The organism is Chitinophaga sp. 10T418 (genome assembly GCF_056394125.1).
In genome coordinates, this window is sequence record NZ_JBFTHG010000007.1 from 173,015 (window position 1) to 403,700 (window position 230,686).

Here is a 230,686-nt window from a genome sequence, read left to right on the forward strand (position 1 = left end):
CTGCTTTACTCCAGGTATAAAATTTCCCTTCCACGCCTTCTGAATCAGCGTCCAGTGCAGCATAGAAGCCTCCTTCCGGAGAAGTCATTTCACGAGTAATATAAGTCAGTGTATCCTTTATCGTTTGGGCATATACGTCATTGCGGGTTAACTGATAAGCATCGCAGAGTACGTCTATCAGCAGGGCATTGTCGTACAGCATCTTCTCAAAATGAGGTGCCAGCCATTTTTCATCTGTGGAATACCTGGCAAAACCACCTCCTAACTGATCATAAAGTCCACCCTGCAGCATCTTATCAAGTGATAACCGCGCCTGTTGCAAAGCTTCCGGATGATGCCAGGCATGGTGATGACGCAGCAAATAAGCGATGGTAAAGGTTTGCGGGAACTTCGGCGCACGTCCGAAACCGCCCCAGGTAGTATCCGCCTGTTTGAGGATATTTTCACAAATCGTGTCGCACTGCGCTTTGGTAAACAATTCTTCCCGGGGAATATTCAACTCCAGGCCCAGTTGTTGGCCAATCTGTGCCGACTGACTGATATGTTGTACCAGGTTATCTGCCTGTGTTTCTATTTCTTCCCGTTTCTTATGAAAGGCATCGGAAAGGGAGAGGAGTACATCTGTCCATGAAGGTCGGCTGTAAGCCTGCACCGGCGGGAAATAGGTGCCTCCGTAAAAAGGTTTTTTATCCGGCGTAAGAAAAACATTCAGCGGCCAGCCACCAGCGCCGGTCATCGCCTGCACTGCATCCATATAAATATGATCCAGGTCTGGCCTTTCTTCCCGGTCTATTTTAATATTAATAAAGTGTTCATTCATGATGGCAGCAGTGGCCTCATTCTCAAAACTCTCACGTTCCATTACATGGCACCAATGACAGGCAGCATATCCTATGCTTACCAATATCGGTTTATCTTCCTGCAAAGCCCGTTGTAAAGCCTCTTCTCCCCAAGGATACCAATGGACAGGATTATGCGCATGCTGCAACAAATACGGGCTGGTTTCACTGATAAGCTTGTTCATGAATTCCGTTACACGATAGACTGATTGATAAAATATTCTCTTACAAAGAAATTTATTTTTTCAGGATTACAAAGAAATATTTTTTGAACTGGTAGTCGTTAGCAATCGGCTGTTAGAAAGATGTAGCTGGAAACACCTGTCCAGTGCCTGTTTCCCGGAGGCCTGCGCCACTATTGCAGTAACAAAAACAGGGATGGCATGATGCCATCCCTGCTAAATTTTATGGACAGAAAGACTGCTTACTTTTTTATTAATGTTGTAAGATACTGTTCCAGCGCGGCTGCCATTGAAGGCGCCTGTGGAAGCGGTGCTTTTACATCCAGTCGTAATCCTGCTTCTTCAACAGCTGCAGAGGTAGTTGGTCCGAATGCACCGATATGGGTACCATTCTGCTCAAACCCCGGCATGTTTTCAAACAGCGATTTCACACCTGAAGGACTGAAAAACACGATCATGTCGTAAGTAGTAGCAGCCAACACTTCCTTTACATCGGTAGAAACGGTTTTGTACAGGGTAGCGGTAGCATATTCACACTTGTTCGCTTTTAACCACTCTTCAATATCTTTCTTCTGGCTATCTGAGCTTGGGAACAGGAATTTTTCATTATCCCGGTGCTTGTTCATTACCTCCAGTACTCCTTTGGTTGAACCATCCGCGCCATAGAATACCTTCCGCTTACGATAGAGAATGAATTTCTGCAGGTACAACGCTACAGCTTCTGTAATACAAAAGTATTTGCAGTCCTGCGACACTTTCACCTTCATTTCCTCACAGATCCGGAAAAAGTGGTCTACCGAATTACGACTGGTGAAAATCACTGCCGTAAAGCTAAGAATGTCGATTTTCTGTTTTCTGAACTCCTTCGCTGGCAAACCTTCCACCCTAATGAACGGAAAAAAATCCAATTTGATATTGAACTTTTTGGCCAGATCAAAGTAAGGCGACTTTTCTGTTTCAGGCTTAGGTTGAGAAATTAGGATTGACTGAATTTGTTTACCTTGCAAATCTTTTTTTGGCCCGCCTTTTATCATACGTTTTTTGCTCTTGTGTTAACAATAGGCGATAATCAGGGATTACCAGTTAACCAGATATTCTGCAGCACCTTGGTTAATATTAAAACAGGCGCTACTTCGAATGCGCAAAGGTAAAGAAAAAAATGCAATTTACTGAAAGATAGGTATTGCTTAACCAGTGAATAAGATCTAATATACCTGTATATAATGAGTAATACAATAAAAAATAACGATATATACAAGAAAGTACGGGCAATTTCAGGGGTACAGAAGGCTATTATCACCAGAAAAGGTACCAGTAACACCCCTAAAATCTTATTGATCAGGTATAAGATGAAGATGTAAGCATCCGCCAGCTCCGTATTGCCAAATAACCAACCGCAAAAACGCAGCATCGTGTATTTAAATCCGTATACCACCGCTACCAGCACAATCAGGCCAGGAATCAGCAACCAGGGCTCTGCCTGAGGAAATACCTGCTGACGGTATAATACCAGGTAGAAATACAATCCCAGCACAATAGCGAAGAAAATATTCAGCAACATATTGGGGAAAGGCGACTGCGACAACTGATCCTTTAATTGCCGCTGGCTGAGGGTAGGATTCAGGAAAGCCCTGAAAAGATCAGAGAAATACTTCTGGTAAAACAGGCGGATCAGGCTCAACACCAGCAATACGCCTGCCATCAAATAAATGAGCCAGTCCATATTACGGTAGGGACGCACCGGGTTGGTGTCCACAAACCTGGGCCTGCCCGGTTTTAAAAAAATGTTTTCTTCCGCCATTTTCTGCATGTACAGATCATAGGGCGATGGAACCTTCACCTTGGGGACTGCCGCCACGGCCAGACTATCTGTTTTATGCTGACTAGTATCTATCCCTGAGCGTGTGGTGTCTTTTTTAGCGCGTGCGATTAACGGAGAAATGGCCCGGGTACTGTCTTTTTTAACATGGTTAACCCGTGAAGAATCTCTTTTCATCGGTGCTGTACGCATCTTCGGACGCGACGAATCGCCAGCCGAATGGGTGATCACCGGCTTTTTCTTTACTACCGGCGCCTTCACAGCAGCGGAATCTGTTGTTTGCGCCAGTATCGGCAAATAACTGAAAATGAATAACAGCAATAACCAGTTTCGCACCAGGAAAATATTTTGCAATGACTTTAAAATCGGTTTTTCAATAATAACGTCCCTTTCACGCACAAAGGAAACAGCAGCAATTAACGTTGTCCTGTTCACATAACAAAACTGAAACGTAATTTTGACGTTGCAAAGATATTAAAATAGTCCATAGTTGACCCGTAAAACGGCAATGGCAGACCACTATAAAACGCGCATGTCCGGAATTTATTTACATATTCCTTTTTGTAAACAGGCCTGTTACTACTGCAACTTCCACTTTTCCACTTCCGTTTCAAAGCAGGGAGCGATGGTAAAAAGTTTGTTGCAGGAAATCACCCTGCAAAAAGATTACCTGGCCGGAGCGCCGGTACACACCATCTATTTTGGTGGTGGTACGCCAAGTCTGCTACAGGCAGAAGAGCTGCAGGCATTACTCGCACATGTACGTGCTACTTTTCCGGTAGCAGAGGATGCTGAAATAACACTGGAAGCCAATCCCGATGATCTCAGCATTGAAAAACTGACCATGCTCAAAGCAGCAGGCATCAACCGGTTGAGCATTGGAATACAGTCATTTCATGAAGCAGACCTCACCTGGATGAACCGGGCACATAACAGCCAACAGGCGCTGGATTGTGTGCGGCAGGCGCAGGACCTTGGCTTTCATAACATCACGATTGATCTTATATACGGAGGTCCCACGCTCACAGATGAAGGCTGGGAACAAAACGTACAACAAGCCATTGCCCTGGGCGTTCCCCACTTATCCTGTTATGCGCTCACCGTAGAGCCGGGCACCGCACTGGATCATTTTATTAAGAAAAAGAAGATGGCGGCCACCGACCCAGATAAGGCCGCTCTGCACTTTGAAATGCTGATGGAATTACTGGGAGCAGCCGGTTATGAACATTATGAAATCTCCAACTTCGCTTTGCCGGGATGGCATTCGAGGCATAACAGCAGCTACTGGCAGGGCAAATCCTACCTGGGCCTGGGCCCATCCGCCCACTCCTTTAATGGTGTATCCAGGCAATGGAACATTGCTAACAATACACAATACATTGACCGTATCACCGAAGGTAAAGTTCCTTTTGAGATAGAATCACTGACTACGGCCATGCAATTCAATGAATACATCATGACGGCCCTGCGTACGGCTGCCGGCTGTAACCTGGAATGGGTCGCCGAAAAATTCGGTACCGCCCTGACCACTCACCTGATTGCACATAGCCAGCCTTTTATAGTGATGAAACATATGGAAAGGGCGGGAGAAACATTGCGGCTTACTAAAGCAGGAAGATTATTTGCAGATGGAATAGCAGCAGAATTATTTATTTAGCTTTTAGCCATTAGCTTTTAGCTTTTAGAAAAAATGCAGCGAAGATAGTCTCCGCTGCATTTTTTCTAAAAGCTAAAAGCTAATGGCTAAAAGCTGTATTTACCATCCCAGGATATACGCAAACATCAGTGGTGCTACGATAGTAGCATCTGATTCTACGATAAACTTAGGTGTATGGATATCGAGTTTACCCCAGGTAATTTTTTCGTTAGGAACGGCACCGGAATAGGAACCGTAAGAGGTAGTGGAATCTGATATCTGGCAGAAGTAACCCCAGAAAGGTACATCTGTCCATTCCAGATCCTGGTACATCATCGGTACTACACAAATCGGGAAGTCACCGGCGATACCACCACCAATCTGGAAGAAGCCAACGCCTTTACCAGAAGAGTTTGCACGATACCATTCAGACAGGTAGATCATATATTCGATACCGCTTTTCATGGTAGACGTTTTCAGTTCACCTTTGATACAGTACGAAGCGAAGATATTACCCATAGTGCTGTCTTCCCATCCTGGAACGATGATAGGAATATTCATTTCTGCGGCAGCAATCATCCAGCTGTTCTTTGGATCAATTTCGTAATGTTCTTTCATTACGCCGCTCAGCAGCAGTTTGTACATGTATTCGTGCGGGAAGTAGCGCTCACCGCTTTCTTCTGCTTCCTTCCATATTTTGTGGATATGTTTCTGGATACGACGAAAAGCTTCTTCTTCCGGGATACAGGTATCCGTTACACGGTTGAAACCCTGTTCCAGCAGATCCCATTCTTCCTGCGGGCTCAGATCACGGTAGTTAGGTACTCTCTTATAATGTGTATGTGCTACCAGGTTCATGATATCTTCTTCCAGGTTTGCACCGGTGCAGGAAATGATATCCACTTTACCCTGACGGATCATTTCTGCGAAAGAAATGCCCAGTTCAGCCGTACTCATCGCACCGGCCAATGTCACCATCATTTTACCGCCTTCCAGCAAATGTGTTTCATATCCTTTGGCAGCATCCACCAATGCAGCTGCATTAAAGTGGCGGTAATGGTGCTGGATAAATTGAGAAACGGGTCCCTTATTCATGTCATTTAATCATTTATACATTAACAGTCTGGCTAATAAAGCCTTAACAGGTGGCAAAGTTAAGATAATTTTTGGAGGGGGAACGGGGCTGTGGAATAAAACAAAAGAGCCCATGGTAATTACCATGAGCCCTGTATTTTTAACACTACTAAAACTAAGCTTTCTTCAGGCGGCTGTGTACTTTCATATTAGCATCCGCATCGGTTTTGATAACTGTCCAGGTGTCTGCACTTTCTAATGTTACAAAATATACTATGTTTTCGCCGGAAGTATATTCTACTACGCAGTAGATGCTGGTACCGGAATATTTCTTATTCAGTTTACCGGTTACTTTCAGAGGCAATTGTTCTGCCTGGAGATAACGGGAGGTGGCCAGCAAAGTGCCATCTTCTTTGAAAAAGGCGGTTACCTTGGTATTACTCAGGGTAAATTTGGCGGTAAACGTTTTGTTATCATCGGTATACCACTTAACATCGGTAGCTCCGGTAAAAGACTCATTGAACGTACTGTTTATTTTAGTATTAGCAGTAGTTTCATAAGGGCTTGCAAGAAGCACATTGACACTAAATAAAAGTGCGGCGCTTACTAAGAAAATAATTTTTTTCATGGCGGAAAAATTTTATGGTGTTTGTAATTTTTTTCGTTTTTGTTGTTTCGATAGATCAAAGCTACGTTGGGAAGTGGGCAGTGGTCAAGGCATACTTTACTGATGGGAGTACTTGATAATTTGAAGTATCCGTTAATGAACGTCCGCCTGACCGGTGGCGGACATACGGGGATACAGAGTAGCCATAGCCTGTTTGTTGGTGCCAACTTGCCAATGTTGCATCGACGAGAGTTAAGAAATTGTTAAAATGGATAAGGTTTTAAAGGAAATGTGATATTTTGATAGAACGTGTGAAAATGCCCTCCATAAACGGTAAACCCTTCATACCTAAGCCCTGAACATGAAAAAAGTCTTTTCAGAATACAGCAATCCTATTAGTACCTGGATCTTTTTGCTCTTTCCGCCTCTCTTTTCCATCTATTACAGGCTCCATTATGGTGATATCTGGCAAACAGATAACTTCCTGTTCTCTGTGTTCTGGATAGTCACCATCTCTGAAACCCTGCTACTGGGCTACATTTGGGCGGTACTTTGCCTAAAGGTGCGTATAGATGAAAGTGGGATTTCCTTCCGATACCTTTCCTGGAGGTTTCGATCTGTACATTACGACTGGTCACAGATCAAATCCGCCACTATCATAGCATTTAATCTCAAAAATGATTTCAGCGGCTGGCCTGTCCGCAGCAGCCGGGAATATGGTAAAGGTTATATCACCAGAGGTAAAAAAGGATTGTTCCTGGAACTGATGAACGGTGAAAAAATGATGATGAGTGTATTAGACACCGAAAAAACGTTGATAGCATTACAATCCTATGCCGCCAGACCACAGATAGCGTAGCAATACAGATAAAGCCATTTAGCATAAATACGTAACTTGAGGCCATGAACCACCTGGCCCATGCTTATTTATCTTTCCGGCAACCTGAGCTGATCACCGGCAACCTGATTGCTGATTTTGTGAAGGGCAGGAAAAACATGGCCGCCTTTGATGCGGGGATCCAGCAAGGCATTCGTATTCATCGGGCTATCGACACTTTTACCGACCAGCATCCGGTAACGGGCAGGGCTAAACTTTTTTTCAGGCCCTCCTGCGGTCTATATAGCGGTGTGTTTACAGACCTTGTGTACGATCATTTCTTAGCTGCTGACCCTGAGCGCTTTACAAATGATTCACTTTATTCGTTTGCCCGTTACGTTTATAGTGAAGTGAAACAGCGGGCAGCACAGCTACCACCGGACTTCCTGAAGATGTTTGAATACATGCAGGCCTATAACTGGTTATATAACTATCATACTACAGAAGGTATTTCCAGTGCAATCAGGGGGGTAGCCCGCCGGGCGAGATATCTCGAAACAGATGGTAATGTGGTGTTTGCAGTTTTCATGGAGCATTATTCCGCACTGAAAATCTGTTACCAGGAATTTTTCCCCGACCTTCAAACATATGTGGAGAATCTGCTTCAGATGGAAAACCGCTAACAGCTTGTTAAAAGCAGCGTATCTTCTTTTCTGATTCCTTAAAAATGGGTAGGTTTGCCGCCAATTACATTTAAAAGAAATAAAGCTTTCCAGGATGATGAAAAAAGTTCTCCTTTTTGCCTTTATAGCAGGCATGCTCAGTTTGACTGCTGGCGCACAGGACAAAAAAATGCCGCCACTTGATGCCAGCCCTATGGATATGGCCTATTACCCTGTAATGTACCCTTACGTAGTGAAAGTAAAAGGTGAACCTGGTTCACTGGTAGCCCGGGTAATATATAGTCGCCCGCAAACCAAAGGCAGGGATATTTTTGGTAACCTGGAAGAATATGGCAAAATATGGCGTTTAGGAGCCAACGAAGCCACTGAAATAGAATTTTTCCGCCCGGTAACCATTGCTGGTAAAAATATTCCGAAGGGACGTTATACACTGTATGCTATCCCAACAGAAAAAACCTGGACCATCATCCTGAATAAAGACACTGATATATGGGGCGCGTTTAAGTACGATCAGAAAAAAGATGTGGTAAGAACTGCGCTGCCGGTGGTAACGCTGGACACTTCAGTGGAAGCGTTTACGATGGTATTTGAAAAAGGTGATCCTGGTGCTAACCTGATCATCGCCTGGGACAAGGTAAGTGTGAGTTTGCCTATCAAATGGTCCGATGCGGTAGCTTTCACCAAAAAGAAATAGTAGCTACCTGAAATAATAAAGCCGAAGAGGCGAAGTAATACGCGGATGACCGCTTATGACTTCGCCTCTTCGGCTTTATGTAGATGCTGTAAACAGCACTTCTTTAAAAAGGAAAAAGCGGTAAGAATACCGCCTTAAGAATTTTAACCATATCCTATGAAAAACCTAAAACGAATTTAGTCCGATTATACTTAACCGTTAGTGGTGAATTGGTGAACGATATAAAAATGTTCGTAACCGTAGTATTTTATGCGATCATATCTTAATATTAACTAAAATGGACAAGTATTCCTCTCATCATTTGGGGGCTGTTCAATCGCAAAAACTGGAGTATATTTGAAAACCACCAGAAATTACTCATTTTTAAATATTTAAGACATGAAGCTGGGTACTAAACTCATACACGCAGGTGTAGCTCCCGATCCATCTACCGGCGCTATTATGACGCCAATTTTTCAAACTTCTACTTATGTACAAAGTGCGCCAGGGGTGCATAAAGGCTACGAGTATGCCCGGACGCAAAACCCTACCCGTGATGCACTGCAGAACGCATTGGCGGCTATTGAAAACGGCACACATGGTATTTCATTTGGAAGTGGCTTGGCTGCTACAGACGGTGTGATGAAGCTCCTGAATCCTGGTGATGAAGTCATTGCTACCAACGACCTCTATGGAGGCACCTATCGCATTTTTACCAAGGTATTTGAGCGTTATGGCATCAAGTTCACCTTTATAGATATGGCTGATGCCAGGAACATAGAAGCCCATGTAACGCCCCAGACAAAGATGATTTGGCTGGAAACGCCTACCAATCCCCTTTTAAGGATCATTGATATTGCTGCCTGCGCTCAAATAGCCAGGAAAAGTGAAATCATGCTTTGTGTGGATAACACCTTTGCATCGCCTTACCTGCAAAATCCGCTGGACCTGGGTGCCGATATTGTACTGCATTCCGCTACCAAATACCTGGGAGGCCATAGTGACGTGGTACATGGTGTGGTGATTGTAAAAAATGAAGACCTGGCCCAACGGCTGTATTTTATACAAAACAGCTGCGGCGCCGTTCCTGGCCCGCAAGACTGCTTCCTGGTACTCCGCGGTATTAAAACCCTGCATGTACGTATGCAGCGGCATTGTGAAAATGGAGTAGTGGTGGCCAATTTCCTCCGCAATCATCCTAAAGTAGACAAAGTATACTGGCCTGGCTTTACAGACCATCCTAACCATGATATTGCCAAACAGCAGATGCGTGGCTTTGGAGGCATGATGTCCTTTACCCTCAAAGATGACAGCCTGGAAGCCGCTAACCGGATTCTCAGCAATACTCACCTGTTTGCACTGGCCGAGTCATTAGGTGGGGTAGAATCACTGATAGGACACCCTGCCAGCATGACCCACGCCTCTATTCCCCGCGCAGAAAGAGTCCAAAACGGGTTAGTCGATTCCCTCATCCGGTTAAGCGTTGGTATTGAGGATGTAAGCGACCTGACAGCCGATCTGAATAAAGCTATCGGCTAAGTAATAGATTTTAATTCTTATCTGGTAAAAATTATCTTTACCAAAGTGTAAATATTTACCCTAACCATATCCAGAGCCTTTTTATATCAAAAGTGACCGCTGATATAAAAAGGCTTGTGGTGATACACGTGATTTAACTTATGAAAATCGAGAAACTAAGGGAGTTTTTGGATGCAAAGGCGGCGTATTACAATCACCCGGACTTTATTGCAAACGATCCTATTTGCATTCCGCACCGTTTCAGTGTATTGCAGGATATTGAAATATCCGGTCTCTTCGCGGCCATACTGGCCTGGGGAAACCGTACCAGCATTATCAATAAATGCACAGAGCTGATGAAAATGATGGATGATTCACCTTATGACTTTATCCGTCATCATCAGGCAAAAGACCGGATGAAATTATTTTCATTTTGTCACCGCACATTTAACGGTTTGGATCTGCTGTATTTTGTTGAATTTCTCCAGCATTATTACACCAATGTAACATCGCTGGAATTCGCCTTCAGCGCCCATATTACCCCTCAGGATGATAATGTGGAAAAAGCACTCATCGGATTTCGTAAGGTATTTTTTGCGCTGGAACATCCGGAAAGAACAGGCAAGCATATTGCCACCCCGGCTAAGAACTCAGCTTGCAAACGATTAAACATGTATTTACGCTGGATGGTAAGACAAGATGAAAATGGCGTGGATTTTGGGCTTTGGCAGCACATATCACCTTCGCAACTGGTATGTCCGATGGATGTACATGTAAGCAGGGTAGCCGCCAGACTGGGATTAATACCAGAGGCAAAAGCTGACTGGAAAACAGCCGCCGCCCTCACTCACCAGCTGAAAAAACTCGACCCTGATGATCCTGCCAGGTACGATTTTGCACTGTTTGGTCTGGGCGTGATTGAAAAATATGTTTGATCAAATAAAAAATGGTAATGAAAAGAATTTTGGGACTGATTGCAATGGTAGTAACACTGGCTTTATCCGCTAAAGCACAGGAATATGTAGCCCTCACCTATACCTTTCATAAAGGAGAGCTGTTTGAACTGGAGCAGAAAAGCAGAAGTGAAACCTATATGACGGTCAACGAAATTGTACAACGTACTACCCGTGACTACAACAATATCATTACCATGGAAGTAACGGATGTACAGCCTGGCAAAACCACGCTCACCTTCCGGTACAAAGACCTGAAATTCAATTTCAACGCCAAAAACCAGAACATCTTTGTGGATGCCAGGGTGACAAAAACGGAAGAGCCTTTCCAGGCAGGACTTAATAAAGTACTGGATCAGCCCTTTACTGTTGAAATACAAACAACTGGTATCATTAATAAAGTAGAAGGCCTCGACAATATCCTCGATAACGCCGGCAATGCTTTCAGTACACTGAAGAAAGACGAACAGGAAGCCTATAAAAAACTGATGAAAGACCAGTTTGGCACCACCGCCTTCCAAAGCTGGCTGGAACAGCTCCTGATCATGTACCCGGCACACGGCATTAAAACCGGTACCCAATGGGAAGAAAATGTGCCTTTACGTGGCGGCCTGGTAGGCAGCATAGACCTTTACTGGAACCTGCAAACCTGGGATGCACAAACAGCGAAAATTGGTGGTACCTCCAAAATAAAAACAGATAAAGTACAAATGCTGACCCTGGAAGATGGTATTAAAGCCACCGCAGAAATCCAGGGAACTACTTCTTCCAACTACCTGGTGAACCGCAGCAGTGGATTTCCCAGCATCTGTGTACAAAACACAGATATGTCCGGTGACTACACCTACAAGGCTAATAAGGCCAAACGCATTAAGCATGACCTGAAAGTGCCCGTAAAAGTAGTCACCAACGCTTCTTACAAAATAAAACAAATGAAATAATGACTGCATTGCCGGCACTATACCTACAGGAAGCAGCAACATGGGCGCAGGAACACTTTGACATAAGTGTACCCGTTAATGTTAGTTACGAGCTACTGGAAGAAATACTGGCTAAGAAGCTGGAAATACTGATCAGTGAAAACTTTCAGCAGTTTATATTTCTCCTGTACCGGACAGATGTATCAGAAGATCGTGTAAAACAGATATTGGAAAACGCAGTGGCTACCGGGGCAGATCCCTATAAACCTATTGCTGCGCTGATCATTGAAAGACAACTGCAAAAAATCACTTCCCGGGCCACCTATAAACAGGATAACCTGCCCGATGATGAAGAGAGATGGTGAAACAGCTGTTAGCTTTTAGCCGTTAGCTTTTAGTAAATGCAGCGTAGATCATCATAATATTATCTACGCTGCATTTACTAAAAGCTAACGGCTAAAAGCTAATAGCTAAAACGTCAGCTCTTTTACTTTTTCCTTGTCCTCCTTCTCTTTATCCAGGTCGAAGAAAGTTCCGAATACATGATCCCAGATAGAGGAACTTACGCCAAACCCTCTGTCCTCACTTTTGTAGTGATGCAGGTGATGGTTGCGCCATAATGGTTTCATAAACCGGAAAGGCGGATTCCATGCATGGATAGCGTAGTGCATACTACCGTAAATCAGGTATCCCAGGATAAAGCCGGGGAAAAACATAAATGTGATCTGTCGCAGGAAGATATATTGCACGCCAAAAATGGCTGAAGCGAGTATCAGACTGGGTACCGGAGGCATAAATAAACGCTGTTTGTCTCTCGGATACTCATGGTGGTTCCCATGCATTACATAAATAAAGCGTTGCACTTTGGGCTTGTCGCTCACAAAGTGAAACATAAACCGGTGCATAATATACTCAAAAAATGACCAGAAAGCCATGGCCCCAATGAATATACTGAATACTGTACCGGGTGTAAAGCCTAGTGTATCATGACTATAGTAAAGCATATAGCCAATAATGGGCAAATAAAGCCCCCAGATCACCAATGGATGCGTTTTGGTAAGCATCTCCAGATACTGGCTCTCAAATAATCTTGCCTGTCCTTTGTTCTTAATCTTTTCAAACTTCATAACTCCGAATTTTAGAGTGCAGTTACGGGATATGAATAAAACCTTCCTTATAAACCCTGGGCAGCCAGCTCAAAAATGATGCGCATTTTAAATCTGACTGTCCTATAAAAAGCAAAAATACAACGTTCATATATTATTTCGTGCATTATACTATTCTATGAGGCTATAAATAATATTTATCCCTTGCTATTTATTCTTTGTAATTAATACTGAAATTCTGCAGGTTAGGTTTGTATTTTCGCCTGCGTTGTAATTCATATTTATAAATAATTTCCCCTACTTCTCTAAAGAAGGGATAGCCATCTCCTTCATATTCATATTTATTATCATTCAAAATACCGTCACGGTTAACGTAAAGATTGCCGGTCAGCATAAACTCAACGCTGTTCTTAAAATCAACAACATATGCGGCATCGGTCAGGAAGCCGTAGGACCAGCCAGCTTTATTAAATACACGTATGTATGGCGGAATGTTTTGTTTACCATCTTTGAAAAAAAAGAATTTTGTAAAGCTGTTGTAATACGCTGTAGTATCATATTTAGGCCAGGAAGTTTCTGATGGATATTGAGACATATAACGGTACAAAAAACGATAATCATCTTTCGTAAGATTAAACCGTTCCTTTGCCGGCACAGAAGCAGGAAACAACACAGACTGTAACAGATGCTGCAATCCGGCCAGCGGCAGGTTATTATGCCGGGTAAAATCCATAGGCAAAAATACCAGTTTTTCGTTCCGGTCGAGGTAACCAATACCAATAGTTACCTGCCTGCTATAGTCAAAAGACAAGGTATCATAGGCCGCTGGTTGTTCGTATATCAGTTGCCCGTTCGCCACAAAACGAATGGGGTTAGTATGCCTGTTTTCCTCTTCTGTGAGTGGCATAAAACGGCGTACAATACGTACATCTTTATACCCCATTGCCCATAGCCTTTCATGAATACGCTGCTGTCCCACAAACTCATACAACCGGCTGTAGGCATCATTATCACTGATGAGGAATACTTGTTTGATATAATGATAGATAGACGGTAGCCCATTCTGCGCCGTACTGTCGGTATACACTTTTACCTGTCCGCTCCAGGCGCTGTCCGTAAKCATTGGCGTATTCCCGGTAAGCCGGGGTATATTCAGTTCATGCAGTTTTTCCAGTGCCAGCAAAGCAATAGGTAGCTTCACGGTACTGGCAGGATTAAAATATTTATCCGCATCTACCTCCAGGTAATAGTTTTTAAAATGAGGAGTATTGTCCGCATCCCGGTCAATTTGTGTGTAAATCAGCTGGTAACGAAATGAATCAGGATACTGCAGGATGTGCTTTAGCGCAGGAGAGCCTTCCCTTTGCAGCAGGTTTTGCAGCATGGTATCTGTACGGGATTGCGCCTGTACAATAAAGAGATGGCTATAAAACAGCAAGAACAACAAACAGGAACGCATATAGGTGGTGGTTCTGCCTATAAATATAAAGCAATTACCCGGCTGCGGACAGCATTTTTCTGATCTTTTGATTGAAGTTTTGCGGATTTATTTGTGGGAGCCCATTCACTGCTTCGAGGTAGGCGGCAGCTGTATTGTCCTGCTGTATCAGTTTTAACATGGTATTAAAGCCGCGCTGGCGGATCATCGGCCGGTCAATTCATAACCGGCGAAACAGTGAGTTTTAAGGTTTCTGCTTTCAAAACGGCTGGTGTGGCCAATAAGAGAAAAATAAGGCGCAACAAAGGTTTCATAGCAGAGAATTTATCTTTATAATTTATGAAAAAATAGCCAAACCATTTAAAGGCCATTCTTATATTTGGCACTTCATACAACCAGAACAATTACCAACACCATGAAACTAGTAAGCTATTTAAGAGAGGAAACAGACCAGTTAGCCATCCTGGTAGACGGGCTGTTATATAATACCCAGGAGCTGTATCCGGATCTTCCAAATAACATGGGCATGTTCCTGATGATGTGGGAAGATGTGATTGACATTGCCAAACAGGCGGATGCCTTATTAAAAGCAGGTAAAAACCCCAGCAGTGCGATGGGTATTCCGGTAGGGAGCGTACAGCTACTTTCACCGGTACCGTTTCCTACTTCCTGCAGGGATGGATATGCTTTCCGGCAACATGTGGCTGCAGCACGCCGCAACCGTAAGGTGGCCATGATCCCGGAGTTTGATCAATACCCGATTTTCTACTTCACCAACCACAATGCCATTCAGGGTCCCGGCGATATTCACTGTATGCCTGATCATTTCGGGAAACTGGATTTCGAGCTGGAAGTTGCCATCGTGATCTGCAAAGCAGGACGTAATATTACGGCGGCTGAAGCAGATGATTATATTGGTGGCTACATGATCATGAACGATATGAGTGCACGCACCCTGCAGATGGAAGAAATGTTGCTGAACCTCGGACCTGCCAAAGGCAAGGACTTCAGTACCGTTGTTGGCCCCATGCTGGTGACTCCCGATGAACTGGAATCACTGAAAATACCCGCCAAGCCAGATCATACCGGCAATAATTACAATCTGAAAATGATCTGTAAAGTCAACGGTATCACCGTGAGTGAAGGCAACATGGGCGACATGGACTGGACCTTTGCCGAAATCGTAGAACGTTGCGCCTACGGCGTAAATATTCTGCCTGGCGATATTATTGGCAGTGGTACTGTAGGCACCGGCTGCTTCCTGGAGCTAAACGGCACCGGCAAGCTGAACGACCCGGACTATACCGAACAATGGCTGCAACCCGGCGATGTAGTGGAAATGGAAATAACCGGCTTAGGAACGCTTTCCAACACTATTGTGAAAGAAGACAGTGACTTTTCCATACTGGCACTCAAGAAAAAAGCATAACCATGCAGATAGATCCCTCCCAGGTAAAAACCAGTGAGCTGCATGCTTATCTGCTGGGCGCTATAGCGCCCCGCCCTATTTGTTTTGCCAGCACCATAGATATAGATGGCAGGCCTAATTTGTCGCCATTCAGCTTTTTTAATGTATTTGGCGCCAATCCTCCTACATTGATATTTTCGCCGGCCCGGCGGGTACGCGATAATACGGTGAAGCATACACTCGAAAATGTATACGCCACCAAAGAAGTAGTGATCAATGTAGTAAGCTATGCCATGGTACAACAGGCTTCCCTCAGCAGCTGTGAATATCCCGCCGGTACCAGTGAATTTGAAAAAGCCGGATTTACACCGCTGGCATCTGAAAAAGTACAACCATTCCGGGTAAAAGAGAGCCCGGTGCAAATGGAGTGTATCGTAAAACAGATCATTGAAACAGGACAAGGGGGAGGAGCCGGCAACCTGGTTATATGCGAGCCGGTAATGCTACATATCAACGATAACATATTGGATGCCCAGGGAAAAATAGATCCCCATAAAATAGACCTGGTGGCCCGTATGGGAGGAGATTACTATTGCCGTGCTTCCGGGAGTGCTGTATTTGAAGTGGCCAAACCCAATACTCAACTGGGCATCGGCGTAGATGCATTACCGTTGGCCATCCGTAACAGTCATATTCTTACAGGTAATAACCTGGGGCAACTGGGGAATGTACATGAAGTACCTGTTATTGATGCTGCTTTTTATGATGACCATCTCAAAAATATTATCCAGTATTACAGCATAACGCCGGAAGAAATGGATAAAGAACTCCATCACTACGCAAAAAAGTTACTGGATGAGGGAGAGGTAGCCGCAGCATGGCAAGTACTGCTTACAGCAGTTAGCMGTTAGCTTTTAGCTTTTAGCAAATGCAGCGGAAATCATATAATATAATCTCCGCTGCATTTGCTAAAAGCTAAAAGCTAACGGCTAACTGCTGGCTCGCTATTTCGCTCCAAACACTTTCTTCAGCAGGTCCGTTGTTCTGGCTGCCGGATTAGCACGAATAGCTAATTCTTCTTTAGCGATCTGGTCAAACAGCGCATTTACGGCCATGGTGGTCACGTAATCCTGCAGATCCGGATTTACTTTATTGAAGGTAGTAGGTAGCTTGTTATAGGATGTTACGATATCTGAATAATAACGGGTAGCGCTGGTGCTGTCCAGCGTCTTTTTAATAACAGGCATGAAAGCCGTTTTCAGGGAATCGGTCGTTTTGCTTTTAAAGAAATCGGTAGCGGAAGTATTACCACCTTTCACCAGGTTCAACGCGTCTGTCAGGGTCATTTGCTTGATGGCGCTCACAAAGATAGGTGCTGCATAACCTACCGCTTTTTCTGCAGAACGGTTTATTTGCAGGATCGCTTTATCTACCTGGCTGCCCAGTCCTATGGAGCGTAAGGTGTTACCTATTTTCACGGCATCCGGTGGCAATAATAATTTATATACATCACTACCAAAAAAGCCATCCGTTTTATTCAGCTTGGCAATACCCGCAGCCACACCTTTAGCCAGCGCTTCCTTGATGCCGCCACCAGCATCCGATTCTGTTAAGCCGGCGAGTGAAGCACCGGAATTACCTGTGTTGCTGTTTTTATTGCTGGCGGATTCCAGCTGTTTGCCGAGTTTTTTCAGGAATTGAGCCTGACTTGCCTGCAGACAAAAAAAGCCCAGCAGTACTAATAATGAACGTTTAAGCATAGTGTTATTATAAATATTAATATCTGTCAAAAATATAAATTATTCGTGTAATGTCAACAGTGGTATATGTGTTTGGTAAGCCAGTTTTGACGTGCGGCTACGCTTAAAAATGCTTTCAAATAATCCGTGCTTTTTAGGAATGGTAAGTATGATGTCCGCTTTAATTTCCTCACCAAATTCTACAATTCCTTCAATCACATCCGGGTTATCGATAAAATGATATTCCGGGTGAAAATCTTCCAGCAGCGTATCCAGCATCAAAGTTTCAAAAGGCGTATCTGTGCTGAAATGCCGGCTTTCATGGTCAATATTAATAACGTGCAATTCCGCATTAAAAATATGTAATAGCTTTTTCAGTGGTTCCACCGGTGTGGTTTCTGCCACCTTGCGGAGGTCTGCTGCAAAAACTATTTTTTCAATGGGCTTATATTTCGCATTGCCGGGAACTATCAGCACCGGATAGCTGGTATTTTTCACCACATCAATGGTGTTGGAACCGACCAATACTTCTTCCAGTTTACTGCCGCCGGTAATGCCCATTACAATAAGGTCTGCCTCCTCATTCTTACATACTTCTTCGATGGTAGCAGCCAGCAGGGTATTGTCTGCCCGGGTTACCAATGTGGTGTCAGCAGATACCAATGCATGCAATTCCTTTTTCATCTTCTCAAGACCTTCCAGGCTGGCTTCTCTCAGATCATCCGGATTTACCATGGGTATCATGGTAGGCACATCTGGAATGGGGACAATCAGCTCATATGCATGATATAATACAATGCGGGTAGTACCCAGGCTCTTGGCCAGAGAAATGGCGTAAGTAGCAGCATTATACGCGGTATCAGAAAAATCAGTAGGTACTAAGATTGTCTTCATATGGGCTAATTTTAAGATACTAATAAGCACTTCTTAAAGTTAACGATGTGCGTTGGTATATGAACGCTTTATGAAAATTTAATGCCACTTTTTGTGGAGCTTAAAGCTGAAGGCATAAAGCAAAAAGCTATTGTAGCGAATAATCAGAGCGAAAGGTTATCCGCTTCAATTAATTGCTACAATAGCTTTTTGCTTTATGCCTTCAGCCGTCGGCTCTATTTCTGCTGCTGTTCTGGTTTCATTTGCGGGAAGAACAATACATCCTGAATGGATGGCTGGTTCGTCATCAGCATAGTTAAGCGGTCAATACCGATACCAATACCGGAGGTTGGCGGCATACCATATTCCAGTGCGCGTAAGAAGTCGTAATCAATGTACATGGCTTCATCATCACCACGTTCCATCAGTTGTACCTGTTCTTCAAAACGTTCGCGCTGGTCAATTGGGTCGTTCAGCTCACTGTAGGCGTTGGCAATTTCTTTACCATTTATCATCAGTTCAAAACGTTCTACCAGACCAGCTTTGCTGCGATGTTTTTTCGTCAGCGGGCTCATTTCTACCGGGTAGTCTGTGATGAAAGTTGGCTGGATGTAGTTGCCTTCACATTTTTCGCCGAAAATTTCATCGATCAGTTTAGCCTTACCAAATTTAGGGTCTACATGCAAACCTAATTGTTTGCATACCTCGCGGAGCTGTGCTTCGTCCATCGCAGAAATATCGATACCGGTATGTTCCAGTATAGCTTCATACATGGATACACGGCGGAACGGTGCTTTGAAGTCGATGGTTTTATCTCCCACCTGCACAGCGGTAGTGCCGTGCAAGGTAATGGCAATCTTTTCCAGCAGGGATTCTGTGGTACGCATCATCCACTCGTAATCTTTATAGGCAGCGTACATTTCCATTACGGTAAATTCCGGGTTATGGGTACGGTCCATTCCTTCATTACGGAAATCTTTTGCGAACTCGTATACACCTTCAAAACCACCTACGATCAGGCGTTTCAGGTATAACTCGTTGGCTATACGGAGATAGAGCGGCATGTCCAGTGCATTGTGATGCGTAGTAAACGGACGTGCGGTGGCTCCACCTGGAATTGGCTGCAGTATAGGCGTTTCTACTTCCAGGTAACCCAGGTTATTGTAGAAATCGCGGATGGTTTGCATAATTTTGGTGCGTTTGATAAACACCTCTTTCACTTCCGGGTTAATCACCAGGTCTACATAACGTTGACGGTATTTAAATTCCGGATCGGTTACCTCATCAAATACTTCTCCTTCCTTCTCTTTTACGATAGGCAGTGGGCGCAGTGATTTGGCAAGAATGGTAACTTCTGTAGCATGAACGGATGTTTCGCCGGTTTTGGTAATAAAGGCATATCCCTTCACCCCAATAAAGTCACCGATATCCAACAGCTTCTTAAATATAACATCATACCCTGTTTTGTCTTCTCCGGGGCAGATATCATCTCTGCGGATATATATCTGGATACGACCTACGCTGTCCTGTATTTTGACAAATGCAGCCTTACCCATATCACGCACGGTCATAATACGGCCTGCCAGGCATACGGCCTGGAATTGTTCTTTTGTTTCTTCCGAATACTTGGATATTATATTTACGGAAGTATCATTAACCGGGTACTCCGCTGCTGGGTAGGGGTCTATGCCTAAATTATGCAGCTCCTGTAATTTTTCCCGGCGTATAATCTCTTGCTCAGATAATTGTGTCATGTAGTAAGTTGTAATTGCCTGTTGGAGTGCAAAAATAGTAAAAAGGGCTGTAAGACTACAGCCCTCTTATTTTTTGACCATATCCTATGAAAACCATTTTAAAGATAACCGCTTCCACTGCTATTTTCAGCCCCAATTACCAGGCGCGGGGAAATCTTTCATAACTGGTGGAATTTGGGCAATGAGCGGTTTGGGCGAGGGGCCCGTTTGTGTAATTTGTTGGGGGGTATTTTTTAGTTATGCTTATTTTCGCCCGCTAAAGACAAGAAAAAAACCACCTGATACTTTACAAATTATGAGAAGCGAACAATGGTTTAAACCAACCACTATCAGTAGTGTAGGCTTATTGCTGCTGACAACTCCCTGTTTGCAGGCGCAACAAAAGCAGGACCTCACTTTTGAACAGGCTTTTAAAGGCAAAGCGACCCTTATCAGTAAGCCCTTGCCTGCCATCCGGGAATGGGCAGATGGTGAACATTACCTGGAAATGCGCCCCGATGCTGTCAGTGGCCGTATGCAGGCCTGGAAAATAGATGCCCGCACCGGCAATGCCACTATTTACACCGCTCCGGTAGATGGTCCCAGTGTAGAAGTACGCGAAAAGGATGTGTTTTATAAGGCGGCAGATGGTAGCAGTGTACGGTTGACCAATGATGCGGCAGAAGAAAAAAATCCAACGCTTTCCCCTGATGGAAAATATGTGGCTTTTACCCGTAACAACGACTTATACAGCGTTGAAGTAGCCTCCAAAAAGGAAACCCGCTATACCAATGACGGATCAGACGTGATTTATAATGGTTGGGCATCCTGGGTATATTATGAAGAAATCCTGGGCCGGGCTACTCATTACCGCGCCTTCTGGTGGAGCCCCGACAGCCGCAAAATTGCTTACATGCACTTTAACGATACTAAAGTACCTGTATTCCCTATCTATAGCGAGAAAGGCCAGCATGGCTACCTCGAAAATACACGCTATCCCAAAGCAGGCGATCCTAACCCTGCTGTGAAAGTTGGTGTGGTACCCGTTTCTGGTGGCACTACTGTTTGGGCTGATTTCAACGAAAATGATGATCAGTATTTTGGTACGCCCTTCTGGACAGACGACAGTCAGCAGTTGTGGATGCAATGGATGAACCGCGGTCAGGACAACCTGAAAATATACAGCATCAACCCGCAAAGCGGCGCCAAAAAAGAAGTCTACGATGAAAAGCAGAAAACCTGGATCGACTGGTTTGATGCCGTTCCTTTTGTACAAAATAACCAGGGTTTCCTGCTGTTAAGCGATAAAACAGGCTGGGCGCACCTATACCTGTATAATATGGACGGAACGCTGAAAAAGCAATTGACTTCCGGCAACTGGACCGTAAAAGACGTACTGCAGATAGATGATAAAAACCAACTGGTTTACTTCCTTGCCCGTAAAGAAGTCTCCACCCGCATTGACCTTTACAAGGTGAGCATGAAAACCGGTGTGATTACCCGTCTTACCAAAGGCGACTACAGCAATGTGATCAAAATAGCACCTGGCGGAAAATATTTCATTACTACCTATTCTAACCTGCAAACACCCGCGAAAATGGCGCTGGTGGATAATAACGGAAAGATAGTGCGCGAGCTGGGTGACAGCAAAGGTGAAAAATTTGATAGCTACAACCTCGCCAAAACGGAGTTGAAAACTTATACAACCCGCGATGGTCTTACTTTACCGCTTACGATCACGATGCCTCTGCATATGGAACCGGGTAAAAAGTATCCGATCCTCATCAGTATTTATGGTGGTCCTAATGCAGGAACCGTATACGATAGCTGGAAATTCACCAACACCCAACAATGGTGGGCACAGGAAGGTGTAATACAGGTGGCCATAGATAACCGCAGCAGCGGACAACTGGGCAAAATGGGGATGAACTACATTCACCGGCAGATGGGTAAGCATGAAATTGAGGATTATATGGATGCCGCTATGTGGCTTCGTACACAACCTTGGGCAGACAGCAGCAAAATATGTATGACTGGTGGCAGCTTTGGCGGATACATGACCTGCATGGCACTTACTTATGGTGCAGATGTATTTACGCATGGTATGGCTAACTACGCCGTAACTGACTGGCAATTATACGATAGTCACTATACAGAGCGCTACATGGATACACCAGCCGAAAACCCGGATGGCTATAAAGCTACTTCTGTATTGACTTATGCCGATAAATACAAAGGGTTGATTCGTATTGTACACGGTACCATGGATGATAACGTACACATGCAAAACTGTATTCAGCTGATCGACAAACTGGAAAATCTCAATAAGCATTTTGAATTTATGCTGTATCCAGGTGAACGTCACGGCTGGGGTGGCTTGAAAAGTGTACATTCTTCCGGTGAGTCTTACCGGTTTATTTATAATCATTTGTTGGATAAAACTTACCCGGCACAATTCCAGTTGTAATGGACAACGGTGTCTAAAGAATGGCCTGGTATACGATGTATACCAGGCCATTCTTTTTTGGTATTGCAGGACGAGACACAGAGAGCGGTGAAAGAGTAGTAGGAGTGTAGTAAGAGTGTAGTAAAAGAGTAGTGTAACAGTAGTAAGAGTGTAGTAGAACAGTAATAGAAATATAGTAGGAATGTAATAGATAGACGAGTCCTAAGCCATTGAGAAGCTATCGAAAGGTAGGAGAGAAGTAGCAACGGTATTCCGGCTGCTGTTAGCAAACCAGTATTTGATCATTGCTGGTATCTCTCACTGACCAGGTACTCCCTGTTGCAGGACAAAGGGACCTTATGGCACATAACCTTATGGTAAAGCCCGGTAAATGAAATTGAAAATTAAAGGAAGCAAAAGATATGAAGTGGGAGGTGTAGAAAAAGAAACAGGGCTGCAAGACTACAGCCCCGAAAAATTTTAACCATATCTTTATTGAAAAACCTATACCAAAGGTGGCCGATTTTTATGATACTGCAGTGTCCATTCTAGTGAACGATATATTTTATCCAGTAAACGTATGAAAAGAGAAGGTGAACGTATGGGGCCTAAAAACGCTTCATGATAACTTAACATATGACGCTTCAAGGCTAACATATTGGTTATCAGGGCAAATAGTTGTTTAAACATCTATTCAGGCATTTAGGACAAGCATTTGAAGAAAAAAGTAAAAAAAAAAGGGTGGTAAGAATACCGCCCTTGTAATAATTTTAACCATATCCTATGAAAAACCTAGAACAAAGATATACTGTCGAATTTAGTCTTAGGTTTCATTTCCGTGAACGATGTATTATTGTTCGTAAACTGATGATAATGGTTAATGTGTTATTATATTATTTTAATAATAATATTATTAAAAAATAAGATTAGATTAAATAAAAATTCATTGTGCACTGATAGTCAATAGTAAAAAAGAAAACTCTATTTATTACCTACGCTACACGCTGTCCATTGCTCACCTGCTTGTTCGGTTGCAGTAGCACAACATCCTTATTATCACCTACTACACCCAGTACCAGGCATTCAGACATAAAGTTGGCAATTTGCTTTGGCGGAAAATTAACCACCGCCACAATTTGTTTTCCGATGAGTTCTTCTTTACTATATAACGTGGTGATTTGTGCCGAAGACTTTTTAATACCCAGTTCCGGTCCGAAATCTATAACAAGCTGGTAAGAAGGATTTCGGGCTTTAGGAAAGTCATTCGCCTCCAGTATGGTACCTGCTCTTATTTCTATTTTTTCAAAATCCGGCCAATTGATAGTTTCCATTTCTACTGATTTTTTTAGCGAAATATAGCAAATAATGAGAAAACAGGCGAATAGTTACCATGTACCTATTTTGCGCTATACATTATAACAAACTGGCATAATTATTGGCATTGCTAACCCAAATTTTAGGTTAAAAAATAGGTTAAAGCGAAAGAACCCCACCTGCAGAGGTGGGGTTCTTTCGTGTATATATATCCGTTAGTTAGATCAGTTTAATGTAGCGGTGCTGTCCTGTACTGTAATAGGTCCGCTCACCTTCAGGATTTTCTTGACACTGAAATCCTCGTTGGCCTCCAGTCCCCATCCATGAAGGGAATCCGTGGGTGTTTTTATAAAAACTTCCTGTGTAGAGTAGAAGATCTTGCGTTTAGGATCCCAGTTCAATTCCTTGGTATCCAGTCTTTCTCCTTTCTTATTAATTACCACTACACTATCTGATAAATATACGTAGCCTTCTTCTTCGAGGTACTTCCCTTTCTTCGCAGAAAGGGTACTTTCCAGCCCCAGGGTATCGTTATACATAAATACCCGCAGTCCACTATTGAAAGCTACATAAGAGGGACGATCCAGGCTACGTTCCATAGCAGGTGCCAGCAATTTTGCATTCACCTTGCCACCCTGACTAAAAATAGTAATGATATCAACCCCATTTTCGGTAGCCGCTTTTTTGGAGTCAAATTCCATCACCGTCTGTATATCATTTTCACAGCTACTAACGGCAATGGCTATAATAAAAAATAAGATAGTTCTTTTAATCATCTGCAGAAATAATGAGCCAAAGATAGCTATTAGCTGTTAGCTTTTAGCTATTAGTAAAATGCAGCGGAGATATAAGCGTAGTTAATATTAAAACTGCTTATACCTCCGCTGCATTTTATTTATAGCTATGTGCTTTTATTCGTATTTACGTTTTATAAACCACTTATCGCTCAGGGTGAAGCCCAGTGATATGCGGTAAATATTTTCCTTTAATACTGTTTGATTATTACCGCGACGTGCTAATTCAAACGCCACATTGATCATGCTGTATTGGTTGGAGTAAGGTAAACGGCGTACCGGTAAACCCGCACCCACGGTAAAACCTGTTGTAGGCATAGTTACGCCATTCAGTTTCAGGTAATCATTTCCATAGTAAGCACCTAAACGGTAAGCCACTCTGTTCCAATATCCGCTGAGTGCCATGGCGTTAGGTACAAACTGTCCACCGATGGAAAGTTTCCAGGCATTTTGCAGTGAATCTTTCGCGCCAAAGTTGGAGTAGTTCTGCCACTGGGTAGTGTTGAAGTCCATACCGATCATCCATTTATCGAATTTGCGGAGCATGATACCTACTGCAAATTCTTCCGGATAAACAACGGTTCCTCTTTCTCCTTTTACATACTTAGCAGTATCCTTGGAAGAATAATTGCCCGAATTGCCGTCAAACTGCAGTGTTTCGCTCAAAGTTTCCTGGCGGGCGTTCATATTCTGTTTCAGGCTACCGGAAGCACCAAAGGTGAGGTCCATTTCTTTAGCCACTTTAGCTCTGTACTGTACACCTAACTTATAGAAAAAGCTGCTGTAGCTGGTACGGAACATTTTATGGGAAGGATAAATGCTGGCGTCCGGAAAAATCAAACGGGTATTGTTCTCGATGTTACCAAAAAGGTAGCCCAGGTTTACCCCTACGCTGAAATTACCGAAGCGAACACCTGTACCGGCATACATTTGATAAAGACCGCCGCTGCCTTCATACTTGTTGGTCAGCGGGTACCTCAGGGTGTCGAAAAAGGTGCCGTTAAATCCTTGCTGGATATTATAAGAAACCCTGGTTACCGGGCGTAAGCCCAGGTTCAGGCCCCATTTATTCTTAATAATGGGTATTCCCAGCTGTAAATAGGAGAGGGTACCGAAACCGGAACTGAATTTATTCCCCTGATCGGTAATCGATCTGCCTCCACCTTCAATACCAACATCGAAAGTTGTCAGCAATAAGCTGGAATAACTGGCCGGATTGATAAAGTTTACTGACTGCGGATCACTATAAGCCTGAGAAACACCTCCCATACCACGATTTACCGTGTTCTGGTTGTTATTCAGATCTCCTAATCCGTAGCGGGAATATGGTGAGTTGTCCTGTGCGATAGCCTTATTTGCCAACAGGAAGAAGCTTCCCAACAGGCAAAGAATACTGACTTTTGTCCAATGCATTTAGTTACAGAATTGAGTTTAAGCCCTTATTCCAGTGAAAATATGGGTCTGCAAATATCTACTTTTTAAGGCGGGAAGCAAAAAAAACAAAAAGCCGACCTGTTAAATACACGTTAAAGTTCCCGGAAAAGGGGCATAGAACATAAGCCTGACAAGCATCTCCATAAAAATTATAAATTATCGGCAGATAAGTTCCGGAAATGGCCATTCAGCATAACACGCTCCTTCAGGCGCTCCATTTCTGCCATCATGGGAATTACTTTGTGTAAATGGCGTTTCAGGTATTCCAGCCGCTGTGCTTCATAGAAAAGGTGCAGCAGCTCATATTCCTCCTCCAGCGATAACCCGGCATGATGCGCCAGATCGTACGACAGCAACTGATCGTCTTCTTTTTTAAATGTTTTATGGATCTGGAGGATGGAATGCAGTTCACGAACGCCGTGCAGCACTTCCTGTAATAACCTTGCATGGTTGCCCTCGTTATTTTCCGGGTAGTTGACAATGGCGCCGGCGTATAATTTATCCGGAATCTCCGCGACATGCTCCAGGATCCGAAAAACGCTGTCACCAGTGGTCACAAGATCCATTTCCCCGGTCTCATATATTTTTTCTACCTTTTTTATTTGTACCAATGTTCCATATTCCATTATTTTTTTATTTATTACAACTGGAATTCCAAAAGGCTTATGTTCAGCGATACAGGCAGCCACTAATTGTTTGTACCGGGGCTCAAAAACATGTAAGTTTAATTGCTCTCCCGGGTACACTACAATTCCAAGCGGAAATATGGAAATAAAATTGGTCATTAGTAGTAATTATACACAATTGGACTGACAACCAATATACGTCAGGAAGATAATTTATCCGGCAAAGGATAAAAGATAATTATCTTTTTTTCGTAAAAAGTTGTAATATCTTCGCTTAAGCATTTAGTTATATATAAATATATACCTGACAATTATTCAAACCGATTAGTATATGCCAAGATTTGTGATAGACTGTGAGAGATTGAAATATCCGAATAACGGTCTATATACTTATTGCAGCGAACTTGGCCAATCTTTGATCAAGCTGGTAGCTCCTCCCGAGGAGCTTTACTTCTATTTGCCCTCTTATAAGCAAACAATTTTTTCAGAAGAACCTCATTATAATCAAAAGGCGTGGCATAAGCTATGGATGCCCTATTCAAAAGACATCCAGGTATGGCATACCACTTATCAGTTATCAGATTATTCACCGGAATCTCCCGGTATCAAACGCGTGTTAACGATTCACGATCTTAATTTTTTATATAAACCAAATTATAAACATAGGATATCGGGACAACTAGCCAAGGTACAACGGATGATTAATAAGGCAGATCATCTTATTGCCATTTCAAATTATGTAAAACAAGATGTACTTCAGCATCTTGACATAGGTAATACTCCGTTAAGCGTGATATACAACGGGTGTGATGTGAAGTCATTCCCCTCTTTCGACAATCCCCTGTATCGCCCCAGCCGGCCATTTCTGTTTACGATAGGCACCATACTGCCGAAGAAGAACTTTCATGTAATCCCCTGCTTACTCAAGGATAACAATTATGAGCTGATCATAGCCGGGAACGCAAACACGACCTATCAGAAACAAATATTACAGGAAGCGGCCGCTTATGGTGTACAGGACCGTGTTAAAATTCTTGGTCCCATAGACGAAGAAAGCAAATACTGGTATTTCAGTAACTGCGCAGCATTTGTATTTCCTTCGATTGCTGAAGGCTTTGGTATCCCGGTAATAGAAGCCATGCATCATGGTAAACCAGTTTTCCTGTCTAATAAAACGAGCTTACCTGAAATAGGCGGCGACCTGGCTTATTACTTCGAAAATTTTGATCCTGCCTATATGCAGGACATTTTCGCCAAAGGCATGGCGCATTACGCAGCCACACAACCCATGGACGCTATAAAAAAACATGCGGACAGTTTTAGCTGGGAAGAAATCGGAGAACAATACCTGAATATTTACCGTTCCTTGCTCGCGTAACAGGTATACCACTTATTTTTGTTGTTTAACGTTTGTAAACAGTAAAATGTATCAGCAGTATTTACCCGGACTTTTAAGCGGAGATATAAAATCACTTGCCCGTTGCATTTCCTTGGTTGAAAATGAAGCAGCAGGCTATGAACAGCTGCTGGAGCAACTTCCAGTCAGCAACCATACTATAGTGGTGGGCATTACCGGACCTCCGGGCGCAGGAAAAAGTACACTGGTCAACGCATTGATTACTGAATTACTGGAGCAACAGAAAAGTGTAGCCATTATTGCTGTAGATCCCTCTTCTCCTTTTAACTTCGGCGCCCTCCTTGGCGACCGGATCAGAATGAGCCAACATTTTAATCATCCACACGTATTTATCCGTTCCATGGCCAGCAGAGGCGCCTTAGGCGGATTAAGTCCAAAAATCATAGAGGTCAGTGACCTGATTAAAGCCGCCCGGTTTGACTACCTGTTTATTGAAACAGTAGGAGTAGGGCAAAGTGAAGTGGAAGTAGCGGGTGTGGCAGACACCACGATAGTAGTAGTGGTACCGGAAGCCGGTGATGAAATCCAAACCATGAAAGCAGGCTTAATGGAGATTGCCGATATTTTTATTGTGAATAAAGCCGACCGGTCCAATGCAGATATTTTTGTAAAAAATCTGCGGTTGCTGGCCCACAGCAAACATCATGGCGACTGGGAAATTCCCGTTATCAAATCTGTAGCTACCAAACAGGAAGGCATACACGAAATTATAAGCGCTATTACACTACATCATAAAGCGATCTCTCATCAACAACAAAAACACATTCTGTTGCTGGCAGAAAAAGCGTATCAGCTGATCCAGCACCGGCGAATGAAAGATGTGGTTAAACAAGAACTGCAACAGGAAATAAAAGCGCTCCTGGCAGAAAAAACGTTTAACCTTTACCGTTATATCAGCACTAAAAGCCACGCATAATACATGCATTATCTCACCTTGCTTATCAATGCTTATACTCCAGCAGCCAATCCGGCGAATGCATTGGCCATGAAACGATACATGCGCGATCAGTTTGAATATCTTGGTATTAAAACTCCCGACCGCCGCCTTATCAACAAAGCGCTGAAAGCAGCATCTGGCTTGCCCAAAGCAACAGAAATGCCGGCACTGATAAAAGCATTATGGGAAAAGCCGGAAAGAGAATATCAATATGCCGCCATTGATCTCATGCAGCAATTACACAAAGAGTGGACTTTAGATGATATACATCTCATTGAATACATGATCACTCACAAATCATGGTGGGATAGTGTAGATGGCGTGGTATCCTGTTTAGCCGGTCCGTGGCTTAAAAAATTTGCGACCGCTCAACCGGCAGTTACCAACAAGTGGAGCAATAGCGATCATATGTGGTTGCAACGGGCAGCTATTATCTTTCAGAATGCTTATAAACAGCATACTAACGAACAACTTTTATATAAGTACATCCTGCAGCACGCACACTCCAAAGAATTCTTTATTCAGAAAGCCATTGGCTGGGCATTACGGGAGTATTCCAAAACGTATCCGGATAATGTGCGTACGTTTGTTAACAGTCATACCCTGGCGCCACTAAGCAGGAGAGAGGCACTCAAAAGAATCGGTTAGATTATTTTCGCCTGGCCTTATCACATCTGTTTTACTTCATCCGGCATATTAATGCGCTTTTTTTTGCTATATGAAGTGAGTAACGATATGCAAAATGCAATACTGCAAGCGCCCAAAACAGGTAACGCGGTATTCGCATCATGTGTTAACTCAAAAGAAAAAATAACAGCCGTAAATACAGCCCTTGAACTGGCTGCCAGCATAGCTCCCATACCTGCCAGTACCAACGTACCGGAATGTATTACAACCGCCGGAAAGATCAATTGTATGACTACGCCTATCAGTAAACCTACCGCTCCACCAGTTATCAATACTGGTGTAATGCCGCTTCCCGTTTTATAAGCGCTTGAGAAAAAAAGCCATGCTACTAACTTCAATATTGCCAGTGCAAAGAGGATATACAAAGTAACATGTGCCTGCAACAGATCATTTACATAATGATTGCCAGTTCCCAGTACCCTGGGAGAGATATAACCCGCAATACCTACTATTAAAGCAGCGAAAAGCAAATACCATCTATTGATCTTAGTTAGCTTTCCAAACATTTTTTCTATTAGCATCGATAGCTTTGCACTCATGCTGCCCCATAAGCCAATGATGAGTCCCACTGCCATGTACGCTAATAAAGCCTGTTTGTTTACAACCGGTGCGGTGGGTATACTAAACACAGGCGTTGTGCCACGCTGCAGATAACTACCTACACCTGCCGTTATAGCCGCCAGTATTACCGGGATCATGGTGTTAAACGCAATAGCCGAAAAAAACACTTCCATTGCCAGGAATATGGCTGCTATTGGTGCTCCGAAGAGGCTGCCTAATGTACTGCATGTACCTGCTACAAAAAGTATATAGCATTCTTCCGGTGTGCATGCGAATAATTTACCCACCCAGTTACCCAGCGCACCATTAAAAATCATGGCGGGAGTTTCTACTCCGAGAGGAGCCCCGGCACCAATCGCCACCGTAAGCCCGATTGTTTTTAAAAAGGAAGAGCTATACCTGCTCAGCCATGTCAGTAATACAGCGCCTGCTATTGGAATGAATATGATCCAAAATCCCAGCTCATCATTTTCTGCACCGCTGATATCCTTTTTTATATCTCCGAAATACACCAATGCTGTGAGCCACTGTATTATTATACTGATCAGTTTACCTGCAATGGTACCAACAGCGGCCACCAGTATTGCAGCAAAAGAAAGGTACATGGATCTGGGAAAAGTCTTTACCCTTGAGGATTCGAGGTCATCAGTGAGTTTTGGTATTATCCGGAAACCGTTTTTAGTGATATCGTATAACATGATGTAGCGTGGTTATAATCAATACCATCAAAGCTATAGTGTTCATCTTACAATCACAAATAAAATTATATTAATATATCAACGTACTAACGTATAGCTGTATACGTGATTATATAATTTTTTTAGTTAGGTAACCTTATTATATTTGTAATAACCAATCCGTGACGGAAATCTAAATGAAAATGTATGAATGACGCTCTGCAGCATGGCACAGCTGGCTCAGGTAACCCCAAATCCCCACTGGATGCACAAATGATGGTCAGGCTAAAAAGAATGCTGCTATTTACAAATGACGATGAGCAATATCTGATAATGGCAGGAAATATACTGGTAGCGCATACAGAAGACATTCTGAATAACTGGTATGACTATATTTTAAAGAATAACTATCTCGCTTATTATTTTACACGGGACGGTGCGCCCGATTTGGATTATCTGCAAACGCTACGTCCACATTTCCGCAAATGGATTATTGATTTATGTACCCGGCAGGAAGGCAATTCCTGGTGGCAGTTTGAAGAACGTATTGCGGCACAGTTACAGTTAAAACCTGCATCTACCGGTGATATGGAACCACTGCCAATAGAATATTTACGTTACTTGTCCACTTTTGTTTATCCTGTTTCTGAAGCAGGCAGACCTTATCTGAGCCGGTATGGTCATCCGGCAACAGAAGTAGAACGCATGCAACAGGCATGGTTTAAAGCTGTTAGTTTCAGTGTGCTGTTATGGGTATACCCTGATATCCAACAACTCCCGTTTTAGTATAACCGTCTACGTTAGCAACAAAAGAATAGGCTATGGAAGTCGCAGTTTACGACACTTACGTTAAGAAGAAGGATGGGGGACATCTGCATTTCGACATAATAGTAACCAAGGAAACCCTTTTTGAGGAGGTATTGATATTTGGTAATGCCTACCTTCAAACCAAAAGAGGGGAGGGGCTGTTTGTTTCCCATAAAGACTGTCGTTTTTCCCACATTACTGAGATAATACCGCGGTGGGAAGTGCAAATCCTGCGGAAAGGATATTATATTCATGAACTGGAAGGCTGCCAGGGAAAAAAAAGGGATTTGGACAAGGAATGTCACTAATATGCTATTTCCCGCCATATATTTATATTGTACCTTGCCCCACTAACTAACTATTAAGGACAGACAGCAAGAAAAAAATATGGGGAAAGTTTCCACATTCAGCCCCGCACAGCAGGCAGAAAACACATCTAGTAAAGTAGTAGCCTCCCTGGAGCGATTATCAGAAGCCTTCCGCGTACTATTATGGCAGGAGGCCACTCAGTATGGACTTAGTCCCATACAAATTCAGGTACTTACCTTTTTACTGCATTATCCGGAGGAAAAGCGTACTGTAACCACTTTGGCATCGTATTTCAACATGACCAAAGCCACCATCAGTGATGCAGTGAAATCGCTGGAGCAGAAGCAATACCTGACCCGTAAAGCGAGTCCTACAGACACGCGCAGCCACACTTTACACCTGGTAAAGGAAGGACGGGCCGTTGCTAAAAAAGTAGAACAGTTCGCCAATCCTTTAGAGGAAACGGTAGACCAGTTATCTGTTAAAGAACAGAATGGGCTACTTGAGCAGTTGATGCAACTTATCTACCAGCTTAACCAGCGGGAAGTCATTTCCACACAACCTATGTGTTTTAATTGTCAGTCGTACACTGAGAAGAAAGGACACTACTGTAACAAGTTGAAAATTTCTTTAAACAACGGTGGTTTAAGGGTAGATTGTCAGGTATTTGAACTTCGGGAAGAAGAGTAGGGACTTATTGTATACGTGGTAACTGGCAGGTCATCTCATTATCTCCGGCCACAAAGCCCAATTGCTCGTATAACAAACGTCCATCCATACTCGTATGTAAGCTTACCTTACCGGTATTACGTTCCTTTGCTTCTTCCATTAATTTCTGCAGCAAAATTTTTGCTATGCCTTTACGCCGGAAAGCAGGAAGCGTATACACATTCAGGATATAGGCAACTTTGCCTTCAAGGTTGTGGTATAGTGGTGGCTGGTTGTAAAAAACTATGCCGGCACTGGCCACAACCTTGCCTTCTGCATCAGCAAACCAGTTTACAAAGTTATTTTTGGAAAGATGTTCTGTTAGGTAAACCCTGAGATGATCCTGTAACACGGCATCCTGGGAATTATCAGCCTTAGGGTAAATTTCTTTCAGAAACTGCAGCCGCAAATGCACTAACTGCGGGATATCCGTTATATCCGCCTTTCTGTAGGTAATCATAGTTTTTTTGGGTTATTCGTATTTGTTTATCACGCCTCCTTATTGCTCCTCCACCATCTAAAGGCCAGGAAGCCAATAATTGCCAATGGTGTTAAAGCCAACATCAGGATACCATTATTCAAGCCTTTTGCAGGACCTTCGCCCAGCTGTTGTGCTGTTTTAGTACACAGGGAACACTGCGCCATTACTGACCCACTCATCATCATTAAAACACCTGTCAGCAAAAACAAAGCTGCCTTCTTCATAGTATTATTCTTTTGATCACACAAAATTAGGCTATCTCTCCCAAAAAGTACTGCCAAATATATCAGTGGTAGTAAGGGGAAATCATGATGTAAACAATCACACCAGTCACTGCCACATAAAACCAGATAGGCCAGGTAACACGGGCAATTTTACGGTGGCGTGGAATATCATTCTGAAATCCACGTAACAGGGTAAAAAGCACCAGCGGAACGATGATACCGGCCAATACAATATGTGTCAGTAAAAGGAAGTAATAGATATAACGTACGCCACCCAATATGGCCTTTTCCGAAGCATCTACAATACCATTGTGATCGAGGTCGCCAAAACGCGTTTCTGTTGCCAGGGCATGATAGGTAACATACGATAACAGGAAGAGTGCAGATAAACCGACTGCAATTAAATTCGCCGTTTTATGGGCTTTTACATGACCATTTTTGATAAAATATAAACTGGCCAGCAAAAGCACGGCAGTAKCGGTATTAAGGATAGCATGGAACAACGGCAGTATCCTGATATCAAAACCAGGATGCATGTCCGGTTTGGGTAAAACAAACAATAACGCCACCAGCGCTGGGATTGCGATAGATACAATAGTAATGGGCGTATTGAGATTTTTATTTTTAAGTTCCATATCTGCTAAATATAAAGGTGAATAAGGTAAGGTGAACACCCTTTCCTTATTCACCCTTTCAAATAAAATTATTTATTACTTTTCTCCGGAGAACAGTTTTTTAAGGAAGGCCCCAAAACCCGGACGATGTCTTTCTTTTGCCAGATGCAATATAGCGATATCGCCAGCGCATCGTTTTACAGCATTGGAGTCCAGACCATCGTAGTATCCCCTGATATTTCCGTTTTTATCAATCAGCACGAGCTTCTCAGTATGTATAAAATCATCCGGACCACCGTCTCCTTTTGTAACAGAAACAAAAAAATCGTTTCTGGCGAGGTCGTAGATTTCTTTTTTACTCCCTGTAAGCAACCACCAGTTATCGGGATTGATCTGGTAGTCATAGGCGTATTTACGCAGCTTGTCTACCGTATCCCTTTCCGGATCCACTGAAAAAGAGAGTATCTGGAGTAAAGAATCATTCTTTACGTAAGCGTTCTGGACCTTTCTCAGATTTTTCGTGAGTGTAGGACAGATACTTGGGCAGGAGGTGAAAAAGAAATCAACCAGTAATACTTTTCCTTCCATGTCTTTCAAACTTACCTCCTGACCTAGTTGGTTAGTAAGCTTGAAGTCCCTGATCTTATGAAAAACAGTATCGTAGGAAACTTTACCATTTTCAGAGATGGTATCTACTCTCTCAGGGACAAAGTAACCCGGCACCGGTACCACATTTTTTCCATAGTGATCTACAATGAGATAACCCAAAAGCGGCACCAATATAGCCAATGATACTCCTAATAAAGCCCTGCGAGTGATGATCCTGACAATTTATAAATGAAATTAATGATGCTTTTCCGCTGGCGCAACCTTCACTGCTTCTACAGGAGTACCTGGTTTCAGGTCTTTCCTCATATTTTTCCAGGAATCACCTTCATAAAGAAAAGCGATGATGAACCATACGAATAACAGTAAAGGAATTAATACTGTCATGATCAGGTTCTTGATTTCAGAACCTAAGTGCATGAATTCAGCTACGATATAGAAAGCTTTCACCAGGGTAAGACCAATAAATATTGCGTTCAGTAATACTCTTGGAAGGAAACCGTATTCCAGGTGTAAGAACGCCAGACCTACTTCCACCAATGTGATACACAACAGGATCCAGAATGTTCTCCAGATTGATTTAGTAGATGAATCACTATGTGCACTTTCATGCCCTGCCGCAGTATGTGTATGCTCCATTATTCTTTAAATTAAATAATTCGTAAAATTCAGATTCCAAATAATTATGACAAACCTTGTATAACACTACTGTTTATGATCACAGCAGGTAGAAGCAGGTGAATACGAATACCCAAACCAGGTCTACAAAGTGCCAGTACAGCCCTACTTTTTCCACCATTTCGTAGTGACCTCTCTGTTCGTAGGTACCTTTCAGTACATTAGCGAGGATCACGATATTCAGTATAACACCGGAGGTTACGTGTAAACCGTGGAAACCAGTGATGGTAAAGAAGAAGTTGGTAAAGTTGGTAGATGCCAGTGTACCATCTACGTTATGGAAAGGATTGCTACCCCACCATGCGCCTTCTGCGTAAAGATGCGTCCACTCCCATGCCTGACAGCTCAGGAAGGCAATACCACCAATGATCGTCCAGATCATCCATTTAGCAACTGCTTTTCTATCTCTCATGTGACCAGCATGTACAGCCAGTACCATGGTTACAGAGCTCATGATGAGAATGAAGGTCATTAAGCTCACAAACATTAACGGCAGATCGGCATGACCCATGCCCGGGAATGATTTGAATACTTCATTCGGATCAGGCCAGGATGTGCTGGAAAACCGGATGGTACCATATGCTATCAACAATGCGCCGAATGTGAACGCATCTGACATCAGGAAGTACCACATCATCAACTTGCCATAGCTCACATTAAAGGGAGAATATCCTCCGGCCCACCATTTTTTCTTCGCTGTAACTGCTGTATCCATTGTTAGTTTTATAAAATTTTACAAAGTTTATCTGGCGATACTTAAAAAAATTAACAGGTAAATCCACAGTATGTCCACGAAATGCCAGTAAGTTGCGGCCACTTCAATGGGTACCGGGCTATAGGTTCGTACACGGGTTCTGTAGGCCCTGCCAAACATAATGAGTAATGCAACTACACCACCCAGAACGTGCAACATGTGCACTCCTACGATTACATAAATAAAAGAAGCGGAAACTGGCCCGTTGAGGGGAAGTCCCATATTTTTCAGCTGAGAAAAACCAATCCATTGGCAGGCTGCAAACACAACACCCAGTATAGCAGTGAGTGTAATCAACTGTTTGTAACGCTGCATATTCCTTTCTTTAAACTGCTTTAAAGCCAGGTGAATAGTTAAGCTACTTGTTAAAATTACGGCAGTGGATATCCAGAAAATATGCGGCAATTCAAATGCCAGCCAATTTGCCTGTGATCTTTTAACAATGTAAGCACTCGTGAATCCGATAAACATCATAGTGATGCTACCCATAGCAATCCATAGGGAATATTTATGCGGATGTATTTTCTTACGTTGTTCTAATGTCATAGTATCCATCACTCCTCTTTTCATTTTATGCTTTGTCCAGTAGCTGAGCCAGCTGAACAATAGTCAGATAAATATAAGATCCGAACATGAGCTTGCGTGCGGCAGGAACATCATTCTTTCTGTACAGGTTAATAGCTCTGTAGAGGAAGAAAATACCTGCAAGAATAGCCACTATTGCAGAGATACTGCCGGTGATTTTCAAGAGGTAAGGTGCAACGCCGGCAGGAATCAGCAACAAGGTATACATAGCAGCCTGTATGGCCGTGTACTTGTTGGGTTCTCCACTACCAGGCAACATTCTGAAGCCTGCTTTCGCATAGTCTTTATACGCAATCCAGGCAATTGCCCAGAAATGCGGAAACTGCCACAGAAACTGGATAGCAAATAAAGACCAGCCACCTTCTGCCAGGTTATTGGCGCCGGCTGCCCAACCGATCAACGGAGGCATTGCGCCTGGAATAGCACCTACCAGTACGGCCAGTGAATTCCATTTTTTCCAGGGTGTGTATACGAAACCGTACATCACCAAAGAAACCAGGCTCAGTAAAGCTGATAACCAGTTAAAACAATATCCCATGATAAGGATACCTGCCACCCCGGTTACTACTGCCAGCACAATCGCCTCGCTATCATTCATCCGCCCTGAAGGCAATGGACGAACAGCGGTACGGGCCATCAGTTTGTCTGTATTCTTCTCCCATATCTGGTTAATGGTATTTGCAGATCCGGAAACCAGCAAACCACCGGCAAATAATAAAAGAACTTTTATTAAGTTAAACTCCACTCCAGGTACCAGCAGATAACCCACTACAGACGAAAATACCACCATAAAGGTGAGATTAAACTTCATCAGTTGAGAGTAGTCCTTCGCCTTACTGGCTACTGCATACGATGACGACAATTTTATGGAGTTTTCTTGCAACATTTTATTTCTAGCCACATTCCGGGTTTAAGTCCGGAACAAATTTACAAACATCACAGTGAACAAAATCCCGGGAGGAAGATTTTCCTTTAAAGGACCTCTTCCTGCCGGAATTCCGAACTATATTTTAGTGCGCTGATTCATTAGGTCCAATTGGCTCTGTCTGCGGAATGAAATCTCTTCCATCCTTGCTATAGTCATAAGCCCAACGGTATACTTCAGGAATTTCACCAGGCCAGTTACCATGACCGGCATGGATTGGTGTAGTCCATTCCAGGGTAGTTGCGTTCCACGGATTCTGTGTGGTCATCTTTCTACCTTTGAAAATGCTGTAGAAGAAGTTGAACACAAACAGGAGCTGTACTGCAAATACGAGGATTACCACGATAGTGATGAATTCGTTCAGACCACCAAACTGTTTGAAGGAAGCCCAGCCGGATACATCATAGTATCTTCTTGGCATACCCGCCATACCTTCGTAGTGCATAGGCCAGAAGATCAGGTAAGCACCAATCATAGTTACCCAGAAGTGGATGAAACCGATCGTCTGGTTCATGAAACGTCCGTACATTTTAGGGAACCAGTGGTAGATACCAGCAAACATACCGAAGAACGCAGATACACCCATTACAATGTGGAAGTGGGCAATTACGAACATGGTATCATGCAGGTGAATATCGATAGAAGAGTTACCTAACCAGATACCTGTTAAACCACCGGAGATGAAAGTGCTCACAAAACCGATAGAGAACAGGGAAGCAGGTGTAAAGTTGATATTACCCTTCCAGATAGTAGTGATCCAGTTAAATACCTTGATGGCGGATGGTACAGCAATCAATAAGGTTAAGAGTACGAAGAATGCACCCAGGAACGGATTCAGACCTGTAACGAACATATGGTGTGCCCAAACCAGGAAGGCCAGGATACAGATAGCGAACAGGGAGCCGATCATTGCCAGGTAACCGAAGATAGGTTTGCGTGCGCTTACCGCTAATACTTCAGATACCATACCCATTGCTGGGAGGATAATGATATATACCTCAGGGTGACCTAAGAACCAGAATAAATGTTGATAGAGAATAGCACTACCACCTTCATTTGCCAGGGCTTTACCAGCGATAAAGATATCGGACAGGTAGAAGCTGGTACCAGCGTGACGATCCATCAGCAGCAGGATGAAACCTGACAGCAATACAGGGAAAGACAGTACACCTAATACTGCAGTAAAGAAGAATGACCAGATAGTCAAAGGCATTTTGGTCATCGCCATACCTTTGGTACGCATATTCAGCAGTGTAGAGATGTAGTTCAAACCACCAAGCAGCTGAGAAACAACAAACAGTGCCATACTGGTTAACCATAAATCCACCCCTACTTTAGAACCGATAGAAGCATCACCTAAAGCACTCAGTGGCGGATACATTGTCCAACCTCCGGAAGCAGGACCTGTTTGAACAAACAGGGATGCCATCATTACCATACTAGCCAGGAAGAAGAACCAATAGCTCAGACAGTTCATGAAAGGAGAGGCCATGTCACGCGCACCTACCTGCAAAGGAATCAGCAGGTTAGAGAAGGTACCGCTCAAACCGGCAGTCAATACAAAGAATACAAGGATGGTACCGTGCATTGTTACCAATGCATAATATGCTTCCGCTGAAATGCGGCCACCTTTAGCCCAATGACCCAGGATGCTTTCCAGCCAGGGGAAAGTAGCATCGGGAAAACCAAGTTGCAAACGGAACAGAACAGAGAAGAAGGCACCAATGATAGCCCAAACGATACCAGTAATCAGGAATTGTTTGGCGATCATTTTATGATCCATGCTGAACACATATTTCGAAATGAAACTGTCTTCATGATGGTGCTCATGATCATGATGATCATGCGCTCCGTGCATTACCTCCTGTTGACTGTGCAATGTTGCTTCGTTACTCATAATCGGTTCGGTTTATTATAAACTAACGCCCGGGAAGTATCGTCGTTTGTCAGTTTGTCTTTATTGTTTTTAATTGTACTCCGTCAAAAATTCTTCTACACAAAATTACAGCTTACTTATTAGCTGCTATTACTTTTTGTGTGCTGTCTGCTGCTGCAGGAGCGGCAGGCTGGTGTGTCAAATCGTACGTAGATTTTTGTTTAGCAACCCAGGCGTCAAATTCTGCCTGTGTTTCTACAACTATCACGCCTCTCATGGAGTAGTGACCGCTACCACACATCTGATCGCAGGAAATTTCGTAGGTGAAATCCGGGTTACCGGTTTTTTCCTGCATTTGTTTGGTGGTAAACTTAGGTGTAAACCAGAGTGTAGTAGGGATACCTGGAACCGCATCCATTTTCATGCGGAAGTGAGGTAAACCTACGTCATGGATTACATCACGGGAACCGATCACAAATTTAACCGGTTTACCTACTACCAGGTGCAGTTCGGTAGGCATGAAATCATCCTTATTCAGCGGATCATTCCAGTCCAGACCTAATTCGTTACCTGCAGAAGGATCAATATTTTTGAAGTCGCGGCGACCCAGCTGACCATCTTTACCAGGGTAGCGGAAGATCCAGTTAAACTGTTTGCCGGTTACTTCTACTACCTGTGCATCTTTTGGTGCATCAGAAGTCAGTTGGAACCAATGTTTCAGACCGAAAGCTACCAGTACGGTTAATGCGATCGCTGGAATAACGGTCCAGATAACTTCCAGTTTATTATTATGCGGAAAATAAAATGCTTTACGGCCTTCTTTTTCCTGGTATTTAAATGCAAACCAGAACAGCGCGATCTGGGTAAGAACGAACACCACACCTGTGATGGCGAGTGTTACGTAGATGAGGGTATCAACGCCTTCTCCCTGTTCTGAAGCAGATTCGCCCAGGATTTTGCCTTTCAGCAAATCGTTACAGTAGTACACTCCTATAAGCCCCAGCACCAGGAATGCAATCAGCAGGAAACCATTTATACGGTTACTTTGCTCGCGCGCTTTCTTTTCTCCCTTCAATATGGACACATATTCGCTCGCCTTCGCAATCTGGAAGATGACTATGAATATGAGAACAACAACTAAGACTGCTAAAAATCCTGACATTGCTATATGAAATAATTAAGTTATCTAATGCTTTTCTATTGCCTAATCTCCTTGATCACCTATTAGGTGTGATGAATGATACTTTCTTTCAGGTAAGGATGATTCTTTGGAACCAGTGAAGCTTTGGTAAGCTGATTGGATACCAGGAAAATGATCAGTCCCACGAAACCAAGTCCAAGTCCGAATTCATACCAGGGGAATACCAGGTGTTTAACAGTACCTGGATAAACCATCTGCCAGAAATCCAGCCAGTGACCGAAGATGATCACGATAGCGATGAATACAACGGCAGTATAATTACGTTTGGTGTCCCTTTTCATCAGGAACAGTAACGGCGTTACAAAGTTGATCAGGAGGTTCAGGAAGAAAATTGGTCTCCACTGGCCCCAAACACGTGGCTGGAAGTATTCAGTTTCTTCCGGCATGTTGGCGTACCAGATCAGCATATACTGAGAGAACCAGAGGTAAGTCCAGAAGATACTGAATGCAAACATGAATTTACCTAAGTCATGCAGGTGTTCTTCTGTTACATATGTGAGATAACCATGTTTCTTGAGATATACAACGAACAGTGCTATCAGGGACAGACCGGATACCCAGGTGCTGGCGAAAGTGTACCAGCTATACATGGTAGAGAACCAATGTGCATCGATGCTCATTAACCATACCCATGGAGTGGTAGAACCAACGCTGAGGGTGAAAACTACCAGGAAGCCACCGCATACAACGGTATTTCTCCAGAGTAATTTACGGCCAGTTTCAGGACGCAGATCCCATCCATCTTCTTCGATAGACATTTTACGGAGCTTCAGGGTAAAGAATATCCAGAGGCCCAGTGTAAGAATGGTAGCTACGGTGAAAAATCCTTTGTTCAGGAAAGCAGATTTCCAGGTAAGGATTTTATCTTCTGCCACGTGGTGAGCATTCACCCAGTGGTAGATATCTTCTTTTCCTCCGAATACGAGGATCATTACGATCACAAATAAGATGGCAGCTAATACTGGTACTGCCATTGAAATAGCTTCAGGTACACGGCGAAAAGCGATCTGCCAGCCACCATGTGCCAGGGTAGTAGCAGCTATAAAGAAGGTGCTCGCCAATGTAATCAGCAAAAAGAAGCTGCTGTTTTGCAACAGACCGGCCCAAAACCGTGTGGCGTTCTCACCTTGAAACGCAATTAATCCGATCAATAACGTCAGCAAGCCCACGCCCATTAACACGAAGCTGGTCTTTTTTAATCTTGCCGGTACTACAAATTGGTCTTTCATTACTGTATATTAAAATACTTGATTGAAATTCAGTTTTAACTCATTTATTTAGCTGCAATTGCGCTACTATCTTTAGCAGGAGCTTCAGACGGGGCGGCAGCACCTGGCTGTTTGCTCTTGATATAGGCAGCAATCTTCCAGCGCTGTTCTCTGTCCAGCTGGCTGGCGTAGCTACCCATCATGTTATAACCATACGTCATCACGTGAAACAGGCGGCCTTCCGTGTAACCGGATTTTGCACCGGCAACCAGGTTAGCAGGAGCGGCAGGATAAGGTCCATCACCACCTTTGTACAAAGGACCATTACCATCTAAAGCTGTACCATGGCAGATACCGCAGTAGATATTAAATAAACGTTCGCCTTCTTTAAGATCAGTTGGCGTAATAGTTAATGGATTTTTCACCAGATTAGCCAGTGCCGTATCTGATTCTTTCAGATGGTATGGCAAAAGTTCACCTCTTTTTACTGTTCCTTCCACTGGCTTCAGGCCTGACAAACGAGCACTATAAAACTCATACGCACGGGATTCATACATGTCTGGCATATAAATCCTGCCGGGCTTTCTGTTATGCTCCCCTCTGTTACAGGCTGCCAGGAAAGCTCCAGTTGCCAATGCGGCTACAATCAATATGTTGGAAGTCCTTTTCATCAGAAATTATTTATCTAGCTTTCATTAGTTCTTGCTTGCTCAAATCCTAATGTCGCAACGGTATGTTTTAGCTGTTAGTATAATTAAGCGTTTGCGGTCTGAATCTTACGGAGATAAGGCTCATCGTCCTTATCATACCTTCCGAACCACCATCCTGCTTCAGCCTTTTGCTCATTGATATCCTTTGCACCTGCAGCGGCGAGGAAGCTTTTCACTTCTTCTGCATTCGTTTTTTCTGTCAGTTCTATCACCATTACAAACTTATCATCTGTTTGTCTCGGATGGAAGATGTGTTTTTTCACACCTGGCATCAGTTGACAGAGGTAACAGAAAGTCATCACCATACCCACTGCCGCAAATAATACGGTCAGCTCAAAAGTGATGGGAATAAAAGCAGGCAACGGGAAATGTGGCTTACCACCAATGTTCAGCGGCCAGTCTACGTTGAATACCCAACTCATGAAGGATAATGCGGTAGTAGTACCAGTGATACCATATATGAAACCGGCTGTGTGCAGACTGGTTTCTCTTAAACCCATTGCATGATCKAGGCCGTGAATAGGAAAAGGAGTATATACATCGTGCAATTTGTAACCTGCAGTGCGTACTTTCTTTACTGCCGGAAACAACACTGCCTCATCGTCAAACAAGCCTACAACAAATTTTTTAACAGCCATATATTTAAAAATTCAAATTCCAGGTAATTAGTTCTCTTAATTCGTCTATTAGTGAGCGTGAGCTACATCGTGTGCAAATTTCTCAGCGCTCTCTTCTTCGTAAACTTCCATTTTCTCTTTGTAGTTCTCACCGGAAGTCTTCAGGATAGCCTTGATCTCAGCTACTGCAATTACCGGGAAGTATTTAGCAAACAGGAAGAAGCAGGTAAAGAACAGACCGAAAGTACCCATGTAGAAACCTACTTCAGGCCAGGACGGACGATAGTAAGCCCAGCTGGATGGCAGGTAATCGCGGTACAGTGAAGTACAGATGATGACGAAACGCTCAAACCACATACCGATGTTCACAATGATTGACATAACAAAAGTCACGGCAACATTTCTTCTCATTTTACGGAACCAGAACACCTGCGGAGTGATTACGTTACAGGTCATCATGATCCAGTAAGACCAGCCTAATGGACCAGCTGCACGATATTTAAAGAAGGTATCGAATTCGTAAGGGTTAGCACCATACCATGCCATGAATAACTCAGTCAGATAAGCGCAACCTACTACGGAACCGGTTAATACAATTACCTTGTTCATGGCTTCCATGTGTCCAAGGGTGATGTATTCTTCCAGGTGTAATATTTTACGTGTAATGATCAGCAGTGTTTGTACCATCGCAAATCCGGAGAAGATCGCACCCGCTACGAAGTAGGGAGGGAAGATGGTAGTATGCCAACCAGGAATTACAGAAGTCGCAAAGTCAAAAGATACAATGGTGTGTACAGACAGTACCAGTGGAGTAGATAAACCTGCTAATACCAGCGACAGTGCTTCATGACGTTGCCAGTGTTTCGTAGAACCGGTCCAGCCGAATGCTGCTACACCATATAATAACTTGCGCAATTTAGTTTTAGCTCTGTCACGAACCGTAGCGAAATCCGGTAATAAACCTGAGTACCAGAATAACAGTGATACGGTAAAGTAAGTAGAGATCGCAAATACGTCCCAGAGGAGCGGAGAGTTAAAGTTAACCCATACCGGACCGCGGGTGTTAGGGTAAGGCAGGATGAAGAATGCCATCCATACACGACCCATGTGAATGATCGGGAACTGACCGGCGCACATTACCGCGAAGATAGTCATCGCTTCTGCTGCACGGTTTACCCCTGTACGCCAGCCCTGGCGGAACAGGAGGAGGATGGCGGAAATCAGGGTACCGGCGTGACCAATACCTACCCACCATACGAAGTTGGTAATATCCCAACCCCAACCGATGGTTTTATTCAGATTCCATACTCCGACACCGAAATAGATCTGCCAGAACACTGAAAATGCGCCGAAGCCCAACAGTGTCAGGGATATAAAAAAGCCTACATACCACAGTGTTCCAGGCTTCCCTTCAATGGGACTAATGATATCTTCCGTTACCTGGTGATAATCCTTAACCCCGTCTACTAAAGGTTCTCTCAGTGTGGATTCGTATTTTAAATGCATATTCTATAAGCTTTTAGCTGCTAGCTTCTAGCTACTAGCCCTTGTCTTTTGTTATGATCTCAGATTCTGTAACTTCTTTCTGTCTTTATCTCCTAACGATTTACTGTTAAGATCTATTACGCGTGATGCGCTTCTTCCTTATGAGCAGGCTCTTTTTCTGCTTTAGGAGCGGCATCCTTGTTTCTGATCTTAGCCAGGTAGCTGATAGAAGGCAGTACGTGTGTTTCTTCCAACACATAGTATAACCTGTCTGTCTGCATTTCGTTGCGGATCTTATAGATTTCGCTGTTTTTGTCGTTGATGTTACCAAATACGATGGCATCAGCACCACAAGCTTGCTGGCAGGCGGTTTTAGCAGCTCCATCTTTCAATGGGTGACCAGCTTTCTTCGCATCCAGTTTAGCTTCCTGCAGACGCTGTACGCAGAAGGAACATTTTTCCATCACACCACGGCTACGAACCACTACATCAGGGTTCAGTACCATACGGGTGAGGTTATCGTTCATATCAGCTACATCGTACAGGTTATTTTCAAAGCTGTCAGCACCATTCCAGTCTCTCCAGTTCAGGCGACGTACTTTATAAGGACAGTTATTAGCGCAGTAACGGGTACCGATACAACGGTTATAAGCCATCTGGTTAATACCTTCAGAACTGTGGTTGGTAGCACCTACAGGACAAACGTTTTCGCAAGGAGCGTTATCGCAATGCTGACACAGCATTGGTTGGAACACTACTTCCGGATTGTTTTCATCACCGCTGAAGTAACGATCGATACGGATCCAGTGCATTTCATGCGCTTTCACCACTTCATCTTTACCTACAACAGAAACGTTGTTTTCTGCCTGGCAGGCGATCGTACATGCACCACAACCGAAACAGGTGTTCAGATCGATAGACATGCCCCATTTGATACCAGGGTAGCTGTAGTTAGGATACAGGGTAGCATCCTTACGGAAGTCAGGACCAAATTTCTTCAGTTCCAGTCTGTCTTCGTTTACCTCTTTAGGGTTGTGGATAAACTCTTCCAGCGTAGTTTCCTTAACGATAGGACGACCTTCGTAGCTATTATGTGTTTGTGTTAAGCCAATTGCATATTTAGCACCGGTCGCTTCAACAGTTGCATCTGTAGTGAAGTAGTCGAAAGTTTGACCGTTGTAGCTCACCAGCGGATAAGCATTTTTACCGATACCAGCTGCTGCTCTTCCTACGTTTGCACCACGACCGTAACCTACTGCGATAGCGATTACGTCAGGGTGAATACCAGGAACGATCAGGAGTGGTAATTCGAGTTCTTTACCGTTGGTTTTAATTTTCAGTACTTTCTTTTCAGCGTTGATTTCGTAATCATCACCTAATTGAGTAGAGAAAGTTTTTGCCAGTGTGTTGGATACACAAGCGTAGTTGTCCCAGGTAGCGCGGGTGATAGGATCCGGCATTTCCTGTAACCATGGGTTATTAGCCAGTTTACCGTTACCGATCGCTACTTTTTCGTAGAGCACCAGTTCCAGTTTACCACCTTTCTTAGCACTATTGATTTTGCCTGCAGCACCGGCAATGTCGCCGGCGAAGGAAGCACCACCTAAAGCAGGAGCAGTAGCTGGTTCAACAACACCATCCTGTAATGCTTTATCCCATCCTTCCTGTCCACCCAGTTTGGTGATCCACTCATTTTTCAGGTAGTCCGCCCAGGTAGCTGTGTTACCAGACCAGGTGAGGAAAGTATCCTGAATAGCGCGTGTTTTGAACAGTGGGAGGATAGTAGGCTGTGCGAAGCTGTAGTAGCCTGTTCTGCCTTCTGCATCATTCCAGCTTTCGAGGAAGTGATGATCAGGAGCAACATATTTACACAGTTCAGTGGTTTCATCGTTTCTTTCGTTGAAGGAAACGGCTACTTTCACTTTCTTCAGACCATCTACAAATTTGGAAGCTTCGAAGTAGTCATATGCCGGGTTAGCACCATAAACCAGTACCGCACCAATGCTACCTGCGTTCATGTCGCTTACCAGTTTCGCCATATCGCTATCGCTACCCTGACGGTAGTTGGAAGGAGAAGCAAAATCGATGGTAGTACCGTTAGCGCCAACAATGTTATTGATAGCGTTTACGATCGTTTGTACATTCACATCATTGGAACCACTTACTACCAGTGCTTTACCGGTATTAGCTTTCAGTGCTTCCGCTGCTTTTTTGATACCATCTGCTACACGTTTGTCAGCAATAGCAGGAGCAGTTACGCTACCACCTACTGCTGCCAGCAGTGCCAGTGCGATTGCACCAGTTTCAGAAGGCTTGTGTGTATATCTTTCATCCGCATTTGCACCAGTCAGACTCATGTTGCTTTCGAAATGGAAGTGTTTGGACATTTCCGGTTTCTTGGCATCGATCTTACGTGTTTGTGCAAACTGGCGGGAGTATTCAACCGGGTTTAACCAGGTTCCGAGGAAATCGGCAGCCAGACTTACGATCACTTTGGCATTTTCAAAGTGGTAAGAAGGGATCACTCTTTTTCCGTAGGAAGCTTCGTTTGCCTGCAGCATACCAGCGTAAGAAACCGCATCGTATACTACATGACGTGAGTTAGGATATTTTCCCAGGAACTCCCCGATTACTTTTTTGGTAGAAGGGCTGAGTAAAGTGGAACTTAATAAAACAACAGGAGCACCGCCTAATCCGGCCAGTGCTGCACCTACTTGTTTATCCAGTTCCGCCCAGGTTGTTTCCGTACCTGCAATAGATGGGAAACGGAGACGGGCAGTATCATACAGGCTAAGTACAGCGCCCTGTACTTTGGCAGAGGTAGCCCCCTGTGTGATAGATGATAAAGTATTCCCTTCCATTTTGATAGGGCGACCTTCGCGGGTTTTCACCACAACCGGTACATATTCACCATCAATAGAATAGGAAGAAGCATAATAATTGGCTACGCCCGGGGTAATTTCTTCCGGCTTGTTTACATACGGAATAGCTTTCTTAACTGGTGTTTCACAGCTGGCAGCGATAGCGGCAGCAGCGGTGGTAAAACCGAGATATTTAAGAAAATCCCTGCGGGGGGTAGTAGCATTCAACAGGCCTTCACTCTCGAACGGCAGTTCTTCACTGAATTCGTTCTTCACAATTTCCTGATGCGCATCGGTATTGTGCAACTCCTCCAAGCCTTTCCAATACTTTTTTTGCTCCATGTTATATTAACGAGTTACGTTTATAAATTTGATATCTTCTGATCTGAGAGAAATCTCTCTAAATCCATCCTAGTAGTGACATTTTTGACATTCAGTACCACCTACCATTTCAACTGTTACACTATCGATCTTCTTATCTTTAATATCCTGATGAAGCTTTTCGAAGATGCTGTAATAGTTGTTGTCAGCGAACTGCACTTTCGTAGTACGGTGACAGTTGATGCACCATCCCATAGAGAGATCAGCAAACTGGTGTACTTCGTCCATTTCTGTAATGGCACCGTGGCAGGTTTGACATTGTTGCTGACCAGCAACCACGTGTTGAGAGTGGTTAAAGTAAACGTGGTCAGGCAGGTTATGGATTTTAGTCCATTCGATAGGTCTGCCTGGCTTGGTATATTTACCAGCTTCAGGATCCCAGCCTACATAATCGTATAATTTTGCGATTTCGGCAGTACCATTGATCTTCTTACCTTCTGCATTTGTCAGCTCAGGACCGGAGTATTCCTTAATGGCCTTGTGACAGTTCATACAGATATTTTCAGAAGGAATCATAGCATGCTTACTTTTCTCAGCACCGGCGTGGCAGTACAAACAGTTGATCTGGTTGATACCCGCATGCACTTTATGGCTGTAGAAGATCGGTTGTTCCGGCATGTAGTCTTTTTGACGACCCAGGCCTACCGCTCCCTGAATAGTTAAGTAGCCACCTACCATGAAGAGCACGAGGATAATGAGTGCCAGGTAAGCTTTGTTTTTGTAGAAAGGAACAGGATCCGGTGTTGGTACGCCTTCTTTATCACCAGCCAGCTTATTCAGATTGCTGTTGATCTGCATCAGGATCAGCGCTACTACTGCGAGAATCAGGGTAATGATACCAAACAGTAAACTGTTGTCATTGCCTTTATCTGCTCCAGCAGGCGCAGGTTCATCACCTGTAGTCTTCGCACCACCTGGTGTTTTAACTTCCTCAACTTTGATATAAGCCAGGATGTCGTCGATGTCCTCATTTGATAACTGAGGAAAAGAAGTCATCGCTGTCTTATTGAACTCGTTGAAGAGATCATTAGCATATTTGTCCCCTGTAGCAAGTACTGAAGCAGAGTTATGGATCCACTGGTGCAATAATTTCTTATCAGCCCAGCGACCATCTACTCCCGCTAATGCAGGACCTGTCAGCTTCTTATGGACATTATGGCATGAAGCGCAGTTTGTTTGGAATAATGCTTTACCCTTCGCTGAATCCGCAGCCTTAACTGAAGAAAACGGAATTACTATACTAGCGCATAGAATAAGCACACTCACAAAATGCTTGCGCAAAAGAATGGAAACACGACGATACACAGCCTATATAGTTTAGATTTGACCTAAAGTTTCTTAAAAGTGCCAGCAAAAATAAGACAGAATGTTGACAATTTACCAACAATTAAAAAAAATTATTGTCTTATAGAATGCCTTTTGAAGCCTKTTTTTTGAACAATGATTRAGCTGTAAGTCTTGCTGCTGGCCTATTTAAACAAAATACCGAATATATCCTTTCAGAACTTATTATTTTGATTGAAAGTTCGATTCCTCTGTGGAGGCTCGTCTACATCATAACATGGGGCAAGGTTTGCGGGGATATAATTATAATAGATGCAGATGAAAATCAGATAGTGGTCCCCTATATCCTTCCTTACACAATATAATATATTATCTGTCAGCGCAATTAATTTCTACGAGAGTTGCTATTTTTACCATAATAACCTGCCAGCGAACCAGAATGTTCAATCTGCTACCAAAAAATCGTTCCCATGAAAAAAAGCGTAATACTCCCTGTTCTGCTGGCTGCCATTGCGGCCTGCAATAATAATCCCACCACCCATCAGACGGACAGTACCTTACAAAATACCGCATCCGGCACCCCGAAAGCGACACATATAACCGGCACCTACCAGGGTACCCTGCCCTGCGCCGACTGCCCCGGCATGGACTACCAGGTAAGCCTGTACGATGACCATACCTTCAGTGAGCTGGTGGCATACCAGGGGAGGGGACAAGGAGTAGCCTCCGTGCAAACCGGCACATGGAAACAAACTTCTGATTCCACAGTGATGCTCCAAAAGAAAACAGACAGCAGCTCCTTCCTGGCCACCGAAGGCAAACTACTACTCCTGGATACCAAAGGAAAACGTATTGAAGGAGTGCTGGCCAGTAATTATATATTGAAACCTGTAGAAGGAGGCGACCGCAGAACACTCCTCGCTGAAAAGTTGAAGTCCGGCATCCGGTTTACCGCCAATGGCAATGAACCTGGCTGGAACCTGGACCTTGATAACAAGAAGATTAGTTTCCACACCATGAACGGCGACAGCGTACAGGCATCACTGCCACCCGCCCGTCCCGATACAGATACCCTCAAAGTATATACTACCCCTGGTATCACTGTAAGCATCCGGAACAGTATGTGCTCAGATGATATGAGTGGCCTGATGCGCCCCAACTCAGTGCAGGTACAGATAAAAGACAAAACCTATCAGGGCTGCGGAGAATACCTGAAGTAAAAATTATGAATTACGAATTAAGAATTACGGATTTGTGGGGAGATTTACACGTTTACTATCTCCCCACAAATCCGTAATTCTTAATTCGTAATTCGTAATTTTACATCTTTAAAACAGACTTAGTTGAAAAATATCGCCATATTCGCTTCGGGTGCAGGTAGCAACGCGCAGAAAATTATAGATCATCTCAGACACTCAGACAAGGGCAGGGTTTCCCTCATTGTTTGCAATAAAGCGGGGGCAGGTGTTTTACAAATTGCCGAACGTGAAGGTATTCCGAGTATTTTAATAGAAAAGGAATCATTTTTCCATTCAGATAAATACGTACAGTTATTAAAGGAACAACAAACAGATCTTGTGGTGTTAGCAGGTTTTTTATGGAAAATACCCGCTAACCTGGTACAGGCGTTTCCTAACCGTATCATTAATATACATCCGGCATTATTACCTAAATATGGTGGCAAAGGTATGTATGGTCACTTCGTGCATGAAGCAGTAGTGGCAGCAGGTGAAAAAGAAAGCGGTATTACGATCCACTATGTGAATGAAAAATATGATGACGGAGAAACGATCCTGCAGGAACGTTGTATCGTTACACCGGAAGACACCCCTGTAACTGTAGCACAAAAGGTGCAAGCCTTGGAGCACCAATGGTTTCCGGTAATTGTGGAACGATTATTGTCTGATTTTTAAAACTGAGACACGCCAGGAATAAGGTCCTAAAAGCCAGTCTAACCCTTACAACTGTATGAAAAAGACACTGCTATTACTATGGTTATCCTGTTTGCTCACCCTAGCATCTTTTGCACAGGAAGCAAAAAAAAAGCAGGGGAGCAGAAATACCTACCTCAAGGTCAATCCTGCCACATTGATAAATGAACTCGACATCTCCCTTGAACAGGAGGTATCCGATAATTTCAGTCTCGAAATTGGTATCAGTGGTATTTATACAGATTATCCGGATTACGTATTGGCCAAAAAAATTGATATCGGGCAAAAAAAGCCGGACATCAGTACGGAACAATTTGTAGACGGCCGTGGACTCGGCTTCCGCATAGGCGCACGCCTCTATCTTATTTCAAGGGATATGGCGCCGGCCAGAGCAGCAGGCACCTATTTTGAGCCGGTGATCTTCTTCAAAAAGGTTTTCTACCCTAACATCGATAATACTTTCCAGAACGCCACCTATACAGACTCCGGCGATAAAAGTGTAATAGGACTGCAACTTTTAATAGGCCGGCAATTCAAGAAAGACCGTTTCATCCTGGATCCGTTTATCGGCGTGGGTATCCGCAGTAAAATATATCACTACAATACTTACCACTTCGACAACAATACCTTATCCCTGAATAATGGCAGAATGGTGAGTGTATTGCCCAGTTTGCAGATAGGTATAAAAATGGGCCTCAAGCTGTGGTAACCGTACCTAAAAAGGTACGATTACTTTAGCGCTGAAATTTCTTCCCATATTATAAATCCCCAGGTGACCATTAGGAGAGGAGTTGTAATACTCAAAATATTTCAACCTGTTCATATTGGCCTGGTAAGCAACGTTCCATATATTATCCAGTTGCAGGAATATTTCACAGACTGTTCTACCCTTTTTATTAACGATGCCAGTACCGGCCCCCGCGTTAAAAAGAGTATATCCTGGTGTAAATGTTTCCGTATCATCTACGCCATAGAAATGCGGCTGATCAGCTATCATATCGGCTTCCACGCGGACATATGTTTTTGAAAACATACCATGATTACGCTGCGTGGTGGCTTTTAATTCACTACGTATATGCGTTGGAGGTATAAAAGGAAGATACCGTGCCTCGTCTCCATGTGTACGAATCAACTCCTTGTTGCCATTGCGCCCCTGCGTGTAGGCAACACTGTTATTCATGGTCAACCATTTTATGTCGCGGGGATGAAGATTCACACTTACTTCAGCACCATATAATCTGGCTGCCGATTGCTGATAGCTATAGGTAGCATTGCCTGGCACTATCACTACAGGATTGCCCGTATTATCGTATAGTTTTGCCTGATAGATATAATTTTCAATATTATTATTAAACAGTTCTACACTGATATCAGCATCCGGTAACCATGCCTGTATGCCGATGTCTTCCTGTAAACTAAACTCCGGCTTGAAACCGCGGTTCCCCAGGTATACAATATGTGCGCCCGGATCAAGGCCATTGGAACCAATTTCCGTAATATTAGGCGCCCTGTAACCTCGGGCAACATTGGCTTTCACCAGTATGCGTTCGCTGATATTCCAGGTAGCTCCCACGCTGCCGGATATGCCCGTGTAGCGATGATTGAACTGCGGAAACTGCAGGTGTGCACCGGCAGTATCCGGTAATGATACATGCTGCTCAAATCCATTCTTATTATTAGGTCCTACATAAAAATCATTCCAGCGGATACTACGACTATCATAACGAATCCCTCCGGATACATCTACTTTACCGAAAGATTTTTTTGCAAAAAAGAATGCACCTATGTCAAACAGATTATAATCGGGAATAGGAAAATCAGTACCGTTTTTACTTTTGTTGGACTGATACATACCATTTACACCTACGGTTGTTTCAATGCCATCCATGACCGGTAAATTATAACGTACATCGTAGTTGAGAGTATTGAGCACTACGTACAATCCTGGCTGCGCAGGCATTTCCGGGTGATTGTATTCTCGCCGGATACTTTGCTGTGCTCCCAACATGGCATTGATATCTCCATTACCCACATTCCACTTCGTATGGTTATACACCCGATAATGTTGTATACGCTGATGCAGCGGATTGATAGTATAAGAACGCAGGTCTCCTTCCGGCACCAGTGGCCTGTTTTTTATATCATCATCGTCTTTTACCTGCTTCGTAAATTTACGTGTAAGTGAATCCCTGCTGCCATCCGGAATTTCCTGGGTATTATCATACAATGTAGCGCCAAATTGTGAGTGGCCCCAGGCTTTATCTACCCTTGCCAGGCCGGTAAGATTGTACTCCCGGAAGGCCGTACCATACACGTATCCGTCTATTTTATTCTGATAATTATGGGCTGCTTTGGCAGTAGCCCTAACTACATATTTCCAGTCGTTACTTCCGTAGGCCAGGCCTAAGGAAGAACCAATCATACCATTGTTACTATGATAATCTGTGAGAAAGCTTCCCTGTAATTTTCCGGGGGTGAGTTCGGGGATATCAGGAATCATATTGATTACTCCTGCCAGGGCATCGGAACCGTAAGTAAGACTGGCAGGCCCTTTCACCACCTCCGCACGGGAGATGCCATATTGATCTATTTCAATACCATGCTCATCGCCCCATTGCTGCCCTTCCTGTCGTACACCGTCAAACAAAGTGAGTACGCGATTATATCCTAAGCCACGAATAAACGGTTTGGAAATGTTAGGCCCGGTAGTTACTGCGCTCACTCCGGGCACTCCTTTAATAATAGCATCAATGATGTTATTATTCACATTCATGTTCATTTCTCTTTTGCCTATAACAGCAATAGGTATAGGGTTTTTACGAACTGCGGTAGCGCGGGAAACACCGGTCACCACTACTTCATTGAGTTTTGATAAATCTTCTTCCAGAGAGATGTTCATCATGGTGGTTTGTCCTGCTACAATTGTTTTCCTGAGCATAACAGGTTGATAACCTACCATTGAAATTTTGATGTCATAGGACCCGGGCGTAATATTTTTAATATTGAAAAGGCCCTGCTGATCGGCTGTTGCGCCTGTATGCAAGTCCTTTATAGCAATATTGGCAAATTGTACTGGCTTACGATCCTTATTGGTAACCGTTCCTTTAAGTGTGCCTTGTTGTGCATATGTTAGTGTTGTAAGAAATAGTAAAAAAAGTAATACAGATAAATGTTTCATGGGTGTAAAAAATGTAGGTTTTTAGTACAGACAGGGATTTCAGGATAGTAACAATTATTACACTTCCGAGCTGTAATTTTCAACAAAACTATATTCTATTTTTATACTTGTCTTAATTATTTTTTAGACTAACCTAAATATCAGGAAAAGGATCTTTAAAAACGTAACCTTCCTTAAAGTTTTTAATCTCTGCTTCTGTGCACAAGCAGCTATCCAGATCCATGATCATGTCGTGCACGGATAGCTCCTGGCCTATGATTACCAGTTCATTATAGCGATCGGCAAAGCGTTCGTCCCAGCGATTGGTGATGAGTTCATAGGTTTCGCGATCCAGTTGCCATTGCTTACGGGGAATAGCACACCACCAGTAGCCTGCTTTTTCAGCGCGCAGGGAACCGCCCGCCTGACTCCAGTTTACCGCAATATCCGGGCGGGATGCCAGCCAGAATAATCCTTTACTCCGAATCACATTACCGGGCCAGTTTTCATTGATATATTGCCAGAAGCGCTGTGGATGAAAGGGTTTCCTGCTGCGGTAAACAAATGAAGAGATGCCATATTCTTCTGTTTCGGGAGTATGTTCATTGTCCAGTTCCGCCTGCCAGCCGGCACTCTGCGAGGTGGTGTCGAAATCAAACAAACCCGTATGCAATATTTCTTTCAAGGGTATCTGTCCTTTTACGGCTTCAATGATCTTTGCATTAGCATTGAGTTTACGCAGTACTGCCTTCAGATTCCCCAGTTTCTCTTTACTTGCCAGGTCGCACTTATTTAACACAATTACATTGGCAAATTCTACCTGGTCTGTTAACAGGTTAACGATAGTGCGTTGATCTGTAGCATCCTCTGTCAGGCCTTTTGCATGTAACTGTTCAATGCTCCCATAATCGCTGATAAAATTGAAAGCATCTACCACGGTCACCATCGTATCCAGCTGGCTCACTGTGCTTAGATCAATGCCATTGGCCTCATCCTGGTAGCAGAAGGTTTGTGCAACCGGTATTGGTTCCGATATGCCGGTAGATTCAATCAGCAAATAATCGAAGCGTTTTTCCGCTGCCAGGGTAGCTACTTCCTTCAGCAAATCTTCCCGTAATGTGCAACAGATGCAGCCGTTACTCATCTCCACCAATCGTTCTTCGGTTTTGTGAAGTGTGTTTTCATTTCTCACCAACTGCGCATCAATATTCACTTCGCTCATGTCATTAACAATAACGGCTACACGTAAATTTTCGCGGTTATGCAGCACATGATTAAGCAAAGTAGTCTTCCCCGCGCCGAGAAAGCCACTCAGCACCGTAACAGGTAATTTTTCCATATGTGATTTATTATATTGCGATAAGCGATATTATGGCCGCTGATACTACTGGTGTTTATGAACAACACATTGCTTACAGCGTCGCAGATTTAATATATGCGCTCCCGTTACACCCGCTGCTCCGATGAAAATCACCACAGGTTCCCAATACCCACCGGCAATACCGAAGTGCCCTCCCAAAAGCAGCGCAAAACCCGCAGCAAATATCAATAGTGGAGCAATGCGCCGGTGATGCCGGAAATATCCCCGCCCAAGCGACAGGCAACCTACTACGAAAGAAAAAGACAACAGGCCATACTCCAGCTTTTCATTCTCCAGGATATGCGATCCCAGGAGAGGTAACACAGTGATTAGTAATGGTAGTAAGGCACAATGCACCGCGCAGGCCAGAGAAGCCCCAATTCCGATTGTATCCAGGCTCATCCGCTTCAAAATATTATCTTCCATGTCCCCGTTTTTCTATTCCGACAAAACTACATAAATTTGCAACAATGTTGCAAATTAAATTTAGGCACTTAATCAGATAATTTAAATCGTCAACTATAAAATGTTGCAATCGTGTTAAAAAAAGAAGAGAAAGGATACACTGCTGGGCATCTGTTAAACATATGCTACCTTTGTATATTGAATAAAACAGGGGATTATACCTATGTCGAAGAAAGCTATTATACTCATTACGTTTTTTGTGGTGCTGAGCGCGGGTTTTCTCGCCTACTCGGCCTATGTTATTAAGGATCAGACAGGCTCTTTTATAGGAAAAGAAAAATTGCCGATACTGGGAGCACCCGGACATACAGTGCCTGGATTTTCCTTTATAGATCAAAATGGAAACACAAAAGCAAAGGCAGATGTGGCAGGCAAAATTTATGTATCAGAGTTCTTTTTTACCACCTGCACAGGTATTTGTCCGAAGATGAATGCCAATATGGAAAAGGTGTATGCAAAATATAAAGACAAATCAAATTTTCTGATCCTGTCACACACCGTAGATCCGGATCATGACAGTGTGCCTGTATTGAAGGCATATGCTGCTAAACATGGTGCGGACGCAAAAAACTGGTGGTTCCTTACCGGTGATAAAAAACAAATCTATCGTATGGCCAGACAAGCCTACCTGGTAGATGATGGCGTTTATACCGGAGAAGAGGACTTTGTACATACACAGTGGTTTGCGCTGGTAGATAAAACCGGACAGATACGCGGTTTATATGAAGGCACCAAACAGCAAGATGTGGATAAGCTGATTACAGACATAGACCGTTTAATGGAAGAATAAATTTTTTTTCATCATGGGCACCAAGCAACAAATAACAGAACGAATCGGCAGTCTCTTACGTGATAGTAAGCTAAGTGTAACAGAAACCAGGACCAAGATCCTGGAGCTGTTTATGAAAAGCAACGGAGCACTGGAACATAGCGATTTCGAAAAACTGGCGGGCAAATCATTTGACCGCGTTACGGTTTACCGTACTTTACAAACATTCCTGGATAAAGGCATCATTCATAAAATACCGACTACAGATACTTCCGTACGCTACGCAGTATGCAAGTCGGAATGTTCTGAGCATGATCACCATGATCACCATATTCATTTCAAATGTGAGGAGTGTGGCAATACGATTTGTTTAGATGACACAGACGTACCGCAGATACATCTTCCCAAAGGTTATGCTATGCATAATGTCGAAGTAGTGGTGAGTGGGGTATGTAAAGGATGCAAATGAGCTTAAGCCTGAAAGCAAAAAGCCACTGAAGCAAATGCTCTGAGCGGGAATATGCCCGCGGATCATTTACTGCAGTGGCTTTTTAATTTTAGCCTGATACTATAACTTTTCTATTTCCGCCTTCACGAAATCGGCTAACTCTTTCACATATGCCGGAGAGAAATCAAATTTAATTCCTGCTGCCTTATACAATTCGGGTAATGTTTTGGTATTACCTAAACTCAACGCCTGTACGTAATTATCCAATGCCTGCGTTTTGTTTTCCTTGAATTGTTTCCACATAGCAATGGCGCCCAGTTGCGCAATACCGTATTCGATATAATAGAATGGTACTTCAAACAGGTGGAGTTGTTTTTGCCAGGTAATGGCGCGGTAGTCTTCATGCCCTGTCCAGTCCACAATTGCAGGGGAGAACTCGTTCAGAATTTCCAACCATTTATCAGTGCGTTCTGCTACCGTATGTTGCGGATGCTCATAGATCCAATGCTGGAATTTATCGATGGTAGCAATCCATGGGAATATGGTAATCGCACGTTCCAGTTGTTGCAGGCGCGCACGACGGAGTTGGGCGGCATCATCAAAGAAAATATTCCAGTAGTCCATTGTAAACAGCTCCATGCTCATGCTGGCTACTTCCGCTATTTCCATCGGGTACTCCTTGAAAGAACTGAGTGACAGATGATGGCTCAGGAAAGAATGTACCGCATGGCCACCTTCATGCACCATAGTCGTAAGATCTTTCATCTGGCCGGCAGCATTCATAAAAATAAAAGGCACACCGGTTTCTGCCAACGGACAATTATAACCTCCGGGTGCTTTGCCTTTGCGGCTTTCCAGATCCAGGCGCCCCATTTGTTTCATTACACGAAGACAATTACCAAAGAAGGGACCCAGTTCGTCAAAGGTTTCGATGGCTTTATTCACCAGTTCATCTCCGGTACGGAATGGCTCCAGTGGTTTTACGCCTACAGGTTCTGCATCCGTATCCCATGGCTTTAATGTATCCAGTTGCAATTTTTCCTTTTGCGCTTCGAGGATTTGCTGCACCAACGGAACAATGTGTGCTTTGATAGCAGCATGAAACTGAAAGGCGTCTTCCTTGGTATAATCAAAGCGACCCAGTTCTTCAAACTTATAGTCACGATAATTGGCGAAGCCTGCGTTCCTGGCTACCTGGTCACGTTTTAGTATGAGACCGGTATATAATTCATCCAGTGCCTGTTTATCTGCCAAACGGCGTGTAGCCGTTTTAGTGAATACTTCTTCCCTCAAGGCGCGGTCACTGTTTTCCAGGAATTTTGCGGCTTGCTGCAGAGTATATTCCTGGTCTTTCACCGTAATGCTCATTTTACCGGCAATAACGCCGTATTGCTGCGCCATTACGCTTAGCTCTGCCTGAATGGGAATATTTTCCGCCCTGAATAATTTTACCTGTTTCTCTACATTACGGAGATAGGTTTTATAGAGGTCCTGGTCGAGTTCTTTACGGAAAGGGCTTTCCAGAAGTTTTTTGTTGAGTGCATCTGCGTATGGTTGCAGTTTAGGCTGAATTTCCATGCAGAAGTAGGTAAATGCTTCTTCCAGCTCTTTGCTGTTGGTGTCGCAGGTCATGCGGATCTGGCGCCAGCAGGCATCTTCGCTGATAACAGCTTCCAGTTCGCTCATATCTTTCAGCCACTTTTCCAGGTCAGCCACACTATTAATGGGTCTTTGCTGCAGGGTTTCGAAGTAGGGCTGCAGGCCATCCCAGGTCGTTACCTGAAAATCTTCCGGGAGAAATTGACGGGGTAGTTTTTTTATATCTGCACTTAAATTATCCATGCTATCAAATATTTTTGAATTTTCGAATGTAGAAATTTAGGGATTTTTGTGCGAATGCCGATAGGATCTGATTAAAAGAATCGTTAAAAAAGAGCGAAAGGCAAAAAGCATAAAGCTATTATAGCGAATGAGTAAAGCGGATAAACAATCGCTCTGGTCATTCGCTATAATAGCTTTATGCTTTTTGCCTTCTGCTTTATGCTTTCTTACTATTCTTCTGTTTTCTTCTTGCGTGGCTTTGCAACTTTTTTAGGTTCTTCACCTTCTGCTGCCGGCGCGTCATCTTTCTTAGCTTTGGCTTTTTTAGGCGCTTTTTCTTCAGCACCTTCTTCGCCTTCTTCTTTTTCAGCCTTTTTAGCACGTGCCTTTTTAGGCTTTTCTTCTGTTGCTACTTCTGCTGCTTCAGGAGCGGCAGGAGCGGCTTTCTTCTTTTTCTCAGGAGCAGCGGTTTCTTCTACCACTTCTTCTACTTCACCTTCGGCCAGGATCTCTTCAAATTTCAACAGATCGTTTGCTTTGAGGATACCGAACCATTTCACCATTTTCTTCATATCACTCACATACACTCTGTCTTCATCGAATTCAGGGAATACGTTTTTGAAATAAGCTTTGATAGCATTGTTATCTGCTTTACCTGCTGCAGGTGGGAATGTCGCTGCTTTTTCATCCATGGCTTTAAATACTTCAGCCAGGTTTACGTTTTCGCCGGTAGTGAATACTTCAATACTTTCCAGTGGAGTAAAATTATGCACGCGGGAAGATACAAACCTTGTACTTTTATCTTCCAGTGACCTTACGATGGCGCCATCTTGTTTGCTGGCTACTAACTGAAACAAACCGCCCAATCCGGTTACTGCAACAATTTCTCTGTACTGCATGTTCAAATTTTTAGGAAGCGCAAATATAAATAATTATAATAGATTGACCGCTGCTATTTTTGACCCATAAAAAGCCTGCAACGGGGGAATCGGTCAGGTCAACTTTCGTGCCATGACTACCGTGCGTTTCCAGCGTTTCACAAGTCCTTTGAGATTAAATATCTCTATAAAAAATATATAAATACCTGATGGTAAAACTACTGCATTTTCACCAATTCCATCCCATTGCAAATATCCACTGTTTCCCATTAAAATATTACGGGCCAGAAAACGAACCGGCCTACCTCGTATATCATAGATCGTAATATTACCAACAAAGCCAGGGGCGGGCAGTTGCCAGGAAATTTTCATCAGGTCATCTATTCCATCATGATCCGGCGTAAAAGCCGCCGGCTCAAGTACAATATTCAGGGAATCTGCTGCTTCGGGCCAGCGCTGGGAATTGGGTGCACCAGGAGTAGCATAACCCGCAGTAGCCGCCGCAGAATGCCAGTTATCTCCGCTTGCAGAAGGGCGGTCATATTGCAAACGCTCCAGGGAAATGCCCTGTAGCTCGCTCGCCAGAGGAAAATGTTGTCCATCTGTATAAGGCAATTCATCTATAATGGTACTATCTGCCATTAGTAAGCTGATTCTTCCTGCTGCCATAGGCATAGACGGCAAACTACTTACCTCCTGTATGTTTTCCGGGGCTTTGCAGACGTAATGGCTGCATAGGAGGGCGCCATCTGTAGTAATGGCCAGGAATTGTCCTGGCATCAACAACCGGCCCGCCGTTGCTATTTTTTTAAATGTTTCGAATTTTCCATCTGCCTTTCTTGCACAAAAATATAATTGCCCCAGTTCTATGGTTTTGTGGCTGCGGTTATAGAGCTCAATAAATTCAGGTACCCCCGGGGGCGGATAAAACAAAACTTCATTGATGACCACATCCTGTGCCACTGGCAGCTGCGGCATTCCCAATGTGATACTGGTATTGACTCCACTAACTTCACCATAACAACCGGCCAGGCCAGCCGTACTTAATATATAATCCTGCTGTGGATGAATAGGCGCAGATAGCTGTAATTGTACACTGGTAAATAAAGGAGGACTTACCATACTGGTGGCTACCTTTATTCCTCCTGTGAGTTGATAGCGCGCAGGATCTGCTGCCAGTGCGCTGTCCAGCGTTTTGCTAAATTGCAGAAACACATGCATACTGTCTGTAATGGTAGCAAAAAGCAGATCAGGTCGGGTATTGTCTGTTGTAATAGCGGCTACTGCGTTGGTTTTGCCGGGAGTACCACCCATTGCTGCTGTACAGGCGCGCCAGTTTATTTTTCCACTGCAGGGAAGGGCAGCGTTGATCATTTCCAAACTGACACCTCCCTTGGGTTTAGTGCTGCCATACCAGCCCTGTTGATAATCAACTGCATGTATTACCCTTTTAGCCGGATCATACAGCACTATCAATGCGCTATCATCTGCCAGTGCCGGAAAACGGTCTATTCCCCTGATATTGGGGATGTTATAGCTATTTACCGCAGCAGGTGTACATAACACAAGTAAGCTATCTGCGGGCAGCAAAAAGGGCGGGAGCAACACTTCCCGCTTATTGACAGAGAGTCGCCAGTCTTTCAGTTGTACCGTCTCCCCACTTACATTTCTTAGTTCTATATATTCATAAGGCGGTAGTCCGGTCGCGGGAGAAGGTTTGGGCATAATTTCATGTATAATCACCCCATATCTGCCGGGGGATTGTGTAAAACCGGAAAGGGCCTGCAACAGCAGGAGGGAACAAACAACGGGTAATTTCATATTACTGGGTTTTATGGCGCTCAAACTTAGCATTCAGAATGTTATGCACTGTTAATGCCATGCAAACAGTAAAAAAAAATCTTAGTGCTATGAAAAGCGCGGGCTATACATTAATTTTGGGCTTCCAAAATTTAAAATGTAAAACAAAATGAAAGTTGCCGTAGTAGGAGCGACCGGACTGGTAGGCTCAAAAATGTTACAGGTGTTAACGGAAAGAAATTTTCCCGTTACTGAATTGATTCCCGTGGCTTCTGAGAAGTCCGTTGGTAAGGAAGTAACATTTAAGGGCAAGACCTGGAAGGTGGTGAATGCTGAAACGGCTATTTCCATGCAACCTAATGTGGCTATCTTTTCTGCCGGTGGTGGTACTTCTCTGGAGTGGGCACCTAAATTTGCAGCAGCAGGTATTACTGTTATCGACAACTCCAGTGCCTGGAGAATGGATCCCACCAAAAAACTGGTAGTCCCTGAAGTAAATGGTGATGCTATTACCCGGGAAGATAAAATCATTGCCAATCCTAACTGTTCTACTATTCAAATGGTGCTGGTACTGAAACCATTGCACGAAAAATATAAAATTAAAAGGGTAGTAGTGTCTACTTATCAGTCAGTAACTGGTACCGGTGTTAAAGCGGTAACCCAGTTAATGAATGAAAGACAAGGTATTACCGGTGAAATGGCTTATCCTTACCAGATAGATCTGAATGTTATTCCGCAGATAGACGTATTTCTCGAGAACGGCTATACGAAAGAAGAGATGAAGATGGTAAATGAGACCAAGAAGATTATGGGAGATGACAGCATCCTGGTAACGGCTACGACTGTACGTATTCCGGTAATGGGAGGTCATAGTGAGTCGGTGAACATTGAGTTTGAAAATGAGTATGAAGCGGCCGAACTGCGTGCGATCCTCGAAAACACGCCAGGAGTAGTAGTTGTAGACGATCCTTCCAGGGCACAATACCCCATGCCTAAAGATGCGCACGACAAAGACGAAGTGTTTGTGGGTCGTATCCGCCGGGATGAAACACAGCCTAAAACAGTGAATATGTGGATAGTGGCAGACAACCTTCGTAAAGGTGCTGCTACGAACGCCGTACAGATTGCAGAATACCTCAGCGGTAAGAACTGGCTGTAATCATACTGTTGTGCTATGTAATTAAGGGCCTATTGTACCCTTAAATGCAGCTCCCGTATATGACTATACGAAAATATATCTATAACTCATTAAGAGCAAGCGTGTTACCGCTTGCTCTTTTTTACGTGATTCATAAAACGATAACACAAAAACCTTAAAAATTACACGGAAGTAGTATTGATTTGTGGCGGATAAAATCCAATTTTGGTAGTAATAATCCTATGCCAACTAAAACTCTTTGAAAAAGAAGAGTAGTCCAATTTTAGAGATGCCGGTATTTTTCGTTATTTTCTAATCAGAAAACACCCTTAAGTCCTATGAAAACCAACACCAATCGCGAACTTCTGTTAATGCACAAGTTCACCGAAGAGTGGAGCACCAATTTCTCTTCACAGGTATCCCGGATCATGAACATCGTTGATCAGCAGGATACATTAGATGGAATTATACCTATTATTGAGGTGGCCAATGTTTACAATCAACGTTTTGCCCACGCGCGTACGGACAAAGAAAACCTTTTAAAGAATCGCAAAGCTCGTCCGTTCGAATTCCTCATTCACAAAAATTAATTCTGGGTTAAACCGGAGAGTTATTTATTAGTTTATCAGATAGTTAGTTTACATGAAGTTGCCAGGGGAAAACAGAGAGCCATTTGCCTATTTACTGGTTTGGGTATTGGGTATTGTTTGTGGCTTTGCTTTTCTGATGTTGTTCGCAGGCGCTATCTATATGTTAGTAACTGGCAACTACTAATGCAAATTATTTATCTGATAAACTAATAAACTACTTATTATCAATCCATGGCGCGGTTAATGAACTGCAACAGTGGTTGCATCAGCGCAAATGTTTTCAAAATTTCCTTTACAATAGTAGGTTGTGTGCATGCTTCATCCGAAAAGGGATGTGATACAATCACACTTTTCAGCTTTAAATAAGCAATAGCCGGGTTGTCCGGTTGATACCCCTGCGGAGCTGTTTTCAATGCATCTCCTTCTACCTTCCCAAAATGCTTAATAAATTCTTTATTGGAAATGAGTTGTTCAAACTCTTTGAAGTTATAATCAATTTCCTGACGTATCTTTTTCAACTCCGGAGCGGCTGGCATCCAAATGCCGCCACCAGCAAAGCTATTTCCGCCTGGTTCCAGTTGAAAATAGTAACCCGCGAGGGTCGATTTTTTGCCCCCTATCTGAAAAGAGGCACCCAGATTTGTTTTGTAAGGCGTTTTATCTTTCGAAAACCGGACATCCTTATAAATACGAAAAACACAATCTTTTACCTGTAGACCCTGCAGAGAGGCATCCTGCCTGGCCAGCCCATCAATGAGCTGCTGTACCATACTTTCAAAATCAGCTTTTGCGGTTTGATATTCGGTTCTGTGTTCGTCAAACCAGACTTTATTATTATTCAGCCTGAGAGACTTCAGAAATTTTAACGTGGACGGCTGCAACATTATTTCTTTTTGAACCCAATATAATACAAAAGAAGCTGAAAGCATAAGGCAGAAAGCAAAAAGCTATTGTAGCGAACGACCAGAGCGATTATTTATACGCCTTCATCATTCACTACAATAGCTTTTTGCTTTATCCTTTCTGCTCTTTTGCTCAGAAATGGTAAGTGGCGGCTAAAAGTACATTGGATGTCATATCGTAAGGTTTACCATCCGACTTACTGAATATATCAGCAGATGCTTTATCTAATCTGAATTCCGGCATAATAGTTAGGTTTCCTACCTTATAATTAAAAGTAAGCGTACCGGCAACTACATTACCTCCATCGGGTATCGCACCAAATACTTTCAAACCATCTTTATCACTAAAGTATTCACCACGTACTGTTAATCCGAATTTATCGGTAAAGTCGAGATTTACGTAGAGCGCATTACCCCACCATTTGGCATTTTCACGGGTTTCTTTAGGTGCGCGTGTATCTGAATAAGTGCTGTAGGTAGCGTTATAACCAAGACCCAGCACTTTATTAATCTGATAAGTTGCTACCAGATCTACCTGGTGGTTTTGAACACCGAAAGTATCTTTTCCTTCGAGGTAATTCAGGTATAATTTAATGGGTGTTTCGGCAGGAGCGAAGCCCAGCTGAGCACCAATATATTTATGGCTGTTAAGGGATACTGATTTTAAATCGGTAGGATTAAACACCCCTACCATGGCACTTAAAGAGGAGGTGATTGCAATGTCTGCTTTAACTCCTGTATTGAAAAAAGGACCGTAACTAAACATATAGCTCATGCTATAGTTTCTATTGGCATAGGCATCTACCAATTCATAACCGATATGAGTAGCAAAACTACCGAGACTAACTTTCACTTTTTCTGTTAACTGGTAAGAAACATACAGTTGCTTGATGGCCATAGACAAGCCGTTTGACGAGCCAGGTACATCATTATAGGAAAATTCTCCGGCTCTTTTACCAAATCCCAGATCAGCAACGATACTTCCTTTTTTAAATCCATGTTCCACTTTCAGAGATACCATACCTAATTCGAAAGAATTATGTGAGTTGGTAAAACTGGTTTTATTATCGGTGTAGTTGCCATTCAGATTGTACTTATAATATACATCAGCGGATCCGGATAATTTAAAAGCCGGAGCTACTGTAGTATCCGTCGTGGATTGTGACATGGCAACGAGGCTGCTGCCCATGACAAATAAGGTCGTTAACATTCTTTTCATACTTATAAATTTGGTTGATAAAATGGTAAGTATTGATGCGGCCTTTTCTTGCGGATTGTTTCGGGGGTGTATTCGCGTGCTTTCTGATGATGCTACAATCAGAATAGAAGGAATGGATAATCAGTAGCTAATGATTGGTGCGAGTTTCACTTATTTACAGCGATTTAACTACCAATTATCCATTCCAGGTTCTTACAACATAAAGTATATGTTTAATAAAGTTGATAAAGATCGTATTCAATGAACTGCCACTCTGTTGTTATACCGGTGTATAACCTTTTTTTTCAAGAGTGTACCAGTTCATCTTCTTCTTTCAGAGAACCGTTGTCGGATATGCTGATCAGAGAAGGATGATAATTTTCGTTGTGTTGTGATACATCCAGGCCCAGTTCTTCTTCTTCTTCAGTTACACGCAGCGGATGAATAAGGTTGATCAGTTTGAAGATACCATATGATACGGTGAAGCTATAGCCTACTACCAGTAACAGGCCGAGCACCTGATTTTTAAACAGCTCGAAGTTGCCATAGAGCCAACCATCGTTGCCACCAGCGTTGATGGTTTTGGTAGCGAAGATACCTGTGAGTAACATACCCACCATACCACCTAAACCATGGCAAGGGAATACATCCAGTGTATCATCAATGCTGGTTTTTGATTTCCAGTGTACAGCTACGTTAGAAACGATAGCAGCAATAAATCCGATGAATATACTTTGTGGGATAGCAACGAAACCAGCTGCAGGTGTAATGGCTACCAGACCAACCACTGCACCGATGCAGAAGCCGAGTGCTGATGGTTTTCTACCGCGGATCACATCAAAAAACACCCATGATAAACCGGCAGCAGCAGTAGCAGTATTAGTAGTTGCAAAAGCAGTAGCAGCGAGAGCGTTAGCGCTCAAAGCAGAACCTGCGTTGAAACCGAACCAGCCGAACCAAAGTAAACCGGTACCCAGTAATACGAAAGGAATATTTGCAGGTTGTAATTCTTTCTTTTCCACGTGATCCTTTCTTCTTTTCAGCACCAGTGCACCAGCTAATGCAGCACAACCAGCAGAAATATGTACCACTGTACCACCAGCAAAATCCAGTACACCTAATTTAAACAGGATACCATCAGGATGCCATGTCCAGTGTGCAATAGGTGCGTATATCAATACGCTGAATAACACCATGAATAATACATAGGAAGTAAAACGGATTCTTCCTGCTACGGCACCTACTACCAGCGCAGGTGTGATGATCGCAAACTTCATCTGGAAGAGCGCAAACAATAACAGTGGAATAGTAGGCGCCAGGCTCCATGGAGCACCAGATCCTACATTCTGAAACATAAAGAATGTGCGGGGATCACCAATGATGCCGTTAACAGATTTACCAAACGCCAGGCTAAATCCAACAACTAACCATACAATGCTKATAATTCCGGTTGCAATGAAKCTTTGCATCATGGTAGAAATAACATTCTTCTTATTTACCATACCTCCGTAAAAGAAGGACAAACCGGGAGTCATTAAAAATACCAGCGAAGAGGCTACCAGAATCCAGGCAATGTCAGCAGAATTATATTTGCCGCCATCAGCAAAACTCGGGAGGGAAGGGATAAAAATTCCAATAATCGCAATGATCGAAAGGAAAATGAAGGGGAGATAGTCCTGAAATGATATTTTCTTCATAGCGTTTGATTTTTAAATTTCTTAAATAAAAGTAGGTCTGAAATTTAAAACATCAAATAGAAGGCGCTAAAAATAGAAATATTTGAATAAGAGGTGCTAAATTTAGGATTAAGTCAATAATATTATAAATAACTATAATGTTAATTATTATTTTTCTGAATATATGCTTTTCAAACGGTGCTTAATTCATACTTAATAAGTTGATTATAAGCATATTACATAAGACATTAAGGAAAGGTTAACATTTTTCAAATTTGCCAGGTGCACGCCTTACTGTAATGAGGGAACATATGACATAAACACCTGACAAATAATATTTTACAAATATTATATTTATCAATTTGAAGCAAAGAATCTGATAAATACATTATGAATAATTACATATAATATTATAAATGAGCAAAGCCATTTATTGTTTCATTTCTAATAATTCCCGCTCCATCGCAAACATTTGATCCCTTAAACGGGCTGCTTCCATAAAATCAAGATCGCGGGCTGCTTTTTCCATATCMTTCTTCACTTTGGCGATAGATTTTTCCATCTGCGGGATGGTTTTCACAGCCGCAGCGGAAGTCTTGGCGTATGCCATAGCATCCTCTGCTACCAGTTGTACTTCATCATGTACAGCCATAGKAGAATTTTCATCGAAGTGCTTGATTTCCAATACAGATGTTTGGCCCAGGATCTGTTCTTTGCTTTTACGTACCGTCTTCGGCGTAATATTATGTGCAATATTAAAGGCCACCTGCTTTTCCCGGCGACGATCCGTTTCATCAATGGTGCGCTGCATGCTCTCGGTTATCTTATCTGCATAAAAGATGACCAACCCATCTACGTTACGCGCCGCACGACCAGCCGTTTGCGTCAGTGAGCGCTCATCTCTCAGGAACCCTTCCTTATCAGCATCCAGAATGGCCACCAACGATACCTCCGGCAAATCAAGTCCCTCTCTCAGCAGGTTTACCCCTACTAATACATCTATATTACCCAACCGTAGATCCCTTAAGATCTCTATACGCTCCAGTGTATCTACTTCAGAGTGGATGTAGCGTGACTTAATATTAATACGTCCCAGGTACTTATCCATTTCCTCGGCCATGCGCTTGGTCAGCGTCGTTACCAACACCCGATCACCTTTCTGTACGCGCTTATCTATCTCTTCCAGCAGGTCATCCACCTGGTTAATGCTGGGTCTTACTTCAATAGGAGGTTCCAGCAGGCCGGTAGGACGTACCACCTGTTCCACTACCACACCTTCCGTTTTCTTCAGTTCATAATCCCCGGGGGTAGCACTCACAAAAATGGCCTGGTTCACCATATTCTCAAACTCGTAGAAATTCAGCGGGCGGTTATCCATAGCAGATGGCAACCTAAAACCAAATTCCACCAGGTTCAGTTTACGGGAACGGTCACCGCCATACATGGCGCCAATCTGCGGAATAGTTACGTGGCTCTCATCAATTACCAGCAGGAAATCTTCCGGGAAATAATCCAACAGGCAGAAGGGTCTCGCACCGGGCTTACGGCGATCCAGGAACCTGGAGTAGTTCTCAATACCACTACAATAACCCAGTTCACGAATCATTTCCACATCATAATTCACCCTTTCGGATAAACGCTGTGCTTCGATCAGTTTACCATTGGCTTTGAAATAATCTACCTGGGCTTTCAGTTCATCCTGTATTTCATAGATGATCTGTTGCATCATATCCTTAGGCGCCAGATACATATTAGCCGGGAAAATGGCAGCATTTTCCACTACGGTAATACGCTTACTGTTTTGCACATCAATCGTTTCTATCTCTTCTATCTCATCTCCAAAAAAAGTAATCCGGTAGCCATAATCCACGTAAGACAGGTTAATATCCACAGTGTCTCCTTTTACCCGGAAATTACCCCGGTTAAAATCGCCAGTAGTGCGGCTATACAAGGAGTTTACAAGTCCATGCAGTAAGGTATTACGACTCAGTGTCTGTCCTTTTGTTATACGGATAATCCCATTTTCATAATCTGTAGGGTTACCGATACCATAGATACAGGACACGCTTGCCACCACAATAATATCTCTTCGACCAGACAGGAGGCTGGCAGAAGTTCTCAACCGGAGCTTATCCAATTCCTCGTTAATAGCCAGGTCTTTTTCTATATAAGTATCACTTACGGGCATATAGGCCTCTGGCTGATAATAATCGTAATAGGATACATAATATTCTACCGCATTGTCCGGGAAAAACTGTTTGAACTCGCCATAAAGCTGTGCCACCAGGGTTTTGTTATGTGTCAGCACCAGGGTAGGGCGCTGTACCTCCTGTATCACATTGGCTACAGTATATGTTTTTCCTGACCCTGTAACCCCCAACAGGGTCTGAAATGGCTCCCCTTCGTTGAGTCCCTGGGTTAATTGTTTGATGGCTTCCGGCTGATCACCAGCGGGAGAATATGGAGCGCGTATACTAAAAGGCATATTGAATTTGTATTTGAGCAGTATCCGTAAAAATACTAAAGAATAAGGAAGTGGAAGTGTTAAAAAAGAAGCTTTAATTTAGCGGCTCATACCAAGGACTGACTTATGAGAAAAAAAATTTTATTGGGCTTGATAGTGGCCTTCCTGCTACCCCTTGCCTCTTTTGCCTGGGGACCTAACGGTCACCGCATTGTTGCTGAAATTGCCTGGCTTCACCTTACGCCAAAAGCCCGTAAAGCGATCGATAAAATATTGGGAGGTCAAAGTATGGCCATGATTGCCAACTGGCCGGATTTTATCAAATCAGACACCACCCACCAGTATGACCATACCAACTCCTGGCACTACCTGGACTTTCCAGCGGATATTGACCGCGCAAAATTTGATCAGTTATTGAATGCGGCTACCGGTGAAAACCTGTATACCGAAACCCAGGCGATGATCAAAGACCTGAAGAATCGTGAGCTGTCTCAGGAGAAAAAGCTGTTTGCCCTGACTTTCCTGGTACATATGATGGGAGATATGCATCAGCCACTGCATGTGGGCCGTGACGAAGATATGGGTGGCAACAAGATCAATGTAATGTGGTTCGACAAACCGTCTAACCTGCATCGTGTATGGGACGAGCACCTGATCGATTTCCAGCAGCTGAGTTACACAGAGTATACCAAAGCGCTTAACATCGCTTCTGCAGCCGAAATAAAGACCATACAGAGCGGTTCTATTGCCGACTGGATGTTCGACTCACATCTGCTGTCCGACAAAGTATATGCCTATACCAAACCAGATGCAAAGCTCAGCTATCGTTATAATTATGTTTTTGTAAAAGATCTGAACCAGCAGCTGCTGAAAGGAGGGCTGAGACTGGCGGCCGTACTGAACGGAATATATAAATAGCTTTTAGCTTTTAGCCATTAGCTTTTAGCAAAAATGCAGCGGAGAACATCGTTTGTTCCCTGCTGCATTTTTGCTAAAAGCTAATGGCTAAAAGCTAAAAGCTATCTATACCAGATCAATATCGAAGTTCACCAGCTGAACAAACTGTTCCAGACGTGTAGTAATGTCTTCATGCGTGATTTCACGGATACGTTCTGTACCGAATTTTTCCACGCAGAATGAAGCCATAGCAGAACCCACGATGATCGCGGTTTTCATATTTTCGAAAGAAATGTCCTTTGTCTTAGCCAGGTGTCCGATGAAGCCACCTGCGAATGTATCACCCGCGCCGGTTGGATCATACACATCATCCAGTGGCATAGCAGGTGCAAAGAACACATGATTTTCATGGAATAACAATGCACCGTGTTCACCTTTCTTGATGATCAGGTAACGTGGTCCCATAGACAGGATCTTACGGGCCGCTTTTACCAGGGAGAACTCACCGCTCAACTGACGGGCTTCACCATCATTTACCATCAGCACATCTACTCTTTTTAATACTTTCAACAGATCATCCAGCGCTACTTCCATCCAGAAGTTCATGGTATCCATTACTATCAGCTTAGGACGTACCTTAAACTGATCCAGCACACTCATCTGTACCTGTGGTGTAAGGTTACCCAGGATCAGGAATTCGCTTCCCTGGTAGCTTTCAGGAATCACTGGCTTAAAATCAGCCAGTACATTCAGCTCTGTAGCCAATGAATCACGGGTATTCATATCCATGTGATACCTGCCTGACCAGTAGAAGGATTTCTCCCCCGGCTTATGCTCTACACCATCAAGCGCTACACCTTTTGCTGTCAGTGCATCCAGTTCTGATTGGGGAAAATCTTCGCCTATTACTGATACCTGGTTAATTGGCTGAACAAAGTTTGATGCCGCCCATGCAATGTAAACGGCGGAACCACCAATGATTTTACCTGATTTGCCAAAGGGGGTTTCGATTTCATCGAACGCCATAGAACCTACAACCGTGAGTGACATGCTATTTTAGTTAATTTTTATTACTTTAAAATTTAATACAAAACCAGGCAAAGGTAACTACTTATACAGAAAGCAGGAAGCTAAATCTTCACCTGTTTCCAGGTACCGCGGCGAAACAGCAGTATGGCAGCTATAGCGGCTGCCGATTCAGAGATCGCAATTGCCCAGAATACCCCAACAGGGCCCATCTTCAACCAAACAGACAGGGTATAGGCCAACGGCATCTGAAACATCCACATGGCAAATAAATTAATCAGCATCGGTGTGCGGGTATCACCTGCACCATTGAAAGACTGGGTCAGTACCATTCCAAAGGCATAAAAGATATAGCCACCACTCATTAACCGGATGCATTGCACCGCATAGCCAAGCACAATAGGATCATCTGTAAAGAAGCTGATAATAGCCGGTGCTCCTATCATGAAAATAATGGCCACTATACCCAGAAACACCATATTAAAGAAGGCTGCCCGCCAGGCTGACGTGGCAGCGCGTTCCGGCTGCTGCGCACCCAGGTTTTGCCCTACGAGGGCTGCTGCTGCATTGGCCATTCCCCAGGCAGGTAATATGGTAAAGATGATTACCCGGATGGCAATAGTATATCCGGCTACCGCATCTTTGCCAAAATGAGAAATAATACGCACCAGGAAAATCCAGCTGGCAGAAGCAATCAACATCTGCGCAGTTGCCCCCATGGCGATTTTCAGGATCGCCCCAATCAAACGCCAAACAGGCACCAGGTGCTTCTTTGTAATACGTATTAAGTCTCTTCCCTTTATTAAATGATATAACTGGTAGGTTACGCCCATCCCCCTGCCAATAAAAGTGGCAATGGCTGCTCCTTTTAAGCCCATTGCAGGAATAGGGCCCCAACCTGAAATCAATAACGGACATAGTATAATATTCAGACCGTTGGCAATCCATAATGTGCGCATGGCCAATGCTGCGTCTCCGGCACCACGAAAAACACCATTGACCAGGAATAATAAAATAACAACCACATTACCAGCAAGTACAATTTTCGTATATACATAACCGTAATCTGCCACTTCTTTGGCGGCCCCCATCAATAGTAATATATCTTTCGAAAAAAATAATCCTACAACACTTACCACCAATGAAATAATTAATCCGGGATACAGTGACTGCATCGCTGCATGTGCCGCTCCGTCGGGATCTTTTTCACCTGTTCTTCTGGCGATCATAGCAGTAGCCGCCATACTCAAACCCATTGCACCAGTATACACCAAGGTGAGTACTGATTCGGTTAACCCTACTGTAGTAATTGCATTCACGCCGAGATGACTCACGAAATAAATGTCTACTACTGCAAAAAGCGATTCCATGGCCATTTCCAGTATCATTGGAATAGAAAGCAAAAAAATAGCACGATTGATACTACCTGTTGTAAACTCTTTTTCACTACCGGCAACGGCTATTTTAAATAATTGAAAGAAACGAGCTATGCGCGATAGCATCTTCGTTAAAATATGCATACAAATACTTTGAAAAATAAAAGGAGAAACAGCGCGGTTGAGGGCACTGCAAACAAAAAAATAAGAGTGGGAGGGCGACAAACGGAAATACCGTAGTCTGATTACATTTTCATATTACTATCAGTTGGCGCATCTGATCGCGATGCCTTACAAATGTAATTTAATTTTTGAATCATCAAAAAACATCTTTACAAAAAGATGCTGGTTAAAAAATAAATGGTTAAACGCTTAGTTATACTTACCGTGTTGGTCGAAAAAAAATTTCATACCGCTGTAACTCTTTACCAATAAGCATTACATGGGATAAAAATAAATATTTAAAAAATTTTCTACTTATAGATGTAACTTTTTATTTCATGCCTCGTTTAACATCTACTAGTAAGCGCTGAAAACCTATATAGAAAAAAGTAAATCACAATCTTAAAATCACAAGGTTAGTGACAGTTGTAATTCAACTGTTCCAGAATCGTAATCTTAAAACTTTTATAAAACTGAAATCATGCTTATGTTCAACAAACACGCGCTCCAGACCGGAGTAGCGCTCGCTACTGTATTGGCTATATCTTTCACATCCTGCAAAAATGATGATAATGATACGCCAACTCCACCGCCTGCACGTACCAAATCATTTGACCTGAAAGGAACTGGCGCTGATAAGGATACTAAAGTTGGTAATATCACACTTACAGAAAATACTGATAGCTCTGTGAATGTAGTATTGAACCTGACAAAAAATACCAAAGACGCAGCGCACAAAATTTATCTGATTGCAGGTACAACTACCGCTCCGGTTACTGACACCCTGTACAATGGTGGCTTCCAGGGAACTGGCGCTGCACTGAAAGTAGAGCTCTTCACTAAAGTGAAAACAATTAAAGTTAGCAAACCAGGTAGCATTCAGAAAGACACCGCTTTCAAATATGATAACGCACTGGCTATCGCTTCTCACATTAAAGTGTTGAAAGGCGCAGATACGCTGGCTATCGGTCTCTTTGGCAAAAGCAACTAATTCTCCGAAGAATTTACATTAAAACTATCGCAGGCATATCCCTTCAAAAGGATATGCTTTTGCATGTTCTTATATTCAAGAAGGATACCTTACTATAAACAAAAAGCCGGCTAAATAGCCGGCTTTGAAATGGTAAAATGTAGGATATGGAAGCAATCGGCCTATAGCCGCGCTTAGAAAAAATATTATTGACTACTACTATCTTCTTCTTTTACCTGTATTTGTCTTTTTAACACCTTGAACTCTGTTCTACGGTTAAGCTGACGACCTTCAGGATTATCTTTATGATTAGGCAGTGAGTTAGGTGCAATTGGTCTTGATTTACCATAGCCTTTCGCAATCAGTCGTTCCGGTGAAATACCCTTACTTATCAGGTAATCAACACAAGACTGTGCACGTGCCTGAGACAACTTCTCATTATACTTTACAGAGCCAACACTATCCGTGTGTGCACTCATTTCAATGGTCAGTTTCGGATTATCGTTCAACATATCTACCACTGTATCTAACACCACTTTCGATTCATTACGAAGTGTGGCCTTGTTGAAGTCATAGTAAATATTATTAAGTACGATTGGTTTCTCGATTTCATAATGCTTGAGGCAGAGGGTTGGATTATCCATAGAATCCACTCTTTGCAGTTCGTCTGTATTGAAATAGAGTGCTTTGGTGAAATAATTTTCTTTCTCCGCTATTATTTTATAGTAGCGTTGCGGATCAACTTCGAAGGTGTACCGGCCGGTAGCATCCAGCGTCATTTTTTTGATTGTTTTTCTTCTCACTGTATCCAGTAAGCTAACAGTAGCTCCCTGCAATGGCAGATGTGTATCGCAATCTACAATCAATCCACTGGCTATTTTTCGGATACGATTAATACCAAATACTTCGAGGCAGCAAATAGATTCCCTGTCGGAGCTGATGAATCCGGCGGCAAAAGGATGGGTGTTATCCAATGCAGTGTAATAGATATCATCTTTAGGGGAGTTCAATGGTTTGCCCATATTAACAGGGGTAGACCAGGTACCAAAATCTCCCTCACTCTGGAAGAAGTCGAGTCCACCCAGGCCCACACGCCCATCTGTGCTGAATACCAGGAGATTTTTCTCGGCATCATAAAAGGGACCCTGTTCTTCATCTTTGGTATTTATGGCAGTTCCCATATTACGTGCACCACCGGGAGTTCCGTTAGTCATAATACAATACCACAAATCATTTTTACCCATCCCTCCTGGTCTGTTGGAAGAAAAGAGTAAGTATTTTCCATCAGCTGTGATGTAAGGTTGCATAGAATTGTACCCTGCTACGTTTACATTATCGCCTAAGATTTTAGGTTCTGACCATACACCGTTCTGCCGGGTACTGATATAAATAGCGGATTGTTTCACGCCATCTTTCATCAACCAACGGGTAAGATACAGTGAGTTGCCATCTGGTGTTAATGTAGATACACCTTGATCATAACCTTTGGCGGTAGGAATATTTACTTTCTGACTGTTATCAAAATTATTACCGCTACCAGTGGCGGTATAAAGCGCATTAACATAGGGGGTGCCTTTAGGCTGTTTCTTATTGGCTGCCGCCTGTTTGGCGGTTGGCGCGGGCAAAGGTGGATTATCGGAACGGGAAGACGTATACATTAAAGTGCTTCCATCCAGTATTACCGGGGCGTAGTTAGCGCCACCTTCGTTTACATTACCTGAAGTTTTAACGATGGTAAATCTTGGTTCTTTATTGGCTTCTGACAGTGCGAACTGACAACAGGCAATTTCAAGGGGTGTTCTTGTAGACAGTTCATCGGCAGCAGTATAGCTTTGTTTGAACTTAGTAAATTCATCCAATGCCTGTTGATACTTTCCATTAAAGCGTAAGCATACCGCGTACCAGTAACGGGCTTGGGGATATGCAGGATTATTAAATCCTACCAGCTGCGAGTACCAGGTTTCAGCATTGCCATAATCATAGAAAAGCCGGTAGGATTCAGCCAACCTAGCTACTACCTGCTGATAATCTTTCACTTTACCGCTTGGGGGTGCGGAACCTGCAATGGTATAGGGCAATACCTGTTCTGGTTTGATCTTGAAAGTGCCAAGCGCTTTATTATAATACTGCGCTGCGGAATAATAATCTCTTGAATTGTAAAAGACATCAGCAGTATGTTTAAAATCGTAAACATATTGCGCCTGTGTCGCGTCTATTATTCCTAAAAAAACCACCAGCCAACAGAGTGTAATTTTTTTCATGAGGGTTCCATTTCTTTTTTCTGTATAAGTTTTTTCCTCCATTCTGATCCGGTTGCTTGCAGATTATAACCTGGGACAAATAAAGTATTCTTCGTTCAACACTCTTCTTTTGCGGCTGATAAAAGAAAGAGAAACTTCAAAGCTCTGGCTGCCATTTACGAGGCGGCGCATGTTAGAAGTATTGGCATCATAGCTCAATCCCAATGTAAAACTCTTGAAATGGAATCCGGCAAATGGTATTACCGCATCATTGAAGCGATAGTTACCTCCCACCAGGAAGTCGAATTCGGGGTTTACCATTAGTTGAGCGTATACACCTGCCACAATCTCTTCCGCATTACCTTGTCTCATATAGAGTCCTGTAGGAGTAAGGCTTAATGCCTCGTTCAGTTTAATTTTTGTACCTCCGTGCACCAGGTAACGTACCGGCAACTTTCTTTCAGTACCATCGGCGGAGAAAGGATCTTTAGGTTGCGTAAGGTGTGCAGCAGCAAATCCGGCAAATGGATTGAACATATGATTCGGATTACCATCAAAGTACACCACGCCGGCGCCGGCATCAAACTGATTTGAGGTAGTATTATTTACATTTTCACCGTTGAATATGCTTGGATCAAAACCTGTTACAGGCTGATACTGGCTACCTGTCTGAAATTTGGCGGGATCCAATCTTCTGTTGATTAAACCAGCATTGATACCAAATACCAACTGGCTGGTTTTGGTGCGGCCGAATTTCACACCACTATAAGAAACACTGGCCATGGCATTAAAATAATTATAGCCTGCATCACCAGCAGACATATTCATTACGTTAAGGCCTACACCAATATTTTTGTTGGTGGCGGCATCGATAGAAACACCTGCCGTAGAAAAAGGTTTCCCATAATTTGCCCACTGATTACGATAATCACCACTAATCCTGTAGTCACCATCTATAATTCCCGTAAGAGCAGGGTTTAGCCACAACGGGTAAGCATAGTACTGGGAGAAGTGTGGATCAACCTGGGCAACAGATATCCTGGGCAACAAACTGCTCCATAAAATTATTGCGACTATAAAAATCCTTTTCATAGGAACATTTTTTAACATTTTCTGGATAAACCGGGATGCAAAATCGCATCCCGGTTTTATGATTGACTTAGTATTACGCTGATGAATCATCTTTATCTCATAATTGTTACGTTACCCTTCTTGGTAATCACCGTGCCATCCTGCATAGTAGCTCTCACGATGTACACGTAAACACCTACCGGTTGTTTCTGACCACTCATGGTACCATCCCAACCCTGACGTTGGTCTTTGGATGTGAATACCAACTGCCCCCACTGGTTGTAGATTCTGAATTCGAGTTGTGCGATTGCTGTTGAGTACACATACTCGATATCATTTATACCGTCACCATTCGGGCTGAAGAGGTTTGGAACATAGATGTTGTTGCCTTGCGGGTTGGTTGTTTTACCTGTTACCGCTGTAGACAATGCACTGGTTTCACAGTCTGATGCTCCGATAGCTCTTACCTGTATGGTTGCACTCTGGTTAGGCTGCAGGCCTGTTACGGTATGTGTAGTACCATTAGCACCTGAGCTTGGTGGTATGAATGTCACACCGTTGTTCAGTGTTACTTCATAACGTTGAGCTCCGGTTACCGGTGACCAGCGGAAAGTAATAGTAGTGGCTGTTGTATTATCCACAGTTACTACTGGTGCTGGAAGCGGCTGTGCTATAGCTACCTGTACTGTTGTTCTTTGTCCTGCACTGATACAACCACCGGTTGTAAATGCTTCCACATAGTAGGTAGTAGCTGTATTCAATGCTGGTGTTACAAATGTTGCACCTGTAAATATTGGTGTGCCACCTGTTGCTACGCTGTACCAGCGGAAGTCTACCCCTGTTGTTGTTGAAGCAGCAGTGAGTGTTGCTGTTTTACCTGGGCATACACCTGCATCATTTCCGGTAATTGTTGGTTTACCTGGTGCTGCAGTAGCTTCTACGCTCACCGCTGTACGTGTTGGGCTAGAACAGCCATTGCTGTTGGTTGCTTCCAGGTAGTACATCTGGTTTGCATTTACAGGAGGTGTTGTATAAGAAGCCCCTGTAGCTACTGCTGTTCCTCCAACGGCAGTGGTGTACCATTTATATGTGAGCGTAGCATCCGGATTCAGTGCATTCAGTGTAACTGTTTGACCAGGGCAAGCCTGCAGGGTTGCATTTGCAACTGCCGGTGCTGATGGTGACGGATTCACTGATACATTTACCTGTGTTCTGCTGGCGCTTACACAACCACCGCTGGTAGACGCTTCCAGGTAGTATACTGCATTTGCAGTAGGCCTGATGGTAAAGTCGCCTCCGGTGAATACTGGTGTACCACCATGGAGTACAGTGTACCATTTGTAGATGACACCTGGTTGTTTGTTTTTCGCACTCAACACACCGGTTTGACCGCTGCATATAGTGATCGGATCAGCCAGCGGTGCATCTATTGTGCTGACTACTGTTGCTGTTAATCCTTTACGTGCGCTGCTGCATCCGGCACTGTTCAATGCTTCGAGGTAGAAGACAGTTGTTTGTGCGAGTGCTGCAGTCGTATAAGCAGTGCCCGTAGCCAGGAGGGTGCCGTTAGACGGAGCATCAAACCAGCGATACGTCATTGCCGCATCAGGATTCTTAATAGTGAATGTAGCTGTACCACCTATGCAGGTAACCACATTATCCAGGTCTACTGTTGGAATTGGCGGAGCCGGATCAACCGTAACATTTACCGCAGTTCTTGTAGAGCTGGAGCAGCCGCTGCCCAGGTTCGCCTGTACATAATAAGTAGTATTCTTAGTGATGACAGGTACACTGTACACCGCTCCGGTAAAGAGCAATGAACCGTTTGTAGCCGCATCGTACCACTGGTAGGTAATGTTAGGCAGTATTGTTTTCACTGCTACGGTAACACCAGTACCAGCACATGTTTTGAGAGAGGATGCTACTACATCTGGTGCATTTGGTGCTACAACCACTGTTACGGTAGCTTTCACTCTGTCAGATGGGTTACCACATTGACCTGTGGTACCTGTTGCTTCCACCCAGAAGTCCATGCTGGTGTTCAGCGGATTCGTAGTAAATATTGGTCCTGTGAATACTGCTGTACCACCGGTAGCCTGAGTATACCATTTGTAAGTAATACCATTGGTTGCTGAAGTTACGCGAAGCGTAGCCGTAGTTCCCTGACAAGCTGTAACTGCGTTGGATTCCAGTATTGGTGTTGGTGCTTGTCCTACACCGATAGATACCTTCGTTCTCAATGCACTGCTACAGTTACCGTTGCTGGCTTCTGCGTAGAAATCAGTGCTGACATTCAATGCGCCTGTTGGGAAGCTGATACCTGTGAACAGCAACTTGCCGGCGGTGGCAGCATCGAACCAGCGGTAGGTAGTACCTGCAACCGGATCTTTAATAGAGAGTGTTACACTTCCGCCCTGACAAACGAACAGGGAAGTTGCGGTTATTACTGGTGCTGTTGGTATGCTGTTCACCTTGATGGTAGCGCTGGACCTGGTGGCGCTTGGGCAGCCTCCATTTACCAATGCCTGTACATAGTAGGTGACGGTGCTATCGAGGGCAGTAATGTTAAATACTGGTCCTTCGAATACCATTGTACCACCGGTGGCTGCATTGAACCATTGGTAGGTAGTACCTGCGGCCGGGCTTTGGATGGCCAGCGAAGCACTTTGACCGATACAGCCCTGAACATTATTGCTTACCAGGGTTGGAGCCGCCGGTACTGGTACCGCATTTACTTTCACAGCAGCACGTACAGATGGCTTACCACATTTCGAAGTATCACCGATAGCTTCTACATAGAAGGTTGCATTTGCATTGATTGCTCCGGTAGTGTAAATCGGACCAGTGAATATAGCGGCACCGCCTGTGGCTGTATTGTACCATTTATAAGTGATGTTATTTACAGAAGAAGTAACCTTCAGCACTGCAGTACCACCCTGACAAACCGTTACATTATTAGATTCCAGGATCGGAGTTGGTGCTACACCCACACCTATGGATACCTTGGTTCTGGTAGCGCTGTTACATCCACCTGCTGATGCTTCTGCATAGAAGTCTGCAGATGCTGTAAGACCTCTTACCACGTAAATCGGTCCGGTGAATAATAACGTACCTCCAGTAGCTGCATTGTACCAGCGATAAGTGAGTGTGTTATCTGCATTCTGAACTGTTAATGTAGTGGTGTCGCCTACGCAGATGCTGATAGCAGAAGCTGCAATGATCGGCACTGGCACATCACGTACGGTTACCGTTACTGTCTTCGCATTTGCGGCTGTATTAGCGCATTTGTTATCTCCTTCCACTGTAACATAGTAAGAAGTATTAGCTGTTATCAACGCAGTGGTATATGTCGGACCGGTAAACAGTAAGGTGGTCAGACTTGCATCTTTATACCATTTGAAGATTGGGTTGGTAACAGTAGTGCTGGTAGCGGTCAGTTTCACGGTACTGTTTGCGCAGATAGTGGTATCTGCCAGTGTGATGTCGGCAGCAGTTGCGCCAGCATTCACCGTTACTTTGACTGCTTTCAGTGCACCGGCAGGGTTTTCACACTTACCGGCATTGCTTACACTTACATAGTAGGTGTATGTTCCGGTAGCTAATCCGGAGATCGTTAATACACCGGCTGCACTTACACCCTGTGTGATTGGGCCTGTTTTATCAGGATTTGCATACCATTTAAACACTGGGTTCTGAACAGTAGTGCTGGTTGGTGTTAATACCGCCACACCGCCTGCGCAGATTGCCTTATCAGCTACCTGTATGTCGGCTGCTGTGGATGCGCTGTCTACGGTAAGCATAATCTTCACGCGTCCGCTGTCGTTCGCACAGTTACCAGCATTCACCGCTTCTACATAGAAGTTATAAGTACCAGCCTGCAGATTTGCCGGCGTAGTGTATGTGTTATTATTTGATACCAGTCTAGCACCGCCGGTAGCTGCGTCGTACCAGTTGAACTGAACACCGGCCACAGCTTTCACGCTGAGGGTTACAGGTGTATTCAGACAGGTAGATACATTGTTGCTTACAGGTACAGGTACGGATGGTATTCCTTTTACAATTACCTGAACAGGTGCAGAAGCACTTCCTGTACAACCATTCCTGGTAGCTCTTACAAAGTAAGTATACGTACCGGAATCGAGGGTAGTTGGTGTTACAAATGCTATGCTATCCAGCAAGCGGTTACCCTGACTGTTGTACCAGCTGTAAACAACACCCTGTGCAGGATTCACCACACTGAGTGTAGCTTGTTTGCCTTTACATATGGTGGCGTTATTAGACTGTACTTTAGGTTGTACAATTGCACGCTGTGCATAATTGAAGTCTACTGCTGTCAGCGCACCGATGATACCGGATTTCAGTTTCACTTCCACCGCATCAAAGGCTTTCGTCGGAACAAAGGACAGTAATGCACCTCTGCTACCACTGAGCAGATCCAGGTGGAGGATCGGATTAGATACCAGTACGGAGTCGCCTGCAGTATTACCGTTGTATGTTGTCAGCTGTATGCTGGCAAGTACTGCGGCAGAAAGCACCTGGCCTGGGTTAGACAGCATCACTCTCACAGTATCGCCTGGAGTAGACAAACCAGTGAACGTTGCTTTTTCGAATACGCTGGCGTTAACTGCGCCGAGGTTGATAACCAGGGAAGCAGCGGTGTTTTTGTTATTATCCACGGCAAGGGCTGGGTTATAAACGTTGCCCAGTATTAACAGACCAGATCCACCGATCGTTTGACCAGTTGCGCCTTCGCAAGGCACGATATCCAGGTTGCTGTTAACAGTAAGCGCATTCACCGCTACTCTTGCTGACTTACAGGTAGCTGCTCCCGGCAGGGCTGCTTCTACCCAATAAGTGATAGTACCTACTACATTAGATGCCGGAGGCGCAAATGTTGATCCTTTAAATAAGGTATCAGTACTTGTCTGACTGGCGAACCAGAAGAACTGTGCATTTGCGGAAGCCGCGCTTGCTCTGAACACCGGTTGCTGACCTACTACCACAGTATCTGTTGTTGGAGATACAGTAGGCGGAGCCAATGCCGCAGCAGTGTTAACAGTTACTGCAGTTCTTGTAGCGGATACTGTATTACAGCTGTCGTTCTTAGCTTCCACATAGTAGATTGCCTTAGCAGTCACATTCACCACTTTATAAGTGAAGCCACTGTCTGTATTCAGCTTAGTACCCCCTGATGCCACGTTGTACCATGCGTACGTGTAACCTTTCACAGGATTAACCACTGCGAGTACCGCATCTGAACCGGCACATACATCCACATTGGCAGATTGTACCTGTGGAGCTGCTGGCGCTGCAGTTACTTTCACATCTACTCTTGCACGACCTTTACTTGCACAACCATTTCTGAACGCTTCCACAAAGAAGGTAGTGTCCTTGGTGAGGGTACCTGTAGTAAGGGAAACGCCATCTTTTCCTGTGAGATAAATACCGTTGCTGTTGTACCAGCGATAAGTAATTCCTGCTACAGGATCCTGCACATTCAATGTTGCCGTATTTCCTGCACAAACTGTTACCTGGGCAGCCTGTACTTTTGGCGCCACCAGTGCACGTTGTGCGTAGTTAAAGTCTATTGTTGTTAATGCTCCTACTATACCTGATTTCAGTTTCACTTCTATCGCATCAAATGCTTTCGTTGGTACGAATTCAACGATAGCTTGTTTACTGTTGTTCAGGAGGGTGAGTTTAATAAGCGGATTATTTATTGCCACAGAATCACCAGGTGTGTTACCATTATAAGTAGTTAACTGAACACCTCCTAATACTGCTGCAGAAAGTACCTGGCTTGGATTAGACAGTAATACTCTTACTGTATCACCCAGAGAAGATACTCCGTTGAATTTAGCTCTCTGCCATACCTGCGCATTCAGTGCGCCGAGGTTGATGACCAGGGAAGATGCGGTGCTTGCATCGTTATCAACTGACAGGGCAGGATTGTAAACATTGCCCAGTATCAGCAAGCCGCTGCCACCAATTGTTTGAGTAGTTGCACCTTCGCAAGGCACTTGCGTGAACGGACCAGCAGGTATTGTTACTACCACTGCAGGCACTCTTATTGACTTACAGGTTGTACCACCCGTTAACGCAGCTTCTACCCAGTAAGTAACTGTACCCAGTGTATTACTGATTGGCGGTGTAAATACTGGTCCTGTAAACAGACTGTCATTGCCAGCCTGACTGCCATACCATTTAAAGATCACATTTGCCGCATTGGAAGTAGCTGTGAGTACACCCTGTGTACCAATCACCACTGAATCCGGATTTGGAATAACGGTTGGCGCACTTAAAGAAGTGGACAGTTTAACACTGATGGCTTGTCTTGCAGACGCTGCGCCACAGCTGCTCACTGCTTCTACGTAGAAGATGGTATCTCTGCTAACCGCAGGTACTCTGAATACAAAACCACTGTCTGTGTTCAGCTTGGTACCACCTGTTGCCACATTGTACCAGTTATACCTGAGCTGACGATCAGGGTTAGTTACCTGCAACACTGCATCTGAACCAGGACAAATATTAACAGTAGCTGGAGCTCCAGGCACTGCTGGTGCAGGAGACACGGTCACGCTTACCGGGATGCGTTCTGGGTTTGGACAGTTGTTAGGTCCACCGAGTACCGCTACATAGTAAGTGATTTTTCCTGCTGTTCTCAATGTATCGGTAGTATAAGTAGCCTGTGTGCTTAATACAGTAGTGCTGGTAGAATCAGCATACCAGCGCACAGACGTACCAGCTGCCGGTGTTACGGAGAGGGTAGCTTTATTGTTTATGCAAACACTTGCACCAGTTGTATTGACAGTTGGTTTAGGATAGAAGATCCGTGCGCCATAGATGTCAATTGAGTTCAGCAAATTAAGTACACCTGTCAATCTTACTTCTATGCGATCATAAGCACCAGGTGCTGTTATAGTGGCTGCAAACTGTTGTCCGTTGAGCAAACGTAAAGTAAGCAGTCTGGATAATGTATCTGCTTTAACCAGCGTATTGTTATTGTACAATGAAATCAGGGTACCACCCAGCAGACTTACATCAGCCAGTCCCACAGATGTAGCCAGACGAATCTGGATACTATCGGTAGCCTTACCTGGGTTCGGGAATATCAGCTGTTGGTAAACTGATCCACCCAGTAATCCTACAGGGATAGACAATCTGGTGAAGTTTGTCTGAACACTGTCGATATCATTTGTAGGTCCATTTACGCTACACAGTATACAACCCAGGGTAGTACCTGAATTCTGGCTGGTTGGAACGTTACAATCCGGAGATGGAATAACTGGTCCTGTTACCACCACATGTACAGGTACGCGAGCAGATGAGCAGGCGCCTGTAATCTGGATAGCTGCGTAGTAGGTATATGTACCTGGATTATTGAATGGTCCTACCTGGATAGAAGCACCTGTTCCTACTGGTATAGTAGAAGTAGAATCACTATACCATACGATGGTAGCATTTCCACCTATTACCGGTGTAGCTGACAGCGTGGCTTTCACACCAGTTTGTACTACTACATCTCCGGTTACTACTGGTGCTGCAGGAGCAGTTACGACCTGTACTTTTGCTGCTTTTAGTGCACCGGCAGGGTTTTCACACTGACCAGTACCGGATACGCTTACATAGTAAGTATAGTTACCTGCTGTCAAACCAGTGATGGTCAGTTTACCGGTACTGTCGAGCGCGTAGCTTACTGCACCATTTACCAGACCATTTGTTATTGGCGATGTTTTATTGGCATCCTTATACCATTTGAATACCGGTGCAGTAACACCTGTTGCGGTTGGTGTGAGTACTGCAGGACTGCTGGTGCAGGCAGTAGTCGTATCTGCTACAGTAATGTTACCTGCGTTGCTTAACGGATTAACGATAACAGTAACCGGTATACGATTAGGATTAGCACAACCACTTGCACTTACTGCTTGCGCATAGTAAACAAATGTGCCTGCTGTTTTCAGACTATCTGTAGTAAATGTACTGAGTGTGCTGAGTATAGCAGGAGAAGTAGAATCTGCATACCAGCGAACAGTAGTACCAGCTGATGGAGTAGCTGTTAATACTGCAGGTTGACCAGCGCAGATTGTTACACTCTTAGCTGTAATTGTTGGATCTGGTACTACTGAACGAACGTTATAAATATCCAGTGAGTTCAACAGATTAGCCACACCGGTGAGTTTCACTTCCACCTTGTTGAAGGCGCCACCTGCTGCTACTGTTGCGGTATAACGGGTACCACTCAGTAATCTTAAAGTAAGTAATTGTGATAAGGTATGTGTGCTTACAACGGTGGTGTTATTGTATACAGTTATTACTGCACCACCCAGTAAAGAAACATCTGCCAGACCACCTGGTGAAGCCAGATCGAAACGGATACTATCTGTTCCTGCACCATTGGTTGGGAAGATCAGTTGCTGGAACACAGAACCGCCCAGTAAACCTACCGGTATATTCAAACGTGTGAAGTTGGTATTGACAGAGTCAATATCATTTGTTGGGTTCACTACACTACACAGTACGCATCCCAGGGTAGTTCCTGTTACCTGACTGGTAGGCACATTACAGCTGGTTGGAATCACCGGACCAGTTACAGTAATGGTGATTGGCAGGCGGCTGGATAAACAGCCCCCCGCCAAGCTATCGCCTGCATAATAAATATATACTCCCGGATTCGTAAACGGCGGCAGTGTAATTGAATTACCTGTAGCTATTGCTGCCTTTGTGGTATCGCTGTACCATACTACGGTAGCACCCGGAGCAGGGGACGCCACTAAAGTGAGTGGCAATCCTGTCGTGATGGTGTAGTTCTGTACAACAGTAGGAGGAGCTGGTGCACCTGTTACACTGATGGTAGCAGGTTTCAGATTACCGGCTGCATTTTCACAACGGTTAGTGCCGGATACGCTTACATAGTAAGTATGGCTGCCCTGTGTTAAACCAGTAACGGTAAGTTTACCAGCCGCATCGATGGTGAAGGTAGCACCACCTATTACGGTACCGTTTATAATCGGATTTGTTTTGTTTGCATTTGCATACCATGTAAATACTGGAGTAGTTACACCGGCTGCTGTTGGAATCAGCACTGCTGCACTTCCGCCGCAGGTAGCTGTAGTATCTGTTACAGTAATATCAGCTGGTGAGCCCAGTGGGTTTACAGTAACGGTAACCGGTATACGTTCTGGGTTTGGACAGGTACCATCTACTACTTGTACGTAGTAAGTGAAGGTGCCTGCTGTTTTCAGCGTATCTGTAGTATAAGTAGGTTGATTGCTGAGAGCAGCGCCGCCAGTAGAATCCCTATACCACTGAACCGTAGTTCCGGCTGCTGGGGTAGCGGTAAGTGCTGCTGGCTGACCAATACATACTGTTACACTGTTCGCTGCAATTGTTGGATTTGGTCCAACTGCGCGTACATTATATATATCCAGTGAGTTCAGCAGATTAGCTATTCCGGTGAGTTTCACTTCCACCTTATTATAGGCGCCACCTGCTGCTATTGATGCGGTATAACGGGTGCCACTCAGTAATCTTAAAGTAAGTAATTGTGACAAAGTATGTGTGCTTACAACCGTGTTGTTATTGTATACGGTTATCACTGCACCACCGAGCAATGAAACGTCTGCCAGTCCTCCTGGTGAAGCCAGGTCGAAGCGGATGCTGTCTGTTCCTGCTCCATTGGTTGGGAAGATCAGTTGCTGGAAGACAGAGCCTCCGAGTAAGCCTACTGGTATATTCAGGCGGGCAAAGTTGGTCAGATCTGCATCGATGTCGTTAGTTGGATTAACTACAGTACACAGTATGCAACCCAGGGTTGTTCCTGTCACCTGGCTGGTTGGTACGTTACAACTGGTTGGAATTACCGGACCAGTTACAGTGACAGTGATCAGCAGGCGGTTAGAGATACAACCTCCTGGTAAGCTATCACCAGCAAAATATTTATAGATACCTGGCGTGCTAAATGGAGGCAGTGTAATAGAACTACCACTGCCAATAGAAGCCAGGGTGGTATCGCTGTACCATACTACGGTAGCACCTGGAGCAGGAGACGCTACTAAAGTCAACGGCAATCCTGTGGTGACAGTATATGTTTGAACCAATGTTGGCGGAGCCGGCGCACTGGTTACTTTGATAGTAGCTGCTTTCAGGCTGCCTGCCGCGTTTTCACAACGGTTGGTGCCGGATACGCTTACATAATAAGTGTGATTACCTGGAGTAAGACCAGTTACACGCAGAATGCCTGACGCATCGATCGTGAAGGTAGCACCACCTATTACGGTACCATTTATAATCGGACTTGTTTTGTTTGCATTTGCATACCATTTGAATACAGGTGTAGTTACGCCGGCAGCTGTTGGTGTCAGCACTGCGGTTGCACTTCCACATGTAGTAGTGGTATCAGCTACTGTAATGTCTGCTGGTGAGCCGAGTGGGTTTACAGTAACGGTAACCGGTATACGTTCTGGATTTGGACAGGTACCATCTACTACTTGTACATAGTAAGTGAAGGTGCCTGCTGTTTTCAGCGTATCTGTAGTATAAGTAGGCTGGTTGCTGAGAGAAGCGCCGCCAGTAGAATCTTTATACCACTGAACGGTAGTTCCGGCCGCTGGGGTAGCGGTAAACACTGCAGGCTGACCAGCACATACTGTTACGTTGCTCGCTGTAATGGTTGGATTTGGTCCAACTGCGCGTACATTATATATATCCAGTGAGTTCAGCAGATTAGCTACTCCGGTGAGTTTTACTTCTACCTTATTATAGGCGCCACCTGCTGCTACTGATGCGGTATAACGGGTACCACTCAGTAATCTCAAAGTAAGTAATTGTGATAAAGTATGTGTGCTTACAACCGTGTTGTTATTGTATACGGTTATCACTGCACCACCGAGCAATGAAACATCTGCCAGTCCACCTGGTGAAGCCAGGTCGAAGCGGATGCTGTCTGTTCCTGCTCCATTGGTTGGGAAGATCAGTTGTTGGAAGACAGAGCCGCCGAGTAAGCCTACCGGTATATTCAGGCGGGCGAAGTTGGTCAGATCTGCATCAATGTCGTTGGTTGGATTCACCACGCTACACAGTACGCAACCTAGGGTTGTTCCTGTCACCTGGCTGGTTGGTACATTACAACTGGTTGGGATTACCGGACCTGTTACAGTGACGGTCACTAACAGGCGGTTAGAGATACAGCCACCTGGCAAGCTATCACCAGCAAAATATTTGTAGACACCTGGTGTGCTAAATGGAGGCAGCGTGATAGAACTACCACTGCCAATAGAAGCTTTGGTAGTATCGCTGTACCATAATACGGTAGCACCTGGGGCAGGGGAGGCCACTAATGTAAGTGGTAATCCTGTGGTGACAGTATATGTTTGTATCAATGTAGGAGGAGCTGGTGTGCTGGTTACTTTGATAGTAGCTGCTTTCAGGCTGCCTGCTGCATTTTCACAACGGTTGGTACCGGATACACTTGCATAATAGGTATAATTACCAGGAGCCAAACCAGTAACGCTGAGTTTACCGGTGCTGTCTATTGCAAATGTAGCAGCACCTATAACAGTACCGTTAATAATTGGAGTGGTTTTATTGGCATTTGCATACCATTTGAATACAGGTGCGGTTACACCGGCAGCTGTAGGTGTAATCACAGCAGCAGCACTACCACAAGTGGTGGTAGTATCCGGCAGTGTGATATCTGCAGCAGTTCCCAAAGGATTAACGGTTACCACTACTGGTATCCTTTCCGGATTGTTACATGCACTGGCACCTGAACCGTCTACCACCTGTACAAAGTAAGTCACTTTGCCAGGTGTATTTAATGCGGTAGTAGTATAGGTTGGCTGATTACTCAGTGAAGTGGTGGTAGTAGAATCCGCAAACCATAATACGCTTGTACCGGCGGCTGGTGTTACGGACAAAGTTGCCGTTGAACCAACACAGGCAGTAAAGCCATTTGGTGTAATCGTCGGATTAGCCCCTACAGCACGCACTCCATATATCTGCAATGCATTCAGCAAATTGAGGGTACCGGTCATGAGGATCTGTACGCGATCGTAAGGTCCGGTTGCCGGGATGCTTACGCTATAACGTGTGCTGCTCAGCAAGCGTAAGGTCAGCAGCTGGGAGAGAGTATCTCTTCTTATAACAGTGGTACCATTAGCGATAGTAATAATAGTACCTCCGAGCAGACTTACATTGGCGAGTGGAGCACTTGTGCCCAGATCAATCCGGATGCTGTCTGTTGCTGCACCTACAGCCGGGAATATCAGTTGCTGATAAACCGATCCACCCAACAATCCTACTGGAAGATTGAGTTGGGTGAAATTGTTCGGGTTCACATCAATATCGTTCGTCGGATTATCCACACTACACAGTACGCAACCCAGGGTAGTTCCTGTTACCTGGCTGGTAGGAACATTACATCCTCCGGTAGTTACCGGACCTGTAACTGTTACGACTACTGGCACGCGATAAGATTCGCAACCACCGGTAAGACGTACGCCTGCGTAGAAAGTATAGGTACCTGGTGTACTGAACGGTCCTACCTGGAAAGAAGTACCAGAACCAATAGATGCCTGGGTGGTATCACTGTACCAAACGATAGTCGCGCCGACAACCGGAGCTGCGGTCAGGGTTACTGTCTGGCCGGTTGGAACGGAGAAGGCCGGCGCTACTGATGCCGGAGCCGGGCCGGTGCCTACTGTTACCGTTGCTTGTTTGAGTGTATTCGCTGCATTTTCACAATGATTACTATCTGTTACACTTACAAAATAGTTATAAGTACCAACCGCAAGACCGGTAATAGATAATCTGCCGGTAGTATCTATAGTGTATGTTACAGCACCTTCCACAAGCCCATTTGTGATAGCGGTGGTTTTGGCAGCATCTTTATACCATTTAAATACCGGCTTTGTGTTAGCGGTAGTAGAAGTAGGAGTGATCCTGGCCGTATCACCAGGACAGGAAGCTGTATTTGCCGGTACTGTAATATCCGCAGCAGTTGCGAAGTTGTTCACTTTTACAGTCACCAGTGTTTTGGCTGATTCTGTAGAACAATTCAATCTTTTAGCAGATACATAATAGCGGAAAGTTCCGATGGCGTTCACCGGAGGACTGTAGCTGGTGCTATTGGAAGCAACAACTGTAGTTTGAGTAGAGTCGTACCAGGTATAAGTAAGTCCCGGATCGGGGCTGGTTACATTCAGGGTAATCGCCGAATTCAAACAGGTGGTTCGTAGTACTCCACTGTTCGTTACGGGACCTGCCGGGTATCGTTGTATTTCATGCACCCTAAGAGACGATAGTGCTCCTGCAAGGACTGAACCTAGCAACACCTCGACTCGATCGAAAGGTGCGGAAGCCTGAAAAGAAAGTGATTGCAATCCGCTTCCATCTCCAAGTAAAGTCAGGTTCAGGAAGTTGCTGGATGCCGTGATATTATCTACTACGGTAGCCCCATTGTATGTAATGATTTTAACGGAGCCTAATACCTGTAATGTAATGAGAGAAGATGGGATAGACATCACTATCCGAACAGAATCCCCGAGTTTAGAAAGACCTGGGTATACGGCTGTTACCTGGGCGCTGCTGTTTAACAGACCAACTGCGCTGGACAGCGTAGCAAAATTTGCGGGAGTTATAATACCGTCACCTGCCTGTGCCGGGTTGGTCACGCTTCCCAATGCACCAATAGAACCGGTAACGCCAGAAAGGATATCAATGGGCACATCACAAGCGATGGTGCTGACAGCGGGTACATTGTAATAAGCGGAGAATACGTTTATACTACCCGCCACACCGGCCAATCCACCATCTACAGTTACACGTACTCTATCATAAGTAACTCCGGGAGCAACCAGGAATATTTCTGCCTGGTTACCGCTGGCGAGGAGTGTTAGTGTTGCTTCATTTGCAAACGCAGTATCTCCCACAGGAGTGGATCCGTTAAAAGCCTGTACATATACACCTCCCAACAACTGCAATGATACCAGACCACCCAGATTCCCGGCAGATCCGATTTTTACTATTGCCGGAGCATTATTAGTTACCGGAGCCGGGAAAATCAAATCCTGAGATTCCGTAGCCCCCAGCAGGGTTACCAATGTATTAATAGTTGATGCTGTGCTCAGGTTGCCATCTACCGCCTGTCCGGCGTTGGCCACATTACAGCCGAGACACAGTCCGGATGCCCTGTTCACCTGGGTGTTGGCATATACTCTTGTCGTATAGGTCTGCGCCGAGCTCTCCTTAGCGCTTATACCAAACAGTAGTAGTAGTACCAGCAGACTTTTCCAGGCCAGCGAACCGGCTCCACGACAGGTATAAGCGAGACTGGTTTTAACAGTAGCCGTTCCCTTTGGGTGAGGGAGACAAAAAAGAGCAGTAAAAGGGCTATTAGGAGTAGCTTTTGAATGCATAGCATCAAATATTTGAATAAAAATTGTTCAGTTTCATTGCGATACAACAAAACTCTATTGGAGGCAGGCAGGTTAGGAATGTCTTGGGGAAAGGATACTGGTTGATAAAAAAGTATGCTTCCTTGCGGTTATTTGTTAAAAGAATGTTACAAAAACGCTACGAATGTATATTTAAGGGGTGGTTTACGAAAGTGTCTTTTCATTCATTATTTTTTCACGGTTCACTTTGTTCAATATGCATTCATCCTGTTCATTTCGTTCATTTTCAACCATGGAAATGGGTTAATTTAAGCCGAGTTTGCCCTGGTCAGGTCATTGAATGGGAAGAACTTCTTTTTTTTATGCAGCCACGGTAAAATACTTGTGAAATACTATCGCATGATTACAATACAAAAAAATAATATATTAATATATTTTATATAATAATATTATATTGTACCGCTCATATTTATATATGATATTCATCTAACAATTATAGAGCACGCAAATCTTATTAACTAAATTTATATATATAATTCAATTTAATGTCTTCTGTTCATTTTGTTCATTCGCTTTTTGCAAAATCTAAACGCAAATAGCATACGTACTTAAACAAGTACCGACAATTCGAAAATCCATTTTATTGTCCCCTATGATTGATCTATCCTATGACTTTATCGTCACCTTGCAGAATGAAGTTTTGCGCAGGTTCGGTGTTGAAGTCATACTACCAGGAGATTGCAAACATCTCTCTCAGTCCATATTGGATGACACCACGAAACTGGTGAGCGAAACTACGCTCAAAAGGGTGTTTGGTTTTGCTGTGGCTCAACACAGCTTCTCCAGATATACCTTAAATACACTTTCGCAATACTGCCAGTATAAAGACTGGGAAGATTTTCAGCAACATCATTACAGGATGCTCAACAATGAGCCGGCTTCTGCTACTGAAACTGCTACCGTTCCGGTATTTGACACCACAAAATGGCTTGACTTAAAAAGCAAGGCGGATGCTGTTTCCCATTACACCATCCTCACCCTCAAAAACCGCTCTGGCATAGCCTATCCGTACACTGTACACCGGCCATTCTGCAATGCACATATCGAAAAGTTCCTGGAAAGCGATTATGCGGCCACCGCTTTAATTGCACCTTCCGGCTGGGGTAAGTCACTGGCACTCGTACACCTGGCAGAACATTGCTGGTTTGGGAAAGAAGCCCGATATAAAAGAGACGTTTGCTGGTTTATTCATGCACATGCCGCCGGTAGCCTGTTACTCAAAGGATTTTCACTCTCCACCTGGCTGGACAACCAGATGAACCTGGGCAACGGAGAAAACTTCCGGGAATACTTCTCCAGTCACTTCGACAAAAAAGGAGGACGCCTTATATTAATAATAGACGGATTCGATGAAATTGCAGTAGCTGGTGAAAAACTCCGTTTGCTATATTCCAAACTGGAAGACTTCGTATACTCCAACGATCTGTACCCATGGGTGAAAGTGATCCTTTCTATCCGGAGCAGTACCTGGGCGGAAATATTCCAGCACTCCCAGCAGTACCCCGCCTTCCGGCGTTACTGGTACCTCGGCGCCGAAATGGACGAGGAAACCAATATAAATATGCCCCGGTTAACGGAGCAGGAAGTAAAGTCCATATTATATAACCATCAGTTTGATCCCTCAACAGTACGGTTATTCTCTGAAAATTTTCTGCAGAAATTAAGGTATCCATATTATCTGCAGTTGTTCTGCCAGTTAAACAGCGGTCCTGATCAGACATTTGTAGATGAACACCTCAGTTTATTCGAAATTGTTTCGCGATTCATTCAAAACCGGGTGTTCAACTCGCAAAGCAATTCTTTCAAAATAAAAATCATTGAGAAATTACTGACCCTGTTAGATCTTGGCAGAACCGGGATCTATACAGACAAAAACCTGCTGCTCACCCAAAACGCTGAACTATTTCCTGCCTATAAAGAATTACTGGCAGATAATATATTGGTGGAAGAAAATCTGAGCCAGGAAATCATGTTCAATGTGAAGGTGCGCTTCGCCCATACCATGTTGCTCGAATATTTTGTGGCCATGCATTACCTGAAACAGAATGGCCAGGAAATCAATGAAGGGCTGCTTATGGCAATACTGGATCATTTGCCGCAATCGCCCTATCGTATTGGCGTATTCAGATGGCTGTTGCGCTATGCCATCAACCACGCGCAGATAGATGGCATCATCAAAATGTTGCATTTACCATTATCCAATATAGAAAAATCACATCTGCTGGAATACCTTGTACTACACTATCAGCATGATGGTAATAACCAGGGAGAACTGAAATCTATCTTCCCGGCAGGCTTCTTTAAAAAGAATCCGATTGGCCCTTTTATCAGTGATGAATTTATTCATTTCAGAAAACGGAAGGTGCTAACGGCGCTGCTGGGACTGGCGGAAGCCCGGGAAKATAAACTTAAAATCCGGAGCAAACTTTTCACCATGGCCCTGCTGCAACTGGATGCAGAGCAATGTGAAGTAGAGCTTAATAATATTAAAAAGATATATGCTGCGGATGAATTTGAAGATGAACTGTGGGTGACACCTTATGAAATACAACTATTCATTTACGAATTTCTCAAGTTTGGTATAGTGAATGAAGATATCAGGGAAAAGATCTACAATTATTTCCGTTACTGGACTGGTACCAACGGTGGAAAAAAACCAATTTCAGAACCACAGGAAATTGTGTTCCGGAATATGGGCATTGTATTTACCCTGCTGGAAGACAACGAACATCTCCTCAGTTTTACCACCCGTATATTTGAAACATACCCTTCTTTACAACATCGCAAAACAGATTCACTACGTCTGATGCTGCTCTGCTGGCAGGCACAGGCCTACCTGGGACTGGGCCAAACGGCATCTGCTGCACGTATTTGCAGACATACCGACCAGGTCATTAAAAAATACTCCGCTGACTATTTCGGTGGCAAGTACCTCGAATCTGTCCAGAAACTATTGTATGCCGGTGTTTATTTTAATGAACATGAATTCAATAAGGCCATCCGTACTGCTGAAACAGCTGTGGAAAATGCACAAAAACTGGATTTCAAAGTACTGGCACTGATGAATTTTGGTTTGTTGAATAAGATCTATCAGCAACTGCAGATGGATAAACAGAAAAATGATACCGTACAGCAAATAGAGCTCATCAGAAAAAGCACCTCCTTTAAACAAGCAGTTTCGAATTTTGCTAGGTGATTATGGCATAATTTTGCTTTATTGCGTAGCATAATGGCCATTGACGAAAGCAAATACACGAGGGGACAGTTGTTACTGCTCAATTTATTGAGCCTGTTGACTTTATTACTCCTGGCCCCCTACATCAACCGCTTTGTTCCACCGCTGGTAGCCAATGGTTGGCATGTGGACCTGCTGGTATCTGTAGTCCTGAGCTTTTTTGTGGTATTCCTCTTTCGCTGGATATTCAGACCACTTATTATTCCTGTGTTTTTATTGGTTTGTGGTGTGATGGTATTTAATAAATATACCGACCGCTATACTTTCAACAATGTCATCAACGACTATAAGGGGATGGTGCAGGGAAACCTTGGCGCCAAAGACAGCAAGCAGCTCGATATCCTCAGTCTTTACCCCAGAAGGGTAGAGAGTTACCGCGATAAAACGGTCAGAGGCATGCGGGAAAAAATCAACTTCCAGGATTCCGTAGTCCGTAATTTCTCCGTAAAACATTCCCTGGATTATTATGACCAATACTTTTATAAATATGGGAAAGTAACCCGGTTCCTTTCCCTGTTTCGTTATATCAACAGCCACTTTAAATATGTACTCGACTCCCGGCGTGATGAATATTTTGCCACACCACAGGAAACCATAGAAAATGGCTTAGGCGGAGACTGCGATGACCACTCCATATTAATGACCTCCTGTTTACAGTCTATCGGTGCCCGTTGCCGTATTGTGCTGGTGAAAGGACATGCCTATCCGGAACTCTACTGCGGCGACCGCGAAGATTTTGAAATCATGAAGCAAGCCATCATCACGCTTTTCCCTAAGCCCATGGTGACCGAAATATATTATCACGAACTGAAAGGGGAGTATTGGATTAACCTGGATTATACTGCCCGCCATCCGGGTGGACCATACATGAACGATAAAGTTTATGCACTGATTGAGCTCTGATCCTTAAATTTGCCACATGAGTCAATTTACCCGCCTCCGGAAGTATCATAGCTTTTTTCGATTTAAAAAGGACTTCGAACAGTATAGTTTAAAGAGTGCCAAAAGCTATGAGCTGATTCTACATTGGTTACACAGCAAGATGAACCGGCAGCAATTTCTCCTGCTTTCCGGTATAATAGTGGGATGTAGTGCTGGTTTGGCGGGAGTGATTTTGAAAAGCCTGGTCCATTATATACATTATGTTATCACCTACAAAGTTCATTTCAGTACACAGATCATTTTTTATATGGTATTCCCTTTCCTGGGAATTGTGTTGACCACGCTGATGGTGATCTGGTTTTTCAAAGGACAATCACGAAAAGGGATCCCCGCCATATTACACGAAATAGCACAGAACTCCAGTCTTATTCCGCCGGTAAAAATGTATTCCCAGATACTGCAAAGTGCCATTACGGTGGGGCTGGGTGGATCTGCGGGATTGGAGAGTCCGATTGCTGTAACCGGTGCTGCCCTGGGTTCTAACTATGCACGTACTTATAAGCTTAGTTATAAAGAACGTACCCTGTTACTGGCTGCGGGCGCCACAGCGGGTATAGCGGCGGCCTTTAATGCGCCGATAGCCGGGATGATGTTTGCCTTTGAAATATTATTAACAGGCGTAGTGTTTTCGGATTTCATGCCACTGATAGTAGCAGCGGTTTGTGGCAGCCTGCTGTCGAAGATTATTTTACAGGAAGAAGCCTTGTTTCATTTTGAATCCCGTGTAGCCTTCAATTATCACAACGTACCTTATTATATAGCCCTGGGCATTCTCAGTGGCTTTTATGCCCGCTATTATGTGGTCATCTCACAAAAAATAGAACATTTCTTTCATCGCCTGAAGTGGACAGCCCTGCAGCGGGCTATATTGGGCGGAGTGCTGGTATCGGCGCTTTGTGTAGCCTTACCACCTTTATTCGGAGAAGGTTATACCAGTGTAAAATCCCTGGCTTCCGGTAATGGTGAAGCCATTTTGCAAAACAGTTTTTTCCGGTATCTGCCCATACAAAGCTGGATGTTGCTGGTGTTCACCGGTTGTGTATGTTTATTGAAAGCGCTGGCTGCATCTGTCACCATACAAAGTGGTGGTAATGGCGGAAACTTTGCGCCATCACTATTTGCAGGTGGTTTCCTCGGATTTTTTTATGCGATGGTATGTCAGCAGATGGGACTTGCGAACATCCCGGTTACCAACCTGGTGATTGTGGGTATGGCCGGTGTGATGGCAGGAGTAATGTATGCTCCACTTACCGCCATCTTCCTGATCGCTGAATCCAGCTCAGGATATGACCTGTTTATTCCGCTGATGATTGTTTCCACGATCTCATTTTTGATGGCAAAGTGGTTTTCTCCCATCTCACCAGAAATAAAAGAACTGGCAAAAGACGGTAAAGTATTTACCAGGGAACACGACAAAAACATACTGCTACTCCTGAAAATGGACGACCTGGTAGAAACAGACATACAACTCATTAACATTGACGCAACCCTGCGGCAGGTGATTGAACTGGTAAAAGAGGGTAGTCGTAATATTATTGCAGTGATCAATCACCAACAATTGTTTGAAGGCATTATTACGCTGGATGACATCCGGCCCATTATGTTTAGTCCGGAACTGTATGATACTGTTACCGTTAAGAAGCTGATGCAGGCACCTCCTGCGGTGGTTAATTTAAAAGATAATATCAACCAGGTGATCAAAAAATTTGATGAAGTTAACGCGTGGAACCTGCCGGTGGTGCAGGATAAGCGACTGATTGGCTTTATTTCCAAATCCAGTGTTCTCAATAAATACCGGTTATTATTACAGGAATATTCTGAAGGATAATTTGTTCCTGCAGATGGTCTATTTTTATTCTAAAATACTCAACTACTCAATGGCCAGAGTTCTGATAAATTTTGCACATCCTGCGCTGGAGAAATCCAGGGTGCATACTCAGTTGCTGCGTATTATTAAAAATATACCGGGTGTTACTTTTAATGATCTGTACGAGCAATACCCTGACCTGGATATAAATGTAGCCCGTGAGCAAAAGTTGCTGGAACAGCATGATATTATATTGATGCAGCATCCTTTTTACTGGTATAGTGCACCTGCCATTGTAAAACAATGGATAGACCTTGTACTGGAGCATGGATGGGCCTATGGCCATACCGGCAAAGCATTGCAGGGAAAGTATTTTGGCAACATCATCAGTGCCGGTGGATCTGAACAATCGTATCATCCGGATGGGCATCATGGTCATACGATACATGATTTCCTGTTACCATTTTCACAAACAGCGAAGTTGTGTAATATGCAATATGTGGCGCCATTTGTAATTTATGGCGTACATCGACAGGATCTTTCCGATATAAAAGAAGATGCCGAAGAACTGGGGCGGGTGCTGGAGCGGTTAAGTGATAAAAAAATTGACCTGGCCCCATTACCCGGACTGAATTACCTGAATCAAATACTTCAACTTCCCGCACAAACCCGTTAATATGGATCAACATTCCTTACTATTTCAGTCGATGGTATACCTGGCGGCAGCCATTGTATTTGTGCCTCTTGCCAAGAAAATGGGCCTGGGAGCAGTATTGGGCTACCTGATAGCGGGTATTATCATAGGTCCTTCTTTACTTGGTTTTATAGGAAGAGAAGGAGAAGACATTATGCATTTCGCGGAATTCGGTGTAGTGATGATGCTGTTTCTGATTGGTATTGAGCTGGAGCCGGCGCTGTTATGGCGATTGCGGGCATCGATTCTGGGTCTGGGTGGATTACAGGTGATATTGAGTGCGGCCGCGATAGCAGGTATTGCCTTTCTGATAGGACAACCACTGAATACGTCGTTGGCGTTGGGCATGATCTTATCGCTGTCTTCCACGGCGATAGTACTACAAACACTGAATGAGAAAGGGTGGATGGGGACCGCTGCCGGACAAAGTGCTTTCTCGGTATTGCTGTTCCAGGATATTGCCGTGATTCCGATGCTGGCCGTCTTTCCTTTACTGGCAGGCAATGCCGCTGCAGATACCACGGCTCATTCGCCTTCACTCCGGGAGAACCTACCAGGCTGGGGACAAACGCTGGTAGTGCTGGGAGCCGTTGCTATCATCATTATTGCCGGCAGATACCTGGTGCGACCGCTGATGCGGATTATAGCCCGTACACGGGTGCGCGAGCTATTTACTGCTACTGCTTTACTGATGGTAGTTGGTATCGCCGTACTGATGAATCTCGTGGGGCTGAGTTCTGCGCTGGGAGCCTTTTTAGGAGGAGTAGTGCTGGCCAATAGTGAATACCGGCACGAGCTGGAAAGTGATATTGAACCATTTAAAGGTTTATTGCTGGGCCTATTTTTTATTGCCGTGGGCGCTTCTATAGATTTCAGGTTAATCATGACGCAGCCCTGGCTGATCTTTGGTCTGGTAGCGGGTATCATGGCATTAAAGGGAATAGTATTGCTGATACTGGGCAGAATATTCAAACTGAATATTGACCAAAACCTGTTGTTTGCCTTTGCGCTGGCAGACATCGGAGAATTTGCCTTTGTGCTGTTGTCGTTCACCTCACAAACGCACCTGATGAGTACGGAGATGACCGCAATGATGACAGCCGTGGTGGCCATTAGTATGGCGCTCACGCCGCTGATTATGTTGTTGTATGAAAAAGTGATACAGCCTTATTTCACAAGATCGGAGGTAAGCGCAGAACGGGAAGCGGATGAAATCAATGAAAAGAACCCGGTGATTATAGCAGGATTTGGCCGCTTTGGAAGTATGACAGGGCGTTTCCTACGTGCCAATGGCATCAATGCTACCATCCTGGACCTGGATTCTGACCGCGTAGATGCATTGCATAACCTGGGCATTAAAGTATATTATGGAGATGCCTCCCGTTATGATCTGCTGGCAGCAGCAGGTGCCAAGGATGCTAAAATGCTGATCATTGCCACGGATCATCCGGAGCAAACCCGTGACATCGTGAAGATCGCGCAGCGGTATTTCCCGCATCTGCAATTATTGGTGAGGGCCGAAAATAACGAAGACACTTTTGAGTTGATGGATCTGGGCGTGCTGCACATCTATCGCGAAACGGTAGATACTTCCCTGCGGGTAGGCGTAGATGCTCTCCGTATGTTGGGGAATCGGGCCTATCGGAGTGAACGGGCTGCCCGTACTTTTTTCCGGCAGGATGAGCGGACATTAAAGGGCTTGTCGGCCTTACGCGATGATAAAAAGCAGTATATCAATTCCATGAAAGAGCGTATTGATGAAATGGAAAAACTCATTTCTTCTGATCGCGTAAAAACCTGGCTGGATGAAGGACAGGGCTGGGATCCTGAATCTTTACGCGATGAAATCAGGGGAGAAAAAAGAGAGGAGGCGTAATGGTTTGTCCATTTGCGCCTCCTGCGCAATGTGTTACTGAATATGTTCTACAATGAGTTCGGCTACCCGGTGTAATAATCCCACATCTACTGCATTTAAATGATCATGCATCGGCTTGCTGGAGATGGCGCGTACAAAACCTTCTTCATCAGGTTCGTAAACAATTTCGTGCTCTTCGATGGCTACCTTATATACTGTTTTATATTGCTGATGTGCTGTCTGCACTTCCAGGATGTGCGGATGACCTTTGTATTCAAACTTGAGTGTGAAAATATCTGACATATGCTGTTACCGTTGTGCAGTATTGGCTGCTGCATCCCCTCTATGGCGATGATAGTAGCGTTTTATCCTGTTTTTTTCATCACGGGAAAACAGATGAATTAACCACAAGGAAAAATAAGCAAGACCGCTGATAATAAATATGTAGCCTATAAATCCGAGTGTATGGAATACTTTAAACCACACCCAGTCATTGATGTAGGCGTACTGCGCTAAGATAGCTAAAATCACTCCTGCTAACACCAATACTACCGCGATTTTTTTCATGGGGAACTTTTTTGGGACAAAAAATCTTGTATCCGTAGTGACAGCGGCAAACGAAATGCCATGTCATATCTACGTGATACACGGGTATCCAGATGTATTTCACGTAGATATATTTCTACATTACGAGCGTTAAAACGGTGTATTGGGTAAGATTGTTACAGTTGCAAACGAATTCCCAGCTTGTTTAAACCTTTTACTACAAAAAGCATGGCTACTGCGAAAAAGGCGCACCAGGCCATACCTGGCCATCCTTCTCCCAATACACCAGGTAAGGCGATACCAGCCAGCAGCATGCCGTAGAAAACAATGTCCGGCAGTATATAAGTGAGTAGTGGATTAGATCCGGCAGGACGGAAAAAGGCAGTCCATTTACTGATATGTTTTACATCTATCAAAAAATATAAAAAGGAAAATACAGCTACACAAATAGCGGCGCTATACAGGCACCAACTAGGCGTAGCGTGAATCTTGGATATTTTATAAGCCGGCCGTAAACGCCAGGCAGCAATTAAAATAATGATCAAAAAACCAGTGACCCGCGCAAATAATTTACTACCGGTTAAGCCCAGCTCTTCATCAAAATAAAACAAGGTCAGCACCATACCGCACAACACAATAGCTGTATGCGCTGCATTACCTTGTTGTGTGGCCAGCCAGCTCCAGCCACTATTTTGTATAAACGGACGTTGACATAAAGCATAATACCCAATACAAACAGCTATCATCAGCATAATGCCACCAGCGTTACCTCTGAACAACTGATAAATAATACATGCATACAGGTAAGCCCATCCTATCAGACCCAGAATACCCCACCACTGTGGACTTAATCGTTCGCTACCATCACCGCCGCGATATATGATACCCAGTATAATTAATCCTGCCAGGCCTATACCTTTCCCGCACCAGCTAATCCATGGCTGCTTAAACGTATATACATTCCAAACCAGTATTACACAGGCATAAAATAACAACGCCCACAACGCGCCATTCATACCTGTTGCCGCTGCATTTACTTCTTCCGCATTCACCATGAAAACACCCAGGACCAATAACCCTAATGTACGCCACGCAATATGTTGTTGTAATTTCCAGAAAGAATCACCTTTCGCTAAGCGGCTGTTGATAGCAAAAGGAACAGACATCCCTACAATAAAAAGAAACGCCGGAAATACTACATCCACAAAAGTCATCCGGTCTTCATTACCATGCGCATGCTGCATCCAGGAAGGGATACCGCTTACACCGGCTACACTATTAACGAAAATCATGACAAGAATAGTGATGCCGCGAAATGCATCGATAGATAAAATACGGCCGGACTTCAATTTATTGATCATAAGTGTAATGGGTAAGCAGTTGACTTCTTAACAAAATACAACATTAAACGATCTTTTACTTCAAATTATCCTGCTACCATTAAGCCCTTTTTAATAAAGAGGTTGATAAAAAATAATTACCTTTCTCCCGACAACAAAATTCTCTACAGCTTATGATGAAATTTATCCTCACCGGGGCAGGCATAGCCAGTATGGCTTGTTTCGTAGCCTGCAACCAGGGAACAAAAAGTGCCGACACTACCGAAGCCACTCCCGATGCCGTAGCCGCTAACGTAGACAGTACTGTTAATCCCGCCCAAGACTTTTTTGATTATGCCAATGGCGGTTGGATAAAACGTAATCCCATTCCACCAGAATATAGCTCCTGGGGAATAGGTAACCTGGTGCAGGAAGAACTGTACAAACGTCTCCGCACCATCAATGAAAAAGCGGTAGAAAGTCCTACAGATGCTACTTCTAAAAAGATAGCGGCCTTCTGGAAAAGCGGAATGGACTCCGTAAAAATCAATGCAGATGGAATCAAACCTATTGAAGAAGGGCTGAAGGCCATTGATGCAGTTACGAATATGCAACAACTCGTACAACTGGCTTCCAAACAGCACAACCAAACCGGTGTTATGTGTGACCTATCTATAGGACAGGATGCAAAAAACAGTGAGTTAATCATTGTGCAGTTTACACAGGGTGGCTTAGGCTTACCTAACCGTGATTACTATTTCAATACAGATGAACGCACTACCAAAATAAGAAACGCTTATCCGGCGCATGTGGCAAAAATGCTGCAATTTACCGGTCTTGACAGCACTGCTGCTAAAAAGGCTGCTACCGGCGTAATAGCACTGGAAACGATACTGGCTAAATCCAGTCGTAAACTGGAAGCGCTGCGTGATCCTGAAGCTAACTACCACAAAATGGCGGTGACCGACCTGAATAAAATTGCCGGCAGCGTTGATTGGGTAGATTTCATCAAGCAACAGGGCATCAACAAATTTGCAGATACCGTTATTGTTGGCCAACCTGAATTCTATACGGCTTTAAGTAATGCTCTTAAGTCGCAACCACTTGACACCTGGAAAAATTATCTGAAGTGGAACCTGATCAACAGGTCCTCCGAGATGTTGAGCGACACAATTGCCAACACCGACTTCGCCTTTTATGGTACGCTGATGAGAGGACAGGATAAACAGAAACCCCGCTGGAAGCGTGTACTGGATGCTGAAGAAGGTGCTATAGGCGAAGCATTGGGACAACTTTTTGCAAAGGAGTTCTTTAATGCAACTGCTAAAAAAAGATATGAAAACCTGGTAGAAGAAATTCGTGCAGAACTGAAAACACGTATCGAACACCTGGAGTGGATGAGTGATAGTACCAAGCAAAAAGCATTATACAAACTTTCTAAGATCACGAAGAAAGTGGGCTACCCTGACAAGTGGAAGGATTTTTCTGCGATGGATATCAAAGAACAATCCTACTATGAGAATATGCAAGCTGCACGTCAATGGTGGTTAGCATACCAGATCAATAAACTGGGCAAACCAGTAGACCGCACCGAGTGGGATATGACACCACAAACGTACAATGCCTACTACAACCCCAGCAACAATGAAATTGTATTGCCTGCAGGTATCTTCACGGTTCCAGGTAAGCGCGATGAGGAACTGGATGACGCCGTAGTATACGGATATGCAGGTGCTTCCACCATTGGCCACGAAATCACCCATGGCTTTGATGATGAAGGCCGCCAATTTGATGCCGCCGGTAACCTGAAAAGCTGGTGGACAAAAGATGATGAAAAGAAATTCAATGATCGTGCAGCTGTGATGGTGAAACAATTCAATGGGTACGTAGTAGTGGACACTTTACGCATCAACGGTAAAGCCACACTCGGTGAAAATATTGCCGACCTTGGCGGTATACTGCTTGGATGGGAAGCTTTCAAGAAAACAGCACAGTTCAAGAAAAACGAGAAAATTGCCGGCTATACCCCGTCACAGCGCTACTTTATGGGTTATGCACTGGGATGGTTAGGCCACACTAAAAAAGAAGCATTGGCGAAACAAGTGCTCACCGATGTGCATTCTCCTGCTAAATTCAGGGTGAATGGGCCATTTAGTGATGTAGATGCATTCTATGAAGTGTATGGTCTTAAGCCAGGAGATGGGATGTACAGAGCAGATAGTACGAGAGTACGGATCTGGTAACTATTTCCTTTAAATATTGATGGGCGAAGGCAAAGCGGTAACTATTACTGCTTTGCCTTCGCCCTTTTTATTTTTTTTAAAAAAGTTTTCCATCCGTCCCTTACGCCGGTAAAATAACCGGAATCCTATCGTAAATTAGGGGCCATTCAATAGTGTGTTTAAGATGAAAAATGAAAGCAGTTGCGTTAAGCGGACCATCAAATTGTTTACCAGCGTGGGTTGTATGCTGTTAGGAATACTTTTAACGGGAGATCGTAGTTCCGCTCAAACCTTCTCTGATGCCTTTAAGCCCTTCACCGGAACACCGAAGCATTACATCTGCTACCAGGCAAAAGGGGGTGTGGCAATTGATGGCAAGCTGGATGAAGCAGCATGGAAACAGGTTAACTGGACAGAAGATTTCGAGGACATTGAAGGTAAGGCTAAACCGACACCACGGCTGCGTACCAGGGTGAAGATGGTGTGGGATGACAAGTACCTCTATGTTGCCGCCGAGCTGCAGGAACCGCATATATGGGCGACACTACGCGACCACGATGCAATCATTTTCCATGACAATGATTTTGAAGTATTTATAGATCCTGATGGAGATACACATCAGTATTATGAAATAGAAATCAATGCCCTGAATACGGTGATGGACCTGTATATGGGCAAACCTTACCGGAATGGTGGTGAAGCCCTGCTGAACTGGGATACCAAGGGTATTCGCACCGCCGTACACGTAAACGGCACACTTAATAATGCAAAGGACACCGACAAAGAATGGACGGTGGAAATGGCCATTCCATTTAGTGCACTCAGCTTTTTTGGCAGTAACCAAAAGCCCACAGATAACAGCCTATGGCGGATTAATTTTTCAAGGGTAGAATGGGATACCGACATAAAGAACGGTGAATATGTGAAGCAGCAAAAGCCTGAAAACAACTGGGTATGGTCGCCACAGGACATCATAAATATGCATGCGCCGGAAAGATGGGGCTACCTGTTGTTTACCACCCAAGCACAAGCTAATTTCCAGCTACCAGCATCAGAAGATGTCAAAGCTTACCTGTGGCATATTTATTATGCGCAACAGGCATACAAATACAGCAATGGCAAATATGCCAGCAGCCTGGAAGCATTGAAGCTGCCCGCAAAAGAAACCGCCGCCAACGGCCAGGTATATAACTTCACGATGGAAGGAATTACTTCCCAGTTTACCGCCAGCGTTACCGGCAGCAATTTTCCTGGTACTATGAGTATTAACCAGGAAGGAAGAATTGGAAGTAATAGAAAATAAACAGAAAATAACGGATATGGATAAACGTCTTTTTATTAAATCATTAGGTGTTGGAGGACTGGCGTTAACAGCTCCCTTGTTACCTGGAAGCGCTGCGGCAGCCACTAAAAAGGCGCCCAGACTGGAGAAAACGGCAGTGCAGCACCGCGTGTGGATCAATCCCGATCATAAAGATACCGCTGCTGTATTGCAGCAAAGATATGCTGCTTACAGAAAGGCAGGAATTACGGATATCATGTTTGAAGCCGACAGTCCATTGCATTTCAAAACAGCGAAAGCGAATGGTATCAAAGCGCACCGCTGGATGTGGACTATGAACCGCGGCGAGAAAGAATTGCTGACCAGTCATCCTGAATGGTACGCTAAGAACCGTAAAGGGGAATCCTGTGCTGATCATCCACCTTATGTAGATTACTACCGCTGGCTGTGTCCCAGCAAACCGGAAGTAGTTAACTATCTGAAAAACCAGGTAGAAAAGATCCTTAGCCTGGATTATGTAGATGGCATTCACCTGGACTATGTGCGCTACTGCGATGTGATACTACCAGTGAACCTGTGGAGTAATTACGGTATTGATCAGTCGAAAGAATTACCGGAATATGATTTCTGCTACTGCGATCAGTGCCGCAATGCATATAAAGAAAAGAGCGGCGTAGATCCACTGCAGATGGAGCATCCGGACCAAAGCCCTTCCTGGCGTAAGTTTCGTTACGATCGTATTACCAACGTGGTAAGTAACCTGGCGCAGGTAGCCAGACAACATAAAAAACCTATTTCCGCAGCGGTATTTCCTACACCGGAAATTGCCAAACGTATTGTACGGCAGGACTGGACCAACTGGCCTTTGAATGCTATATGTCCGATGATATATCATGGATTTTACCGGGAGAATGTAAGCTGGATAGGAGATGCGGTAGCAGAAGGTGTGAAAGGTTTACATGGTGCATTCCCGCTGTATGCCGGCCTTTATTTACCAGACTTCCACGGCAACTACACTGAGTTGGCGGAAGCGGTTAGATTAGCTGTGCAGAATGGCGCTGCGGGTGTTTCCATTTTCGGAGAAGTGACGCCGGAAGTGCTGCGGATACTGGGAGAGAGCGCATAAGCTTTGTCCTTATTTTAAGGCCATCTCATAAAAAATTAGCGAAGATCGATACTGAAAAAGGTACCCGTCTTCGCTAATTTTTTATATATCACCGGGAACATATTCCCTGTTGACTACAATGTATTCTGTGGTCTGTTTGCTGCTGCTTTACCAAAGTCGTAGTTAGGTTTGTTACCCATTTTAACCACCATGGTACCGCCCTTCACTACATCCTGATGCGTGATAAAGCTTTTGCTGTAAGGCTTTCCATTGAGGGTTACACTCTGGATATAAATGTTTTCCGGACTATTACCGATTGCCTGTACCGTGAAAGTTTTGCCTGCACCTACATTGATGGTAGCTTTATCAAACAACGGGCTGCCTAATACGTAAACGCCACTGGCAGGGTTTTCAGGGTAGAATCCCAGGGAAGAGAATACATACCAGGAAGACATCGCACCGCAATCTTCGTTACCGGCCAATCCTTCCGGTTTATCGAAGTAGAAGTCTTTCATTACCTGTCTTACTTTTTCAGCGGTTTTCCATTGGTAGCCGGAGAAAGCGTACATATAGGTAACGTGGTGACTAGGCTCATTACCGTGTGCATACATACCAATGAGGCCAGAGATATCACTGGAGGCTTCTGCACCCATATCACCTTTAGCAGTAAAGAGACTATCGAGCTTACGGGTGAAAGCATCATCGCCACCCATGACGTTAATGAGACCTTCTACATCCTGTGGTACCAGCCAGGTATACTGCCAGCCATTACCTTCGGTGAAGTCGCCTTTTTCATGAATGGAGTTGAATGGATCGTAAGGTGTTTTGAAGCTGCCATCGCTCATACGCGGACGAACAAAGCGGATGGTGCTATCGAAATAGTTTTTATAGTAGCCCGCACGTTTTTTATAGTATTCGTAGTCGGTAGTTTTACCTAACTTCTTGGCCATAGCGGCGATGCACCAGTCATCGATCGCATATTCCATTGCTTTAGAAACGGATTCATATTCCTTGTCGGCAGGGATATATCCTAACTCTTTTACGTATTTCACACCCAGGTCATCGCGGGTAGAAGAAGCTTTCATGGCAGCAAATGCATCTTCTGCATTGAAGCCGGTAAAACCCTTCAGATAGGCATCAACGATAGGAGGTACTGCATGATAACCTACCATACAATTGGTTTCATTACCCATCAGGTGCCATACCGGTAACTTGCCCTGTTGTTTGTAGATAGCGAGCATAGAGTTCACAAAGCTGTTTACCTTTTCAGGATGCAGGATGGTGCTCAAAGGCGCGCAGGAACGATAGATATCCCATAAAGAGAATACGGAGTAGTTATCGAATCCGGGATTAGAATATACTTTTTTATCTGTACCGCGGTAGCTACCATCATGATCGTTGAATAAAGCGGGATCAATCATAGTATGATACATGGCTGTGTAAAACACACGGCGTGCAGCATCGTCTTTCGTTTCAATTTTTACTTTAGAGAGTTCTTTATCCCATTTGGCATTGGCGGTGTTCACTGTTTTGGTGAAGTCCCAGCCTGGAATTTCTGCCTTGATATTAGCGAGTGCATTTTCGCTGCTTACCGGAGAGATACCCACTTTTAACATTACCTGGCCGGGAGATTTATCAAAGGAGATAACACCCTTGGCCGCTTTTGACTTTACAGAATTGCCTGATTGTTTGGTATCTCCATCAAATACCAGGAATTGTTTTACCGGTACAGATGACTTGATAGCAAACCAGAGGCGTTGGTCTTCTGCCCAGCCTTTGGAGTAGCGGTAACCTTCAAGCGTATATTCATCTACCTGACGGATAAATGTTTCTACCGGAGCATCCCAGCCGATACCTTCTTTCAGGTCGATGATGATGTTAGCTGGTTGATCTTTCGGGAAAGTATATCTATGTAAAGCAACTCTTTCTGATGCCGTTAATTCTGCTTTGATGTTGTAGTCGTCCAGCTGAACGGAGTAATATCCGGGACGGGCTGTTTCGCGGTTGTGAGAGTAGTGGGAGCCGTATCCTGAAGTAGGATCTTCCTGTGTACCTCTGTTAGTTCTCACCTTGCCGGTATAAGGCATTACGAGTACATCACCCAGGTCACCAATACCGGTGCCGCTGAGGTGCATCTGAGAGAAGCCTATTAATACACTGTCTGAATAGTGATAACCGGAGCACCAATCCCAACCCTTCACAATATTGGTAGGACCTGTTTGTACAGCGCCATAAGGTACGCTGGCCCCCAGGAATACGTGTCCATGTCCACCGGAGCCAATATATGGATCTACTGAGGCGACTGATTTACTTTCAACAAATGTTTCTTTTTTCTGAGCATCTGCCTGTATGCTGTGAAACAGCATTGCAGATAACGCGAATGCGCCACCTATCTTGAATCCCGTGTTCATAATCAAAAACCTTTAATAATCTGGCAATTTACGGCCTGATTATTACTTTTTTAGTTAATTTTTTTATAAATGGGTGATGGCCTCCAATTCCTGTACAGGCGCGGGAGCATGATCTTTTTTCAACAAAAATTTGCGGGTATAGATCTCATATGCGATCATTAACCATAGCACCAGGCAGGGCAAGGCTTTCAGGGCATAAGGTACTGCCAGATTTTTTCTTACCCAGGGAGTTACCAGGTCTGAATGTGAGAAGCTCACAAACAAGATGGCAAAAAAGATAAATATATTATTCCACCTGGTTGCTGGCTGCATCACATACCAGATGCAGATGGCTGGTATGGCAATGATGTAGGTAGGCGATTCCGAGCTACTGCTAAAGAGTACAGGGAACATTAAAGTAGAGCATAAAATATATAAACGGTAACGGGAGTTGTAGCGATATTTCAGTTGTGTATACTGCAACCCAAATAAAATCACTGCCGGAATCAGTACTACCAGGCTGTTTAACCAGGGAATATGAAACACTCTTTTGATAAACCCGCCGGCTGAAATATCCTGGAAGATAGCGTTGTCACCTACGTTCAGGGCATTTTTGTGGACCAGTGCAGCATACCACTCGAAGTAGCAATTGATGATATACTGAGGAGAGGAAATAGCCATTGGCAAGGCAAACATTACCGCGCTCCACAGGATTAGCCCTCCGATAAAGCGTCTGGGATTAGGACTGAAAAAGAAAAATGCCAGTCCTACGATGCCATAAAATTTGGTAAGCGTACCTAATACGATGAAGAAAGTGGCCCACAACTCTTTTCCTTTGATCGTATTAGTAAAAGTAAGTATAATGAAAGCGCCTATAAACTGATTTAGCTGGAACCATCCACTGGCACCCATGAGCTCCTGGGTACATAACAGCAGGATGATGTTTTGCTGCATGCGGGTAAGAGGTAACTGGCGGATTGCGTAAAAAAGTGCGGCAGCACCAGTCATTGCCCATAACATGGCTCCGAGGTGAGTATCCAGACCGGCAAATGGGGCAATCATGATACTGAATACCGGGCCATACAGGTTTACATCATAATATTCGGCGGGGTATTGAATGTATAAAGGTTGCTGATGAATGAGGTGGAAAAATACGTTCTTAAATATGAGAAAATTATTAATATTACCCCTGGATATCTCCATGGCAGCGCCCAGGAAGGCCAGTCCGAACCACAAAGACATGATTAGCCATTCCTTTTCCGCCAGATAAGTCAGCACATTCCTTTTTTCACGCATATCAATAATTGCTAAATAATAATAAGCTACAGTACGCAGGTATGACGCATCAGAAATGCACATCCCTCTACTGTTGCCTTAATTATTCTGCAGTTACTCTCTGCGCGGTCATGCTGACATTGCCATTTGAAACGACGATATGGGCTATCTGGCCGCTGGCATTGCGGGTAAACCGGAAATTAAACTGTTCTGAAAGCAGGAAAGCATTGCTTTCATCTGTGAAATAAAGTTGCTCCCAGACCTTTCTATCTGAGCGGATCAGACCGGGAAGACCGTTTTGTACAACAAATTCCAGATACAGGTTCATATCCTGGTTTTTGATGAGGTATTTGCCGGTGTACGCCTGGAGGCTGTCAGCGGCAGGGGTGATGATCTTTTTGATGACCGGTTTGTAGAAGTTCTTCCAGCCGTACACTTCTGCCACTGCATTTACAATTTCCCTTAAAATGCCGCCGTTGTCCGAATTGATCATCACCGCTACTCCCTGATGGTTTGTTTCGCCGGCAAACAACATGCATCTGAATCCTTCGTTGCCTCCACTATGCTGAAAGAATTTTTCCGTATCCGTAGTCTCAATAAAAAAACCGAGGGCATTATTTTCCTGCGGCGTAACGGGCGTTAACATCGTTCGTACTGTAGCTGACCGGAGGAAGCTATGTTTGCTGCTGTCCAGCGACTGCTGTATGCCAATGGCGAAGGTAGCAAGATCCGAAGGGGTTGTCCAGAGGCCATCTGGTGCTACTTCGGGATACACATGATATTTGCCTTTCAGCGGCGTTCCATCTTCTTTATAGGCCGTGGCGGCATTTACAGCCAGGGCTGGCGGCAATGGTTGTACAAAGGTACTATGCGTCATATGCAACGGTGTTAGTACCATCTTCTGATACAAACCCGCGTAATCTTTATCGATATTATCTTCAATGATTTTCCTGATAATGGTAGTGCCGCCACCTGAGTATTCCACTCTTTCGCCGGGTTTATATATAGGAGCTACTTTAGGGCTATTGGCAGGAGCTTCCCCATTAAGGATCTGGTTAATATCCGGCAGGGGAGTGCCAGCTTCATACCCACCAAAGCCATGCACATTTAATCCGGCTGTATGACTCATCAGGTTCCGGAGGGTGATGGCTTGATTATTTGAAAACTGGTTATCGGGAAATTTCCAGGTTTTGAGATAGCCCCGGATATCTTTATCCAATGACAATTTGTTAGCTTCTACCAGTTTCATTACCCCAGCGGCATTTACAGGTTTACTGATAGATGCAGCCTGGTAAATGGTTTGAGTAGTAGCTGGTTTATTTTCCGCCACATCTGCCAGGCCATATGCTTTTGCCCAGGAAATTTTTCCGTTGTCGATGACCGCAATAGAAACAGAAGGTATGTTATATGCCTTCATGCGGTCATAGATGTTAAAACCCATGGCAGATGCACTTTCCGGCTGAAACCAGGGCTTCAGGTTATTTTCCACCTGCTCCATTTTATGATTGTCTTGTGCAGCAACATGGAGGGTTAACGCCAGCAAAACGCATGGCAGGAAAGACTTCAGCATAGCAGCATATTGATTGGGCTTAAATTAGTATTCGTGGCTGCAGTATAATTGCAGTATTAATTTTCCGACTTCGCCCATTGTTTTGATTGCTCATTAATAGCATATACAACGCCCGCAAACACCACACTACACAAGATTACAAGAGAAATTATTAATAAAATCATAGCAAACCCGATTTTTTCACATGAACTCAAATGTAAAGAAAAAACTTAGCAAGCTGATAAACTCCAGGTAGTAAAAGCATATGATGGCCTGGAAAAATAACCCCTTACAAGAGATAAATAATCAGACAAACACCGGAAAGTAGAAATCGAATACAGTCGCTCTCTCTAAACCAGTGCGCGGCTTTCAGGTTTGGAGAAACAATTTTCGTAAATTACTTGCATGAGCGCAATGGGAAGCCCTAGAAAAAAACGTTCCGGCAAGGACGAAAAATTAACCTTTAAAGAACGCCTGGCAGCGTTACGCAACCTACCGGCATTCTTCCGCATGGTATGGCAAACGAGTCCTGGTCTTACGATAGCCAACAGTGTACTTAGAGTGGCGCAATCCGCCATGCCATTATCCTTACTTTATGTAGGTAAACTAATCATAGACCAGGTAGTACAGTTAAATAAAGATTCACATCATTCCAGCACCTGGCTTTGGCAACTGGTGGCGTTTGAGTTTGCGCTGGCGATTATTTCAGATGCGTTGAGTCGCGCGATTTCGCTGCTGGATGGATTACTCGGCGATCTTTTCGCCAACCATACTTCCGTGAAAATCATGGAACATGCCGCCACACTGGATCTTGACCAGTTTGAAGATGCGGAATTTTATGATAAGCTGGAGCGTGCGCGTCAACAAACTTCCGGGCGAACAGTGCTGCTGGCGCAGGTATTAAGCCAGGTCCAGGACATGATTACTATTGTTTTCCTGGCAGCAGGGTTAGTGTTATTTAATCCATGGCTGATATTATTGTTGCTGCTTGCCGTGATACCGGCGTTTTTAAATGAGTCGCATTTCAATGATCTGTATTATAAATTAGCCTGGGGGCAAACTTCCGACAGGCGCGAGCTGGACTATATCCGCTACCTCGGCGCCAGCGACGAAACGGCGAAAGAGGTGAAAGTATTTGATCTTTCTAATTTCCTGATCAACCGGTTCCGGGCAATCTCCGATAAGTTTTATACTGATAAAAAAGTGCTGCAGGTAAGGGAGTCTGTCTGGGGAACCGCGTTTGCCGTATTAGGTGCTGGCGGCTACTATGCTGCCTATGTGATCATTATTATGCAAACCATCAGCGGGCATCTCAGCATTGGTGACCTGGCTTTCCTGGCAGGATCATTCCGGCAGCTACGATCAACCTTCCAGGGGATACTCATCCGCTTTTCCTCTGTTACACAGGGCGCTTTATACCTGCGCGATCTGTTTGAATATTTTGAGATACAGCCTAAGATGGTGGCGCCTATTCATCCGCGTACCTTTCCAAAACCAATACAACAGGGATTTACTTTTGAAGATGTAGGTTTTAAATATATCAACTCTGATAAATGGGCCATCCGTCATTTGAACTTCACGTTGCATGCCGGTGAAAAGCTGGCACTGGTAGGAGAGAATGGAGCCGGGAAAACCACGCTGGTAAAGCTACTCTCTCGTTTATACGATCCTGTGGAAGGTCGGATTTTATTAGATGGTGTGGACTTACGGGAATATGATCTGAAAGAATTACGTACACAGGTAGGCGTTATATTCCAGGATTTTCAGCGTTACCAGATGACGGTATCACAAAATATTGCAGTAGGTAATATAGCGCAAAGCAGCAACCAGCCAATGATTGAAGATGCGGCTAAACAGAGTCTGGCTTATCCGCTTATAGAAAAAATGCCACTGGGATATGAGCAGATGCTTGGACGTCGCTTCAACCAGGGCATAGAACTTTCCGGTGGTGAGTGGCAGAAGATAGCACTGGCGCGGGCTTACATGAAAGATGCCCAGTTGTTGATATTAGATGAGCCCACTTCCGCGCTGGATGCGCGGGCAGAATACAATGTGTTCCTACGTTTTGCAGATCTCACCAGGGATAAAACGGCCGTATTGATATCGCATCGGTTTTCTACTGTACGCATGGCCAATCGTATACTGGTACTCGAAAAGGGCGCGTTAGTAGAGATAGGCAGTCACGAACAGTTGCTGGCAAAGAAAGGACGCTATGCAGAGTTATTTGAATTGCAGGCCGCAGGGTATAAATAAGAAGAGGCCATCTCCTTATCCTGAGACAGCCCCCTCTTAAGAAAACCTATGGCGGAAAGAAGAGGTAATCCCCCTTTCAGGCAGAACGCAGGTGTGTCTGCTATACCCCTTTCAACTGCTTATAAAAGTTTATTTATAGCAGCCTTCAGGATCTCTTCTGAACTGGGTCTTGGTGCATTGGCAGTGACTACTTTTCCTTCTTTATCGAAGAGCAGAAAAGTAGGGTAGCCGGGAACCTGGTAATACTGCATAAAGGCTGTTTTTTCGCCGGAATACAGTTGCAAGGTTTGTTTGTGGCCGGCCATTTCTATCCAGGTAGCTTTATCTTTAGGTCTATCTGCCGAAATACCTAAAAACACTACTTCTTTACCTGCGTAGTCGGCTGCCATTTTCTCAAAGAGTGGTGCTTCCATCCGGCAAGGGCCACACCAGGTTGTCCACACATCGATATATACTACTTTTCCTTTGAGGTCATTGAAATGCCAGATTTTGCCTTTATGATCTTCCAGGGCGAAATTAAGACCGGGCGCACCTGGTAACACATTACCCATGGTCACAATCAGTTGTTGCAAACGATTCTGGAGGGCTGTATCTTTCACCGGCAGGGCGGCATCAGCAGCCAGTTTGCGGGCAACGGTCAGTTCTGAACTGGAATGACTTTTTTGCACATAGGGAAAATACACATCCTTTACATACCAGTATTGCACCAGTTCTTTGAAGGGAGCATAAGTACTTAACTGCAATGCTTTTTTTCCGAGGAAAGCAATTTTAGCGCTATCATTTGTAATAGCAGCACGCTCTTTTTTAAATCGTTGCTTGAGCATCCAGTCGTATACAAAAAAGAACCCCGCTTTCACCTCTCCCGAAAGAATATATGTTGTAAAAACAGGCTGGTTCAGCAGCTCAAAGGCTTTATCATCATATGCCGCACCTATCAACGATGCCGGGATCACAGGTACAATGTTATTTTCATCGTAATACCACCAGCAATAGTAACGGTTATTGATCATGTTGAAAGCATGCAATGCCTTCAGATAATTATTATTACCGGCGATCTGTTGTGCCTTGGCATATGCATTATCCATTGCCCTTAGCTGTTGTTCCAGGAAAGGCTGAGACGCCTGTTTAGCATCAAAACTATCCGACATGGATTTTCCGTAAGCACCGGTAGTATACTCATACCAGGCCAGTGCATTGTTGAGTGTACCCGCATGAGAGTGCAGCGTATCCATCATTATGTCATGTACTGTAGTATCCTGATCATTAAATACGAGGCTTAAAGAGTCACCCGGTTTCAGATAAACTTTTTGCGAAGCCATAGCAGATTCGCCGATCATTAATAAATTAATAATAACCGGTTCACTGATATCTGTTGTCCAGGTAATATGACCCAGGCTATCTAATGGCAGCATTGCCGCTGGGGGTGCTTTACGCAACACCGCATTCTTTGCAGTCGATAATTGTTCGATCCGGAATTTTCCTTTTTTGTGAAAGGCTGTTAAAGTAAGACTACTTCTGACAGATTTATCTACCTTTTGTTGCGCATTTACTACCGATGAGGTAATCAATGCTATGAGAAAAACGATGATCACGCGCATGATATATAATTTACCTTGGGTTTTGTTCCAAATGGGTGGCGGAAGTTTCTTTTGCAGGAATAGGAAAAACGTATCGGTTATCTCCTGGCGGCAATGTGAATGTTTCATTATTCAGTGTACGCGTTAACGTTATAGCATACTCCGGATCTACATTTAAACGTTTGAGATCCATGAGGCGGAGGTTTCTGAAGATCAGTTCTTTGCGGCGCTCTTTCAGTACAATTTTCAGTGCCTCTTTGGGAGATGCAGCCGTTAAAGGTTGAAAGGCCGCTGCTTCGAAACGATTTACCAGCAAGGTATTCAGATCGCCCATCGCTTTACCGGTTTCATTTTTACGTGCATAACATTCCGCCCGGATGAGATATAATTCTGCCACGGAAAATCCGGAAAAAGGATTCGGCACATTCGTACTACCGCCATCGTTATAACTCCCGATGAACTGATAGTCACCCTGATCCGGCATCTCTCTAAAAAACAAAGAAGTACGCAGATCATGGCTATCATAAAGCTGATAAACATCCGGAGAGATGAAATTATTTTTCGCATATATCCCTGTAGTCGATGAAATAAAAATCACTTCCAGATTGCTCACAATGGTAACCGGAAATACGGCATCAAAAGGGCTGTTTTCCGGATCTACCTTGTTATAATCCAACAGGGTATTTTGGAGAGACAGGCCAGCAGTAGACTGTTCCATGGCCCGATCGTAATCCCCTATCTGCAGGTAAATACGTGCAGCCAGCGCGTGGGCTGCGGCGCGGGATGGTCTTGTTTTATACGTTGCTTTTACCGGTAATAGTTTTATAGCATCATTCACATCCGTGAGTACCTGTGCATATACTTCTTTTACACTATTACGTGTAACCGGCGCCGTTACATCAGAAGATAAGCGAAGTGGAACACCCGGATCTTTATCTGCTGTAGCAACATTGTATTGTTTTGCAAAAGTATTCAACAGGTTAAAGTAGGCGTAAGCGCGATAAAAATCCGCTTCTCCTTCTACCTGGTTGCGTGCTTCCGGCAATCCGGCCAGATTAGCTACCAGCCCCTCTTTGATGGTATTGGCATAAAAAATTATTTTATATGGCGCACTCCAGTCCCGTATATCATCATCCGGAGCGAAGAGGTCTTTACTCCAGGTGTAGGTACGTTGAAAGTAATCCTGTGGCACATCTCCGTATTGGTCTTCCGTTAAAAACAAGTCGTCCGTCATGATATCTCCCATGCCCGGTGTTAGTGTCATGGTCCACTGATCATCGAGCAGTAAACGAAAATCTTCTACGCCGTAAGGAATGAGTTTGTCTTTGGGCTGTATATCCAGGTAATCTTTACAACCTGCCAAAGTCGCCACTATAAAAGCAAATACTATATATATACTCTTCTTCATTGCTTAATAATTTGATGTGATCAGAAACCTACTTTGGCACCTATTGCCAGTGTGCGCACAGGTGGCATCACTGAAGAAAATGTTTGTGGTGCATAGTCCGGATCTATTCCATTTTTATTTGCTCTCCAGATAATACCCAGGTTGCTGGCTTGTGCATACAGGGTGATGCGGCTCACCGGCAGGCTGGCAACTGTTTGCCTGGTGATGTCGTAACTTAATAATACATCCTGCAAGCGCACATGATCTGCTTTATTCACATTCACATCTGAATACTGGTACAAATCATTGTTCGTCCGATCCTGTGTTCTTACACCAGTAAAGGCCGGAATATTTGTTTTCGCTTCGTCACCAGCTTGTTTCCAGCGGTCTTTAAAGATATCCGGGCCGCGCTGGTACATAGCCGCCATGGTAAAATATCCCGGGTCGCTGCCACGGTAATAATGTCCCAGTTTATACAGGATATTCACCGTAAGACTCAGTTGCTTGTAAGTAAAGGTGTTGGCTAAGCTGCCGAATACCGGCGGATTCACCGCACCCATGTATTTCATTTTATAAATGTTATCATAGATGCGTCCTGCCTCCAAACGATCCTTGATGGGTTTACCGTCAGGGCCTATGATGGAAGCGTTTCCTTTTGCATCCAGTCCGCCCCATGGGTAAGCCCAGAGACCAAACAGAGGATATCCTTCCACCGGCAGATAAGTAGAACGATCGTCGTCATCGCGGCCCCCATATAACAGGAAGAGCGAGGGATTCATGCTGCTGCCGGTGTTATAGAACTTAGTCACCTTATCTTTTGCTACACTCACCATCAAAGTGGTGTTCCACCTGAAATTATTTGTGCTGATATTACGGGAGTCCAGCTTCAGCTCCCAACCATGTGTGCGCATCGCGGCAATGTTGCTACTGATGCTATTAAAGCCAGTAGACGGCGCCAGGAAAGCACTTCCAAAAAGATCCTGTGCGCGCTTGTTGAAGTACTCCAGCGAGCCATTAAGCGATTCGTGAAAGAGTGCGAAGTCCACTCCAAGGTTTACTTGTCCTACTTTTTCCCAACGCAGGTTAGGATTAGCAGGATTAATAATATTCGCATACGGGATATAAGAAGTGGCATTTTCGCCTGATGGCATGAGATTAGCCGTGGTATAAGCTGTAGCCGTTTTGTTGATGTTACCATTGAAACCATAAGTAATACGCAGTTTCAGCATATCCACCCAATCCGCATGAAAGAATTTTTCACGTTGCACCTGCCACGCAGCACCTACTGACCACAATGGATTCAGGCGGCGATTGCGCTGTACGCCAAAAAGATTAGAACCATCTACACGGCCGCTGGCGGATAACGTATAGCGATTAAGATAAGTGTAGGAAGCATTGCTAAAGTAAGAAATGAAACGATCCTTTATATAAGTGACAGGGATACCTACGCCCATTGCACTACCAATGGAATTGGTGAAACCGAAATAGTTCGGGAATTGCGTGACCATGTCCACATCCGCAAATTGCAGCGTATGATCGTTGTAGCCGAAGAGGCGCTGCCGGTTTCCTTCTCGCAGAATTTCTCTTGACTCTGCGCCTGCAATAGCCGCCACCACATGCTTTTGACGCCAGCTACGATTGAAGTTTAACTGCCCCCGGAATGTTTGCGCGGTGAGATCGTTCTTCGCCAGCGTTAAAATATCTCCCAGCGGCAGATGCCGCACCAGCTCACCATCAGGCATCGTTTCTGAAAAGAGATTTACATTGTCTCTTACCATAAACGTGTTCTGATCCTGGAGATTTCTGTCTGATCCGTTGTTCTTTTCCAGGTTGTATTTCAGATCCAGGTTTAATCCTTTGGTGATTTCATAGTTGACGCCCAGTCTAACGTTAACGGCCATACTTTTTACACGCCGGTTCATTAGCTGGTACTCTGTAAGCGGGGAGTAGTCCATGTTCAGAAATCCCTGATCATATCCATGTTGCTTAAATGCATCATTATAAAACCAAGGTACTTTCAGCGCATTGCCGTTACCATCTACCAGCCTGGAGTAGGGGGAAGGGATCTGTGCGCTTACATTTGTGGCACTACGTGATCCGCTGATGATATCGAAAGCTGAACTACCTGTTACGTCAAAAGGGTTGGTGGCATTGCCTTGAGACAGTTGTCCTGCGATGCTGAGTTCCAGCTTTTTTGTTACACGAACGGTGTTGCTGGTATTCAGCGTGAAGCGCTCATAGTTGTTGCCCACCATGTAGTTGGCGTTTTTATCATATCCTGCAGATAGATAATACTGCATGTTTTCACCACCGCCACTCACATTCACCTGGTACTGCTGTGTTAAAGTGTTCCTGGTAAATAAGCGGCTGTAGTCGTCCAGAATATCGATATTGCGGAGTGAGTTTACTTTTTGTGCAGCGATGTCGCTGCTGATCTTTCCGTCTTTTTCATCTTTCCAAATCTGCACTGCTTCCGGGATAGGGAGCCTGCTACCAACAGAAAACAGATTATTAAATCTACCAGCTTTAAACAATATCTGTTGGGCATCTACATAATCACTGGTGCTCATTAAATGCAGCTGGCTGTAGTCGGGCTTCTTTCCAAAAACAATATTTGTTCTAGCTTCCACTGCAGGGCGCTGATTCAATTTACCCTGGCGGGTAGTGATCACAATCACGCCATTGGCTGCCCGAACACCCCAGATAGACGCCGCTGCTGCGTCTTTCAGGATGGTGATACTTTCTACATCATCGGGATCGATGCTATTCAGATCACCTTCTATAGGAAAACCATTTACTACAATCAGGGGCTGATCTTCCGAGAACAAGGTACTGCGGCCGCGTAGGCTCAGCTTAGGCTTATCGGACGTCACACTTCTTGAAAAAGACAAGCCTGTACTGAGACCTTCGAGTTTATCGAGGATATTGGTGGTGATGCGTTTATCCAACTGTGACTTATCTACCTGCGAAAAAGAGCCCGTAGCACGTTCCTTCGGGAGCGTGATGTAGCCCGTAGTTACTACTACTTCACTGAGTTTCTTTTTATCTTCTTCCAGATAAATTATTTGTTCCTCTTCTCCTCTGATTTCTTTAGTAATATATCCCAGGAATGACACCTGCAACAGTGGGTGCTGCATGCCGGTAGTAATAGAAAACGCGCCGCTGCTGTTGCTGGTGGCGCCTTTATCAGTGCCCTTCACACGGATAGTTGCGCCAATCAATGGCTGTTTATTATCCAGGGACAATATCCGACCGCTGATGGTGTACTCTGTGGTGGCTGCTACCGGCTTAGGCGTTACTACAATCGTTTTATCCACTACCTTCCAGGTAAAAGGGATCTGGCTGAAACACTGCTGTAAAGCCGTTTCCAGTGTTGCCTCTTTTACCGACAGGTTGATAGTCCCCGCTTTTTTTACCGACTCGTTATTATATAAAAACTCGTACCCGGTTTGTTGCTGAATAACGGCAAATGCTTTCTCGGCGGACACATTCTGCAGGCTCGCCGTAACTGACTGCGCGCATAGCGGCACTATATACTGCATACAAAGCAGTAATATGAACAATCGTTTCATTGACTACAAGAGATTTTGGCTCAGCGAGCATGACAATCATCTACCCGTAACGTTCCGGGTATCATTCTGACAATTACACTGGTTGGTTGTTGATTAAAATGCTACTTTTATTTGTCTTCCACTCAATTTAAAGTTGGCTCCCCCAGTTTGATTTAATAGCTCCAGTACTTGTTCTATATTATCATAGCGCTTCATGGCGCCAGTGAAATGCTGGCTACCTGCTTTTCCTTTGGGATATACTGCCGTTACATCGTACCAGCGCTCCAACTGGTGCAACACAGTAGTGATATCATCATTCCTGAATACGAACATGCCTCTTTTCCAACCCGTCAATGCGGTGATATCCATTTGCTGCGTAGTGGTGTTCCCGTTACTCGTAACACCTACCCAGCCCGGCTGCAATATCGTTGTGTTTACTTTTATACTGCCACTGACTAAAGCCGTTTGTACCGCCGGCTCATTTTCATAGGCCATGATATTAAACTCCGTTCCTAATACGGCCACCTCTACTTGTCCGGCGGTTACGCTGAAAGGCTTTGCTGCATTAGCCGCCACCACGAAGTAAGCTTCTCCCGTAAGGTATACTCTCCGGTTATTCTCCGTAAAATGTACCGGAAAACGCAATGATGACTCTGCATTCAACCATACCTGCGTGCCGTCACTCAACGTAAGACTGTAATCCATCCCCCTTGGTATTTGCAGGGTATTATATACTAACGGCCCGCTGCCATCTTTATACGCCAGCTTATTGCCCTGCTGCCGGATCTTCGCACCACTTTGCTCTATTAGCAACGTATCTTTAGTCCCGCTAAGCACAACCTCCTCTCCATTACCCATAATCAGCACCGGTCTTCCCTTCATCTGCTGCGTTTTCGCGATCACTGGCGTCAGTGGCTCCATACTATTAGTATACCACCACTTCGCTCCAATAGCCAATATAATCAATGCCATAGCCGCGGCCACCCGTCCCCATGGAACCATCCTTTTCACCATCACCTCTCCCTCAATACGATCCCAGGCCTGCTGTGGATGATATTTCCCCATCGCCTGCATCTCCTCCTTCAACACCTCCTCCTTACTCAATTCTTCAAACAATAACCTATTACCCTCACTCTCGGCTATCCATGCCTCCAACTCTACGCTCTCTTCTTCAGATAACGTATTATCCCAATACTTCACTATTAACCGGGACGTGTGATACAGGTGGTTGTATGATTCCATGTGCTGCTATATCTATAAACAATCTACTGATTGCAAATGGGTGAAAGACCTAAAAATATTTTTCTGAAACGAGGAGACATAATGCCAGAAAGGCTTCCGGCTTTAATCTTAGCTTTAATAGCTCCAGCGCCCTCGCTTTTTGCGTTTTTACGGTGTTAATGGAAATTTTCAACTCCTCAGCAATTTCCTGGTTTTTTAACCCCTCCAGGTAACTGAGCTTGAAAACATTACGGCAGCCTTCCGGCAACGAAGCAATTGCTCTATACACTTCTCCCCATACTTCCGCTTTGAGCACGGCAGCTTCTTCTGCCACCTCTGTCTGAGTTTGCGCAAATTTCTTTACCACTTTTTGGTGCTTCAGGTGATTCAGACAAGCGTTTCTTACCATCACATACAGAAATGTTTTAATGGCTTTCAGCTCTTTTACCTCCGCATTGTGTTGCCAGAATTTGATGAAAGCTTCCTGGACGATGTCTTCTGCAGTGGCGGAATCGGAGATGATTTGGTCTGCGAAACGGCATAGGCGCAGGTATAGCAGGTCAAATAATGACTTTAGCTGGTGATGGGAGAGTTGTGGATCGCCGGTATGCATTGGGGTAAATTTAGGGAGAATAGGGGGGATTTGCAATTGTAGGTTTTGAAGGGGAATTTGTAATTTTAAGAATCATACTGAGAATTACTGTAGGATTTCAAAATACCCATTATCGTCCATCGTTATGATTAGAGAATTGTTTGAAGATGTATTGGAGCATTATTTAGAGGATAAGGAGATATATGCTGCCCTAGAAGACAAAAAGCTAAGTTCCCTATTCACCTTTAACAAATTGGAAAAGGAATTACCCATTAAATTCAAAAATGTTAGCAGTCTAAGTGATCTCTACTTATTCGACGGCTCGATAGGTAAGGGGAATATGCCGGAAGTTCCACATCTATGTATATTTGACTCTGATATTACCACTTCCGCACAGAAAGGGTATTATATTGTCTACCTATTTGAGGCCAAGATGAAAAGGGTGTACTTAACCCTTGAACAGGCATGGACACAGTACAAAGATCAATATGGCGTTAAAAATGGGAAAAATGAAATAGCCATCAATACTGCCAAAATTCGCAATATCATTAGATCTGCCGAAGGGTTTTCTTTCAAAACACCGGTGCTAAATGCTACACGACCATTAGGTAGAGGTTATGAGCTAGGCGCTATTTGTTCCAAGGTATACGAGGGTGACAACCTACCATCTGATGCCGAATTAGTAGACGATTTGCGCAATTTAGTGGGCGTTTATAAAGAACTGAAGGGATTAGTAGGCACTAATATTCTGGAGATAGAGACTCGGTCCAAAGAAGAAATATTTCAAGATGAAATACAAAATATTGTTGCTGAAAAGCCGCCTATAGGACCTATTCCCAAGGGATCCAAAAGAGCCAATACCGGAGAAACGTGGAAAAGAAATGCTAGTTATGCCGCCCAAGCTTTAGAAAATGCCGGGCATAAATGTGAGCATAAATCGCATCATGAAACTTTCATCAATGCTAAATCGGGGAATCACTTTGTAGAGGCCCATCATTTAATACCAATGCAATTTCAGGATAATTTCAAGTATAGCCTTGATGTGCCCGAAAATATTATTGCGCTGTGCCCGAATTGCCACAGAGCAATTCATTATGCGAATGAAGATGTGAAAAAGGAGATGCTGAGTATATTTCTTCGGGAACGAGAAGACGGATTGAACAAGCGGGGGATAAAGATACAGGAGGAGTTATTGGTAGAGTTGTATTTGAAGAGTCGGGAGTTTGTGGAGTAAGGAATGTCAATACTACAAAAATTGCAGAAGCTAATTAAAAGTAACGAGGGTAGTAAGTCCAGCCGGTAATACGCTGGACTTACTACCCTTCCTCCAATGAAAAAGCCCGACAACTAAATGCCAGGCCCCGTCAGTAAACCCTTACTTAATTTCACATAATCTTGTACCAGGGCAACCCATCCCAGCCTTTCGGATGATGGATTGACGGGGTTATACTATTTCCTGTAATTTCAAACCAGGGAAAGGAGCTTCTACCTTCCGGATGATGCGTGGTAGGATATAGCTTATTATCCCTGACCTCATACCAGGGGAGGGAACTGGAACCCTTTGCATGGTGTATGGTTGTAAAAACATTGTTTTCTCTGATTTCATATTCTGCTAATGAACGCCCACCATCAGGATGATGTAATGTTCTGTGGAGTTTCATGGTAATTGTTTTTGAGTTTTTAAAAATATGGCTAACGGTTCTTTTTGGGTCTACGAAACAGATATCGAATATAAGAAAATATTTGATAAGGATATCAAACTAAACACTACGAATATCTGACAAGATCCTTAGATACACATAGTGAATATCCTTCCCCTTGTATCGTAAGTATTTCTACTTTACCGTTACTTTTGAAATGCTTCCTCAATCGCGATATGTAATGATCTAGTTTACTATTGTTATCAAAACCAAAAACAATTATCCTCAACTCCGATTTAGTTACCGTATCATTTAATTGTGCGATTAACTTATTCAGGATCTTTACATGATTTAAACCTAAGGAGAATACCATGTCATCATAGGCAATCGTATAATCTTTCAATCTATAGGTGTACTCAGCAAGTTTGATTACTTTACATGCGTCTACCTGTCCTCTTGCCCGTCTGATAAGTGCATTCATTTTGGCAATCAGTTCTTCAATTTCAACAGGTTTTTCGTAATAATCATCTGCGCCTCCAAATTTATATCCCTGCATTTTCGTCTCTTTCTTTCTATCGGCAGAGATGTACATGATAGGCACTATTGGATTATCTGCCCTGATTTTCTCTCCTAGCAGCAGTCCATTTAATCCGGGCATATGTACATCTAACAAACAAACATCAATATACCTGGTGCTAAAAAGAGACCAGGCCTCCATGCCATTTGCAGCACAAATCACTTCGAAGTTGCCCGCTTTTTCCAGGGAGGTCTTTAATAAGGCTGCTGCTACTAAATCGTCTTCCGCATAAAGTATGATCACCTTTTCTTTATCTTTTTTAGAAATGTTCATTTAATATGGGTTTTAAGGGATTAGTTATTATTTTAAAAATTATAGAACGAGATACCGGCAAATGGAGCATACATTAGCGATGTGTTAATCTCGCGTTAATTAGAAATCATTTTGACCCAACCAGGCAATAGTGATGTCTGATTAACATTGATTTCTCCGATTGCAACCATCATCTGGATTAGCTATTCCAAGGGGAATAAAATACTGTTGAAAGAAGCCAGTCAGCTTACTGATATTAAATGTCTTATTAAAATACCCATTACCTCCTCCACGGCCAAACACTTCATCTTCTACAAGATGAGCTTCTTCCCCCGAAAAATAAAAAATGGGCATTTGCTTATCCACTGTTCGTATTCTTTCACCCAAATCAATTCCATTCAACCTGGGCATCATAATATCTAATAAGCAAAAATGAAAGCGCATCTCATTAAAAAGAAGCCATGCATCTTCTCCATCACAGGCATTATAGACTTCAAATTCCTTTTGAGGCAAAATTTTCTTTACGATCCTGCGGAAGATGGGATCGTCATCAGCATGAAGAACACGAATACTCATAATTGTTTTGATTTGATTAACATTCATAAATAATAGAGATAGTATTATTACAGTTATGCTCTCCCTTCACAGGAGTAATTAAACAATGCGATCGAAATACCAGCATCGGAATCGTACATTTATCAACACAAAATATTACCATATTTATAGCTTTTCTTTTTCAAAGTATGGACGCATTCCTAACTAAAATATACTCATCTGAAAGATCAAATTGACATTCTAATGCAACTTAATAAAAACGACAATACCAAACGTCCTCAGCAAATATCAGGGTAGTTTGTTAATCCGTTCTTAACAAGTATTCATTTACATTATCACCATTCCTTTTTCATAACTAAAATCTATTTAGCAAGATGGAACAAACACTTTATGTCAATATATTAGATTATATAAATTTTCAATCAAAGCAACATACTTCTACTCTTTAACAAACATCCCTTAGTCTGTAAAAATCATTCCTCACTTATCTAGCTAAAAAATATTTTTCAAAAAAAATTTGGAGATATTAAAAAAATATATCCATCTTTGCACTGTTAAAAAAATCATAAAACATGTACCGCTCAATATTACACATACAAACAAAAAACCGGTTTAGTCACGTGGAGGACTATACAAGGTGCGGGGCATGTTATGCTACAGAATAGTTGATAAAACGAATTCAATATAACATAAGCCCCGCAAGAGATTGCGGGGCTTTTTATTTGTATTTATAACGAAAAAAACAAGCATGCAAACGCATACTCATAGCATACGATTTAACTGTGATCATAACAAACAACTGTTATCGATATGGTATCCCTATGCAAAAAAATATCAACGACCCAGGTGTCAACGAACATAAGTAACTGCTTATGCACAACGTAAAAACCGGTCGTTATAAACGCCCGGTTTTTTTTGTGCAAAAAAACCGGCCAGTAGCTCAACTGGTAGAGCATCTGCCTTATATGCAGCGAGTTATCGGTTCGAATCCGGTCTGGCCAACTTTGTAAAATGGTGCATGTAGTTCAATGGTGAGAATATCCGGCTGTGAACCGGAAGATCAGGGTTCGAGCCCCGCCTGCACCCCGAGAACCAATGCTGTTAACCCCGTTTGTTAACCCAAATTTTGTTCATCCAAAATGTGTTAACCCCAAATTTGTTAACCGGAAAGCGTGTTAACTCCCAAAGCACTAACAGTAAGGAGTGTTGTAAAAAAGAATGTTAACCCTAAAAGAGTGTTGTCGAAAAGAGGTTAACCCCAAATATGTTAACCCAAAAGCAGGAAACCCCAAAGTGAGTACGGCGAAGCGGGAGTGTCGCAATGGTCTGTAAAACCATCGCCTTAACAGGCTTAGCAGGTTCGAATCCTACTACTCACACTAAAAAATCGGATGTATAGCTCCAATGGTAGAGCAGCGGTTTGAAGCACCGCCAGTGCAGGTTCGACTCCTGCTTCATCCACCAGGTAAATGAAAAGCATTTACTAAAATCCTTCCCCAACGGGAAGACGAGAATTGATGTCGTTGATCGCAAACCAGGCATGGGTTTCATAAAGCCCTGCAGTGCAGCCGTACTAACGTCCTGTATGCTGTTGCCTCAAGACACTGCTCTCGCCCAAATAGTCTATGGGTCATGGGTTCGAATCCCGTCCGTCTGAAAAACGGTAGCTCAGCGGCAGAGCAATGGACAACTCCCTTTCAAGGAGACAGTCTGAAAAACTGTTAAAAACTGCTACTGAAAATAGCAACCAAACAACAAACAAAAGCCAGGCTGTAGGCCCAGCCACATCATCAAAAGGATGATGCCGGCAGTTTTGCCAACACCAGAAAACAGGTATATACATCATACCATTACCATCACTTAGCACTTCCGCCCTAACTGATGAATAACGGTAGATTGACAACTGTTTCCGTGCAGGCAGAATGGACAACAGCACTGGCTTTTTTTACAACCCCAAAAGAAAATGAAAATGAAAAGAGTAACCATCAACGCCTACGAAAGAGGCTTGATATTTAAGAACGGAGCATATCAGCGAATGCTGCAGGAAGGCAGACACTGGCTGATTAACGAAGACGTGGAAATCTTCGATATCAACAAACCTTTTGCTGCTCCCCTGGAGCTGAACATACTCCTGCAAGACCCTGAAATCACAGCAGCTTTGCATGTAGTAGAAGTAAGCGAAACAGAAATTGTATTGCATTACGAAAACGGATTGCTGAAGCAGGTATTGACCGCAGGGAGATACACCTTCTGGAAAAATATGATCGACTACAAGTTTATCCGCGCGGATATCTCCAAGATAGCCATCACGGAAAACATAGACCGGTCCACACTTTGCCACCGGCTGGTAGCCCCTTATGTGAGGAGCTATAGCGTGGAAAGTCACGAACAGGCGATCCTGCTCATCGATGGTAAATACTCTATGACGCTGTATCCTGGCATCTATTTCTGGTGGAGAAATAACATCTCTATCACCATCTCTAAAATTGATACCAGGCAACTGCAGGCAGAAATCAATGGTCAGGAAATCCTGACCAAAGACAAAGCAGCACTGAGAATCAACGCATGGGCACAGTATCGGGTGGTAGATATCAACAAGGCCCTCTTGCAAAATAAGGACTACGAACGACAGCTCTACATCCTGTTCCAGTTGGCGCTGAGAGAATACATCGCTGTACTGAACTTTGATGAATTGCTGGAAAAGAAAGATTCACTGGCGCCTTATATCATGCAGGCAGTTACACCTAAGGCGGAAAGCCTGGGTATCACCATCGCCAGCTTTGGTGTCCGCGACATCATCCTGCCCGGCGATGTGAAGGAAATCATGAACCAGGTACTGGTAGCTGAAAAGAAGGCACAGGCCAATATCATCATGCGAAGAGAAGAAACAGCCAGCACCAGAAGTTTGCTGAATACCGCCAAACTGATGGAAGATAACCCGATGCTGTTTAAGCTGAAGGAAATGGAATATGTGGAAAAGATCGCGGAAAAGATCAACAGCATCAGCATAAGCGGAAACGGTGTACTGATTGATCAGCTGAGGCAAATATTTATCCCTAAATAAGCGAAAAGGCACTGCTGTAATGGTTGTGCCTTTAGCCATTCATTTGAAACCTTCTGGCATAATTTTTCTAGCTTTGCAGCATAAGCATAAATAAAATAATGGACGGACAATATAGAAAAGACGTATACCCTGGCCTGGAAGTGGCTATCATACTGAAAAAAGATCAACGCAGCGGTAAAAAAACCTATGGCATCGTAAAGGATTTACTGACCTCTGCCGCCTATCACTCCCGTGGTATTAAAGTACGTTTGGAAGATGGACAGGTAGGCAGAGTTGTAGAAACAGATGTAGTAGGGGACGAAGACTAAAGCAACTTCAAATCTTTTGTAATACGATCTATTTCCTCGTTTAAATTAGGCCCGATCGCGCAACAGGTTTTAGTAGGCACCCCTCCAAATTCTGTTAACCCCGAATCTGTTATCAGCGTAGCATTTAACCCGTCCTCAACCGCCTGTTGATATACCCGGTCCAGGTCTTCTTCCGAGTCCACCGACAAACAAATTTTGGTAAACCCTTTCGTCATCCATTCAGATACTTCTTCCGGATTTCTCAGATTGGTTTGCAGCGTATGTCCTTCGATGGTAGCATGCCGCGTCAGAAACGCGATGGACGCATGCGCTCCCTGAGCAATCATTTTTCCTTTACGCATGTTCAGATCCTTGCGCATCACTATTACCTGCTTAATTATCCTGGACGACATATAACTCCGTTTAAGCAGCTAATTTACAACATTACCAAATTACATACCCGACCTTTAAACGTGCATCCAGCGCATTAATAGCGCCATCTTCATATTCTACCGGGCTAAACCTGATACCAAATTGGGCTTCAAAACTAAAGTGCTTACCCCAACTACGTTGCATTCCCCAGGCGGGCACAAAGTAAGCATAGGCACCTTCATAATAATCATTGGCGACAATAGGATTAGCCATGTACCCACCCCTCACCGTAAAAAAACTGCCGGCATTATTGTCAATGCGCCTTCCCTTCCTTTCGCGGCGGGCAATATTATAGTATTGTCTTATCCCTACCGAAAAATCTGGTACTATAGCATATCCCCAATCTGATCCCATATAATCACTGTAGGAATAACTCAGCCCCATTCCAACTTCTGCATCCAGATTAAGTGTGGTGAATTTTAACAATCGCAATTCGTAATTTGCACCCAATCCAAGAATGGAAAAATTTGCTCTCAGTTGGCTCGGCTTTCTTTCTAAATTCTGCTGGGCGTTAACACGTAAAAAGGCAACTAACAATAACGCACTTAAAATGTGCCATTTCTTTGACATAGTATACAGTATATAGGTTATAGATAAAAAGCAATATACTGAAATACTAAAGCGCTTCAGTCGAAGCGGAAAAAGTCGTACTTTAATCTTTTCAAGTGTCCGGATAAGAATGCGAAACATACCCACGCTGAACGATGTACATCAACAATTTGCCGAGTATTTTGATATACCGGCGCTGAAACCGTATGCTTATCTATTATCAAAAAAAGGGAGCGAAGGACACATCTGTCTGCATCTCGATAAAATAAAAGAAGAACAGGAAAATCTACCGGAGTCCTACCAGAAAATAGAAACCAGCAACAGCATCCTGGAAACCATTCCAATGGTAGGCACGCATGGCAACGACAAACAACCTTTCGTTATTTATCAGAACAGGCTTTACCTGCAACGATACTTCAGGTATGAAACGGAATTTCTGCAACGCATCAAACAGTTCCTGGTAACAGAGCAGGCATTGCTACCCGAAAGAATGTCATTATTGCAAAGCCAGCAACCGCTGATCAGTAAACTGTTTAACACAGCTACTACTACCAACGACGATAACGATCCGGCCGACTGGCAACTGGCTGCTGCCATCACCGGTGTATTAAATAATTTCACCATCATTACCGGCGGACCGGGTACGGGTAAAACCACTACAGTGGCCAAAATTCTGGCCATCCTGTTTGCCACCGACCCGGCTCTGAAAGTGGCGCTGGCTGCACCTACCGGTAAAGCCGCCGCCCGTATGGCGGAAAGTTTACGCAGCACCACCATTGAAGTAGATGCCGCCATTACCGAAAAGTTCCGGCTACTGCAACCAGCCACTATTCACCGGTTGCTGAAGCCTATCAATGGCAGCCCATATTTCAGGCATAACAAGGACAACCCGCTCAACTACGATGTAGTCATTGTAGATGAGTGCTCCATGATTGACGTAGCCTTGTTTGCTAAACTGATGATAGCGATCCATCCTGGTACCCGCCTCATTTTGCTGGGAGATAAAGATCAACTGGCCTCCGTAGAAGCAGGTAGCCTGTTTGGAGATCTCTGCCAGGCACAGGAAAAACTGAACCTTTTTACCGCTACCCGGCGTCAGTTTATCAATAGTTTTATTGCAGATGAACAACGCCATATCCCTGCCACCCAAAACGCGGATAGTCGCCATCCACTATTTCAACACCTGGTGGAATTGAGGCGCAGTCATCGTTTTACCGGCAACACGGGCATTGGTAAATTTAGTAAGGCCATCATCGCCAATAATGTTCCGGTAATACATTCTTTTTTTCCGCCTTCGGCAGATGAACAGGTAGTCATTGACCCTACTGCATCTGTAAAATTATTCGAAGACTTTATTGCCGGCTACGAAACATTTATAAAAGAAAAGGATATTCCCACGGCACTGAAGCTGCTGAATGCACAACGTGTACTCACCGCCGTAAGAGAAGGACCGCAAGGGCTGTACGCAGTCAACAAACAAATAGAAAAATATTTGCACGATAAACGGCTGATTCAGGCCAACACCGAATTTTATCAAAACCGTCCGGTGATACTTACCCGTAACTATTATGAACATGGGTTGTTTAATGGAGATACCGGCATTATACGGACAGATGAAAACGGGGTGCTCATGGCCTGGTTTGAAGACAGCACCGGGGCGCTGAAAGCAGTATTACCCGGCTATCTTACCCAGGCGGAAACAGCCTTCGCCATGACCATCCATAAAAGCCAGGGCTCCGAATTCGGAGAAGTACTGGTACTTTTGCCGGATACCACAGACGTACCCATTCTTACACGGGAACTGCTGTACACCGCGGTGAGTCGCGCCAAACAGAAAGTGTATGTTCAGGGAACACCGGAAGTAATCCTCATGGCGGCAGAACGCTTTGTAGAAAGAGCTTCTGGCATTGCCTCCAGATTCAGAGAAGTAGACGCGCATGCAAATTAAATAACATGCTTCGGGAATGGCGGAGTCTAAACAAAGGATTTATCAATGGCATTGTTTTTAAAAGTTTCGAACTCACTCAATAGCTTATCATCCGGGTTGGCACAAGACCTGCAGGATGCGGGCAACAGTGTGTTCCAGCCTCACTATATTATTACCCAAACAGAAGGTATGAACAACTGGCTGAAACTCCAGTTGGCAGACCGTTTGGGCATTGCGGCCAACTGCCGCTTTATGAAGCCTAACGACCTGCTCTACCAGTTGTATGTATTGCTGGGAGGTCCTTTCTCTGAAGTATTGTCCCCTCAGAATCTCAGCTGGCTGGTATTTAAACTCCTGGGGCAGGAAGAGTTCATGGCCAAATTCCCCAAAGTAGCGGCCTATTATGCTGAACAGCACGCAGAAAGTGACCTGAAACGCATGGCCCTCGCGGAAAAAGTAGCCGATTTGTTTGATCAGTACCAGGTATATCGCCCGGAAATGATCCAGGCCTGGACCAATACCAACACCCCGGAACTGTCCGGCGCCGGCTGGCAACACTGGCTCTGGGTAAAAGTAAAACAGCTCTCCGGAGGCGCTCTCCCGGATAAAACCATCGTGGGTAACTTTATCCTGGATACCCTGCACAATACCGGGCACAATAAAGCAGCCCTCACTTCCCGTATGCCGGTGATCCACCTATTTGGATTATCCATTATCACGGCCTACCATGTGAAGATTCTCCATGAGCTATCCAGCTTCATAGATGTACATTTTCATATCATCAACCCAGCACCGGTGATGTTCTGGTTCGATGACCGCAATGAAAAACAACTGGCCCGCTGGCGACAAAAAGGTCTCAAAGAACTGGAAKAGTCCAAAGCCGGCAACGCCTTACTCACCGGCTGGGGTAGGGTAATACAGGACAGTTTCGGACTTTTCTTCGCGTACGATGCATTCATAAATGCCTACGAAGAAATTGAAACCGTAGAACCCGATACCGACACCCTGCTACATAAAATACAACACGACATTTTTATAGCTGCTACCACGGCAGACAGGGAACGCATTTCCCAACAGGATATCAGCGATGGCTCCGTTACCATCAATGCCTGTTATACCGTTGCCCGCGAAGTAGAAGTACTCTACAACTACCTGGTACACCTGGTGGCCCGGCGAAAGGAGCAACTATCGCCCCGCGACATTGTGGTGATGGTAAGCGACATTGATGCCTACGCACCCTATATCAAGGCGGTATTCAACAATGCCCCCTATCCGTTCAGGTATACCATCGCCGATGAAAGCTATACGGACAACGACAACCTCTTCAATGCCCTGCACGCCATTCTCACCATGAACGAAGAGAATTTTAAGGCAGAAGCAGTGATGCAGTTGCTGGACTTTTCGTACATCCGTAAACGCTTTAACCTGGAGGATCCCGTGCTCATCCGCCGGATTATAGAAGCGGCCAATATCCGCTTCGGCATCAACGGTCACAAAAAAGATGAAACACATTTTGTCAGCTGGCAATATGGTATTCAACGGATCATGTACGGCATCTGCATGAGCGGGGAAGAGGAATATGGCAGCGGGGAAGACAGCTTTTTTCCACTGGATATCACCGAAGGCAGCGATGCCCATGATGTGATCCGGTTTTGTCATTTCGCAGAAGTACTCATGTCGTCTATCCTCGACAGGCGCCGTCCACGCACCATTGTAGAGTGGGTGGCCTATACGGAAAGAGTACTGCACAACATGGTATTTGAACCCGTGGAAGATGTGGATGAAGACTATAACACCCTGGTAAAACAGCTCACCGCCTACAATGCACTCAATGAGTTTATGAGTGAAAAAGTAACGTTTGAGGTGTTTAGTCACAGTTTCCTCGATACCCTCACCGGCAGCACCCGCGCTGGTTTGTTTGTAAACGGAGGCATTACTTTCTGCTCACTCATCCCCATGCGTAGTATTCCCTTTAAGGTGGTAGCGTTGATGGGATTGAATTACGATAAATTCCCCCGCCGGGAAAATAAATCCAGTTTCAACATCATGGAAGACAACCGGCAGAAAGGCGATCGTAATGTGAAAGAGAATGATAAACACCTGTTCCTGGAAACTTTGCTCTCCGCCAGAGAATATTTATACATCAGCTATCTCGGAAAAAATGCGAAAGATAACGCCGACCTGCCACCATCAGCATTGGTAGACGAACTGATAGATTATATAGAAGCCGGTACTGCTTCGCCGGAAACGGTGCGCAGTCAGCTCGTGACCTTGCAGCCGCTGCAAAGTTTCAGCAGGAAATATGCCGGCACGGATGAACGTCTTTTTTCTTATTTAAGTACGAAAGAAGCCGCCACTGCATCCTTTCTCAATGAAAATAAAATCACTACCCCTTTAACCTTTGAAGAAATTACCCTTGAAGAAGTAATCAGCTTCTTCAAAAATCCCTTCAGAGCGTATTACAACAAGGTATTAGGGATTCGGTATAACGACAGCCAGTTGCTGCTGAACGAAACAGAAATTTTTGATCTGAATAAATTACAGCAATGGTCTGTCAAAAATGAATTGCTGCCCATTCCTGCGTCTGAACAAGGTACGCTGCAAACTGTGATGGTGAAAAAAGGTCGCTTACCACTCCGCAATATGGCTGCGGTGGCCATTCACCGGATGGAAGACCTGGTGGTACCCGTGCGTAATTTATACGAAGCCTGTACACAAGGAACGACAGAAAAAAAGTTGCCGATAGAACTATTTATAGATAACAGCTTACTGAAAGGAAATATCCGGACATTTGATCATACAGTGTTACAGGTGTCGTGGTCTAAACGAGAAAGTAAGTACCTCGTGGAAGCCTACATCCGCTATCTCGCGGGCAGGGCGGCGGGAGTGATCACGCATCTCTGCTACATTTCAGGTACTAAAAAAGAAGATGCGTTCGAAGCGGTGGCACTCACACAGGAAGAAGCTACACGCCGCTTAACAGAAATTATTAAAGTATACAAAACCGGATTTACGCATATTATTTCTTTTTATCCGGATCTGGAAATTAGTGCGAAAGATGTACTCACCATAGATCTGAAGAAATTTAAAAGTAAAATTACCGGGTTGATTGACCGGCATGAAGCACCGGATCCTTATATCGTGCAGGTATATGAACAGGGATTTTTTGACAGAGAAGAAGCACTGACCAGTTTCCTCGACGTATACGACTTGCTGATAGCGCCGTTGACAACATTGCTGCCGGCGTATTTTGAAAAACCAGACAAAGAGAAATGATCGATAGCATTATATATAAAAAGTTTGAGGCCACTACAGTACCACTGGAGGGCAGCAATCTGATTGAGGCCAGCGCCGGAACAGGTAAAACCTATTCCATCGCTATCCTTGTACTCCGGCTCATACTGGAGCAAAAGCTGTCTGTCAAAGAAATACTGATGGTAACTTTCACCCGGGCCGCTGTAGCGGAACTGGAAGAAAGGATTCGTCTTTTTATCCGGCAGGCGTATAAAGCCAGTATGGGTAAGGACATCGCCGACGAAAAAATACTGGACCTGGTACTGGAAGTGATAGATCCGGAAGATCCAATGCCGGTGCAACAACTACTGCGCGATGCCATTCTGCTACTGGATGAAACCTCCGTGCTGACCATCCATGGCTTCTGCCAGCAAACACTGAATGAATACGCTTTTGAAACCAACCAGCTATTTGGCGCCCAGATGGTGCCGGACCTTACGCCGGTAGTGGAAAATGAATTGAATAAATTCTGGCGCAGAAATATCACCACCCTCAAAACCAGCTTGCTGGAAAGTATCTGGGAGGAAAAAATGAAAGCCGATCTTCAGAAAGTCATACAAGAGCATCTCAGCGGGAAAAAATATATCGGCTACCGGGAAGATATTCCGGACACCATCAGCGAAGAGCAACAGGACAAATGGATCCAGGAAATGGACCAACTGGCTGCCAATGTGCAAATCGCCATAGAAAAACTGTACGAAGGCATTACCGCCAACAGCGCCCAGCTCATTGCTGCCTGCGCCACTAACCGGTACACCAAAAAGGAATGGCCGGAATTAGTAGCACAACCGGAACTGCTGGTAAAAAAGATCCTCGCCAAAAGAAAAGACGCCAAATATATTGAAGCCGTTTTCCCGGAGATCCTGGAAGAACTGGACAAAGTAGAAGAAATACGTCAACAGCTCACTGAATACCAGCAATTAATCCGCCGTCAACTTTTCTATACGGCCATTAAGGAAGTAGGAGAGCAGGTGCGTCTCTTCAAAGAACGCAGCAATATGATGGGGTATGATGACCTCATCAACAACCTGCATACGGCCCTGGTGAAAAACGGGAATCCCGACCTCATCGCTAATCTGCAAAACAAATACAAGGCGGTTTTTGTAGATGAATTCCAGGATACTGACCGTGAACAGTTCGAGGTATTTGATAAGGCCTTCGGCCAAAACACCACGCTGTTCTACATCGGCGACCCCAAGCAAAGTATTTACGCCTGGCGCAAAGCAGATATCTTCACTTACTTCAATGCCCGCAACGGCGTGCAACAAGTATATGACATGAATCAGAATTTCCGGTCTGCTGAAAACCTGATCCGTGCCATGAACATCTTCTTTGAACCTACGCCCGGCTTCGACACCTTCGACTTTGGTGGAGAAAGCGATAGCATTGATTATATCCCCGTAAACAGTCCGGAGAATAATACCAAAGGCTATCTGTTTAAAGGCAGCAGAAAAGAAGTACCCATAGAAGTTATTGCCTGTGATAAAAAAGAAACCATCTGCGAAGCCGTAGCAGCGCAGATAGCGCAACTATTGCTGGATAAGGACTACCGGATTGAAAATGAAAAAGGCAGTCGCAACATTACCCCTTCAGACATAGGTATATTAGTGCGCACCGGCCAGGAAGGGAAAGATATTAAACATGCCCTTGCTAAGCTGGGCATACCCGCCGTAACCATCGATGAAGCCAGGGTGCTGAGATCAGGAGAAGCGCAGCAATTACTGCATATCCTGGAAGCCATGGAAACACCGGACCGGTCGTCTATTAACCGTGCACTGTTAGGGTCTTTCACCGGATACAATACCAGCACCATTTTAAAGCTGGACGATGAAACCATGCTGGACCTGTTCGGCAAATACCGCAATCTCTGGCAACGCGATGGCGCCTATACTGCACTGATGGAATTCATTACGGACTTCAACGTGCGCCACGTATTACTCGATGGACATACCGAAAACGGAGAACGGATTATCACTAATCTCTATCAACTATCGGAGCTGGTACACCAGGTACAAAGCCGGAAAAACCTATCGATGCGGGACCTGATTTCCTGGCTCAAACGCGGTATTGACGGCATGACCACCGATGGTGATGAATACGCCCAGCGCGTAGAAAGCGACGAAGAAGCTGTGAATATTGTCACCATCCATAAAAGTAAAGGGCTGGAATATAAAATTGTAATGGCTCCTTTCCTGGACTTCGTGGAATCACAAAACATTGAATTTGTCAGCTTCCGCGACCCGGCAAGCGGCGATTACCTGGGCACGCAGCGTGCCCGTCTCTCAGAAAATCAACTGGAAGCTTACCAGCAACAACAAGAGCAGGAGAACCGCCGCTTAATTTATGTGGCCATCACCCGCGCGGTGTATAAATGTTACCTGTTTAAAAATAACTTCGCCAAATTCAAAGATTCTTCGCTGGCATTTTTCCTGAAAGCATTAGCTGTGGCGAATCCGGATCCTTCGCTGATACAGCTGCAGGGAGCTATTCCGGCTACCACAGAACAAACCTACAGGCAACAAACCACCAAAGGCAAACTGGCGGTCAACCGTGCTCCGGTAGCCTTCCATCTGCTGGAACAAAACTGGCGCAAGATGAGCTATACCATGCTGGCCGCTAAACCCGAACACCGACCACGAGTACGCTCTTTCCAACAAACAGACCCTTACGATAATTTCATTTTCACCACGCTGCGTCGCGGAGCCAAAACAGGGAACCTGTTGCACTTCATTTTTGAAAGCATCAATTTCTCCGATAACAGCAAATGGGAACATTGGCTGGAAGAAGCCATCCGTCGATTTGTGCCGGGGCAACGGGAAGTATACCTTGAACGGCTACACGAAATGCTGCAGCACGTGATGTATACTCCTATTCACATAGCAGGCAACACTTTCCAGCTGGCATCTGTAGGGCGTCAGCAGCGACTGGCAGAATTTGAATTTGATTTCCCGGTGCCAGTATTTCAGGCAAACCTGCTTAATAATCTTTCTGATGACCAGGTGAGCGTGAGTGTAAAACGTTTTTCTGAATACAGCAGCCAGGAACTGGAAGGAATCATGAACGGGAAAATTGACCTGTTCTTTGAATACCAAGGTAAATATTATATCCTCGACTGGAAATCGAATTACCTGGGCAACAGTGTGGCGAATTACGACAAAGAAGGACTTGCAGCAGCGATGAATGAAAATAATTATCACCTTCAATATTTCATTTACACGGTAGCTGTAAAAAAATACCTGGAAAGCCGCATCCCTGGCTTTGATTACGAACAACAGTTTGGGGGCGTTATCTACTGCTTTGTGCGTGGCGTCAGAAATTCCAGCGGGCAAGGCATTTTCACCGCAAAACCTAATCTAAAAAAAATACAGTTGTTAGAATCTTTGCTAACAAAAAAGAATACCCATAGCCGTTAACATTCTCACTAACGGCTACGGGTCTACTACTAAAAAAAGGTCTGCCACTCGATCTTAGCTAAAAGCTAACAGCTAATACCTAACAGCTAAAAAAGCCATACCCCATTCATCATCGCTACACCGCAGGTAGTTTCAAATGAATTCACGTAATTATCCGGTGTTCTATGCCACCACTGCCCCCACATCAAACCATTGGAGTTTCTGTAATTCCAGGCTTCTGCCGCATTGTAGTTAAGCCAGGCAGCATAAGTGCTCTGGTAGCTCTGGTCATGTACAAACTTGCAGGCCCAACGTGCAAAAATGGCTTTAAAGCCCTGGCAGTCGTCGTTATCATATTCATCCGGCAGCAGGCCCTGTGCATTGCTCATGGTATTTTTCGTATAGTCCATCGCTTTAGCGCCCATGGCTTTATATCCATTGGAAGGGTAGGAGTTATGCAACATGCTGCAGGCGCCAATAAAGGTTCCCTGGGTATAGGTGCGTGCGCCTTCTGTAATAGTGCCGGCTGAATTCATAGCGCCTTTTACTTCACCAGTGCCGGATACATATAGCTTGGTCACCATCCAGTCGAGGATCTGCTTTGCCTTGGTGCGGTAGCCGACATCGCCGGTAGCCTGGTAGAGGTACATGGCGCAAATGGCTGCAGGTGCGTTTACGCACACATTCTTGGAGTTATTGGCGGTAGTCCACCAGAGGCCGCCGCCCAGATTGGTATCCCAGGCGCGGGCCCATACCATATCAAAGTTGTTTTTCGCCATGTCTTTCATACCACCATCATTGGTAATCTGAAAAGCACGGATACACATCAGGGCGCCCCAGATAACATCATCGTTATAGATGTTGGAAGTCCAGAGTAAGCCATAGGCATCTCTCATACCATTATAGAGGTATACCATCTTGTTTTTGAGATCTATGTCGTTGTTGACGGTATACGCATCAATCAACGTTTCAATGGCTTCTGCCTGTCGCCAGAAATCCATACGACCACTTTGGGTCACATCAGAATAATAGTACGCTTTAAAGGAAGGGCCATATGTCCCATACTGATGGTAGAAGGCATTGTTATAACACTGCATGGCCAGCAATGCTTCCGACTTTACGGGTTGTACAGAATTGATAGTGACCAGGTTAGCCTTTGTTCCCGAGAGAGAAGCCGGATCTTTTGCTATCATTTCTTTTTTCTGACAGCCGGCAAAAATCAGTGCCAATAGGAGGGCCACTACACACTGGGTGCAGGAAAGCGCTTTTGCGCCTGATGGAGTCTTCATGTTTTTCAGTTTTTGTGGAATCAGGAATGATGTTTTTTGTGGAATGAACTGTTTGCTACGCGCCGATCAGTGCCTGTCTTATGGAAAGCCGTATTGATACAAAGGGGCCGCTATTGCTTGTTGGTTGCGCAAACAATGCGGACTCATAACAGTGGAACCGGGTTTACACGGATATCCTATATCCGGAGGACAGGTAAACGGAGCATAATTCCTTACAAGCACAAAAAATATTTTGGAAGGCCTCCCGGTGAAGCCTAAACGATCATTATTTTTTTCTGTCTTACAACCTGTAAAAATTAATGTAATTTAGAACACCGTTTTTGCCAAAAACATCATCCAAGATCTGCTATTATGAGAAAGTTCCTGATCCCTGTTTTCAGCCTGGTATTGTTATTTACCACCATCAAAGGAAAAAGCCAGTCTTCCGCTCCTCACTATAAAGGAAAAATTATAGACATGCATGTGCATATCGGTTTGAACGAACAGGAAGTCAAAAGCCTGAGCGCCGAACGCAGCAATTCCCTAAAGGATATACAAACCTTTATGACTGCCATTCCTATTACTAAAGCGGCAATTATCACCATGGCCTGGAAAGGAGATATGGTGAATACCCGCTGGAGAAATGATAGCATTATAGCGCTTAGCAAAAAGTATCCATCTCTGATACCTGTATGCTCTGTGCATCCTATGGATGGCGCAGATGCCTTTGCAGAAATGGAGCGGGTACACCAACAGGGGGTACAGGTAATAAAGCTACATCCCAACACACAGCGTTTTGATGTAGCAGCACCAGAAGTGGCTGCTATTGCCAAAAAAGCCGGGGAACTGCACATGACCTTGCTGTTTGACAGCTATAGCCTATTGGATAACAGTGAAATTGGTAAACTGATTATGCTGGCCGTTACCAACCCGGAAGCGAAATTCATATTTGCGCATACGGGGTTAATAAATTTCCCCCAACTTCTTGCTATTGAAGCATTGAAGAAATATCCCTGGTACAAAGGTAATATCTGGATGGACCTCTCAGCGATTGCACCCTTACTCGGAGACTCCCCCTATCGGGACCAACTGGTATGGACTATCCGGAAAATCGGTGTAGACCAGTTCCTGTTTGGCTCTGACTTCCCCGTATTTACGCCGGGCGAAGCAATTAAAGGAATAGAGGCGATGGGATTTACGAAGGAAGAAGAACAGAAAATATTTTATAGCAATGCCGCGAGGTTATTGCAGCTACAGCCCTGATAGATAACTATACCAGATAAAGCCAGCTTCCCTTTAACAGAGAAGCTGGCTTTCTTTTTTAAAACTTATAGTTATAGGTAATATTAGCACGCGCACCGGATCCTTTTATGAAATTCTCATTCCGGGCATTCCATTGAGAAGTAACGGTGTAATAGTCTTTGTTGAAAATATTATCTACCCCGAGCTGCACACTGCTATGACCATCTATATTAAAATCAGAGAAGAAGCTGAATAAGGTAAACTGTTCTACAGGTCCTTTTCCATAAGTGTATGCACCAGTAGCATCCGGAGCAAAGCGATTACGCGCACCGGCTTGTAGCATCTGCAAACGTAAATTCCATTGTTTCATCGGCTGGTAGCGGATGTAGGCGGTTAACTTTGGCGGAGCAATTTTATCGCCCAGGATATAAGTATCTTCTTTATCATTATACTTACCATTTTTGTTGGCATCTATTTTTCCTTCGATATAGGAATAAGAAGCGCCTACACCTACATTTTTCAGGATGCGTACATCAGCAGCTATTTCGAATCCATGAATCTTGATCGGCTCCCGTGCTATTTCAAAACGGCCTTCTACCAGTGTGTAGTTGGCACCTAATTTAGAGGAGCTGATATAATAGCTACCTTCCAGTTCTACAGGACCTAAAGTGCTGTTAAAGCCTGCTTCATAGTTATTGGCAATGATAGCTTTTGTTTTCAGCAGGGATACCGTGCTTTCATTGGCAGTACGTAAAGTACGGCCCAGCTCATTCACAGAAAAGCTCTGGGAATAACTGATAAAGGGTTTGAAATATTTCAGCTGGTTATAACGTAACCCTGCGTTAAATACCAGGGCATTGTAGTCAATAGCGCCGCCTTTTACACTTTTACCACCTTCAGAATATAGACCTGTTTTGATATTCAGGGAAATGATGGTAGTATAATCCGGTACATCGATATTAATATTTTCGTAGCGCGCACCTGCTTTAAATATCAGGTGCTTGAAGAAGGTAGTCTTCAGTTGTGCATAAGGGGCCAGGTTGCGCATACTCATTTCCGGTACCCAGGTTCTTCCATCCGCCAGCTTTTGTGCTGTTTTATCATTTAAGATATCTAATCCGTATACCAGGTCACCATCTATGTTTTTACCAGCCTGGAATGGAGTAGATAGATTAATACGTACACCTTTTTTATCCGATGAAATGGTTGACTGACCGCCACCTACAAAGGAATCTACCCAGGAAAATACGGTATAAAATTTCTGGTAGTATACATTGATATCCAGATCCGTATTGCCGATAATTTTCTGGCTGCCATAATGCACATTTACATTATGGTTATACGGTGTTCCTTCCGGATTGCCGGGGCGGGTTCCAAAAACGCCGGTAGCTGCCGTATCCCGATAGTGGCCTTTCTTCAGGATATAATCACTCCGTTGCTGACTACCGAAAAAGTTATACATCACTTCCACACGATTGAGGGGATTGATGTTGTAACCAATTTTTGTATAAGCATTCCATAGCTGTGTTTCTCCCAGACCATAATCAGGAGAAAGCACTACTCCTTTTGCATCTTTATATACACCGGTTTGTTCATAGTGTCCTGAAACTACATAATCCAGTTTCTTATAAGAGCCGGACAACAGTTGTCCTACCTGCCAGCCACCGGTATGCTGGGCATTTTTCAACTGGGTATTGCCGCCGATGGTGGTTTGTCCACTCAAAGGCTGTCCTGGAGTAGCTTTTTTGGTGATATAATTGATCAATCCACCATCGGCGCCATTACCATAAATGGCGGTAGCCCCTTTTATCACTTCCACTCTTTCGATAGCGGAAGGATCTATGCTGCGGATATCACGACCACCGTTTCTCAGCGGTGTTGATTGTGGAATACCATCAATCATCACCAATATCTCTCTGCCTCTCAGCGTTTGTCCGGAATTACCGGTAGTATTACTGCTGAAACCCAGTCCGGGTACACTGTTAGCCAGGATGTCCGAAATATTATTGCTGATTCCTTTTTGAATAGCTAAATCTTTAGCGCCTAAAATAGTAATGGAAGAAGGCACCTGGTCCAGTGTTTCCTGTTTACGGCTGGCAGATACTACAAATTCCTGCAGGTCGCCATTCGATGATAATGTTATTTCCTGGTGGGAGGTATCGTTAGGGAGCAGTGTAATGGTTTGTTCAATTCCTTTATATCCTACACTGGTCACCTTTATTTTGTAAGTACCGGCTTTGGCCAGTGTGAGTATAAAAGCACCTGATTTATTGGCTACCACACCTGTTTTTGATCCGGGGATGCTGATATTTGCAAATGGCAACTGATCACCGGTTTCAGTTTTCACGGAACCTTTTAAAACAGCTTGCTGAGCATTGGCTGATAGCGTAATTCCCAATACGGTGGGAATTAATAAAAATATACTACGCATATATAGGCTGATAAATTTGAAGCGCAAAGCTAGCAGCTACAATTTATCCCTGATTGCGAAAAAGGGAAATATAATGATCGAAAGCGGAATTTTACGGGGTTAGAGCTGCAGACGGCTATTGACCAACTGTATGATCTCTGCATGAATGTCTTGCACCGACCTCATACCCTGGGCCTCATTGGCACAAATAATCCTGTTAATGCTTTCATCAGCTAACAGCATCGCTTCATACTCTTTCTTTACGGCCTGTTGCAGAGAAGTATCTTTTTCGTGGATATCATCTTTCCCGTGTAGGTAGTCCCGGTCTTCATTGACGCGTCTTTTGGCCAGCGCTGATTCAACAAAAGAAAATGGTACATCCAGGTAAATAGAAAACTGTGGTTTGGGGATCTGGTTGTAGTTATATTCGAAGTCATTGATCCAGTTGCGCAGGTATTCTTTCTCTGAATCGGTATGCAGCTTAGCACATTGAAAGGCAATGTTTGAAAGTACATATCTGTCTACCAGCACAAAATAGCCATCACGGAGCCATTCATTGATGGTAGCGGCAAATGCTTTACGGTCTTCCGCAAACAATAACGCTACCAGCTGCGGGTGTACATTTTTCACCTCACCAAATTCACCACGGAGAAATTTAGCAATAAGTTCACCAAACACGCCCTGGTTGCTTCGGGGGAAGTGTACGAATTTGGTCTTCTCATTTTTTGACTCCAGGTATTTTGTCAGCAGTTCTATCTGCGTTGACTTCCCGGCGCCATCTAAACCTTCCACCGCTATAAATTTGCTACTTGCTATCATTATGATCCCTGAATTGAAGCCGGAAATTAATGAAAATCCCCTGCTCTTTTGATTTATTAATGAATACGACTACACTTTAAATACAAAAAGTCCGCATTACTGCAGACTTTTTATCGTACCTGGAGCGAAGGTAGCAAAGTTTTGCCCAAAATCAAATTCGGCCTGCTGCCACTTCTGCCCCGAGATGAACGCCGATATCAGAAAAGTTAGGATAAACAATGCCCTGTCCGAAACCACTTTCATTCACGATGCCGCCTTTGTTTTTGTTATTGGAGAAGATTTTCTTTCCTACATAAATAGCTCTTTTCAGTAAGAAATTTTCCCGCAGCAAGTCAGAACTAATGCGGTTAAAGCCCCGATGCTCATCTGACATGAGCTGGTCGTTACCTGTATAAGTCAAGGTCTGGAACAGGATGCCATTATCCTTATACAGTTGTAGCACTTTCCCCTCCTGCCTATAAACGCCGGCATATCTCTTTTTGGGATGCAGCACGCAATCGCTTAGTTTTCCACTTGCCAGTGAATCACTGCTCACATAAAATATTTCAAATACATTATGCTCTTCCAGGTAAATAATCTCTGTTAAATCTTCTCCCGGCGCGGAAATAAGTACGTCTTTCGTTTTCTTTGTTGAAAAACCATCGGCTATCCGCATACTATCATCATGGGTAATGGCATTTAAAAATGCAGGCTCTTTAATAATAACACTTTTGCACCCATAGGCTTCCAGTCTGCATTTGAAGTCTTTGTCTTCATAACCATAATCCATTACTTTTTCATCATATCCTCTCATTGCATAAAAATCGTCCCGCTTCACACATACCCGTCCCTGTACATCCCACCACTTTTTGTTAGCGCCAATACGGGGAGGCATTAAAAAGATATCAGATTCTTTATTGAACTGTTCATTTACATATGCTGCAAACCCGGGGCCGGTGAAGTTATCAGCATCTATGCTGCATAAAATATCGCCGGTGGCGAGTCTGAATACCATATTCTTGGAATGGCTCATGTGGAAAAACTGAGGATCTTTTGTTCTGAAATAAGTCACCAGACCGGTATTTATTTCATGTTGCAACTCTTTTTGGATCCAGTCGTACAAATCATCGCGGGAGCCATAATCGAGGATGACAAATTCAATATTATTATACCCGGCATTGTCGAGGATATTACGTTTCAGAGTTTGCTTCAGGTGTATGGTCCGGTTCATACATACTGTACAGCAGGATATGCGGTTTTGCATGGATACTTCTTTAATGGTGCATTCAGTGAGGTGCCGGGTAGTATAACAATATGAGAAGAAGATTGTTTGATGAGGAAAAGGAATATTTAGTTGCATTCATATAAAAACGGCGGGTAGGTAATACCCGCCCGCCGTTAAAAATTATTATTGATTTCAATAAGCCCCAGTGCCTTTATAAAGTCAATATAAACGCTTATTGATAGTTACGCAGCTCTTCATTAAGATCCGTTATAAACTCGTCCAGATCTACCACAAATCCAGATTTATCTTCAATAGAAAAAATATTTACCAAATAATCTTCTTTCATTATTAACGGGATGATCTCAGACTCAAACGCTTCAAAGTTAACTGTCATCACCTCATAATCACTCCACGCTCCTTTTATGGATAATTGCGCGTAAACTTCCGCACTCCAAAATGACACCATTTTACGGCCTTTTACTTCAGCAATGGCGATGGTGGCTTGTTTAGCTAAAGTATAGATAGTGAGGCCATCTGCGATCCACTTAACAGTGTATTTGTATCGTTGCAAAGGCGATAATTTCAAAACGTTGTCCACTTCTTTTTGTGATATAATCTTCATGCAACTCCTTTGTTGATTCCTTCTTTGTTGAGTACTGCAAGGTAGGATTTTAGGGAAAACTAATATTGCCGGACAAGTGAAATAAAAAAACGCTGCGGCCGCGCTGGCAGCTAACGTTCTGTTCCTGAACCAGTAGTAGAATATGGAAAATAATATGCAACAAATACTAATTAAATTAGTATAATTGCTAAATATATTAGTTTTAAAATTCATAACGATGCCCGCAAAAAAAGCAGATATCATCGCGCAATTGCAAAAAGATATCCTTCTTTTACAAGGGCTCAAACCAACATTAAACAGTGCTGCCGTAGATGTGGGGCTTGGGCCGATAAAAGATGCATTTCCCAACCGTTCCTTTCCCACAGGTGCCGTGCATGAATTCCTCAGCACCGCCACAGAAGAGGCAGCAGCTACCGCTGGTTTCATCAGCGGATTATTGGGTTGTCTGATGACAGGAGGGGGCATTTGTTTATGGATCAGCACCTCCCGCACCATTTTTCCTCCTGCTTTAAAAAGCTTTGGTATAGCACCTGATCAAATTATTTTCGTTGACCTGGAGCGCGATAAAGACGCGCTCTGGGCCATGGAGGAAGCACTCAAATGTGAAGGACTGGCAGCCGTTATCGGTGAAATAAGAGAGATCAGTTTCGCTAATTCAAGAAGACTTCAATTAGCGGTGGAACAAAGCAGGGTAACCGGATTTATTCACCGCCATCAGCCCCGCAGCATCGGTACCACCACCTGCGTTTCCAGGTGGAGAATCACTCCAATGATCAGTGAACAGAAAGATCATATGCCCGGCGTAGGCTTTCCCCGCTGGAGTGTAGCGTTAGAGAAGATCCGTAATGGCAAACCCGGCATATGGCAGGTAGAATGGTCGGCAGGCAGGTTCCAGCCTGTTCACCAACATATTGAAGTACTACCACAACAACCCATCCGAAAAATAGGTTGATATGTCCCGGCGCTTTGTAACAATATGGTTCCGTCATTTACTGACGGATTGGTTCACCCGCCGGCAACCCCACCTGCGAAATACACCTTTTGTACTGGCCGCAGCAGATCATGGCCGTATGAAAGTAACTGCCGCTAATGCAGCAGCACAGATGCATGGCATCAATGCGGACATGTCTGTAGCCGATGCCAGGGCCCTCTTTACCTCCCTGCAGGTATTTGATGAAGTGCCGGAACTACCAGTCAGATTACTTACCTCACTCGGTCATTGGTGCATCCGTTATACTCCCGTCACCGCCATCGATCCACCCGATGGACTGATCCTCGATATAAGTGGCTGTGCACACCTATGGGGAGGCGAAGCCCTCTATCTGCAAGACATCCTTTTACGATTAAAAAATTTCGGCTATGATGTACGTGCCGGAATGGCCGATACCATTGGCACCGCATGGGCCATTGCACGCTATGGACAAGGCGCCGCCATAATACCGCAAGGTGAGCAAACAGCCTGCCTGCTACCCCTGCCGCCGGCAGCACTGCGCCTGGATCCGACAGTTGTTGAACGGCTGCACAAACTCGGACTTTACCAGGTAACCAATTTTATTGGTATGCCCCGCTCTGCATTACGCCGGCGTTTCGGCCAGAATATGCTGCACCGGCTGGATCATGCCCTGGGCCTGGAAGAAGAAGCTATTGAACCATTACAGCCCCCCGAACCTTATCAGGAACGATTGCCCAGCATGGAGCCTATCATGACCGCCACGGGCATTGAAATTGCGCTGAACCGGCTTCTGGAAACACTCTGTCAACGACTAACCAGGGAAGGAAAAGGACTTCGTACCTGCGTATTTAAATGCTACCGGGTAGATGGTAATATCCAGCAGATCGACATTGGCACCAACCGCGCATCACATAATCCTATTCATCTTTTCAAACTATTTGATGGGAAGATCCAGATGATCGAACCCGCATTAGGCATTGAACTGTTTGTACTGGAAGCCCCTAAAGTAGAAGACACGTTGCCTTCCCAGGAAGTATTGTGGGTAACACCCGGCGGGCTGGAAGATGTGATCGTAGCTGAATTGCTGGACAGACTTACCGGTAAAATGGGTACGCATACCGTACAACGCTATTTACCGGATCAGCACCACTGGCCGGAACGCTCTATTAAAATCGCTGCCTGCTTACAGGAAAAACCAACGATAGACTGGCGCACAGACAGACCCCGGCCCATCCGGCTCTTAAAAAAACCAGAAGCAGTGCAGGTGTCTGCACCGATACCTGATTATCCCCCCATGTTATTCCATTACAAAGGGCAGCTGCACCGGGTAAAAAAAGCAGATGGCCCGGAACGGATAGAACGCGAATGGTGGCTGGAATCAGGCGAACACCGTGACTATTACAGCGTGGAAGATGAAGAAGGCCGGCGTTACTGGCTTTTCAGATTGGGACATTACGATGCGGATAAACCTCAACACTGGTTTATTCATGGCTTTTTTGCGTGAAGAATGAAAATGATGAAGTATGTACTACACAGAATTACAGGTAACCTCCAACTTTAGCTTTCTACAGGGCGCCTCCCATCCGGAGGAACTGGTAGAACAAGCGGCCACTTTAGGATACACGGAAATAGCTATCACAGATCACAACACGCTTGCTGGTATCGTTCGCGGTCATGTTGCCGCCAAACAAAAAGGGATACGCATCATCCCCGGATGCTGCCTTGATCTGCTGGATGGCCCCAGTCTATTGGCTTATCCCACCAACAGAGATGCCTACGGGCGGCTATCTGCACTGTTAACAAAAGGTAATCTGCGGGCAGAAAAAGGGCAATGTCATTTATATAAAACAGATGTATATCAACATGCGGAAGGCATTAAATTCATCGTGATTCCACCACCGGCGTTAAATGCCCGGTTTGACTATGATGAGGCATTCAAACAGGTGCTAAGTGAATACCGTGATGCTTTTAAAGGGCATCTCTATCTCGCTGCCACCCGTTCCTACCAGGGTGATGACTTAAAAAAACTATACCGTCTTTCCCGGTTATCTGAAGCGTTGGACATTCCTTTAGCCGCTACTAATGATGTACATTATCATCATCCGGAACGCCGGCAATTACAGGATGTATTAACCTGTATCAAAGAAAAATGTACCGTTTACAATGCAGGCTATCGTTTGCATCTTAACGCAGAAAGATACCTGAAGCCGCCGGCTGAAATGCATCGTTTATTCCGGCAATACCACGATGCCATCAAACGTACAAAGGAAATAGCTGAAGCCTGCCAGTTCTCGCTCGACTCCCTGAAATACATTTATCCGGAAGAACTGACTACAGAAGGACGCACACCACAGGAAGAACTGACTTTTCTCGCATGGCAGGGCGCCAGAGGAATATTTGGTGATCATCTCCCTGAAAAAATAATATATAACATCAACTACGAGCTGGGATTTATTAAGGAGATGGACTACGCCCCCTACTTTCTAACAGTTTATGATATTGTAAGATTTGCCAGGAAACAACACATCCTATGCCAGGGGCGTGGTTCCGCGGCCAACTCCACTATTTGTTTCTGTTTAGGCATCACGTCTGTGAATCCAACAAAATTTGATTTACTGTTCGAACGGTTTATTTCTTCCGCACGTAACGAGCCACCGGATATCGATGTAGACTTTGAACATGAACGGCGGGAGGAAGTCATTCAATACATCTATGAAAAATATGGGCGCGATAGGGCAGCCATTGTTGCGACCGTTACCCAGCAACGGCAAAAAGGCGCCATCCGCGATGTGGGAAAAGCCATGGGGCTATCTGTGGATATGATCAACCGATTGTCAGGTGTTATCTGGGAATACACAGATGATTCGTTTGATAACGACAAGGTTGCGGCGCAGGGATTAAATCCAAATGATCCGCATCTCAGCAAAGTACTGGAGCTCACCGAACAGATGATCGGCTTTCCGCGACAGCTTGGTCAACATACCGGCGGCTTTGTGATTACGCAGGGGAAATTATCTGATCTGTGCCCCATCCTGAATGCACGTATGGAAAACAGAACCAACATCGAGTGGAACAAAGACGACATCGATGCTTTAGGCTTTCTGAAAATTGATGTGCTCGCACTGGGCATGCTCACCTGTATTCGCAAGGCTTTCGACCTTGCCAAAGCACACTATGATCTGGATCTTACATTAGCCAACATACCCCAAGACGATCCTGCAGTATATGAAATGGTGGGGCATGCAGATACGATCGGTGTGTTTCAGATCGAAAGCAGGGCACAGCAATCTATGCTTCCACGCTTAAAGCCGACATGCTTTTATGATTTGGTGATTGAAGTGGCGATCGTACGCCCCGGGCCTATCCAGGGAGACATGGTGCATCCTTATCTCCGGCGCCGTAATGGTGAGGAAACAGTTGATTATCCTAAACCTGAGCTGGAAGAAATTTTAGGTAAAACCTTAGGTGTTCCATTATTCCAGGAACAAGCCATGAAAATTGCTATCGTTGCAGCAAACTTTACACCCACTGAAGCCGATGAACTCCGGCGCAGCATGGCTACTTTCAAGTCAGTCGGCACCATTTCCCGGCTTCGTGAGAAACTGGTTGCAGGTATGACAAAAAAAGGGTACGAAGAAGACTATGCCAACCGTATTTTCAAACAGCTGGAAGGCTTTGGCAGCTATGGCTTCCCTGAAAGCCACGCCGTCAGTTTTGCTTTGCTGGTATATGTTTCGTCCTGGATCAAATGTTACTATCCTGATGTTTTCGCGTGTGCTTTATTAAACAGCATGCCCATGGGCTTTTACCACCCGGCACAAATTGTAATTGATGCCCGCAATCATGGCGTGGAAGTAAGACCCGTAGATGTAAATCTTTCTTTATGGGATAATAAGCTGGAAGAAATATCCGGGAAATATCATGCACTCCGCCTGGGCTTCCGCCAGGTGAAAGGACTTAAGGAAGATGACCTGCAATCGCTTCTCTCCAACAGAACCACCCACTACGCCAACATACCTGCACTCCGCGATGCCGGTATTCCACTCACCACACTGGAAAAATTAGCCGATGCAGATGCCTTCAGATCTATGGGCCTGGACCGGCGCCGCGCACTGTGGGAAGTATCTGCACTGCACGACCGCCCCACCGGCATGTTTACCGGCCAGCCATCTGAAAGTACCTCCGAAGCACAGATACAGCTACCTGAAATGACTACTTCAGAACATGTGGTACACGATTATAGCAGCACTACACTATCTTTAAAAGCACATCCGGTAAGCTTTGTACGTGAGAAACTTCAGCAGCTCCATATTACCGCCACAAAAGATCTTGACACTATTCTCGATGGGCAACCTGTAAAAGTAGCAGGTCTGGTACTGGTAAGACAAAGGCCCGGAACAGCGAGTGGTGTTTGTTTTATTACTATTGAAGATGAAACAGGATGCAGTAACCTGGTGGTTTTCAAAAAAACATTCGACAAATTTCGAAAAGAAATTGTGCAATCACGTTTACTCATGGTAGAAGGCAAGCTGCAACGCGAAGGAGAAGTAGTGCATATAGTGGTACAACGTTGCTATAATATATCGAGATTATTACAGCAACTCATTCCATCCAGGATAGAAGCAAAGGCAGCGCAGGTAGTAGGAGAGCAGCAACAGGAACAGAAAAAAGAAGTGACGCAGGGGAACATTTTTGCGGAAGCGAGGAATTTCAGATAGAAAAATTTCACGATTAGATAGCCATTTTATATTTCTACCGGATAAGGTCTTTCATTTTACCGGAATTCAATTATCTTAGGCTCACTAAAAAACCCAGTAATGAACAGCCCTAATACTGTTCATTGACGAAATGGCTGTCTTATGAATTTGAAGCATTTACTTTTTCCGCCTATCTTTTTATTAATCAGCATTCATGCTATTGGACAAGCCTGCAATTGCACCACTGAATTTTTGCATGTTAAAGATCAGATAACACATAACTATGCAGGATTCAAAGACAAAGTAACAGGAGCTACAAATGTGGCGTATACCATCTATACACAACGGATTCTTAAAGCAACAAAAGGAATCACAAGCCCACATCATTGCGCGCTATTGATTAATGACTGGCTTAATTTCTTCAAAGACAGGCACGTGGCTTTTGGCGAAAACCCTTTATCAGCAGCAGCTTTACAGAAAATAGTTTCAGAAACGGAAAATATAAAGCTCACCAAACAACAGTTAGATCCGCTGAAGCACGCTAAAGGCATTGATGGCATCTATTGGAGTAGTGATTCTGCATTCCGTATAGCCATCGTTAAAAGTGTCAAAAATTTTCGGGATTATGCAGGTGTCATTACCTATTCAAAAGTGGATGGCTGGAAACCCGGACAAGTAAAACTGGAGTTACGAAAATCCATTAAGAAGAACGAATTAATAGGGATTACGTATGATACCGATCATACCCCTTATAGCGAATCATTTCCTGTTAGCATCAATACACTGGGAACCTGGCAGCGGGAAGGCACTGTGAATAATAGCGATGACGACGGCTCTACCGAAAATGTAGCAGGCAGACTATTATCTGATAAGACACTCTATCTTAAAATAAAATCCTTTGACCAAAGCAACGCCGCCAATATTGATTCTTTATTTAAAGCATATAAAACGTTATTGGATAAAACACCTAACCTGATCATAGATGTACGGGACAATGGGGGAGGATCCGATTTCGCGTATGCGCCCATCACCCCCTATCTTTATACAGATACTATTAAAAAGATTGGAGTAGATGCGTTAGCAACAGAACAAAATATTGAAGGGTGGAAACCCCTGTTGAAAATGGAGGATATTCCTGCAGAGCAGAAAAAAGAAATCACCCACATGATTGAATCAATGGAACGCGGGAAGGGAGGGTTTGTAAACGTGGTGGAAGATGAGAAAAAGGTATTAGACAGTATCAGACCTTACCCACAGAAAGTAGCTATCCTGGTCAACAGAGGCTGTGGCAGCACCACAGAGGAGTTCCTAATGGATGCTATGCAAAGTAAGAAAGTAACCGTAATAGGTGAAGCGACCGCCGGTGTACTGGACTACGCTAATATGAGGCAGGTGGCACTTCCGTGCATGCCATATACCTTGTATTATGCTACCACAAGAAGCAGGAGAATTGATATGGGAAAAGGCATTGACAACGTAGGATTACAGCCTGCGATAAAACTGAAACTCTCACAGAATTGGATTTCTGAAGCGCAACAATATCTGGAGAAAAAATAAAGCAGCATTTTAATTACATTAAAATGCTGCTTGTTCAATTGAATGTAACCTTCAGCTGATTGCCTCCAGACTTAACATCTTCTCATAAACAACATCCAGCTGTTGATGTATAAATGTAGCTGTAAAGGCCGCCGGCAGCATTTTTCCAGACGCTTTATCATCTTGAGTAAGCACCTGCTTTAAATGATGCAACAAATAGTTCGTGTTATTATTATCGTTTGTGATCGGTTTTAACACTTCCATATTTACCAGCTCATTAAACCAGCAGTTATCATCCGGCGCCTCATCATAAATAAACCGGATCCCGTTTTGCAATAATTGTATGATGTAAAGAAAGTTACCTTCCGTCAGCGGTGGCATGACAACTCCATTTGCGGCGGCATATAATTCCATTACATCTTCCTCTGCCAGGCTACTGACAAAAGTTATACTGCTCCATATATGCTTCTCTATGAATGCCGGATATAACATGATATCCGACTCATGGAGAATAAATAACCTCGCCTTCGGTATCTCCCTCTTTAAAGCGGTAAATGCGTGAATAAGGGAGGGCATATCATATTCCTCTCCGGCTATTTGCTTATTAAACACAAATACAGCCTCTTCAGCGGTAAGCCCCCAGGCGTCTCGAAATGCAGTATGCTGCTCCGGAAGAATCGTTGTTTTATTGATAGGAGAGATAACATTATATATGACGGATACCTTTTCCATAATATGAGTATGCACCAACAGCAACTGTTCCCGGGCGACCTGACTTGTACAAAGTATGCTATCCGCAGCGTTTATCATGGCCTGCTGCATGGCATTGTTGGTTAATATAGCGCCATCACATCCGCATGTAATAATAGCATTCAATGTTGTTTTAACACTTTGTGCAAGGTAACCCCAATTGCAATTTTCAAAATGAAAAAGAAGGTTGCTCTTTCCAATGAAACGTTGTTCCAGCAGATCAGCAATCCGCAGAGAGTATTTTTTAAATTCCGGTGTTGGTATGTTTGCCAGGTATTTTATTGCAAACGGAAAAGGAATATAAATATATACTTCGCCATTTATCTCTAGTTCTTTATACTCCGCATATTTATTACTGCCGATATATATATTGTAAGATAAGTACTCACCGTTTTTCCATGATGAAGTAAGGAGATGATCTAATACTGATGGCCCCGCAGTGGTGGTGTCAAATATTTTAACAATGTGTAGCATATAGCGCTGATTATCTTAACTGATTAACAAACATTCATCCCAACAGCAGGTTTCTTCATCAATACCTGATAAAAGAACCAGGCCAATGCCCGCCAAACCTTCTGCTATACCCATGTACTTATCGCTTTCTTTTGCAATAGCAGCGTATGACAGACCAATTAAATGATCGGTGATTTCGTCATAAACACGCTCAAATGCCGGTTCCTGCATTTCCAGGTAAGCACGTCTGTACACCTGTGCTATAAAAATAGTTTTCTGCAGATAGATGATATTCTTAAATGCAGCACCTACCAGCGGCAGATAGTTATCAATAGCCGACAACAAATGTTGTCTGGCGGTATCTTTCCAACTCTCATTGCCTGTATATTTCCAGGCATTCCAGCAAGACCTGCATAATTCTACCTGTATATTGAAATACATAAATGCATCGTGCATATTGCCTGGAATATTTTGTTCCATAGCGGTAATAGCAGCAGGAATACATGCTACCATTCTCTCCAGCGAACGCTTTGTAACAACAGGATAGATGTCATACTGCAGGCTCCTGGCCAGAACGGTCACTACTTTTGCATGATGGCAGGTCTCTATATTCTTCTCGGTAGGGGTATACTTTTTATCGGCAATAAATTTGGCAAGGGCATTATTATCTTCACTGAATTTTCTCAGGAAAATTCTTTCCAGCCGGTCTATCATACCAATATACACCTCATACCGTATAATTTTATCCAGGTCCTCGGCATTGTATCCTTCACGATCAATACGGTTTTGCAGGTACAGTACATGTCCTGTTAAGCCCTCAGAAAATCCCCAGCTCAACTCATAATTCCAGGAATACACCGCTTCGTCTATATCGCTTAATACCGCCAGGGAAGAATCATTCAGACGTATTAAATTATGCCGCAACAGGTATTCTATCGTCCATGCTATTCCAGGTAGTCCGGATCCAAACCCCTTACCTGATTTAAAATTCATGGTACTAAACACCTCCTGTAGCAGATCTTCCCCAAAGGAATCGTATGTTTTCACCTGCTTATACCTCGCATAATGCAGCATAAAAAATGATATGCCTGTTTTACCAACGTTTAAGCTAATGCTTTTTGTAAACCCGCCATTTAACAACAAATATCTGGCAATCCTGTCCAGATGCTCTTCCCGTGTTTGCTTGGCTTCACTTGTTGCTATTGTATTCATAATGAATTTATTCTTTTAAATGTATCGTAAGGCAGGCGGTTGATAACCTTCACTCTTCATTTCATGAATATACTCCTGCAAGGTCGCCGGGGACATATTACATATCTTCAAAAACTCATGCCTGTTGCTCAACTCCAACTGGCTATTATGAAAATTTGAATTCTCTTTCCTGATATGATGCAAATGATACAGTGGTCCGTCAATTCTCTTTATTTTTTCTCCGGCTATTTTAAACCGCTTATACCGCTCCTGGTCTTCCGGGCCCCAACCTACCAGGTTGATATTATCCATCCCTAATCGCTTAAAAGTGGCCAGGTTTACTACAAAAGCGCCCCCATAGCTATCCACAGGGGTTTCATAGAAGGAGTCTTTGTAATTATTAAGCACCCCAAAATCCAGTTGCCGGCGGAAAAGATTGCTGAAGTTATTATCAACGAAGTAGCAACCACCACTAAAAGGATATACCAGCGACATTCCTTTATGACGGAGATATTCTACTGCCCAGGATAGTTGATTGGGAGGTACTACAACATCTGTATCAAATATTGCAGCATAAGGAGTTTCACACATGTTCAACAATAAATTGTTATAATAAGTGCGATAGTAGATAGCACGCTCCTCATACTGGAAACTATACCTCATATAGGATGGTATAACATCTCTATTCACTTTGGGAGAATTATCAATTTCAAGGACCGTTACATTTGTTTCAAAATAGGTATCAATATACCGGAGGATAGTATGCAGATTATTCATTCTATCTGGTGAATCAATTCTTACCGGTATTAATATAGTAGTGTCTTTGAGAATTATTTTGGTAGATTTAATATAGCTATATATAGCTTCTACATATTTGACACTACAAGACGATTTATCAACATATCCAAATACTTCGAAGTGGGGTATTTTATGTTCGTAAGTGCCCTTGCAGAAATACTTTCTCGCCTGACCTCCAACTACCCCTGCATTATGAAATATCTTGCATTCATCCCATCTTTCAATATTATTGACAGGCCAGCAAAAGTCAAGTTCCCTGCTGATCTTTACCGGATTCCCTCTTAACAATCCATTCCACAATACAGCCCACATATCAGCACACCAGGCCTGAATACCAACATATACATCGGCCTCTTCTCCGGTTTCCTGCATATGGGATGTAGCACAGCTTTCATTCGTTTCCTCCAGCTGTGTAAATAACTTTTCCGCATCGTTCTCCACCTTATCCCAGAAGTAATAGTCTGTTCCTTTCAGTATATACTGTGCACCACCGGCATTTTCATCATTCGCCGTTACCAGATTCTTATCAATGCCTACAATACTGCACATACTATCCAATACTGTAGTGCCGTACTTCAGTATGTACTTCGTGTCCAGGTAACTTTTGGTGTCGGAAACATACCAGGTATTACCTGCTTCCATTTCCTGCATATCCGGCAGCTCACGGAAAATAATATCACAATCGTGGTAAAACAGGGTCTCCTGTTCCAACCACGGATTACTATTAAAATGCTGCTTAATGATATGCGGCCTTATTCCGGATACGTACCTGGGATTTGCCCTGTTATCCGGGTAAATGAAAAATTGAGCCAGGTCCTCCCTGGCCACCAGTGCTTTATATTCCACTCTTAGCCCAACACGTGGATCTACACCCAATAATATATGGATACAGGCCGGATCTATGCCTACCTGCTTAAAATTATGCAACATAACCTCTAACTGCCAGAGGAAAAACACGTCATCAGGTTGTGCGGAGAGAAATATCATAGATACATTTTATTACGGACTACATGGTTATTTTCCGGCACAAATCCGAATATAATTCGAGGCATTTCTTTGCCGGTACATATTGATCCGGATTATTTGCTACAAATAAATCAGCTTCTTCACAAAACAGTGGATAGTTACCTGCATAAAATGATTCAAAAAGGAGGATCGTTTGTTTTATTAGATGAGCATCGTCAGAATATGTTTGGTATTGTTTTGCCGCTGGCAAAATTATCTCTAATAGCCTGTTTACCTTTATCGTCAACTGGGGAGCCTTTAAGAACGCGATCATCACGTTCAATGTTTCAAACAATACCTGGCATATAAAAAGATATTTAAATACATCGTATTCTTCAGGATGCTGTGCCAGCGGAACGTTCAGGTCTGTTAATTTATCGGAATGTCCGCTCAGCAAATATGCAACTACTTCCGATGCAAGGCCAATAGCTTCATCTGTTTGTCCGTAGGCAAAATACATCCTTACCAGGTTATGATACTGTTGGATACGGCCAAACACCAGGTACTCAAACCCCTGCTGCTCCATTGCCTGCATATTAAGCATCACTTCATGCAGCATTTTTTCTGCGCTGTCTCTTTCCCCGGTTTTATATAAGTAATAGGCTTTTTTAGGTAGATATTCATTCTGTACTGCCTGCCAAAGCAAGGTGTCTTTGGCCAGTGACTGCTCATACCGCTCTCCCTGTTCAAAGTAATACTTTGCCAATACCATACTTCCGGACTTACTATAGTTAAGCCCTTTCATAAACCAGGAGTTTAGTGGATACAGCGTATGTTTATCCTCCGGCGTTAGCTTAGCTAACAATACATCATTAAAAAAAGCTTCCAGCCTCTCAGCGGCCTGCGTGAGAGAAGCACCTGTAGTTAAAAGCAGCATATGATAGTATTTAATCAGTATTATCTTCTATAGGATTTACACTTCTTGTGGACGCAAAGGAATGCCGGCTGTAGCCAGTATCCGCTCCTCTATATTGCTAACGGGATAAGTGGCAGCGAATTGCTCCTGCAGCGGTAATTGCTGGCGATAAGGATGCGGTGTTGTTTCCGATAAGTACGAGACTAGCTGTAATAATTCTTCTCCGTCCAGGTTTAAGTCGGTATTAATGATTTGTATACCAGCCTGCGATAATTTGTCCTGTTGCAACGCGGGCGCAAAACCAATTTGATAGGGCCGGGGCAACCATTTACATTTAATCTTGTAATCGGAAAGAAGATAGATTAATTCTTTTTCCTGCTCCTTCATCTCTGATGCGGGCTTATCAATGGCAAATTCAATCGTTACTTTCTTGTGTCTGGCGCTGGTAGCGATGACATAGATAAATGGTATTCTCCAGTTGTCCCAGCTTTTACCGGTTACCTTAAATATCATTTGCAGCTTCATGCCAGGGTGATGCGGACCTGTTAAAAGGTCTCTTTGGATGATTTCAATATCTGAAGTACAATGCTGTAGGTGATTGTATTTTTCTTCATTGAAAACAAAAAAGAGCCGGTTTACTGTCAATACCTGCAGGGGAGGGATCACCAGGTTATCATAGTCCCCGGTGTCATACAGCATATTTAACGTAAAGGTGAGCTTAACCGTTGATTTAATTTCCTTTAAGCGGGTATCCAGCAAAAGTAACCAATCCAGATCCAAAACAGGGTACTGAATGACCAACAACAGGCGGACAGTATATTTGAAACCCTTTATATTATTCGTTTTGATAGCAGCGAGGACATTGTCCAACTGAACCATCAACACATCGAGGAAACTATTATCGGGGGTTGCTTTTACCGGTACCAACAGCGTGGTGGAATTACCAGTTACATCTTCCAATGCCAATAAGTTGCGGGTTAACAGCGTTTCTTTTTCTTCTTCGGCTGCGGGTATCAGTATTTCGTTATCAAACAGTATAGTAAATAGCTTATCCGGAAGCAGGTTAAAGTTAGCGGTGTACAATATGTCCAGATAGCGATGACTTAACCGGATTGTTTTACCACTCCGGGTAGAGTAGAGCAAGCGATCGGCTGTTGGCTCCGATGCGAACTGCGGAATAGTCACATCTACGATATACCGGGAAAGTTTAAGTTCCATATGACGCAGGTTATGGTATTAAGCAATTTTTAATGCCTTTGAATTTAATGTCTCCAGGAATTTATTCAGCACCATCTCTTTCTTCAGATAATCCTTGAAATTATATACACAATAATCTTCGCCCTTATTTTCCAGCGCCACCTGAGAACATCCACCATTGCAGATAGGCATAATCGGGCAACTCAGGCAAGGCTTATTTTTAAACTTGATGTTCATGCGTTCCTCAAACTTCTCATTCCAGGTAATGCTTCCATCGTCATTCAGCAGTCCTTCCCTTGTTTCGCTGGAGAAATTACGGGCAGTACATTTATATACTTCTCCGTTATAATTAATGGTAGCATGATTTTTCTTATCTGCGTAACAGGAGTGCTTTACGTTATCAGGCGTTCCCCCATAAGCAGCATAAAATCCGGCACTGATAAAGTATTGTATCAGTTCAGTAACACGGTCGTTCAGGGTTTCATCCTCTACCTGCCATACTTTGTGAAGAGAAATAGAAATATTGCGGCGGAATTCTCTTGGCACCTGTTGCAGATCGTCAGCAATGCTTTCGAGGTTATCCAGGGTGTTTTTGGTATAGTTTATCCGTTGTGTTACATGGAAACCGGCAGTACACAAGGCGGCAACATTAGCTACTATTTCATCATAGGAGCCTCTTTTAGCGTTAACAAAGCGTACTTTATTGTGCGTGTCACGGTTACCATCCAGCGTAATCTGGAAGTCAGTTATATTGTACAACTTAAAACGCTCAATCATTGCAGGATTGATCAGAAATGCGTTGGTAGTGAACGATGTGCTGAATGCTACGCCATATTCCTGGCAAATTTTAGTGCCATAATCCAGTATAGGATCTATCACTTTGTCGAAAAACAACAGCGGTTCTCCGCCAAACCAATCTATATGGAAAAACTTTAACCCGGGTTTATTCTGCAAAACCGATACGATATGCTTCCGGATATTATCCAGGGTAAACTCCGACATTTTGGAGTCCTTGATATGGGATTCATAACAATACCAGCACTTGAAATTACAGTTCATGGTAGGGTTAATCACAAGGTGATAGGTACTTTCGTTCCCATCTACCCGGGCGCTCCAATCCTTTACTGCCTGTATTTCATCCAGTGTTTCCTCTACAATAAATCCTTTTGTTTGCAGTGCTTTATAAAACTGGGGGTGATAATTCGCCAGTTCTTCTATATTGGATGACGTTTTGCCGGCCTCCATCAGCTCCTGCAACATAGGATCTACCAACAGGAAATTATTACTGCGGGAATTATACAGAACAACCTTGTCCTTGTATCCTACGGCATTATTAAAACGGCTTAATTTCATATATCATCTCTTATCGGTCCGGAAATATAGGATAGGGAGTTACCCCTATCCTATTGTGTTTTGATTTGAAATTTACCAGATAAGGTTCTTCAGCATCCTCCTTTGTTATAACAATAGGTTTAATATATTGCATAAACGAACCAGGGAGTGAATGACGGTTCAGAAGGATGCTGAAAAACTGCGACCTGACTACTCAACGCTAGGAGTAGGATTAGTAGGTGCAGGTGCAGCAGTAGTAGTTTTACCACACTTGCTGATGTTGATACCACAAAGAACGTTTGTGTCTTCAAGTGAATCAGTTTCAGCGCCATCAACTTCAGCGAAACCGCCTTCGATCTGGCCTAATTCATTTTCTTGCAAAGGGGTTAAACCCAGGTCTTTTTTTTCTGTAGACATGTTAATTTGATTTTCAATTAAGGATTGTGCTTACTCTGATGAAGGGTTTTCAGCGTCCCTCTCTTGCTATAACAATAGGTTTAATATATTGCATAAGGGAACCAGGGGTGAATGACGGTTCAGAGGGATGCTGAAAAAATAACGACTGATTACTCAGCAGGAGGAGTGGTAGGAGGAGGAGTGGCAGTAGTAGTTTTACCACATTTGCTGATATTGATACCACAAAGAACGTTTGTATCGTCCAGTGACTCAGTTGCAGCGCCATCAACTTCAGCGAAGCCGCCTTCAATTTGCCCTAATTCGTTTTCTTTCAGAGGGGTTAAGCCCAGGTCTTTTTTTTCTGTAGACATGTTAATTTGATTTTCAATTAAGGTTTTAGTGCTTACTCTTACCAAGGGTTTTCAGCTTCCCCCTCTTGTTATAACAATGCGTTTATTAATACTTATTATCAAAGCTTCTTCAGGAGCTCGTGGAACATTTACTTATCACCCAACCGCTTCTTTTCATCACTGTTGCTACGATCCATCTCCTTTACAGTAAACGCTTTCCCAAGCTTAAAGCTATATATCAACTGTAGAGCGATGCTTTGTGTCTGATTTTTTTCCAGACCATTTTGAATGTAGTGTTGGTAGATCGTTTTTGTTCTGCTTCTTTCTGTGTTAAACACATCGTTCACATTGATTTTGGCTATGAGTTTATCTTTCATGAATGACTTCTGTAACCCCATGTCTATTCTATAAAACCCATCTACTGATATATTACCCTGCATCATGCTGGAATAATACAATCCATTCACACTTAATCTCAGATCAGCCGGCAATGTTATATCCTGAGCAGTTTGTACAAATACTACCGGCTTATTATACTGGAAGTCCTGGAACCTCATCTTCTCCTGTTTGAACACAAAAGTGTTGTACATGCTCCACCATTTAGCTACCTCCACTGGCGCATTCAATATAACAATGTAGTTATCCCGTATGTCCAGGTTTTCCGGCGCATAATATACTGATAGAGCATCTCCGGGGCGTGTATGTAAGATATTGAAGATGACATCGTTGGCTCTCTGATAGATAAAGGATAAGGAATAATCCTCGTGATGGACATATGTCAGCTGAAACGTACTGGCATATTGAGGCTTCAGATATGGATTCCCTTCCAGCGTAGTATAGTTATCCATATATATTACAAATGGATTCAGTTGAGTATAAGAAGGTCTGTCAATACCTCTTCTGAAAGAGAACTCAATACTATTCCCTGCTTTTGCATTCAGGGTTCTCTGCATAAACAGGCTAGGAAACAATCCCAGGTAACCCTTGTGGTTATCTCTGATAGTATCAGCTGTCAACAGATGCCCGTCTGTATTGGTATACTCCGCGCGTAATCCCACTTTGACATCCGTTTTAAAAACCTTGCCTGTATAGTTTAAGAACCCGGCATAGATATCTTCTTTGTACCGGTATTGATAGCTTTGGGTCAGATCCTTTGTCCAGGAAGCATTTTTAAAGTTTTCGAATTGTACATCATTATCAATCGAAGCCTTTACTAACCTGCCTCCCAAACTGATAGCGGCCGATTTTGATAATGGCTTTTCCAATTTCACATTGGCCGAATATACCTGAGAGTTAGCCGGTATCGTATTACGATATAAGGTATCTCCAAATTTTCCGTTTACTTCATCATAATAATTGGAAGTTGCACTATTCTTTTTGGTAGAAGTATTCCAGGTATAGTCTGTTGTAAAGGTCAGTGCCGTGCCCAGTGAGTCTAACTTTATACGATAATTATAACCAAGATTGTTATATGATGCATCCTGATTCTGAGGGAATATACCATTCAATACAATGTCTTTGGCGCCAGTCCCTCCGAGGGTAGTAGTCGTTTGATAGGGCGACTTATCCTTCCAGGTGGAATTAGAATATTCAATTCCCATGTACTGGTTCTTATTAACATCGTAGATTCCACCCACTCTTAACCTGCGACCGGCATAAGTATCTTTTCTGAATGAACTTTCTTTATAATTAAATTCTCCTTTTTCATTTGTTCTGGTGGTCCAGTCACTTCCGTATCCGTTATCCCAGTTCATACTGTAGCTGCCGAACAGGGTCACCTTTTTCTGTTTATAGTTCAACAATGCACTTTCACTTGTTCCTGCATACCTTCCCTGCACATAGCTACTGCTGATGGAACCATTCAATCCGTCTTTTCGTTGCTTTTTATACACGATATTGATGAGACCTCCTGCTGATGCTGAATATTCCGCCGGTGGATTAGCAATTATTTCTATGGTGGCTATTTCTTCTGCTCTCAGTGTTGTAAGAAAATTAATCAATTCAGCACCGCCCATATTCAACATCCTTCCATTCAGCATTACCCTGGCATGTGTGATGCCGTTGATACTGATGTTACCATTTAGTACAGATACGCCTGGAGCCAGTTTAAATAACTCCAGTGAAGATTTACCTGCTGTCAGCGGATTATTCTGCACATTCAACACCACTCTGTCTACTTTGCGGGTAATTAAAGGAGGATTACCTACTACTGTTACTTCTTTTAAGTTATCAGACTTGATATTAAGTGTGATACGACCCATGTCAGCATTTGTAAAAGAAGCAATGTTTACGCTGTACAAATCATAATTCAGTTGAAATACTTTCAACACATAAGCTTCACTTGCTTTTGCTTCCAGTTTAAATGCGCCTTTCTCATCAGAGGTAGTTTGCGCTACTGGTTTATTAGTATTTTGAGAAAGCAATACAACAGAGGCAAATTGTATTGGCGCATTGGTTTTATCTACAACCCAACCGGTGATGGCTGCATTTTGTGCATTGGCAGCAACCGTAGTGATAAGCGTTATAAGGATTGTAGTTAACCATTTCATAGTCCAGTGTGTTTTTATTTACAGTGAAACGAAGCGTCTATTTGTATGTCTCATTGCTTATTTCAAAGTTGTTATTTCTACTTTTGTTTTCTGAAATTATTAGACCAAATCCTGAGGCGACACGATGAAATCAAAAATTCATCAACTTTTTAATTTCCCAATTCCAGTTGATTCTTAATTAACTCATAATAATGACCGCGCAGATTCACCAGATCATGATGTGATCCCTGCTCTATTATCTCTCCTTTATGCAATACAATTATATTGTCAGCATTCCTAACTGTACTTAGTCTATGAGCTACCACCACTACCGTCTTTCCTTTACAGAACTCATTCAACTGCTGGATAATCATTTTTTCATTATTGGCATCCAGTGCGCTTGTAGCTTCATCCAGGAAGATATATTCAGGGTTCTTATATACTACTCTTGCGATGAGTATACGTTGTTTTTGCCCTCCGCTGATCCCTTTACCTTCGGCACCTATCTTAGTATTAAGGCCCAATGGCAGGTCGTTTACAAACTGCGTTAGGTTGGCAACCGCTAATGCATGTTCCAGTCGGGCTATATCAGGCTGTTCATCGCCCATAATAATGTTGCCTGCAATCGTGTCAGAAAAAATAAATCCTTCCTGCATTACAATACCGCACTGCCTGCGCCAGAATTTAGGGCTGATGCCGCGGAAGTCGGTGCTACCACCTATTTGCATAGTACCTTCCACCGGCGGGTACATTTTTAATAACAACTTCAACAGGGTTGTTTTACCACTGCCGCTGGCGCCTACAATGGCGGTGGTGTGTCCTTCTTCTATCGTAAAGCTGATATCTTTTAATATGAGCTGATTGCCGGCGCCGGGGTAAGCGAAAGACACTTCATTTAGTGCGATGCTCCTGGCAGAGGGCAGATGGTGCTGCTGGTGCATTTCAGGTACTTCTTCATCCTGCAGGGAATGGATCTGTCCCAATCGTTCCATGCTTATTTTGGCATCCTGTAATGTTTGTAAGAATCCTGCCATCTGCAGCACCGGTCCGTTCATCTGACCAACTATGAATTGCATCGCCATCATCTCACCTACGCTCACCCGCCCTTCCAGTACGGCTTTGGCAGCCAGGAAAACGATCAGGATATCTTTTGCCTGGTTAATAAATAAAGCGCCTAAAGACTGGTTCTGGTTAAGGGTGAGACTCTTTATATTCTGGTTAAACAGTTTGGCTTGCAGCCTTTCCCATTCCCATATTTTTTGCGTGCCGTTATCGTTCAGATTTATTTCGTGTATACCGTTTATTATCTGCAGGGTTTTGCTGTGATTTTGTGCGCGGGCTTCAAAGCGTTTAAAGTCAAGCTTTTTACGCTTGCGTAAAAATATCAGGAGCCAGCCTAGATAGAGCGCGCTACCAATAACAAACACGATGAAAATATCCAGGCTATAGTGCAGCATCAAACCACTGAATAATGCGAGCGTTATCAGGGAAAACAAAGTATTGATGGTATTACCTGTCAACAGGTTTTCGATGCGTTTATGATCTTCGATACGCTGCAGCAGGTCGCCGGTTAGTTTGGTATCAAAAAAAGATAACGGCAACCGCATCAGCTTATGCAAAAAATCGCTGAGCACCATAATATTGATACGACTGGTAATATGCAACAACACCCAACCCCGCAGCAAGTCAATAAAGAATTGGCCGGCACTCAGTAGTAGTTGTCCTATGAGCATGAGATAAATAAAGTGCACGCTCTTATTTTGTATGCCCACATCAATAATACCTTTCGTCAGAAAAGGAAATATTAACTGAATCACACTCGCAGCCACTAAGCCGATACCTATCTGCAGCAGCAGTTTTTTATAATGCCAGACATGGTCCCATAAGTACTGCATACCCATTCCCTTTACAGGAATATCATCTTCCTGCTGGTAAAAGGTAGGAGTAGGGTTCAGGTGGAGAATAACGCCCATGGCTTTACTGCCCTGCCAGGCATAAGCCCAGTTTTCTATAAATTCTTCCTGCGAGTATTTTATCAGGCCACTGGCGGGATMAGACACATATACTTTGTTGCGGCTTACCTTATATACTACCACAAAATGGTTGCGGCGCCAATGCACAATGCAGGGGAGTACCGATTTGCCGGCAATGCTTTCAAAGGCAATCTTCCCACCCTGAGCTCTAATACCCAATGCCTCTGCGGCTCTGGAAATGCCCAGCAGGGACACACCGGTTTTACCGATGTCACTTAGCTTACGGATACGTTCTATATTAAGTACCTTACCGTAATGCTTACTTATGATCTGCAAACAGGTGGGACCGCAGTCCATCATATCATGCTGCTTATAATGCGGGAAAATGGCCATCCTGATAGTTATTTTTAGTTAAAATGGCGTAAACTCAGCTCGTTTACGGGGTCCTTTCATTGGCCGGGAATTGGTCTTTATAGTCGTTAAAGTGCTATCTAATGCGACTTTTGCGGTAAAAAAGTACAAAAAACACCATGCGCCCGGTTCCTATAGAGAAAAAAAATTTGCCGATAATTTTTTTTCCCTATTTTAGCTGCTAAGCACGAAAAATTTAGGTAACAGTGAAACATTATTCGACCAATACCAACTTCTACGAGACGTAACGCAATGGAGAGCACAACTGTAAGAGGTAACCCGATATTGAACTGGATAATTTCCGGGGAGTTTGAAAAGTTCTATACCCAAAAAGTCAGGCTGGCAGCACATGCAACCATGTGGCTGTTAATACTGATTTTACAGACTACGCTTGTTTACGTCAACTATAATGAATCTTTGGCCACCTGTTTGGCGTTTGGGGCAAGAAACATGCTGGGCATCATGTTCTTCTTCTACTTTATACTATATTTTGTAGTTCCATACTTTATTCTAAAAGGCCGGTTTATACTGGGAGTGATATGTTTTACCATACCCTTCTTTGTACATAGCCTGCTCAATTACCTTACTTGTCTGTTTATTCACAACAACCTGGTTGTCCATGACCCGGTAACCAAAGAAAGTGTTGAAACGATTGTAAACGAAGGGATATTCGGCGTATCCTTACTTCACCGTACACTCAAAGGCGCCTGGTTTTTTGCCTCTGCTGCCGCACCCAGCGCGGTCCTTAAACTGGTGCTGGACATTATCAGGGCTACTATCCGCAGATTAAACATGGAAAGAGATAAAGTAGACCTGGAACTTGACTTTCTGAAAGCCCAGCTCAACCCGCATTTCCTGTTTAATACCCTGAATAATATTTATACCCTTTCCCTGAAAGGCGATCAACAGGCATCTGGCTTAATACTCCATCTTTCTTCCATGATGCGCTACACCCTCTACGAATCTGATACACCACAAGTGCTGTTACAGAATGAAATAGATTTCATGAGGAACTATACAGAGCTGGAGCGTGTACGTTATGGTAAAAATGCCGATATCCGGTTTGAATGCAATGAACAGGAAATAAGTGATCAACAGATTGGCCCCCTTTTAATGTTTCCATTTGTGGAAAATGCTTTTAAATACGGACAAAGTAATGCACTCGGGAAATGTGAGATACTGATAAGTATTCAGGCAAAAGGCCCGCAAATAAAAATAGAGATCGGCAATAGCAAAAATGAAGAAACAATGGTAAAAAGCGATGTAGGAGGGATCGGACAATCCAACTCCCGCAAGCGCCTGGAACTACTTTACCCGGGGCGCCATACGCTCCATATCGAAGATACAACAGACTATTACAAAGTTATCCTCTCCTTAACACTTGCCAATTAAACCCAAATGGAACAGAAAATTAAATGTCTGGTTGTAGACGATGAGCCCATTGCCCGTGAATTAATGACCACCTATATTGCCAAAATCCCCCAGCTGGAACTGGTACAGGCCTGCGAAAGTGCTTTTGAGGCATCCGATGTATTACAGCAACAGCCCATAGATCTGCTGTTTTCCGATATCCAGATGCCCATTATTAACGGCGTGGAAATGATACGCTCCCTTCATTTTGCTCCCCTGGTCATCTTTACTACGGCAAGTCCTAACTATGCACTAGAAAGCTTTGAGCTGGATGTGGTGGATTACCTGATGAAGCCTTTTTCTTTTGACCGCTTTTTGAAAGCGCTCAATAAAGCGAAAATCCTGCTGCAACAGAAAAAACAACTTCCTGCTAAAGAGACCGTACCCAGTACCTATATGTTCATTAAAGATGGACAGAAGCTGTGCAAGCTGGTGTTTAATGATATCTACTATGTGGAAGGAATGAAAGACTATATAAAAATTGTGACCGCGCAAAAGACATATATCATCTACCAGCGCATGAAATATATGGAAAGCGTGCTTCCTACCAGCCTGTTTACACGAGCGCACAAATCCTATATTGTACAATTAAATGCGATTAAAAACATAATGGGTAACACAGCCGAATTATTGAATAATCATTCTATCATTATCTCCAAACAATACAAACAGGAGCTGAATAAGCGGCTGGGAATAGCCCAGGATAGCGCGGATGAGGAGTAATAAACTGCCGGCAATTACTAAAAGTGACCTATTAATTTGAATTGGTCGTGTCAGTTCCCCCTTTTATCTAAAAAAAACGCGTCTCTGTTTCTACTATTGCATTTTTGTATGGTAAACTAAAACCCATTAATCCATACAAATATGAAACATCCAGCATCTCCCCTGCACCACGTGAAACTCAGCCTCGATAAAGAAATCGTGGCAAAAACAGACATGAGCACTGTTAATAACCTGAGCATTACCAAAATGATGAACTCAGGGAGCGATACCACCAATACCCATGATACCATCTTCACTACCATAAACGGTCTTACACTATCCCTTTCCGTTGCTCACTAAACCAGGTTTATTGATATGTCTTACAGATGCGCCATAGTAGACGATGAACCCCTGGCTGTGGAGTTGCTCAGTAACTATCTGGGCAGCATAGATAGGGTAGAGCTGATCATGTCTACAGATAAACTGCAAGGCGTAGAGCAACTAATATTGGAGAATAAGATTGATTTAATCCTATTGGATGTGAATATAAAGGGGGTTAAGAGAGACAGCATTAACCTGCTGCTTAGAACAAAAAATTGTCATTTTATTATTGTTACGGCCTATCCCTTATCACATATAAAAGATATAGCAATAGGCCCTAACCATGGATACCTGATCAAGCCCGTAAGCTTCACCAGATTCCAACAGGAAGTGCAAAAAATACTGGGGCTATAGGTGTAAATATTAACCAAAATGTGCTTTTTGTCGTGTTAAGAACAATACTTATCGAAAAAAAACACGTAAACGTACAATAGTAAGCACTTTGCACATAGCTCAAAGTTCATGGCAAATAATATAACCATTAACATTAAAAAATGAATAGTATGCTGAAGCAACTTTTTAGCCATCCCGAAAGGATACCCCACATGACAGACATTCCGGCCACGGGAGGATTCATTCCTTTCAGCGAAGCTGAAATGGCCGCTGTATTGGGAGGTGGCGAAGAAACAAGGCCATATATTACTATGCAATTGGGTATGGAAGACAGCAGTACCCAAAAGCCCGGCGAGCAGTAATAAGCTATCGGGGCAGATGGAAGGGTAGATTGATAAAAGCTAAAGATATGTACGACAACAAACCTCATAACCAGTTGAAAGCGTTTGATTTTTATCTATTAAGGGTGCCGTTGTTGCCATATAGTACGCTGTTATCATTACATACCAATTACAGGAACGATACACACGAGTTAACTGCAGCCATAAAAAAACACTTTGCAGATCCTTTGTTGCAGGAGGCCATTTATCTGGCCAGTCCCGACTTGTATACAACACTGCAGCAATGGCTGCTTGGCACGATTCCCCTTCGTCCTCAAAAGGAGCATAAGTTAGCACTCACCCTCTATAAATATCTTGTAAGAATGTGCACCCGTTGCACACCTTATGGCTTATTTGCGGGATGTACACCTGGTACTATCAGCCAGGAGCCCACCCATATTACACTGGCAGCTGATCCTCATCACAAAGTAACCCGTCTGGATATGCATTATTTGTCGGCATTGGCAGATGAGCTGTTACAGGATGAAACCATCAGCACACAGTTGCAATACCAATCCAACACCAGCTTATATCTTACCGGAGCTACCTACCGGTACTACGAATACAAGTTACAAGATAAGAAGAGACATTATTTTCTCAGCACTTTCTCCCATACACCTTACCTGGAACAAATTATTGCTACCGCCAGTAAAGGAGCCAGTTTGCATCAGCTGATACAAGTGCTCACCAATATGTCAATCCCCGCAGCAGATGCGGCGGATTTTATAACAGCACTCATTCAAAATCAGATACTGGTATCCCTGTGGCAACCTACCATTACAGGCCCTGATTATTTCAGGACATTATCTTCCCAATTGGAAGCAGGTAGCGGGGAAACGGGGCTTACACTACTGCTGAAACAAATACAATACTTATTGGACCAGCCAGGCATCGGTACCCCGCATTATGCCGGAATCCGTGATATCCTGCAAAAGCAATTTCCTGTCATAACCGGCAAAGATGCGGTACAGGTAGATCTTTTCTATAAAACCACGGCCAATAACATTTCAGCCAAAACAATTGCTACCATTACCGGTCATCTGCAACAACTAACGGTATTAAATCAGGCTGCCATCCCCCCTGATCTGCAAAACTTCTGCAAAAAATTCTATCAGCGCTACGAAGAAAGAGAAATGCCGCTTATGACGGTATTAGACAGTGAAAGTGGTATAGGCTATGGCATGATTGCAGGCGATAAAACCTGCTATACCCCTTTGGTAGACGACCTGGTGGTACCTGGCGATACGCCCGCGGCCCAAATAGTATGGAATGTTTATAATAAACTGGTACTTGAAAAGTTTACGCTTGCCCAGAAAGAAAATGCTTACGCCATTGAAATAACGGATGCAGATCTTCAAAAAATAACCCCGGCGGGTCATACTGCCAACGTACCTGCAACCGCCTGCTTAATGGGTACGCTCCTGGCAACAGACAATGAACAACTCAACGAAGGCAATTTTCAGTTTATCATGAAGTCATGCGGTGGCCCCGGCGCATTAGCCTTAATGGGCCGCTTTGCAGCCGGAAACAGTGAATTGGCCCAACAGATGAAAGCATGCGTCGACTATGAACAAAGCCTATTTCCAGATAAAATAATTGCGGAAGTAATACATCTGCCTGAAGGCCGTACCGGTAACGTATTACTAAGACCACAACTGTATGACTACGAAATTCCTTTCCTCGGAACTGCCAGTGTGGATGAAAAATACCAGCTATCGGTAAGTGATTTGTATGTGACCGTGAAAAATAATACGGTCATACTGCGTTCCAAAAGTCTCAACAAGGAAATTATACCTCGGCTTACCAGCGCGCATAATTATACGCAAAGCCTGTCTATCTATAAGTTCTTATGTGATCTGCAAAATCAATACGCTCCATTCAATATAACATGGGATTGGAACATATTTCTGAATACCCCTTTTCTTCCACGTATCAGCTACAAACAACTGATTTTGAAACGGGCACGATGGCTGTTGTTCTCAAATGAATTTAATGATCTGCTGGCCACTGCGCCGGCTGCGGACTGTTTGAAGCAACTGCTGACAAAGTATAATCTGCCTGAAAAAGTAGTAATGGCAGAAGGCGACAATGAATTATTCCTGGATCTTTCCTGCGAATATGCACAGGAACTGCTAACAGATAAGCTGCATAAAGACAATGTAGTTTTGTATGAATCGCTGGTAAATGAAAACAATAACCTGGTAGTGGGCCCGTGGGGCAACCACTGCAATGAAATGGTGATCCCGTTCTCTCATACCAGCCATGAAATCCCCTTAACGGCATATAAAACACATCAGACTGTCACCGCATCCCGATCTTTTGCGACAGGCAGCGAATGGCTGTATGCCAAAATATATTGCGGTGCAAAGTGGATGGATAAATTACTGACAAAAGAGTTGCTACCGCTGTTGACGGAGTTAAAACAGGAAAAAATCATTACGCAATGGTTTTATATCCGGTACCAGGATCCGGATAGTCACCTGCGGATACGCTTTAGAAACACCACAGATCCTGCATTCAGTCAACATGTAATCAGCAGACTACATCAAATTTTTGAAGACTATATAGCAAATGATATTGTACATAAGATACAGTTCGATACCTATGTACGGGAAATAGAACGATATGGGAAGGTGAATATTGAACTGAGTGAACAATTCTTTTTTCACGACAGCGAAGCCGTTATACAATTGCTGCCAATCATTCAATCAAGTGGAAATGAACAGCATCGCTGGCTGTTTGCGCTGAAAGGAGTGGACTGCCTGTTAAATGATTTTGGCTATACAACAGCACAAAAATTACACTTATTACAACAGCTTCAACAGAATTTCTTCCGGGAGTTTAATGGTGATGGATCACTCCTGTACCAGTTGAATAATAAATACCGGGACAACAGTAAAGCGATTGACAAACTGCTGGCCGAATCATTGCTGATACCTGCAGCGGTGATTGATATATTCCATGCAAGATCCATTCCCATTAAGGCTATCAGCCAGCATAACCATCCGTCGAATGAACAGCAAAAGGCCACCACGGAAGCATTAAGACATTTAGTACCGGATTATATACATCTGTTCCTTAACAGGCTATTCGTAGCTAACCAGCGGCTACACGAACTCGTGATATATCATTACCTGATGAAACATTATACTTCTGTATTGGCAAGAAATAAAACAAAAACAACAAATAACCTGCTATCATGATAGACAATCATACTTATCAGCATTCTTTTGAAGTACAGGAAATAATAGGGAAAGCTCCTGCGTGGATGGTGCGTTGGGGAATTCTTGCTTTTGCTATTACAATGTGTTTATTGCTGATATTAAGTATGTTCATCGTTTATCCGGTTACGGCCCAATACCCGGTACATATTTCATTGGATACCCCACCACAGTATATCATACAATCCGGAAATGAAAAGATTTCATTTCAGCAATCTACCGGACCCATAACAGGAAATGGAACTATTGCTGTTGCATCGGCAGACAGTGGCCAGTCACGTATTATTACGGCTGCCTATACCGGCACTATTGTGCCCATTAAATCTGTAAAACGTGAAGGAACTAATACTCCAGACACCCTGGCGATTCTTATTCCTAAGCAAACCAGCTATACATTCAATGGCAACTTACCTGCTAGGTTGATAAGCTCAGGTAAGCAACCTATAAAAGTAAAACTACTGGTGCAGGAGAACAATCTTACCAGCAATATCCTTACCCTGCAAGGCGATCTTACAGAAATAGCAGCTATTGCAATAAATGGCAGTTGTGCTTTTAGTGGTATACTGTCGCCTTCGTCCAACCGGCAGCTGGCGAACGATACTACGTTTACTCCCTCCTGTAAAGGCATGCTGGAAATAACGTTATCCGAAAAAAGTGTCTTCACCACATTCGTAGAAAAGACCTTCCGGTTATAATGATAAATTACCCCCGGATAGCATCATACATAAGCCGGCTTTGAAGAGTAGGCCTATATATGATACTATTAATATTTTCCGAATCGTGGTATTTATTTTTTTAAATTTTCCAACATCACGATGGCAGTATATAAAACGCCGGCTTCTCCTCTGAAAGTTCCCGAGCCTCTTGGTTTATTATCCACTGAATACCATTCGTAAAAGCCATTGTTGTCTTTTACACGTTTTACCATGGGCTGTATCTGTTCATATGCTGCTGTTGTAAATCCGTATTTAATCAATTGTTGTATCATCCTGGCTCCAAACCATGTCCAGTCGCCACCATTCTGGTAACTGTAAACCGGGTTCATAATCTTATTCTTAAAATAACCGTCCGGATAGGGAGGATAAAGGGTGAGGCCTATAGAAGGCGCGCCTGCCTGTTTCACTCTACTCACCATTTCGTCCAGGGATGCTTTGATCTCTGCCTTGTTTAACAATCCGGCTTCGATGGCAACGGCAGTTCCTCCGAAATAATAGATGTTGCGTTCATCAAAATCAGCAGGAAAAGGAGAGCCTTTCAAATAAATATGAGGAATGAATTTCTGTTGCTTGCTATCCCATAAATATTTTTTGCAGTTTGCTGCAACCTTGTTCTTTATCACATTCCACTGTTGTTTTGAGGAAGGCATTATTTCCATCAGGTTATTCAGTGCGATGACAAACATGGCATTATCATAGATATCAATCGCGGGATGTGTATTGGCATCCAGATCAACACCCCAGCCGGCTTCCGGTTGCACATCCCCCCAATCGGCTGTGGTAGCCCCTATAATTAATCCATATTGCTTGTTAAACCGGTGTTTCATCAGAAAGTCCATTGCCCACTCCAGTCTTTTCCCAACAGTTCTATCGCCAATCTTTTCATCCAGGATAGTTTTATCTCCTGTAAGCTGAATGTATTTATAGACCGCCTGCACCAGGGAGGTTTCCTGGTCGGTTTCTACCGTGTTTTTATGCCCGGCATAACGGGGTTCCAGTTTTGAGTAGGAAAAATCGGTTTCGCCTTTACCGATTTTTTCTGCCGGAGTAAAGCCATCGATAATATTTCCATCATCTCCCTGCATTCTAAAGAAAACAAGCAGGTTTTCTTTCAGCACTTCTTTTGGGTACACTTGTGCCGCCAGTTCAATAAATGTGTTGTAATCACGTATCCACACTTCGCGGTAGCCATCACCGGCATTGAACCCTGTTTTCATTACTTCCAGTGCCTTGTTTTTTGTAAAGGCGAAGTACTGATTGCTCTTTATTTCTTCCGTAAGTATTTTGTTGTTTGTTTCTTTTACCTGTGCGGTGGCAAGAAATCCAGGAAACAGCAACATCAGTGAATAGTACTTTCTCATTTATATGTCTATTAGTTTAATTAACAGATATCAATAAGGGTTAGCATACCCATCGGAACAATATAACTAACCTAAACAATTCTTCAAATGTATATACATATATACATATTGACAAAAATTATTCGCTTCCTGAGGAAATACTTACATTTTCATCAAAAAGACCTGAAAATAGTAACCTGCCAGCCTTATTCCATCTATATAACCATTAGAGCAGGCCATAGGGGGCAATTCTAAGCATATTCAAACAGCAGATCTCCCCGGCAAGGTATCAAGTAGCCACTGTAGCGCAAATACAAATAAATTCCGGATAAAATTGAAACCTGCAGGACATCACTATTTTTCATATAGCTAAATAACAATTTTGAGGAAGTATTTTGGAAATTATTAATTTAGCAATATGTTTGTACATATGGACATATTCCTATCACTGAATACCCATTGCATAGTTCTGCCTTTGTACTGGCAAAACGAACCAAATGGGAGAAGGTGAACTGTTCCCCCACAGGAACAGGATTCCCGGATTTGTTACCTATTGTATAGCATTAAACCTTCAGAAACAGATGAAAAGGAGGAATAGAAAAATAGGAATGGATGTGGGTGGCAGTCATATATCGGCAACCCTTATCAGTGAAATGGACGGAGAGCCTGCTCTTAAAACCAGGATAGCGCTTAATTCTCACGACAGCGCCTATAATATTATTGTTGCCCTGGGAAATTGTATTAAAGACCTTCTTACTGGAAAAAATGACGTAGAAGCAGTGGGCATTGCTTTCCCGGGCCCTTTCGATTATGAGAAAGGCATCTGCGCTGTTATGAATGTAGGAGGCAAGTTCGAGAAAACATTTGGGTTGCATATGGAGCAGGCGTTAAAAGACTTTACCGGTCTTCACAATACACGCTTCAAATTTTCAAATGACGCACACTGTTTTGCAGCTGGTGCTTATCAACTACACCAGCTTAAAAGCAAACGGACGATTTTCATTACGCTGGGCACAGGATTTGGCTCCGCTTTCATGCAGGATGGCGTATTGCTACACCACCATCCTGATATCCCTTCCTCCGGCGGATTTTATGACCAGGATTTTTCAGATGCTAAAGCAGATGATTATTTTTCTACCAGGTGGATATTAAACACCTATGCGGAAATCAATGGAACAACTATTTCGGCTGTAAAGGATTTAGTGGAAAGCGATGCAGACATTGCACATGCCATATTAAGCCAGTATGGCGAAAATATCGGCCGTTTTTTGTTGCCCTGGCTACAAAAATTTCAATGTGATGAACTGGTCATTGGCGGAAATATTGCCAAAGCCTTTTCATTGTTCGGACCTTCCATAAAAAGAGAAATCGGATCTCTCGCAGAGAGCATACATATTGAATTGTGTGAAGACACAGAGAACTGTATTATTACCGGCGCAGCTATTCTAGCTGACAACAATCAACTTTCAAACAGTAACAAGATAATGAGAAAAACTTCGCAGGAACTACTACCATCAAGTGCATCATCAACAGATACGGGCATCTACGATATATATCCTTCCTTTTCTTCAGGCGAAAAAGTTTATAAAGGATTTGCTTCGCTTGCAGCAGATGTACGTAACGAAAAGGTAATAGTTGTTGATGGTTATGGCGGCGTATTGTGGGAAGAATTCAGGGAGCAGTTGCATGCGGCACTGAAGGCCGAAAATAAAAATATATTCTGGTATGACATCAATACCTGTCTGAAACCGGCCAGTGAAATAGATATCATGATAGCAGCCAGCCTGAATGGAGATGATCCGGTTTTTGGTAAAAGATATACTGGCAACCTGGTGGACTTTTTTGATGAAAAGAAATTAAAGCTGATCAGTCCAGACCCGGCTGCAGACATTTCCATTGTTTACGGAACAGGGGCCGCATTAGCCGGTGTCAAAGGGAAACTCCTTTATGCAGATGTACCCAAGAATGAAATCCAGTATCGCATGCGGGCGGGCAGCATCACCAATCTTGGCGCCAATAATACAGCAGAGCATTCGCAGATGTATAAACGGTTTTATTTTGTTGACTGGCCCGTGCTGAGCCACCATAAAGCCAAACTACTCCCTCATATAAACACTGTTATTGACGAACAACGTATACAGGAAATTACCTGGATGAACGGAGATGCATTCCGAAACACCCTGAATCAAATGCTGAAACAACCTTTCCGGGCAAGACCCTGGTTTGAAGCGGGCATATGGGGTGGTGACTGGATGAAAAAACATATTCCCCAGCTGAACCAGGACGAGATTAACTATGCATGGTCTTTTGAACTGATTACACCTGAAAATGGCATTGTAATAGAAGGTGAAAATAATTTACTGGAAGTATCTTTTGACTATCTCCTTTATGCAGATAATCAAAAATTACTGGGTAAGGCTGCTGAAAGATTTGGAACCGAGTTTCCCATCCGTTTCGACTTCCTGGATACGTTTGATGGCGGTAATCTCTCTATTCAGTGCCATCCCAGACCTGCATATGCAAAAGAACATTTCGGAGAGAATTTTACACAGGACGAAACCTACTATATCCTCGATTGCGAGCAGGATGCTGCTGTTTACCTGGGTTTTCAGGATCAGATCGATCCGGAAGAATTTAAAACGGCATTGATAGATGCACAGGAAAACGGTATTGAGATGGAAGTGGAAAAGTATGTACAAAAGTTTCCTGCACATAAACATGATCTGTTCCTTATTCCCAGCGGCACCATACACGCCTCCGGGAAAAACAACATGGTGCTTGAGATCAGCAGTACCCCCTACATTTTCACCTTCAAACAATACGATTGGCTGCGGGTAGGACTCAATGGTCAACCCCGCCCGATTAACATCGAGCATGGCATGAATAACCTTTGTTTCGACAGGAAAGGTGATTATGTAGCCAATAAATTAATATCTCATCCGGTAGTGGAAGAAGAATGGGAGGGTGGCAGAAAAATACAACTTCCTACGCATGAGGAGCATTTTTACAGCGTTTACCGGTATGAATTTACGGGCAACATTCGTATCAATACCAATAACCAATGTCATATTTGTATGTTGGTGGAAGGAGAAAAGATATCGGTTGGCAGCGATGGGAAATTTGCTGACTTTCACTATGCCGAAACGTTTGTAGTATCCGCTGCTACTGGAAATTATGAAATAATCAATAAAGGTAATGACAGTGCATTTGTTGTAGTGGCACATGTAAAAGATGAATATTGCTGAACTGGTTTCTAAAAAAATATAATTCATCATCCGACAACCAAAATATATGACGCAGGTAAAAACAAGCCGGTTTATTGCATTCATCACGCTTATTGCAGCGCTGGGAGGATTTCTTTTTGGCTTTGATATGGCCGTGGTGAGTGGCATTATTGAACCTGTTAAATTACAGTATGGATTATCCTCATCGCAGGAAGGCCTGTTTGTTTCCTGTGCACTATTGGGCTGTATTGCCGGGGTGGCATTCTCCGGTTATCTCAGCGATAAGATAGGAAGGAGAAAGGTGTTGTTTATTGCCGCTTTTCTTTTTCTGATCAGTGCAGTCGGTTTCGCGTTTTCAAAAGAATATGCTGTATTAATTTTCTATCGCATCCTGGCAGGGATGGCAGTAGGCGTAGCTTCCAACGTGTCGCCACTATACATTTCAGAGATAGCTCCCGGACATAAACGTGGGGCCCTCGTCACCTTTTATCAGCTGGCCATCACCATTGGCGTGCTATGTGCCTATTTGAGCAATCTTTTTTTACAAAGGAATGCGGCTGCCTACGTAGGTGCTGGCGAAAGCTTGTTACACTGGCTGTTTATAAAAGAGGTATGGCGTGGTATGTTCCTGGTGGCGGTAATTCCCGCAATGATATTTGCACTATTACTGTTGATAGTACCGGAAAGTCCCCGGTGGTTGGTACAGTATGGACAAACAGAAAAAGCGCTGGCCGTGTTAGTAAAAACCTGCGGTGAGCAGGAGGCAGTGTCTGAGCTAAAATCCATCCAGGAAGCGGCTTCCAGACAAAAAGGTGGCTTTGCCGAGCTAATGCGTTTGCCCTTAAGAAAATTGCTGGCGCTGGCCATGATACTCACAGCCTTGTCACAGCTCAGCGGTATTAACGGTATTATCTTTTATGGTCCCACTATCATGAAGTCGGCCGGTATCGTTACCAGCGATGCGCTGTTTTACCAGGTAATACTGGGACTGGCAAATACCCTTTTCACCATTATTGCTATTGTGAAAGTAGATAGCTGGGGACGCCGTCCATTATACCTGTATGGCTCTTTGTTTGCCGCGCTGGCATTGCTATTGACCGGTTGTTGCTTTTTAATGGGCATAACAGGGTGGTTAATGCTCGGGGCCATTATTCTCTTTCTGCTCTTTTTTGCGCTCTCGCTGGGCCCTTTAAAATTTGTTATCTCTACAGAAATATTTCCAACACATATACGTGGTACGGCGGTATCGGTTTGCATTATGACTATGTGGATATCGGATTGGTTCGTTAACCTGTTGTTCCCTGTGATGAGAGACGGTTTGGGTATAGCGGTAACCTTTTTCATTTTCGCCTTTTTCTGCTTACTGTCCTTTTTCTATGCTAAAAGTAAACTGATGGAAACGAAAGGAAAAAGTCTGGAAGAGATTGAAAAAATGCTCGCCTAGCGTAAGCCGGAGTAGCAATATGTCAGCATAATAACTCAATAAATAGACGGTAATGAAACTATTCAAGCCCTGCATATCATTCAGTTTATTACTTACCCTTATTTGCCTTAACACTCTGGCGCAGCAAGCTGCATTCAGGATAGTTAAAAATATCAGGGCCAGTGAAATCAGCTTATCTGCATCCGGCAGCTTTAGTCCGGATCAAAGTGTTAACCATTTAACAGATGGTTCAGGCATTCATGATAACCTGCATGATAATGATGGCAGCGCACGCACCATGTGGCATACCAGTTTGAACCCTGCGGCAAGCATACCGGCTAAAGGACTACCCGCATTTCCGGCCTGGGTGAGGTTTGATTTTTCAACGTCAACATCTATTAATACTATACTAATCTGGAACCACAATCAGCATGACCTGTCCAACCGTGGCTTCCGGTCAACAAAAATATATGGAACAAGCGATGGAATCAATTGGTTTGTATTGAAACAACTTGAATTGCAGGATGCCAGGGTGCTGAATGGCCGGGCAACTGAAATTGCTATTGATGAAAAAAAACCGTTGACAGCCGTCATAATTGCAGCCCAATCCAACTGGGGAGGTGATGTTTATGGACTCAGCGAAGTGGAATTCAGCTCTAAACTTGAATTAAAAGATGCCCAACTTCCACATCCGCTTGATATCACCTGTGCCTCTACAAGTGTATACCGGCATTGTAAAGATGGTAAACCAGGAAGAGAAGTAATACTCACATTCCAGGGAAACAATTTATACCAATCTTCAGAAATCGAAGTAACTGTTGATGGCCGTACAGAAACTACCTCACTGCCATTCAACAAATATGGTTATGAAACAGCAAAAGTGCTCCTACCTTCTGAAGTGGGTGTAGAGAAGGAGATACAGGCGTTCATAAAATTAAAATCAGGTAGCAGGGTCATAAGAAAATCATTTATGCTACCTAAGCAAAGGCAATGGACTGTTTATATTTATCCTCACTCCCACGTAGATATAGGATATACAAATACACAGGCCAATGTAGAGATCATTCATAAACGGAATCTTATTAACGGAATGAAGCTTGCAAAAGAAACGTCCGGCTATCCGGAGGGAGCAAGGTATGTTTGGAACCCGGAAGTTATCTGGCCGGTGGAACGTTATTTAAAAGATGCAACGCCAACCGAAAAAAGTGAATTATTGGAGGCTATCCGGAAAGGTTATATACACCTGGATGCCGGATATATAAATGACAATACCAGTGTTACAGCAGACGAAGAATTTCCGAGGTATTTTGGAGATGCAAAGAGCCTGGAAAAATTAACTGGCACTCCTGTAAAAACAATTGTTCAAACGGATGTTCCGGGCATGACATGGGGGATAGTTCCGATGGCGGCTCAATTTGGGATAAAGTACGTCTTTGCAGATTTCAACGGATCCGATCGCATTGGGTTAGCCGACAAACTTAATTTCAAACCATTTTGGTGGATTGGGCAGGATGGCACTTCAAAAGTATTGTTCCTGCAACCGGGTGATTACACTCCCGGAGCAAGGGCAAAAGGATATAAATACTGGCCTTTAATGGCGGGTCAAAAAGATCCTGGCAAGCTATTGCAAATTGTTAAAACGGATCATCCCCGTGAAAATTTCATTGATGATTATTTGTGGTCAAAACTCAAAGAATTGGAAGGGGATGGAGATTATCCCTATGATTTATTTCCAATGACATGGGCGATGGCAGATAATACCCCTATAGATGCCGATCTCCCCGACGCCGTTAAAAGCTGGAATGAAGAATACGCTTTTCCCCATTTGATCATTTCAGGTTCAACAGATATTATGTCTGCGTTTGAAAAAAAATATGGCGCTATCATTCCTTCCTACAGGGGCGATTTTACTGAATATTGGACAGATGGTCTGGGCTCCGCTGCAAAAGAAACAGCGATGAACCGTAAATCCAAAGAGCGGTTAATTCAAGCCGATATGCTTTGGTCTATGCTTCATCGTGGTGAAAAAGCACCTCGCACAGCATTGAATGAAGCATGGCGGAATGTACTGATGGGCTCAGAACATACCTGGTGTTATATGAACCCCAACCAGGCTGATATGCAGAATGAAATATGGAAAGTAAAGCAAAACTTCTTCAGGAGCGCCGAAGATAGCAGCATGCAACTACTTTCCCAGGCACTAAAGCCGCTATCAAGGAAAACATCCAATACTATTGCGGTATTTAATACCCTCGGCTGGCAGCGAAGCGGGTTAATTACACTTTCAGCAGAACAGAGCAAAGGAATATCCTCTGTGATGGATGAAAATAATAAAATAGTTCTCTCCCAACGATTAAGCACAGGTGAATTAGTGTTTATGGCGGCTGATATCCCTGCATTGGGAGCAAAAAACTATACATTAAGTACAAAAACCGTGGTAAGTTCTAAAGCCAAAATGGCCAATGGGAATACCCTGGAGAATGGTTTGTTTAAAGTTTTGATAGATCCCGTAACCGGAGATATCACTAGTATAAAGGATAAAACAGGTTACGAATTTGTCAGCAGGAATGATGCAAGTAAAGTAAACAGTTTCCGATATCTTCCTGGAAGCGGGAAACCAGCAGCCAGCGGACCACAGTACGCTGCATCAAATGATGCATCCACGAATAGTTTGTCTAAGGATACCGTTAAAGCCTCGGGGCCCACAATGGTAAAAACAGTCATTAAAGAAAACGGGCCGCTTGTAGCATCCATACTGATAACATCAAAAGCAGAGGGTTGCAATGCATTAACCCGGGAAGTTCGCGTTATTGCAGATGAACCTGAAATTGAAATAAATAACCTGGTAGATAAAATAGCAACTACTCAAAAAGAAGGCATCCATTTTGGTTTTGCCTTTGATATCCCTGACGGACGTACGAAAATGGATATTCCCTGGGGCGTAGTAGAAATGGAAGCGGACCAACTCCCTGCCGCAAACCGCAACTGGATGGCTTTTCAACGTTGGCTTGATATATCAAATGAAGATAAGGGAGTCACCTGGTGTTCACTGGACGCCCCTATCTTTGAGAGCGGTAATATGACCGCCAATATTATCGGAGGCGCTTTTCATTCTCCCCAATGGATTCAGCATCTGCCCTTAAGTTCCACGATATATTCATGGGCCCTTAATAATCATTGGCATACAAATTTCCCCCTTTTTCAGGAAGGAAAACTGAATTTCCGTTACCGGATTTTACCGCATCAACATGCCTATGACGCTGTTAAAGCGAATCGTTTTGGACTCGAACAATCACAACCACTAATAGCTACCCCTGTTAGAGAAAAGGTAGATATCAAGCCCCTCGTTAAGATAAATAATGATAAGATTTTTATATCGATTGTTAAAACATCCGCAGATGGCAACGCTATGATTATCCGACTTCGATCCTTATCTGAAAAACCGGAAAACGTGAGTCTTACCTTCCCTTCATTCATGCCAACGTCCATACGAACCTGCATTGCAGACGAAATACCAGGCGAAAAAGTAGGCGATTCAATTAATATGTTGCCATATGGAATAACAACATTAATAATAGAATAGTAGCTGGCAGGTAGTCACTCAACATACACGAAAATGAGATTGAAACTCCTGATGACTTTCAGTACATAATTGCCAAAACTGATCTAAATTTTCAATAACGCTTCCGCATTTTGGTAAGCGATCATTTGCCGCTCGCTATCATTGACTGGAAGCGCCTTTAGAAAATCCTTTGCATTGGCCATAGTGGCCCAGGGATAGTCGGCGGAAAACAGGATACGCTCTGCACCCACCTCAATAAATAAATTCCGGAAAGGCGCTTCATAATTAAAGCCACCGATAGTGTAATGGATATTCTCTTTTAAATAGGCACTTATGGAGCGTTCCAGTCCTGTTCTTTCTGTTGTGAACAACCTGTTCATCCGCTGCTGCATAAAAGGTAATGACTCACCCAGATGCCCTATGATTATTTGCAGATCAGGGAAACGGTCAAACACCCCACCCAGGATCAGCCGCATTACATGTATTCCTGTTTCAATATGCCACCCATAACCAGCACTTGCAAAAAATTCATCAATGACAGGTGAAAAACCGCTATAGTAGATATCGCTGATGGCTTTGGGCGGTTTGGTAGGATGCAGGTAAATTGGTACGCCAAGTGACTGCACACGTTCGAATATCGGCCAAAAATATTTGTCATCCAGGTAACGTCCGTTCACATGGCCGTTAATCATAACCCCTTTAAATCCCAGGGATCCAACTGCCCGTTCTAATTCTGCAACTGCCGCTTGGGGATCGGAAGTTGGAATAGCAGCGAACCCGGAAAAACGATCAGGATAGGCAGCTATGGCCAGGGCCAGCTTGTCATTGATTTCTTTGGCTAAGGAGATGGCTTCCGTACCTGAACTTTGCTCTACACCCGGCGGAGTAATCGACAGCACCTGCATATCAATACCTGCACTATCCATTTCAGCGATTCTTTTTTCGCCCAGATCGAGCAATTTTTCAGCAATTTCTGGATATTGGTTTATACTGTTACCTGGCCCTGCAAGAAAAAGTGGGGTGGCAAAATGTTCTTCTATTGTGATAGTACGCATTTTATACAATCTATTACGACAAAAATCCAAATTGAAGCGGAAACAGTTAACCAAATTTGATACCTGTATCTGCTGCTTTTCCTGAAATCATTAATCTTCAATACCATTTTTTAAAAATGACCTGTGACTTCCCAGGGAAACTTAGAAGCAATGTCTGATTTCGAGGATTTATTAAAGATACAGGAATTTTATACTGAAAAGAAAATGTCGGTTTTTGCCAATCAATTCCCCTGTAACAACAACACTCCTTCCCAGGGGATCACCTCTTCACTCCATTCTTCCAGCAACACCATTCCTGCCCCGGCAATACCCTCTGCCAATCCGAGGTTAGGCACGCCTGCCAACCGCTTGTTCATTACTGGTAACAGCTGTTCCTGCACCAATAGCGCTTGTGTTTTCCAGGTACTTTCTCMTGGTTGTGCTACAGATAGCTGCTTAAGTAGTTTGTATATGAGCACCGGCTGATGTATACCATTAAGTTCCCGGCCAATTGCCATATCCTGTGGAAAATGTTTCAAATGTTCGGCCATCGGGGCTTCCAGGTCAGCTACATATTCACGACCGCCAATATGGAGGGCATGATATATGCGCAGTAAAGCAGCATAGGTCCCTATTGTCAGTTCCTGCGTTGGCCGCTCCTTGTATAAGTTGTACAGGTATTCACGGGCTTCTTTCATCAGTTTATGTACGATGGGGGAGTAAATCTGCAAGGGAACCAGCGTAGTCAGAAAATAGAAGATAGCAGATATGCTATTGGCCTTATGTTGCCATATTATCTGTGGATTTTCACTATAATAGCGATCATATGTTCTCCCTATCTGTGCCGGCCATCCCTGGTGAAATTTTGTTTTTACTTCATCTACTACCGCTGCGATTACTTCTGCAATCATGATCTTTTTAAACCCCGAAGCTGTGACCTGGTACCTTTCTACCAGGTAAGCACCCTTACTCAGCAATCCTCCTGGCCCCAGCACAGGGCTGAAGCGATGTTGTATACCATCGAATATAAAAGTATCCACGCTTTCGAGCAGTTCATCGGTATCGATCGCGATCAATTCCTGGCGTGTCAGATAAAGGAAAAACCATCCGATGCCTGGAATATCGTCCTTTACGTCCCCTTTGTCTTTTTTCACCAACGCTTTGTACGCTTCCAGCAATAGCTGTTGTGCTGCATCGTTATAAGTTTCATGCTGCGTCTTTGCTGCATAGTGAAAAAGGAACAGTGACATTCCTGCATGTCCGTATAACAAGCCTGCTTCCTCCGTTACTTTGTGTTTCGCCAGCAGCAGGTCTGCTATCTGCTGTAAGGTGTTGGTATATTTTTCTTTCATAATTGTTGAATTCATCTTCCTGACTAATCGTTATCAACTCCAGCTGCTGATATGCTCTTGCAGCTGTTCTTTGTCCATACTGATGATTTTCAGCTGTAGTTGCATCAATTCATAGTAGTCATCATAGGAGGAATATTCAGAGTTGTGCATAACCACGTGGTCAATATGGAATAACGGGCCTTTTATACGGCTAAAGCGATAGCCAAGGATTTCCATGCGTCTGATTCGTTCCATATCTTCCGGTCCCCATTTATAAAATGCTTCATTCTCCATACCACATTCCACAAATGCTTGTTTACTGATAATGATGGCACCGCCCCAGGACTTGTAGAACTTGATCCGGCGAGGTACGGATTCGTTATTCAATATCCTGATATCCAGCTGCTTCATAAATAGTTTTTTCTGCTCCATCTCTGATACTGACACAAAAGCACCGTCATAAGGAGATACGATATGGTACTCCCCATTCCTCAGTAGTGTTACTGCGGCTGTCAACTGTGTATAATCGATGATCACATCTGTATCATATAAGGCGATAAATGGCGTGTTACAGTGTCGTATCATTTCGTTGTTATACCTGGTGCGATGGAACCAGAACTGTTCATCCTGCACAAAAAGGTATTGAACGGTTTCCGGTAGTAATGAACAATCTATTTTTGAAACGCTGTCGGCCTCCAGGAGGATAATATTTGTCCGGAAGTGTTTATCAAGGTAATGAGTAATTGTTTTGAGATTATCCAGCCGGTCTTCCGAATCTATTCTTACAGGAATCAGGAAGGTAACATCAGACAGGTCGGTCTTAAACGCATCCATACTTTTCCGGATCGCCTCTACATACCGGAATGTACACTTGTCTTTACGCACATAGTCCAGTGAAGCATGATAAGGAGGTAATAGTTTAAAATCATTCTTGAAGAAGTATTCATGTGCATGTTCCTTATCCAGGCCTGCGTTGTGTAATATTCTGGTCTCGTCCCAGCGGTGAAGTTCATCTTCCGGCCAGCAGAAGTCCAACGCTGCATGTATCTTTACTTCGTGGCCGAATGCAATAGCACTCCATAAAACGGTCCACATATCAGTACACCAGGGTAATACACCTTTGTAGTCATCTACCTTCTCTCCTGTTTTTTCGGCATACAAAGCAGCATAGCGGTCGTACTGTTCGGACAGGTGTTTATACAGTTTCCGGGAATCCACTTCCACCTTATGCCAATACTGGTAGTTGGCGCCTTTCATGAGGTATTGCGCGCCGCCTGAGTGTTCGCTGTGCTGCTCTACCTGCCGCTGGTCCATGCCTACGGCCATGCACATTTCCTGCAACACAATGCGCCCTGTCTGTTTGATCCATTCCGCATTAATATATGAGCGGGTATCTGACACATACCAGCACTTATCTTCCGGATGGCATAAGGTTTCGAAATCTGGTATCTCACGGAATATGATATCTGCGTCGTGATAAAATACACAGGAGTCTTCCAGTTCAGGAAAAGCAAGGAAATGTTGTTTGATGATATGTGGCCGTATGGTCGGAAAATACTGGCGATCTGTTCGCTGGTCTTCATAGAGGAAGAAGGTAGCGTAGTTGCGGTGAGTCTGTAGCAGTTCGGCAAATTTTGGTAAAAGACCTTTCTTTGGATCATATCCAATAAGCACGTGTATACGATTGGCGGGGATACCCAGCTCTTTAAAGTTAAAGAGTTGTACCTCCAACTGCCACTTCATATATAAGGTATCCGGTTGTGCTGATAAGTATATCATAATTATATTTTATTCGGTACATGAGTCCGGCGGCGTTGTTCCAACCGGTCAATGATGGCGCCATCCACGCTGCTGTCAAATTTCCGGGCGAACAGGCAGCCGGAGTGTTCCATCTTGTCAACATCGTCCATCGTAAGTGTACGAGGAAAATCCGGTCCGGAGTGCCAGTCTATATAGCGTAAATCGTTGTTCACCACCTGTTGGCTGTAGGGAGAATTCATAATGATAGAATGCAGCAATATCTCGTCGGCCAATAATACCGTCCGGAAGAAAGCGTATATCCAATCAAAGTTGGTTTCGATATAATCACACACATACTCCATCAATCCATGAGAGATGGTAAACCAGCAACTACCTCCATAAGGAGATAGTTGCGAAGGAAATTTCCGGCGTACGCCGGCTGCCTGTTGTTGCTCCGCCATTCTCGTGGCCGCTGCAAAACCGGCTTCATCTATCGGCCATTCATATTGAAAGCGATCCAGACCGCCATTACTGTGAGACCAGCCATCGAATGGCAGACGGTGGTGGGCCAGGAATTCTTTACCCCGGTGTTGTGAGAGAAAACGCTGTATCTCCTGGTTGCTGACTATGGGGAAGTCCTGTCCACTGATCAGGAATATAAAATCATAGTGCCCCTGTTGCCGGCATACGTTCATTAATGACACGAATGCCAGTGTGAGGTGAAATCCTCCCCAGGTAACCCGGAAGCGGTCTTCCAACAGATGTATCCGGCTGCCGGATTGTTGGCGCAGCGCATCCGGCAACTCATAGGTGCGTTTTCGATCTATATGAATGAATATCTCTACATCAGCATCCTGTATGTTGTCAATCAGTCTCGTAAGGTGATCAAAATCACGGTAGGCAGTAATCAGATAGGCTATTTTCATAAACTTATCTTTTTAAATAACCGATGGCGTAAACTTTCCGGAGTTCCTGACACCCGGATTTTCCCGGAAGGATAGGAGAGTATAAATGGGTCTTTTACATTCCCCAGCAAATAAACTTTATCAGCGCTCCGGTAAACGGAATCGATCGTGAAAACTACTTCTGCAGTAACATGGCTACCCATGTTATCTCTGGATGGGTACAGGTATACAGTTGCTGCCAGGTGCAATTTGTCTATTTCCTTGACCGGAAATGAGGTCTCCAGTAATATGCTGCCGGTGCCGGTATCCTGTTTTGTTTCCTTTAGCAGATATGTACTGTTACTCTCTGTTGGAATGGTAATGACAGATAATAATATAAAGGCTATTACTATAATCACCAGGATCACTACATTGGCCCATATGATCAGGTGGGCCGGTGGCTTTCTGAGCACCTCCTGCACTGCGCTGCTGCGCAGCTCATACATATTTTGATGATGATGGTCTGGCATGATTGTTTTAGTTTCCCAGTTCCAGCTGGTTTTTCACCAGCTCATAATAATATCCCCGTTGTTGTGTAAGTGTTTGATGATTGCCCTGTTCAGCGATGGCGCCATTATGTAATACGATGATCTGGTCAGCATTTTTCACGGTGCTGAGCCGGTGTGCAATGATCACTACCGTCTTGCCTCCGAAGAAGGCATCAAGATTATTCATGATCAGCCGTTCGTTGTTCGCATCCAGGCTGCTGGTTGCTTCATCCATAAACAGGTAGTGCGGATCTTTGTATACTGCCCTGGCAATGAATATGCGTTGACGCTGTCCACCACTGATACCAGTGCCGTTGTTGCCAATCCGGGTGGTATATCCCATAGGTCTGCTTTCAATAAACGTGCGGATGTTGGCGGTCTCCACTGCCAGTTGCATCCTGGTATGATCTATCTCTTCGCCATCCAATGCTATATTGTTGGCGATGGTATCTGAAAAGATATATCCATCCTGCATAACAGTACCACAGCATGCTCTCCAGTATTTTGGTGAGATCATTTGTAAGGGATGATCACCAATCATGATACGTCCTTTTGACGGCAGGTAATACCCCAGTAATAGTTTCATCAGGGTAGTTTTTCCACTGCCGCTGTCACCAACGATGGCGGTGATCTTTCCCTGCGGAATACGCAGGGAAAGATCTTTCAATACATAAGGTGAATATGGCCCTTCGTATTGAAACGATATATTTTCCAGGATAATGTCTTGCTGGTCTTTCGGTCCGGCCGATGTTGTTAATGCCCCTTTATTATCCAGCGATAATGCCGGCGTAAGATCCGATGGGTCCATAGCCGCAAGAGCTTTCTCTTCTTCCTCTTCTTTGGAGTGGATCTCGTTCATACGGTCTATACTGATCCTGGCATCTTGCGCTGCCTGCACGAAGGCTACCAGTTGTTCCAATGGGCCATTGGTTTGCCCGATGATATAAGATATGCTCAACAATACGCCGAGGGATAGTTCTTCCTGCATAACAGCCCTGGCAGCCACAAAAGAGATCAGGATATTTTTTAGTTGGTTTAAAAAGATGTAACCAGCCTTCTGATATTGTTCTAATGCGAGACTGCTGATGTTTAATCTGAATAGTTTTACCTGTAGTTGTTCCCATGCCCATCGTTTGGTTTTTTCGCTGCCATACAATTTGATCTCCTGCATACCGGTGATCAGCTCCACCAGCCGGTCCTGGTTTTCTTTATTGCTTGCAAACCGCTTATAATCCAGTTGTTTCCGTTTCTTCTGAAACAGGAAAATCCATATCACACCCAACATACTGAAAGTAAAAAAAAGCGCGAGGATAAACAGGCTATAATAAGCCAGTACAACCGAAAAGACGATAATATTTATAAAAGAAAATAAGGTGGTCAACGTAACACCTGTGAGGAATGTTTCTATGCGATGATGATCATTGATACGCTGGAGTATATCTCCTATGGCTTTGGTATCAAAATATTTGATAGGTAAACGCATCAGTTTAATAAGGAAATCTGATATGATATTAAGGTTGATGCGCACATTTACATGCAGTAGTAGCCAGCTTTGCAGGATATCGATCGCCATGCTGCCGGTAAACAGGAACAGCTGTGAGATCAGGACCAGGTAGATGAGATGCAGGTTGTTTGCCTGTACACCATAGTCTATTAATAGTTGTGTGAGAAAGGGAAATGCCAGTGATATCAGGCTGGCAGCCAGCATTCCGATGACTAGCTGGGTAATATAGCGCCGGTGTGGTGTGAGGTACTTAAATATGAAAGAAAATCCCGGTTCCGGCTTTATTTCCTGTTGCCGGTAAAGTTCCGGTGTAGGTTCCAACAGCAAGGCCATTCCTTTCTCATCAGCGGTGCTTGCCCAGCAATGGAGGAAGGTGCTTTCCTCTACAGTAACCACTCCATGCGCAGGATCGGCGATCCTGTATTTGAGCCGGTTGCGGTTGAACAGGGAACGTTTGATTTCATACAACACAACGAAATGGTTCTGGTTCCAGTGCAGGATACAAGGCAGCGGGCAATCATCGGCCAATGAGTGTGCACTGAGCTTAGCCCGGAAGGTTCTGAATCCGATCTTCTCCGCTGCATGACTTAAATTAAGCAGGTTCACGCCCTCCTTCCCTATATACGACAGCTTCCGCAGGTATTCCAACGAATATGTTCTTCCATAATGTTTGGCTATCATGACAAGGCACGTGGATCCACAGTCCATTGCATCGTGTTGACGTTGAAATGCTATTTTCTTCCTATGGAACATGTATCTAATTTTCCGCTTGTTGGGAAACCTGTTTCTTTTTTTCTTTGCGATCTGCCAGGTATGCCAGTACCAAACGATCTTCGATATTGAATTTGAACGAAGGGCATGCAGGGATACCATGTTCCCAATGAATAGGACAACTACCGCCGCAAACAGGCAACAGGTTACATTTTGCGCACCAGGTCTTTCCTTCTTTCAGTTCAGTATTCCAGGCCCTCATAGGTGTTTTACTTACATCTTCTGTAAAAGGCAGGTTGAGATGACCTATTTCATAAGCAGTACCTGTATATAAAGGGGTATAAGGTACTTCCCAGCAGGTGGAAACAGTACCAAAAGCATCATATACTTCTGATCCTTTTTTCACAGCGCTGCAAACAATCTTTGACCTGAGGGGCAATATATCTACCATAAAACCATATTGCATGAGCCGGAGCAGCCAGTCTATTTCTGCCATGGCGAATCCACTTTTATCAACGCCTATTTCATCGCCCGCATGATTATCGCCCCAGTTATGCACAGGAATTACATAAAAGCCTACTTTATCCTGCAGATGATGGGATGCCAGCAAGGCAATGAATTCATCCAAACCTGGTTCGTTGTTCTTATCTACGTTACAGCGAATCATAATCCTGCCGCGGCCTGGCAAATAGGCAGGTGAGTTAACGATGCTCAAAATATTATTAAAAATGATATCGAATGTTGGTTTATTTTGTTTGGTGTAGCGATTCTTGTCGTGATATTCGGCTATGCCATCGAGGGTGATCTGAAAGTTGGTGATCTTCCATTGATCTACCATTTCCCTGAAAATATTTTCTTTGAGACTAAGGCCGTTGGTTACCATACTGGCGGAATACCGGATGCCCATTGCAGCGGTTTGTTCCAGGAGGGGCACACTCATTTCGCGTATTTGTCTGACAGCCATTAAAGGCTCAGCACCATACCACGTAATGGCCAGCTCCTTCATATTGGTTGCTTTCAGTTTACCAATGATGCGGTCAATCATTTTCTGCTGAAGTGGTTTACTCATATAGTGGTTACTATGTTCCTGACCACAATAGTGGCAACCCAGCTGGCAGGATGCTCCCGGTTGTATTACAATGTCCAGCACTTCATCTCTGTCTACTTCCTCCTGATTATCCTGCAACACATAGGATAATTCATCCTGCTCTTCCGGTACCACCGCTTCTATTGCAACAAGATCGCTGAATATATCTGCTGGTATTTTCCCGAATAATTTTTGTTCCATATATTCCAGGTATTCGCTGCGGATCACCATGATGCTGCCAGTCCGGGTAGCGAATATCACCTGCTGCGGATGGAGATTGGTATCATCGAGAACGCGGGACCGTACCAGGTAAAATGACATTTTATAATTGCCCATAACAAAAGATTTTAAGTGTAGGGAAACAGATAAAACGAGGGGGCAGGAATGAATCACTGCGCCCCCCGAATAATTGATTAAAGGCTGCTTACCGGGTCACGTCCTTTAGACTTTACACAACCTTTGATCTTGGAACAACCATCAACTTCCAGATCCAGCTCCTTACCGCCGCGGATCATGTAAGAAGCTGCATCATCCAGCTTAGAGATTTCTTTCTGATTTTCTTCGATCATTACTTTTTTCAGTAAATCCTGCAGATTTTTGTTACCCATTGTTTTAAGGTTTGAAACGATGAAATAAAAATTTGGCTGAAGTTTTACGTTATTAAGCCAGTTATGGAACGTCATGCATAGAATCAGGGATAGCCCGATTCATTACAGGAATAGCGACCTTTAATGGCCACTCAGGGTCAACTACCTGCATTTACCTGTAAAAATTTATCAGTTGGCTCTGCTTTTTTCTTCCGAGTTAGTTTCATGTTGTTTGCTCATTTTATCTTTTTTCCCAAACCTATAAGCCAGTGATAGTTTTACCGTGCGATTGCCCGGATAACTATCATATACCTGCTGCATACCATTGGTCCAGCTATGGATGACGACTCTGTTTGTTTTTAATATATCTGTTGCCTGTACACCTATGGTAAACCGTTTACGGAACAGTATCACTTTTGCCCCGAGGTCCAGGCTATAGTAAGATCCTACCCGGTCTACGCCGTCCACCTCCGGGAATTGATACCAGCAACTGATATTGCCCTGTAATGTGCCTTGCTTGTTGCACTGGATGGTATTATCTGTTGACAGGTAAGCACTCCATCCACTGATCCGGGGTTGTGTATTCGGATCTGAGGATATGGTCAGGTTATGATACACCTGTACCTGATTATAACTTTCCAGCCAGGTTACCGGTGTCAGGTTCAGGGATTCAATAATACCATAATTATATCCCCGCAGGAAGTTGCGTTGTATAATAGCAGTGATCTTTGTAACCGGGTCTGGTATTCCGATCTGATCGAAGCCATTACTGCGGATGTTCAGGTATACCTGAGATGACAGCAGATCTTTGTAATCATATCTTGCTTCAAAATTATCGCTATAAGCAGGTTGCAGGAATGGGTTACCTTCAACATAGCTGAATGGACTTGCGTACCAGCGAAACGGATTCAGTCTTGCATATCCCGGCCGGCTGATACGGCGACCATAAGAAAAGGCGTATACGTGGTCCTCACTATGTTTGTACAACATGTAAAGCGTAGGAAATAATCTGAAATAGCTGTTATCGTCAGACTGCCAGTAGGTTCGTGAAAACCCATTCGTTTGGGTGTATTCACCGCGCAGCCCTGCCTGCCATTCAAATTTCTTCCAGCGTTTATTGGCACTGAAATATATCGCCTGTGTTTTTTCCGAGTAGTCGAAGCCATTACTTCTTGATGAGTCGTAATAAGCCTTTCCTGCCAATACGCCATAGTAGCCAGTGTTGTTATCATTCCGGATGAATGTGAGCTTCCCGCCGAAAGACATATCTATCCATTTGTTGGGTAGCAATACATCTATCTGTCCTGTGTACACATGTATCTTTTGTGCTGCCTGGCTGCTGGCAATAGCAGAATCGCCGGTCTTTCCTCCACCGGAGAAATAGTTATAACTTTCGAATGTCTGGTCCAGCTTTTTATCGTAATAAAAATAGTCTACTGCTGCAGTCAGTTTCTTCCCAGACGAATCAAATTTATGTTCGAAATAGAGATTGATATCATGGCTTTGCGCATTCGCCGGTGTGTTATTTTTTGTTTGTATCAACGAATCCGGCAGCAATTCTTTAACACCAAAAATCTTTGTTGATGTTTCAGACATGGTGGAAGACTTTCCCCGGGTGATAGTATACTTCACGCCCAGTTGCTGTTTACTGTTCAGTTCATAATCTATTCCCAGTGAACCACTGAACTGATGGGTTGTTGAGCTGTAATCTCCGTTGTCGAGCCAACGTGCCGATGGATAATATATTTCACTACCACTCACACCATAATTCATTTGCCTGCCTGCATTTGCCGTAGCCATAACAGACCATTTATCCCGCAGGTAATTGAATGTTCCGCCACCATTATAAGAAGGGAACAATGCCTGCCTGTAGGCTCCCTGAACGCTTCCACTCGCACCGGTGGTACTGTTCTTCTTTGTGATAATGTTGATGAGTCCTGCATTGCCGGCCGCATCAAATTGTGCCGGAGGATTGGTAATCACCTCGATGCTGGCCAGATCGCTTGCTGGCATACCCTTCAGCATATTGAGTAAATCTGAAGCGGGTATCTGCATCAACCTGTTGTTGATCATCACCTGTACGCTGCTCTTTCCGATAATATCTACACTATTATCTCCGCTCACTCTTACACCCGGTGCTTTTTTCAATGCGTCCAGCGCATTACTGCCGGTCAGGGATATGCTATTTCCGACATTGAACACGACCCTGTCTACTTTCCGCTCTACCAGCGGCTTCCGGCTGGCAATGGTAATCCCTTCCAGGTTGCGGGCCTTATCGGGATACAAAACGATTTGAATAGGCGCTGTTGTGATATGATTGATGAGCAACATCGTGTCTTTATATGCCAGATGTGATACTTTCAAGAGATACCCATTTTCTTCCAGGTCAATAAACTTAAAGCTCCCAGCAGTATCGCTGATCGCTGCTTTTAGCAATGCGGTATCTCGTTGGCTGTACAGCAACAGCGTAGCATCTGGTATTGATTGTCCTGAAGCATTTACCAATTTTACCATGAAAGTTATACCCTTAAGTTTACCAACAGCGGATTGTTGCGCTGACAGCTTCACAGGCAGGATAAAGACCAAACATATTATTACTGATCGCATCAATATTTCCAACATGGCATTTTTAATTATTCATAGTGACAGCAACGCAATACTCGGACGATGACACATAGGTAGCCCTTATCAAGGATACTATCCATTGATAGTAAGGCCATAGAAAGTCCATTACGATTGCGAAAAGAAATCTGTTCATTAGCACTCCTAAGCGCTTCCCAACAAAAAACTGTTCCTCAAAACCGCGTTATTACATCAAAAGAAAAGGACCTGGCTGCATATAATATGCCCGTTACCAGCTTAGGGGTAAGCAGGTAAAGTAAAAATGTTCGTATCCATAACAGCTATTTTTTAGATGTTGGCTATTCTATGGKGCACAATTTTCCACAGAGTTTCCTGAAAAAAGAAATACCTTCTTTCACATCTGGTTAACAGATAAATTACAGTTTAATAAACCTTGAAAAAGGTGTGCTATTGCGTGTTTACGACGCAGAATTACAGAATCTGGTTTTTTGAATTTAAGCTGATCTAGTAGTATATATGAATCGTTAACAAAAACTACAAATAGGGTAAATGGTTATTTAGGAATCCATTCGTTGTTATTCCGAAAATAAAATAATTTTTATAATAAACAAAACATTTTTTTATAAAAATAAAACAATGTTACTTTAGGCAGCATGGAAAACTATTGTTAATGTAATGAATGATGTTTGAAAGTTAAACGGTAACAATGAGACGATTTTTGATTTTAGTTATTTGCATTTCATTTTATCACGTTGTATCAGGGCAAGGCATATACAAAAAATACACTTCTCATGATATGCGGGAAGATATCGACACCCTGGTAAAATATTTGGAAGAAACACATCCCAATCCTTACTATCGGTACCCCAAAGCAGCGTTTTACAAAGATGTGCAATTGGTTAAGAATAGCTTTGACAAAGATCTGAGCCAATTGGATTTTTATTTAAGGGCAGAGCCGTTGTTAGCTAAATTAGATGATGGACATACTGATTTTCATATACTTGAAGACTACGATGCTCAGAATCCGTTAGTACTCCCTTATTCTTTTAAGCTGTCTCCTGACAAACCCTTTATTATCTGCGAGCGTCCTTATGAAACGTTTGAAGCGCAGCTTCCAGCCAAATCTGAAATAGTGAGTATAAATGATATTTCGGCTCAGAAAATTGTAAATGATATTATAAATTTAAACACCGGTGAAAACCGCCCCTTCAGAGCTGAATTCGGAAGTACGCGCTTTTACTTTTATTTAGAAGCACTCTATAAAGCGAACGGGAGTTACAAAATAAAATACAATAGTAATGGGGATATAAAAACAGTATTGATAAAGGGAATAAGGCAAAAAGCTATTGATAAACGAATCAAGGAATCCACCGCTAAAGTAACCACAACAAACACTTCAAAAGAAACTAATTATTCACTCACCATTTTAGATGAGGATAAAACCGCCATCATAGCGTTTAAAAACTTTGATTGGGATGGTTATAGCACCTTTACTGATTCCGCCTTTACTGTAATTAAAAATAAAGGCATACGAAACCTGGTGATTAATTTAATTGATAATGGTGGAGGTGACTCGGATGTTGGTGACGATTTTTTCCAATATATTTTAAAGAAGCCCTTCAAACAATACGATAAAGTGATTGTAAAAAATAGCCGTTTTTTAAAACAGCGGCTAAAAGCACACAAAGAAGGTAAGACTTTGGATAGTTCGGAGTTGATTTTATTAGCTAAACCCAATGGGCTGATAGATACGGTTGTTTATGAAGACATCCCTTTAAAAACAAATCCGCTCAGATTTGATGGAGCAGTGTACTTGCTGGTTAATCTGCAAACCTATTCATCTGCTGCCGATTTTGCCCAATGCTTTAAATATTATAAAAGAGGAACGATCATAGGCGAAGAAACAGGTGGCCTGATTAAAAGTTATGGAGATATTGTACCCGCACGCTTACCACATACGCAATTAAATATAACAATATCCAGTGCACTGTATTATGATATTGGATCGGGAGAAAATGATTGGAATGGTGTAATCCCGGAAGAAGCAGTGCCCGCGAATATGGCGTTAAAAAAGGCTTTAGAATTAATCAGAGGCAGGAGCATAAAATAGAAAAATGAGCATGTCGGCATCTTATGTGGAGCATATGATGAAGAAAAATTGGATCAGGTTTACAACCTGGGGAATGTCTTTTTTCGATATTCCCTAAATACCAATACACTCCCTTTAGCTAATCTTCCATCTATCCCGAAAACACGTTCCCCGAATTATCTTATATTTATCTTATCAAAATAATCTCCCATGGCAAAACAAATGTCTGTCATTTCCTTTACGGGAAAACTCGGCAATCTCATAGGGTATAAGCGCAATGGCAACTACTTCCTGCGTAGCATGCCTGAAAGCGTGCAGCAAACGGCTGCTACCCGCCGCGCATCCCGGCGCTTTGGCATCGCCAGCAGGAAAGGCGCTTTTATCCGTCATGCGCTCTACCCCCACCTGGATATCCATTGTGACGGCGGCCACATCAATCGGCTCAACAGACTGCTCATTGCTGCCGGCGATCATCACGAGTCCCTAACTGGCTTCCGCTTCAATCAGCATACCGGAGTAGATCGTTTTTTTCCGATGGCTCCCCGGCTTCTCTCTAACGGAATATTAAATATTCCCGCACAAACCATTGCCGGATATAAAGGTATTGCTGCGCTGGAAGTAAAAGTGATCGCAACGCGTATTGACTTTATATCACGTCGCGTGACGGGTAGCGAAACAGTTACGCTAATGATAGATCCGGATACCACTTTCCAGGAAACAAATGTTTCACTCGATGTACCCGGGAAGGGTTCACTGGTAATAGTTTTTCAGGTAAGAGCGATATACAAAGACGGCCCATCGGGCAACAGACAATATATGGCCGCCGATATCATTGCAGTAGCAGCGCCACAGGTACCCCAATATGCTCATAAACGTACTTACCCAAAGCGGAAGAAATTGCTTCCCAAACTTACCTATACACATGCATATCCAGCTGTCATTCAACTGGAATAAAGCTATCCTTGCCTCCGGAGATATTTTGATAAATAAACGCTTTATACCTGCTTTCTTTCAATAGTGTATTTCTTTCCGCAGCTACAGTTGGTACTGAAGCAGCCCTGCTATGGCCAGTTCTGACCTCCATACATCTTCTGATTCAATTTCATCCCGGTTATACATCCGAACGTCACCCCCGCATCAAGTCCACCTCTCCTGCGCTGCTTCTATAGGTACTTAGCGGGTGCTAAGCATAGCATAGACGGGGCCTGCATAATGAAAAGGTAATGCTGACTATGATGATGGGTGTTCTTAATGCACTATATCTTAAATGAGTATTTGGAGACAACGAAGATAAAATTCCTCCAAAAATATCCGTGATGCAGGCTTTCGGGCAGCGGGTAAGCTTAGATCTGCAGCATGCTTCCTTTATAGATGGACTAAACTTTATGCTTAAAATTTGCGCTATCCCCAGGTTTTCAAACTTGATCCCAAACAACTTGGTATGGGAATATTGACTATTGGATGCTCCTCTGACAAGTTCACTTATTTCGCTTTCTGAACGCAACAAAATTATATGCCCTGGTTGCATTAGCGCGTCATTCAATATACATGTTAGTGAATTCTTTGTTCTTCTCTATTTTTGATTCTCCATTCCACTTGCCACCTTGGTGATTTCATTCTTAATAGCCTCCCAATCTTTGTTTTTATAACAAACCGGATCGGGCATCTGATCTGCAATTTTAAAATTGGTAAGCCCTTTAAGAACATCTCCAACTTCAAACCACGGATACTTTTTCTTATAAATGTCTAATAAATCAGAAAAATTATGTGTCTTCAGAATCTCTGATAAATCCCAAAAATCCTTCTTCCGCCCCCCTCTGGATATAGTATCTAGTTTCATAGCTGCGATATCTTCAATGGTAGCCAACCGAATACCATCCTCTATTAATGGAGGAAACAAATATGGGGCATCCCAATAAAGTAAATCTGTCTTAATAGAGGTTTCTTCGTTTTTTCCAATGAACAGATTGAATCCACGATTATTTAATTGACCTGTAGGCCCAATAAACGGATTCGTCTCCTCAACATATGGGAAATGAAATTTCAATACTTCCAGAATATGATCAAAAGGAATCTCTCCGTAAGGACCATCACAAAACATATCAATGTCCACAGACTCCCGGTGTCCCCTTAACAAACTAAGAGCCGTACCTCAAACTAATCTGAAATCAGATAACTCAGGCAAACTCATTAACTGACTTAAAACATTGAATAGTTCCTCGCTCGTTGTGTTCCGGTAGAGCATTTATAATCACTATTGTGGAGGTGAAAAAGTCTGCGTGAAATTACTTGTGCTCGTGGTAAAAGGCGTTCTGAATTCGTAAGGATAGATTGTACTTTATCCTTACCATAATAGCGAATAATTTCCCTGATATCATTGGAAGTCCCCCTTTCCATTGCTCTCACAACAGTGAATTCCGGATACCGATCAAAATCCAGTTGTTTCAGATCTATATCCCAGAATGCTCTGCGGGACAATGCAGGTTTCGCTATGTTAGGATTTGTTTGCACTATCCAAATATACTAAAAAAGGGAGCTATTTTTTGGATCACGTTATCCGAAAAACTATCAAAATAAAAAAGGCCTGCATTTCTGCAGACCTTTTGCTCCCCCTTCTGGACTTGAACCAGAGACCCTCTGATTAACAGTCAGATGCTCTAACCAACTGAGCTAAGGAGGAATATATCTAAAATAATAATACCCTTTGTAGTACTATTTTCCGGCGGCAAATCTAAACAAATTTTTATTTCTTCAAAAAATAAAATCATTGAAAATCCGCCCCTCACTTATCTTAAGTGAAAAAGCTGAAATCCTTTATAAAAAAGAATTTCAGCTTTTTGCTCCCCCTTCTGGACTTGAACCAGAGACCCTCTGATTAACAGTCAGATGCTCTAACCAACTGAGCTAAGGAGGAGTGTAGCCCTCATCGTTTACGCGATTTGGGATTGCAAAAATAGGTAAATTTTTATTTTTGCAAAATCTTATTCTGTTTTTTTTCAAAAAAACCACCAAAAAGAGAAAACAAATCCAACACATTCAGCCACCACACAACATTTCAGGCAAAATAAAAAATTATTTTTTCACGGCTACCAGTTGCCTTTCCCCTAAAGCACCCGCCCGGGTCACCTTTCGGACAAATGGCAAATCCAGTTTACTCACATAAAAATGAGGGAATGATTTAAGAACGGTACAGCTATATCCTTGCTGTTGCAAAGCAGCGGTTCCCTCTGGCGTGGTGAAAACAACGCCCGGCATAGCGGAATCCGGGCGTAACACCGGCGCCTGCAGGTAAAAATCGAAAGCGTAGGAGTTAGCATAATAGAAGCTGATACTACGTCCGGGGAGATAGGTATTCGCATACATGGCAGCGGTACTACCACTCTGGTATTGCATCATATCAGGATATAAGATTGTATTCAGGTATAAATTCAGCAGGATGCTGATGGAAATAGTACGATAAAACACTGCTTGTTTGGTGGATTTATCCAGCCAGTAGTGGAGGAGGAGGTATAGCAGGCAAAGAGATGCTGCCAGCAGCAGCCAGGCATAATGCATGGCGGGCTTGTAGAGCAGGTCAATAAGCACTACGCCAACAGCCAGGAGTATGATAATTGTGTATTGGGTAATCCGGAAAAATTTCAGCCCTTTGGTACTGTGCAGGGATAAAATGTATTGCGCGGTGAGGATGGCAAAAAAAGGAAAAATAATATTCAGGTAATGGGGCAGCTGGAAGCGGGAGAGGGAAAACAGGGCAAATGTGGCCAGGGCGGCGCATATGCAGTAGTATTCCTTTTGTTGTTTCCAATTTTTTATGAAGATGATGACCGCCGCGTATAACATCACTGACCAGGGCAGAAATGCCCATAACAGGGTATGGAAAAAGAAGAACGGATCGCCGGAGCCTTTGATGGGGCCGGTGTTCATAAAACGGCCAAACTGGCTGTCCCAAAAGAAAAAGCGCAGCCCGGAAACGCCGGTGGTACCAAAAACAGTTTTCTCGGGATGCTGGTCAAACTGCCGGTATAAGGCGTATAGCTCAGGGGTGATGAATACGGCGATGAGCAGCAGTGCCAGGAGCCAGCGCAGGTGGAATAGTTCTTTCCAGTTACGGGTAAACAGCATTTGGCCCCCGATTGCGGCGCAAACGGGCACCAGGGCAAACAAACCCTTGGTCATGATAGCACAAGCCGTAAAAACGGCTCCCAGGAGGATTCCGCGCTTATAAAAATGATAGACTGCTGCAATGATCAACCCGGTGAGATAAGGCTCCGCCCGGACATCGTTGTTGGAAATCACCAGGTGCTCGGCGGTCAGCAGGATGCAAACTGCCCAGCGGGCCACCTTTTCATCGTATAACAGCAGCGCAAACCGGTAAGTATACCAGGCGCCCATCAACAAAAAAAGAATGGCAGGAAGCTTATAAGACCAGGTGTGGATGCCGAAGAGCTGAAAGCTGATAGCAGCCATCCAGAAAGGGAAGTGGGGTTTATCCAGCCAGTCATGACCATCTGCATAGAGATTCCAGTAGTCATGTTTCAGTACCATGGTTTTGGCAATACCGGCATAAAGTGCGCCATCAGGCTCCAGGATAGGGACAAACAGTGCACTGAACTGCAACAATATAACCATGGCTGTTATCAGCAGCCATACCTGTTGTTCGGTAAGTATAAATCTGCGCGTTGTAGGTGTTGTCAGCATGACGAAAAGTTACAGGCATATACCGGTTACTTCAAACACACATATCACTTTTAACAGAAAGATAATTGCTTACCAGAACCAGCCACTTTTCTCCATCCCCAGCCAGGGGCCGTCTTCACGCTGTTCTATCGGGTAGGTTTTCAGGTAGTAGCCTTCTCCACTGCTATTGTAGCCGTTTTTAAGACTGAATTTATAGCGGTGCAACGGGCAAACCACGTTGCCGGCGGCATCTATCACCCCATCGGCCATAATGCCACCGGCATGCGGACATTTATAGGCAAAGGCGAAAAGCCGTCCCTCATGCAGGGTACAGCAAATCTTTTTTCCATTTACCTCTATCACACTGATTTCTTTCTCCGCAAATGGTAGCCGGCCTTCTTCTAATTTATACCAGGAATATTCTTTGGCCATTAGTAGAAGAATTCGGTTTTATAAGGGAAACGCTCCTTATACAGCTGCGATACCTTATCCAGGATGGTTTTGCGCAGCTCTTCAATATTCCTTTTTTCCAGCGCGGAAATGAATACACAGTTGCCCTGGGTCTTTGTTTCCCAATGTTGCTTCAGGTTATTCAGGATATCCTGTTTTACCTCTGGTTCCAGCCATTGGTCAAAGGTGTTGGCCTCATACAGATCCATCTTGTTAAAGATCATGATGGTGGGCTTCTCGAAGGCTTTCAGCTCCTGCAGGGTGCGGTTTACCACTTCAATCTGCTCTTCGTATTGCGGATGGGAAATATCTACCACATGGATCAGGATATCGCTTTCGCGCACCTCGTCCAGCGTGGATTTGAAGCTCTCTACCAGGTGGTGGGGCAGCTTGCGGATAAATCCTACGGTATCGCTGAGCAGGAAAGGTGTTTGGTCAAAAACCACCTTACGGGTAGTAGTGTCCAGGGTGGCAAACAGTTTGTTTTCGGCAAATACCTCACTTTTGCTGAGCAAATTCATGATGGTGCTTTTACCTACGTTGGTATAACCTACCAGCGCTACACGAATAAATTCACCCCGTTCCTGACGCTGGGTAAGCGATTGCCGGTCGATGTCTTCCAGTCTTTTGCGTAACAGTGCTATTTTATCCTTTACGATACGGCGATCTGTTTCGATTTCCGTTTCCCCAGGTCCTCTGCTCCCAATACCACCTCCCTGTCTTTCCAGGTGACTCCACATACCACGTAAGCGTGGCAGGATGTATTGGTACTGTGCCAGTTCTACCTGCACTCTTGCTTGTGCAGTGCGGGCGCGGCGGGCAAAAATATCCAGGATAAGATCACTTCGGTCTATCACCTTTACCTTCAACACTTTTTCGATATTAGCTATCTGAGAGCCGGTCAGCTCATCATCAAATATGACCAGTGAAATATTCCTGCCTGCAACAAACTGATGTATTTCTTCCAACTTTCCCTTACCTACAAAGGTGGCCCTGTCAGGGTGCGCCAGTCGCTGGGTAAAGCGTTTTACAGCCTGAGCACCTGCGGTTTCTGCCAGGAACATCAGCTCGTCCAGGAACTCGTTTACCTGGCGCTCTGTCTGGTCCTTGGTGATAACACCCACGATGACGGCTCTTTCTTCTGTTGATACTACTTGTTTTTTCTCAATCAAGTTATTTCTGAATTTGCTGCAAATTTACAGAGAATTTGCTCGCCATTTAGCGGACCCCGTAAAATCCCCTTTTCTTCCTACATTTACCCGATCCAAAACAACCCATCTATATCATGTATAAACCATTTTTACTGACAGGACTATTAATATCAACTATGGCAGTAGCCCAGGATAAAATGACACCCGAATTGCTATGGCAATTGGGCCGGGTGAGTGGAGAAGCAGTAAGTGCTGACGGCAAAACCGTTATCTACGGCGTTTCCCAGATTAATATGACCGAGAATAAGGGAGAAAAAAACCTCTATGCCATTCCGCTCGCAGGCGGCACACCAAAGCAACTCACCCAAACACCAGGTGCAGAAGGCGATGTAGCCATATTGCCAGGTAATAAAATTGGCTTCTCCCTGAAAGGCCAATGGTATGAAATGAATGCCGATGGCTCCGATCCGGTACAGAAAACCAATGTGGAAGGCGGCATGCAAAACATCCGTATTTCCCCCGATGGCAAGCATATCCTGTTTTCGAAAGAAGTGAAAGTGAAGAAGATTTCCGGCGCCGATCATTACCCCGATCTCCCGAAATCCAACGTACAGATCTATGATAACCTCAACTACCGTCACTGGGATACCTGGGAAGATGGTAACTTCTCCCATGTGTTTTATGCTACGTATAACAACGGGGAAGTAGGTACGCCTGTAGATATTATGGCAGATGAACCGTATGACTGCCCGCAGATGCCCTCCGGTGGCCCCGAAGACATGATCTGGAGCCAGGACGGTAAAAGCATTATCTATGTAACAAAAAAGAAATACGGGAAAGATTACGCCCTCAGCACCAATACCGACATCTACGAATTTAATCTCGATGCCAAAAGTACCCGCAACCTCTCTCAGGGCATGATGGGCTACGATGTGGCACCCGCTTTCAGCCAGGATGGTAAATACATTACCTGGTTAAGCATGGCCCGCGATGGTTACGAAGCAGATAAAAATGATGTGATCATCATGGACCGTGCTACCGGCACTATCACCAATCTTACCAAAGGCTGGGATGGCACTGCCGGTGCGACCCGCTTCAGCAACGATGGTAAAAAAATATATTTCCTGGCCGTTATAAAAGGTACGGAACAGGTGCTGGAAATCACCCTGCAGAAAAACATCGCCCAAACAACGGAAAAGCATATACGTCAGGTAACTACCGGTGATTTTGATATCAATGATATGCTCGCACAAAGCGGTAATACCCTGGTAGTATCCCGTACTGATATGAACCATGCCGCGGAACTGTTCACGGTAGATCTCCAGAAAGGCACTGTGACGGCGCTTACCAACGTCAACAAAGCTGCCTACGACAAAATAGGCATGTGCAAAATTGAAAAGCGCTGGGTAAAAACCACGGATGGCAAGGATATGCTCACCTGGGTGATCTTCCCTCCGGACTTTGACCCTGCTAAAAAATATCCAACCCTGCTGTATTGCCAKGGCGGCCCACAGTCTCCCGTATCCCAGTTTTATTCCTATCGCTGGAACTTCCAGCTGATGGCTTCCCAGGGCTACATTGTGGTAGCACCTAACAGAAGAGGGATGCCAGGACATGGGGTAGAGTGGAATGCGTCTATCAGCAAGGACTGGGGCGGACAACCCATTAAAGACTACCTGAGTGCCATTGATGATGTGAGTAAAGAAAGTTACGTAGACAAATCCCGTTTAGGCGCAGTAGGTGCCAGCTACGGCGGCTATTCCGTATACATGCTGGCGGGCGTACACGAAAACCGTTTCAAATCCTTCATTGCCCACGATGGTCTTTTTGACCTGAAAAGCTGGTATGGTACTACAGAAGAACTGTGGTTTGCCAACTGGGACATCGGCGCTTACTGGGATCCGGCTAATGCCAACGGCTTCAAACAGTTCAACCCAAGCGAATATGCCGGCAAATGGAATACACCCATCCTCATCATACAGGGTGGTATCGACTTCCGCGTGCCTATTGAACAAGGCTTACAAGCCTTCCAGCTGGCACAGCTGAAAGGAATCAAGAGCAAACTGCTCTACTTCCCTGAAGAAAACCACTGGGTACTGAAACCACAAAACGGTATCGCATGGCAACGTGAATTCTTTAACTGGCTGAAAGAAACCCTGTAAATCACCAAAACAATCCAGCTATCATGGCGGCTTTATTAATGGATATCCAGGATGGTATTGCTACCATCACACTTAACAGACCTGAAGTATACAATGCATTCAACGATCCGCTCAGCTATGAGCTGCAGGATGCATTAAAAAAGGCAGAAAAGGATTCCTCCGTGAGAGTGGTGGTGCTGACAGGAGCGGGGAAAGCTTTTAGCAGCGGGCAAGACCTGAAGGCATCTATGGAGTCTGGGAAGCGCGACTTAAGTGAATCGCTTCACAAACGCTACAATCCTATTATACGCGCCATCCGCAACATGCCCAAACCGGTGATCTGCCGGCTCAATGGGGTAGCGGCTGGCGCCGGATGCTCCATCGCACTGGCCTGTGATATGATCATTGCCAGCGAAGAAGCCACCATGATTGAAATATTTGTGAACATCGCCCTGGTACTGGATTCCGGCTCTTCGTATTTTCTGCCACGCACAGTAGGCTACCACCGCGCATTTGAACTGGCTACCAAAGCCACTAAAATTACAGCCCCGGAAGCATTGCAAATGGGCCTGGTCAACAAAGTAGTGCCGGCCTCCCAGCTGGATGCCGCTGTACTCGCCGAAGCAGCTTATTACGCTGCCGCACCTACGAAAGCAATTGCGCTGATGAAGAAAATGCTGACAAAAGGAATGACAGAAGACCTGGACGCTGTACTCGACTACGAAGCCTATTGCCAGGAAATAGCCGGTAACTCAGCCGATAATGCGGAAGGGATATTAGCCTTTCTGGAGAAACGAAAACCCATATTTAAAGGAGCATAAAGCAAAAAGCTATTAAAGCGAATGACCAGAGCGGAATTATATTCTTTGCTCTGGTCATTCGCTTTAATAGCTTTTTGCTTTATGCCTTTAGCTTCTTATAAACAGCTTTTGCTTATAATCCGCTTAAACAGATGCCTATAGAGTAAGGTCTGATATCCAGGTTTCCGCTGCTATTGTCTTTCAACAATGGGTTCAGGGAATAGGCGCCAAACAGGGCGAAGTTACCGTAACCTACACGGGCAGTTGCTGAAAAGCGCCATGGGTTAAAGAATCCGCGGTTAGCTTCCTTCTCAATCTGCTTGCTGCCATTAGGGCCTGTAATTTTATCTTTAGTATGCGCATCCACCAGGGCGCCCACTTTCACACCTATCGCGGCTTTGAAACCTTTATTGGCGTTGTCTGGCACGCTACGATACCGTAATTCAATCGGAATTTCCAGGTAAGTAGTGGCTACTTTATTCTTTTTAGCAGTAGAACTAGGGAAAGAAGCCTGGTTTTTAATCTTCTCTCCTGTTATATCCATACTATGATCTTTCAGGTAGATACCGCTCGTGCTGATCCCTAAACCTGCTGCCATGCTTAGTTTGGATTTCTTAAACGGGAAATCATACATCAAAGCCACATTAAAACCCCTGTTCAGGCCGGTCTTAATACTATCAGGCGAACCTGCCCAGCCATCGTAAGATAACTGTATCATCAAAAAGTCGTTGGAATGGGTAACCTTATTAACCGCTTTATTCATCGGTGAGCCACCATCCTGCGCGAAAACTCCAATAGAAACAGCTATCAGACCAAGGGTAAAAATTATTTTCTTCATATAATATACATACTTAGGAAAAAGAATATTAGGCAAATATAATGGAATGATTGTAACACAATTGGTTAAAATATTGCAAAAACATGTTCCGTATTATACATTCCCATGTCGAAAGTTACAGAAAAAGTGATATTGCCCCCTATAATCTTTTCCTGATAGCCCTTATCCATACTGAACAAGATGAACAACAATATTGCCGCAAAAAATCCTAATTTGAATAAATAATCCTTCATTAAGGTCATAACCCCTGCCAATGCTTTTAATGAGTCGTTGAAAAACTACGCATGAAAAAAATTGTAAATACAGTTTTGGTACTTGTCCTGGTAGTGTTTATGGCACTCGCCGGATTTGTATACTATGCCTGGATGGTGCAGAAAAGGAGTAAAAGCGCTTCTGAACTGATGGTACAAACCAATGTCATGATCGACAGGGTCAGGAGCATTGCCATGATGGATAATAGCTATACCAACGCCATCCGCGATATGCTGATCATGGATAAAACTATCATGCCTGCCAGCAGCTACGGATTACCGGATAGCATGAAAACCACGCTGAAAAACATCAGGAATAATTCGGAAAATGATACTGCCTCTCAAAAAATACTGGCCAGCCTGGAAACCGTGATGCTGGAAAAAATCGCCTACAACAACGAAATATTTACGACAGCTGCCACCCAGCCAGCACTCGCAAAACAACTTATTACGGCGGAAAAAGGACACGACTTACGGATCAATCTCATGAAGCAGGTGACGGAATATCTCGAGGTAAACCGGCGTAAACTCATTGCCCGGGTAGACAACGACAATCTATACACCTGGTACTCCTTCCTGACAACGATCACCATCAGCCTCTTTACGCTTATTCTCCTATTAGGAGAATCCCGCTACATATACCGGCTCTTTCTGAAATTGAAACAAAGAACCAACCGCCTGTACAAAAGAGAACAGTCGTTTATGCGGCTTGCAGAAGAAACAGAACTTATCCTGTTCAAATCCCAGGTAGACGGCATCTTTACCTCTGTCAGCAAACGCGCCGCCGAAATGACCGGCTACACCCCAACAGAGCTGACAGGCAAACATTATTCCCTGTTCCTGGATGAAGACACCCACCACCGGCTGGAAGAATTCTATATGAACCAGGTGAAAACCGGCGATGACTATACCTTCCAGGAATTTGAAATCATCACCAAGTCTGGCAGCAAAAAGTGGGTAGAACAAATGGCCGCCCTCATCTACGGGGAAGATGGCAGAGTGAAAGAATTTCAATGCATCGTCCGGGACATAGACAAGGAAAAAAGAAACGATGACCAGGCCATGTACCTGCAACAACGACTGGACGCCATTCTGGATTATATGCCCTCCATGATGTTCATAAAAGATATGCCAGGCAAATACCTGCTGGTCAATAACCGCTTTACGGAAATGATGGGCGTAGCCAAAAAAGATATCATCGGTAAAACAGATGCAGAACTACCCTATGACTGGGTTGCCCGTTATGCCCTACTGGACAGGGAAGTGCTGGCCACAAAAGCAAGAGTGAAAGCAGAAGATATCATCACAGTAAACGGTATAGAATACCATTTCCTCATCACCAAATTCCCACTGCGAAACGCAAATGGCGAAATGATCGGCATCTGCGGCATCGGACAGGACTTCACAGAAAAAGCCAATTATATCAAAGCCGTTGAAAACGCCAACGCCCTGGCACAGGAAGCCATTAATGCACAGGAAATGTTCCTGGCCAACATGAGCCACGAAATCCGTACCCCCATGAACGGGATCATTGGTATGACCAACCTGCTCATGCAACAACACCAGCTAACACCTTCCCAACTGGAATATACTGGCGCCATTAAAACATCCGCCAGTCACCTGCTGGTCATCATCAACGAAATACTCGATTTCTCCAAAATAAAAGCTGGCAAACTCCATCTGCAACATGAACCCTTTGATGTATACGAGGTCATCGACAACGCACTGTTCCCGCTGAAACTACAGGCCCAGCAAAAAGGACTTTCCTTCTTCGATGAAATCGACAGCGCAGTTCCCACTTACCTGCTGGGCGATGAAATAAGACTGAACCAGATATTGACCAACCTCGTGGAAAACGCAATCAAGTTCACCCATCACGGAAAAGTAATGATGAAGGTATCTCTCGTAGAAGAAAACAAAGCAGCAGCTACCCTTAAACTGGGCTTTGAAATAAAAGATACCGGTATTGGCATAGCCCCGGAACAACATGATCTTATCTTCAAAAGTTTCTCACAAACACATACTGACAACGCACGAAAATTTGGCGGCACCGGCCTGGGACTCGCCATCAGCAAAGAGCTGATAGAGCTACAACATGGATCTATTCACGTGGATAGCCAGCTGGATGAAGGCGCCTGCTTTTATTTTGAACTCCCCTTTACCAGGAATAAAGGCGAAATCATCAATAAGGATGAGAAGGGAAACCTCATTCATATCGATAAACCACTTCAGGGAAAAACGATACTCGTGATAGAGGATAATGAAATTAATCAACAGGTGGTATTTCACACCCTACGCAACGCCGGCGCCAGAACAGATGTGGTGAACAGTGGCAAAGGAGGCCTGGAAATGGTGGATTATAAATCCTACGATTGCATCATCATGGATATTCAAATGCCCGGTATGGACGGATACCAAACCACGCAGGCCATACGCCAGAAAGGCATTCAAACCTATATCATTGCCATGACTGCTTCTGCCCTGAAAGGAGAAAAGGAACGTTGCTTAGAGGCAGGAATGAACGATTATATATCCAAACCATTTGAAAGAGAAGATCTTTTTCACAAAATTCTGAAAGGGCTGGGAGAGCGGGTTCCGGAAATACCATCGAAAGCCGCAACAGAAACAACACCTCCCAATCCCCTGAATTTTTCCACGGTGTATAAGATGATGTCAGGCGAAAAGGAACACGTGAAAATCCTGCTGGAAGACCTGCTCGACAGTATTCCTAAAAAGTTTTCGGAGATGAATACCCTGGTGGATGAACAGGACTGGCAACCACTATATATGCTGGCACACCAGATGAAATTTAACCTCAACGTGGCAGGCCTGCAACAAGCTTCCAACGTAGCTTATACCATAGAACGGGATGCCCGCCTCGAAGAAAACCTGGATACGATTCTACCTCGCCTCACCGAAATCATGCAGATCTATTATAAACATGCACACCTGATTAAAGAACATATAGATCAATGCTGAACACTGGCTTCCGGTAAGGTAAAATAAAAACGACTGCCTTTATCCTCTTCGCTATCTACCCCGATAATGCCGCCCTGTGCTTCAATAAATTCCTTGGAAATAGCCAGGCCAAGCCCGCTGCCTTTATGACCTTTCATGCCAGGCACCTGGAAGAACCGTTCAAAGATCCGGCCACGGAAAGCTACCGGAATACCTTTTCCGTAATCCTGCACCACAAAAGAAACCATGTCGGTGCCGGTGCTGGTCACTACCAGGTCAATAACGCCACCGTGAGCGGAATAGCGAATGGCATTGGTGAGCAAATTCACCAGTACCCAGGCTGTTTTTTCCACATCTGCCAATACCTTGGGTAAACTATCGGGAACGTCTGTACGAATAACTATTTCCCGCTGTGCGGCTTGTTTCTGTACTGTGTCCATGGCGTATTGCACAATGTTCAATGCGGTTACCGGCTGCGGTTGTAACTGTATATTCCCACTTTCTACCTGCGACAAATCCAGCAGCTCACTCACTATTTTTATCATGCGCCGGTTGTCCTGTTTCAGACTGTCTACCAATTCTTTCTGCTCGGCGCTGAGCGTACCTGTTCTTTCATCTTCCAACAGCTTAATACTGAAATCAGATGCTGCCAGCGGGGTTTTCAGCTCATGAGAAATAGTGGCAATGAAATGCGTTTTGGCAATGTCCTGCTCTTTGAAGGAGGTAATATTACGGAGTATCACTACGTAGCCTATACGCTTTCCTTCATGCTGCATATCTGTTGTTTCCCTGGTAAAGAAACACTCTTTGCCATCTACTACAATTTTAAGTGGTGCATTCTCCTGGGTACTCACCAGGAAACGTAGCAGGTCATTACGTTTAGACACTATTTCTGCAGGTTGTCCGATTACATCTGCTTCCTGCATACTCAGTAATTGCAATGCCTGTGTGTTGGCAAACAGGATAATGTTATTGACATCAAAGCCAATAGTGGCATCTTTCAAACTGCCTATCACCGCTTCTGCACGTTGTTTCTCAAACATAATACGTGCAAGATTGCTGTGCTCATAGTCGTCCAGGCGCTGCGCCATGGTATTAAACGCGGTAGCCAGATCCCCGAATTCATCACCGGAGGTAAAATAGAGCCGTTTACTATATTGTTTATTGGCAATACCTTTAATTCCTTCTGTAAGTTCATGAATAGGATTGGCAATATAACCAGGGAAGTTATACACAAAAGTAAATCCCAGTAAAAAGCAAACGCCACTGATAATGGCAATATACATCAGCGCGTTGTCCGCTGTTTTTTTCACCTTTTCATTCTTACCAACAATGGCAGCCATATTAAGGTCCATGATGGTATAAATACTTTTTTTTATGGCGCCCACATCTGTGGTGGTATCTTTACGCAGCAACTCAAAAATGCGCGTTACTTCTGTAGTAGCATCTTTCTCACCCCGTTCTGTTACATTGGCCTGCTGCTTTTTCAGATTACCAGAAAACGCCGCCATAGCGGCATCCCGGTGTTTCGGCAAATCTTCCAGCGCCACCAGCATATTCTTAGAGTATTCCAGCGATTCGTAGTTATCCTTCAGGATAAATTTTGCTTTTTCGTTCAGGCGGTTCAGATAGTAATAACCGAGAATGCTCACCACCAACAGCATGATGTAGAGGAACAATACCCCCAGGGTGATCTTTGTTTTTAATCTGAACTTACTCATGATAATATGATGATGTCAATATCGTTGGAAGAAAGCGTTTTTAATAACTGGTTAAACAGGTTAGTACGCAAAATGATACGAAAAAGACTGATATGCGGCTTTCCCATACAAATGGTAGTGACCCGTTTCTGTAATGCAATGTTAATGATAGCTTCTGAAACTTTGGCATTATGCTCCTGTATTACTTCGGCGCCCAGCTCTGTAGCCAGCTTCAGGTTATTAATAAGATGACGTTGGGCAGATAGCGCTATTTTATCAGAGCTTTCTCCAGGTACCTGCACATACAATACAAACCAGTCTGCATGATAATAGGCCGCTAGTCTGGCTGTTTTACGGATTACTTTCCGGGCTACTTCATCATTAGTGGAAATACACGCCAGGAAGCTTTCATGGCGCATTTGCAGGTTACGTGGAATTTCTGTCTCTACCTTCCTTTCTACCTGTGTGGTCACTTCTTTCAGCGCCAGTTCCCGCAGCTGCAGGATTTTATCTGCCTGGAAGAAATTACTCAGGGCACTCTCTACTTTGGAACGATCATAGATCTTACCTTCTTTCAAACGGGTAATTAACTCATCAGCGGTAAGGTCAATATTTACTACTTCATTTGCCATTTGCAGTACCAGGTCGGGAATACGCTCCTGTACTTCCACGCCGGTAATGGACTTTACTTCCTGGTTAATGCTTTCGATGTGCTGAATATTCACCGCAGAAAGCACGTTAATACCGGCATTCAGCAGGTCTACCACATCCTGCCAGCGCTTTTCATTTTTAGAACCGGGAATATTACTATGTGCCAGCTCATCTACTACCACCCAGTCTGGCGCCAGTAATAATATGGTGGAGAGATCCATCTCGTCCAGCATCTTTCCTTTATAGAATACCTGTCTGCGGGGTATCTGGGGTAAACCATCCAGCAGGGCGTGTGTTTCCACACGCCCATGCGTTTCGATATAACCTATCTGGATGTTCACCCCATTTCTTAACATGGCATGTGCTTCCTGCAGCATGCGATATGTTTTTCCCACACCGGCACTCATGCCGATATATATCTTAAACTTACCTCTGCCGGCGCGATTTGCCAGGTTAAGAAAATGCTGTACGGAGTGTTCTTTGTCTGTCATGTTATGTGCTTAGAACCATACTGCCAGCGATGCAGTGATCGATGTACTGGTATTTTTCATTTCGGTTCCCTTCATAAATGTTTTGTCTTTCCCATCAAACGTTCTTCCTTCCAATCTGAACATTACATTATTTACCGGGGTAAAGTCAACGTTCAAAGAGTAGCCGGTAGTCTGAAAACCATTTGGTGTACCGCTGTTTACCACCACTCCGTGCTGATCGTTATAATGTTCCACGCGTGCTGCCATGGCGAATTTATCTGTAAATGCATACCTGCCTATTACAATAGGACTGTACCAGCTGTTCAGATCGGAAGAGCCTTTGGCTTTCTGTTGTAATCCAAAGTCAAATCCTGCAATGAGACTGAATTTTTCCGTAATACTAAAGGTACCATAAACATCATTAAAGTAGCGCATCTGGCGTACACTATCCGGGAGATCATTACCGATATAGGTGCTCCAGTTGAGCAATATTTTATCCGATGGCTTAAAGGTGATCTGTGTACCAAAGTTAGGCGTTTGATTACCATCTGCTTTCTTGATCCGCTGCCATCCGTTAAGGTACATAGCGGCAAAAGACCATTTGTCATTGGGCGTCCAGGTTACCTTTGCACCTGTTTCATAATAAGGAGAGTTCTCTGCGAGTATGCTGCGGGTGAGGGTAGGGCAATCCTTTCCGATGGCACTTTCAAAACCAATATGTGCCGGCATTACCCCCGCATCAATCCAAACGTTTTTACCTACACGAATACCTACATTGGCTTCGTATACATACTGCATCAAAGTGGGTTCTGTTGCCAGGTTGTATTGCGGATAGGTGCCAGCCATCAGGCCTACGTTGGCGCGTATACGATCGGAGGTATAGTTGGCCTTCACCATGGCCAGGTTCAGATTCAGCTCATTATGGCGATTGAAATTATACAGGAAGCCGGGCTTGGTATGATTTGCCGGCTGATTAAGATCATAGCTGTAATATGCTTCTGCATATCCGGAAAAGGTGATTTTACCCTTGTCTTTTTCTTTCTCCGTCTTTGGTGCCTCCTGGGCGAACATAGTAATGGCTGCTGCCATTGCGCCGGCCAGTAATAGAATTTTTTTCATTTCAAGTTGACTTTTAATATAGGTTGTTCGTGTTGTAATCACTGGCAATCCGCTGCGACGAATTGCCAGGCAAGATAGTTCATCATAGGATATTCACAGGCGAAAGGAATAACAGGACAACGCTTAATTTACTTCAACTCATCAAGCGCGATATTCAATTTTAACACATTAACAGTAGACAGTCCCAGTACGCCCAGCACAGGTGCTTTGGTGTTGGCATCCACCAGTTGTTTCAGGCGGTCAGCAGCAATACCTCTGTGTTTAGCCACACGTGGTATTTGTACGTATACCGCTTCAGGCGTAAGGTGTGGGTCAAGACCGCTCGCAGAAGCAGTCACCAGTTCTGCAGGGATATCGGATTTTTTTACATCCGGATTATGCACCATAAAGGTGTCGATTCTTTCCTGCACCGTTTTCAGGTAGTCAGGATTACCAGCCGATTTGTTGGAACCACCGGAACCGGCAGCATTATAATCTACAGTAGAAGGACGGGGCTGGAAATATTTATCGTCAGAAAATTTCTGTGCAATATTTTCATAACCCACTACTTTACCATTACGCACCACCTTTATACCATCCCCGTTACCAGGAGCCATTTTGGCTACACCAGCCAGGAACAAAGGATATATTCCGCCCAGCAATACCACCAGTAATAAAGTGAGTTTTACAGAAGGCCAAAGATATTTTTTCATCTCTTTAAATTTTTATCATTTAGAATTACATGAAAAGCGCAATCAGCATATCAATCAACTTGATACCTATGAAAGGCGCAATGATACCACCCACACCATATATCAGCAGGTTCCTGCGGAGCAGGGCACTGGCGCCGATAGGCTTGTAAGCCACACCGCGTAATGCCAGCGGTATCAGCATCGGGATAATGATGGCGTTGAAAATAACCGCACTTAAAATAGCTGTTTCAGGACTATGCAGTTTCATGATATTAATACCCTGTAATGCAGGTATAGACGTCACAAACAAGGCAGGCACAATAGCGAAGTATTTGGCCACGTCATTGGCAATAGAGAAAGTGGTGAGTGTACCACGTGTCATCAGCAACTGTTTACCGATTTCCACTATTTCAATCAGCTTGGTAGGATCGTTATCCAGGTCCACCATGTTACCGGCTTCCTTCGCCGCCTGGGTACCACTGTTCATTGCTACGCCTACATCGGCCTGTGCCAGGGCAGGAGCATCGTTGGTACCATCACCCATCATGGCTACAAGGCGACCTTCATTTTGCTCCTTCCTGATATAACTCATTTTATCTTCCGGCTTGGCTTCTGCGATGAAATCATCCACACCGGCTTTGGTAGCAATGTACTTAGCTGTGAGTGGGTTATCACCTGTCACCATCACCGTTTTCACACCCATTCTGCGCAAACGGTCAAAACGTTCGCTGATACCTGGTTTGATGATATCCTGTAATTCAATAACACCTTGTACTTTACTGTTAAGCGATACCACCAGCGGGGTACCACCATCATTGGAGATGGCTTCTACTTTCGCCAGGGTTTCTGCAGGAAAGCTAAATCCTTCTTTTTCTGCCAGTCGTTTAATGGCATCATAAGCTCCTTTACGGATACGGTTACCATCGGGCAGGTCAATACCACTGCTGCGGGTTTCAGCGGTGAATTTCACCAGGCTGGCGCCGCTGACAGATAATTTATTTACTACGTCCTTACCGGCCAATTCCACGATGGACTTACCTTCCGGTGTTTCATCAGATAAGGAACTGAGTGCGCAGAGACGAATGAATTCTTCACTGGAAATACCGTTGGTAGCGTAGAAGTTAGTAGCCTTGCGATTACCGATGGTGATGGTACCGGTTTTATCCAATAACAACACATCGATATCACCGGCGGTTTCTACCGCTTTACCGGATTTGGTGATCACGTTGGCACGCAGTGCACGATCCATCCCTGCAATACCGATGGCAGATAACAAACCGCCGATCGTAGTAGGAATTAAACATACAAACAAAGAGATGAATGCGGCAATGGTGATAGGCGTTTGTGCGTAGTCTGCAAAAGGTTTCAGCGTTACGCATACAATGATAAACACCAGCGTGAAACTAGCCAACAGGATAGTGAGCGCAATTTCATTCGGCGTTTTCTGCCTGCTGGCGCCTTCTACGAGGGCAATCATTTTGTCCAGGAATGATTCACCAGGTTCGGTGCTCACCCTTACTTTAATATGGTCGGACAATACTTTGGTACCGCCTACTACGCTGGACTTATCGCCACCGGCTTCCCGGATCACCGGTGCACTTTCACCAGTGATGGCTGATTCGTCAATGCTGGCAAGACCTTGTACGATCTCACCATCTGCGGGGATAATATCGCCGGCTTCACATACGAAGATGTCGCCTTTACGCAGGGTAGCAGAAGAAACGATTTTTATTTCGTTGGTGAATATTTCACCGATCAGTTCTACTTTTTTAGCGGGTGTTTCTTCCCTTGTTTTACGCAAGCTTTCTGCCTGTGCTTTACCACGTGCTTCTGCAATGGCTTCTGCGAAGTTGGCAAATAATACGGTGAGGAAAAGCACTACAAATATCGCTACGTTATAGGCCGCGCTGCCCTGATCTTTGGCACCGGTAAACAGCGCATACAGCGCTACTATCAGCATTACAACGGTACCTATTTCCACGGTGAACATCACCGGGTTTTTAATCATCAATCTTGGATTCAGCTTCACGAAGGACTGCTTCAGGCTCTCCATCACCAGGTCTTTCGGAAACAATTTATTATCATGCTTCATGGTAGTCAGTCATTAAAAAATTACAGGGAAAAATACTCTGCGATAGGACCCAGTGCCAGCGCCGGGAAATAAGACAAGGCAGTGAGAATAACAATCACAGCAAATGTCATGGCGCCGAAAGTGAGTGAATCTGTTTTCAGTGTACCGGCAGATTCAGGCACATATTTCTTGGAAGCCATCAAACCTGCAATCGCCACCGGTCCTATAATAGGCAGGAACCTGCCGAGGATCAGTACAAATCCGGTAGAAACGTTCCAGAATACGTTACCATCTCCCAAACCCTCAAAACCAGAACCGTTATTGGCATTGGCAGAAGTATACTCATACAGCATTTCAGAGAAGCCATGGAAACTGGGGTTGTTTAGCCATGCCGACGGCTTCACTGCCCAATCCGCATTCGGATGATGCGATAACATAAAGGCAGATAACGCTGTACCAGCCAGGATCAGGAAGGGTGATAACAGCGTAATGATAGCTGCAATCTTTACTTCCCTCGCTTCCAGTTTATGCCCCATGAATTCCGGTGTACGGCCTACCATGAGTCCTGATATAAATACTGCGATGATAATGTAGATGTAATAGTTCAGGATACCTACACCACAACCACCATAAAGACAGTTCAGCATCATACCCAGCAACTGCATCAAACCGGTCATAGGCATGGTGCTATCGTGCCAGCCACATACGGAACCAGTAGATATAATAGTGGTCACCGTACTCCAGTACCCGGTAGCTGCGGCACCAAATCGAACCTCCTTGCCTTCCATGGCCCCCGTGACCTGGTGTATGCCCATTTTGGCAATTTCCGGGTTACCAGCCATTTCCTGCTGCATCGATGGGATCAGTAAACATATCATCCCAATGGTCATGATCCCGAATATGACATTGGCGAACTTTCTTTTCTGTATAAACATGCCCAATGCAAAAACCATCGCAATAGGTATCACTACCTGTGCCACCATTTCTGTCATCCAGGTAACGTAATTCGGATTTTCCAGCGGGTGCGCGGAGTTGGCCCCAAAGAAGCCACCACCATTGGTTCCCAGGTGCTTGATAGCCACAAATCCGGCCACCGGACCACGGGATACATTCACGGTATCACCCTGCATGGTTACAATGGTATCTTTGCCGGCGAAGCTGGCAGGCATTCCATTAAATATAAAGATGAGTGCAATGACAATGCTGAGAGGTAACAGGATACGGGTAATTGTTTTCAGGAAAATATCCCAGAAGTTACCCAGCTTGGTAGTCGTTTTTTCTTTCATCGCCTTAAACACTACTATGAGGGCGGCAATACCAGTAGCGGCACTTACAAATTGCAGGAAGGCCAGTACAAATAATTGCGTGAAATAGGTAACCCCTGTTTCGCCGGAATAGTGTTGCAGGTTACAGTTTACCACAAAACTGATGGCGGTATTAAACGCCAGATCAGCCGACTGTCCCGGGTTGCCATCCGGATTCAGCGGCAGTTTATCCTGGAAAAACAGCGCGAAGAAAGCATATACAAACCAAACCAGGTTAATTGTCAGCAATGCTTTCATGTGCTGCTTCCAGTCCATCTCTTCTTTCGGATTGATCCCGGAAATTTTGAAGAAAAGGCGTTCCAATGGCGACATAAAATCGGACCAGGTCCGCTCACCCCGGAATATTTTTACGATGTACCTGGACAGCGGCCAGGCTAGCAACAGCGTGATGCCATAGGTGGCAATTACGCCTAAAAGTTCTGTTGTCATTTCTATAGTTAGTTAAAAAAGCTTTGCGTATAGGCGTGGGAGATACTACTCCAATCAGAATTTTTCAGGTTTCAACAGTACATATATCATGTAGCCGAAAACGAAAAGTGATAAAACAAATAATGCAGTCATAATAGTTGAGTTAGATCTTTTCGAAATAGTCTACCGATTTAAAGAATAAGGCAAAGCAGGCCAACCCCGCCAATACCAAGAGAATAGTCATCATCATAAAAGGTTGTTTTATATAGCAATTGTTTGTAAATGCTGGATCCTTACGTTCTTCAGAGATAAAGGCAGTAATTCCTTATGCTTTCCGCAGATCAGCGGAGATAACGTATACATAAATGCACTCTCGATAGCGTTGCGCAGTGCATTACTTCCATTATGATACAGTACACCCGCTACAGTGAAGCAACGTTTCACCTCGTGTAATTGTTCACTACGTATCATACGCCCGGTATAATCGGCGAAAGTGTGAATCACTTTACTAACGGAACCTTTGGCAGGTACCTGTTCCTCAGCGGGAAATGTAAATCCCGGGATCTGTAAACCTATTAACTGAGAGATTTTCGAGTCTGGTAGCATCTGGATCAATTTGTTTTGATACAAATAGGGTAATGCCATTGGAATGCCAGCGTAATGGACCGGGGTTTATTTTCGGCCTATTTATTTGACTATCAACATTTTAAAAAACAATTCAGGAAGAAGGAGATGAACAGAGGCTTCGGAAAACCATGCAGAAATGGTAGGGTGTATGCAAAAATGAAAGTGTTTTTAATACCTTGCGGCCTTATTGTAGTATACCCGTTCCCGATACCTAAAGCCATTTTACCCATGGATGAAATCAATGAAGAAACACAGCCGCCGGTCCCGAAAACCGGTTGCCATAATTGCACTAATCCCGAAATTGAACCGGGATATCCTACTCCTCTTTGCAGAGAATGCAGAAAAAAGTTCAGCCAATACCCCATACTTAACAGCGTGAAATGGGCTGCTGCCGGCGTAGCATTACTCATTTTGATTTCAGGGTACAACTTGCCCCGATATTTTAAAGCAGGGGTGACTTACCAGAAAGCCTTGAAAGCAGAGAAAACACATCACTACATCACCGAAAAAAGATTGCTCGGTCAAGTGTTGCAGCAATTTCCAGACAATTTCGATGCTGGTGCTCATTACATTATAGCCAGTTTTAACAATGATGATCTGGAGGTGGTAGACAGTATGTTGGAGAAGATGTCGGGAAAGAAGAATGAAAACCAGGAACTCGTGGATAAAGTAAACAGTATAACAGCTGGTTTTCAGTACTTCAAACTCATTGATACCAGCTTCGCTACGTCTCTATCCAAACTGGATGAGAAGTCTCCTGAATATGAACAGGCACTAGATAAATATTGCAGTAAACATTACAACGATGTCTGCGCCAGATTTATGCTAGGGAGTTATGCCTATAACCAGGGGAATTACGCTAAAGCCGACAGCGTACTAAGCAAACTGGTACGGGATACTCCCGATTTTCGCTATGCCATGCTCTGGCTATCTAACACTTACCGGGAGGAAAAGCAATATGATAAAGCCATCCAGGTATTTAACGACATTCTTTTACAGAATGCAGAAGCATCCTATGCCTTTGCCGGCATCGCAAAGATAATGTTGAAACAAAAACAGGACAAAGAAGCCCTGAGCAAAGCAATGCAGGCGTATGAACTGGAACCGGAAGCGCGTAGCTCCATATATACCCTATCGTTAGCCTATCATTTCAATAACAACATAAAAGAGCGGGATCGTTTTTACGAAAAAGTTAAATCGCTGGCGGATAGTGATGGCGACTACAGTTCTGCCAATGAACTATCCGATATTTTCAGCGGCAAAATCAGTTACAGATAATCCTCTTCCAACATCTAAAAAAACTAAAATTATGTTTGTACCTGGTATCATCATTGCCCTGATCACCTTCCCCGGTGTGATTGTACATGAACTTGCACACCAGCTTTTTTGCCGTTTGTTTGGCGTAGCCATATTTGAAGTAAAATATTTCCAGGTAGCTAATCCCGCCGGATACGTGATTCATGAAATACCACGCAACCCGGTACATCAGCTGATGATCAGCATAGGGCCGTTTTTCGTAAACACCCTGTTAGGCTTCATCATTGCATTCCCTGCCGCTATTCCGGTGGTACAATTTCAGTCTGGTACTTTGTTCGATTATATATTACTGTACCTTGGCATCAGCATTGCCATGCACGCTTTTCCCAGCATCGGTGATGCAAAAAGCATGTGGGAAACCCTGTGGCATGGAAAAGATACACCGCTGTGGCTTAAAGTACTGGCCGTTCCCGTAGCAGGATTAATTCTGCTTGGTGCATTGGGTTCCTTCTTCTGGCTGGATCTCGCCTATGGAATATTTGTAGCAATCGGACTACCAAAGCTGATCATTTCCTTGTGTGCATAAAAAAGGGTCATAACGAGGCAGCGCGGCCAAAGCCCACGGTATTACGAAACATCTGCGGAGACACATCCGTATTGGCTTTAAAAAAGCGGCTGAAATAAAACTCGTCGTCATAACCCAGTTCGAAAGCAATTTCCTTTACCGCCTTATTGGTCAGATACAGTTCCCGTTTGGCTTCTACAATGATACGTTCTGCAATAAGGTGGGTAATGGTTTTATTGAAATGCGTCCTGGTAATACGCCCTAAGGCCTTCGTGGAAATATTAAGCAGTGTCGCATAATCACCTGCACTGTGTTTCACCTTATAATTACCTTCAATAGCATCTTTGAGGTGTTGTAAAATAAGGGGTTCTTTGTACTGACTATCCGACAATAAATTCAACTCCTCCTGCTGCTGGATCTTTAACCGCGAAGCCGTTACCAGGAATATCTTAAGATAGGATATGAGCGCATCATACTGCGCCAGCTCTTTATGCTTCATTTCCATCCTCATCTGCTCAATGATCATATTGAAAGTAGCGGCTGCGCTACTGTCTACCTTCACATAGGGGGCCTGGTAAATGTTGTTAAACAATACCCCATTACAGGACACCTCTTTATGATGCATATGAATACAGAAAAAATCAGGATGAAACTGCAATGCCACCCCGGTCAGACGGGAAGTGGTACAGAACATAAACGGCTGATAAGGGGCAAATGCCAACAGGTTATTATCATCAAAGTTGTAAGATGAAAAATCCGATTTCAATGTTCCACTCCCCTGATGCAGCCAGATCACAGAATAGTAATTATTGCGCTGCACATGGTCAAAGTGATTGTTATTCTCAAAGGAAAATAGTTTCAGGGCAAGGTTTCCCGTAGCCGGATCCGTAAGTGTATAAGCAGTAGCTGTGTCCATAATACTGATAACAGTTTAATAATAAACAGGTGCGTGCACTTTCACCTGCTTATTTATTTCCGTAAAATTAAACTATTGTAGCATGTGCTGTTACCGGTGGAAAATCAATTTCCGTTTCAGCTGTATTATTAAAATAATTGGTCAGGATATTTAATCCTACATGCCCTATCACTTCTCCAATTTCACCTTCTGTTAAACCTGCCGCTTTCACAGCATCAACATCCTCATTACTCACATGACCATTTTTGCTCACCAGTGTTTTAGCAAATTGCAGGATAGCTTGTGTCCTGGCATCTGCCGCTTTACCTTCTCTGGATGCAGCCAAAGTTCCGGCGTCAATTTTTACCAGGTTGGTACCTATAAAGGTATGGGCCGACAGGCAATATTCGCAGCTGTTACTTTCTCCTACAGCGAGTGCGATCAGCTCACCTGTTTTTGTACCAAGACTTCCACCACCGAGTGCCCCACTCAGTTGGAGGTATCCGTTCAGCAGGGCAGGGGAGTTACCCATTGTACGCATCATATTGGGAACCACGCCCAGTTTGCCTTGTACGGCATTAAACAGTTCTTTGGTTTTACCGGAAGCGGTGTCAGGATTTAGTGCAGTTAATCGTGCCATGTTTTTAAGTTTTTACTTTGTGAAGATTTTATGCAGTTGTTATTGATAGCACAAAATTGATACAAAGCAACCGGCTATACCATGCAGAATTAACGCAATCGCATGGACAATTTTCCCCGGACACCTGAACACATAAAAAAAGGGGTACCTGAGGCACCCCTTTTCACTTATTTACCTACTGTTCGTTAACTGAACAAATACAATACATCTTCCTTCGTCAACTTCTTCACAAAACCACTGTCGTCTGAAATAATTTCTTTTACCAGTGACTTCTTGCGTTCCTGCAACTGCAGTATCTTTTCTTCCACCGTGTCTTTACAGATCATGCGGTAAGCGAAGATATTTTTCGTTTGTCCGATACGGTGCGTACGGTCAATTGCTTGTTGCTCTACCGCCGGGTTCCACCATGGGTCTACGATGTATACATAGTCCGCAGCGGTGAGGTTCAAGCCCACACCACCGGCTTTTAGTGAAATCAGGAATACGCGGCATTCATCGTTGTTCTGGAAGTTCTGAATGGCTTTTTCACGATCTACTGTAGAAGTGCTGCCATCGAAATATTCGTAAGGAATTTTCAGGTGCTGCATCCGGTCGCGGATCAGTCCCAGCATTCCCAGGAATTGAGAGAAGATCAGCACTTTGTGGTTGCCGATGTTTTCAGATATTTCGCGGGTAAGTTCATGCAGTTTCACAGAGTGATTCGGATACTGCTCCGTATCGTTGAGGATAGCAGGGGAGTCACAAATCTGCCGCAGCTTCATCAAACCTTGCAGGATGGTGAGCTGTGAACGTTCCATACCCTGATCTTCAATAACACCGAGGATCTTGGAGCGATAAGTGTTACGGTAAGCATCGTAAATATGCCGTTGTTCCGCATCCATTTCGCAGAAGATCACCGTTTCTATTTTTTCCGGCAGGTCTTTCGCCACCTGTTCTTTGGTACGGCGAAGGATAAACGGATAGATCAGTTTACGCAGGTGTTCTTTTCTTTCTTCATCCTGGAATTTATCGATGGGCGTAGCAAATTCGTTGCGGAAAAAGTCTACACTACCGAGCATACCCGGATTCAGGAAGTTCATCTGCGCATAGATATCAAAGGTATTATTCTGCATAGGCGTACCACTCAGCGCCAACCTGTTTTTTGTTTGTAACAGCTGCGCCGCTTTGGTAACCTTGGATTGCGGATTTTTGATGGCCTGTGATTCATCAAGAATCACATAGTCAAACTCTACTTTCATGAGCAACTGAATATCGCTGCGCAAGGTGCCGTAGGTAGTAATAATAGCATCAAATTTCACCAGTTCTTCTGACGACTTCAGTCGTGCAGGACCGTGGTGGATATGATGTCTGATATCCGGTGTGAATTTCTTTATTTCATTTTCCCAGTTGTAAATCAGCGTGGTAGGGCAAACTATCAACGCCATTGTTTTACCACCGTTCTTGTTTTTGTAATACTGTAAGAAGGTGAGGGCCTGAATGGTTTTACCCAACCCCATGTCATCGGCGAGAATACCGCCCCATTTGATGTCATCGAGGTAGTTGAGCCATTGGAAGCCACTCTCCTGGTAAGGCCGCAGGGTAGCCTGCAAATTCTCAGGAAGTGCAATGTTGCGGATCTCATCGAACTGCAGCAGTTTGCGACGCTTTTGTTCCAGCTCCAGTACTACTGCTTCATCATCTATAAACTCATACAGTTCATCGATCACGCTGAAGTTGTATTTGCTGAGCTTAAGACCTTTATCTTTTTCTTCCCCGACTTTAAAGAGCAGGGAATATTTGCGCAGCCATTCTTCCGGCAGCAGGCCCAGGGAGCCATCTGCCAGCTGAACATAGTTCTGTTTGTTGGCCAGCGCATTTTTAATATCCTTGATACTTACTTTCTGATCGCCATATAATACTTCGATCTGTGCGTCAAACCAGTCGATGCCCGAGCTGATCTGTAAATTGGTAACCGGTTTATGCGAACTGAATTTAAAGTTGCGCAGGTTATCAAATCCGAACACACGCACATTCATTTCTTTCAGCGCATCAAAGAAGAGGAAAAACCAGTTGTTCTTCAGGGCTTCTTTAGCACGCAGATAAAAATAGTTGTGGTTATCGTGTTGAGCGAAGTTGGTATGTAAGGTGCGGAGTTTGGCTACAAACTCTTCTTCCGCCTCTTTATTACGATGGATGATGAGTACTTTATTGCCTTCCTGCACAGTGATCTTGTTCTCATCATTCCATTCCACTTCCTGGCCGCGGTAAGCGAAACCTGGTTGTATGATAAATGTTTCGCCGAGTTCTTTCAGGAACACGCGGGATTCAGGCATGATATCATCTACCTCAGCCAGCAATCCTTTGTCGAACTGGATATCGTACTGACGACTTAAAGGCAGCAGGTAATCTTTCAGGTAAGCCGGCCATTCCTTGTTAGCGATGCGCAGTTTACCGCTTTGTCTGAAAAGTTCCACGTGCAGGGCATCCTGTGGACTTTCAAACAAATAAATCACTTGTTTGTAAAGGAACATCAAAGGACTTTCCCATTCGTTGTCCGCTACATTCACCAGTTCACCTTCAATATTTACGTAACAATTTACTTCTACATGCGTATCGCCTGTATGGGTTTTGATCACCAGTTTGAGGCGGTCGGCACCTATTTGCAGCTGTTGTAAATTTTTTGTTTTGAAGGCTTGCCTGTTGGGCAGGGCAAATACCAGTCCGTGCTCGGCCAGCTGAGGAAACAGCTTGGCCAGTTTAGGATGCAGGTATTCCAGCATCAGCTCTTTTGTTTCGGTGGGTAGCTCTTCCGCATTTTCGTGCGTAATATTTTCCCAGATGCCGGCAAACGGAGAGTTTTTGCTAAGGAATTTGCTCACTTCACTGCCTTGTAATTTTCGTATAGGCGCTATGAGTTCCCTGTCCTTTTCCTTGTACTGGTAAAAGTCTACATATTTGGTAAGATCCAGTTTGCTGGCGAGTGATACGAAGGCAGTTTGCTCATCGTTTATTTCGCCGCTGACCAGGTCTATTTTGAAATAAGGATACAACGTTTCGTTGGCATTGAAAACCGCTGCCAGCCGTTGTGTAATGGTAATGGTTTCTTCCGGTGGCGGGGGAGCCGTTACGGGCTGTCTGCCTGCTGCAGCGCCATCTACGCGTTTAATGGTAGGATCCAGTACGCGGAGAAATGGTTTGCCATCCATATAAGAGAAGGCGAATTTCCCGTTCAGGTCATCTGACAGGGAGTAGCCATATAAGGACAACAGTTTGTTTTTCTCTTTATCCCAGTTACGGAGGGTATCGAAGTAAAACGGACCATTTTTCTGCAGCAGTTGAAGGAAGAGGGCTGTTTTATGAACACACAGCGCATGTTCTGTTTCATCGCAGGTGCAGTGGGTATCATAAAAGCGTTCTTCATTCCGTTGAATGATCAGCGGAAATTCTTCTCCATCCAGCTTCAGGAGGGCTTCTACCTTTTCATCTTTGGCCAGTTTTATTTTGGCGGGATGCTTTTTGGCAATTTCTTCTGCCTCGGCGAGGATAGCGCCGGAGGTCAGGAGTTTAATTGATTTGATATCGATAGACTTCATTTTAATCAGCGTGTGCTGCTGATCAAACTGTGTGTCGAAGCTCTCGAAATGATTTTTATCCAGCATTTCCTGTAGCTGGAAAAGCGCGGCTGCTTCGTGCCGGCAGATGTCGCCCAGGTTGTATGGGCACTGACACCGGATGGACATACCTGTTGTTTCTCCATACTTGCTGATGGAAACACGGTAGTAATTGGCATGTGTGTCGCTCTTTACGCGGAAGGTAGCTGATTTCAGTACCGGGTCTGCCTCGATGAGTTCAACGCCCCCGGCCGAAAAAATACGCTTCCCCCTGCGGATCACTTCATCAGTGCCGTTGTTGTAAACATATTTTAGCAAATGGGGTAGCGACATACTATACGTTGTTGCCCACTTTTATTATCAGCAAAAGGGTTAATAGATATATCAAAAAAACTTAACAGCTGATAAAAAGGCAATCCACAAAAGTAAGCAGAAATTTTCTAATAACCCGCAGGCCACTCATCAGGAAGACATGAACCGCACCCCGGTTGCCATGGCGAAGTAGCGGGAATTTTTCCCTATCTTTTTTTACAAATATAGATGCTTGTTTATCAACCTTTTAATAGGTTAACGGATGCGCTTCAGGTATCTTTCCAAAGAAAAATCTACCGCGGCAGATGCACCTGTTTTAATATATTTTCCAAAAGCACCATACATGGCATCGTATGCTAAGGGTTTCACCGCCGCATGCAATACATTAATTTCCCGGGCAGATAACGGGATATTATTTGGATAACTATACATCACAGATACCGTTTTTCTATCGGAGGATACCTGGATGACATCACCCACGAGCAACATGCCCTTGCCGGCAGGAGCGTAAAGCACATTACCACCGGCAAAATGCCCTCCACAAAGCATCAGCTTAATACCATCCCACAAGGTTAGTTCATTACCGGACCATAACTTAATCACCTCATCACGGCGTTGTAGCCACTCCGCATCCAGCTGATGTACATACACCGGGATATTGCCAAAAGCATGGCTCCATTCCACGATCGTAGAAAAATAATGCGGGTGGGAGAGTGCAATCGCCTTGATACCGCCCAGCTGTTGTATGATATTTATCGTAGAGGCGTCCAGGTTAGCAATGCAATCCCACAGGATGTTACCACCGGGAGTAATAAGCAAATGCGCCCGCTGCCCGATAGCAAAATCAGGAGTAGAATAGATCGCATATAAATTGGGAGCTACCAGCTCTATAATATTTTTATGCGTTTTCTGCACCTGCTCCAGGGTGGTCCAGCTTTGGCCCCCCGGATTTACGTATTGGCGGTCGTCTTCGCAGATAGGGCAATGTTCCGGCGCCTTCGCACTGGCTTCATATTGCACCCCGCAGGTGCTGCATAAATAGTGTGTCATAGTATCTTCTTTATCGTTAGGCTTGAAAATATAGGGATTTTTAAACAAAACAGGCAAACCCATCATTGCCAATGTACTTTGCCTGATCCAGTTTCTTCTTGATGTATCGTCTGACATATTCCATTATTTTTACCCCACAAAACTACGCCGGCCCGATAGCCGGCTCAATGGACATACCTAACAATCTCTTGTACATTTGGACATGCAGCGAAAACAGATTCCATCTCATCGTATATCCGACGGCGTTACCGCCAACATTCCCACTCAACTGAAAGATGTGCTGGTGGCGGGCATAAACGATGAAGGAAAGATCATGAAACGGCAATATCCCCACCGTCATGACTATTATGAAATTATGTTGCTGAACGACAGCGAAGGCATACATCATGTAGATTTCACACCTTACCCATTCAAAGGACCGGCTGTATTTATGTTATCGCCGGAGCAAGTACATGAACTGGTGCGTACCAAAGGCAGCAGGGGCTTTTCTTTGAAATTTAACGAGCCGTTTTTCAGCAGTGGCAATGACCCCGACAACCAGCTATACGCTCACTTCCTGTTCGACAATCTGCAAGCCTATCCTGTGATTGAGCTGCAACCAGCCGAATACACCCGCTTACATACCCTGATGACGCTGGCCCTGCAGGAATACGATCAGGCCGGCAATGGTGCTGCAGATATCCTGTTTTCCTATATCCGCGTGATCCTGATGGAAATACTGCGTATCCGGAAACAACACCTGCAGGAAACACATCTTCATCCCGGCATCCCACAAACACAGTTGCTGGAATTTAAAAAGCTGCTGCATCAGCATTTTCATGAACTGCATGAAGTACAGGACTATGCCGCCAGGCTGCATATTACGCCCCGGCAGCTCAATACACTGGTACAAAAACTCACCGGCAAAACCGCCGGCACTCTTATAAAGGAACGTATGCTGCTGGAAGCCAAGCGACTGTTATTCACAGACACCCTCAGTATCAAGGAAATAGGCTATCAGATTGGCTTTGAAGACCCTGCCTATTTTAATCGTTTCTTCAAAAAAAATATGGGTATAGCTCCACAGCAATTCCGGGAACAGGAACAGCAAATGTAAAAAAGTACAATACAAACCACTTTTTATCCATCGACTGGTGTGTTGAGGTAGTCTACTTTTGTGGTATTACTTAAACTACAATTGCTATGAAAGACAACAACAAATTGGCGTTTCTTATTTTACGTATAGGCATAGGCGTTTTATTTACCATTTTTGGTATCATGAAACTGGCCGGCGGCCCCGGTACGTGGGGCTTCCTGGGTGGCACCTTAAAAACAGTGGGAATTGATTTCTTCCCGGTTGGATTTGGCTTACTGGCTACCCTGGCAGAGTTCTTAGGTGGCCTTGCATTGATCACGGGATTTTTTGTGAGACCATTGGCGATCGGTCTATTCTTAACCATGGTCGTGGCCACGATCTTTAAAGTGAGCAGTGGCGCTTCTTTTGCAGAAATATCTTATCCGTTGACGATGTTGCTGGTGACCACGTTTTTTGCGCTGAATAAAGGCAAGGTTTCGTCCGTGGCAGCCTGATAGGGTTAAAAAAGATGAGCGAAGATCCCATCGTTAATCTTCGCTCATCTTTTATCCAATGCAGGAAAATTATCCTGCAATCAACTCCCCATCCCTAAACAGTGGCAGCACATTAGCGCCATCTGCGGTGAGGCAGTAATGTATATCTTTTTCCAGCCCATAATTCGCTAAGCGCTTGTAATGGGAGGCCTGTGTCATAAAGGTATAAATATCGTCTTTGGCGGTATCGTAAAGCGTTTCTGCGGCAACAGCAGAATCACAGTTTACATCAAAGTGTGCTTTAATGCGGCTTACCACGGCGCCGGCAAACAGGGTATCTTCCATGTTTATACGGTCTTTCCAGGCAGCACAGCCGAGAATAACGTTTTGATTTTGTGCGATGAGGTAATCACACACGGCGCTGATATTAGGGAAAGAGCCGGTAATGATTTGTATGGCATCTTTCGCCATGTGCAATAATTTGGTACCGTTGGTAGTGGTTAAAACGAGTGTTTTATTTTCTACAAACTCACGTGGATACTCAAAAGGAGAATTTCCGTGTACCAGTCCTTCTGCTATTCTTCCATCGCGTTCGCCGGCGGTGATGCCGCCAATGGCGCGGCCGATGTTCACACATTCTTCCACACTGGCCACTGGTATTACCCGGGAGGCACCATTATATAGTGCGGTGCAAATGGTAGAAGTAGCACGTAGTACATCTATAATAACTACGATACTGTTTTTTACATCAAACAAATGTAGTAAAGCCGGAGATAAACATACTTCCAGGCTGGGTTTGTTGCTTTCTGTCATTCAATTACTTTTAACTTTAATCAAGGATTACTCTCCACTTTTCACTCTCTGCATAACCCTTAATGGCATTGTTACGCTCCTGCAGGAGTTTGGTCATATATTTACACAGATAGAATCGTTCAAATACCCGTCCGAACCAG

At 43.9% G+C, this 230,686-nt stretch carries 172 protein-coding genes, 6 tRNA genes and 1 pseudogene (2 of these 179 cut by a window edge); 69 read left to right on the forward strand and 110 right to left on the reverse strand.

What is annotated here, in order from left to right; genetic code table 11:
* From AC1DCV_RS21565 to AC1DCV_RS21575, 3 genes are all read right to left on the reverse strand, one after another.
* Positions 1 to 1,024, reverse strand: partial view of a thioredoxin domain-containing protein gene (locus AC1DCV_RS21565; RefSeq protein WP_477025100.1) — the 5' portion only. It extends 1,022 nt beyond the left edge of the window; only the first 1,024 of its 2,046 coding nucleotides appear in the window; the start codon lies at positions 1,022 to 1,024; its stop codon lies beyond the left edge, outside the window.
* 239 nt (positions 1,025 to 1,263) lie between these two features.
* Positions 1,264 to 1,929 (reverse strand): uroporphyrinogen-III synthase, encoded by a 666-nt coding sequence (locus AC1DCV_RS21570; protein ID WP_477025101.1) that lies wholly within the window; start codon positions 1,927 to 1,929, stop codon positions 1,264 to 1,266.
* Between the two features lie 161 nt (positions 1,930 to 2,090).
* Complete coding sequence (locus AC1DCV_RS21575; protein ID WP_477025102.1) at positions 2,091 to 3,176, reverse strand: DUF4271 domain-containing protein; 1,086 nt, start codon at positions 3,174 to 3,176, stop codon at positions 2,091 to 2,093.
* 196 nt (positions 3,177 to 3,372) lie between these two features.
* On the opposite strand from AC1DCV_RS21575, the gene hemW reads away from it, so the two are divergent.
* Complete coding sequence (gene hemW / locus AC1DCV_RS21580; RefSeq protein ID WP_477025103.1) at positions 3,373 to 4,497, forward strand: radical SAM family heme chaperone HemW; 1,125 nt, start codon at positions 3,373 to 3,375, stop codon at positions 4,495 to 4,497.
* Positions 4,498 to 4,596: 99 nt separating this feature from the next.
* Here hemW and AC1DCV_RS21585 read toward each other — a convergent pair whose 3' ends face one another.
* Positions 4,597 to 5,571 carry a deoxyhypusine synthase family protein gene (locus tag AC1DCV_RS21585; RefSeq protein ID WP_133806957.1) on the reverse strand — a complete coding sequence of 325 codons (975 nt, stop codon included), beginning with the start codon at positions 5,569 to 5,571 and terminating at the stop codon, positions 4,597 to 4,599.
* 154 nt (positions 5,572 to 5,725) lie between these two features.
* Positions 5,726 to 6,178, reverse strand: coding sequence for a hypothetical protein (locus AC1DCV_RS21590; RefSeq protein ID WP_477025104.1), 453 nt, complete (start codon positions 6,176 to 6,178; stop codon positions 5,726 to 5,728).
* Positions 6,179 to 6,518: 340 nt separating this feature from the next.
* On the opposite strand from AC1DCV_RS21590, the gene AC1DCV_RS21595 reads away from it, so the two are divergent.
* From AC1DCV_RS21595 to AC1DCV_RS21625, 7 genes are all read left to right on the forward strand, one after another.
* Positions 6,519 to 7,016: a hypothetical protein gene (locus AC1DCV_RS21595; protein ID WP_477025105.1), complete on the forward strand. Its 498-nt coding sequence runs from the start codon at positions 6,519 to 6,521 to the stop codon at positions 7,014 to 7,016.
* A 44-nt stretch (positions 7,017 to 7,060) separates the two neighbouring features.
* Complete coding sequence (locus tag AC1DCV_RS21600) at positions 7,061 to 7,657, forward strand: acyl carrier protein phosphodiesterase (RefSeq protein ID WP_477025106.1); 597 nt, start codon at positions 7,061 to 7,063, stop codon at positions 7,655 to 7,657.
* A gap of 94 nt (positions 7,658 to 7,751) precedes the next feature.
* Positions 7,752 to 8,351, forward strand: a complete 600-nt coding sequence (locus tag AC1DCV_RS21605) for a DUF2911 domain-containing protein (protein WP_477025107.1) — start codon at positions 7,752 to 7,754, stop codon at positions 8,349 to 8,351.
* Positions 8,352 to 8,729: 378 nt separating this feature from the next.
* Entirely contained in the window at positions 8,730 to 9,869 is a 1,140-nt protein-coding gene (locus AC1DCV_RS21610; RefSeq protein WP_477025108.1) for a cystathionine gamma-synthase, read from the forward strand.
* 140 nt (positions 9,870 to 10,009) lie between these two features.
* Positions 10,010 to 10,783, forward strand: coding sequence for a TIGR02757 family protein (locus AC1DCV_RS21615; RefSeq protein WP_477025109.1), 774 nt, complete (start codon positions 10,010 to 10,012; stop codon positions 10,781 to 10,783).
* A gap of 17 nt (positions 10,784 to 10,800) precedes the next feature.
* Entirely contained in the window at positions 10,801 to 11,742 is a 942-nt protein-coding gene (locus AC1DCV_RS21620; RefSeq protein WP_477025110.1) for a DUF6263 family protein, read from the forward strand.
* Entirely contained in the window at positions 11,742 to 12,086 is a 345-nt protein-coding gene (locus AC1DCV_RS21625; protein WP_477025111.1) for a hypothetical protein, read from the forward strand. Before AC1DCV_RS21620 ends, AC1DCV_RS21625 begins: the two co-directional genes overlap by 1 nt.
* A 105-nt stretch (positions 12,087 to 12,191) precedes the next feature.
* On the opposite strand, the gene AC1DCV_RS21630 is transcribed toward AC1DCV_RS21625, so the two are convergent.
* The 3 genes from AC1DCV_RS21630 to AC1DCV_RS21640 form a co-directional block, all read right to left on the reverse strand.
* Positions 12,192 to 12,848 (reverse strand): sterol desaturase family protein, encoded by a 657-nt coding sequence (locus AC1DCV_RS21630; protein WP_331966866.1) that lies wholly within the window; start codon positions 12,846 to 12,848, stop codon positions 12,192 to 12,194.
* A 190-nt stretch (positions 12,849 to 13,038) separates the two neighbouring features.
* On the reverse strand, positions 13,039 to 14,286 hold the full coding sequence (locus AC1DCV_RS21635; protein WP_477025112.1) for a serine hydrolase: 1,248 nt from the start codon (positions 14,284 to 14,286) through the stop codon (positions 13,039 to 13,041).
* A gap of 34 nt (positions 14,287 to 14,320) precedes the next feature.
* Positions 14,321 to 14,446 (reverse strand): hypothetical protein, encoded by a 126-nt coding sequence (locus tag AC1DCV_RS21640; RefSeq protein ID WP_477025113.1) that lies wholly within the window; start codon positions 14,444 to 14,446, stop codon positions 14,321 to 14,323.
* Between the two features lie 234 nt (positions 14,447 to 14,680).
* Here AC1DCV_RS21640 and AC1DCV_RS21645 point away from each other — a divergent pair, with 234 nt between their 5' ends.
* Both AC1DCV_RS21645 and AC1DCV_RS21650 read left to right on the forward strand, forming a co-directional pair.
* Positions 14,681 to 15,694, forward strand: a complete 1,014-nt coding sequence (locus AC1DCV_RS21645; protein ID WP_477025114.1) for a fumarylacetoacetate hydrolase family protein — start codon at positions 14,681 to 14,683, stop codon at positions 15,692 to 15,694.
* A 2-nt stretch (positions 15,695 to 15,696) separates the two neighbouring features.
* Positions 15,697 to 16,584 (forward strand): flavin reductase family protein, encoded by an 888-nt coding sequence (locus AC1DCV_RS21650; RefSeq protein WP_477025115.1) that lies wholly within the window; start codon positions 15,697 to 15,699, stop codon positions 16,582 to 16,584.
* A gap of 93 nt (positions 16,585 to 16,677) precedes the next feature.
* On the opposite strand, the gene AC1DCV_RS21655 is transcribed toward AC1DCV_RS21650, so the two are convergent.
* The 3 genes from AC1DCV_RS21655 to lysS form a co-directional block, all read right to left on the reverse strand.
* Positions 16,678 to 17,433 carry a DUF4197 domain-containing protein gene (locus AC1DCV_RS21655; protein ID WP_477025116.1) on the reverse strand — a complete coding sequence of 252 codons (756 nt, stop codon included), beginning with the start codon at positions 17,431 to 17,433 and terminating at the stop codon, positions 16,678 to 16,680.
* Positions 17,434 to 17,472: 39 nt separating this feature from the next.
* The gene (locus AC1DCV_RS21660; protein WP_477025117.1) at positions 17,473 to 18,306 is read right to left on the reverse strand and encodes a universal stress protein; all 834 of its coding nucleotides are present in this window, start codon (positions 18,304 to 18,306) and stop codon (positions 17,473 to 17,475) included.
* A 215-nt stretch (positions 18,307 to 18,521) separates the two neighbouring features.
* On the reverse strand, positions 18,522 to 20,039 hold the full coding sequence (gene lysS / locus AC1DCV_RS21665; RefSeq protein WP_477025118.1) for a lysine--tRNA ligase: 1,518 nt from the start codon (positions 20,037 to 20,039) through the stop codon (positions 18,522 to 18,524).
* A gap of 295 nt (positions 20,040 to 20,334) precedes the next feature.
* Here lysS and AC1DCV_RS21670 point away from each other — a divergent pair, with 295 nt between their 5' ends.
* Positions 20,335 to 22,485: a S9 family peptidase gene (locus tag AC1DCV_RS21670; protein WP_477025119.1), complete on the forward strand. Its 2,151-nt coding sequence runs from the start codon at positions 20,335 to 20,337 to the stop codon at positions 22,483 to 22,485.
* Between the two features lie 971 nt (positions 22,486 to 23,456).
* On the opposite strand, the gene AC1DCV_RS21675 is transcribed toward AC1DCV_RS21670, so the two are convergent.
* The 4 genes from AC1DCV_RS21675 to AC1DCV_RS21690 form a co-directional block, all read right to left on the reverse strand.
* Positions 23,457 to 23,795 carry a tRNA-binding protein gene (locus tag AC1DCV_RS21675; protein WP_441573012.1) on the reverse strand — a complete coding sequence of 113 codons (339 nt, stop codon included), beginning with the start codon at positions 23,793 to 23,795 and terminating at the stop codon, positions 23,457 to 23,459.
* Between the two features lie 207 nt (positions 23,796 to 24,002).
* Entirely contained in the window at positions 24,003 to 24,554 is a 552-nt protein-coding gene (gene lptC, locus AC1DCV_RS21680) for an LPS export ABC transporter periplasmic protein LptC (protein ID WP_477025120.1), read from the reverse strand.
* Between the two features lie 135 nt (positions 24,555 to 24,689).
* Positions 24,690 to 25,985 (reverse strand): BamG family beta-barrel-assembly machinery protein, encoded by a 1,296-nt coding sequence (gene bamG, locus AC1DCV_RS21685; RefSeq protein ID WP_477025121.1) that lies wholly within the window; start codon positions 25,983 to 25,985, stop codon positions 24,690 to 24,692.
* Positions 25,986 to 26,155: 170 nt separating this feature from the next.
* The gene (locus tag AC1DCV_RS21690) at positions 26,156 to 26,791 is read right to left on the reverse strand and encodes an LON peptidase substrate-binding domain-containing protein (RefSeq protein WP_441573009.1); all 636 of its coding nucleotides are present in this window, start codon (positions 26,789 to 26,791) and stop codon (positions 26,156 to 26,158) included.
* A gap of 172 nt (positions 26,792 to 26,963) precedes the next feature.
* On the opposite strand from AC1DCV_RS21690, the gene AC1DCV_RS21695 reads away from it, so the two are divergent.
* From AC1DCV_RS21695 to AC1DCV_RS21705, 3 genes are read left to right on the forward strand one after another with little or no spacing between them, the layout of a single operon-like run.
* The gene (locus tag AC1DCV_RS21695; protein ID WP_477025122.1) at positions 26,964 to 28,010 is read left to right on the forward strand and encodes a glycosyltransferase family 4 protein; all 1,047 of its coding nucleotides are present in this window, start codon (positions 26,964 to 26,966) and stop codon (positions 28,008 to 28,010) included.
* 46 nt (positions 28,011 to 28,056) lie between these two features.
* A complete protein-coding gene (gene meaB, locus AC1DCV_RS21700) occupies positions 28,057 to 28,965 on the forward strand; it encodes a methylmalonyl Co-A mutase-associated GTPase MeaB (protein ID WP_477025123.1) in 909 nt (302 codons plus the stop codon).
* 3 nt (positions 28,966 to 28,968) lie between these two features.
* A complete protein-coding gene (locus AC1DCV_RS21705; protein ID WP_477025124.1) occupies positions 28,969 to 29,634 on the forward strand; it encodes a DNA alkylation repair protein in 666 nt (221 codons plus the stop codon).
* A 20-nt stretch (positions 29,635 to 29,654) separates the two neighbouring features.
* On the opposite strand, the gene AC1DCV_RS21710 is transcribed toward AC1DCV_RS21705, so the two are convergent.
* On the reverse strand, positions 29,655 to 30,932 hold the full coding sequence (locus AC1DCV_RS21710; RefSeq protein ID WP_477025125.1) for a chloride channel protein: 1,278 nt from the start codon (positions 30,930 to 30,932) through the stop codon (positions 29,655 to 29,657).
* A gap of 186 nt (positions 30,933 to 31,118) precedes the next feature.
* On the opposite strand from AC1DCV_RS21710, the gene AC1DCV_RS21715 reads away from it, so the two are divergent.
* From AC1DCV_RS21715 to AC1DCV_RS21725, 3 genes are all read left to right on the forward strand, one after another.
* Positions 31,119 to 31,697 carry a protoglobin domain-containing protein gene (locus AC1DCV_RS21715; protein ID WP_477025126.1) on the forward strand — a complete coding sequence of 193 codons (579 nt, stop codon included), beginning with the start codon at positions 31,119 to 31,121 and terminating at the stop codon, positions 31,695 to 31,697.
* Positions 31,698 to 31,732: 35 nt separating this feature from the next.
* Positions 31,733 to 32,026: a DUF2024 family protein gene (locus tag AC1DCV_RS21720; protein ID WP_477025127.1), complete on the forward strand. Its 294-nt coding sequence runs from the start codon at positions 31,733 to 31,735 to the stop codon at positions 32,024 to 32,026.
* Between the two features lie 79 nt (positions 32,027 to 32,105).
* Positions 32,106 to 32,717, forward strand: a complete 612-nt coding sequence (locus AC1DCV_RS21725; protein WP_477025128.1) for a MarR family winged helix-turn-helix transcriptional regulator — start codon at positions 32,106 to 32,108, stop codon at positions 32,715 to 32,717.
* Positions 32,718 to 32,721: 4 nt separating this feature from the next.
* Here AC1DCV_RS21725 and AC1DCV_RS21730 read toward each other — a convergent pair whose 3' ends face one another.
* The 16 genes from AC1DCV_RS21730 to AC1DCV_RS21805 form a co-directional block, all read right to left on the reverse strand.
* A complete protein-coding gene (locus tag AC1DCV_RS21730; RefSeq protein WP_477025129.1) occupies positions 32,722 to 33,195 on the reverse strand; it encodes a GNAT family N-acetyltransferase in 474 nt (157 codons plus the stop codon).
* 29 nt (positions 33,196 to 33,224) lie between these two features.
* Entirely contained in the window at positions 33,225 to 33,440 is a 216-nt protein-coding gene (locus AC1DCV_RS21735; protein ID WP_477025130.1) for a hypothetical protein, read from the reverse strand.
* Between the two features lie 62 nt (positions 33,441 to 33,502).
* Positions 33,503 to 34,075 (reverse strand): DUF420 domain-containing protein, encoded by a 573-nt coding sequence (locus AC1DCV_RS21740; RefSeq protein WP_477025131.1) that lies wholly within the window; start codon positions 34,073 to 34,075, stop codon positions 33,503 to 33,505.
* 75 nt (positions 34,076 to 34,150) lie between these two features.
* Positions 34,151 to 34,822 (reverse strand): SCO family protein, encoded by a 672-nt coding sequence (locus AC1DCV_RS21745; RefSeq protein ID WP_477025132.1) that lies wholly within the window; start codon positions 34,820 to 34,822, stop codon positions 34,151 to 34,153.
* Positions 34,823 to 34,897: 75 nt separating this feature from the next.
* The gene (locus AC1DCV_RS21750; RefSeq protein ID WP_477025133.1) at positions 34,898 to 35,299 is read right to left on the reverse strand and encodes a cytochrome C oxidase subunit IV family protein; all 402 of its coding nucleotides are present in this window, start codon (positions 35,297 to 35,299) and stop codon (positions 34,898 to 34,900) included.
* A gap of 79 nt (positions 35,300 to 35,378) precedes the next feature.
* Positions 35,379 to 36,053 carry a cytochrome c oxidase subunit 3 gene (locus AC1DCV_RS21755; protein ID WP_477025134.1) on the reverse strand — a complete coding sequence of 225 codons (675 nt, stop codon included), beginning with the start codon at positions 36,051 to 36,053 and terminating at the stop codon, positions 35,379 to 35,381.
* Positions 36,054 to 36,080: 27 nt separating this feature from the next.
* Entirely contained in the window at positions 36,081 to 36,662 is a 582-nt protein-coding gene (locus AC1DCV_RS21760) for a cytochrome c oxidase subunit 3 (RefSeq protein WP_477025135.1), read from the reverse strand.
* Position 36,663: 1 nt separating this feature from the next.
* The gene (cyoE, locus tag AC1DCV_RS21765) at positions 36,664 to 37,539 is read right to left on the reverse strand and encodes a heme o synthase (protein WP_441572994.1); all 876 of its coding nucleotides are present in this window, start codon (positions 37,537 to 37,539) and stop codon (positions 36,664 to 36,666) included.
* A 148-nt stretch (positions 37,540 to 37,687) separates the two neighbouring features.
* The gene (locus tag AC1DCV_RS21770) at positions 37,688 to 39,499 is read right to left on the reverse strand and encodes a cytochrome c oxidase subunit I (protein WP_133806993.1); all 1,812 of its coding nucleotides are present in this window, start codon (positions 39,497 to 39,499) and stop codon (positions 37,688 to 37,690) included.
* A 112-nt stretch (positions 39,500 to 39,611) separates the two neighbouring features.
* Positions 39,612 to 40,640, reverse strand: a complete 1,029-nt coding sequence (locus tag AC1DCV_RS21775; protein WP_477025136.1) for a cytochrome c oxidase subunit II — start codon at positions 40,638 to 40,640, stop codon at positions 39,612 to 39,614.
* Positions 40,641 to 40,702: 62 nt separating this feature from the next.
* On the reverse strand, positions 40,703 to 41,908 hold the full coding sequence (locus tag AC1DCV_RS21780; RefSeq protein WP_441572991.1) for a quinol:cytochrome C oxidoreductase: 1,206 nt from the start codon (positions 41,906 to 41,908) through the stop codon (positions 40,703 to 40,705).
* 44 nt (positions 41,909 to 41,952) lie between these two features.
* On the reverse strand, positions 41,953 to 42,558 hold the full coding sequence (locus tag AC1DCV_RS21785) for a c-type cytochrome (RefSeq protein ID WP_441572990.1): 606 nt from the start codon (positions 42,556 to 42,558) through the stop codon (positions 41,953 to 41,955).
* Between the two features lie 83 nt (positions 42,559 to 42,641).
* A complete protein-coding gene (locus AC1DCV_RS21790; protein WP_441572989.1) occupies positions 42,642 to 43,235 on the reverse strand; it encodes a DUF3341 domain-containing protein in 594 nt (197 codons plus the stop codon).
* 48 nt (positions 43,236 to 43,283) lie between these two features.
* Positions 43,284 to 44,720 carry an NrfD/PsrC family molybdoenzyme membrane anchor subunit gene (gene nrfD / locus AC1DCV_RS21795; protein WP_441572988.1) on the reverse strand — a complete coding sequence of 479 codons (1,437 nt, stop codon included), beginning with the start codon at positions 44,718 to 44,720 and terminating at the stop codon, positions 43,284 to 43,286.
* A gap of 116 nt (positions 44,721 to 44,836) precedes the next feature.
* Positions 44,837 to 47,902 (reverse strand): TAT-variant-translocated molybdopterin oxidoreductase, encoded by a 3,066-nt coding sequence (locus AC1DCV_RS21800; RefSeq protein ID WP_477025137.1) that lies wholly within the window; start codon positions 47,900 to 47,902, stop codon positions 44,837 to 44,839.
* A gap of 69 nt (positions 47,903 to 47,971) precedes the next feature.
* Positions 47,972 to 49,207, reverse strand: a complete 1,236-nt coding sequence (locus AC1DCV_RS21805) for a c-type cytochrome (RefSeq protein WP_477025286.1) — start codon at positions 49,205 to 49,207, stop codon at positions 47,972 to 47,974.
* Positions 49,208 to 49,695: 488 nt separating this feature from the next.
* On the opposite strand from AC1DCV_RS21805, the gene AC1DCV_RS21810 reads away from it, so the two are divergent.
* The 3 genes from AC1DCV_RS21810 to AC1DCV_RS21820 all read left to right on the forward strand — a co-directional run bounded on the left by AC1DCV_RS21810 (position 49,696) and on the right by AC1DCV_RS21820 (position 51,865).
* Positions 49,696 to 50,445: a copper resistance protein NlpE N-terminal domain-containing protein gene (locus AC1DCV_RS21810; RefSeq protein ID WP_477025138.1), complete on the forward strand. Its 750-nt coding sequence runs from the start codon at positions 49,696 to 49,698 to the stop codon at positions 50,443 to 50,445.
* A 123-nt stretch (positions 50,446 to 50,568) separates the two neighbouring features.
* Entirely contained in the window at positions 50,569 to 51,138 is a 570-nt protein-coding gene (purN, locus tag AC1DCV_RS21815) for a phosphoribosylglycinamide formyltransferase (RefSeq protein ID WP_477025139.1), read from the forward strand.
* A 55-nt stretch (positions 51,139 to 51,193) separates the two neighbouring features.
* Complete coding sequence (locus AC1DCV_RS21820; protein WP_477025140.1) at positions 51,194 to 51,865, forward strand: hypothetical protein; 672 nt, start codon at positions 51,194 to 51,196, stop codon at positions 51,863 to 51,865.
* 6 nt (positions 51,866 to 51,871) lie between these two features.
* On the opposite strand, the gene AC1DCV_RS21825 is transcribed toward AC1DCV_RS21820, so the two are convergent.
* The 3 genes from AC1DCV_RS21825 to AC1DCV_RS21835 all read right to left on the reverse strand — a co-directional run bounded on the left by AC1DCV_RS21825 (position 51,872) and on the right by AC1DCV_RS21835 (position 56,099).
* Positions 51,872 to 54,334, reverse strand: a complete 2,463-nt coding sequence (locus AC1DCV_RS21825; RefSeq protein WP_477025141.1) for a TonB-dependent receptor — start codon at positions 54,332 to 54,334, stop codon at positions 51,872 to 51,874.
* Between the two features lie 133 nt (positions 54,335 to 54,467).
* Entirely contained in the window at positions 54,468 to 55,652 is a 1,185-nt protein-coding gene (locus AC1DCV_RS21830; RefSeq protein WP_477025142.1) for a GTP-binding protein, read from the reverse strand.
* 45 nt (positions 55,653 to 55,697) lie between these two features.
* The gene (locus tag AC1DCV_RS21835; protein WP_477025143.1) at positions 55,698 to 56,099 is read right to left on the reverse strand and encodes a MerC domain-containing protein; all 402 of its coding nucleotides are present in this window, start codon (positions 56,097 to 56,099) and stop codon (positions 55,698 to 55,700) included.
* A gap of 202 nt (positions 56,100 to 56,301) precedes the next feature.
* On the opposite strand from AC1DCV_RS21835, the gene AC1DCV_RS21840 reads away from it, so the two are divergent.
* Entirely contained in the window at positions 56,302 to 56,928 is a 627-nt protein-coding gene (locus tag AC1DCV_RS21840; protein WP_477025144.1) for an SCO family protein, read from the forward strand.
* A gap of 13 nt (positions 56,929 to 56,941) precedes the next feature.
* Positions 56,942 to 57,376: a Fur family transcriptional regulator gene (locus AC1DCV_RS21845; RefSeq protein ID WP_477025145.1), complete on the forward strand. Its 435-nt coding sequence runs from the start codon at positions 56,942 to 56,944 to the stop codon at positions 57,374 to 57,376.
* A gap of 99 nt (positions 57,377 to 57,475) precedes the next feature.
* Here the strand turns inward: AC1DCV_RS21845 and AC1DCV_RS21850 are convergent, their stop codons facing one another.
* The 3 genes from AC1DCV_RS21850 to AC1DCV_RS21860 all read right to left on the reverse strand — a co-directional run bounded on the left by AC1DCV_RS21850 (position 57,476) and on the right by AC1DCV_RS21860 (position 61,875).
* Complete coding sequence (locus AC1DCV_RS21850) at positions 57,476 to 59,197, reverse strand: M3 family oligoendopeptidase (protein WP_477025146.1); 1,722 nt, start codon at positions 59,195 to 59,197, stop codon at positions 57,476 to 57,478.
* A 209-nt stretch (positions 59,198 to 59,406) separates the two neighbouring features.
* A complete protein-coding gene (locus AC1DCV_RS21855) occupies positions 59,407 to 60,075 on the reverse strand; it encodes a DUF5606 family protein (RefSeq protein ID WP_477025147.1) in 669 nt (222 codons plus the stop codon).
* A gap of 93 nt (positions 60,076 to 60,168) precedes the next feature.
* Entirely contained in the window at positions 60,169 to 61,875 is a 1,707-nt protein-coding gene (locus AC1DCV_RS21860) for a lamin tail domain-containing protein (RefSeq protein WP_477025148.1), read from the reverse strand.
* A gap of 148 nt (positions 61,876 to 62,023) precedes the next feature.
* On the opposite strand from AC1DCV_RS21860, the gene AC1DCV_RS21865 reads away from it, so the two are divergent.
* Positions 62,024 to 63,013: an aspartate-semialdehyde dehydrogenase gene (locus AC1DCV_RS21865; RefSeq protein ID WP_477025149.1), complete on the forward strand. Its 990-nt coding sequence runs from the start codon at positions 62,024 to 62,026 to the stop codon at positions 63,011 to 63,013.
* 350 nt (positions 63,014 to 63,363) lie between these two features.
* The gene (locus AC1DCV_RS21870; RefSeq protein ID WP_127042883.1) at positions 63,364 to 63,582 is read left to right on the forward strand and encodes a hypothetical protein; all 219 of its coding nucleotides are present in this window, start codon (positions 63,364 to 63,366) and stop codon (positions 63,580 to 63,582) included.
* Positions 63,583 to 63,806: 224 nt separating this feature from the next.
* Here AC1DCV_RS21870 and AC1DCV_RS21875 read toward each other — a convergent pair whose 3' ends face one another.
* The 4 genes from AC1DCV_RS21875 to uvrB all read right to left on the reverse strand — a co-directional run bounded on the left by AC1DCV_RS21875 (position 63,807) and on the right by uvrB (position 69,843).
* Positions 63,807 to 64,466 carry a DUF2461 domain-containing protein gene (locus AC1DCV_RS21875; protein ID WP_477025150.1) on the reverse strand — a complete coding sequence of 220 codons (660 nt, stop codon included), beginning with the start codon at positions 64,464 to 64,466 and terminating at the stop codon, positions 63,807 to 63,809.
* Positions 64,467 to 64,617: 151 nt separating this feature from the next.
* Positions 64,618 to 65,703: a porin gene (locus AC1DCV_RS21880; protein WP_477025151.1), complete on the reverse strand. Its 1,086-nt coding sequence runs from the start codon at positions 65,701 to 65,703 to the stop codon at positions 64,618 to 64,620.
* Positions 65,704 to 65,987: 284 nt separating this feature from the next.
* Entirely contained in the window at positions 65,988 to 67,379 is a 1,392-nt protein-coding gene (locus AC1DCV_RS21885; RefSeq protein ID WP_477025152.1) for an ammonium transporter, read from the reverse strand.
* Between the two features lie 409 nt (positions 67,380 to 67,788).
* On the reverse strand, positions 67,789 to 69,843 hold the full coding sequence (gene uvrB, locus AC1DCV_RS21890) for an excinuclease ABC subunit UvrB (RefSeq protein WP_477025153.1): 2,055 nt from the start codon (positions 69,841 to 69,843) through the stop codon (positions 67,789 to 67,791).
* A 105-nt stretch (positions 69,844 to 69,948) separates the two neighbouring features.
* Here uvrB and AC1DCV_RS21895 point away from each other — a divergent pair, with 105 nt between their 5' ends.
* Complete coding sequence (locus AC1DCV_RS21895; protein WP_477025154.1) at positions 69,949 to 70,740, forward strand: S1/P1 nuclease; 792 nt, start codon at positions 69,949 to 69,951, stop codon at positions 70,738 to 70,740.
* Between the two features lie 105 nt (positions 70,741 to 70,845).
* Here the strand turns inward: AC1DCV_RS21895 and AC1DCV_RS21900 are convergent, their stop codons facing one another.
* Positions 70,846 to 71,769 (reverse strand): PfkB family carbohydrate kinase, encoded by a 924-nt coding sequence (locus AC1DCV_RS21900; RefSeq protein ID WP_477025155.1) that lies wholly within the window; start codon positions 71,767 to 71,769, stop codon positions 70,846 to 70,848.
* Positions 71,770 to 71,849: 80 nt separating this feature from the next.
* On the reverse strand, positions 71,850 to 73,265 hold the full coding sequence (locus AC1DCV_RS21905; protein ID WP_477025156.1) for an MATE family efflux transporter: 1,416 nt from the start codon (positions 73,263 to 73,265) through the stop codon (positions 71,850 to 71,852).
* 505 nt (positions 73,266 to 73,770) lie between these two features.
* Between AC1DCV_RS21905 and AC1DCV_RS21910 the strand changes: the two genes are divergently transcribed.
* The gene (locus AC1DCV_RS21910) at positions 73,771 to 74,274 is read left to right on the forward strand and encodes a hypothetical protein (protein WP_477025157.1); all 504 of its coding nucleotides are present in this window, start codon (positions 73,771 to 73,773) and stop codon (positions 74,272 to 74,274) included.
* Positions 74,275 to 74,459: 185 nt separating this feature from the next.
* Here AC1DCV_RS21910 and AC1DCV_RS21915 read toward each other — a convergent pair whose 3' ends face one another.
* The 3 genes from AC1DCV_RS21915 to AC1DCV_RS21925 all read right to left on the reverse strand — a co-directional run bounded on the left by AC1DCV_RS21915 (position 74,460) and on the right by AC1DCV_RS21925 (position 91,978).
* Entirely contained in the window at positions 74,460 to 76,514 is a 2,055-nt protein-coding gene (locus AC1DCV_RS21915) for an OmpA family protein (protein ID WP_477025158.1), read from the reverse strand.
* Between the two features lie 63 nt (positions 76,515 to 76,577).
* Positions 76,578 to 77,585 carry a PorP/SprF family type IX secretion system membrane protein gene (locus AC1DCV_RS21920; RefSeq protein ID WP_441572965.1) on the reverse strand — a complete coding sequence of 336 codons (1,008 nt, stop codon included), beginning with the start codon at positions 77,583 to 77,585 and terminating at the stop codon, positions 76,578 to 76,580.
* Positions 77,586 to 77,677: 92 nt separating this feature from the next.
* Positions 77,678 to 91,978 (reverse strand): Ig-like domain-containing protein, encoded by a 14,301-nt coding sequence (locus tag AC1DCV_RS21925; protein ID WP_477025159.1) that lies wholly within the window; start codon positions 91,976 to 91,978, stop codon positions 77,678 to 77,680.
* Between the two features lie 631 nt (positions 91,979 to 92,609).
* On the opposite strand from AC1DCV_RS21925, the gene AC1DCV_RS21930 reads away from it, so the two are divergent.
* Genes AC1DCV_RS21930 through AC1DCV_RS21950 form a run of 5 tightly spaced genes read left to right on the forward strand, consistent with a single transcriptional unit; the run spans position 92,610 to position 100,571 of the window.
* Positions 92,610 to 95,213, forward strand: a complete 2,604-nt coding sequence (locus AC1DCV_RS21930; RefSeq protein WP_477025160.1) for an NACHT domain-containing protein — start codon at positions 92,610 to 92,612, stop codon at positions 95,211 to 95,213.
* A gap of 21 nt (positions 95,214 to 95,234) precedes the next feature.
* Positions 95,235 to 96,155, forward strand: a complete 921-nt coding sequence (locus AC1DCV_RS21935) for a transglutaminase domain-containing protein (protein ID WP_477025161.1) — start codon at positions 95,235 to 95,237, stop codon at positions 96,153 to 96,155.
* A gap of 16 nt (positions 96,156 to 96,171) precedes the next feature.
* On the forward strand, positions 96,172 to 98,022 hold the full coding sequence (locus AC1DCV_RS21940; protein ID WP_477025162.1) for a chloride channel protein: 1,851 nt from the start codon (positions 96,172 to 96,174) through the stop codon (positions 98,020 to 98,022).
* Between the two features lie 49 nt (positions 98,023 to 98,071).
* Positions 98,072 to 98,677 (forward strand): NAD(P)H-dependent oxidoreductase, encoded by a 606-nt coding sequence (locus tag AC1DCV_RS21945; RefSeq protein WP_477025163.1) that lies wholly within the window; start codon positions 98,072 to 98,074, stop codon positions 98,675 to 98,677.
* 1 nt (position 98,678) lies between these two features.
* Entirely contained in the window at positions 98,679 to 100,571 is a 1,893-nt protein-coding gene (locus AC1DCV_RS21950; protein ID WP_477025164.1) for a monovalent cation:proton antiporter-2 (CPA2) family protein, read from the forward strand.
* A gap of 33 nt (positions 100,572 to 100,604) precedes the next feature.
* Here the strand turns inward: AC1DCV_RS21950 and AC1DCV_RS21955 are convergent, their stop codons facing one another.
* From AC1DCV_RS21955 to AC1DCV_RS21965, 3 genes are all read right to left on the reverse strand, one after another.
* A complete protein-coding gene (locus tag AC1DCV_RS21955; protein ID WP_133807025.1) occupies positions 100,605 to 100,853 on the reverse strand; it encodes a hypothetical protein in 249 nt (82 codons plus the stop codon).
* 6 nt (positions 100,854 to 100,859) lie between these two features.
* Positions 100,860 to 101,117 carry a hypothetical protein gene (locus tag AC1DCV_RS21960; protein WP_133807026.1) on the reverse strand — a complete coding sequence of 86 codons (258 nt, stop codon included), beginning with the start codon at positions 101,115 to 101,117 and terminating at the stop codon, positions 100,860 to 100,862.
* Between the two features lie 155 nt (positions 101,118 to 101,272).
* Entirely contained in the window at positions 101,273 to 102,457 is a 1,185-nt protein-coding gene (locus AC1DCV_RS21965) for a DUF5009 domain-containing protein (RefSeq protein ID WP_477025165.1), read from the reverse strand.
* 152 nt (positions 102,458 to 102,609) lie between these two features.
* Between AC1DCV_RS21965 and AC1DCV_RS21970 the strand changes: the two genes are divergently transcribed.
* The 3 genes from AC1DCV_RS21970 to AC1DCV_RS21980 all read left to right on the forward strand — a co-directional run bounded on the left by AC1DCV_RS21970 (position 102,610) and on the right by AC1DCV_RS21980 (position 107,045).
* On the forward strand, positions 102,610 to 104,658 hold the full coding sequence (locus tag AC1DCV_RS21970) for a M13 family metallopeptidase (protein ID WP_477025166.1): 2,049 nt from the start codon (positions 102,610 to 102,612) through the stop codon (positions 104,656 to 104,658).
* 163 nt (positions 104,659 to 104,821) lie between these two features.
* Positions 104,822 to 105,940: a carbohydrate-binding family 9-like protein gene (locus AC1DCV_RS21975; RefSeq protein ID WP_477025167.1), complete on the forward strand. Its 1,119-nt coding sequence runs from the start codon at positions 104,822 to 104,824 to the stop codon at positions 105,938 to 105,940.
* A 16-nt stretch (positions 105,941 to 105,956) separates the two neighbouring features.
* Positions 105,957 to 107,045, forward strand: a complete 1,089-nt coding sequence (locus AC1DCV_RS21980) for a family 10 glycosylhydrolase (RefSeq protein ID WP_477025168.1) — start codon at positions 105,957 to 105,959, stop codon at positions 107,043 to 107,045.
* A 113-nt stretch (positions 107,046 to 107,158) separates the two neighbouring features.
* Here AC1DCV_RS21980 and AC1DCV_RS21985 read toward each other — a convergent pair whose 3' ends face one another.
* From AC1DCV_RS21985 to AC1DCV_RS21995, 3 genes are all read right to left on the reverse strand, one after another.
* Positions 107,159 to 109,435, reverse strand: a complete 2,277-nt coding sequence (locus tag AC1DCV_RS21985; RefSeq protein ID WP_477025169.1) for a GH92 family glycosyl hydrolase — start codon at positions 109,433 to 109,435, stop codon at positions 107,159 to 107,161.
* A 63-nt stretch (positions 109,436 to 109,498) separates the two neighbouring features.
* Positions 109,499 to 110,710, reverse strand: a complete 1,212-nt coding sequence (locus AC1DCV_RS21990; RefSeq protein ID WP_477025170.1) for a glycosyltransferase family 87 protein — start codon at positions 110,708 to 110,710, stop codon at positions 109,499 to 109,501.
* An 82-nt stretch (positions 110,711 to 110,792) separates the two neighbouring features.
* Positions 110,793 to 112,259, reverse strand: coding sequence for a serine hydrolase domain-containing protein (locus tag AC1DCV_RS21995; protein ID WP_477025171.1), 1,467 nt, complete (start codon positions 112,257 to 112,259; stop codon positions 110,793 to 110,795).
* A 384-nt stretch (positions 112,260 to 112,643) separates the two neighbouring features.
* Here AC1DCV_RS21995 and AC1DCV_RS22000 point away from each other — a divergent pair, with 384 nt between their 5' ends.
* The gene (locus tag AC1DCV_RS22000; protein WP_477025172.1) at positions 112,644 to 114,491 is read left to right on the forward strand and encodes an ABC transporter ATP-binding protein; all 1,848 of its coding nucleotides are present in this window, start codon (positions 112,644 to 112,646) and stop codon (positions 114,489 to 114,491) included.
* Positions 114,492 to 114,610: 119 nt separating this feature from the next.
* Here the strand turns inward: AC1DCV_RS22000 and AC1DCV_RS22005 are convergent, their stop codons facing one another.
* From AC1DCV_RS22005 to AC1DCV_RS22025, 5 genes are all read right to left on the reverse strand, one after another.
* Positions 114,611 to 116,089, reverse strand: a complete 1,479-nt coding sequence (locus AC1DCV_RS22005) for a TlpA family protein disulfide reductase (protein WP_477025173.1) — start codon at positions 116,087 to 116,089, stop codon at positions 114,611 to 114,613.
* Between the two features lie 10 nt (positions 116,090 to 116,099).
* Entirely contained in the window at positions 116,100 to 117,476 is a 1,377-nt protein-coding gene (locus AC1DCV_RS22010; RefSeq protein WP_477025174.1) for a RagB/SusD family nutrient uptake outer membrane protein, read from the reverse strand.
* A gap of 20 nt (positions 117,477 to 117,496) precedes the next feature.
* Positions 117,497 to 121,027 (reverse strand): SusC/RagA family TonB-linked outer membrane protein, encoded by a 3,531-nt coding sequence (locus AC1DCV_RS22015; RefSeq protein ID WP_477025175.1) that lies wholly within the window; start codon positions 121,025 to 121,027, stop codon positions 117,497 to 117,499.
* A gap of 93 nt (positions 121,028 to 121,120) precedes the next feature.
* Positions 121,121 to 122,248, reverse strand: a complete 1,128-nt coding sequence (locus AC1DCV_RS22020; protein WP_477025176.1) for a FecR family protein — start codon at positions 122,246 to 122,248, stop codon at positions 121,121 to 121,123.
* Positions 122,249 to 122,297: 49 nt separating this feature from the next.
* Positions 122,298 to 122,840 (reverse strand): RNA polymerase sigma-70 factor, encoded by a 543-nt coding sequence (locus AC1DCV_RS22025; RefSeq protein WP_477025177.1) that lies wholly within the window; start codon positions 122,838 to 122,840, stop codon positions 122,298 to 122,300.
* A 124-nt stretch (positions 122,841 to 122,964) separates the two neighbouring features.
* On the opposite strand from AC1DCV_RS22025, the gene AC1DCV_RS22030 reads away from it, so the two are divergent.
* Entirely contained in the window at positions 122,965 to 124,053 is a 1,089-nt protein-coding gene (locus AC1DCV_RS22030; protein ID WP_477025178.1) for an MrcB family domain-containing protein, read from the forward strand.
* Positions 124,054 to 124,204: 151 nt separating this feature from the next.
* Here the strand turns inward: AC1DCV_RS22030 and AC1DCV_RS22035 are convergent, their stop codons facing one another.
* From AC1DCV_RS22035 to AC1DCV_RS22045, 3 genes are all read right to left on the reverse strand, one after another.
* Entirely contained in the window at positions 124,205 to 124,480 is a 276-nt protein-coding gene (locus tag AC1DCV_RS22035) for a hypothetical protein (protein WP_477025179.1), read from the reverse strand.
* A gap of 106 nt (positions 124,481 to 124,586) precedes the next feature.
* Positions 124,587 to 125,309, reverse strand: a complete 723-nt coding sequence (locus AC1DCV_RS22040) for a response regulator transcription factor (protein WP_477025180.1) — start codon at positions 125,307 to 125,309, stop codon at positions 124,587 to 124,589.
* A 141-nt stretch (positions 125,310 to 125,450) separates the two neighbouring features.
* Positions 125,451 to 125,864, reverse strand: a complete 414-nt coding sequence (locus AC1DCV_RS22045; protein WP_477025181.1) for a response regulator — start codon at positions 125,862 to 125,864, stop codon at positions 125,451 to 125,453.
* A 908-nt stretch (positions 125,865 to 126,772) separates the two neighbouring features.
* Between AC1DCV_RS22045 and AC1DCV_RS22050 the strand changes: the two genes are divergently transcribed.
* The 6 genes from AC1DCV_RS22050 (at position 126,773) to AC1DCV_RS22075 (ending at position 129,215) form a co-directional block, all read left to right on the forward strand.
* Positions 126,773 to 126,845, forward strand: a tRNA-Ile gene (locus AC1DCV_RS22050).
* An 11-nt stretch (positions 126,846 to 126,856) separates the two neighbouring features.
* Positions 126,857 to 126,929 (forward strand) — tRNA-His (locus AC1DCV_RS22055).
* A 207-nt stretch (positions 126,930 to 127,136) separates the two neighbouring features.
* A tRNA-Tyr gene (locus tag AC1DCV_RS22060) sits at positions 127,137 to 127,222 on the forward strand.
* A 10-nt stretch (positions 127,223 to 127,232) separates the two neighbouring features.
* Positions 127,233 to 127,307: transfer RNA gene (locus tag AC1DCV_RS22065), tRNA-Phe, on the forward strand.
* 505 nt (positions 127,308 to 127,812) lie between these two features.
* Positions 127,813 to 128,907 carry a slipin family protein gene (locus tag AC1DCV_RS22070; RefSeq protein ID WP_477025182.1) on the forward strand — a complete coding sequence of 365 codons (1,095 nt, stop codon included), beginning with the start codon at positions 127,813 to 127,815 and terminating at the stop codon, positions 128,905 to 128,907.
* A gap of 98 nt (positions 128,908 to 129,005) precedes the next feature.
* The gene (locus AC1DCV_RS22075; RefSeq protein ID WP_331957838.1) at positions 129,006 to 129,215 is read left to right on the forward strand and encodes a YwbE family protein; all 210 of its coding nucleotides are present in this window, start codon (positions 129,006 to 129,008) and stop codon (positions 129,213 to 129,215) included.
* On the opposite strand, the gene pth2 is transcribed toward AC1DCV_RS22075, so the two are convergent.
* Positions 129,212 to 129,607 carry an aminoacyl-tRNA hydrolase gene (gene pth2 / locus AC1DCV_RS22080; protein ID WP_441572935.1) on the reverse strand — a complete coding sequence of 132 codons (396 nt, stop codon included), beginning with the start codon at positions 129,605 to 129,607 and terminating at the stop codon, positions 129,212 to 129,214. The two genes, AC1DCV_RS22075 and pth2, sit on opposite strands and share 4 nt — an antisense overlap.
* 31 nt (positions 129,608 to 129,638) lie before the next feature.
* Positions 129,639 to 130,196: a hypothetical protein gene (locus AC1DCV_RS22085; RefSeq protein WP_477025183.1), complete on the reverse strand. Its 558-nt coding sequence runs from the start codon at positions 130,194 to 130,196 to the stop codon at positions 129,639 to 129,641.
* Between the two features lie 109 nt (positions 130,197 to 130,305).
* Between AC1DCV_RS22085 and recD the strand changes: the two genes are divergently transcribed.
* The 3 genes from recD to recB are packed head-to-tail and all read left to right on the forward strand — an operon-like array spanning position 130,306 to position 138,809.
* Positions 130,306 to 132,123 carry an exodeoxyribonuclease V subunit alpha gene (gene recD, locus AC1DCV_RS22090; protein WP_477025184.1) on the forward strand — a complete coding sequence of 606 codons (1,818 nt, stop codon included), beginning with the start codon at positions 130,306 to 130,308 and terminating at the stop codon, positions 132,121 to 132,123.
* A gap of 45 nt (positions 132,124 to 132,168) precedes the next feature.
* Complete coding sequence (gene recC, locus AC1DCV_RS22095) at positions 132,169 to 135,378, forward strand: exodeoxyribonuclease V subunit gamma (RefSeq protein ID WP_477025185.1); 3,210 nt, start codon at positions 132,169 to 132,171, stop codon at positions 135,376 to 135,378.
* Entirely contained in the window at positions 135,375 to 138,809 is a 3,435-nt protein-coding gene (gene recB, locus AC1DCV_RS22100) for an exodeoxyribonuclease V subunit beta (RefSeq protein WP_477025186.1), read from the forward strand. Before recC ends, recB begins: the two co-directional genes overlap by 4 nt.
* 86 nt (positions 138,810 to 138,895) lie before the next feature.
* Here the strand turns inward: recB and AC1DCV_RS22105 are convergent, their stop codons facing one another.
* Positions 138,896 to 140,077: a glycoside hydrolase family 76 protein gene (locus AC1DCV_RS22105; RefSeq protein WP_477025187.1), complete on the reverse strand. Its 1,182-nt coding sequence runs from the start codon at positions 140,075 to 140,077 to the stop codon at positions 138,896 to 138,898.
* 351 nt (positions 140,078 to 140,428) lie between these two features.
* On the opposite strand from AC1DCV_RS22105, the gene AC1DCV_RS22110 reads away from it, so the two are divergent.
* Entirely contained in the window at positions 140,429 to 141,319 is an 891-nt protein-coding gene (locus tag AC1DCV_RS22110) for an amidohydrolase family protein (RefSeq protein WP_477025188.1), read from the forward strand.
* Between the two features lie 58 nt (positions 141,320 to 141,377).
* Here AC1DCV_RS22110 and AC1DCV_RS22115 read toward each other — a convergent pair whose 3' ends face one another.
* The 4 genes from AC1DCV_RS22115 to AC1DCV_RS22130 form a co-directional block, all read right to left on the reverse strand.
* Complete coding sequence (locus AC1DCV_RS22115; RefSeq protein WP_477025189.1) at positions 141,378 to 143,729, reverse strand: TonB-dependent receptor; 2,352 nt, start codon at positions 143,727 to 143,729, stop codon at positions 141,378 to 141,380.
* A gap of 99 nt (positions 143,730 to 143,828) precedes the next feature.
* A complete protein-coding gene (gene tmk / locus AC1DCV_RS22120) occupies positions 143,829 to 144,527 on the reverse strand; it encodes a dTMP kinase (RefSeq protein WP_477025190.1) in 699 nt (232 codons plus the stop codon).
* Positions 144,528 to 144,678: 151 nt separating this feature from the next.
* Entirely contained in the window at positions 144,679 to 145,770 is a 1,092-nt protein-coding gene (locus AC1DCV_RS22125) for a glycosyltransferase family 2 protein (protein WP_477025191.1), read from the reverse strand.
* Positions 145,771 to 145,963: 193 nt separating this feature from the next.
* Positions 145,964 to 146,353 (reverse strand): DUF2750 domain-containing protein, encoded by a 390-nt coding sequence (locus AC1DCV_RS22130; RefSeq protein ID WP_477025192.1) that lies wholly within the window; start codon positions 146,351 to 146,353, stop codon positions 145,964 to 145,966.
* Between the two features lie 217 nt (positions 146,354 to 146,570).
* Here AC1DCV_RS22130 and AC1DCV_RS22135 point away from each other — a divergent pair, with 217 nt between their 5' ends.
* From AC1DCV_RS22135 to AC1DCV_RS22150, 4 genes are all read left to right on the forward strand, one after another.
* Positions 146,571 to 147,305 (forward strand): ImuA family protein, encoded by a 735-nt coding sequence (locus tag AC1DCV_RS22135; RefSeq protein ID WP_477025193.1) that lies wholly within the window; start codon positions 146,571 to 146,573, stop codon positions 147,303 to 147,305.
* A 1-nt stretch (position 147,306) separates the two neighbouring features.
* Positions 147,307 to 148,809: a Y-family DNA polymerase gene (locus tag AC1DCV_RS22140; protein ID WP_477025194.1), complete on the forward strand. Its 1,503-nt coding sequence runs from the start codon at positions 147,307 to 147,309 to the stop codon at positions 148,807 to 148,809.
* 19 nt (positions 148,810 to 148,828) lie between these two features.
* The gene (locus tag AC1DCV_RS22145; protein ID WP_477025195.1) at positions 148,829 to 152,023 is read left to right on the forward strand and encodes an error-prone DNA polymerase; all 3,195 of its coding nucleotides are present in this window, start codon (positions 148,829 to 148,831) and stop codon (positions 152,021 to 152,023) included.
* 141 nt (positions 152,024 to 152,164) lie between these two features.
* Complete coding sequence (locus AC1DCV_RS22150; protein ID WP_477025196.1) at positions 152,165 to 153,559, forward strand: S41 family peptidase; 1,395 nt, start codon at positions 152,165 to 152,167, stop codon at positions 153,557 to 153,559.
* Positions 153,560 to 153,610: 51 nt separating this feature from the next.
* Here the strand turns inward: AC1DCV_RS22150 and AC1DCV_RS22155 are convergent, their stop codons facing one another.
* From AC1DCV_RS22155 to AC1DCV_RS22200, 10 genes are all read right to left on the reverse strand, one after another.
* Positions 153,611 to 154,762: a glycosyltransferase family protein gene (locus tag AC1DCV_RS22155; protein ID WP_477025197.1), complete on the reverse strand. Its 1,152-nt coding sequence runs from the start codon at positions 154,760 to 154,762 to the stop codon at positions 153,611 to 153,613.
* 15 nt (positions 154,763 to 154,777) lie between these two features.
* On the reverse strand, positions 154,778 to 155,953 hold the full coding sequence (locus AC1DCV_RS22160) for a glycoside hydrolase family protein (protein ID WP_477025198.1): 1,176 nt from the start codon (positions 155,951 to 155,953) through the stop codon (positions 154,778 to 154,780).
* A gap of 15 nt (positions 155,954 to 155,968) precedes the next feature.
* Positions 155,969 to 157,717: a galactosyltransferase-related protein gene (locus AC1DCV_RS22165; RefSeq protein ID WP_477025199.1), complete on the reverse strand. Its 1,749-nt coding sequence runs from the start codon at positions 157,715 to 157,717 to the stop codon at positions 155,969 to 155,971.
* A 19-nt stretch (positions 157,718 to 157,736) separates the two neighbouring features.
* The gene (locus AC1DCV_RS22170) at positions 157,737 to 158,612 is read right to left on the reverse strand and encodes a hypothetical protein (RefSeq protein ID WP_477025200.1); all 876 of its coding nucleotides are present in this window, start codon (positions 158,610 to 158,612) and stop codon (positions 157,737 to 157,739) included.
* Between the two features lie 36 nt (positions 158,613 to 158,648).
* Positions 158,649 to 159,809, reverse strand: coding sequence for a hypothetical protein (locus AC1DCV_RS22175; RefSeq protein ID WP_477025201.1), 1,161 nt, complete (start codon positions 159,807 to 159,809; stop codon positions 158,649 to 158,651).
* Positions 159,810 to 159,827: 18 nt separating this feature from the next.
* Positions 159,828 to 161,141 carry a radical SAM protein gene (locus tag AC1DCV_RS22180; RefSeq protein WP_477025202.1) on the reverse strand — a complete coding sequence of 438 codons (1,314 nt, stop codon included), beginning with the start codon at positions 161,139 to 161,141 and terminating at the stop codon, positions 159,828 to 159,830.
* Positions 161,142 to 161,330: 189 nt separating this feature from the next.
* Positions 161,331 to 161,537 (reverse strand): hypothetical protein, encoded by a 207-nt coding sequence (locus AC1DCV_RS22185; RefSeq protein WP_477025203.1) that lies wholly within the window; start codon positions 161,535 to 161,537, stop codon positions 161,331 to 161,333.
* Positions 161,538 to 161,686: 149 nt separating this feature from the next.
* Positions 161,687 to 161,887 (reverse strand): hypothetical protein, encoded by a 201-nt coding sequence (locus AC1DCV_RS22190; RefSeq protein ID WP_477025204.1) that lies wholly within the window; start codon positions 161,885 to 161,887, stop codon positions 161,687 to 161,689.
* A gap of 128 nt (positions 161,888 to 162,015) precedes the next feature.
* Positions 162,016 to 164,415 carry an outer membrane beta-barrel protein gene (locus tag AC1DCV_RS22195; protein ID WP_477025205.1) on the reverse strand — a complete coding sequence of 800 codons (2,400 nt, stop codon included), beginning with the start codon at positions 164,413 to 164,415 and terminating at the stop codon, positions 162,016 to 162,018.
* A gap of 149 nt (positions 164,416 to 164,564) precedes the next feature.
* On the reverse strand, positions 164,565 to 166,760 hold the full coding sequence (locus AC1DCV_RS22200; protein WP_477025206.1) for a peptidase domain-containing ABC transporter: 2,196 nt from the start codon (positions 166,758 to 166,760) through the stop codon (positions 164,565 to 164,567).
* 270 nt (positions 166,761 to 167,030) lie between these two features.
* Here AC1DCV_RS22200 and AC1DCV_RS22205 point away from each other — a divergent pair, with 270 nt between their 5' ends.
* From AC1DCV_RS22205 to AC1DCV_RS22235, 7 genes are all read left to right on the forward strand, one after another.
* Positions 167,031 to 168,170 (forward strand): sensor histidine kinase, encoded by a 1,140-nt coding sequence (locus AC1DCV_RS22205; RefSeq protein WP_477025207.1) that lies wholly within the window; start codon positions 167,031 to 167,033, stop codon positions 168,168 to 168,170.
* Between the two features lie 6 nt (positions 168,171 to 168,176).
* Positions 168,177 to 168,911, forward strand: a complete 735-nt coding sequence (locus AC1DCV_RS22210) for a LytR/AlgR family response regulator transcription factor (RefSeq protein ID WP_477025208.1) — start codon at positions 168,177 to 168,179, stop codon at positions 168,909 to 168,911.
* A gap of 141 nt (positions 168,912 to 169,052) precedes the next feature.
* Positions 169,053 to 169,250 carry a hypothetical protein gene (locus AC1DCV_RS22215; protein ID WP_441572908.1) on the forward strand — a complete coding sequence of 66 codons (198 nt, stop codon included), beginning with the start codon at positions 169,053 to 169,055 and terminating at the stop codon, positions 169,248 to 169,250.
* 15 nt (positions 169,251 to 169,265) lie between these two features.
* On the forward strand, positions 169,266 to 169,625 hold the full coding sequence (locus AC1DCV_RS22220) for a LytR/AlgR family response regulator transcription factor (RefSeq protein ID WP_441572907.1): 360 nt from the start codon (positions 169,266 to 169,268) through the stop codon (positions 169,623 to 169,625).
* A gap of 149 nt (positions 169,626 to 169,774) precedes the next feature.
* Positions 169,775 to 169,966 carry a hypothetical protein gene (locus AC1DCV_RS22225; protein WP_477025209.1) on the forward strand — a complete coding sequence of 64 codons (192 nt, stop codon included), beginning with the start codon at positions 169,775 to 169,777 and terminating at the stop codon, positions 169,964 to 169,966.
* A gap of 47 nt (positions 169,967 to 170,013) precedes the next feature.
* Positions 170,014 to 173,187, forward strand: coding sequence for a lantibiotic dehydratase (locus AC1DCV_RS22230; protein WP_477025210.1), 3,174 nt, complete (start codon positions 170,014 to 170,016; stop codon positions 173,185 to 173,187).
* Positions 173,184 to 173,900, forward strand: a complete 717-nt coding sequence (locus AC1DCV_RS22235) for a hypothetical protein (RefSeq protein ID WP_477025211.1) — start codon at positions 173,184 to 173,186, stop codon at positions 173,898 to 173,900. Before AC1DCV_RS22230 ends, AC1DCV_RS22235 begins: the two co-directional genes overlap by 4 nt.
* Positions 173,901 to 173,992: 92 nt before the next feature.
* Here AC1DCV_RS22235 and AC1DCV_RS22240 read toward each other — a convergent pair whose 3' ends face one another.
* Positions 173,993 to 175,282 (reverse strand): GH36-type glycosyl hydrolase domain-containing protein, encoded by a 1,290-nt coding sequence (locus AC1DCV_RS22240; protein WP_477025212.1) that lies wholly within the window; start codon positions 175,280 to 175,282, stop codon positions 173,993 to 173,995.
* A 560-nt stretch (positions 175,283 to 175,842) separates the two neighbouring features.
* On the opposite strand from AC1DCV_RS22240, the gene AC1DCV_RS22245 reads away from it, so the two are divergent.
* Genes AC1DCV_RS22245 through AC1DCV_RS22255 form a run of 3 tightly spaced genes read left to right on the forward strand, consistent with a single transcriptional unit; the run spans position 175,843 to position 183,491 of the window.
* On the forward strand, positions 175,843 to 178,506 hold the full coding sequence (locus tag AC1DCV_RS22245) for an ROK family protein (RefSeq protein WP_477025213.1): 2,664 nt from the start codon (positions 175,843 to 175,845) through the stop codon (positions 178,504 to 178,506).
* A gap of 46 nt (positions 178,507 to 178,552) precedes the next feature.
* Positions 178,553 to 179,929: a sugar porter family MFS transporter gene (locus AC1DCV_RS22250; protein ID WP_477025214.1), complete on the forward strand. Its 1,377-nt coding sequence runs from the start codon at positions 178,553 to 178,555 to the stop codon at positions 179,927 to 179,929.
* A 52-nt stretch (positions 179,930 to 179,981) separates the two neighbouring features.
* Positions 179,982 to 183,491, forward strand: coding sequence for a glycoside hydrolase family 38 C-terminal domain-containing protein (locus AC1DCV_RS22255; RefSeq protein ID WP_477025215.1), 3,510 nt, complete (start codon positions 179,982 to 179,984; stop codon positions 183,489 to 183,491).
* Between the two features lie 83 nt (positions 183,492 to 183,574).
* Here the strand turns inward: AC1DCV_RS22255 and AC1DCV_RS22260 are convergent, their stop codons facing one another.
* The 9 genes from AC1DCV_RS22260 to AC1DCV_RS22300 form a co-directional block, all read right to left on the reverse strand.
* Positions 183,575 to 184,525 carry an amidohydrolase family protein gene (locus AC1DCV_RS22260; protein WP_477025287.1) on the reverse strand — a complete coding sequence of 317 codons (951 nt, stop codon included), beginning with the start codon at positions 184,523 to 184,525 and terminating at the stop codon, positions 183,575 to 183,577.
* Between the two features lie 221 nt (positions 184,526 to 184,746).
* Positions 184,747 to 185,856, reverse strand: a complete 1,110-nt coding sequence (locus AC1DCV_RS22265) for a hypothetical protein (RefSeq protein WP_477025216.1) — start codon at positions 185,854 to 185,856, stop codon at positions 184,747 to 184,749.
* 33 nt (positions 185,857 to 185,889) lie between these two features.
* Positions 185,890 to 187,614: a galactosyltransferase-related protein gene (locus AC1DCV_RS22270; protein WP_477025217.1), complete on the reverse strand. Its 1,725-nt coding sequence runs from the start codon at positions 187,612 to 187,614 to the stop codon at positions 185,890 to 185,892.
* A 2-nt stretch (positions 187,615 to 187,616) separates the two neighbouring features.
* Entirely contained in the window at positions 187,617 to 188,501 is an 885-nt protein-coding gene (locus AC1DCV_RS22275) for a beta-1,6-N-acetylglucosaminyltransferase (protein ID WP_477025218.1), read from the reverse strand.
* Positions 188,498 to 188,989: a hypothetical protein gene (locus tag AC1DCV_RS22280; protein WP_477025219.1), complete on the reverse strand. Its 492-nt coding sequence runs from the start codon at positions 188,987 to 188,989 to the stop codon at positions 188,498 to 188,500. The genes AC1DCV_RS22275 and AC1DCV_RS22280 overlap by 4 nt, the downstream gene beginning before the upstream one ends.
* 7 nt (positions 188,990 to 188,996) lie before the next feature.
* A complete protein-coding gene (locus AC1DCV_RS22285; protein WP_477025220.1) occupies positions 188,997 to 191,384 on the reverse strand; it encodes a peptidase domain-containing ABC transporter in 2,388 nt (795 codons plus the stop codon).
* Entirely contained in the window at positions 191,269 to 192,645 is a 1,377-nt protein-coding gene (locus AC1DCV_RS22290; RefSeq protein WP_477025221.1) for a radical SAM protein, read from the reverse strand. The genes AC1DCV_RS22285 and AC1DCV_RS22290 overlap by 116 nt, the downstream gene beginning before the upstream one ends.
* A 77-nt stretch (positions 192,646 to 192,722) precedes the next feature.
* Positions 192,723 to 192,917: a hypothetical protein gene (locus AC1DCV_RS22295; RefSeq protein ID WP_477025222.1), complete on the reverse strand. Its 195-nt coding sequence runs from the start codon at positions 192,915 to 192,917 to the stop codon at positions 192,723 to 192,725.
* Between the two features lie 168 nt (positions 192,918 to 193,085).
* On the reverse strand, positions 193,086 to 195,410 hold the full coding sequence (locus AC1DCV_RS22300) for an outer membrane beta-barrel protein (RefSeq protein ID WP_477025223.1): 2,325 nt from the start codon (positions 195,408 to 195,410) through the stop codon (positions 193,086 to 193,088).
* A gap of 775 nt (positions 195,411 to 196,185) precedes the next feature.
* On the opposite strand from AC1DCV_RS22300, the gene AC1DCV_RS22305 reads away from it, so the two are divergent.
* The gene (locus tag AC1DCV_RS22305) at positions 196,186 to 197,589 is read left to right on the forward strand and encodes a S41 family peptidase (protein ID WP_477025224.1); all 1,404 of its coding nucleotides are present in this window, start codon (positions 196,186 to 196,188) and stop codon (positions 197,587 to 197,589) included.
* Positions 197,590 to 197,778: 189 nt separating this feature from the next.
* A complete protein-coding gene (locus AC1DCV_RS22310) occupies positions 197,779 to 198,522 on the forward strand; it encodes a hypothetical protein (protein ID WP_477025225.1) in 744 nt (247 codons plus the stop codon).
* A 619-nt stretch (positions 198,523 to 199,141) separates the two neighbouring features.
* Here AC1DCV_RS22310 and AC1DCV_RS22315 read toward each other — a convergent pair.
* The 7 genes and pseudogenes from AC1DCV_RS22315 to hflX all read right to left on the reverse strand — a co-directional run.
* A pseudogene (locus AC1DCV_RS22315) lies at positions 199,142 to 199,708 on the reverse strand (nucleotidyl transferase AbiEii/AbiGii toxin family protein); the annotation flags it as partial.
* Between the two features lie 59 nt (positions 199,709 to 199,767).
* A complete protein-coding gene (locus tag AC1DCV_RS22320) occupies positions 199,768 to 200,079 on the reverse strand; it encodes a DUF6922 domain-containing protein (protein WP_477025226.1) in 312 nt (103 codons plus the stop codon).
* Positions 200,080 to 200,174: 95 nt separating this feature from the next.
* Positions 200,175 to 200,248 (reverse strand) — tRNA-Asn (locus AC1DCV_RS22325).
* Positions 200,249 to 200,408: 160 nt separating this feature from the next.
* Positions 200,409 to 200,482: transfer RNA gene (locus tag AC1DCV_RS22330), tRNA-Asn, on the reverse strand.
* 158 nt (positions 200,483 to 200,640) lie between these two features.
* The gene (locus tag AC1DCV_RS22335; protein WP_477025227.1) at positions 200,641 to 202,266 is read right to left on the reverse strand and encodes an ArnT family glycosyltransferase; all 1,626 of its coding nucleotides are present in this window, start codon (positions 202,264 to 202,266) and stop codon (positions 200,641 to 200,643) included.
* Between the two features lie 69 nt (positions 202,267 to 202,335).
* Positions 202,336 to 202,677, reverse strand: coding sequence for a Rieske (2Fe-2S) protein (locus AC1DCV_RS22340; protein WP_441572895.1), 342 nt, complete (start codon positions 202,675 to 202,677; stop codon positions 202,336 to 202,338).
* Positions 202,677 to 203,867 carry a GTPase HflX gene (hflX, locus tag AC1DCV_RS22345; RefSeq protein WP_477025228.1) on the reverse strand — a complete coding sequence of 397 codons (1,191 nt, stop codon included), beginning with the start codon at positions 203,865 to 203,867 and terminating at the stop codon, positions 202,677 to 202,679. The genes AC1DCV_RS22340 and hflX overlap by 1 nt, the downstream gene beginning before the upstream one ends.
* Positions 203,868 to 203,980: 113 nt before the next feature.
* Between hflX and AC1DCV_RS22350 the strand changes: the two genes are divergently transcribed.
* On the forward strand, positions 203,981 to 206,008 hold the full coding sequence (locus tag AC1DCV_RS22350) for a S9 family peptidase (protein ID WP_477025229.1): 2,028 nt from the start codon (positions 203,981 to 203,983) through the stop codon (positions 206,006 to 206,008).
* A 23-nt stretch (positions 206,009 to 206,031) separates the two neighbouring features.
* Entirely contained in the window at positions 206,032 to 206,808 is a 777-nt protein-coding gene (locus AC1DCV_RS22355) for an enoyl-CoA hydratase-related protein (protein WP_477025230.1), read from the forward strand.
* Positions 206,809 to 206,920: 112 nt separating this feature from the next.
* Here the strand turns inward: AC1DCV_RS22355 and AC1DCV_RS22360 are convergent, their stop codons facing one another.
* Entirely contained in the window at positions 206,921 to 207,625 is a 705-nt protein-coding gene (locus AC1DCV_RS22360) for a porin family protein (protein ID WP_441572891.1), read from the reverse strand.
* Between the two features lie 284 nt (positions 207,626 to 207,909).
* Between AC1DCV_RS22360 and AC1DCV_RS22365 the strand changes: the two genes are divergently transcribed.
* Entirely contained in the window at positions 207,910 to 210,855 is a 2,946-nt protein-coding gene (locus AC1DCV_RS22365; RefSeq protein ID WP_477025231.1) for a PAS domain-containing hybrid sensor histidine kinase/response regulator, read from the forward strand.
* On the opposite strand, the gene AC1DCV_RS22370 is transcribed toward AC1DCV_RS22365, so the two are convergent.
* The 8 genes from AC1DCV_RS22370 to AC1DCV_RS22405 form a co-directional block, all read right to left on the reverse strand.
* On the reverse strand, positions 210,846 to 212,555 hold the full coding sequence (locus AC1DCV_RS22370) for an ATP-binding protein (protein WP_477025232.1): 1,710 nt from the start codon (positions 212,553 to 212,555) through the stop codon (positions 210,846 to 210,848). The two genes, AC1DCV_RS22365 and AC1DCV_RS22370, sit on opposite strands and share 10 nt — an antisense overlap.
* Positions 212,552 to 213,676 carry a sensor protein KdpD gene (locus AC1DCV_RS22375; protein ID WP_477025233.1) on the reverse strand — a complete coding sequence of 375 codons (1,125 nt, stop codon included), beginning with the start codon at positions 213,674 to 213,676 and terminating at the stop codon, positions 212,552 to 212,554. The genes AC1DCV_RS22370 and AC1DCV_RS22375 overlap by 4 nt, the downstream gene beginning before the upstream one ends.
* A 9-nt stretch (positions 213,677 to 213,685) precedes the next feature.
* The gene (locus AC1DCV_RS22380; RefSeq protein WP_477025234.1) at positions 213,686 to 214,774 is read right to left on the reverse strand and encodes a porin; all 1,089 of its coding nucleotides are present in this window, start codon (positions 214,772 to 214,774) and stop codon (positions 213,686 to 213,688) included.
* Between the two features lie 128 nt (positions 214,775 to 214,902).
* The gene (gene kdpC / locus AC1DCV_RS22385) at positions 214,903 to 215,466 is read right to left on the reverse strand and encodes a potassium-transporting ATPase subunit KdpC (protein ID WP_477025235.1); all 564 of its coding nucleotides are present in this window, start codon (positions 215,464 to 215,466) and stop codon (positions 214,903 to 214,905) included.
* Positions 215,467 to 215,491: 25 nt separating this feature from the next.
* Positions 215,492 to 217,537 carry a potassium-transporting ATPase subunit KdpB gene (gene kdpB / locus AC1DCV_RS22390; RefSeq protein ID WP_441572885.1) on the reverse strand — a complete coding sequence of 682 codons (2,046 nt, stop codon included), beginning with the start codon at positions 217,535 to 217,537 and terminating at the stop codon, positions 215,492 to 215,494.
* 20 nt (positions 217,538 to 217,557) lie between these two features.
* The gene (gene kdpA, locus AC1DCV_RS22395) at positions 217,558 to 219,270 is read right to left on the reverse strand and encodes a potassium-transporting ATPase subunit KdpA (RefSeq protein WP_477025236.1); all 1,713 of its coding nucleotides are present in this window, start codon (positions 219,268 to 219,270) and stop codon (positions 217,558 to 217,560) included.
* Positions 219,271 to 219,324: 54 nt separating this feature from the next.
* Positions 219,325 to 219,402, reverse strand: coding sequence for a potassium-transporting ATPase subunit F (locus AC1DCV_RS22400; RefSeq protein ID WP_441573950.1), 78 nt, complete (start codon positions 219,400 to 219,402; stop codon positions 219,325 to 219,327).
* Positions 219,403 to 219,510: 108 nt separating this feature from the next.
* Complete coding sequence (locus AC1DCV_RS22405) at positions 219,511 to 219,855, reverse strand: DUF7674 family protein (protein ID WP_441572883.1); 345 nt, start codon at positions 219,853 to 219,855, stop codon at positions 219,511 to 219,513.
* A 249-nt stretch (positions 219,856 to 220,104) separates the two neighbouring features.
* Here AC1DCV_RS22405 and AC1DCV_RS22410 point away from each other — a divergent pair, with 249 nt between their 5' ends.
* Together AC1DCV_RS22410 and AC1DCV_RS22415 are read left to right on the forward strand one after the other, a co-directional pair.
* Positions 220,105 to 221,154 (forward strand): tetratricopeptide repeat protein, encoded by a 1,050-nt coding sequence (locus tag AC1DCV_RS22410; protein WP_477025237.1) that lies wholly within the window; start codon positions 220,105 to 220,107, stop codon positions 221,152 to 221,154.
* A gap of 31 nt (positions 221,155 to 221,185) precedes the next feature.
* Complete coding sequence (locus tag AC1DCV_RS22415) at positions 221,186 to 221,719, forward strand: DUF3267 domain-containing protein (protein WP_477025238.1); 534 nt, start codon at positions 221,186 to 221,188, stop codon at positions 221,717 to 221,719.
* Between the two features lie 7 nt (positions 221,720 to 221,726).
* Here AC1DCV_RS22415 and AC1DCV_RS22420 read toward each other — a convergent pair whose 3' ends face one another.
* From AC1DCV_RS22420 to AC1DCV_RS22435, 4 genes are all read right to left on the reverse strand, one after another.
* Positions 221,727 to 222,614, reverse strand: coding sequence for a helix-turn-helix domain-containing protein (locus AC1DCV_RS22420; protein WP_477025239.1), 888 nt, complete (start codon positions 222,612 to 222,614; stop codon positions 221,727 to 221,729).
* 67 nt (positions 222,615 to 222,681) lie between these two features.
* Complete coding sequence (locus tag AC1DCV_RS22425; protein ID WP_477025240.1) at positions 222,682 to 223,233, reverse strand: carboxymuconolactone decarboxylase family protein; 552 nt, start codon at positions 223,231 to 223,233, stop codon at positions 222,682 to 222,684.
* Between the two features lie 185 nt (positions 223,234 to 223,418).
* Entirely contained in the window at positions 223,419 to 227,156 is a 3,738-nt protein-coding gene (locus AC1DCV_RS22430) for a DEAD/DEAH box helicase (protein WP_477025241.1), read from the reverse strand.
* Between the two features lie 234 nt (positions 227,157 to 227,390).
* On the reverse strand, positions 227,391 to 228,302 hold the full coding sequence (locus AC1DCV_RS22435) for an MBL fold metallo-hydrolase (RefSeq protein ID WP_477025242.1): 912 nt from the start codon (positions 228,300 to 228,302) through the stop codon (positions 227,391 to 227,393).
* Between the two features lie 85 nt (positions 228,303 to 228,387).
* Between AC1DCV_RS22435 and AC1DCV_RS22440 the strand changes: the two genes are divergently transcribed.
* Both AC1DCV_RS22440 and AC1DCV_RS22445 read left to right on the forward strand, forming a co-directional pair.
* Positions 228,388 to 229,281: a helix-turn-helix domain-containing protein gene (locus AC1DCV_RS22440; protein ID WP_477025243.1), complete on the forward strand. Its 894-nt coding sequence runs from the start codon at positions 228,388 to 228,390 to the stop codon at positions 229,279 to 229,281.
* A gap of 86 nt (positions 229,282 to 229,367) precedes the next feature.
* Positions 229,368 to 229,754 (forward strand): DoxX family protein, encoded by a 387-nt coding sequence (locus tag AC1DCV_RS22445; RefSeq protein ID WP_477025244.1) that lies wholly within the window; start codon positions 229,368 to 229,370, stop codon positions 229,752 to 229,754.
* A gap of 69 nt (positions 229,755 to 229,823) precedes the next feature.
* Here AC1DCV_RS22445 and AC1DCV_RS22450 read toward each other — a convergent pair whose 3' ends face one another.
* Together AC1DCV_RS22450 and AC1DCV_RS22455 are read right to left on the reverse strand one after the other, a co-directional pair.
* Positions 229,824 to 230,546 (reverse strand): 2-phosphosulfolactate phosphatase, encoded by a 723-nt coding sequence (locus AC1DCV_RS22450; RefSeq protein WP_477025245.1) that lies wholly within the window; start codon positions 230,544 to 230,546, stop codon positions 229,824 to 229,826.
* A gap of 16 nt (positions 230,547 to 230,562) precedes the next feature.
* On the reverse strand, positions 230,563 to 230,686 hold the 3' end of the coding sequence (locus tag AC1DCV_RS22455) for an SRPBCC family protein (protein ID WP_441572875.1). It continues 350 nt past the right edge of the window; the window shows 124 of its 474 coding nt (coding positions 351-474); its start codon lies beyond the right edge, outside the window; the stop codon is at positions 230,563 to 230,565.

Excerpts from the sequence above, each read along its gene's own strand:
- AC1DCV_RS22360 (WP_441572891.1), bottom strand. The coding sequence starts at position 207,625 with ATGAAGAAAATAATTTTTACCCTTGGTCTGATAGCTGTTTCTATTGGA.
- AC1DCV_RS21605 (WP_477025107.1), top strand. The coding sequence starts at position 7,752 with ATGATGAAAAAAGTTCTCCTTTTTGCCTTTATAGCAGGCATGCTCAGT.
- AC1DCV_RS22175 (WP_477025201.1), bottom strand. The coding sequence starts at position 159,809 with ATGGAACTTAAACTTTCCCGGTATATCGTAGATGTGACTATTCCGCAG.
- AC1DCV_RS22035 (WP_477025179.1), bottom strand. The coding sequence starts at position 124,480 with ATGAAACTCCACAGAACATTACATCATCCTGATGGTGGGCGTTCATTA.
- AC1DCV_RS22040 (WP_477025180.1), bottom strand. The coding sequence starts at position 125,309 with ATGAACATTTCTAAAAAAGATAAAGAAAAGGTGATCATACTTTATGCG.
- AC1DCV_RS22045 (WP_477025181.1), bottom strand. The coding sequence starts at position 125,864 with ATGAGTATTCGTGTTCTTCATGCTGATGACGATCCCATCTTCCGCAGG.
- AC1DCV_RS22260 (WP_477025287.1), bottom strand. The coding sequence starts at position 184,525 with ATGCGTACTATCACAATAGAAGAACATTTTGCCACCCCACTTTTTCTT.
- AC1DCV_RS22075 (WP_331957838.1), top strand. The coding sequence starts at position 129,006 with ATGGACGGACAATATAGAAAAGACGTATACCCTGGCCTGGAAGTGGCT.
- AC1DCV_RS22440 (WP_477025243.1), top strand. The coding sequence starts at position 228,388 with ATGCAGCGAAAACAGATTCCATCTCATCGTATATCCGACGGCGTTACC.
- AC1DCV_RS22225 (WP_477025209.1), top strand. The coding sequence starts at position 169,775 with ATGCTGAAGCAACTTTTTAGCCATCCCGAAAGGATACCCCACATGACA.
- AC1DCV_RS21850 (WP_477025146.1), bottom strand. The coding sequence starts at position 59,197 with ATGGATAATTTAAGTGCAGATATAAAAAAACTACCCCGTCAATTTCTC.
- AC1DCV_RS22230 (WP_477025210.1), top strand. The coding sequence starts at position 170,014 with ATGTACGACAACAAACCTCATAACCAGTTGAAAGCGTTTGATTTTTAT.
- AC1DCV_RS21655 (WP_477025116.1), bottom strand. The coding sequence starts at position 17,433 with ATGCTTAAACGTTCATTATTAGTACTGCTGGGCTTTTTTTGTCTGCAG.
- AC1DCV_RS21810 (WP_477025138.1), top strand. The coding sequence starts at position 49,696 with ATGAAAAAAAGCGTAATACTCCCTGTTCTGCTGGCTGCCATTGCGGCC.
- AC1DCV_RS22105 (WP_477025187.1), bottom strand. The coding sequence starts at position 140,077 with ATGAAGACTCCATCAGGCGCAAAAGCGCTTTCCTGCACCCAGTGTGTA.
- AC1DCV_RS21670 (WP_477025119.1), top strand. The coding sequence starts at position 20,335 with ATGAGAAGCGAACAATGGTTTAAACCAACCACTATCAGTAGTGTAGGC.
- AC1DCV_RS22310 (WP_477025225.1), top strand. The coding sequence starts at position 197,779 with ATGGCAAAACAAATGTCTGTCATTTCCTTTACGGGAAAACTCGGCAAT.
- AC1DCV_RS21620 (WP_477025110.1), top strand. The coding sequence starts at position 10,801 with ATGAAAAGAATTTTGGGACTGATTGCAATGGTAGTAACACTGGCTTTA.
- AC1DCV_RS21900 (WP_477025155.1), bottom strand. The coding sequence starts at position 71,769 with ATGTCACTCACGGTTGTAGGTTCTATGGCGTTCGATGAAATCGAAACC.
- AC1DCV_RS22255 (WP_477025215.1), top strand. The coding sequence starts at position 179,982 with ATGAAACTATTCAAGCCCTGCATATCATTCAGTTTATTACTTACCCTT.
- AC1DCV_RS22370 (WP_477025232.1), bottom strand. The coding sequence starts at position 212,555 with ATGAGTAAGTTCAGATTAAAAACAAAGATCACCCTGGGGGTATTGTTC.
- AC1DCV_RS21710 (WP_477025125.1), bottom strand. The coding sequence starts at position 30,932 with ATGTTATACGATATCACTAAAAACGGTTTCCGGATAATACCAAAACTC.
- kdpB (WP_441572885.1), bottom strand. The coding sequence starts at position 217,537 with ATGAAGCATGATAATAAATTGTTTCCGAAAGACCTGGTGATGGAGAGC.
- AC1DCV_RS21975 (WP_477025167.1), top strand. The coding sequence starts at position 104,822 with ATGAAAAATGAAAGCAGTTGCGTTAAGCGGACCATCAAATTGTTTACC.
- AC1DCV_RS21645 (WP_477025114.1), top strand. The coding sequence starts at position 14,681 with ATGAAACTAGTAAGCTATTTAAGAGAGGAAACAGACCAGTTAGCCATC.
- AC1DCV_RS21755 (WP_477025134.1), bottom strand. The coding sequence starts at position 36,053 with ATGGATACAGCAGTTACAGCGAAGAAAAAATGGTGGGCCGGAGGATAT.
- AC1DCV_RS22280 (WP_477025219.1), bottom strand. The coding sequence starts at position 188,989 with ATGCCAGACCATCATCATCAAAATATGTATGAGCTGCGCAGCAGCGCA.
- AC1DCV_RS22290 (WP_477025221.1), bottom strand. The coding sequence starts at position 192,645 with ATGGGCAATTATAAAATGTCATTTTACCTGGTACGGTCCCGCGTTCTC.
- AC1DCV_RS21910 (WP_477025157.1), top strand. The coding sequence starts at position 73,771 with ATGTTCAACAAACACGCGCTCCAGACCGGAGTAGCGCTCGCTACTGTA.
- bamG (WP_477025121.1), bottom strand. The coding sequence starts at position 25,985 with ATGCATTGGACAAAAGTCAGTATTCTTTGCCTGTTGGGAAGCTTCTTC.
- AC1DCV_RS21735 (WP_477025130.1), bottom strand. The coding sequence starts at position 33,440 with ATGAAGAAGGCAGCTTTGTTTTTGCTGACAGGTGTTTTAATGATGATG.
- tmk (WP_477025190.1), bottom strand. The coding sequence starts at position 144,527 with ATGATAGCAAGTAGCAAATTTATAGCGGTGGAAGGTTTAGATGGCGCC.
- AC1DCV_RS22000 (WP_477025172.1), top strand. The coding sequence starts at position 112,644 with ATGAGCGCAATGGGAAGCCCTAGAAAAAAACGTTCCGGCAAGGACGAA.
- AC1DCV_RS22415 (WP_477025238.1), top strand. The coding sequence starts at position 221,186 with ATGTTTGTACCTGGTATCATCATTGCCCTGATCACCTTCCCCGGTGTG.
- AC1DCV_RS22015 (WP_477025175.1), bottom strand. The coding sequence starts at position 121,027 with ATGAAACGATTGTTCATATTACTGCTTTGTATGCAGTATATAGTGCCG.
- AC1DCV_RS21835 (WP_477025143.1), bottom strand. The coding sequence starts at position 56,099 with ATGGAAGATAATATTTTGAAGCGGATGAGCCTGGATACAATCGGAATT.
- AC1DCV_RS22420 (WP_477025239.1), bottom strand. The coding sequence starts at position 222,614 with ATGGACACAGCTACTGCTTATACACTTACGGATCCGGCTACGGGAAAC.
- AC1DCV_RS21725 (WP_477025128.1), top strand. The coding sequence starts at position 32,106 with ATGGGGAAAGTTTCCACATTCAGCCCCGCACAGCAGGCAGAAAACACA.
- AC1DCV_RS22445 (WP_477025244.1), top strand. The coding sequence starts at position 229,368 with ATGAAAGACAACAACAAATTGGCGTTTCTTATTTTACGTATAGGCATA.
- AC1DCV_RS21965 (WP_477025165.1), bottom strand. The coding sequence starts at position 102,457 with ATGATCAATAAATTGAAGTCCGGCCGTATTTTATCTATCGATGCATTT.
- AC1DCV_RS21945 (WP_477025163.1), top strand. The coding sequence starts at position 98,072 with ATGGCCAGAGTTCTGATAAATTTTGCACATCCTGCGCTGGAGAAATCC.
- AC1DCV_RS22155 (WP_477025197.1), bottom strand. The coding sequence starts at position 154,762 with ATGCTACACATTGTTAAAATATTTGACACCACCACTGCGGGGCCATCA.
- AC1DCV_RS21610 (WP_477025108.1), top strand. The coding sequence starts at position 8,730 with ATGAAGCTGGGTACTAAACTCATACACGCAGGTGTAGCTCCCGATCCA.
- AC1DCV_RS21980 (WP_477025168.1), top strand. The coding sequence starts at position 105,957 with ATGGATAAACGTCTTTTTATTAAATCATTAGGTGTTGGAGGACTGGCG.
- AC1DCV_RS22220 (WP_441572907.1), top strand. The coding sequence starts at position 169,266 with ATGTCTTACAGATGCGCCATAGTAGACGATGAACCCCTGGCTGTGGAG.
- AC1DCV_RS22340 (WP_441572895.1), bottom strand. The coding sequence starts at position 202,677 with ATGGCCAAAGAATATTCCTGGTATAAATTAGAAGAAGGCCGGCTACCA.
- AC1DCV_RS21950 (WP_477025164.1), top strand. The coding sequence starts at position 98,679 with ATGGATCAACATTCCTTACTATTTCAGTCGATGGTATACCTGGCGGCA.
- AC1DCV_RS21660 (WP_477025117.1), bottom strand. The coding sequence starts at position 18,306 with ATGAAGACAATCTTAGTACCTACTGATTTTTCTGATACCGCGTATAAT.
- AC1DCV_RS21585 (WP_133806957.1), bottom strand. The coding sequence starts at position 5,571 with ATGAATAAGGGACCCGTTTCTCAATTTATCCAGCACCATTACCGCCAC.
- AC1DCV_RS22130 (WP_477025192.1), bottom strand. The coding sequence starts at position 146,353 with ATGAAGATTATATCACAAAAAGAAGTGGACAACGTTTTGAAATTATCG.
- AC1DCV_RS22430 (WP_477025241.1), bottom strand. The coding sequence starts at position 227,156 with ATGTCGCTACCCCATTTGCTAAAATATGTTTACAACAACGGCACTGAT.
- AC1DCV_RS22275 (WP_477025218.1), bottom strand. The coding sequence starts at position 188,501 with ATGAAAATAGCCTATCTGATTACTGCCTACCGTGATTTTGATCACCTT.
- AC1DCV_RS21840 (WP_477025144.1), top strand. The coding sequence starts at position 56,302 with ATGTCGAAGAAAGCTATTATACTCATTACGTTTTTTGTGGTGCTGAGC.
- AC1DCV_RS22245 (WP_477025213.1), top strand. The coding sequence starts at position 175,843 with ATGAAAAGGAGGAATAGAAAAATAGGAATGGATGTGGGTGGCAGTCAT.
- AC1DCV_RS22365 (WP_477025231.1), top strand. The coding sequence starts at position 207,910 with ATGAAAAAAATTGTAAATACAGTTTTGGTACTTGTCCTGGTAGTGTTT.
- AC1DCV_RS21905 (WP_477025156.1), bottom strand. The coding sequence starts at position 73,265 with ATGCATATTTTAACGAAGATGCTATCGCGCATAGCTCGTTTCTTTCAA.
- meaB (WP_477025123.1), top strand. The coding sequence starts at position 28,057 with ATGTATCAGCAGTATTTACCCGGACTTTTAAGCGGAGATATAAAATCA.
- AC1DCV_RS22235 (WP_477025211.1), top strand. The coding sequence starts at position 173,184 with ATGATAGACAATCATACTTATCAGCATTCTTTTGAAGTACAGGAAATA.
- AC1DCV_RS22185 (WP_477025203.1), bottom strand. The coding sequence starts at position 161,537 with ATGTCTACAGAAAAAAAAGACCTGGGTTTAACCCCTTTGCAAGAAAAT.
- AC1DCV_RS22450 (WP_477025245.1), bottom strand. The coding sequence starts at position 230,546 with ATGACAGAAAGCAACAAACCCAGCCTGGAAGTATGTTTATCTCCGGCT.
- AC1DCV_RS22180 (WP_477025202.1), bottom strand. The coding sequence starts at position 161,141 with ATGAAATTAAGCCGTTTTAATAATGCCGTAGGATACAAGGACAAGGTT.
- hemW (WP_477025103.1), top strand. The coding sequence starts at position 3,373 with ATGTCCGGAATTTATTTACATATTCCTTTTTGTAAACAGGCCTGTTAC.
- AC1DCV_RS22425 (WP_477025240.1), bottom strand. The coding sequence starts at position 223,233 with ATGGCACGATTAACTGCACTAAATCCTGACACCGCTTCCGGTAAAACC.
- AC1DCV_RS21830 (WP_477025142.1), bottom strand. The coding sequence starts at position 55,652 with ATGGAAAAATTACCTGTTACGGTGCTGAGTGGCTTTCTCGGCGCGGGG.
- AC1DCV_RS21760 (WP_477025135.1), bottom strand. The coding sequence starts at position 36,662 with ATGAAAAGAGGAGTGATGGATACTATGACATTAGAACAACGTAAGAAA.
- AC1DCV_RS22030 (WP_477025178.1), top strand. The coding sequence starts at position 122,965 with ATGATTAGAGAATTGTTTGAAGATGTATTGGAGCATTATTTAGAGGAT.
- AC1DCV_RS21825 (WP_477025141.1), bottom strand. The coding sequence starts at position 54,334 with ATGAAACATTTATCTGTATTACTTTTTTTACTATTTCTTACAACACTA.
- AC1DCV_RS22270 (WP_477025217.1), bottom strand. The coding sequence starts at position 187,614 with ATGATATACTTATCAGCACAACCGGATACCTTATATATGAAGTGGCAG.
- AC1DCV_RS21720 (WP_477025127.1), top strand. The coding sequence starts at position 31,733 with ATGGAAGTCGCAGTTTACGACACTTACGTTAAGAAGAAGGATGGGGGA.
- AC1DCV_RS22070 (WP_477025182.1), top strand. The coding sequence starts at position 127,813 with ATGAAAAGAGTAACCATCAACGCCTACGAAAGAGGCTTGATATTTAAG.
- AC1DCV_RS21785 (WP_441572990.1), bottom strand. The coding sequence starts at position 42,558 with ATGAAAAGGACTTCCAACATATTGATTGTAGCCGCATTGGCAACTGGA.
- AC1DCV_RS21855 (WP_477025147.1), bottom strand. The coding sequence starts at position 60,075 with ATGCAGTACAGAGAAATTGTTGCAGTAACCGGATTGGGCGGTTTGTTT.
- AC1DCV_RS22410 (WP_477025237.1), top strand. The coding sequence starts at position 220,105 with ATGGATGAAATCAATGAAGAAACACAGCCGCCGGTCCCGAAAACCGGT.
- AC1DCV_RS22165 (WP_477025199.1), bottom strand. The coding sequence starts at position 157,717 with ATGATATTTCTCTCCGCACAACCTGATGACGTGTTTTTCCTCTGGCAG.
- AC1DCV_RS21615 (WP_477025109.1), top strand. The coding sequence starts at position 10,010 with ATGAAAATCGAGAAACTAAGGGAGTTTTTGGATGCAAAGGCGGCGTAT.
- AC1DCV_RS22025 (WP_477025177.1), bottom strand. The coding sequence starts at position 122,840 with ATGCATACCGGCGATCCACAACTCTCCCATCACCAGCTAAAGTCATTA.
- AC1DCV_RS21990 (WP_477025170.1), bottom strand. The coding sequence starts at position 110,710 with ATGCGTGAAAAAAGGAATGTGCTGACTTATCTGGCGGAAAAGGAATGG.
- AC1DCV_RS21715 (WP_477025126.1), top strand. The coding sequence starts at position 31,119 with ATGAATGACGCTCTGCAGCATGGCACAGCTGGCTCAGGTAACCCCAAA.
- AC1DCV_RS21590 (WP_477025104.1), bottom strand. The coding sequence starts at position 6,178 with ATGAAAAAAATTATTTTCTTAGTAAGCGCCGCACTTTTATTTAGTGTC.
- AC1DCV_RS21770 (WP_133806993.1), bottom strand. The coding sequence starts at position 39,499 with ATGAGTAACGAAGCAACATTGCACAGTCAACAGGAGGTAATGCACGGA.
- AC1DCV_RS21750 (WP_477025133.1), bottom strand. The coding sequence starts at position 35,299 with ATGGAGCATACACATACTGCGGCAGGGCATGAAAGTGCACATAGTGAT.
- AC1DCV_RS21690 (WP_441573009.1), bottom strand. The coding sequence starts at position 26,791 with ATGACCAATTTTATTTCCATATTTCCGCTTGGAATTGTAGTGTACCCG.
- AC1DCV_RS22285 (WP_477025220.1), bottom strand. The coding sequence starts at position 191,384 with ATGGTATCCCTGCATGCCCTTCGTTCAAATTCAATATCGAAGATCGTT.
- AC1DCV_RS22380 (WP_477025234.1), bottom strand. The coding sequence starts at position 214,774 with ATGAAAAAAATTCTATTACTGGCCGGCGCAATGGCAGCAGCCATTACT.
- AC1DCV_RS22005 (WP_477025173.1), bottom strand. The coding sequence starts at position 116,089 with ATGCGCGTGATCATCGTTTTTCTCATAGCATTGATTACCTCATCGGTA.
- AC1DCV_RS22110 (WP_477025188.1), top strand. The coding sequence starts at position 140,429 with ATGAGAAAGTTCCTGATCCCTGTTTTCAGCCTGGTATTGTTATTTACC.
- AC1DCV_RS22125 (WP_477025191.1), bottom strand. The coding sequence starts at position 145,770 with ATGCAAAACCGCATATCCTGCTGTACAGTATGTATGAACCGGACCATA.
- AC1DCV_RS21675 (WP_441573012.1), bottom strand. The coding sequence starts at position 23,795 with ATGGAAACTATCAATTGGCCGGATTTTGAAAAAATAGAAATAAGAGCA.
- AC1DCV_RS21800 (WP_477025137.1), bottom strand. The coding sequence starts at position 47,902 with ATGGAGCAAAAAAAGTATTGGAAAGGCTTGGAGGAGTTGCACAATACC.
- recD (WP_477025184.1), top strand. The coding sequence starts at position 130,306 with ATGCGAAACATACCCACGCTGAACGATGTACATCAACAATTTGCCGAG.
- AC1DCV_RS21875 (WP_477025150.1), bottom strand. The coding sequence starts at position 64,466 with ATGTTGCAGCCGTCCACGTTAAAATTTCTGAAGTCTCTCAGGCTGAAT.
- AC1DCV_RS22190 (WP_477025204.1), bottom strand. The coding sequence starts at position 161,887 with ATGTCTACAGAAAAAAAAGACCTGGGCTTAACCCCTCTGAAAGAAAAC.
- AC1DCV_RS21960 (WP_133807026.1), bottom strand. The coding sequence starts at position 101,117 with ATGAAAAAAATCGCGGTAGTATTGGTGTTAGCAGGAGTGATTTTAGCT.
- AC1DCV_RS21865 (WP_477025149.1), top strand. The coding sequence starts at position 62,024 with ATGAAAGTTGCCGTAGTAGGAGCGACCGGACTGGTAGGCTCAAAAATG.
- AC1DCV_RS21630 (WP_331966866.1), bottom strand. The coding sequence starts at position 12,848 with ATGAAGTTTGAAAAGATTAAGAACAAAGGACAGGCAAGATTATTTGAG.
- AC1DCV_RS21915 (WP_477025158.1), bottom strand. The coding sequence starts at position 76,514 with ATGAAAAAAATTACACTCTGTTGGCTGGTGGTTTTTTTAGGAATAATA.
- AC1DCV_RS21845 (WP_477025145.1), top strand. The coding sequence starts at position 56,942 with ATGGGCACCAAGCAACAAATAACAGAACGAATCGGCAGTCTCTTACGT.
- AC1DCV_RS22435 (WP_477025242.1), bottom strand. The coding sequence starts at position 228,302 with ATGTCAGACGATACATCAAGAAGAAACTGGATCAGGCAAAGTACATTG.
- AC1DCV_RS22010 (WP_477025174.1), bottom strand. The coding sequence starts at position 117,476 with ATGAAGAAGAGTATATATATAGTATTTGCTTTTATAGTGGCGACTTTG.
- AC1DCV_RS22240 (WP_477025212.1), bottom strand. The coding sequence starts at position 175,282 with ATGAGAAAGTACTATTCACTGATGTTGCTGTTTCCTGGATTTCTTGCC.
- AC1DCV_RS21705 (WP_477025124.1), top strand. The coding sequence starts at position 28,969 with ATGCATTATCTCACCTTGCTTATCAATGCTTATACTCCAGCAGCCAAT.
- AC1DCV_RS22405 (WP_441572883.1), bottom strand. The coding sequence starts at position 219,855 with ATGCTACCAGACTCGAAAATCTCTCAGTTAATAGGTTTACAGATCCCG.
- AC1DCV_RS22195 (WP_477025205.1), bottom strand. The coding sequence starts at position 164,415 with ATGAAATGGTTAACTACAATCCTTATAACGCTTATCACTACGGTTGCT.
- AC1DCV_RS22300 (WP_477025223.1), bottom strand. The coding sequence starts at position 195,410 with ATGGTAAAATTGGTAAATGCTTCAGGACAATCAATACCAGATGCTACG.
- AC1DCV_RS21600 (WP_477025106.1), top strand. The coding sequence starts at position 7,061 with ATGAACCACCTGGCCCATGCTTATTTATCTTTCCGGCAACCTGAGCTG.
- AC1DCV_RS22355 (WP_477025230.1), top strand. The coding sequence starts at position 206,032 with ATGGCGGCTTTATTAATGGATATCCAGGATGGTATTGCTACCATCACA.
- nrfD (WP_441572988.1), bottom strand. The coding sequence starts at position 44,720 with ATGCATTTAAAATACGAATCCACACTGAGAGAACCTTTAGTAGACGGG.
- AC1DCV_RS21995 (WP_477025171.1), bottom strand. The coding sequence starts at position 112,259 with ATGCTGAAGTCTTTCCTGCCATGCGTTTTGCTGGCGTTAACCCTCCAT.
- AC1DCV_RS21860 (WP_477025148.1), bottom strand. The coding sequence starts at position 61,875 with ATGAAATTACCCGTTGTTTGTTCCCTCCTGCTGTTGCAGGCCCTTTCC.
- AC1DCV_RS21595 (WP_477025105.1), top strand. The coding sequence starts at position 6,519 with ATGAAAAAAGTCTTTTCAGAATACAGCAATCCTATTAGTACCTGGATC.
- AC1DCV_RS21695 (WP_477025122.1), top strand. The coding sequence starts at position 26,964 with ATGCCAAGATTTGTGATAGACTGTGAGAGATTGAAATATCCGAATAAC.
- AC1DCV_RS22295 (WP_477025222.1), bottom strand. The coding sequence starts at position 192,917 with ATGGGTAACAAAAATCTGCAGGATTTACTGAAAAAAGTAATGATCGAA.
- kdpA (WP_477025236.1), bottom strand. The coding sequence starts at position 219,270 with ATGACAACAGAACTTTTAGGCGTAATTGCCACCTATGGCATCACGCTG.
- AC1DCV_RS22150 (WP_477025196.1), top strand. The coding sequence starts at position 152,165 with ATGAATTTGAAGCATTTACTTTTTCCGCCTATCTTTTTATTAATCAGC.
- pth2 (WP_441572935.1), bottom strand. The coding sequence starts at position 129,607 with ATGTCGTCCAGGATAATTAAGCAGGTAATAGTGATGCGCAAGGATCTG.
- AC1DCV_RS21925 (WP_477025159.1), bottom strand. The coding sequence starts at position 91,978 with ATGCATTCAAAAGCTACTCCTAATAGCCCTTTTACTGCTCTTTTTTGT.
- AC1DCV_RS21940 (WP_477025162.1), top strand. The coding sequence starts at position 96,172 with ATGAGTCAATTTACCCGCCTCCGGAAGTATCATAGCTTTTTTCGATTT.
- AC1DCV_RS21820 (WP_477025140.1), top strand. The coding sequence starts at position 51,194 with ATGAAAAAGACACTGCTATTACTATGGTTATCCTGTTTGCTCACCCTA.
- lptC (WP_477025120.1), bottom strand. The coding sequence starts at position 24,554 with ATGATTAAAAGAACTATCTTATTTTTTATTATAGCCATTGCCGTTAGT.
- AC1DCV_RS21970 (WP_477025166.1), top strand. The coding sequence starts at position 102,610 with ATGATGAAATTTATCCTCACCGGGGCAGGCATAGCCAGTATGGCTTGT.
- AC1DCV_RS21730 (WP_477025129.1), bottom strand. The coding sequence starts at position 33,195 with ATGATTACCTACAGAAAGGCGGATATAACGGATATCCCGCAGTTAGTG.
- AC1DCV_RS22020 (WP_477025176.1), bottom strand. The coding sequence starts at position 122,248 with ATGGAATCATACAACCACCTGTATCACACGTCCCGGTTAATAGTGAAG.
- AC1DCV_RS22160 (WP_477025198.1), bottom strand. The coding sequence starts at position 155,953 with ATGAATACAATAGCAACAAGTGAAGCCAAGCAAACACGGGAAGAGCAT.
- AC1DCV_RS22335 (WP_477025227.1), bottom strand. The coding sequence starts at position 202,266 with ATGCTGACAACACCTACAACGCGCAGATTTATACTTACCGAACAACAG.
- AC1DCV_RS22215 (WP_441572908.1), top strand. The coding sequence starts at position 169,053 with ATGAAACATCCAGCATCTCCCCTGCACCACGTGAAACTCAGCCTCGAT.
- AC1DCV_RS21640 (WP_477025113.1), bottom strand. The coding sequence starts at position 14,446 with ATGTTAAAACTGATACAGCAGGACAATACAGCTGCCGCCTACCTCGAA.
- AC1DCV_RS21780 (WP_441572991.1), bottom strand. The coding sequence starts at position 41,908 with ATGAAAGACCAATTTGTAGTACCGGCAAGATTAAAAAAGACCAGCTTC.
- AC1DCV_RS21625 (WP_477025111.1), top strand. The coding sequence starts at position 11,742 with ATGACTGCATTGCCGGCACTATACCTACAGGAAGCAGCAACATGGGCG.
- AC1DCV_RS21870 (WP_127042883.1), top strand. The coding sequence starts at position 63,364 with ATGCACAAGTTCACCGAAGAGTGGAGCACCAATTTCTCTTCACAGGTA.
- lysS (WP_477025118.1), bottom strand. The coding sequence starts at position 20,039 with ATGACACAATTATCTGAGCAAGAGATTATACGCCGGGAAAAATTACAG.
- AC1DCV_RS22250 (WP_477025214.1), top strand. The coding sequence starts at position 178,553 with ATGACGCAGGTAAAAACAAGCCGGTTTATTGCATTCATCACGCTTATT.
- AC1DCV_RS22135 (WP_477025193.1), top strand. The coding sequence starts at position 146,571 with ATGCCCGCAAAAAAAGCAGATATCATCGCGCAATTGCAAAAAGATATC.
- AC1DCV_RS21920 (WP_441572965.1), bottom strand. The coding sequence starts at position 77,585 with ATGAAAAGGATTTTTATAGTCGCAATAATTTTATGGAGCAGTTTGTTG.
- AC1DCV_RS21880 (WP_477025151.1), bottom strand. The coding sequence starts at position 65,703 with ATGAAAAGAATGTTAACGACCTTATTTGTCATGGGCAGCAGCCTCGTT.
- AC1DCV_RS21895 (WP_477025154.1), top strand. The coding sequence starts at position 69,949 with ATGAGAAAAAAAATTTTATTGGGCTTGATAGTGGCCTTCCTGCTACCC.
- AC1DCV_RS22400 (WP_441573950.1), bottom strand. The coding sequence starts at position 219,402 with ATGACTGCATTATTTGTTTTATCACTTTTCGTTTTCGGCTACATGATA.
- AC1DCV_RS22140 (WP_477025194.1), top strand. The coding sequence starts at position 147,307 with ATGTCCCGGCGCTTTGTAACAATATGGTTCCGTCATTTACTGACGGAT.
- AC1DCV_RS22210 (WP_477025208.1), top strand. The coding sequence starts at position 168,177 with ATGGAACAGAAAATTAAATGTCTGGTTGTAGACGATGAGCCCATTGCC.
- AC1DCV_RS22375 (WP_477025233.1), bottom strand. The coding sequence starts at position 213,676 with ATGACAGACAAAGAACACTCCGTACAGCATTTTCTTAACCTGGCAAAT.
- AC1DCV_RS21985 (WP_477025169.1), bottom strand. The coding sequence starts at position 109,435 with ATGAACACGGGATTCAAGATAGGTGGCGCATTCGCGTTATCTGCAATG.
- AC1DCV_RS22205 (WP_477025207.1), top strand. The coding sequence starts at position 167,031 with ATGGAGAGCACAACTGTAAGAGGTAACCCGATATTGAACTGGATAATT.
- AC1DCV_RS21775 (WP_477025136.1), bottom strand. The coding sequence starts at position 40,640 with ATGTCAGGATTTTTAGCAGTCTTAGTTGTTGTTCTCATATTCATAGTC.
- AC1DCV_RS22170 (WP_477025200.1), bottom strand. The coding sequence starts at position 158,612 with ATGCTGCTTTTAACTACAGGTGCTTCTCTCACGCAGGCCGCTGAGAGG.
- AC1DCV_RS22085 (WP_477025183.1), bottom strand. The coding sequence starts at position 130,196 with ATGTCAAAGAAATGGCACATTTTAAGTGCGTTATTGTTAGTTGCCTTT.
- AC1DCV_RS21955 (WP_133807025.1), bottom strand. The coding sequence starts at position 100,853 with ATGTCAGATATTTTCACACTCAAGTTTGAATACAAAGGTCATCCGCAC.
- AC1DCV_RS22145 (WP_477025195.1), top strand. The coding sequence starts at position 148,829 with ATGTACTACACAGAATTACAGGTAACCTCCAACTTTAGCTTTCTACAG.
- kdpC (WP_477025235.1), bottom strand. The coding sequence starts at position 215,466 with ATGAAAAAATATCTTTGGCCTTCTGTAAAACTCACTTTATTACTGGTG.
- recB (WP_477025186.1), top strand. The coding sequence starts at position 135,375 with ATGATCGATAGCATTATATATAAAAAGTTTGAGGCCACTACAGTACCA.
- AC1DCV_RS22305 (WP_477025224.1), top strand. The coding sequence starts at position 196,186 with ATGAGACGATTTTTGATTTTAGTTATTTGCATTTCATTTTATCACGTT.
- AC1DCV_RS22115 (WP_477025189.1), bottom strand. The coding sequence starts at position 143,729 with ATGCGTAGTATATTTTTATTAATTCCCACCGTATTGGGAATTACGCTA.